The organism is Paenibacillus sp. BC26 (assembly GCF_900116125.1).
Lineage (GTDB): Bacteria > Bacillota > Bacilli > Paenibacillales > Paenibacillaceae > Paenibacillus_Z > Paenibacillus_Z lignilyticus.
In genome coordinates, this window is record NZ_FPAD01000005.1 from 173,014 (window position 1) to 403,699 (window position 230,686).

Below are 230,686 nucleotides of genomic sequence, written 5' to 3' on the forward strand. Positions count from 1 at the left end.
CTGATGTGCCATACACCGGAGTTTCAAGATCGCGTAATGACAGGCATTATAGCGGCTGTCGAGCAGGGCGGTATACCGGAGCGCCAAATCGATGCGTCAGTAAGCCGAATTCTTGCACTCAAGCTGCGCATGGCATCCTACAGACGACACGCGGCTCCGCTAACCATGCACGAAGCCGAAATGACCGCACTTCATATCGCGACCTCTTCCATTGTCACCACGAGAGATCCGGCAGGGCTGCTCCCGCTGTCACATGATCCTACGTATTTGCTGATTATGCCAAGGCAGCGCAAGCTGACTCAGGCTGACAGCACGGAGGGCAAGGAAATTGCGCTTGCAGGTTACTTGGCCGAACAACATTACAACATGGTAACGGCCTACATCTCGCAGCAGCCGACACCAGACGAGATAGCCGGAATTCTGGAGTTACTGCCCACCGTGGATGTCGTCATCCAGTGCACCATTAACGCCCATATGTTCCGGGAACAGTTGAAGTTAGCTGAGCTTTGCGCCGAATCCAAGCCTCATCTGTGTCTCGTGCTTCGAAATCCGTACGATGCAAGCGAGCTTCCGGCAAGCAGCAGCGTGGTCTCGATTTGCTCGACTTCGGAGATCAGCATGCGGGCGTTTATCGAGCTTCACACGTCATCCAATTTATAAATCCACTGGAATAATGAATTGCAAAAGCGCGTTGAATCGCAGACTCTTTTCGTTGATCGAGGGAGTATTTCGTTGCATCGAATCACTTTATCATGAAGATATAAGAGAAACGAGATAGAAGGTGATTCCGGTGCAGGGTAAATCGTCAACAGAGAATCCGAGTATCAGCCGCTTCGCTGCACAACCGAGTGCACGCGCAGAGCGGCCGCGCAAGAGCAAGCTGGTTCTGTTCGGCCGCCAGTGGGATTTGCAGCTTATGGTCATCCCGGGGCTGCTGTTCCTGTTCGTATTCAGCTACATTCCGCTCTACGGCTTGTTAACGGCATTCCAGGATTACGACATGTTCAAAGGGTTCTTCGCCAGTCCGTGGGTTGGCTTCAAGCATTTCCGCATTTTCTTCGAATCCCCTGAGTTCGGCGAGGTGCTCTCCAATACGATCTGGATCAGCGTGCTGAAGCTGCTCGTCTGCTTCCCGGCTCCGATCATACTGGCCCTCATGCTGAATGAAGTGAAGAACATGTACTTCAAGCGAATCGTGCAAACGATCAGCTATCTGCCGCATTTCTTCTCCTGGGTTATCGTAGCGGGCTTTGTCAGCTCGATGCTGGCAGTGGATAACGGAAGCTTGAATATGGCACTCGAGAAGCTGAACCTTATCGATGAGCCGATTAATTTCCTCTCGCTGCCGGAATACTTCTGGACCATCTTGATCAGCGCAAACGTGTGGAAAGAAATCGGGTTTGCTTCCATCGTCTACTTGGCCGCAATCGCCGGCGTAGATCCGACGCTCTACGAAGCAGCCGCTATGGACGGCGCAAGCCGGTTCAAGCAAGTGTTTCTGGTCACGCTGCCGAGCATTCGGCCCATCATCATTATTTTCATGATCCTGGCAGTCGGGAATATCCTTAATGCCGGCTTCGAAGATATATTGCTGCTTGCCATCAGCCCTACATTGGCGGAAGTAGCGAACGTCATCGATACTTACGTCTACCGCGTCGGGTTCAAGAATTCCAGATACTCTTACGCAACGGCGGTCGGCCTGCTCAAGTCCGTCATCAACCTTGGCTTGCTCATCGCAGCCAATGCAATCGCCAGAAGGAAGGGTTCAAGCCTATGGTAATCATCACACAACCGAGAGGAGGCAGCAGACGATGAAACGCAGTACCGGAGATAAAATCTTTCACACACTCGTCTATGCCCTGTTGGTCTTGCTGGCCTTCGTATGCTTCTATCCCTTCTGGAACTCGATTGTCATCTCGTTTAATCTCGGCTCCGACACGGAGCTTGGAGGCATCACCTTTTGGCCGCGGAGCTTTACGCTTCAGAACTATTCCATCGTCTTTCAAGACGGACGCTTGCTGGATGCCTTCTACATTTCCGTCATGCGGACCTTGATCGGTACCTCTGTCGCGATTCTGTGCACAGCGATCTTCTCCTTCGGCATGTCGCGGAAGAACTTGATCGGCCGCAAATCCTACATGCTGTTCTGCGTATTCACGATGTACTTCAGCGGCGGACTGATTCCGACTTACATGCTCATCCGCAATATGCACCTGCTGGATTCCTTCTGGGTGCTCGTGATCCCGGGCATTATAAACGTTTGGAATATGATTGTGTTCATCTCTTTCTTCAAGGATCTGCCGGATGGCTTGGAAGAATCCGCTCGTATCGACGGATGCAGCAACTTCGGCGTGTTATTCAAAATCGTGCTTCCCTTATCCGGCCCCATCATCGCGACACTCTCCTTGTTCACGGCCGTCTCGCTCTGGAACGACTGGTTCTATGCCGGTTTGTATATCACGAAGACAGAGCTGTTGCCCGTTCAGGCGCTGCTCCAGCAAATTCTCAATTCCAACATTATGACGACCGAGCTGCTCAACTTGAATTCCGCCGCGCAGGATCGCATAACCGCGATGCAGTCGATTACAACGAAGTCGTTATCCATGGCTACCATGATTGTAGCCGTGCTGCCGATCATGTTTACCTATCCGTTCGTACAGAAGTATTTTGTAAAAGGCGTGCTTGTCGGTTCGTTGAAAGGCTAATGAATCGGCAGCCGGACCGGCTAGGCAGGCTGGGAAATGAGATTTGTTACAGCGGTTTTACGCGAAATAGCTTAATATAACAAGTACATGGAGGGTTATCGATGAAGAGAAAAAGAATCGCCACATCGCTTGGAGTTATGCTGCTTAGTACATCCATGTTAATGGCAGGATGCGCATCGAAGTCAGAAACGAACAACAACAACGATTCCGCTACGGCCACAACAAACACGAATAATCAGGCGGAAGCAACGACGAATACACCTGAAGCCGCACCTGCTTTTGAGTTTGGCGTAACACCTGTTTCCTTCAGCTTCTATGGCAACTATGACTGGTACACACAGAATCCGTGGGGAGCCGATCCCGGCACGAAGTGGATTCAAGATAATAAGAAAGTAACGGTAACGGCTGTGCAAGCGGGCAGCTCGCCGGAAGTAAAGCTTAATGCCATGATCGCATCCGACGAGCTGCCGGACGTCATCTGGGGTGAACGCGATGCGAATGTCGAGAAACTAAGAGCGGCAGGCAAGCTGGTTGCACTGGATCAATACGTGGATAAATACCCGAACTTGAAGAAATGGGCGGGCGATGCCACGCTGAACATGCTGAAGGCAGAGGACGGCCACCTGTATGTATTCCCGAACTGGTATGCCAACTCCGCACGCGGTAACGGCGGCTACATCGTGAATACGAAGATCTACACGGAGCTGGGTTCGCCGAAGCTTGAAACTTTCGATGATCTGTACGCATACTTGAAACTCGTGAAAGAGAAATATCCGAAGGTCATCCCGTTTGAAACGAGTATCGGCGCGCAAGGGATCTATGAGCTGTACTCCGGTTTTGCGGAAGATCACCCGGTGCAATTCGTCAGCCAAATGGCAGTGCCTAACGGCGACAAGCTGGAGTCCATCTTCACCGATCCAACCTTCAAAGAAACGCTGCAATATGCAAGCAAACTCTTCCGTGAGAAGCTGGTTACACAAGATGCATTGACTCAGAAAATCGAGCAAGTACGCGAGAAAGTAACGACCGGCAAAGTAGCTGTAGCCGCTGCTTATAACGTAACGGACCTGGGCGCAAGAGGTACGGTTGCCCTGAAGGCTGCTGACCCGAGCGCCGGATACACGATGATTTGGCCGCTGCAGAAGGGCGGACTCGACAAGAACAAGATTTTCGCAACGCAGTATGATTCGCTTGGCTGGAACGTCAACATGATTACTACATCGGCTAAAGATCCGGAAGGCATCTTCGCTTACCTGGATTGGCTGACAGGTCCTGAAGGACAACGCGTCGGCTTCTGGGGTCCTCCAGGTCTGTACTGGGATGGCGCTGATGACACCGATGCTCCGAAATTTACGGATAAATACGCGTCGGATAAAGAAGGCTTGAGCAAAATGATGTCCACGATGGATTCCTTCAACTGGGCAGGGAACACAACGTTCATCGATCAAGCGAAGTCGAAGCATGAATTGTCGCTGCCGGCTGATCAGCAAGAGTGGGCAACGATCGCGCAAAATGCAGTAGCTTGGAAAACGGCCTACAACATCACGCAATTTGCAAACATGGATCCGGCTCCGACTTCCGAAGAAGGCGTCATTGCGCAACGGATCAGCGATATCTTCACACGAGTATTCGCGAAAGCGATCTTCGCTAAGGATGATGCAGAAGTGGAAGCGATGTTGAATACGGCGAGTGAAGAGGCGAATTCGGCGGGGTACGACAAGCTGCTTACCTTCAAAACAGCGAAGTGGCAGGACAACCTGAAACGGATTAATGCTCAATAATTAATGATAGGGTTCTATGCCAAGAAAAGGTATACTAAGTATACCTTTTCTTGGCATTATTTGGAGGTGATGACGTGTACAGTGTTCTGGTTGTAGATGATGAAACGATGGATTTGATCGGACTGCAGCAGCATATCGACTGGGACAAGCTTGGCATGAACGTCGTCGCCGCAATCAATAACAGCTTTAGCGCCCTTGAGTATATGAAGAACAACAAGGTTGATATTCTCGTCACGGACATCAATATGCCCATTATGTCAGGGCTCGAAATGGTTAGGCAGATCTTGGAGCAGAGACCGCAGCTTCGCGTCGTCTTTGTAAGCGGGTATTCCGAATTCCATTATGCGAAGCAGGCGATCTCGCTTAGCGCGGCCGGGTATGTGCTGAAGCCGGTTAACGATGATGAATTGTTCGAGGTGCTGGAAGGGGTCAAAGCAGAGCTCGACAGCGAGACCACGCGTTCCGAGTGGCACAAGAGCGAGGCGGTTAGTCAGCTGCTGAGCGGCAATTATGCGCGTACAGAACTAACGCCTTCAGCCGGACTTTCAATAGGAATCATCGAGATGGATGATATGCACTGGAAGCTGCGCGCAGCCGGCCTGGAGAAGCAAACCACCGCATTCGATAAGCAGCTGCAGCAGATTGCAGAGCTGCTGATGGAAATGAATCTGCCCTACTTCTGCAAAACCGATGAGAAACGAATGGTCGTCATCTTGGAAGGAGCGCAGCCTCAGGAGCAGCTAAAGCTTGTCATGCAGGCAGTCAGCTCGAAGCTGACTTGGTCGGTGACCGCAGGCGTCGGCACGTTGGTATACGAGCTCCATCAGCTTCCGGAATCGTATCAGTGCGCGAGGGACGCCATCGCGAACAAAATGTTTTACGGCAAAGGCAAGGTTATTCCATTCACCGACATTAAACCCCAAACCGGCTTAAAGGCGAAGCAGCTCAGCGAAGTGCTGGATGCGCTCTTTACCGCCTTGGTTCAATATCAGCTGGTGCGAGTAGACGAATGCGTCGAGGATTTATGCGCCTTGATCAAGACCTTCGACGATAAGCATGCGGTATACGTGTATTTGCTTCATGTCATTTCCCAGCTTGATTTTCGGCTGCGCACGGTCAATGAGGATTTGTACCAGATACTCGGCCTCAGCTTCGATAAGCTCGATATCGTCTTTCAATTCGAGACGGTGGAGGATATTCAGTGGTGGCTTAGAAGTCGGCTGTTCCAACTCTCCGAGACGCTCTATCAGCGCAAACAGAAGAAGAACCGCAAGCTGATCGAGGAAGTGGAGAAGTACATTATGGACCATGTCGAGGAAGAGCTGACGCTCAAGGATGTGGCGAATTATTTTTCCTTCTCGCCGAATTACTTGGGGTACATGTTCAAAGAGGAAGCGGGTTTGAACTTCAGCGATTATGTTATTGCGAAGCGGATGGAGCGGGCAAGCGTGCTGCTTCAAGTACCCAGCACGAAGGTGTACGAGGTGGCCAACCGCCTGGGTTATAAGAAGCTGAGCAGCTTTAACCGCCAGTTTAAGGATCAATTCGGATTGACGCCTAGCGACTATCGAAAACAAGGATGAGTGACTCCCATGAAGCCGGCCGCGCAGCATTCGAAATACCTTTCCGTCGGGAAGAAGCTGTTTCTTTCTTATTTGATTCTGCTCCTTATCCCTGTTCTCGCTATCGGATACTATGCGTATACGTCCTCCGTTCGTTCGGGGGAGGAACAGACGAGTGCTGCCGTAAGCGGTACGCTGAGCCAGATTCATGACAATATCGCCTATCGGATGGAGGATATTAAGCATATCTCCGACGAGCTGTATCTCGACCAGACGATGCAAAATAATTTGAGTAAGTACGAAGAAGGGTACTATAGCTATGAAAACATGTCGCGCTATTTGCAGCCGAAGCTGACGAATATGCTCAGCTCCATGGTCAGCAACGTGTGGCTCGATATTTATACCGATAATCCAACCGTGCCCGAGGTATTCTTCGCCAGAGGAAGCGAAGTTGATCCGCTGTCTGCGGGGCGCGATTTTGAAATCATGCATATGGATCGTTTAAGAATGCTGGAATGGTACAAACAGCTTGATTTTCCGCAAGAGATTTATGGGCAGACCTTCGTCTGGCAGCAGGTGGATAACGATGCTCGTTTCGGCAACATCTCGCTCATGCGCCGTTTGATCAATTTCGATGAGGGCAGCAAGCCGTTCGGGTTTATGCGGATTGTCACGAAGATTAGCGATCTGCTCCAGGCTGTCGATTATCGCAAAATTACGGATAAGAGCGTGCTGGTCGTGTCCGACTGGGACGGGAACACACTGTTTACCTCTGCGCCGTCCTCACTTGACGCGACTTGGGACAGCAAGGCTGCGGGAGACGAATACTTTGTCATCACAAAGCCGGTTGCGGGACTGAACTGGAAGTTGTCGGCTTATATTCCCCGCAGTTATCTAAAGGAGAATGCGGTCTCCGTCCGGAATGTGTATATTATGATGTGCATTATGGTGGTGGCCGTGCTCATCCTCATCAGCGCGCTATTCTCAAGATATTTTATCCGCAAAATGACGAAAATCATCGCGGCCATCGACTCGTTCCGCGAAGGGGATTTCTCCAAACGCATTCATTTCAAGAGCCGCGACGAATTCGCCCAGATAGGCGATGCGTTTAACAACATGGGTCGGAATATGGAAGAGATGATTCAGAACCTGTATGTGGCGAATCTGCAGAAGAAGGAAGCGGAGCTGGAGTTTCTCCAGGCTCAGATCAATCCGCATTTCTTATATAACACGTTGTCATCGATCAGCCGCTTGGCTAAATTCGGACAAAACGATAAGCTGCAGAAGACGGTGTTTGGACTTGCGAAGTTTTATCGCTTGTCGCTGAACGACGGGCGTATTCTTACCTCTATTACGAATGAGGTCGAGCACTGCAAGGTGTATACCGAGCTGCAGCAGGCCAAATACGAGAATCGATTGCGCGTCTGTTACGAAATTGACAAGGAAGTGTTGTCGTATACGACCGTTAAACTCATCCTGCAGCCTTTTATCGAGAATACGCTGAAGCATGCCTGGTATGGCGATCAGATTAACATTCGCATTACGGCGCAGAAGGAAGAGCAGCATATTGCGTTTCGGATCATTGACGATGGGGTTGGCATCCGGCCGGATCTGCTGGAGCAGATCATGAACCCGCGCGGCGTGCAGGTAGGTTACGGCATCCGCAATGTCGATTCGCGAATAAAGCTGCAATTCGGTGATGCGTATGGCGTTTCGCTCTACAGTCGCCCGGGGATCGGAACATCGGTAACGATTCGCATCCCATTCTATCAGGATCCGGCCATTATGCTGGGCGCTTGAGCATTATCTTAGGAACAGAAGGAGAGCCGTCATGAAGCCGATCAAAGGAGACCTCCAGACGATGAAGGAGATGAATCGCGCCGCGATTCTTCGTTTATTTCATCGAAAAGGAACGTTAACTCGCGTGGAGATCGCGAAACTCGCCCATTTGACACCGACAACCGTATCTTCACAGGTCGATGAATTGATTCGAGAAGGATTCATTGACGAGCTGGGAAAAACGGATACGACCACCGTCGGGCGAAAAGCGGTGCAGCTCGAAATTACGCGGAGCAAAGGATATGTCATCGTGATCGGCCTTGGCGGTCAGACCTTTACATGTGCGCTCGTGAATTTCCATGGTGAGATCATTCATGTGAATGAGGTGCCGAGCGTTCAAGGTAATGACGCTGTGGGGCACTATTTGAGCGAGGCGATCCCGCGCTTGATGAAGCAGGCCGGCATTACCGAGCTGGAGCGGATTAAAGGCATCAGCATCGTGTCGCCCGGCATTATTGATGAGCAGAGCGGGACCATTAAGCTCTCACGCGGTTTGCAGTTAAGCGGTTTTGGAGTGAAGGCCCATCTGGCCGCCGCTTATGATTGCGTGATAGAAGTGGTCAATGACATGAACGCAGCGGTCTTCGCGGAGTATTATTATGGCCTGAATGCTGCGTACCGCAATGTCATCTACGTATCCGTGGAGGAAGGGATCGGCGCCGGCATCATCATTAATGAGCAGATCTATGCCGGATCTAATGGCGCCGCCGGCGAGATCGGCCATACGATTGTAGATGCGGGCGGCGGCATGCTGTGCCAATGCGGCAATCGGGGCTGCATTGAAACGGTGCTGACGGTGCCGTATTTGCTGAAGCGCGCGCAGATAGCGGCGAGGGAGGCAGCGGGTGTCGGTAAAGGCGCCGGTAAAGGTGCAGGTGCAGGTGCTAACGTAGCTGTCGATGTCCCGCAGCATTTCGAGGATGTGCTGGCGCAGTATGAGCAAGGCGCGGAGTGGCTGCAGCCGATCATGCAGCAGGCGGCACAGGTTATGAGCCAGCTCATGGCGACAATATATAATTTCATGAGTCCGGAAATGCTGATCATCGGCGGCTGGCCAAGCCGCTCGGACGCCTTCATGCAGGAAGTGAAGCGGCGCCTCGCTGCCTTCCCGTTCCCAACGGAAACGGGAAGCGACCGCTTTGTATTCAAAAGCGTCGAGCAGCATCAAATTCTCGCCGGCGCGGCGACATGGCTGCTCCAGGATCTGTTCGGCGGCGTCCACTTCTCGCAGCGGTATAGCTAATTAGAATAAAAGCCCCTAATAGCATGCATTGATTTAAACACTTACGTGTTTACTCAAATGTCCGCTATAGGGGCTTTTATTTATTGTTGGAGCTCTCTAAACCCGGACTTCATGGGTTTCGTTCGCTTTAGCGGACTTTGCCGCCGTCTTCATTTCCTTTAAGGTCTTCAGTACCGTGTTGCCGCCGCGGCCGAAATAATCGTGAAGCGCCTCGTACTCCCGATAGAGCTTCTCGTAAGACGCCGTATTTGCCGGAATCGGTACGAATGTTTCTTCGCGGATATGTGCCATGCGATCGGCTGCTTCCACGACGCTATCATAGCCGCCTGCCGCGCTGCCCGCTGCCACGCTTGCGAACATCGCCGCGCCGAGCGCTGCGGTCTGGGTGGACGCTGCGATCTTGATCTCCCTGCCGGTAACATCGGCATAGATTTGCATCAGCAGCCGGTTGCGCTGCGGCAAGCCGCCGCATGCGTATAACTCATCGACGCGAATGCCTTGTTGGACGAACGAGTCGATGATTTTCCGGGTACCGAAAGCGGTAGCCTCCAGCAAGGTCCGATAAATTTCCTCCGGCTTGGTGAGCAGCGTCAAACCGAGAACCACGCCCGACAAGTCCGCATCCACGAGCACCGAACGGTTCCCGTTCCACCAATCCAGGGCGAGCAAGCCTGTCTCGCCCGGCTCATACGCCGCCGCTCTCTGCTCAAGCCAAGCATGAACGCTCATGCCTTCGATCTTCGCGGCCTGTACCACGTATTCCGGTACCGCTTCATCGATGTACCATGCGAAAATATCGCCGACAGCCGACTGCCCGGCCTCGTAGCCGTAATACCCCGGAACAATGCCGTCAGCAACGACTCCGCACATGCCTTCGACGATCATTTCTTGATCGCTTAGCAGCAGGTGGCACGTCGAGGTGCCCATCGCCATGACGAGCTTGCCCGGCGTAACAGCGCCCACAGCAGGTACTGCCGCATGCGCGTCCACGTTGCCTACGGCGACTGCCGTACCCGGAAGCAAGCCCATCATCGCGGCCATATCTCCGGACAGACTTCCCGCTTTCGAGCCGAGCGGGAGGATCTCTCCGCGAAGCTTCGTCTCGGTCAGCCCGCTCAAGCGCGGGTCCAACGCCGTGAAGAAGGCATCGGAAGGATAGCCCGCCTCTTTGTGCCAGATCGCTTTGTATCCTGCCGTGCAGCTATTCCGAACAGGGTTACCCGTCATTTGCAAGACAATCCAATCGGCAGCCTCCATGAACAGGTCTGTCGCTTCGTAGATGTCGCTCGCCTCATTCGCGATTTGCCAAATCTTCGCAATCATCCATTCGGACGACTGTTTGCCTCCATAACGAGCCGGGAAGCTTTCTCCCCGCTGCTCAGCTAGCTCATTGATGCGATCTGCTTCTTCCTGCGCCGCATGATGCTTCCATAGCTTCACCCATGCATGCGGATTGGCTGACCACTCCGGCGTCATGCATAGAGGAATTCCTTCCGCATTCAATGGCATCATCGTACAGGCCGTAAAGTCGATCCCGATCCCGATAACGTCTTCGGCTTTAACGCCGGAGAGGCGAAGTACCTCAGGCACGGATCTTCTGAGCACCTCCAGGTAATCGTCAGGATGCTGGAGCGCCCAGTCCGGCTCCAGCTTTCGTCCGCTTCCCGGAAGCACTTCATCGATGACACCGTGGCCGTAAGAAGTCACGTGCGAGGCGACCTCTTGGCCGTTGCTTATGTCAACGAGAAGTGCTCTGCCCGATTCCGTGCCGTAATCGACTCCGATTGCATACTTGCTCGTCATCTGCTGTCTCTCCCTTTACTTATATAGAGGTCCTAACGTTTGGCAAGCCCGATAATCGGCGCCAACCGGATCCATTCCGCCGAACGAAGTCCATGCCGACGGCCTGAACGTCCGCTCATCCGGAACATTGTGCATGCTGACCGGAATGCGCAGCATGGAAGCCAGCGTGATCAAGTCGCCGCCGATATGGCCGTAGCTAACTGCCGCATGGTTGGAGCCCCAATTGTTCATGACCGTATATACGTCCTTGAATAATCCTTCTCCAGTCGTATTCGGGACGAACCATGTGGTCGGCCATGTGCTGTTGCTCCGCTGATCCAGCTTGTCATGCACTTCGTCCGGAAGCTCGACTGTATAGCCTTCCGCCAGCTGAAGCACGGGTCCGATACCATCGATGATATTGATGCGGGCCATTGTTACCGGCATGCCTTCACGTGTCGTGAAGTCGGTCGAATAGCCGCCACCGCGGAAGAAGTCGACCGCAGGGCACCATTGGGTGGCTTTCAGGCAATTGTCGACATCCTCTTGCGTGATGTCCCAGAACGGTTTCATGGCCGGCTTGCCGTTCACTTCCATTTGGCCGGTCGCGTCAAGTGCCGCGGGACCGGAGTTGATGAGATGGATCACGCCATCCTTGGCCGCTCCGCTTAGCTCGTAGCCCGTTACGCGCTTCACCGCGGCAGGACTCCAAAAGGTTCGAACGTCCGCGAAGATTTGCGCTGCGTTCGTGAGCAGGTGGCCGAACAACATAGTCACGCCGTTCAACGTATCGTTCTCCGTTGCCAGCATGAATGGTTCGCGAATGCCGTTCCAGTCGAACGAAGAGGTAAGAATCGCTTCCATAAAGTCGCCGTTCGGATAGAAGTCCGTCCATGCGCGCTGACCTTGGAAGCCTGCCGCGATCGCATTGCGTCCGAGCGCTTCTTCGCCGAATCCGATAACCGCCAGCTTTGGATTGCCGACCATCATGTCGCGCGCGATAAGCGTCATCTTGACGACCGTTTCCCAATCGCCTTGCTTCTGCTCGGCCGTCCGCTGCAAATGCGGAGGATTCACTTCGTTGCCTTCGATGCAGTTAATGCGGGTCCACTCTAGTGCTATCTCGTATTCTTCCCGATCATAGATGCCCAGTTCCATACGTCTGACGAACTCCGTCATGTCCACGTATTCGTTGCGAATACCGAGGTACTTCTGGAAGAAGGACTCGTCCGCAATACAACCCGCGATGCCCATCGAGACGTTGCCCATCGACAAATACGATTTGCCTTGCATAGTGGCGACCGCAAGACCCGCTCTGGCGAATTGCAGCAGCTTCTCTTGTACATCAGGTGTAATCGTCGTATCTCCAATATCCTGAACGTCGCGGCCGTAAATGCTAAAGGCCGGCAATCCCTTCTGGTTATGCGCGGACAGGGCCGCAGCCAAATATACCGCGCCGGGACGCTCAGTGCCGTTGAAGCCCCAAATCGCTTTGGGACGAGTAGGGTGCGTATCGATGGTTTCCGTTGGGTAGCACCAGGAAGGCGTAACGGAGATTGTCAGCCCGACGCCTGCACGGGAGAACTTTTCTTCCGCTTGCGCGGCTTCCACGACGCCGCCAATGCATGTATCGGCGATAACGCACTCAACCGGTAATCCGTTGCTATGTCTTAAATGGTCGCTTAGGAATTGCGCCGTTGTGCGAGCCATCTCCATCGTCACTTCTTCCAGTGATTCGCGAATGCCTCCACGGCGCCCATCGACAATCGGACGAATACCGATCAGTGGCATGCTTCCTTGCAGCCGATTTGTACCTTTGCTTGTTGTGCTCATAATGGATTCACTCCTGAATGTTAGTAGTCATTTGCAACGGGGACGGCGATGGCGGCAAGCGAACGCTCGAACTCTGCCAGAGACGAGGAAGCCGCCCCGCAGCCCCAATCAAAGATAGTAAACTCGCCGAGCCCATCTACGGGAGTGCCGTCATGATGGTTGAAGTTCTCCATATGGAAGCCGTAGTCGTTCTCGTCGAAGTGCGGATGTACGCGCTCATAAATCGCCTTAACAGTGGGATTAAGAGGACAATACATCATATAGAAGGAAGATTTCATCGCCCACAGTGCGCGTGCTCGATAGCTTACATTTCCGGTTAGGCGATAATAATCGAGATACGTCAAAGCAAATAAGCTCTGTCTGGCATCGTTCCATTCGTCGTCGCTGTTCATGACACCGAATCCGCCGACGGTTGGGACCGGGAAGTAGGAGGGCTGCCAGATTTGCTGATATAGCGACGCTTCGGCCAACACTTGCTCGCCTGCGTCCAGCCATTCTGCCTTGCCGGTCGCCCGGTAGAGATCCTTGAAAGCTTCCGCCGTCCAATACATGCCGAAGTTGCATTGATTGTAGAGGCCGCTTCGCGGATCGAGCATGCCGTACTGCTTGTCTTCCCACTGTTTGGAGCAAGACCAATACGTTTCGAAATCCTCCCAGCGCCCAGTCTCCACGACCTTCTCGGCGACCATGCGAGCCGCGAGCTCGGCAGATGCGACATAACGGGCGTCCGGCTCGATTTCGTTCAGCAGGCACAGCAGCATGACATGCATCGAAGCTTCCGGACTCTCCAACAAATAAGGCGAGATTTGTGAGGTAACCGGCTGAACCCAAGCGGGAAATCCTCCGTTCTTGAGTTGAAGGCTTAACAGGCGATTCGCATAGCTGCGAACGAAGGGTAAGATTCGTTCATCGGCGCGTACGTCCCTGTGCCACTTTAACAGCCAATAGCAGGTCCAGGAAGAATCGAGTAAATGCACATAATCCTCATGTCCCGCTGGACGTCTCGGACCGGACATGTACCAGCGTCCGGATTCCCAGCGGTTATCGTCACCCGCTTGATAATAGCCGGGGAATAATCCATCTACTTGCGGAGCGCTTAAGGCAAAGTTAAGCGCCAGCTCGGACTTATCCACCCAATCCTGTCGCCCTTGGCGTCTGCCCCATTGCGCATAGCCATAGGCGGTACGCAAGCCGCAGAACCATGCTTGGTTCCATAGACTCTTAGGCTCACGCCACTCTTGCTCTTGGCCATGTCCCGGCTTCTGCCTTGCGCAGACGATGAACACGACACCTCCGACCTCTTCACCGTTTAGTGAGAATTGCTGCCAGGTTACGTCCTGCCATCTGTCTAGCGCCCAGCCATACGCGTATTCCGCATATGGCGTTAACGCTGCGACAACCGGGGCTTCCTCTTCAAGAGGCATGCGATCGGCTGCGAATTGCTCCCAAAGGAACCGCTCGATGCCGCGGTAATCTTTTTCCCGTTGGCCTGGCGACTTCGTCAGCTCAACCAAGTAGAATCGGTACGTGATGGATTGGGAGAAATCCTGTACAGACGGGGTTAAACGATGATAGACATGACCCGTTTCTTCGTAGGAGCTCAATCCGTACATTAAACTATGATCGGCCTGTACGTAATCCATGATGTGGGGAATCGTGCGCTCGCGCTCCATGTGCGCCAAGTCGGGAACTAGGGCTGTCATACGCTTTGCGTCTTCGAAGACGATCGCAGGCGAACGGAACATTTTATCCCCGACAACCATATCCTCTTGCGGAGACAAATGAGGCTTCCAGATACATGAAAGGCCATTCTCCACCGGCATGACGAGTTGAACGCCGCTGATCACAAGGCCTGCGTTTACCGGAGTAAGCGTGACTTCTGCCTCGAATACTTGACGTTCCGCCGCAGTCAAACCATGGTTATTTCGAATGCTTAGCCGTACTCGCGCATCCGGCAAATCAACAGAATAACAGGCTGCTTCTTCCGCCGAATCGTTGATGGATGCAGCGGTCATTGCGTTAAGTTTGTAACTATGCCATTCGTTCTGAGCAAACCATTTGATGATCATACCTTCTTGAAGCCAAGCAGCCATGGGAACACTCATCCTTTCACTCCGGACATCGTAATGCCTTGGACATAATATTTTTGCAGTAGGAGGAACACGCCAAGAATCGGCACAGAGCTGATGGTCGTTGCCGCCAGCACTTTCCCCCACGATATATTCCTAAGGGATTGGAACGAGGAGATCGCGACTTGAATGACCTGTTTCTTCTCTTCGTTGATGATGACTAACGGCCATAAGAAGGAATCCCACTGGTTCAGGAACGTCATTAAGCCTAGCGTAATAAGAGCAGGAACCGCGGTAGGCAGAACGATTTTGTAATAAATCCGCGTCCAGGCGGCGCCATCCATTCGGGCTGCGTCAAGAATGTCGCGCGGAATGTCGGCAAAAAACTGAATAAGCATGAATATCCCGAACACCCATACAATCTGGGGCACGATCAACGCTTTGTATGAATTCATCCAATGCATTTCGCTAATCAGCAAATACTGAGGGATCATGATGACTTCGTAAGGAATAACAAGCGAAGACAAGAAGATAACGAGCAAGATTTTCTTGAACGGAAAACGCAGCTTGGCAAACGCGAAAGCCGCCAACGAGTTCACGAGCAAGCCGGCTGCCGTTACGATAACCGCAACGAACAACGTATTCGCCATGTACCTTCCGAAGGGCTTGGAGGCGTCCATAAAGATGTCCCTATAGTTATTAATAGTCCAATGGACCGGGAAGAATAGATGCCATCCGAGCTTGCTGTACCTGAAAATCTCTTCATGGGTTCGGAATGAGCTCATGATCATCCAATAGACGGGGAAAATGACGAGAATGGCGATAATACTCATGATAATGGTTCGAATGACGACGATGCCGGTCCGGCTCTTGTCCATGTGAAGGCCTCCTTAGGTACGAATCGGACTAATACTCGACATCTGTCCGGAATACTCGCAATTGAATAACAGAGATAACGAGCACGATCGCGAATAAAATGAAGGCTGCCGCCGAAGCGTAACCCATGTTCATTTGCTTGAATGCCGTTTCGTAGATGTAGTGCACGACGGTGCTCGTCGATTGTGCCGGGCCGCCGCTGGTTGTGATGTAGACAGGTACGAAGATTTTGAGCGCGTCCATTGTTGTAATCACGACGACGAAGCCCATCGTACGCTTCAGAAGAGGCAGCGTCACCGTTACGAATTGTTGGAACGGTCCTGCACCATCCATGTGCGCTGCCTCGTAGAGCGAATCCGGAATATTATTTAGTCCGGCGAGGAATACGATCATGAAGAAGCCCATTGCCTTCCAGATGCACAGAATGATGATGCCGATCATGGAGATATCGGGATTAGATAGAAAATCCAGCGTCGGCAGTCCAATCCCCTTGAGAATGATATTGAGCATCCCGTAGTCCTTGTTATAAATCAGCTTGAAGATCGTGGATGCGATGGCGAAGGATACGACCACCGGTAAAAAATAGATTGTACGGAAGATCCCAACCCCGCGGAATGATTTCCGAACGAGCAGGGCGAGTCCCAGTGCAATGACCGTCTGGAGCGGAATGACGACGGCCGCGAAGTAGAAAGAATGGCCCAGACTGGCCAAGAAGGTACTGTCACTTAACAGATCTCTATAATTATCCAGACCAGCCGGGGTTGAATGAGCTGAGATTAAATTATAATTCTCGAAGCTAATCAGAAGCGCCCGCGTCATCGGATAGAAGATGAACAATAAGAGCAGCGCCAGTGCGGGTAGGATGAACAAGAATGCGGCTCTCGTCTCCTGCTTGTCATACAGGCCCGATTTGTATCCTTTCACGGTGGTTTCCTCCTGACTTTCATTGTTCCATTTTAAGAATGGGCTTTAAATTCTCCGGAATGAAACGCGCCGCGCCTCTAGTGGACGGCGATATCCGTTTCACCTTGTTGGATAACACAAAGGGAGAGGAGCGTAGTACTCTCTCTCCCTTTGTCGTTACGATCGTAGTTACTTCACTTGCGCGATTCCGCTGTCGATTTTATCAACCGCTTTTTTGAGCGCGTCGTCCACATTCATGCCGCCGAGGCCAACGTCTTCAAACAGAAGGCGAACCGCTTCGCTGACTGCAGGATAGGCCGGAGTTACCGGACGAGGATGCGCGTACTTTGCGGATTGCTGAACAAAGATGTTCATCGGATACTCTTTAAGTTCTTGGAACGCTTCTGCCGTCGACAGGCGTGCCGGCAAGTTCTTCGTATCCTGGTACCATTGCTTGGAGCCCTCTACGCCGGTTACCCAGTTCAAGAATGCCCATGCTTCTGCAGGATGCTTTGTTTTGGCGGTAATCGCCATGTTCCAGCTGCCGTTAGGCGTCACTTGCTTCGCGTCTTTCCAGAGAGGAGCTACGTCGTAATCGACGCCGAGCTTGAAGTTCGGGAAGTTCGCTTCAAGAGCGCCGAATGCCCAAGGGCCATCAATGTTGATTGCCACTTTGCCGTTTGCGAACGCATCTTGCGGAAGCTCTTTAGGAGCAACTTTATCGGTGTTGTACAAGGAACCCCAGAACTCGAGCGCCTTCTTGTTCTCCGGGGAATCCAGGAAGCCCTTCGCGGTCGTCATCTCCGGGTTCAGAATTTCACCGCCGGACTGCCAGAGGAACACCATCTCGGAGAACGGAGCGCCTTCATGGCCGGCAAAGCCCCATGGAGTTGGGTTCCAGCCGTAAACACCGTTTGTTGGATCGTTCAATTTCTTAGCCGCATCGAGCATCTGATCCCAAGTCCAAGCCTCGTCTGGATTCTTCGAAGGAAGCGGAATTCCTTTAGCTTCGAACATCTTCTTGTTATAGAACATGGCCAAGCTGGCATCGTTGTTCGGAGCCGCATAGATCTTGCCGTCGTAAGTCAAGCTCTCCAGTACCGGTTTGGCGATATCGTCTTTGTTGCCGTCTTTGTTCATGTAATCGTCTAATGGGAGCAGCGCGCCTTGGTGAGCGTAGGAAGCGAGCGTCGGGCCATCTAGCGCCATGATGTCCGGCGGGTTGCCGCCTGCGAGCGCCGTACGGATCTTGGTCTCGTACTGGTCGTTCGGAATCAATTCCATTTTGACGGTGATGTTGGGGTATTTCTCTTCGAACGTTTTAATCATTTTGTTCAAGGAATCAGCTTCCGGAGCGAAGTCATGGCGCCAGAACGTCAACTCGACCGGCTCTGCTGCAGCGTTGCTCGCGTTGTCGCTGGCGACGTTTGCCGGCTCGCTGGAACTCGCGTTGTTGGCCTTATCGTTGGAGCCGCAACCCACCAAGCTGACTGTCAGTGCCGAAGTTAATAACAGGCCTGCAATTTTCTTATTCATATGACCCTACCTTTCAATGGTTGGCTGATGTATTTACAAGTTCATGTTACCATCGCGGCAAGACGCCTTGAATCCAATCGTATGGGTTTGTAGCATGCAAAATTATCGGATTTGATCTTCGCTTCGTTGCGTACGATACTCGTTCGGGCTTACTCCGTACATCTTTTTGAACACGCTGCTTAAATAACTGGCGTTAGCGAATCCGACCAGCTCCGCGATGTCCGCTAGTCGCAGATTCGGATCGGCCAACAACTCCGAGGCTTTGCGTATGCGTGCTTGCACGAGATACTCGCTAAAGGTAGAACCGAATTGCTTCTTAAACAGCTCGGAGAGGTAGGTCGTGTTGATGTGGAACCGATCCGCCAGCATGGATAAGCTGATCTCGTTCATGTAGTGCGCGTCTATATATTGGCGCACCGCTTCGGCTACAGCCGTACCGCCGCTTGCTCTCGAACGCTTGATACCTTCTGTTACAATCATGGCAAGCTCCTTTAAATAAGCGACAGCTGATTGATGGGTCGTAAAGCTCCATTGGGTGATCGGAAAAATCCAATCCTGCGTCTGTCCGATAGGCAGTCCGTTCTTCGTGACCGCTTGATCCAAGAGAAGTACGACGCGCAGCATGAAGGAATAAATGTCCTGCAGCGATACCTTCCTCGACTGAAGCATATTCTCGATTGTATGGACGAACCGATCCAGCTCCGCATCCTCCAGCAGAATAAGCAGTCTCTTCTCCACTTCGGGCAGCAGTTTCTCCGCGGGGTAGGCGACGTTATCGGCATAAATCGTCTGGGTGATTGCACCGGCCTGGCTTCTGCTCCAAGCTGTCAGCGCTGACAAGAATGCTTGCCGCACAGAAGAAAGTCCGGCATGAAGCTCGCCTACGGCAATAACGGTTTCCACTTTAAGATGCAGTCTTAACGTTTCATGCACCTGTTCCGCCAATTGCTTTATCCGATCTTCGCTTTCTTCGGCGGTATCGGAGGAAATCAGGTAATGCATGATGTTTGGATAGCTAGGGTGGGGGAAGGCAAATACCGCTTGCTCGAGCCTGCTGTTCTCCACGATCTCCCGACTGAGCATCTGGAAGGCTAAACGGAACAAACCGCTCTGTCCTTCTCCGGTTTCGAAACGGTTTGCTGTAGACCGGATCTCGACGCACAGGAAACGGATGAGAGCCTCTTCGTTCATGAGCGGTGTAAGCTGCAGCATCGCGATATCGCTCCGAAGCGGCAGCAGATGCTCTTCACCTTCGTCGCTAATCAAAGCCAGCATAAGCTGTTCCCGAACGGCGGACAGTGATTGGCTTAGTCTCCATTGCGTATCGCTATGCTCGGTTTGTTTCTTGCGGTCTTCGTCGATTTCGTCACGAACCTTCAAGATAATTTCCTTCATCTCGCTCCGAACAACGGGTTTGAGCATGTAGTCCCTGGCTCCGCACTGTAGTGCCGCCTTTACGAAATGAAAGTCGTCAAAGCCGGACAGCACGATAACCTTCAAGAACGGATACTTCACCGAGCATCGCTTCAGCAGCTCAAGTCCGCTCATGACGGGCATCTTAATATCCGTAATCATAAGGTCGTAGGCGGTATCTTCCAGCTTATCCAGCGCTTCCTGGCCGTCTTTCGCTTCGCCGGCAACGAAGAAGCCCATTCCTGCCCAATCTATCTTCAGTTTTAATCCCGTGCGGATTTCTTGTTCGTCGTCGACGATCAATACGTTATACATAACTCAAACCTCATTTCTTGGAAGGCCGATCGTTATCAGCGTTCCTTGTTCGGGTGAAGATTGTATGTTCATGCTAAGCCCTGGACCGTAATAAAGCTGGCAGCGAGCAAGGACGTTCCGAAGGCCGATTCTTCGTCCCGACGCCCCCAGCACGTCCGAAATCTTACCGTTGGCGATTTGTTCGTACAGCTCTTCAATAAGCTCCGGAGACATCCCGACCCCGTTATCCGCAATTCGAATGACCATCCGGTTTCCTTCTTGGCGGACGGATACCCGGACAATGGCCGTATGCGAATTTTCCAAGCTGAACTTGACGGCATTTTCGACCAATGGCTGAAAAATAAATTTGACGATGGAAAGATGCTCAAGCGTGGGATCCACGTTAAGCTCGATATCCAGGCGGCTGCCGAATCGGATTCGCAAAATGGAAATATAATGCCGAATGTATCTCATTTCTTCTTGGAGCTTGACGAGATCCGTATCCGTCTTGAGGGAGAAGCGGAGCATCTGCCCGAGCGATTCCGTCACGTCCACGACTTCCTCCGACCTGCCTTGCGCGGACAAGCTTCCGATAGCCTCCAGCGTATTGTAAAGAAAATGCGGATTGATTTGCATGAGCAGCGCTTTATATTCCGCATCCTTGCGTCGCATATTCGCTTGGAACTCAGTCTCGATTAGGAATCGCAGCCGCCGGGCCATCGTTTGGAACACTTGGGTTGCATAGCCAACCTCGGTTCTCCCCCGAGGGGCGTTATCCGATGCATAACGTTCAGCCTCGGATAGTTCCCCGCGCTCCGCCAGCTTCATCGCTTTCACGAGATTGGATAGCGGCCGGGCAATGCTGCCTGACAAGCCGAACACAGCCCCGATTGTAAGCAGGAGCAGCACTCCGGCAGCTCCCAGTATCGTCTGCTGCACCCGGTTCATTTTCTCGAAGAGCTCCGACTCCGGAACTTCGCCAATGACCGTCCAGTCCGAACCCTTAAGCTTTCGAAACAGTACGAGGTGCTGCTTGCCTTGGGAGTTCACCGTTATTTTACCGCCGGAATGGTTGTCTTTCAGAATGTTTTGCCATACGTGCTTGTAGCCGGACATTTCCTCGGGTACATGCTGGTCAAGTACAGGCAGACCCTCCATGTCGAGCAAATAGACCCGTCCCGTTTCGCCGAACTTGATTTTTTCGATCGGCTTCTGAATTTCCTTGGACAGCACGTTGACTTTCAGTACCCCGATATTCTGAAAAGTGCTTAAGTGAACTAAATTGAATAGCAAACTATTGGTGCTTTCCTTCTGCAGATAGCTCGGTTGATATTTGTCCAGGTGGGCCGGTGCCCATCGCCGTTCCTCGGATTTAAAAGCGGTGTACCACTCGCTTTTCAGGTACGAGTCGTCGTGGAACGCTTGGTCGTTAATGCCTACGGCCATTCCTTTCTGATCGAACACCGTAATAGAGGAGATGTAAGTATGATTAAGGGAGATCGAAGATAAGAATTTCCGCAGCTCCGCATCGAGAAGAACCTTGCGATCCTCGCGAAGATTCGGATTCATCTGTCCGCTGATCCATTGCTGGGTCACCTCGTTGCTAAGCACCTGATTCGCGACATCTTCCACTTGGTTAGTCAGCGTATTGACGAAGGAGGCGTACTGATCCATTGTCTGAGAGGTGGACTCCTCGATGGAATGGCCGATCTCCGAGTTCGACATTCCGGTCAAGATGACGACCATGGTCACGAAAGGAATAATTAATAGCACGATGAAGGTGACGGTAAGACGTCCCCGCAATGAATACATCAACGTAGATCCCCTCCGAAATGCGCACGACTCCCTCCAGATCGAGTCTGAAGGGAGTAGGCGCGTAGTCTATAAATTCGATTTCATTTATTGGTCCAGCAGTTTGAAAAGATTGTATACAGCTTGCATCGTCTCTGCGCGGACCGCATTGGATTTCGGGGCGAAGGTTCCGTCCCCGTTACCTTGCATCAAGCCTAAGCTTGCGGCCTGCTTCACGAACTCGGAAGACCAATCGGACAGCTTCGCCTGATCTTTGAAATCGCCAGTCGAGCTTGCTCCCGATTGAGTGCTGTCATTATCCTTGTTCTTGTAATGGAATGCACGGACAATCATGACGGCGATCTCTTCACGGGTGATCGTTGCGTCGGGATTGAAATGGCTGCCGTCTCCGAGAACAAGGCCGGCTTCGCTTGCCGCCGCTACGCTTTGCGCGTACCATGCGTCTTGATCGACGTCCGTGAATGCGGATCGAGCGGTTGTTTCAATGCCGAGCAATCGAACGAGCATGGCTGCGAATTCCGCGCGCGTTGTCTTCGCGTTTGGCGAGAATAGTGTCTCCGACGTTCCATTCACGAGATGCTGAGCCGACATCACCTTCAGGGCTTCATATGCCCAATTCGTGTTTGCGACATCGTCGAACGATCTGTCGTACACCATCAGCGCAATGTTGTTCAAGTTACTGCCGCTTACGACAGCTTGGTCGTTATGCCTATCGATCGCGCCAGGCAGGTACTCCCATACGCCGGTCGTTTCGTTTAATCGGTATGCGCCGAGCAGCAACTCATTGTCCGAGCTTCCTTTATAGTGAAGTGTCAGTTGTCCCGGAAGCTGAGTTCCGTCTAGGGCAACCAGATTGCCTTTACTGTCAATCGCCGAGAACTGCAAGCTCGCGATACCGCCTGCCAGCTGCATCCGAACACCGGGAGGCGTTGGTGCTTGCGAAAGGACTTGGGCTTGTTCGCCGGTCAATGTCCGGATTCCTACAACTAGCTGTGCATTTGGACCGACTGTGGCTGCCATTAGTTTCTCAGCTGCTTGCAGCGTTGCCGCGTTAAGCGTAATCGCGCTTGTTCCTCCCGCAACAATAAGCGAGCTGTTTCCTAGTTTGCTTGCAGCACCCTCAGGAAGCAGGACTTGCTCTTTACCCTGCGGCAAATTAACGTGAATGCCGTCCTTCGGAGGAGATTGCCATTGCTCCGCTGGAATAACGGCTACCGTGTCAGGCAAGGGAGGCGTAGGTGGAACAGGAATCGAGATATATGGAATATCCAGCGTTCTTGCGCTAACGGACAAGCCGTCATTCCAGTTGCCTGCCGCATCCGCTGCTTTGACCTTGAAGTCGTATACCGTGCCGCTAGTTAAGCCGGTTACCGTATAACTATGGACGGAATCCAACACCGTTGCGAGCAGGACATTATTCTGATAGACCCGGTATTGCGTAACGCCTACCTCGTCGTCAGCCGGGCTCCAAGCTAATTGCAAGCCGGTTTGAGAAATGTTGGTCGCTTCAAAAGTTGCTCCTTTGCTCCATACCGGTGCGAGAATGTCGGAATTACCCGGTTCTTCATCTTCATTCAGCGTCGTAGCCGTTGCCGATGGGCCGTCAGTACTCCAGTTGCCTGCCGCGTCCGCCGCTTCTACCTTGAAGTGATATGCCGTGCCGCTCGACAACCCATCTAACGTATATTCGTTTATCGAACCGGCTACCGTCGCGATTGACGTTCCGTCTTGATAGATTTGATATTGCGTGACACCGATATTATCGCTTGCAGTACTCCAAGCCAATTGCAGCCCGGTCTTCGTAATGTTAGCTGCACTTAAGGAAGCTTCCGGCGTCCATACCGGTGCCAAGACATCCGGGTCGCCAGGCTCGGTTGCGCTTAGAGTGCTTGCTGTCACCGATGGTCCGTTCGTGCTCCAATTTTCCGCCGCGTCGACGGCTTCGACTTTGAAGCTATATTCAGTTTCAGGTGTTAATCCTTCTACCGAATAACTTTGAACGTTTCCTGCAACGTTTGCTATAGGAAGACCATTCTGATAGACGCGGTACTGTGTAACGCCTGTCGTATCAACTGCACTGTTCCAATTCAACGTCATGCCGGTGCTTGTCGCGTTCGAAGCGGTTAGGCTTGCATCTGACCAAGCCGGAGCGTCGACATCCCAGACATGGACTTGAAGATTATCGTACTCGGCAGTTCCCTGGAAAGCGAACAATCCGAATTTACCGGAAGCATACGTCGAATCGTTTTTGTCAATGGCAAGTACGCCGTCTAGATAGACTTTGATGTTGGAACCCTTGACGACGACCTTGAGGTGATAGGTCTGATTCAACGCTTTGGTAAAGGAGGTGTACCGAATGATCTCCGCATAAGGTCTCTTCGCCAGCTTAAGTCCGTCATATACGCTCAGGATGACATCATAGCCCTGTGTTCCATTGGCGTTCGTTCTGAAGCTAATGCCCGTGGAGTTTCCGTTAATCAACTTCACGTCCGCGCTATAGATGAAATCCTGTCCTTGCTTGTCGAAGATATTCCAAGCGTCGAACCAGCTGTTGGCCGTCAAATAGTCGACTCTCATACGATCGCCTGCATTGCTCCATACTCCGCCATTCGGAGCCCAGCCGGACGTGTCCCCATCATCGAAGTTTTCCGTGAATGTCTCTGTTCCCGCTACCGTAATCGTTACGGAATTCGAGAATTTCGTGACCCCGTTAAGCTTCACGGTCACCGTAAGGTTCGCCGTTCCGAAGCTCTTCGCGGTTACAGTACCGCTCTCATCTACAGTCGCTACCGCTGCATGATCGCTTGCATAGGTAATTGTTGCGTCTGTAAGATCCGCAGCGGTCCCGTTCGTCATTGTTCCGCTTACCGCAATTGTCGTTATTGCGGCGATATTCATCTGCGGAGTGGAGACCGAAGCCGAAACGCTGTCTAATAGAGCAACAGAATCGTCAATGGTGACGACAAGATCTGCGCTAGTGGAACGCACGGTTGTACCGTTAAGCGTAATATCCGCGTAGATTGTTGCGGTGCCAGCTCCAGTTGCCGTTACTTCACCGTTAGCATCCACGGTCGCGACCGATTCGTCGCTGCTTGCGTAGACATAAGTTGCTGCAGACAAGTCAGCTTCTTCTTCATTGTTCAGCTTACCTGTTGTTCGAAGCTGCGTTGACTGGCCGACAAGCAGGGAGGAATCCGCAAGCGTTGCTGTTGCTTGATCCAACTTAATCGTTGTTTCTGCCTTCAGGTTATCGAACGAAGCTTCGCTCTGGAACGAGAACATGCCGAATTTGCCGAATGTATAGCCGTATACGGTTTCGTTATAATCCATTTTCAAAGCGCCGTTCAAGTACACTTTAATGTTGTCATCCTTAGCTACAATCTTGACATGATACGTCTGATTGTCCGCAAAAGGAGTCTGTACGGTCTTGAAGGCGCGATATGGCCGGCCTGCAAGTTTCAAGCCTTCGTTCTTGTCGAGGATGAGATCGTAGCCCGTCGATCCCGTATCGTTCGTTCGGAAGCTGAGACCGGCCGCTTGACCGTTCTTGAACGTAACGTCTCCGCTGTATACGAAGTCCTTGCCTTGGGCATTCATAATATTCCAGGAATCCCAGCCTGTTGGCTGCGGATTACTCACCTTGGCCTGGCCGTCCTGAACACTCCAGACACCGGGACCGCTCTTTGCCCAACCGACAAGATCTCCATCGTCGAAGTTATCCGCAAAGCCCGTGAATTGGCTTGGATCGATAACCGTAATGCTGATGGAATTCGGAGAAGTTACGGTTACACCGTTAACGGTAACTTCCATCGTTATCGTGGCCGTTCCTGCACCGATAGCCTTCAGCATGCTGCGGCTTTCCGGATCGGCATTGGCCGGATCATGGGTTACGGTAGCTACGCCGGGATTCGAGCTGATGTAATGAATTTGCGTACTTGCCGGCATATAGCCGAGGAACCACCATATGCCATCCTTTAGCTTCGCCCACGGCCATACTTGTACCGTTTCGTTCACCATAAGGTTCATGCTTTCTTTATCGTCTTTGTAATAGATTTCCGCATAGCTCAGATCTTCGGCTTTCATGGCCAGCGAGTTGGATTGCTTGGTAACGCCGTTAATCGTTACCGAAGCGGACACGTTGGCCGTGCCAACTTTTATTGCCTTCAGTAGCTCATGATCCTCCGTAAACACCGTCGGATCACTGATGATGTATTGGCGCAGCGCCGGAACATGCGTGACATCCAGCGTTTCGCCGTTGTCGAACGTCGCAATGACCGGTATTTCTTTCTCCTGCGTCAATAGCATCGTATTCGTCTTGTAACTGGAGATCTTGACGCTGACCAATGAAGGAATCGCCACAGAGCTGGCGCTGTCGTTAGCCAACCCATTATCGAAGCTAACTCGGCCTTGCGCATACAAGCCTGCATGTCCTTCTTCGTAAGTGGAATCGACAATATGGAATACTTTCGTGCCGTCCAGATAACCCATGAGAATCGGACCAGCCGCAATGACCTTTAAAGTATAGGTTCTGTTCATGTTCACGTTCATCGGCTGGGAGTAAAGCACTTTACCTTGGCGTGTAGCCAGTTTCAGTTCGCCTTCGGCGCCTGCTTTGGAATCCAGTACGAAGTCGTAGCCATTCTCGCCGGATTCGTTCGTCCTGAAGCTCAGCCCCGCTGCGCCTTCCTCATTCAGCTTGATGTCCGTGCTGTAGATTAGATCTTCTTGCGTGGCATCGTTAAGCAAGAGATCGCCATCCGCGCTTTGGGCTTCCAGCTTGCCGTTGTCTGCCGTCCATGAATCGCCGTTTAGCGAGCTCCAGTCGGACAGATTAGCGGAATCGAAGTTATTCTCGAAGCTCAGATGCGGGATGTCCACTTGAACCGCGTAAGTGGAGCTGGTCATACCCATGCTGCCTTTCACCCACACCCACTTGGAATCCCCGGAAATTTCCTCACTGTAGTCGCTCGGATCAATCGCGCTTCCATTCACGGTAACCGCCGTGAAAGCAGCGTCCTTGGCGAACGGACCGAAGCGGAACTGAGATCCTTCTATCGCATTCGCTGCAGAGACTCGAAGAGTAGCCTGTTCCGGTTGAACGGAATAATCGTAGGAAACGTCGGTCTGGCCAATGTTCCCGGCGCCGTCGCGATAATGCGCCAGCCAGTTGTTGACTTTTACGCCGTCCCAGCTGCTTGGAATACGCGGCACGATGTTCAAATTAGAGGTGCCTTCCAGTGCGTCGTCCAAGCCCGCCATAACGCGGACGTTCTTCAAGGCGACGATATACTCAACCAAGTTCATGTCTTCATTGGCGCCGCCGTTGCCGATCTCGTTCTGCTCAGCAATTCCGTGATCCGACTTGTTTACTTCACGAACGAGCAGCCAAGGAGAAGTCTCCTGAACGCCTTCGTTGTCGTGAGCGAAGTTCAAATCCGTGCTGTTCCATATCACGTGCTGCAAATTCTTCTTCGCCATATCCATCCGATCGCTCATCAGCATCGATAGGAGAGGCCAGCCTCCGCGTTCAGACAGCACCCCGTAATCGGTACCGAAGCCGCGGTTATGACCGTATAGCTTCCAATCCGCCCAGAAATTTTCTGAGTGGTAATCTAAAGTATTGTTTGTAATTTGACGCCAATCTTCGACCGCGCTGTTGCGCGTATCCGTTGGCGACTTGTAGCCATAGTACAATTCCTCTTGGCTGCCAACGCCGAACCAGCCCGCATTGATCCATGGAGCATCACTGCCATCCGTTTTGGTACCATCTAGCGAATAGCGCCAGGTGTCTTTCTTTATCGTATGGCCAAGCCATGTAAGATCCGTATGCGCAACCAGATTATCGCTCATTCCCTGAGCAAGCAGATCAGCGGAAGCTAACCAGTCCGCCGCTTCGCTGGCATGACCTGTTTTGCTAGCCACCTCAGCACCGGCTAACAAAGTGAAGTAAGCAATGGAGTTGTTGTAGATACCGTAGCCTTTGTTGGTCGTTTCGAGGCCGGTACCTTTGATTAAATGATAGCTATTATTGCTGATTTGATCCTTGTAATAATCCAGTCCATCCTTCATGACCGGCCAAGCCTTGTCCACGTAATCCCCGACATAGTTATCGCCTTTGATTAAATAAGCAATGGTCGAGAATACGAGTCCGGCAGCGCCGTTATCCCCGGTGTAATGATTCGAGGCACTGCGGAATAACGAGGCCTGCTTCGCTTCATCGACATATCCCCATCTGGCCATCTCCAGCATCGCCGGAGCCGAGTCGGCTACCCAGTACAAGAGAGGGAAGATTCCGTTAGGCAGCGAGGAATCGATGAAGCCGGTGCTTTTCTCCGTCATCATGTCCATATGGAAGTACATCGTGTTGTTGACGAGGCGAGTCCAATCCTCTGCCATCTCGTTACCCTTGAATACGACTTTCAGCGAGTCATCGGAGGTTGCGCCTTCCGACACTTCCACGAGGCTCACGAAATCAATAGCGGACCCGGTTGCCGTAGCGATTCTTAAGGAATTCGCTCCATCCGCGATATACGCGGTAACATCCAGATCCGTAATTCTTTCTTTACTCGCTTCTCTCGTGGCTTCGATCGAACCGTTCGCGCCGAAGTCGAAGGTATGGTTGCCTGTCCCGCCGATGAGTCCAGCCAGTAAGTAATATTTCTTTCCGGGAGCAGGGGCCGGTTGATTCCAGTTCAGAACGACCGTTCCCGATGGACTTAGCGAAGTAATAGCCGTCCCGGAAGCCGGCAGGGAGAGACTGGTCGAACTCCCTTTGAATTCGCTGCTTGTTCCCTCGTAGTACCCTGCTTGCCACAACACTTTGGAGGTGTCCCATACGATGTGGCTAATGCGATCCCGCCATACGGAGGAGGGGCCGAGCTCCAGCCAGTGAAGATTGACTCCTTCTCCGTCCGTTGGATCGGCGTCTTCGAATTTCAATTCCACGTAACCATCGGCCCAGAGGGACGGATCCGATAGCGTGAATTCCCAAGGCGTCTGCACGCCGAGTCCACTGTTGCCGGTGTCAAGCAGCGTCTGGCCCTCGGCCGTCAGCTTAATTTCGCCGATCCCTTCCATCACCAGATAGAGAGGAGCCGACTGCGCCGGATCTACGGGAATCTTATAGGAAAAATAAGCGCTTCCATTTGCAACCCGCTTTGTCGCCTTCTTATGCCAGCCGTAACGGGCGAAGTCGGCTACTCCGTTGCCTTGGCTTTCGATCTTAGCTTCCGAGCCGCTATTTTGATCTAAGTATAGTTCTTTTACGACGGAGCCGACCATTCGACTGCCCGACGTATCGGAATTACCCGCATCCGCTCCCGCATAGATCCGGATTTGTCCCGGTTGCGGCGAATCCGAGAAAGATCCGGGCGTTACTTCGGTTGCAGGTACGCTGGCATGGGCAATACCCGCGCCTGTACCCGGAAATGCCGATCCGGATACGATTAATACCGCAAAACAGCCAAGCAATGTTTTCTTTATTCTACTGTTCATGCACCTTCACCCCACTGAAGTCTATTTAATGATGGCTTTACCTTATCACGAACATGAAAGCGCTTTGAATTTCATATGATCGGAATCTGGAGTACAAATTTATCGGTTTCCTCATTGGAGAGAGAAGAAGACGAACCCGTACAAAGTTTCGACCATTATTTCATATCCTTCAAAATGTCGGCAATCGAGCAAATACTGGAAAATGAATCTCCTATTCGACTGAATACCGATGGGCATGTTTAATTACACAAAAAAAGGTCAACCCGTTAATTGGTTGGCCTTTTTTGTGATTGGTTTATAATGGCGGTAGCCAGGTTTGGTTTACCCTAGCGAGTTACATAAGAGCCAACAGGTGCCGTCAAATAGGCGGCCAGCTTGTCCGCGCTTTGCGTGAGCTCTTCATCGGTCAAACGAGGTGCGTGGAACACCATAAACGGCGGAACATACTTCATCTCGGTCAGCAGAACCGTAGCTTGCAGGGGAAGCAGAAGCTGCTCCATCGTGTAGAGGCTTTCGCCATCCGGACGATAGGAATCTTCAGCCCGGCCGACGGAAATAGCCAGCACATATTCTTTGCCCTTGAGTTGATTGCCTGTCCCATAGCCGAAGCCGTAGGTGTATACTTCATCCTGCCATTTCTTAAGCAGCGACGGGGTGCTGTACCAATGGAACGGAAATTGGAACACGATACGGTCATGCTGCAGCAGAAGCTGTTGTTCTTTCTCGACATCGATCATTTCATTCGGATACGTTTGGTATAAGTCATGGACAGTAATTCCGGGCTCTTGCTCGAGACGTTCTTTCCACGCCCGGTTAACGCGGGATTCTTGCATTTTAGGATGTGCGACAATCACAAGTGTTCTCATGGTGACGTAACTCCTCTGTAAGAAAATGATATAGGGATTATAGCATACTTCCTATCTACAATAACAAAGAGCCGCAGCAGCGGCTCCTGGATGCCTACCCTATGACAAGCCGGCGTTTATACCAATCCGATATAAATCTCCGTTCTATACTGGAAGCTAACGATGCCATCCTGTTGATGCTTGTTAAATAACGCTTCCAGCTCCTCCATGTAAGGCTTATAGCTAGGCGAACCCGGAAGCGGGACATAAGAGGAGGAGAGAGTCCGGCCGATAAGCCCTTCCAGATCAAACAATTGCTTGTTCGCAAATTCCGCTTTCTTATAGCTTCCATCCCGGAAGAAGGAGGCAAAGTCCTCGTGATGAAGAAGCCTATGGTTCACCTCTTTGTAATCCGGTGCGTAATGTAAGAGAAGTTGATCGTAATCCGCACCAAAAGGATCGTCGACCAGACGCGTGTTCCAGATCAGCGCTACGCTGCCGTCAGCGCGCAGGATGCGCCGAAATTCAAGCCTGGTCGATTCCGGCTCGAACCAATGGAATGCCTGCGCGGATACAATGCAATCCACCGAGCCGTCCCCCAGTTTGGTTGCTTCCGCCGAACCCTCGACGGACCGATAGCGATCATGGCCGCCAAGCTGATCCTCTGCCGCAAGCCGCATTTCGGTATTGGGCTCCACGGCCACCACGGTACTGCCCCGCTCAAGCAGCAACCGGGAGAAAATCCCCGTACCTGAGCCGATATCAGCGACGATACAAGCGGACGGCGCCAGAGCCGCCTCCTCATAGATGAAGTCCAAAGCAGCAGCCGGATAACTGGGTCGATACTTCACGTATTGCTCCACGCGATCTGAGAACCGTTTCGTATTATCCTTCATAGACGAATCCCTCTCTCCTCTTACATGCATTTGCTAATGTTCAAATGATCCTCCACCGTTCGATTAAACCGTTCCAGCAGTTCACCGAACTGGGTGGATTCTTCCTCTGTCCAATCTTTCAGCACATCGGTAAAGAAGGTCTGGCGCAGCTGCCTCACTTTAAGCAGCATCTCACTGCCGGCAGACGTGACTTGGAGCAGGCTGACCCGGGCATCCTTCGGATCCACGGTTCGCTCCACATACCCCTTCGCTTCAAGCGAAGCGGTCTGCCGGCTGGCTGTCGAAATATCCAATTGAAAGGTGTCGGCAAGCGCCTTAATACCAAGCGGTCCATGGTCGAACAGCCGTCTTAGCAATAAATAAGTAGAGCGATCGAGCCCGGTATTGGTAAAATAAGCGATACGGGCAGCTTCGGCCCGGCGCACAAAAATAGCCATTTGGTGCTCGATGCGATGCAGATTGTCTGGATCTATGTTCATGTTGGAATCACCGTTTCTGTGGTTTGTGAATCGTGTTTATCTCAGCATATCGCTTCAATTTGCACCGTGCAAGTGGAAGAGATAGACCGATTGACAGCTATTAAATACCTTGTATAATTACGAATAGACATAGTTGCATGATACAACTATACACCAGTACGTAATAAATTTCACATGCAATTACGTGAAAGGAACGCTGTAATCATGGAAAATGAAACTCAGTCGGAGTTTGTTGCGTTAAACCATATAGGACATTCGCCATCGGCCGTCGGCACACTGGTTCGACTTAAGGTATTTCAAGTTGCAGGCCGGCACAAGCAGCTGAAACAAGTGAATCATGCCATATCGGCGATGGATCGGGTATGGCAAGACGGAGCTGTTCAGAGCGGCGCTGTTCTGCGAGGTACTCGGGGGAAACATGTCGTTTCGCTTGCGCTTGTCGATGCACAGGCGGAGGAAGCTTCGGGTCCGAATCGGTATACGGTAGAGTACAGCGATCATATCGCAGCGCAGCCATCCTCTAAGTCAAAGCAAGGTCAAGGAACCGCACGTTTGTATTTCTTAAATATCGTACAGCTTGCGCCGGGCAAACGAGAAGTCATGATCAGGAATTTCGAACGCACGATGCCGTATGTACGCAAGCAGCCTGGATATATCTCGACGAATTTATTGGTCAGCCGCGATAATCGGCTGGCTATTCATGTCGGCCAATTCGAGAGCAGGCGTCATTTTCAAGCGATTTTTCGCAAGCAAGAGGTGCTTCGCGCCTTTGGCCGAGGGCTTGCGCCGGGCATGATGGCGACGATTTGCGGCGTGCTTCCCAAGCCGCCCAGTTTGCATTTGTTTGAACTCGCCCATGTGGTCGGATCAACGGAACACAATTTGCTCAACTAACAGTGATATAACTACAAGGAACGTCCGGTGCAAGAGCAAGGGCTTGCTGCCGGGGAAGGAGTTGTTGAAGGTGTCTCCATTGATGAGACTGCTTAATCGCAGATTTTTTTACTTTACAATCATACTCTTGGTGAAGGGTATTCTGGCCTGGTCGGTCGTGTTTGACGAAGGGCCTTCCTGGATGACGCTCGTAACGGAAATTCCGTTCTTCTGGGTGGTATTCTGTCTAATCGAATGGTTAGCGGGCAAACGGAAGATGCTGTACTATATGATCGTCAATTTATTGCTAACGCTGCTCTACTTTACTGTACTCATGTACTACAAATATTATGGCATTATTGTTACGTATCACGCGCTTGCCCAGGCTGGTAAAGTCGCGCAGGTTGGAGAAAGTACGTACTCGCTGCTTGATCCGTACTACTTATTTATTTTCCTCGATATCGCCGTGTTGGCCTTTATCTTATGGAGACCGAAGCATAAACATATTCAGCAGCGCGTCAGCATGAGACCTGTGAGGAAAACAGGCATAACCATCATGTTCATCGTGTCTTCGCTGCTCTGTTTGCTGAATATTTGGCCGAACCGCGCCAGCATGAATGAGAACAAGCAGGCTGAAGAGATGGGGCTGCTCAATTACGAGATCTACACCATCTTCGCCGATAGCCGCAAAGACGACGAAACCGTGCCGATGGCGGACATTACGCAGAGCGCGATCGATGAGCTGAAAGGCACGGTGCAGCCGCAGCCACAGCCGCAATATTTTGGCGCGAATAAAGGAAAGAACCTGATCATCGTGCAGATGGAGTCCTTCCAGGATTTCTTGATTGGCCTCAAGGTTAACGGTCAAGAAGTAACGCCGAACATCAACAAGCTGGCGCAGGAGAACATGCACTTTAATCATTTCTACACGATGGTCGGTCAAGGAACCACTTCGGATGCCGAGTATGTGGTAAATACGTCGCTTTACGTGCCTCAGCATGAAGCAGCAACCGATCACAACGTGGATAAGGCGCTGCCAAGCTTGCCGAAGCTTCTGCATGCGAATGGCTACACGACTGCGACGTTCCATACGAACGATGTCTCGTTCTGGAATCGGACGGAGCTGTACAAGGCGATCGGCTGGGATCGTTATTATGACAAATCCTTCTACGGCGACGAGGATCATATTGCCTTCGGTTCGTCGGATGAAGTGCTTTATAAGAAGACGATTGATGAGCTGGTGAAGCTGGATCAAGGCGAACAGCCTTTCTACGCTCAGATCATTTCGATGAGCGCCCACCATCCGTTCAACCTGCCGGAAGAGAAGTACAAAATGGATTTGCCGGAAGAGTTCGACGACACCATCGTCGGTAACTATATTCATGCCCAGAACTATGCCGATTACGCGCTCGGACAATTCATCGACGATTTGAAACAGCGCGGGATATGGGATGACAGTGTCATTTTGTTCTACGGAGACCATCAAGGCTTGTCCTTGTACTCGCTTGACCGCGACGAGAAGAGTTTGGTGGCCGGCATGATTGGCCATGAATACGGGTATACCGATATGTTCCGTATTCCGCTCATTCTTCACGCACCCGGCGTGACGACGCCTTCCGTTCGCGAACAAACCGGCGGTCAGATCGATATTCTGCCGACGGCTGCGAATTTGCTGGGGGTATCGTTAAGCAATCAGATTTATTTTGGCCAAGATTTGTTGAATCAGAGCTCCAACATGCTGCCGATGCGCCATTTCTTGCCGTCGGGCTCCGTAATTACGGACGATGATATGTTCCTGCCGGGCATTGATTATACGGATGGTACGAACTATTCGCTTCGCGATAACAGCGAGACCGAGCATGGTGAAGGCGCTACGGAGGATCAATACAATCGAACGTTGAAACTGCTGAGTTTGTCTGACAGCTATGTCAGCCAACTTCCGAACAAAGATGAATAATGCACTTATCTACAATAAAGCCGCAAGCATGATGCTTGCGGCTTTTTATCCTTTAATAAGGATCTGCTTCGTGCCCCGTTTGCTTCGCCTGATCGACGGCCTTCTCCGGCCGCGATTGTCCGCTTGCGATGTTTCGGCCATCTGATTGCTGCAGCCCTTCCGCAACGCGCTGCCCGTAGCCGGCATCCGCCTCCGTGAAATATCCGACCATGCGCGAGCGGATATCCTCCTTGCACACCGACAGCGCGCCGACCAGATTATCGATCAGCTCATCCTGCTCCCAGCTCTCGAAGGCGCGGAACGTATCGCCGGCTTGTTTGAAATCGTTGGTCCGCTCGAGCTTCTGCCGGGTCAGCTTCGCATCGTAATGCGGTTCATGGTCTTTGCCGCTGCGCGCCGCCTCCTGCAATCCGCCCATGGAGGATGGCTCGTAGTTCACATGCGGATTTTGCCCGGCCGAGCGGTCGGGACGATACTGCATTTGGCCGCCGCTCTGATTGGTTGCCACATGCGTCTGAGGTGCATTGACAGGCAGCTGTAAGTAGTTGGTTCCCACACGGTGACGCTGCGTATCGGAGTAGGAGAATGTGCGGCCCTGCAGCAGTTTGTCGTCGGAGAAATCCAAGCCGTCCACAAGTACGCCTGTCCCGAAGGCCGCTTGCTCCACTTCGGTGAAATAGTCGTCGGGATTGCGGTTCAGCGTCATTTTGCCAACGGGTAGAAAAGGGAACTGCTCCGGCGGCCACAGCTTGGTCGGATCAAGCGGGTCAAAATCCAGCTCCGGATGCTCGTCATCCGTCATCAGCTGCACGCACAGCTCCCATTCGGGATAATCCCCGGCTTCGATAGCTTGATACAAATCGAGCGTGGCATGGTTGAAATTCATCCCTTGAATCTCGTTCGCTTCTCGCTGCAGCAGGTTCTTAATCCCTTGCCCCAGCGGCTCCCAGTGATATTTCACGAGCATCGCTTCGCCGTCTTGATTGACCCATTTGTATGTATTAACACCCGAGCCCTGCATTTGCCTATAGTTGGCGGGAATGCCCCAGGGGGAGAATAGGAACGTGATCATATGGGTCGCTTCCGGCGACAACGATACAAAGTCGAAGAAGCGCTGCATATCCTGCACATTCGTGAGCGGATCCGGCTTAAACGCATGCACCATATCCGGGAACTTCAGCGGATCGCGGATGAAGAAAATTTTCAGGTTGTTGCCGACCATGTCCCAATTGCCGTCTTCGGTATAGAACTTAACCGCGAAGCCGCGTGGGTCGCGAAGCGTCTCCGGTGAATGGTTCCCATGAATGACAGTGGAGAATCGAACGAATACCGGCGTCTGTTTGCCGGCCTCCTGCAGCAGCTTGGCGCGCGTATACTTCGAGACCGGCTCATTGCCGGCTTTGCCGTAGGCTTCGAAGATGCCATGGGCGCCGGCGCCGCGAGCATGAACGACACGCTCAGGAATGCGCTCCCGGTCAAAGTGGGTGATTTTCTCGATAAAATGATAGTTCTCCAAAGTGCTCGGTCCACGGCTGCCAACCGTTCGTATATTTTGATTGTCCGTCACGGGATGGCCCTGCCGGGTCGTGAGCGTTTGATCTGTATCCTTCTCCAATGCCAGGCTCCTTTCGCAGGTAAATGTGAACTTCAATGGTATTGTTGCCCAGCATGTAGTTCCTGATTCAGATTGAAGTGCAGGCAGACTCGCTAATTTTGGAAGCGGGATAGGAGGGGATGAGCGTTGACAGTGAGGGTAGAGTCGTCTAGAATACATACCCATAGGGGTATATATCGGAAGTCATAAGGGAGGATTACGATACAATGGGATTTCAAGCGGCCAAAGAAATGACACCGCAAGAGGTGGAGGAGCGCCTCGGATCAGGTGAGGGTTTATATATGCTGGATGTCCGTGAGCCTGCGGAGTGGGCAGCCGGCCATCTGGCAGGCGCCGTCCACATTCCGCTCGGGCAGCTGATCGAGCGAGTGAATGAACTGGATGCCAAGCGTGAGATCATCGTGATGTGCAGAGGCGGCGGCAGAAGCGGATTAGCTTGCGAGCTGCTTGGCGAGAGAGGGTTCTCCGTTGTGAATATGACAGGCGGTTTATTGAACTGGACAGGCGAGCTGACAGGAGAATAGCAGGGGGTAGAGGAATTGGAGATCGCGATTAACGTCTTATTCGTTGTCGTTGTGGTGTGGTTCGGGTATTCGAAATTCGGCAAAGTAAAAGGACTTCGCACGCTGCAAGCCGCGGATTTCCGCCGGGAGCTTGAAGCGGGGGCGCCTGATATGCTGCTGATTGACGTGCGGGAAACGGGAGAGTTCAAGAGCGGCTACATTCCGGGAGCGCGGAACATTCCGTTATCCCAGCTCGGGTCGCGGCTTGAAGAACTGCCGAAGGATAAGAAGCTTCTTCTGTACTGCCGAAGCGGCATGCGCAGCAAGACGGCGGCAAGGCAGTTAGCCCGCGGCGGCTACTCGCAATTAGCTCATCTGCAGGGCGGACTTGGCGCGTGGAGCGGGAAGCTTGTTCAATAAGTTATTGTGTAAGGCTTGTTTGCAGCGACGGATTGATGCTGAGAACGGGCCCTTTTACATACGGAATAAGGGTTAACGACACACTAGTGAGCAGGAGTCCGTGCGATGATGACAAAATCTAACGTTGACGTTAACGTTATAGGAGGAGTAAGATGAAATCAAATGAACCGCTTAAATCGACGAAAGGGAGGAGGAATACGATGGGAGAACGATATAAGATCGATGATGTGGCCAAAGAGAGCGGTCTGACGAAACGTACGATCCGCTATTACGAGGAGATCGGCGTGCTGCCGCCGCCGGAGCGGACGGAGGGCGGGACGCGTTTGTATGCGCGCATGCACATCGAACGGTTGAAGCAGATCATCAATGCAAGAGATGTACTCGGCTTCTCCCTGCAGGAAATTATCGATTTTGTCGCCATACGCGAAGAGCTTATCCAGCACGGCGATGCTTACAGGAAAGCCGAGGAAGCGGAGCAGAAGCGGGAGCAGCTTCTGGAAGCGGGGCGGATGGTCGATAGGCAATTGCAAATGATCGATTATAAGCTCGAGAAAATGAAGGAATTCCGCAAGGAAATAGAACAACTAAAGAAGCGCGTAAACGTCGCGCTGGATCAAATGACTACGCAGAAAGAAGGAGTATAAGTGTCAACACCAAATACAGCACGTAAAGCCGCGCCGCAAGCCCCTTTGCAGCCTAGTGCACCGAAGAGCAACTCCATGTTCAACCAGCCGATTGCCGTGTGGGCAATCGCTTTTGCAAGTATCATCGCTTTTATGGGATTGGGTCTGGTTGATCCGATACTACCCATGATGAAGGATCAGCTGCATGCCTCCGACAGTCAGCTGACCCTGCTGTTTACGAGCTATAACGCGGTTATGGCCGTTGCCATGCTGATTACCGGCGTTATCTCTTCCCGGCTTGGCATTAAGCGAATGCTGCTTGCCGGTATCGTACTAATCGCAGTGTTCTCTGCGCTAGCGGGTAGTGCGGACAATGTAATGGAAATCGTATGGCTTCGCGCCGGATGGGGACTGGGTAATGCTTTCTTCGTCGCAACCGCGTTGTCCGCCATCGTTTCGTTATCCCGCGTTGGCGTTGGTAAATCGATCATCTTGTTCGAAGTAGCAGTCGGACTGGGGATATCGGTAGGTCCGTTGCTCGGAGGAGAGCTCGGCGCGATTTCGTGGCGGAGCCCGTTCTATGGCGTTGCCGGTTTGATGGTTCTGGCGTTCTGCCTTATCCTGTTCATGATGCCGAAGGCGAAGACGTCTGCCGTTGTGACACCGATTAAGAAAAAAGCTTCCTTGCTGGATCCATTCCGCGCACTCAAACATCGCGCGCTGCTGATTTTTGGAATCTCAGCTGCACTTTATAACTTCGGATTCTTCACGTTGCTTGTCTATGCGGCGCTTGTGCTCGGCCACCTGCATCACGTTGATGTACACGGGCTTGGTTACGTCTTCCTCGGATGGGGACTGCTGCTCGCATTTACGTCCGTCGTTACGGCTCCGAAATTGCAAAAGCGTTACGGTACAGTGAAATCGATGTGCGTGCAGCTTCTTCTCTTCGCCATAACGTTGTTCGTAATGGGTTACTGGACTACGGACAAAACAGTCGTAATCGCGATGGTAATCTTGGCCGGCGCCTTCTTGGGCAATAATAATACGCTCATCACTACAGCGGTTATGAACGCTGCTCCGGTTGAACGTCCGACAGCTTCAGCCGCATACAGCTTCCTGCGTTTCATCGGCGGTGCGCTTGCACCTTACTACGCGGTTAAATTCGCGGAGTGGTTTGACTTCCACGCGCCATTCTACATCGGCGGCGGGTTTGTCGTGCTGGCGGTTATCGTCATCTGGCTGAACCGCAAACACTTGAAGCATGTGGATGAGGCAGAAGCCCATTAATAGCAGAGCATATATCCTTTTTTTTGGCTCTAAATATAACGTTAACGTTAGTGTTATATTATTGTGTGCAATGAGTAATGGAGTAAACCCCGTTATCGACTCCGAGGAGTCGGTGCCGGGGGGTTTTTCGTTTATGAGGTATTAACGGCTATGCCGCTAACAGTATTTTTCTAAGGGAGGCTAAGAGAGGTATCAGTTACCGTACAGTGAGTGAAATCACAGGAAATCGTCTCAAGAGAGGAATCAGTTACCGCACAGTGAGTGAAACCGCGGGAAATCGTCTCGAGAGAGGTACCAGTTACCGCACATGGAGCGAAATCACGACATTGCGCGTTACAGCCCATTACGGGGCTATAGCTGCCATCGCCGCCCCTCTTTATTCACCACCTCCCGCCCAGCCGCAAGCTGCCATAAAGAGGGTTTTCTGGGTATCATGTCGAATGATGTCACCACAGATTTATTGTGGAGGTCGACATGAAGAGAACAGCATCGTCAGGCACGCTGGCTTATACGTTATTTACGTTAGAATCCAACCCTTCACAGCGCAGATTTGCTTTCATCATTGGTGCGATAATAGCGCTTGCCTCGCTTGCTTCCCTACCGTTTGCGCATATAACGTTACCCAATAATAACGCGTTCTTATCCGCATTATGCTCATCCGTGATCTGCTTCGAACTCATTACGGTATTTGTCCTGTACAGCCAGTTTAAAGTCAGCCGTTTCCCGTCCATTCTCATCTTGGCGGGAGGCTACTTCTACTCGGCTTGCATGACGATTCTTTATTTGTTTTCTTTTCCGGGTATCCTGCCGCCTAATGGTTTCGGCCCCGGCCCTATCGGTCCCGGTCCGCAGCCGGGAATGGAGCATGGCCCCGAGCCTATGTTCTTGATCGGCGGCAATCAGTCAGCCGAATATATTTATGCCCTCTGGCATCTGGGTTTTCCCATCGCGATTCTGCTTCATATGGCTGCCGAGGTCAAGTACAAGCAGGTGCGCCTTAGCAATCAAACCGCGCGGTTGATGACTATAATAACGGGGACAGCTGTACTTGCAGCGGTAGCCGTGATCGGGTATGTGTCGCTTGCCTTGCACGACAAGCTTCCCATTCTCATGGATCATGGCCGCATCACGCCGCTCGCCATGTATGGCTTCGGCCTGCCTACGCTGTTGATTAGCTTGCTTGCGCTGGCTCTCTACTACTTCATGACCAAAGGCAGCACCGTTACCTCTTCCTGGCTGTGCGTCGCGCTGCTTGCAACCGTGCTGGATGTCGGCATCAACATGAGCGGCGGAAATCGATTCAGTATAGGCTGGTACGTCTCCAAGCTGGATACCTTCATCTGCGCGAACATCGTATTGGCGGGGATGATCTACGAGTTTACGAAAATGTATTACAAAATGACAGAGCTCTACACCCAAGTAACGGACAGCGAGAGCCGCTACAAAACCCTCTTCGCGAAGAGCCGCGAGGGGGAGCAGAAAATCGCCGAGCAGAACAAAATCATCGAACGGATGCTGGAATCCAGCCACGAATCGATTGCGATGTGCGACAGCGACGGGCGTGTCGTCTTCGTCAATCGCAGATTCAAAACGATGTTCGGACGGGAGCTCTCCGTCGGACAGTCGCTGGCGATTTATTGCAAAGAGATGCGGGCTGATTACGGCAGCCTTGGCGATCAGATCAAGCAATATTTTGAGCAGCGGCTGCAGCCGTTCCGGGAGCGGGTGGCTTTCCATAAGGAAGGCGGCGAAATGCGGCATTACGAATGTTATGTCAGCCCGATCATCAGCAAGGATGGCGGACTGCTGCATGGCCATCTCTTCACGTTCGGCGACCGCACGGACGAAGAACGCAAAGCGCATTACGACGATCTGACCGGCCTGCCGAATCGCAGATACATCAATGAGCGGCTGCGGATCGCGATGCGAAGAGCGGCGGAGGCAGAGACTTCTTTTGCCGTCTTCTTCATGGATCTGGATGGCTTCAAGCGCGTCAACGATACGCTCGGTCATGAGATGGGCGACCGACTGCTGCAGGAGGTAGCGATCCTTTTGAAGGATGGGATGGGCGGCTACGGCACCTGCGCCCGCTGGGCAGGCGATGAGTTTGTCGTGCTGGTGGACGAAGCGGTGGGCGACATCCGGCCGGAAGAGCTGGCCCTTGATCTCATTCGCGCAATTCGTCAGCTGGATATTGTAGACGGCAAACGAATTCAAATTTCAGCGAGTATCGGAATCGCGATCTATCCGGATGACACCATGGACGGGACTAAACTGCTCCAATACGCGGATCAAGCGATGTACGAGGCCAAAACAAAAGGCAGAGGCACGTTCTGTTTCTACACCGCATCCGCCGCAAGCAGCAACAAGCAGCATCCCGAAGCCGGCTCAGCTAAACGGACGATATAGCAGCAGCAATCGAAAACTCCCTCAGGGAGTTTTTATTTTATACCGGACCTATCCGCCAGCCTATCCGCGATCTCGGAATCGTCTAAATTTTACCCCTTTATGCTAAAGCAATCGGCACTGGGATTAGCTATGATGAGGAGAGGAGCGTGGAAGATTCTAGGGGAGCAGAGGTGGGCCGTAACATGGACACAAATGAGCGGCAAGTCTACGAATGCAAGCAAATCAGCGAGACGAACGGCATCGATAGCGAATGGATGCTATTACGCGATACGGTAAGCGGGGACGCGCCGACAGAATGGACGAAGGTCCGCTGCGGGTGGACGGCAGACGCGCTGTTGATTCAGTTCCTCTGCGAGGATGGGCATATCGTTTCCGGCTACAGCGAGCGCGATGAGCCGCTGTATAACCAGGACGTGGTAGAAGTATTTATCGATGAGGATGGCAGAGGCACCCATTACATAGAGCTGGAGGTCAGTCCCCGCAACGTCGTATTCGATGCGCGGATTACCAATGACGGCAGCGGTTCGGTTGGGATCGATAAGGACTGGGACATCGAAGGACTGCATACGGCAGTGAGCGAGGTTCAATCTGGGCAATGGAGGTACGACATCCGAATCCCCGCGAATACGTTCAAGCAGCCGCTTGAAGCCGGAATTCGCTGGCGGGTGAATTTCTATCGGATCGACGAACGACGGGACGGCATCCGGGAGTATCAAGCCTGGCAGCCGACCGGATTGGTTAATTTTCATAAGCCGCAGCGATTTGGCACGCTTGTACTCATTTAATCCAAGGAGGAAGTTAAGATGAACCTAACCCATAATCAGTTGGAAACACGATGCGTCAGCTCTCTTGTCAAAGTTTTCGCCCAAGACGGCGAGCTCCAAGAGCCGGTCTATCCGAAAGGCAGCGCTCTTCGGGGTGAAGTGTATGCCTTTCAGATCGCTTACCGCAGTGCGCAGATGCGCAAGAACATCAACCTATCCGTCACATCCCAGCTGCAAAACAGTACAATTACCGTCCGCTCGGTCGGACTTGTTCCGTCTGAAATGCCCATGTATGCCGATCATGATGAGCGGATCTTTCAAGCGACGCCGGGACTATTCCCGGATCCGCTCTATCCGATAGCACAGGGGATTACGGCACTCCCGAATGTATGGAGCTCCGTGTGGGTGACTGTACATGTAGATCGCGCCGAACAAGGCGGCACATTCGACATCGCGATCGCGTTTGAAACGGCAGAAGGGGAAACGCTCGCTCAAGAGAGCTTCTCGCTCACCGTTATTCCGCGCGAGCTGCCCGAGCAGAAGCTGATCCACACCGAGTGGTTCCATACCGATTGTATCGCGACGCAGTACAACGTACCGGTGTTCAGCGAAGAGCACTGGCGCTTGCTGGAAGCTTTCATCGGAACAGCCGTGAGGCATGGCATCAATTTGCTGCTGACGCCGCTGTTCACGCCGCCGCTCGATACGGCTGTCGGCGGAGAGCGCCCTACCGTACAGCTGGTGGATGTCGAGAAAACGGGCAATCAGTACAAGTTCGGTTTCGAGAAGCTGGACCGTTGGGCGGATATGTGTCTGGAAGCTGGCGTTCGTTACTTCGAGTTCTCCCATCTGTACACGCAGTGGGGCGCGAAGCATGCACCTAAGATCATGGCCCATGAGAACGGCGAGTACAAGCGGATCTTCGGCTGGGAAACGGAAGCCTCCGGCGAGGAATATCGCAGCTTCCTGGGCCAGCTTATTCCGGAGCTGCTGAAGTGGGTAGAGGGTCGCGGCCTGCAGAAGCAGGTGTACTTCCACATTTCCGACGAGCCGAGCATGAGCGCGCTTGAGGATTATCGCCAAGCGAGCGATTGGCTCAGACCGATGCTGCAAGGGTATCCCGTTATCGATGCTTTGTCCGATTATGAGTTCTATGAATCGGGACTGGTTCCGCGGCCAATACCGGCAACCAATCATATCGAGCCGTTCCTTGAAGCCGGCGTCCCGGATTTGTGGACGTATTATTGCTGCGGCCAATATAAAGACGTATCGAACCGATTCTTCACGTTCCCTTCGGCGCGGAACCGGATCATCGGCGTGCAAATGCACAAGTTCGGCATAACCGGTTTCCTGCATTGGGGCTTTAATTTCTGGTACAGCCAGTATTCCATCAAGCCGATTAATCCTTACATCACGACAGATGCCGGCCATGCGTTCCCATCGGGGGATGCCTTCCTTGTTTACCCGGGAGAAGAGGGTCCGATCGAATCGATCCGCATGGAAGTGTTCTATGAGGCGCTGCAAGATATGAGAGCTTTTGCCCTGCTGGAAGAGTTGGGCGGCAAGGATGAGCTGCAAGCACTTATTGGTAACATTACCTTCAGCAGCTACCCTGCAGAGAGCGAATGGCTGCTCAATCTACGGGAAACGGTGAACAAGCGAATTGCCGAAATCATAGGCTAGGATAGCCGTCTCCGTGATCCGCCCTTGTTTTCGCCCCGGAATTTTGGGACAATACTAGTCAGAGAGTTCATGGGACGAAATTCAAGGTGTTGAAAAGAGGATAACGGATATGCATAAACCATCCATATATGGCTTCACTTTCGACCAGCTGACGGGCTGGCTTGGGGAGCATGGACATAAACCGTCGCGCGCGCGGCAAGTCTGGGATTGGCTGTACCGGAAGCGGGTTACGGCATTTGAGGCGATGACGGACGTCAACGGGGCTTGCCTGGCTTTATTGGCAGAGCACTTCGAGATTCAGACGCTCGGCGAACATACGAAACAAGAATCGGCGGACGGCACGATTAAATTCCTGCTCAAGCTGCAGGACGGGAATCTGATCGAAACGGTGCTCATGCGGCATAAATTCGGGCTGTCCGTCTGCGTTACCACGCAGGTCGGCTGCAATATTGGCTGCAGCTTCTGTGCGAGCGGCTTGCTTGCCAAGAGCCGCGATCTGACATCGGGCGAAATCGTCGGTCAAATCATGAAGGTACAATTGCATCTGGATGCCGCGCAGCAAGGCGATCTGGTCAGCCACATCGTCGTGATGGGCATCGGAGAGCCGTTCGATAACTTCGAGAATATGGTCGACTTCATCGAAACCGTCAAGGACCATAAGGGTCTTGCCATCGGGGCGAGACATATTACCGTATCCACAAGCGGTCTGGCCGACAAAATCGTAGCGTTCACCGATCGCAACCTTGGCGTTAACCTGGCTGTTTCCCTGCATGCGCCGAACAATGAGCTGCGTACGCGCATTATGAAGATCAATCGCGCGATTCCGATTGAGCCGCTGATGAAGGCGATCGATTACTACCTGAGCAAGAATAAGCGCCGTGTAACGCTGGAATATATTTTGCTCAAGGATGTTAATGATCAGAAGGAGCATGCCTTGCAGCTGGCAGAGCTTGTCGGCGACCGCCGTCAGCTTGTGAACGTGAACCTGATTCCGTATAATCCGGTTGACGAGCATAGCCAATATCAGCGCAGCGAGCAAGAATCGATCCGCATCTTCTACGATACATTGAAGAAGCAGTCCGTTAGCGTCAGCGTCCGTCTGGAACACGGAACGGATATCGACGCCGCTTGCGGCCAACTGCGCAGCAAGCAAATCAAAGCTACCGTATAAACAACCAGATGAAGCAAAGCAGGCGTATCCCGTGTTACACTCGGCGATGCGCCTTTTTTTATCGATCATCGCAAGAAATATCAGGTGCACCGAGCAGCGATGACCTAACATTGACGGTAAGGAGGTGATCCGAATGGAGGAGGAAGAACGGTATGCCGGAATATGGCGGGCTGCCGGCTATGTGGAACAGCATCTGCAGGAAGAGCTTCGATTGGAGGAGCTTGCGAAGCTGGCGGGGTATTCGCCTTTTCATTTTCACAGGCTGTTCTATGCTTGCACGGGCGAGACGTTGTCCCATTATATTCGGGAGCGACGTTTAGCCTATGCAGCCAGAAGGCTGCGGGGGTCGGCGCAATCCGGCACGGAGATCGGCTTCGATATTGGCTATGGCAGTCATGAATCCTTCATCCGCTCGTTCATGAAACGGTTCGGGGAGCCTCCGCAATCCCTGCGAAGGAGAGCGTGTACGATGAGAGAGCCGGTGTTGGTTAACCGCGAGACGATTCATGTCGCGGGCGTGTTATGCATGACGGATACGACGAAGGATCGCAACATTGCACAGGCCTGGAAGTCGCTTAGCCGCATCTGGGCAAGTATTCCCGGCAAGGTAAATGAACGGATTAGCTTCGGGCTCGAGATTTATAATCCGCAAGCAAGCGGAGACCGGGCGAGACAGTTCGATTATTTGGCAGGCACCGAGGTGGCAGACCCGGCGTCCGCGATGCCAAGCGATGCTCAGGTATATACAATCCCGGGCGGAAGATATGCGGTCTTCACGCATGTGGGTTCAACCGAGCTGCTCGGGGAGACATTCCGCTATATCTATGGCGAATGGCTCCCGGCTTCAGGTGAGCTGCTGCGCAGCTTGGGCGATAGCGGCTTCGATTTCGAATACTATGACGCTCGTTTCCAAGAAGGCCGCGCAGATTCAGAGCTCGGTATCTATGTGCCTTTATGTCCAATCGACACGCCTTCATCCGAATAGGATAGCGTAGGATTACTACGCGATGAAGGATGGATGTGAGTGATGGCCGAAGCCAAAGGTCAAGCCAAGGTGGTCAAACGCGAGAACCAGGTGTATTCCAACCGAGTGGTCCGCTCCGAATTTGGCAACCATTGGCGAACCTCTCTAACCGGGAGCGGGTACGTCATGTATACGGCAACCCGCAATGACGCGAAGGTAACGGTGCTGCTGGGTACCGGCGCTTCCAAATTGCTTGTTTTCCCTAGAGGAGGCAAGGTATTGGTAGGCGGCGGAGGCGTGAGTCATTACAGCAAACCGCATGTGGCGATCGATCTTTAAAATGAAAAAAACTTAACAATATTTGCAAAGGTTTCCCTCTTATAGGGAACCTTTTTTTTGTCAACAATTATTGGGGTGGGCATCGAGGCGACATTCGGTCCCAAATCGGGTAGAATAGAGGAATTCCATGGAACGGGAGCTGTAACGATGTCTAACGAAGAAATGATTTTAACCAAAGAGGGCTTTGCTAAATTGCAGGAGGAGCTTGATGACCTCAAATACGTGAAACGCAAAGAGCTGGCCGAACGGATTAAGCTTGCCATTAGTTATGGGGATTTGAAAGAGAACAGCGAGTATCATTCTGCGAAGAATGATCAATCTTTCTTGGAAACACGCGTCATCATTCTAGAGAAAATGCTCAATACAGCACGTATCGTCGAGTCCGATCCGAGCAACGCGGGTTCGGTGCAAATCGGTTCGAGCGTCATCTTAAACGATGTGGAGTTCGACGAACGGATTGAATATCAAATTGTAGCTCCGGCGGAAGCGGATGTACAAGCGAACAAAATCTCCTACGAAAGTCCGCTTGGCAAAGAACTGCTGGGCAAAACAGTGGGCAGCCGCATTAATGTAAATGCGCCGATGGGTGTTATCGCGTATGAGTTGCTTGAGGTCAGAGCGCTCTAATAGGGTCTGTTGCGTAAAGCCGCGGGCGATGCAGCAATGTCTTAAGTTACTTAACTTCATGACATTGCTGCGATGCTGAGCGGCTTTTTTCGTGTCTTCACGAGGATCCCCGGCATCTCTCCCGAACGGAAACCCGCGCAAACCCGGAAGGCCATCGCCTTCCATGGCAAGCGTACAGGCCGCCTTGCTCGTCTGTGAATACAATGTGATGTATTCCAAAACAAGGAAGGAGATAATACCTTGAAACGTAATTATCCACACATGGGCCAAGTTGCTGGTGCAAACATGGGCCCAAACATGGGACCTAATATGGGGCCGAATATGGGACCTAACATGGTGGCAGGTGCAAATGACCAATTCTGTCCAGACTGCCCTACACAAACTATCTATGATCCTCCGGTTACACAATACGAGAATGTCTACCATCCGCAGCTTGTAAACGTCGTTCACGCCGTAGAAGTGGTAAAACAGCATCATTGCTGCCCAGTATATCAACACTGCTACACGTATTCCGAGAAAGATGTCATGGTTTCGAGCGTAAAACGCGGCAAACGCACAAAAACATCCTCCAAAAAACGCACTAGAAAATAGTCCCATTCTTCAAACGATGACCCGCGCAGGGACACTTTAAAACGAAGTGTTCCTGCTGCGGGTCATTTGTTTACGAAGCCGTTAGAGGATGTCTTGATCTTGAATGAGATAATGCCCCATTCGAAGCGCTGCTTCCGTATTCCCTGTTCTCGCGTAGTAATGAAACAATTGCTGCTCTGACCGCCTGATGAGGTACATGTAGCCGAATTTGCGGTAGACCGGCAGCGCCTCGTCGTTCATATACTGGTAGTACTCCGCCTCTTTGCCATTGATCAAGAGGAGCAGCATCGTAAAGAGCAGCATGAAGACTTGGTCCTTCAATGCCTTAGCGCCTGTCAGGCCGGTCTGGGCCAGCCGATCTAACTCTTCCGCCTGCAGCAGATTGCCCATGAAACAGCTCCGAAGATAACCTTCTAATGACAGCAAATAAGGCAGCGTTCGGGGATTCTTAAGCTCCATGGATTGCTTATAGAAGTTGCTCGCCTTCTGATAATCCTTCCGCCGCAAATACTCATAGGCCAAATTATGGATGACTTTGGCTTTTCGGTCAGGCGCGCCACACATATCGCAGCTCTGAATCAAATTCTCGAACCGCGCGATCACTTCTTTAAAATCATGCTGCGGATCATCCTGCACTTGAATGAGCATCAGCATCTCCGCGTCGATGACGCGAAGGAAACAGTTGATCTCCTTGAAGAAATTCCGTGCCTTCTCCGCGTAAAAGTAGGCCATGACCTCAGACTTCATCGTATGATAAGCCATAGCCAAATGGTGAAAATACTCCGGATTATTATATTCCTTATTGTTAATCGTTTTGAGTGACGCGATGGCTTCTACATGATTTTGTTTGGATAAATGATAAATGCCTTCTACATGCTTCAGAAGGTTGCTTTCGAAGTCGGGCAGCCGCTCCGCCGTTTTGCGGACGCGATTGATGATGCGCAGCGCCATCTCCGCCTCATTCCTCAGCAGCAGATACTTGGCTTGAAGCAGCAAATAAAACGTTTCATACTCGGAGATCTGCAGAAGCGCTTCCTGCTCGAGTTCCGCCTTAATCGATTCCATGTCCGCGGATAGTTGCTTCACGATGGCATCGTGCCAATCGTACAGCCTTTTCTTAATGCTGCTGAACTTCGCCAGCTCGCGATCCATGCTAATGCCAAGCCGCAAGCACAGCAAGTCCAGCACTTCTTGCGAGTAATCGGTAATGCCCCGTTCGATTTTGCTGATATGGGTGTCCGAGCAGATGCCAAGTCCCAATTGATCTTGCGTCAATTCTGCTCTTTCGCGGTAAAATTTAATGATTTTCCCTTCATGCACTGGGATGAACCCCCTGGTTGTCACAATTTCACGGTAAGACTATTGTAGCAAAACAACGGCAGCAAGGTAAAATTAGGCTATACTAATAGCATCCCAATGATTCGGCGAAGGAGCAAATATGCAAGTGAACCTTTTTCATACGTACCCATTAAGCGAAGAAATCGCTCGTGCACTAGATCATCTTGGTTATACGGAGCCGACACCGGTTCAGAGCAAAGTCATCCCGGAGGTGCTCGCGCAGCGCGACCTCACCGTGCGATCCCAGACCGGAAGCGGCAAGACGGCAGCCTTCGGCATTCCCATCTGCGAGCTCGTGGAATGGGAGGAGAACAGGCCGCAGGCGCTCGTGCTGACGCCAACGCGGGAGCTGGCGGGTCAGGTCAAAGAGGACCTGATCAATATCGGCAGATTCAAACGCATCAAAGCGGTTGCCATCTACGGCAAGCAGCCTTTCGCCCAGCAGAAGCTGGAGCTGCAGCAGAAGGTCCATATCGTCGCGGGTACGCCTGGACGCGTGCTGGATCATATTAAACGCGGGACGCTGGATGTGGATCGGCTGCGTTATCTGGTCATCGATGAAGCGGATGAGATGCTGAACCGCGGATTTATCGAGCAAGTGGAATCCATTATCAAGGAGCTGCCGAAGGACCGCGTAACCCTGTTGTTCTCGGCAACGCTGCCGCCGGACGTGGAGCAGCTGTGCCATCGCCATATGAAGAACCCTATGGATATCGAGATCGAAACCGCAGGCATTACGACGGATCGGATTGCTCATACGCTCTATATCGTGAAGGATGAGCGAAAGCCGGAGCTGCTGAAGGCAGTCACCACGATTCAAAATCCGGACAGCTGCATGATTTTCTGCCGTACGCAGGAGGCAGTTGACCAAGTAAGTCGTATGCTGCGGCAAAGCGGCTACCCTTGCGACAAGATTCACGGCGGTATGGAGCAAAATGATCGTTTCAGCGTCATGCATGCCTTCCGGAGGCGGGAGTTCCGCTATCTGGTGGCCACCGATCTGGCGGCCCGCGGGATCGACATCGAGAATATTACGCATGTCATCAACTACGACCTGCCGATGGATAAAGAAAACTTCGTGCACCGTACAGGCCGAACCGGACGCGCGGGACAGAGCGGTATCGCGATCACGTTCGCTACGCCAAGCGAGGGCAGATATCTCGACGATATTCAAGGCTACATCGGCTTTGAGCTGCCGCGGGCAGAGCCGCCAAGCGCAGCACAGGTTGCCGAAGCGCGGGAAGCCTTCGATGTGAAGCTGAGCGCCATGGATGCGCCGCGCCTCGATAAACGCGAGCTGCTGAGCCAGGATATCACGAAGCTGTATTTTGGCGGCGGGAAGAAGAAGAAGCTGCGGACGGTGGATTTCGTCGGGACGATCGCGAAGTTGGAGGGTATGACGTCAGCGGATATCGGCATTATTACGATTGAGGATAGCGCAACCTTCGTGGAAATTTTAAATGGTAAAGGCTCCCTTGTCCTGCGGGCGATGAAGAACACGACCGTGAAAGGGAAGCTGCTCAAAGTACATATTGCGAACAAGTGAGGCTCGCCGAAAATGAGAGCTTCGCTATTCCGGATATGTGGCGTGACCGTTGAAGGCATGGTTAGAGTAGGCGTGTGGATAGCTTAATCCGCATGGATCGCCTGGCCGGTCACGTCCGCCGCTTGCGGCTATTGTTGCCGCGCCTGCTTCATCTTCAACAGTGTCTTATGAATCCAGATAGCGGCCTGCGCCCCTTCGCCCATCGCGATGGATACCTGTTCGGAATGGATGGCAACGTCACCTGCTGCCCAGATGCCGGAGACACTGGTCATTTTGCTACGCGGATCGGTCCAGATGTGGCTGTTCTCGTGCAGCTTGGCGCCAAGCTGACGGGCGAGAGAAGATCGCACCTCGTTGCCGCCATAAGCGAGAAAGGCGCGATCCGCCTCGATGCGGGTGCCATCCTGCAAGGTAATGCCCTGCAGATTGCCATCGCAATCGGCGTGGACGCGTAGATGCTCTGCTCTTTGATAAACGATCGAAGCGGCTGCCAGCTTCTCTTGCAGAGGGGCGCTTACGGACTGAGATTCCGGTGCTTGGTCGAGATATAGCAGCTTGTCCGTCCAGGTCCGCAGCGTGAGCGCCATGTTGGCGCCGACATCGCCTGCACCGAGCACGAGGGTGCTGCGATTCCGTATCTCGTAGCCGTCACAATCCGGGCAGACGAATACGGTGAGCCCCAGACATGGCCGCAGCTCCGGATAATCCGGCAGCCGGTCCATGACGCCCGTCGCGATAAGCAGCGTCCGCGATTGGTAGGGCTCGCTCCCGGGCTTGCTGCCGCGCAGCTCAAACAAGTCGGAGGCGATGCCGCGCGCTTCGAGGATGGTGTCGGTTATGACCTCGATGCCGTAATCGGCTGCCTGTGCAAGACCTGCCTGTCGTAGCGTATCGCCGGATACACCGCCAGGATATCCCAGGAGATTTCGATAGCTGCGGCAGATTTTGGAGCGCCCATCACCGGAATCGATGACGAGCACGTCGTGCATCGCATACCGCCCGAGCTGAATAGCCGCCTGCAGTCCGGCGATTCCGCCGCCGATAATGATGCAGTCATAAACCATCATGGGCACCTCCTAAAGTTCGTCAGAAATAATGGAACGACTTGTGCCTATCTTTCGTACTACCGTTATTGATACAATATAAGTGAGAAAAGCAGCGTGGAGAGAGGACTAAACAACCTAATGATAGAAGCTGAGCAAGGCCATTGGCGTAAGGAAATCGCAGCATTTGAACGACCGAAGCTCAAGAACAGTATTTGGCAAATCATTAACACGATCGGACCTGTAGTGCTGCTATGGCTCGCTGCTTATCTCTGCTTATCCGTCTCACCATGGTTGGCAGTCGGTGTTTCGATAATTGCAGGCGGATTTTTAGTTCGGACTTTTATTATTTTCCATGATTGCTGTCACAAGTCATTTTTCAAAAATCGCAAAGCCAATGATATCGTCGGCACCATTACCGGTATCATGACTTATGTACCTTATATGCAATGGAAGCACAGCCACACGGTCCATCATGCGACATGCGGCAACCTCGATCGTCGGGGCACAGGCGATATTTGGACGCTGACGGTAGACGAATATTTGAGCGCTTCACCGCTGCGCCGACTCGTGTATCGGTTGTACCGCAACCCCTTTATCATGTTTACGATTGGCCCGATTTACATCTTCTTGATCGACTATCGCTTCAACCGGAAACGCGCGAACGCGAAAGAACGGATGAACACGTACATTACGAATGCCGGAATTGCAGCTGTAGCTGTCCTGCTTTGCTGGGCGGTTGGCTGGCAGGCATTTCTGCTGATACAGGGAACCATCTTCTTTATGTCAAGTATTGCGGGGATTTGGCTGTTTTATGTGCAGCATCAATTCGAGGAGTCGTATTATGAGGCGGATGCCGAATGGGACTTCGTGAAGGCTGCGATGCATGGCAGCTCTTATTATAAATTGCCGCGGATTCTGCACTGGATCACAGGCAACATCGGCTTCCATCATATTCACCATTTGAGCCCGCGGATTCCAAACTACAACTTGGAAGCGGTTCATGAGACGAACCCGCGCATGCAGGAAGTTCGAACGATTACGATTCTTTCAAGCCTGAGCTCGCTTAATTTCCGTTTATGGCATGAGCCCAGCAAGCGGTTAATCGGGTTCCGGGATATGAAGCGGCTGATGCGCGTTGCGAAGACGACGGCTGCCGCCGCCGAATTATAAGAGATGAATCGCTCTCCAAGCTTAGCTTGGGGGGCGATTGTTTTTTGCTCGAACTCTCAGCATCAAACCCACCTGAAAAAGAAGTCGAGCGTCTCAGATGCGAGCTCTCGGCTTGAAATTTTAGTAAGTGACCGTTGACATTGATTAATTGCAATTTTAGTTTTCTTACGGTCATTAGTGTCCATAATCGAGGGAAAAGACAGTGAAAACCGTGAAGTATTCATTCTAATGGTCATTGGTGACCATAAAAACAGTGAATGTACGTTATTTTCGTTCTAATGGTCAAGATTGACCACTTGATAGGACCGATAACGCTGTAGTCCACGTCCCATCCGTCTAGCGGATCGATTCAGGTAACAAGGAACTCACTGCACCAAAATCATCGGAAAAAGAAGCGGTCATAATTTTTGAACGATCAGCTCGCATTTGAGGTGGACAGGGTAAACGGAACGAATGGATAATTAAGAATGAAGCCAAAAGCAAAGACGATACTTAGCGTGAACTTGATACCATATTGGAGGCTGCAGTTGTTATGATTAAGCTTAAAGACGGAGCGCTGACCCTGTTCGAGAGCGCGCTTTATAAAACCATGTCGGCAGTCATTGAGACCGAGGATGCCATTATAATCGTCGATCCGTGCTGGCTGCCCCATGAGGTCGAAGAAATTCGGCAATATGCTGAAGAGGTTGCGTCTGGCAGGCCGAAGTATGTGTTGTTCACGCACTCGGATTACGACCACATTATTGGTTACGGGGCTTTCTTGGATGCGGAAGTGATTGCGTCTGCAGCGTTGGCGGATAAGAACGAGACTGAGAAGGAAGCGATTCTCGAGCAAATTGGCGGCTTCGAGGACAGCTACTATCTGGAGCGCGACTATGAGATCGCTTATCCCGTTGTACAGCACCGTGCGGAATATGATGGGCAGGCGTTGCAATTAGGGAACGGCACGAAGCTGACGTTCTATCTGTCGCCGGGGCACAACGATGACGGCATGTACACCGTGGTGGAGCCGCTTGGCCTGCTGTTTGCCGGTGATTATTGGTCGGATATCGAGTTCCCGTATATTTATTTCAGCAGCACGTTGTATGAAGCGAGTATTAGCAAGCTGGATACGATCTTGACTGCCCATTCGATTACGCGGCTGATTCCGGGTCACGGCAATTCGACCGTGGAGCGCGACGAGATGAAACGCCGCCAAAAGGCGGATTTCGCCTATATTGCGGCGATGCGGAAAGCCGTTGCAGCTGGGGATCAGGCAGCTATTGACGCGCTGATTGAAGGATGTCCGTTCCCGCGCAATTTGCGCAAGTTCCACTTGGGGAATCAGCAGTTGTTTGAGCGGGAGCTGAAAATTAAGGGAGTGGAGTAGTGGGTTTTGGACCGCTCAGGGAAGTGAGATGTTGCATTCTCTGCAACATGTTTAAGCGCGGCTCGCCATTGTGTAGAAATGCTCATGCCAATAAGAGCTGCCTCAAAAGTCGTACACTTTTGGGGCAGCTCTTCTGTTTGTGAGGAAGCTGGTTTACAGGCGAAGCTTGGCCAGGTCGAATGCAGGCACGAGACCTTCCTGCGCAGCTCGTCCGAGCAGCGCTTCGACGGCGGCATAGCCGCTCTCGCCGAGATTAGCCGAGTAGTCGTTGACATACAGCGCGATGTGCTGCTTGGCAACGTCCGGCGACATCTCCTGCGCATGCTGCATCACATAAGCGGCAGACTCTTCGGGATGTGCCCATGCGTATTCGACAGAAGCGCGGATCCATGACGTAAGCGATGCCGCATCAAGGGAACGGCGAGCAATAATGGCGCCGAGCGGAATGGGCAGACCGGTATCGGATTCCCACCAGCTGCCGAGGTCAGCCATCATGTTGAGACCGTAGTTCTGGTACGTGAAGCGGGCTTCATGGATAACGAGTCCCGCGTCGATGGAGCCGTCTCTGACAGCAGGCATGATTTCATGGAATGGCATGACGACGATTTCCATGTTGCCGTCCGGGACAAGCTGCGCGGCCCAGAGACGGAAGAGCAGGTAAGCGGTAGAGCGATCGCTTGGCACGGCAATTCGTTTGCCTGACAGCGCCGCCGGATCGCCTGCTTCGCCTTTCGTCAGCACAAGCGGACCGCATCCGCGGCCCAGTGCGCCGCCGCAAGGCAGCAGGGCGTAATCGTCCAGCACCCATGGGAGTGCGGCGTAGGAGATTTTGAGAATTTCGGGGCCGGCGCCTTTCGCGGCCCAGTTGTTCGTAATATCGATATCCGCGTAGGTCACGTCAAACTCCGGTGCGCCCGGAATCAACCCGTGCACCAAAGCGTGGAATACAAAGGTATCGTTCGGACATGGAGAGAATGCGATATTCATTGTCATTGGAGCACCTCCTTCAGAATTGCGCTGCCGTGCTCAAGCGCTTGAAGCGCGTCGCCGATGCGCCACGCTTCGCGGTCGCGCGGGCCGACCGCGTTCGAGATCGCGCGCAGCTCCAGCACGGGCACGCCGAAGTGCTGGGCTGCGCTTGCCACGCCGAAGCCTTCCATCGCTTCGGCTGCGGCTTCCGGCACCCGCCGCACATGCTCCGCTGCTGTGGCGGCCGTGCCCGTTGCCGTGGTCACGGTGAGAACCGGCCCCGTGACCACCGGCAGACCGGCCGCGCTAAGCGCCGCGGCCAAAGCGCTCGCGCTGCGCGCGCAGACCCCGGAGCGGGATGAGCCGAAACCGAGCTCATCCACGCTGGCGAAGCCGCCCGGGGTCTCTACGCCGAGGTCGGCGGCGATGATCTCGCTCGCGACCACGAGCGAGCCGAGCGCGGCCCGCCCGGCGAAGCCGCCGGCGATGCCTGCGCTGACGACCAGGCGGTACCCGCCCGCGGTCGCGGCTGCGGCTGCAGCTACGCTTGTTGCCGTGGTCGCTGCTGCGCTGAAGCTCGCCGCGGCAGCCGCTCCGGCGGAGCTCCCGCCTTCAGCGCCACGCGTGCTCTCATCAGCAGCGTCCGCGCTCGCCGCTTGGCCGCTCGCCTCGGCGGAACTCGCCGCCGGGCTCGTCCCCCCGGCGCAGCCCGCCGCAAGCGTCGCCGCGGTAACCGCTGCTGCCGCTGCCGGGCCAACTCCGGCGGCGATCACATGAAAATGCGCCGCTTCTTCACCGAGCCCGCGCAGCACGGCGGCACGCTCGGCTTCTACGGCCGTCACAATCAAGATGCGACGCGTATCTTTCTTTTCCCCATTGCTCATCATGAACATCTCCCTTACTCACGCTGAAACGGTATGGACCGATCGTTACTGTAGAGAGTATTGTACCATTTTTTAAGTGGATATCCTAAGTCGGCGGGGGGAGGATGCGGCGGGTGAACTTGAGACGAGCGCGCGTTAAGGGTAAGCTAGAAGTTGAATCCATGGCGAGGTGACAGACAACAAGATGAAAGCTTTAGTTTTCCATACATTCGGGGGGCCGGAGGTGCTTGCCCTTCAAGAGATCCCGGAGCCGGTGCTTCAAGCAGGCACGGTAAAAGTCCGCACACGGGCGATCGGACTCAATTATGCGGACATTTATCGGCGGCGCGGCAACTACCATCTGGTCGGTGAACCGCCGTACATACTCGGTTATGAAGGAGCGGGCGTGGTCGAAGAGGTTGCGCCGGACGTGGAGGGCATTCAAGCCGGGGACCGCGTCGGTTTCGCGGATGTGCCGCATGCGAATGCGGAGCTTGTCCTTGTGCCGGCTGACCGGGTCATCAAGCTTCCGGAAGGCATCCGCTATGAGGACGCTGCAGCTGTACTGCTGCAGGGGCTCACGGCGCAATATCTTGTAAACGACAGCTACGCCGTGAAGCAGGGCGATGAGGTGCTTGTTCACGCGGCGGCGGGCGGAGTTGGCCAGCTGCTCCTTCAATTATGCAAGGCTAGAGGAGCTAAGGTCGTCGGCCTGACATCCAGCCCTGAGAAACGGGATGCGGCGCTCGCGGCAGGGGCCGACGAGGTGTTCCTGTACAATACGGACTGGGTGAGCGGCGTGTTGAATTGGTCTGCAGGTGCGGGGATGGATGTGGCTTACGACTCCGTAGGGTCGACGTTGATGGACAGCTTCAACGCGGTTCGAATCAAAGGGACGGTAGTTTTCTTTGGAATGGCCGGAGGCGATCCGGCGCCGATCGATCCGAGGATGCTGATGGATACGAGCAAGACCCTCACCGGCGGCGACCTGTGGAACCACATTACATCAGCCGAGGAACGCAGCAAGCGTGGCAACGCGCTGTTTTCGGATATGCTGGAGGGCAGGCTTCGCCTGTCAGAGCCGAGGACTTTTTCGTTGGCTGATGGCGCCGAGGCGCATCGTTACTTGGAGAGCCGCGCGAGTACGGGCAAAATTTTGCTGATCCCCTAACTGTGATGATACAATGGTTTTACCACAATTAACCGACTAGGAGTTGACCCTACATGAGTGAAGAAATCAACATGCAAGAGCTGGTCCAGTTTATCGCCGGCAAAACAAAAGCAACACCGGGCAGCATCGAGCAAGTACTGAAGCATGAGCAAACGTTCATCAACAACGCGCAAGAGGACAAGAATGGCGAAGTGAATATCGACAGCGACGAGCTGGTGGATTATATTTTGAGTCGGCCGGGGCTGAAACTGGACGAGCTGACGGTGGAAACGATTTTGGACGTTGAGATGGAATACTTGATGGATAAAGGCATTGCCGGCTACATCGACTAAACGACTTTTATACGGAAATGTGACTGAGGCCCATGACTCTTGTTGAAGAGTTGTGGGTCTCCTTGTTATGCGCAAAAAAATCTCGATGTTGCGGTTAGAGTGCCGTTTCCACTTCTCAATCGACTGCACATACATAGTACTAGATTGATAGAAAGATAGTGGAACAGTCCATGAAGGAGGATCGTATGCCTCATACCGCGCTGGCTCGTTTATTTAAAGACATGTATGTCGTTCTCGAAGAGGCTAACCAGAGAAAAATCCCTTTTGAACAAGTCGTATACGAATGGAAAAGAAAGGCCGCCCACCCGCTGGCGCTGCCTCATGCCGAGCCGATTGCCTCGCCTTTTCATCCCCCGGTGCAAGCTTCTCGCTATGTCTCTGCATCCCGAATTGCCATTATTGGAGGCGGTCTCGCGGGTCTGACTTGTGCGTATCGGCTGGAGCAGGCGGGATTCGCACCCGTTGTGTTTGAGGCTGATCATAAAAAGATTCCCGGCCGCGTAGACACGCGGCGCGGTGCTTTCGACGATAGGCAGTCGATCGAGCGCGGCGGGATGCTGATCGATACCGGCCATGTTGCTTTGCGCAGGCTGATTGAGGAGCTTGGGCTTACGCTGAATGATTTGCTGGCTGCTGAGGTGCGGGGTACGGAGCCTTGTTATTACTTTGACGGCGCGCCATACACGCTGGCGGACGCGACGCGAGACTTCCAGGGGGTAGTGCCGAAGCTGAACGCGGACTTGAAGGCGGCGGGATTCCCGACCATGTATAACCAATATACGCCGCGGGGGCTTGAGCTCGACCGGATGTCGGTGGTGGATTGGATTGAAGAAAGTGTGCCGGGCGGCAAGCTTTCGAAGTTTGGGAAGCTGATCGATATTGCCTGCAACATCGAGTACGGGGCGGAGTCCTCGCAGCAAAGCGCTTTGAATTTCCTGTATCTGCACGATTACATTCCGGATGGGGAGAAGTTTAGTGTGTTCGGCGTGTCGGATGAGCGGTACCATGTGCGCGGGGGGAACGATCAAATTGCGCATCGGCTGATGGACAGGCTTGCGCCGGGCACCTTGCAGCGCGGCTGCCGGTTAATCGCGATTGCGGAGACGGCGGATGGCAGCTATCGGCTGACTCTGCAAGATCGGAGCGGCACGCATGAGGTGGCTGCGGAGCATGTGGTGCTCACGATCCCGTTCTCGATTTTGCGCAGTTCCGTGGATTACAGCAAGGCGGGCTTTCGGCCGCTCAAAACATCCGCAATCGAAGAGCTAGGCATGGGGGCAAACAGCAAGCTTCATGTGCAGTTTACCGACCGCCACTGGACCTCGACCGGCTGCAACGGCGACACCATCACGGACGGCGGTTATCAAAATACATTCGATGTCACCCGCGGCCAATCCGGTAAATCCGGCATTCTGGTCGCATATTCGGGAGGCAACGTGGCAGAGGGGATGAACCTCGGCTCGCTGCCGGAGCGAGCGCAGCAATTCCTGCATCAGCTGGAGCCGGTGGTACCCGGTATTACCCCGCGCTGGAACGGCAAAGTAACGCGCGATTATTGGCCGGGCAATCCATTCTCGCTCGGATCGTACGCCTATCGTAAGGTGGGGCAATATACCAAGTTTACGGGCATCGAAGGGGAGCGCGAGGGGAGCAAAGGCGCCTGCCATTTTGCCGGCGAGCATACCTCCGTCGTCTTCCAAGGTTACATGAACGGCGCCGTCGAAACCGGCGAGCGCGCCGCGGCAGAAATCATGGAGGCGCTGTGGGCGGAGGAGAGTGAAGAGTAGCTCCCAGAGCAACACATTCGCCGAAAGTCGGTGGATTAGAGTGAAGAGTAGCTCCCAGAGCAACACATCCACCGAAAGTCGGTGGATTGGAGTGAAGAGTAGCTCCCAGAGCAACACATCCACCGAAAGTCGGTGGATTGGAGTAAAGAGTAGCTCTCAGAGCAACACAAGAAGCTCACCCAGAGATCTACATGCGAGCCAGTCAGCGAGCTTCAGCGCAAGAAGCTCATCCAGAGGTCTACATGCGAGCCAATCAGCGAATTTCAGCGCAAGAAGCGCACCCAGAGGTCCACATGGGAGCAAACTTAGCGAATACGTCGCAAGAAGCACTCCCAGAGATCTACATGGTGCGGAAAGCAGCAAATTTCGAGCAAGAAGCTCACCCGCAGATCCACATGTCACTGTAGCGGCAAACAGTCAAAAAAGGCGGAGCAGGAATTTCACCTGCACCGCCTTTTTCTACCCTGTCCGCCCGAGGTTTACTTGTTCGTGGCGTGCTGTTTATTGCCCAGCTGTTTTGCCGGTGCGCCCTTGCCCTGGCGCTGTTTATTGCCTTCGGCTTTGGCCTGTGTATCATGCACTTTGTTCACGAAATCGCTCGTTTGATCCATGTGGTTACCTCCTTCGGAATTCGCCTCTTTTAGGATGACCAGACAGCTCCGTAAACATGCAAGAAACGCCCATTTTGCGCAGTTTTTGCGCCTTTTCGTCACAATCTATGAATATCGGAAAATAAAGTTTGCACCTGCTATTTTCCGACATTTTACACTCTTGTAACCTTCTATGAAAGCGCTACAATAATAGTAACAACAACCCAGGAGGTGATTACTATGAGCCATGAGGAAGAGGTCATTTCAGAAGAAATTTCAAGCGAGCTGGAGGCGGCTGAAGAAGTAGCTGCAGCTAGCGAAGAAGCTGCAGAAGAAGCAGCCGAAGCATCCGAGGAAGCCGAAGAAGCAGCTGAAGAAGCTGAGGAAGCGGCAGAAGAATCCGAGGAAGAAGCATCTGAAGAAGAAGCATCGTCCGAAGAGGAAGCAGCTGTAGAAGCTGAAGAATCCGAAGAAGCTGCGGAAGAAGCTGCTGCCGAAGAACAAGCAGCAGATGGAGAAACGGAATAATGATATCCATCATTTCTAATAAACAATAAGGGCTTTCCCGAGTGTCTGTTAATGGACGCGGGGGAGCTCTTATTTTTGTATAATAGGAGGCAGAGGCTACAACCGGAAAAGAGGTTACGCAAGCTGATGGCTCAGGATCCATTCCTGTGGGACTTGCCCACACTGCTCCTTCTGTTCGCTCTTGGATTAGTCGCTTCGACCTTCGGCGCCGTCGTCGGTCTCGGAGGCGGCGTTATTATTATACCGGCGCTGCTGCTGCTTGGCCCCTCCATGCTGGGCATGGACATCGATACAACGCTGGCGGTCGGCGTTTCGCTGGGCGTGCTCGTCTTTACTTCGTTGACGTCGACGATCACGTTCTACAGAGAGGGCAAAACCGATCTTCGCTGCGCGCTCTTCTTCTCCATCTCAAGCGGCCCCATGTCGGTGGTCGGTGCCGGTTTGACCTCGCTGTTTGAGCCGGATGTATTCCGCCGGGCGTTCGGCTATTTCATGTTGTTCATGGTCGTATTGCTGCTGCTTCGGAGCCGCATCAAGCCATTCAGCGGAACATGGCGGTACACCAAGCTGTACGTGGACGGAAACGGAGCACAGCTCGAATATGGCTACAGCATGCTGCCGGCACTGATCATCGGGGGAATCGTTGGACTCATCTCCGGCTTGCTCGGCATCGGGGGCGGTGTACTGCTCATCCCTGCGATGGTGCTGCTCTTCCGGTTTCCCCCGCATATCGCGACTGCGACGTCGATGTCCGTCATCTTGGTGTCGGCACTCTTCGGCAGCGGCATGCATCTGTATCGCGGGGAGTGGGACTGGCAGCTTGTGCTGCCGCTTGCGCCCGGGGCGTTGATTGGCGGCTACGCAGGCGCGATTATCTCGCGCAAAATCGGCAGCAAGCTGCTCATTCGCATTATGTGTGCGGCGCTTGCGCTGTTTGCCATACGTATGATTTTGACATAGCGAATATCAGACGTAGCGACTGCACCACCACAGATCAACGATAATAACATCATCCTATTGTACCGGGAGGCATCGCTGCATGTCGCAACCTATACCGATCGGCCTGCTGCAGCTGGCCCCATACGTGCGGTATGTTCATTACAATGAAGGCGACGAGCGCTACCGCGTGCCGCGCAGAGTGATTTACGACTACGAGTTTATTTATGTAACGAGAGGCAGTGCATGCTATACGCTTGGCGATGTGGAATATGTGCTGCGTGCAGGCGATCTGCATATCATTCCGCCACTCACGCTTAATTCGTGCAGGGTGCCGGAAGGCGGTTCTTTTGCTTATTACGCCTGCCATTTTGACCCGATCTATCTGGGGCAGGAGCAGGATTTCTCCGATGACGTGTATGTAAAAGTAGACTACGCGAATCTACCGGAGGTGCCTGTGCAGGAGGGACTGCTGGAGCGGCAAACGCTGCAGTTTACCGATTTCGAGCTGCCGGCCGTTCACCATTCGGGTGCACAATCGCATCGATTCGGTGATCGGTTCGCCGAGCTGCTGGACTTGTTCACCCGCAAACCCTTCGGCTACCAGGTGCGGATGCGTGCCTGTTTGCTCGATGTGATCGGGCTGCTGCTTGCAGACACGCACACCTCCGAGGGTATCAAACAGGACAGTCCCCACAAGGCGTTGATCGCGGAAATGATTGAGCTGATGCGCCAAGGCTATCGCTCGGAACTCGACATAGAAGGCATCGTGCGCAGCTATGGCATGACGGCTAAGTATGCCCGCACGCTGTTTAAGCAAGCGACCGGCCTTTCATGGACGCGTTACTTGGCGCGGTTTCGGATGGAGCGGGCCAAAGAGCTGCTGCGCCAAGGCGAACTGTCCGTCGGCGAAATTGCCGTATTGTGCGGCTATGAGGACCTGCATTATTTTAGCCGCCTCTTCAAGAAACTTGAAGGGATGCCGCCGCGTGCATACGGCGATTCCCTGCGCGGCACTTCCTAGACGCGACTAGCTATTTTTAGCAACACCTCTGCCAGTAACCTCATTCGCTATTTGTGCAAAAACTAACGCTTGCGCTCCAAATACAGGATCATCGCAGCTGGGGTAGGATGGACCTAGCAGATGATCCTTTTATTCGTTTGGAGGCCGATTGGGACGATGAGCAAACTTGTTGAAGTAGCCGTCTATTATTTTCCGAACTATCACGTGGATAAACGCAATGAAGCCTGGCATGGCAAAGGGTGGACGGAGTGGGAGCTGACGAAGTGCGCTGAGCCGCGTTTTGCAGGTCATGATCAGCCGAAAGTGCCGCTGTGGGGCTATGAGGATGAAGCGGACCCTGCCGTCATGGCGCGCAAAATCGACGCCGCTGCCGACCACGGCGTGGATACGTTTATTTTCGACTGGTACTGGTATGAGGATGGCCCTTATCTGGATCGAGCGCTCGAGGAAGGTTTCCTTGGCGCGGACAACAATAGCCGCTTGAAATTTGCGTTGATGTGGGCGAACCATGATTGGATGGATATTCATCCGGCTCAGCGGAGCACGCCGTATAATATTTTGGCGCAAGGTACGGTCAGTCGGGAAGCGTTCACGCAGGCGACCGATCACATGATTCGGACGTATTTCACTCGGCCGAACTACTGGCGCGTGGATGGGAAGCTGTATTTCTCGGTGTACGAGCTGATGAGCTTGGTCAAAGGGCTTGGCAGCATCGAGGCGACGAGAGAAGCGCTCGATGATTTCCGTACTCGGGTTCGCGCGGCAGGACTCGGAGAGCTGCATGTGAATGCGGTCGTATGGGGCGTACAGATTCTCCCGGGCGAGCAGAAGATTACGAACGGCAATGAGCTGCTGGCAGCGCTGGGCGTCGACAGTATCTCTTCGTATGTGTGGATTCATCATCAGGAGCTGCCGACATTTCCGGAGACGCCGTATGCTCAGATTAGCGTGAAGTCGGCTGAAGATTGGTCCAAATTCTCGTCCATGTACGGTCTGCCTTATCTGCCGAATGTGACGATGGGCTGGGACTCATCACCGCGAACAGTGCAGTCGGACGCATATGATAATCTCGGCTATCCGTATATGGGCATGCTGTCCGGCAACACGCCGGCACAATTTGAATTGGCGCTTGTGAGGATGAAGCAGTTTCTGGCGAGCGGGGAGAACAACTTCCCGGCGTTTACGGTTAATGCTTGGAACGAGTGGACGGAAGGCAGCTACTTAGAGCCGGATACGAAGAATGGAATGGCGTATTTGGAAGCGATCAAGCGGGTGTTTGGCTAAACGAATATGTTACTCGAAAAAATCCCCTTCACCGGGGGAAGCAGCGCAAGTTAGCGCTGCCTCCCGGATGAAGGGGATTTTTGTGCTGTTGCAGATGCTGCTGTCACTGCCGATTGGCAGACTTGAAGCCAACCAGTACAAAGAAGATCAGCAACGCCAGAATATCGAGAGCGGCAATGATGATGCCCATCGGGATAGCCGTATTGCTGCCGGCGATGCCGACAAACGGTGCAACGATGGAGCCGAACATGAACGACATGAGTCCTTGCAGCGCGGAAGCACTGCCCGCGGCATGGCCTTGACTGCGCATCGCGAGCGAGAAGCCCATCGTGGTCACGATTCCGACGCTTGCGACGACGAAGAACAGCGGCAGCAATACGAGCAGCAGCGGCGCGTGGATCAGCAGCATAAGCAGCAGGGTGACGCCGCCGAGCGCAGCCAGACAAAGTCCGGTCACGAGCAGCTTCACCTCGTTCACGCGACCTGCCAACCGTCCCGCGACTTGGCTTGCGACGATAATGCCGAGCCCGTTAATCGCGAAGCAGAGACTGAAGATCTGCGGGGATACACCGTAGACATCCTGCAGTACGAACGGCGAGCCGGAGATGTAAGCGAACATCGCGGCCATGACGAAGCCTTGTGCCAGTGCATAGCCCATAAACGAACGGTTCGTCAGCAATCCGCGGAACGTCGAGAGGGTATTGAGTATGCCGCCTTTGGCACGTCGGTCGATCGGGAGTGTTTCGGGCAGACCCAGAAGTACGGCGATGAACATCATAAGACCGATTGCGCCAAGCACGACAAACACGCCATGCCAGGTCGTAAAGTGAAGCAGCTGTCCGCCGAATATGGGGGCGGCGATCGGCGCGATGCCGTTGACGAGCATGAGCAGCGAGAAGAACTTCGTCAGCTCCGGCCCCGTGTACAAGTCGCGCACAATGGCGCGGGCGATAACGATTCCGGCCGCGCCGGCTAAACCCTGTACGAACCGCAATACGATGAACGTGCCGATCGATGGTGCGATTGCACATAACAGAGATGATACTGTGTAAAGCAGCAAGCCAATCAGAAGCGGCTGCCGACGGCCGCGGACATCGCTGATTGGGCCGGCGAACAGCTGTCCGAGCGCGAGTCCGATCAAGCACGCGGTTAGGCTGAGCTGAGCGAGCGAGGTGCTCGTGTTTAAATCGTCTGCCAGCTTCGGCAGCGCGGGCAAATACATATCGAGCGACAGCGGTCCGAATGCGCTCAGCGAGCCGAGGACGGCCGCTGTCCAGAGCCGTCTGGAGCGCGGCATGACGGCGGTTGCGCCTGTCAGTTGATCCATATGGGGACTTCCTTTCTGCTAGCCATGTAAGTAGCACTACTTATTATAGTACAGCTCTTCGGACTGTCAACGAACGAAGGCTCCGATTAGTACCGTGAATGGTGCAATCCCAGGGGCAAGAGGAGGAATGAACCAAGGAAGAAGTTAGCATACTATCCCAAAAGAACAATGGGGGGAATTACAACGATGCCAACAAGATCAAACCGCTTCTATATGACGCTTGCGACTGCGGCGCTGCTGACCTTTACTATGCCCGCATGCGGCAAGCAGGAATCAGACAATCATGCCGATGCGCCGGGCACCAATTTGCTGGAAACCATCAAGTCGAACGGCGAGATTACGATTGGCACGGAGGGCACCTATGCCCCATTTACCTTTCACGATAAGGACGGAAAGCTTACCGGCTTCGACGTGCAGATCGCGGAAGAAGTGGCCAAACGGCTCGGCGTAAAAGCGAAATTCATCGAAACGAAGTGGGACGGCATGCTTGCGGGCCTTGATGCGAAGCGCTTCGATATGGTGGCGAACGAAGTCACGATTCGGGACGATCGGAAGGAGAAGTATGATTTTTCCGATCCCTATATTGTTTCTAAGGCCGTGCTAATCGTGCAGGAGGGCAACACCGACATTAAGAAGCTGGCGGATCTCAAGGGCAAGAAGTCGGGGCAGTCGCTGACGAGCGACCTGGGTGACATTGCAAAAGCAAACGGTGCGGAGATCGTGCAGATCGACGGCTTTAACCAAGCGATTGATCTGCTCACCTCGGGCCGAATCGATGCCACCATCAACGATAAGCTGAGCTTTCTGGATCTGAAAAAGCAGCGTCCGGATGTTCCGATCAAAGTGGTCGACGAGACGAATAACGCATCCCAAAGCGGCTTGCTGCTCCATAAGGGCAATCCGGAGCTGGTCACGGCCATTAATAAGGCGCTTGCCGACATGAAAGCGGACGGTACCTATTTGACGATTTCCAAAACCTACTTTGGCGAGGACGTATCGCAATAAAGAGGGCGGTTGATCATCATGAGCGATCGCGCAGAGCGGCTGCTGCACATCTTTCTCGAAAATTTCATGCCCCTGCTGAAGGCAGGATTGGCTTTCACAGTCCCGCTAACGCTGATTTCGTTTGTACTCGGGCTGCTGCTGGCCGTCGTGACGGCTCTTGTAAGGCTGTCGGATTTACGCGCGCTGGCGCAGCTGGCGCGCTTCTATGTGTGGATTATCCGCGGGACGCCGCTTCTGGTGCAGCTCTTTATTATTTTCTACGGGCTGCCGAGTGTCGGCATTACGATTGATGCTTTTCCGGCGGCGATAATAGGGTTCTCGCTCAGCGTCGGTGCATACGGCTCGGAAATTATCCGTGCCGCAATCATCTCCATTCCGCGCGGGCAGTGGGAAGCGGCCTATTCGCTTGGGCAGACGCGTCTAACGGCGCTGCGCAGGATTATATTGCCGCAGGCTGCGCGCGTGTCTGTGCCGCCGCTGTCGAACTCGTTTATCAGCTTGGTGAAGGACACCTCGCTGGCAGCGACGTTAACATTCACGGAGCTGTTTCAGAAAGGGCAGCAAATTACGGCAGTCGTCTATGAGCCGCTGCTCATCTATTGCGAAGTGGCGCTGATCTATTTGCTGCTATGCACGGTATTGTCCACGCTTCAGCGCCGATTGGAACGATATTACGAACGATATGATGCCGGGTAGAGGAGCGTGACGAAGGCGCGATGATTCAGGTTCAAAATTTAACGAAATCGTTCGGCTCCTCGGCCGTGCTGAAAGGCATCGATATGCGACTCGAGCAGGGCAGCGTGCTCGTCGTTATTGGCCCGTCCGGCTCAGGCAAATCAACGCTGCTGCGCTGCCTGAATGTGCTGGAGGTGCCGACTTCGGGCTCGGTTGCCATCGGCAATGCCAGCATCGACTTTCAGCCTGGCGTGAAGCCTAAGCTAGCCGACGTGCTGTCGCTGCGGCGGCAAACGGGAATGGTATTTCAGGCGTATCATCTGTTTCCTCATTTGACTGCGCTGCAGAACGTTATGGAGGGGCAGATTACGGCATTGCGCCGAACGAAGGCGCAAGCAAGAGCGAGGGCGCGGGAGCTGCTCGAAAAGGTAGGTCTTGCCGATAAAGCGGATGCTTACCCGCATCAACTATCCGGCGGTCAACAGCAGCGTATCGGTATTGCGCGTGCCATATCCATCGATCCCAAGCTGCTGCTTTTCGACGAACCGACCTCGGCGCTCGATCCCGAATTGGTGCAGGAGGTATTGAAAGTCATCCGCGAGCTTGCCAAAGAAGGACGTACGATGATGATCGTGACGCACGAGATGAAGTTTGCTCGTGAAGTGGCGGACCGCATTATTATGATCGACGAGGGCGTAATCGTCGAAGAAGGCCCACCGGAGCAAATATTTGGAAGCCCTCGGCAAGAGCGAACCAAGCGGTTTTTATCGATTTTGCTGGAGAAATAACAGTCAAACTGGCAAATATGGAAATATATTTACATTTGAAAGCCCCGTCCTATCTGAGGATGGGTTTTTTTTATGCCGAAATTCCCCCCATTGTGGCTTGGTGGGATTGCAAGTAGATTTACATAATAGAGTCGTTCTAGTTCTATTATTTTTTCTACTTGAAGGAGAGTCGGTATGCACAAGAACAGCAGAAACAAGCTAGTTTCCAAAGTTATCGTCGGCAGTATGCTATTATCGCTTGCCCTTCCCTATAATGTGTTTGCAGCGAATTCGCTCAAGGACGTCAGTCCTTCCAACTACAATCTCTCACCGGCGCAGAAGAGCGCATTGAAACAGCTGGATTTCAAGCGTCCCGTCATTTCACCTGAACTAAACTTGAATAGCTCAGCTTCCGTCTCCGTCATCGTGGAATTTAAGCAAGCGCCTGCACAGGTTGAAGTGCTCAAACAATCGTCCAAAGGCGTGAACATTTCCCCTAACGAAGCTTTAGAGGAAGCCGAAGACGACCATGCGACGTTCAAAAGCTATGTTCAACAGCTGGTAGAGAAGAAAACGGCCGAGCAAGGCCCGACTACCTTTGAAGCTGAAGAAGTAGCGATTACTAGAGAATATCATCATGCTTTTAACGGCGTTGCCATGACTTTACCGGGCAAGGATATCGAAAGCCTTCTTCGTTCAGGCGTCGTTAAAACGATTTATAAGGACAATGTCGTACAGCTGGATCCGAAAGAGATGGAATTGCTAACCGGTGCAGAAGCCGCGCCGCAATCCGATGCTCCGTCCACGGATAACTCGATTCCGCTGGATGGCATTAATGACTTGCATGCGCAGGGCATTAAAGGCCAAGGGATTAAAGTAGGCGTACTTGACACGGGCATCGATTATAACCATCCGGATTTGACGCATGCCTACAAAGGCTACCGCGCGCAAGAAGGCGTGGATCCGAAGACGATTGATCCGTCTTCCGTCAAAGGCTGGGACGCCATCGATAACGATGCTGACCCGATGGAAACCACGTACAAGGATTGGCAAGCATCCGGCGAAACGGAGGATCAGGGAGGCGGAACCTACTATACGTCTCACGGCACGCACGTATCGGGAACGATCGTTGGACGCGCCGAAAACAGCGCAACCGACGCTCCGACACTTGGCGTAGCGCCTGAGGCGGACTTGTACGTGTACCGCGTCTTGGGCCCGTACGGCTCCGGCACGGAGAGTCAGATCATGGCGGGGATTGATAAAGCCGTTCAGGATGGCATGGATGTCATCAATCTTTCTCTTGGAGTTATGGTTAATGACCCGCTCATGGCTGAGGCCGTCTCGATCAATAACGCTACGCTGCTTGGCGTAGTATGCGCGGTAGCGGCAGGGAATGCGGGACCGGATGAGAAAACGGTAACCTCACCAGGCACGTCGCCGCTCGGCATCACAGTTGGTGCAAGCGATTTTGCGATTTCGCTGAAGACCATGACGGGCAGCGTGTCGGATGCTTCGGGTTCGATTTCGCTGGATGAGATGCATGTTATTGCATACAACTATTCCTCTATGGAAGGGTTGTTGAACACCGAACAACCTTTCGAGATCGTTAATGTAGGATTAGCGGATACGGCTGACTTCGAAGGCAAGGACCTTACGGGCAAAGTTGCTTTCATTCAGCGTGGAACGCTTCCTCTTCAAACCAAAGTGGAGAATGCAGCGAAGGCTGGCGCTATTGCTGCGATCATGTCGAATAACGTAGAAGGCGATATTCCTTTTGTTGGTGATGGCTCTGGCTTAATCCCAACCTTCGGGACCACCCAAGCAAATGGTGAGGCCTTGAAAGGAATGGCAGCTCCGAAAGTATCGTTCAGCTCCATGGGAAGCACTGTTACAGAAGGCGGCCATCTAGCCGGTTTTAGCGGAGTGGGCCCGGTTAACGGCAGCTATGATATCAAACCGGATGTTGTTGGACCAGGCGTGAATGTCTATTCCACTTACCCGGAGTATATTCACAGCAAGGAAGAAGGCATTGACTACTCGCATGCTTACGCACGAATCTCCGGTACGTCGATGGCAACGCCGCATGTAGCGGGTATTATTGCTCTGATTTTGCAGCAGCATCCGGAGTATACACCTTTCGATGTCAGAGCAGCGCTAATGAATACGGCGGACGACCTGAACGGTGACTACTCCGTCTATCAAGTCGGCGCAGGCGAAGTTGATGTGAAGGAAGCCGTGAATGCGGATGTATCCATCACGGTACTGAACAAAGTCCAGACGCTCGATCAGAAAGGAATGCCGGTTACGATCGACAACCCTACTGGCTCGATTTCCTATGGTAACCATGCGAAGTTCCAAGATATTGGCGAAAGCAGAAATATGACCATCACGAATCATAGCTCAACCGATAAAATATTTACGTTTGCTGCTGAGTTTTTCGTAGGCGGAAGCGTTAGTGCGGCTGACAACAACGTTTCGGTTGATGTGGGTGGCGTCGATTCCGTTAAAGTTCCGGCCGGCGCATCGGTCACGCTGCCGGTAACCGTTGTCGTTCCGCAGACGGCGGCGAACGGCAGATATGAAGGTTATGTCCACATTGCCAACGCGGAGAATGTCGATGAGAAGTATCAGCTTCCATTTGCGATTCGCGTCGTTGAACCGGGCATTGACTACATGTATCTGTTCAATCCGGCTTTCATGTCGGAGTACCCGTCAGTGGGTCATCCGTTCCAAGACAGCCTGAAATATATGATGTTCAAGCTGAATAGTGCTATGGTCTCCGTGGAAACCGTTGTGACGGACAAGGACGGAAATCCAATCGGAAGTTTTGCTCCAGAACCTCGTGATGCAACAGATGCTCCGATCGATGAAGAGCTTTGGATTCAAGTGGGCGAATGGTTTTTCGCTTATATCGGGGATCCTGCCAACAATCAGATTTCTACGCAGCCTGAGCTTCTGAAGGAAGGCGAATACACGCTGCACATGGTTGCGAAGGATGCAGAGGGCCGTACCTTTACGAAAGAGTCCATGTTTATTATCGATAATAAGCGCCCTGAGCTGACGTTCCTTGACTATGCACCGGGCGTATATGAAGTCGATGACTCCATGTTTACGACAGAAGAATTGCAAGGTACCAGCCACAATGCGATTTGGATTCATGCCAACCTGTTCGACGAGGGAACTGCAAAGCTGTCACCGCTTGGCATCACGCAATCCGCTAACCGTCTGTTCTACTTTCAGAACCAGGACATAGAAGCGAATGGCGAGTTCAAGGTCGAAGCGAATGGCAATGTGAAGTTCGGCGTCACGCGCGACGATTTAATCGATCCGGAAACGAAAAAGGACAAGCCGATGACGCTTACGTTATTCCCGATCGATATGGCGACGAACGGTTACTTGCTTGCCGATTTCCATCACTATGGATTTATTAAAGCCGGTTCGCCTTATGTCGTTCCAGAGTATGACAAGGACAAATTGTATCAAGGTGACGAAGTCACGATGACGCTCAACCTGAACAATGTCGAAGATCTCGTTGCAGGCAAATACGATGTGAGCTATTACAAAGAACTTGAATTTGTAGATGTGAAAGTAAACGATGCGTTCCAAGCAAAGGCGGATGCAGCAGGAGTAACTGTCAAACTGGATGAGCCGACCATTCACGAAGACCCAATTTGGTCATCCAAAAATGTAGTGAACGTTGGTGCCTCCGTAGTTGGCAATAACTTTGTCGGATTTAACGGAGACATGCCATTCGTTGATGTGACGTTCAAATTAGCGAATGATGAGATGTATCAAGGTTACGATACAATGAATATCGAACAAAATATCGAGAAATTTTACTACACGAAAGCAGGCGAGGAAGCAGCTACTGAAATTCCTGTTTTCAATAAAATCGACGGCTTCAACGTATTAGCTAAACATTCACAGGCAGAAGGATCATTATATCCTGAAGCCTTCATGACCTTCTATGGTGATGATGGCAACTTGAATTATCCGAAGGATTACAGCATAATCGGGGCCAAGGTATCCGCGAACGTTGACGGCACTGAGTATGAGGGAATGATCGAACCGAGCGGTAGAATAACGTTTGATAAACTCCCGCTCAGCGAGAATGAGACTGAATTTACCACTGTAATTCCGGGGCATCTGACAAGCCATGTATCGATAAAACTCGGAAAAACGATGTTTGATGAACCGGTTGGGGAAAATCCACTCTTTAGAAATGCACTCAACCTGGCCGGTGATGTGAACGGCGACCATATGATCGATATTCTGGATGCGCAGCTGGTAGCCGCAGAAGCTTACAAGCGGTCCGACACGAACTTCCCTGCGGAAGACTTGAACCAGGATGGACTCGTTGACGCGAAGGATATGGCGTTTATCGAAAAGAACTTCCTGGAAGTGGATTCGGAAGCAACGGGTACACCTCAAGAGACGATCGATGACAAAGGCTTGCAGGACTTCGTCGATGAGCTGGCAGCTACTGAAGCGATTAGTGACCTCTCGAATAAATCGATTAACGAGCATGAAGCTGAATTCGAATGGACTGCTGTAGAAGGCGCGGCAGCGATCTCCATCGATCAGTCCAGCGATGATGGTGTTACGTGGAAGGCGGCCGAGACGGTTGAACCGCTCGCATTGGACGCTGAAGCAGCTAAGGTACAGGGCTTGAAAGCCGGTACTGCGTATAAGTTCAGAATCGTTGTAACCGGTGGCCCTAATGCGGGCGTATCCAATATTGTGGACGTATCAACCAAAGCAGCGCCGATCAGCGATTTCACGAATAAAGCTGTAACTCAGACGGAAGCCGAGTTTGAGTGGAGCGCTGCAGTTGAAGCATGGGAGATTGCGATTGAACAATCGAACGATAATGGCACAACCTGGACGAAATCCAAGACGTCAGAGGGGCTTGCGGCTGACGCTGCGACCGCGAAGGTTACGGAGTTGTCGGCGGGTACCGCGTATCAATTCAGAATTGTAGTAACAGGCGGACCGAACGCAGGCGAATCCAATATCGTATCGGTAACGACAGCATCTACGGGTGGTTCTGGTGGTGGCGGATTTATACCGCCGGATAACACGGTGACCGAAGGCGACAACGGTGTTGTACTAACACCGGGTGCCGGCGAGATTCAATCAGGCACAACAACGGACGGCAAAGCCAATGTAACCGTTACGCCGAAAGCCGACGAACTAACGAAAGCGTTCGAATCGCTTAAAGGCAATGATGCATCGAAACAAACGATCGTGATCCATCTCGACCAAGCGGCAGACAACATCGATTTCAAATTGCCGGCAGATGTGCTTGCTGAAGCAATCAAATCGAATTCAAATGCCGTAATCGCTGTCGAGACCGAGAACGGAAGCTTCAATTTACCTCTTCACTCGGTTGACTTTAAAGGGCTTGCGCAATCGCTTGGTTCGGAGCTGAGCGGAATGACTGTCACGATTTCGATGACTGCCCCTACAACGGAGCAAGAGCAGCAAATCGCAGACAGCGCGAAAGCGAACAACATGAATGTTATCGGTGTCGTTAACTTTACCGTTACTGCAAGCGCAGGCGGTAAATCCGAAGAGATCACAAGCTTCGGCAGCACCTATGTAACAAGAACAATCGTGGTTGAAGGTCAAGGTGAAGGCAAGCCATTTATGGCGGTCCTCGTTGATCCTGCTACAGGCGAGCTGTCCTTCATCCCGGCTACTGTAAAGAATGACAAAGGTACAGTAGAAGCCGTTATTAAGGCTCCTCATGCAAGCCTCTACGGTATCGTTCAAGTTACGCCAAAAACATTCGCCGATGTGACCGCGCATTGGGCGAAGAAAGAAATCGAGCTGCTCGCTTCGGCGCTGCTTGTTAAAGGCACTTCCACAAGCACATTCTCGCCAAGCAGCACCGTAACACGGGCAGAGTTTGCCGCGATGCTGGCAAGAGCGCTTGGTCTTGAGATGGTGGATACAGCTACTGCATTTGCTGATGTGCTGGCAGACAAATGGTACGCCAGCGCGGTTCACGCCGTAGTAGAAGCAGGCATCGTTTCCGGTCGCAGCAAGGACAGCTTTGCCCCGAACGCAACGATAACGCGTGAAGAAATGGCGGTCATGCTGGCAGGCGCCTTTAAATTCGCGGGTAAATCATCCGCTGCGACATCGCTCTCCTTCACGGATAAAGGCAGCATTGCAGGTTGGGCTAAGGACGCTGTAGCTCAAGCTGCAGGCGCAGGCATTCTGCAAGGCAATAATGAAGGCGCATTTGCACCTAAAGCCCATGCAACCCGTGCAGAAGCGGCGGTTGTATTGAAACGTTGGCTGCAGTACGCAGGTTTTATGAACTAAACAAAAAAAGACGGAGCAGGCTGACCCTGCTCCGTCTTTTTTTTGTTGTATGCGCATATACGGCGCGCGTCTCTATGACGCTGTTCCATTGACGATCCGATTCACGGATGCGACCGTAATGCCGTAGTACACCGCGTAAATCATCATATAAGCGGCCATGGCGAAAGCAATGCTCCAGCTGCCGGCAATCAGGTTTACATTGTCGAGCACCTTCAGGAACATGGCGCTGTGGGCGATGCCGACAAGAAGCGGCAGCGCGAAGATGAACCGCGTTTGCTTCGCGATTGCCCGGCGGATTTCTTGCCTGCTGACGCCGATCTTGCGCAGTACTGCATAGCGCTCACGGTCGGCATGTGCTTCGGCCAGCTGCTTGAAGTAGATGATGCTGCCGGTCGCGGCAAGGAACACGAGCCCGAGGAAGCCGAGAATGAACAAATTCAGACCGCCATTCTCCAGTCCTTCGCGGTAGGGGGTGTAGAACGGCGACATTTCATCATCTTCTTCGGCCATCGCAAGCAGCGCCTTGGCCATCGTCCCTGTCTTGCGCTCATTCTCGATGTTGTACACCATATACGTAAGCGGAGGCGAAGCCTTCGACATCGCGGCGAACGTCTCGTCGCTTACGACCAGCGCAAGGTCGGGATAACCCCAGCGCAGCACGTGCTCTTCCAAGAGCTGCGTCACGCGGACCTCTGTCCGCGGAGCGGCAGCCGCCGCATCCTTGCCGCGCCAATCAATCGTGCGGCCGACGAAATCGGCAGACGAGAGATCGGACGTATAACGCGGCCGAATGATTGCGGCCTCATCGCGCTGCAGCTCACTCAGCTGGCTGCGTTCTCCGAGTGCATTGACGGCGTCCGTGTATGCGCTCGCCGATATCAATTTCATCGGCATTTCGGCAGCGGGAAAGGCGGACGGAATATAGACAAGCTTCGATACGTCACCTACCACGCGCAGGACGGGAATTTGCGCCTTCGCCGTAACCGGGTGCGATTTATCCGCTTCGATAAGAGCGGCAGCCTTCGCGTCAAGCTCGCTGCGGCTCACCCAGCTGTAGCTAAACGGCGCAGCCTCCTCGGCTGCCCGTCCGTTATCGGTATACATAATATATCCCGTACTGACGGCGCTTAGCGCCATCGCACTCAGCAGCGCGATCATGGATAGCGTGCGGGTATTGCCCTTCATGCGGTACGCGAGCTGAGAAACGGCGACGAGGTTCATCCCTGAATAGTAGCGGGCTTTGTTCCGCTGCGCCAGCTGCAGCAGCTTCATAATGCCGGAGCGAAACAGCAGATACGTGCCCGCAATCAGCCCGATCAAGAACAGCAGGCCGTTCCGGCCCATCTGTTCACTGGTCGTCATCGGTTGAAACACGATCCAATAGCTGCCTGCAAGCAGCGCTGCGGCCGCAAGGGCTGCGACCAGCGATGTGCGCGGAGCATGCTCGCCTTCTTTGTCCGCTTGGAAGAGCTGCGCGAGCTGGAACCGGTACACCAGGCGGTAAGCCCGTACCGACACCAGCAAGATGAGCGCCATGAACACGATGACCGTGTTGACGATGGCAGTGCCGGAGAACCGGAAGCTGACCTCTACCGCGGAATCCAACAGCTTCAGGAAGATCATCGCGAACATTTTGGAAAGCAGCGTGCCGAGCAGCACCCCTGCCGCAAGCGCCGCTGCGCCCATCAGAAGATTCTCATAGAACAGAAGCAGGCCGATGGTTCTTTTGCGAATGCCAAGCAGCGCGTAGAGACCGACTTCCTTTTTCCGCCGCCTTGTGAAGAAGCCGTTTGAATACCAGATAAACACGGCGACGAATAGAATGAGCACGATGGAAGCGCCGAAGAAAACGTTACGGATGCTGTCCGCAAGCTCCATGGTGGCCTCGATTTCAGGGCTATACATTAACGAAACGAAGGTGAAGTAGATCATCACGCTCAGCACGAGAGAGATGAAATAGAGCAAATAGCTGCGCGCATTCCCAATCAGGTTCTTCTTGACCAAACTAAACAAGGTCACCGGAGCCACCTCCAAGCACGGCCAGCACATCGAGCACCTTCTTGAAGAATTGGCTGCGCGTCATCGACCCCCGCACCAATTCGGTAAACAACGTCCCATCCTTAATAAAAATAACTCGTTTGCAGTAGCTCGCGGCAAACGCATCATGCGTGACCATGAGAATGGTGGCGCGGTCTTGCTCGTTCAATCCCCTCAAGCTGTCCAGCAGGTCGGCGGCTGCCTTGGAATCGAGCGAGCCAGTCGGTTCATCCGCCAGCAGCAAGCTTGGCCGCGTAATCATCGCGCGGGCGGCGGCTGTACGCTGCTTTTGTCCGCCGGAGATGTGATACGGATATTTATCGAGGATCGCTCCGATCCCGAAGGTGGCGGCAACCTCCTCGGCACGGCGCTCCACCTCTGCGGCATTCGCCTTAGACAGCGCAAGCGGCAATATAATATTCTCCTTCACCGTTAGCGTATCGAGCAGATTGAAATCCTGAAAAATAAAGCCGAGCTTGCTGCGCCTAAACGCCGACAGCTGCTCCTCGTTCATGCGCAGCATGCTCTGGCCGTCAATGACGATATCGCCGGCCGTCGGCTGATCGATCGTCGCCAGCAGGTTCAGCAGCGTCGTCTTGCCTGACCCGGACGGGCCCATGATACCGACGAACTCACCTTCCCGTACAGTAAGGTCAATGTCCTGCAGGGCGGTATATAGATTGCCTTTAGCGCCGTATACTTTGCGCACGGCGGTTGCTTCCAATATGGTCTTCATCGTCAGTTGTCCTCTCCATTGGGTGCTCACCGCACCGGTTATAGCTCCATTGTACAGGAATCAACCCTAGCTTAAGCTTACATCTTCCGTCGGTAACCTTACAGATTTGTCAGGTTGGTTGCTTCCTATTGGGGCCAAAGGTAACATGAAAGAAGAAACCATGGCGGGGAGCGAAAGCTACGTTGAAAATCATGATTGTCGAGGATGACGCGACTATACGGGAGATGATTTGCGAGTCGCTGAATAAGTGGGGGTTCGAGACAGCGGCTATCGTCGATTTCCAAGACGTCATGGGCCGCTTTGCCCGTGAGGAACCGCATCTCGTGCTGCTCGATATTAATTTGCCGGTTTTCGACGGCTTCTATTGGTGCAGCGAGATCCGCGCCGTGTCGAAGGTGCCCATTCTCTTCATTTCCTCGCGCAATACCCCTATGGATATGATTATGTCCATGAATATGGGCGGGGATGATTTTATTCAGAAGCCGTTTCACTCCGATGTGCTCATTGCTAAGATTAATGCGCTGCTGCGCCGAACCTATACCTACATGGACGCGCAAACGAGCGCTATCGAGCATGACGGCATTCTCTTGAACTTGAAGGATGGAGCTCTGTATCAAGGCGAGCGGAAGGCAGAACTGACGAAGACGGAATTCGTCATCATGAGCCTGCTCATGCGGCAGAAAGGGTCCATTGTCAGCAGGACGAAGCTGATGCGAAGTCTGTGGGAGGACGAAAGCTTCGTGGACGACAACACGCTGACCGTCAATATCGTGAGACTGCGCAAGAAGTTGGCTGAACTCGGCCGTGAAGACTTCATATCGACGCGGAAAGGGCAGGGATATATGATCGAATGACCTTTCTCTCTTATTTGAAGGACAAGCGTTATTACATAAGCTGGTTTGCGGCCGTGCTGCTCTTCGTGACCGTCATGCTAATTGTCAGCGGCAACGGCTGGAGTGACGTGGCTTACATTGATGGAAGCTGCATTGCGTTCGCTATGATCTATATGGTGTCCGGCTATTACTATCGTCGTTCCTTCTATAAGGAACTGGCGGAGCTGCTCCATAGCGACGAGTTGGAACGATTCGAGGCGCTGCCGGAGCCGCAGAATGAGGCCCAATCGCTGTATTTCGCGCTTCTTCGCAGCCAGCAGGAGACCTACGTCAAGCGTCTTCAGCAGGTGCAGCTGGAGATGAAGGATCATCAGGATTTCGTGATGTCCTGGATTCACGAGGTGAAGCTGCCGATTACCGCAAGCAAGCTGCTGCTGTCGGGCAGCGACGATAAGCCGGTTGATGAGTTAGTCGACAAGCTGGAGGATGAGATCAGCAAGATTGACGGCTACGTCGAACAGGCGCTGTATTATTCGCGGATTGACTCGTTCTCCAAGGATTATTTTATTAATGAAATCGGCATTTCCGCAGTCGTAAAAGGAAGCGTGAAGAAATACGCGAAGCTCTTCATCACGAAGCGCATCCGGTTTCTGCTCGCGCCAAGCGACGAAATGTTCGTGGCCAGCGACAGCAAGTGGCTGGCATTCATGATCGATCAGATTATGGCCAACGCGCTGCAGTACACGGCAGAAGGCGGGGAAGTCACGGCCTTCTGCGAGGAAGACGGCAGCGAGAGACGGCTTGTCATCCGCGATACCGGGATTGGCATCCGGCCCGGGGAAGTTCATCGCGTGTTCGATAAAGGGTTCACCGGCTTCAACGGGCGCAGTCATACGAAATCGACAGGCATGGGGCTTTATTTGGTCAAGCAGCTGGCTGCCAAGCTTGGGCATGGGGTGTCGGTCGCTTCGGAGGAAGGCGCGTATACCGCGGTGACGATTCATTTTCCGAAGTTTCGCAGGTTAGAACCCTAGATATGCAGAGCGGCTAATTAGGAGTAGTTTTTCAACTGCGTACCTTCAGAGTATAGAACAAGAGCAACACATTGGCCGAAAAGTGGAGGGATCGAGTAAAGAGTAGCTCTCAGAGCAACACAAGAAGCTCACCCAGAGATCCACATGGCAGCAAAAGCAGTTGAAATTTAATGCAGGCCCTCAAGTCATTCGCTGATGACTTATGGGCCTGCCTTTTTTTATTGATAGGCACTAATCCGCTAGGCGATGGGCAACTATCTACTCCCGGCATATGCCATTCAGAGATATCTATCAAGCGTTGATAGGAGATGGTTTTCATAGATTCGGGGGTATTGTCCAGTACGAGCCATCTGCCTTGTACATATATATACAGTACATAGCTGCAGTTAGGGGCATGCAGAGGAGGAATCTATGAAAACAGCAGGGCGAAGAATGAGTTCCTATTCGGCTTGAAAGGAGAATGAAAGACTAGAGAAACGATTCTTTGAAGAGAGGTAAAAAACATGCACGACGCAATGGCAATCATTACAGTTTGTACGTTCTTCCTAACCATCGGCTTTATGTTCTGGCGTCCGAACGTGAATGAAGCGATTCCGGCTACGGTCGGTGCTTTTATCGTTATGCTTACCGGTACGGTGTCGCTTGGAGATTTAGGGAGTATTACGGAAACGATCAGCGGCGCTGCGATTACAATCATGGCCACCATCGTCATGGCGATTGTGCTCGAGAGCTTCGGTTTCTTCAATTGGGCCGCTGAAATCTTAACCCGCAAGGCACGGGGCTCGGGAATCCGTCTATTCTGGCTCACCAACTTGTTCTGTTTTCTCATGACGCTCTTCGTCAATAATGACGGCAGTATTCTGATTACAACACCAATTCTGCTTATGCTGCTTAAGAGCATGGGGCTCAAAAACCATCAGAAGATCCCTTATCTCCTCTCAGGCGCTCTGATTGCAACGGCCTCCAGTGCTCCCATCGGCGTAAGCAACATCGTCAATTTGATCGCACTCAAAATCGTTCATATGGACCTCTATATGCATACGGCGATGATGTTCGTGCCGGCATTTATTGGACTTGTGTTTATGGCGCTTCTCTTGTTTGCGATCTTCTACCGTACGCTTCCGAAGAAGCTGCCTGAGATCGAGCCGTGGAAATTAACGCCGGGCGGCCATCCGCTCAAAGGGGAATCAACTAAGGGGAACTTTAAACGTAACAGCAAGTTTATGCGCAATGTGCTTATCTTCGTCTTCTGCGTGCGGATCAGTCTGTTCGTTGCTTCGTATTTCCATTTTTCCGTCGCGTTAATGGCTGTCGCCGGATCTGCTTTCCTGCTCACATGGCGCTGGATTTATCTCAAAGTACCGCCTGTCGATATGTTGAAGAAAACGCCGTGGTATATCTTGATCTTTGCTTTTGGGATGTACGTTATCATCTATGGACTGCGCAATATCGGATTGACGGAGTGGTTAATTGATTATTTACAGCCGTTGGTCTCCGGCAGCTTATTGCATGCAAGCGTGTTGATGGGTGTGCTGCTGAGCATCATGTCCAACTTGTTTAACAACCATCCGGCATTAATGGTCGGGACGCTCACTTTAACGAATATGGGTCTGGACCCGCTTACGCTCAAAGTTTCTTATCTGGCAAGTGTTATTGGCAGTGATATCGGTTCGCTTTTGCTGCCGATTGGTACACTGGCGACCATCATGTGGATGCATATCATCAGGAAAGGCGGTGTGAAACTCAAGTGGACCGAGTATATGAAGGTAACGGTCCTCGTTATTCCGGTAACGGTGCTGTTCACGCTTGTCCTGTTAACGTACTGGGTGAGTTGGATTTTTTGACCAGACAAGCCAAACCAAATATGAAGGTAAAGGAGGGACTAGCTTGAATCAATTGATTCCTTATCTTGCGGAGAAAGTGAATGTGGAGGTGACGGGGAAAAAGAAGTTAGCGGGTAAATTAATCGATGTGGGTCCGGATATTCTGGTTCTCTACCATGAAGAGCGGTATATGTATATTCCTACCATCCACGTGCACAAATTGAATTCGGATGCTTCGAACGACAATGCGGCTGACCGGCAAGGAGATCCGGGTGTGATGTTGCAGCCCGACTCCATTTCACTAATGACCGTGCTTCAAGAAGCGAAAGGAATGTTCGTCGAAATCTGCATCAGCGGCAGCAAGCCGATGCATGGTTTCTTGCAAGGCATTATGAACGATTATCTTGTCGTTTGCTCGCCAATCTATAATGCGCTTTACGTTTCGTTGCATCATTTGAAATGGCTTATTCCTTATCCGCCTTCTCATCTCCCGTACGCCCGAAGTGCAGATACACCTTCGATGAAGCCGCTGCCGCCTGCTCTATCAAGAAGCTTCGAAGAACGGTGCAGGGAAGAAGAAGGCAATATGGTCGTTATTGATCTTGGCGGACCATCCGCAAAATTAGGCGTCATCAAGAAGGTGGGCAGCGGCTTTATCGACTTCATGGATGCGGGCGGAAACAGCACAATGTTGAATATGCGGCACATCAAATCCATCTATGCGCCGAAGTAATCCTCCCACTAGATTACAAGGTGCTGTCGCGGTGCTCAGCCTCGTTTCATGGCATTATGTACAAAAAAAGAAGACCTCCGGGAGAAGGCCGCATAGAGGTCATGCACATCTTAGTTTATGTGGAATTGCATTGGCGCGCTTGGGTAGTTGGTATGGATTCCGCTAAGGCTTGAACAATAATTGTTCAAGCCTTTCCTGCGTACAGGCATTTTCTGGGGCTGTCTCTTATATATTTTAGTATTTAGACGAGAGGTGCTGAAGGGATGCTGCATATTGTCGCCTGCATTAAGCAAGTGCCGGATACGAAAATCATCAAGATGAACCCCAAAACCAACACGATGGATCGTGCCAGCGCGCCGGCGATTCTGAATCCCTATGACGCGCATGCGGTTGAAGAAGCGGTTCGGCTGAAGCAGCGTTACGGGGGAACGGTTTCGGTGCTCACCATGGGCCCGCCGCCGGCTGTCAAAGCGATTCGCAAGTGCATCGAGATTGGCGCAGATGAGGGGTATATGATTTCCGACCGCGCCTTCGCCGGAGCGGACACGCTGGCTACGAGCTACGCCTTAACGAAAGCGCTTAACAAAATCGCCAAGGAAAAGCCGATCGACCTTATTATCTGCGGGAAAATGACGATTGACGGAGATACCGGCCAAGTGGGACCGGGCATCGCGCGGCGGCTCGACATCCCGCCGCTGACATCGGTGAAGAAGATCGTCGAGATCGACAAGGAGAAGGGCATTGCGATTCTCCATCGGAAGCTGGAGGACGGCTACGAGGTCATTTCCTCGACGCTGCCTTGTCTGTTCTCCGTCGAGAAGGACATTAACGAGGTCCCTTATTCAACGATGCCGAACATGCTGCGAGCAGCCAGATATAACCCCTACATTTGGTCCGTGAATGAGTTGGAGGATGTGGATAAGGCACAGCTCGGTCTTAAAGGCTCGCCGACGATCGTATCGTCGGTGTGGGCACCGCAGAAACCGCAGGGCGGACAAATGCTGGACGGCGCGGCAAGAGAGCAGGTCAACCAGCTGCTTACCGTATTGCTGGAGAAGAAGGAACTGTTCCAAGCGAAGGGGGAATCGTCATGAGCTTCGAGGATTACCGCGGCATCTGGGTGTTCATGGAGATCAAGGACGGAGCAATCGTACCCGTGGCGCGGGAGCTGCTTGGCGCGGGCAGACAGCTGGCGGATAAACGCAAAACCGAGCTGGCCGGCGTGATTATTGGCGATGGGGTGAGCGCGCTTGCACAGGAAGCCATCTATTACGGCGCGGATCAAGTTTATGTCTACGACGCGCCGATTTTCAAGCATTACCGTACCGAAACGTATATGCGGGCGCTCCTCGCCTGTACGGAGAAATACAAGCCCGAGATTATCCTCTACGGCGCAACGTCGACGGGGAAGGACTTGGCAAGCGCTGTTGCCACGGACCTCCCGACAGGCCTTACCGCCGATACTACGCAGCTGGACGTGGAAGAGGACACAGGTCTTCTTCTCGCAAGCCGTCCCGCCTTCGGCGGCAACATCATGGCGACGATACTATGCAAGAAATACCGGCCGCAAATGGCCACGGTAAGACCGAAGGTCGTGCGGGCGCTTCCGCGCGACACGGCCCGAGAGGGTACGGTTATTGAAGAGTCCATCGAGCTGCACGAGGATGATGTACGGACCAAAGTGCTCGAAATCGTGCGCAATACCGTGCAGACGGTTCGGATCGACGAGGCGGACATTATCGTCGCCGGCGGCAAGGGGCTTGGGAGTCCGGCCGGGTTCCGGCTCATCCACGAATTTGCCGATGTCATCGGTGCTGCAGTGGGGGCAAGCCGGGATGTGGTCGAAGCCGGCTGGGTAGGGCATCATCATCAGGTCGGGCAAACCGGTGTGACCGTGACGCCTAAGATTTATTTTGCCATCGGAATCTCCGGGGCGATTCAACATATTGTGGGCATGCAGAATTCCGGACTCATTATCGCGATTAACAAAGATCCCGGCGCGCTGATCTTCCAATCCTGCCATTATGGCATCGTAGGCGATGCCTTCGAAATTGTGCCGCTGCTGATCGAGCAGTTCAAGCTTGCGCTTGGGAAGGAGAGTAACTATGCCTGAGAAGTTTGATTGTATCGTCGTGGGCGCAGGGCCTGCCGGAATTGCCTGCGCTTACGAGCTGGCGAAGGCGGGCGTGAAAGTGCTGCTGCTCGAGAGGGGGGAGTATCCCGGCTCGAAGAATGTGATGGGCGGCGTGCTCTATCGGCAGATGATGGAGGATGTCATCCCGGAATTCTATAAGGAAGCGCCGGTTGAACGGCCCATCGTGGAGCAGCGCTTCATGATGATGGATAAAGAATCGGCTACGACATTCGGTTATAAAGGGCTTGAGTGGGCACGCGAGCCCTATAACAATTTCACCGTGCTGCGGGCCAAGTTCGACCAGTGGTTCGCGAGCAAAGCGGTGGAGCAAGGGGCGCTGCTCATCAATGAGACGGTTGTCCTCTCCTGTATTGTTGAGAACGGCAAAGTCGTCGGCGTTCAAACCGATCGCCCGGACGGTCAGCTCTATGCCGACGTAGTCGTTCTTGCCGATGGCGTGAACTCGCTGCTCGCCAAGTCGCTCGGCTTCCACAAGGAGTTTAAACCGGATGAAGTGGCGCTGGCGACGATGGAGATTTTGAAGCTGGATAAGAAGGTCATCGAGGACCGCTTTAACTTGGAAGAAGGGCAAGGCTGCACGATCGAGCTGTTTGGCGATGCCACGAAAGGCATTCTCGGCACCGGGTTCCTTTATACGAATAAGGACACGCTCAGTCTGGGTGTGGGCACGTTACTTTCGGGCATGATCAAGCATAAGCTAAAGCCTCACCACTTACTCGATTATGTCAAAAATCATCCGATGATCCGTCCGTTCGTGCAAGGCGCGGAGCCGCAGGAATATCTCGCGCATCTGATTCCGGAGGGAGGCTACTACTCCATGCCGAAGGTGGTCGGCAACGGCGTGCTCGTCGTTGGCGACGCGGCGCAGCTTGTCAACGCCATTCACCGCGAGGGCTCCAATATGGCGATGACGTCCGGGCGTCTGGCCGCGGAGACGGTCGTGCTGGCGAAGCAAGCCGGGGATTTCTCGGAGGCGTTTCTCGATCGGTACAAGTCAGCGCTGATGGGCAGCTTTGTCGGGAAGGATTTGAAGAAGTACAAAGACTCCACGCATCATTTTGACAAATTCCCGCAATACTTCGATGAATACATTCCGATGATCAACCGCGCGGCGAGCCAGATGTTCACCGTAGACGGCACTTCGAAACGGGAGAAGCAGAAGAAGATTTGGCGGGACATCGGGTCGGCGAAAGAGAAGGTGAAAATCGCGCGGGATTTGTACCGCGCCTGGAAGGTGATTAAGTAAATGAGCGATCTGGCGAAAGGGCAGTCCATCGAAGAGAAACAGTATCTCCTCAGGTTTAACGCCGATACGAAGTCGCATCTGACTGTGCTGGATGCCGAGGTGTGCATGTCGAGCTGTCCGGACAAAATATGCACTATTTTCTGCCCGGCAGAGGTGTACAAATGGGAGGAGATCCGCATGCATGTCGGCTACGAAGGCTGTCATGAGTGCGGGAGCTGCCGCATCGGCTGTCCGCATCAGAACATCAAGTGGGAATATCCGAAAGGTGGTCACGGAATCGTTTTCAGACTGGGGTGATAACGATGTTCGAGGTCGGAGATTGCGTTGTGTTCTTGCTGGACGGCACGAGAGGTACCGTAATGGAAGCCGGGGAGGGCTTATACCACGTAGCTTGGGAGGATCAGTTCGTAAGCTGGGAGCGGGAAGAGCTGCTGGAGAAGATTCAGCTCCGGAGTTGAAAACGCATACGTTAGATGTCGGCCGCTCTCCTGCCTTGCAGGGGAGCGTTTTTATTTTGTGAGGGCGTGAAAGATGCAGGAACTTTGGCGGTTTTTGTCGAATAATCTCTCATCAGCTTGAAAGGGGGCATGTGCATGCTCCGAACGAAGGGATTTTCGATACGCACGATGGTGTGTGCGCTTGTCGTTGCAACCGTCGTGATTACGCTGGGAATCAGCTTGTTGATCAGCTATCGCAACGAGAAGAATTCGTTGATGACGATGAATTTCCAGCTTAACCACATGTATACGACAAAGATCAGCGATACGGTCAATGAGCTGTTCGCTTCGATGAAGCAGAACTTGAAGTACAACGCCGAACATATCGCGAAGGGCGGTCTGAGCCGTCCTGACCTGGACGAGCAGGTGAAGCTAATTCAACAAACAAATCCCATGTACAAAGCGGTCGTCGTGGTCGATAAGACCGGCAAAGTGATCAGCATTGCATCGGAAACCGATACGGGGCTTAAAGGCAAAACCATTGAAACGGTCGGCGCCAAGCAGGCGCTGCAGGAACGAAAGCCGCTTATTTCGGAGCCCTATATCAGTGCGGCGAATCAGTTGATTATTATGGTCAGCCATCCGCTGTGGGGCGCCGACGGCGAATATTTGGGGTACATCGGCGGTACGATCCGTCTGCACGAGACCAATTTGCTGAATACCATTCTAGGGGATGTTGCACAGTCCGGTAACGGTACTTACGCCTATGTGGTCAGTGCCTCCGGCGCGTTGCTGTATCATCCGGATAAGAGCCGCATTGGGGAGCGCGATATTGTTAATCCGATTTTTGCAGAGATGCTTTCCGGGCATAGTGGCGTGAAACGGATCGTGAATTCGCGCGGAGTCGATATGCTGGCCAGCTACACTTATATGAAGGAGACCGGGTGGGGCGTAGTCACGCAAACGCCGACTGACGTCATCTTAACGGCGTCCAAGCGTCCGATTCTGAGGGTGGCGCTGTATATGGCTCCGATTCTGGTGCTCTTGCTGCTCGTTATCTATTGGTTGATCGGTAAAATGTCAGAGCCGCTGACAAAGCTCTCTAATTTCGCCTCGGTGCTGTTAACCAGCAAGTCCGTGCGCGATGAGGTCCCTCGCATTCATTCCTGGAATAGTGAGGCCAATGCGATGCACCGGGCATTCGTGCTGGCTGTCGGCCAAATCCGAAGGAGATTCGACCATTTATCGCTGGAGGCACAGACCGATCCGCTCACCGGACTGTACAATCGGCGGACGATGGATCTCTATATCCGCACATGGATTGCGGAGGAGCTTCCTTTTGTCATTATGGTGCTGGATTTGGATCACTTTAAGCAGGTCAATGATACATATGGGCACGAGATGGGCGACGAAGTGCTGCGGTTTCTGGCTGCCAACATGCAAGCGCAGTTCGAGGCAAACCATATTTGCTGCAGATATGGCGGGGAAGAATTCGTCGTGCTGCTGCCGGAAACGGGGCTTGAGACGGCGCTGATCTACGCGCAAAATCTGCGCACGATCATGGAAGAAACGGACAGCCCCGTTGGAAGGCCGGTCACGCTATCGATGGGCATCGCGCGGTACCCGGACACGGCGCAGGATGCGGCCGTCTTATTCCGCGACGCGGACGAGGCGCTCTACCGTGCCAAGCATCTGGGCCGCAACCGCGTGGAGACGGCGAACACCGCCGCTTCGGCGCATATGCTCTAGCCGCTGCGCGTCGTAAAGGGGCGCCGTCCGTGGGAAGAGCGGCTCGTAGGGCGACTCAATAGCGCGAAGTTGGCGAAAAGAGCGGAAGAGTGGCTCGTGGAGCAACACATCAGTGCGGAAGTTAGTGGAATGAGCGAATGAGTAGCTCGTGGAGCAACACAATAGCGCGAAGTTGGCGAAATGAGCGGAAGAGTGGCTCGTAGAACGACACACCAGTGCGAAGTTGACGGAATGAGCGAAAGAGTGGTCCGTGGAGCAACACGATAGAACGAAGTTGGCGAAAAGAGCGGAAGAGTGGCTCGTGGAGCAACACACCAGTGCGAAGTTGACGGAATGAGCGAAAGAGTGGTCCGTGGAGCAACACAATAGCGCAAAGTTAGCGAAAAGAGCGGAAGAGTGGCTCGTGGAACAACACAATAGCGCGAAGCTGGCGAAATGAGCGGAAGAGTGGCTCGTGGAACAACACAATAGCGCGAAGCTGGCGAAATGAGCGGAAGAGTGGCTCGTAGAACGACACACCAGTGCGAAGTTGACGGAATGAGCGAAAGAGTGGTCCGTGGAGCAACACGATAGAACGAAGTTGGCGAAAAGAGCGGAAGAGTGGCTCGTAGGGCGACACAATAGCGCGAAGTTGGCGAAAAGAGCGGAAGAGTTGCTCGTGGAGCAACACAATAGCGCGAAGCTGGCGAAATGAGCGGAAGAGTGGCTCGTGGAGCAACACATCAGTGCAATCGAGCCCATACAAAACAAAAAGGAGCAGCTCTCAGCCGAGAGCTGCTCCTTTTTCCAGTGCATCGAGAAGCAAAAGTATGATCTAACGTTGGTTGGTTCGCCCCCGGATGCCATGAGAGCAAACGCTTTATGTTCTCTACTTCTGCGATGAGCGCATGCTTTACGCATTCCAACTCTAACGGTTGTGACAGTGGTTATTTGGGCTAAATTCATCCTTTTTATATGCTAACGGTTGCCAGCGAGCTTATTTATACGATTTCCACTGGAAATCGACCTATTTGCTGCAAATAACGTCTGTCACAACCGTTAGAATTTCCAAAAGGCTTATTTTCACAAAATAGCCACGCTGACAACCGTTAAAGTTTTGTTCATGAACGCATAGACACCAAAGTGGCAGTCGAGACTACTTCGGCGGCCTCCAAAAGAGCAGCTCTCAGCCGAGAGCTGCTCTTTCTACATCCACGCTCTACATCCACGCTCTACATCCACGCTCTACATCCACGCTCTACATCCACGCTCTACATCCACGCTCTACATCCACGCTCTACATCCACGCTCTACATCCACGCTCTACATCCACGCTCTACATCCACGCTCTACATCCACACACTACATCCACACTCTACATCCCAAACTCCACATTCCAGCGTCTACTTCATCTCAACTTCTCCTATTTCTTCTCCGCTGTCATCATACTATCCGGCGAGTGGCTGTTCAGGATGCGAAGAATCGTATCTGCCTGCTGAGGCGGATAGTACAGGAAGCCTTGAATGTCATGGCAGTGGTTCTGCTGCAGGAAGAACAGCTGGTCCGGCGTTTCAACGCCTTCTGCGATGATGGTTAAGCCGAGATGGCTTGCCATCAGCATAATGGCCAGAATGATCGCCTCATCCTTAGGTTCCTTGGAGATGCCGTTTACGAAAGAGCGATCGATCTTGATCTTGTCGATTGGCAATCGCTTCAGGTAGCTAAGGGAGGAATAATGGGTGCCGAAATCATCGATGGAAATCGTGATATTGAGATTGCGCAGCTCCTGCAAGGCGGCCGCGTTCTCGTCCTGCATGGCCAGATTCTCCGTAATCTCCAGCTCCAGATAGGCGGGATCGAGTCCGGTTTCGGCCAGTATCGACTTAATTAGCTCGGTAAGTTTGTTACGCTGGTTGAATTGGCGGGCGGACAAATTGACGGCGACCCGGATGGGCTCGGCGCCGGCGTCCTGCCACACCTTGCTTTGCGCGCATACCGTACGCAGCACCCATTCCCCGATCGGTTCAATCAAGCCGCATTCTTCGGCGATCGGGATGAAGATAGAAGGCGGAATTTGTCCGCGCTTCGGATGATTCCAACGGATAAGGGCTTCAAGCCCGATAATCTTCTTCGTCTTAATTTCCAGCTGCGGCTGATAGTAAATCTCGAATTCTTTGTTCTCCAGCGCGCGCCGCAGGCTGTTCTTGATATAAATTTTCTCCTGCACATCGGCATTCAGCGTATCGTCATAAATCCGGTAGTTGTTCTTGCCCTCTTCCTTCGCGCGGTACATCGCGGCATCCGCATACTTCATGAGCAGCTCCGCATCGTCGCTGTGTTCAGGGAAGACCGTGACCCCAATGCTTGCGGTCACGTAATACTCCATCCCTTGCAGGACAAAAGGCTGCTGGAACAAGTTCACAACCTGCTGCGCCATATGGTGCAAATGCGCCAGATCCTTCAAATACGGCAAAATAATCGTGAATTCGTCGCCGCCGATGCGCGAGAACGATTCGCCTTTGGTCAGCAGCATCGTCATCCGCTCGCCGACTTCTTTCAGCAGCAAGTCGCCATAGGAATGGCCGAGCGTATCGTTAATGAGCTTGAACTGATCCAGATCGATGAAGAGCAGCGCGAAGCGACGGTTCTTGCTGCCGGCCGTGAGGATGATTTCTTCGAGCCGTTCTTGGAAGAAAGTACGGTTGTTGAGTCCGGTTACCGTATCGCGGTAAGCCATCTGGCGGAGCGTCCGCTCGGTGCCTTCCAGCAGCCGATATTGGGTACGCAGCTCATCCTCGGTAGCAATCAGCTCCTCGTAGGTAGCTTCCAGCTGTTGATTGGTGCGCGTCAGGTTATTCGTCCGCTCGTTCACCATCACTTGAAGTTTATGTTTCTGAGTCATCTGAATATATATCAAGTAGATAAGCAGGATCAGCGCCAATAGGAAAATCAGCTGAATAATCTGGACCTTCGTATCAATCGCGTTCAACTTCGCTTTATTCGGCAGTGCGGCAATCTCCCAGCTTCCTTCGGCCAGATAGACGTTCTCCAGCAGCGGAGACCGTTCATAGAGGCTCGGATCCCCGTAGATCACGTTTTTGCCCGCTTTTACAGCCAGATCAATGCCCTTGTTCACCTTCGTCAGACCGGCCTCTTCCAGAATCGGCGGCACATCGAGTACGATGGAGACGAAACCCCAGAACTCACGCTGAACGAAGATGGATTGCCTGGACAATAACCCAAGACCGCCTTGCGTAAGCTCGAACGGACCGAAGATCGTTTTGACATTCAGATGCTGCGTTCGCAGGGCATTCTCGCGAATATCGGAATTGGCATGATTAAAGAGATCGAGCCCGATGACATTCTCATTCCCTTTAAGCGGATAAACAAATTTAGCGATACCGCCGGGATAGACGGACAAGTTGCGAATGCCTTGGATAGGGCCGATGAAACTTTTGGCGAAACTGTTAAAATGGTTAGAATCAAGCCCATGCTGCGAGTCCATCAGCGAGGTATCCACGAATGCTTTAAGCCCGTCCGAGAGCAAGAGCCTGCGCTCCAGAGATAGTGTCAGTGAGGAGGCATTCGCAGCCAGCTCTACGGATGCGTCATGGTAGACTTCTTTATGCAGCCAGCGGCTGTAGGCGCTTGTGATCCACCAGAAGCAGCTGCCAAGAAGCAGCGCGCTGGCGAGCAGGATGAACCAAGTCTTCCGGGGAGTCGTGTATCTCAATTGCGAGTCGTCATTTAAGTTATACAAGATGCAGAACTCCTCTCGAGCATAAAGGGAAATAATAACCAGTCGTTATCAATTCGTCACGAATCGACAAATTCCTCCATTCTTCGGTATAATATGCTGTCTTCTTATCAAATCTCTGCCACAGGGTCACACTAGCAGAAACACAAGGCAGATCCTTACGTTAATTCATGATGACTACATAGAGAAGGGATGAACAAGCGTATGAATAGATGGCATCCATTGCCGAAGGTAGATCTTCATGTTCATCTGGACGGAAGTCTCTTGCCAGCCACTGTCCTTGATATCGCTGCGGCGGAAGGCATTGAGCTGCCTGCAGGCGATGCGGCAGGACTGATTCCTTACATGCAGGTCGACGATGAGTGCCGCAGCTTGCCGGAGTATTTAAGCAAGTTCGATTTTACGACCCGGTTCATGCAAACCGGTGCTGCGCTGGAACGAGTCGCATATGAGACGCTGGCGCAAGCAGCCTCCCACAATTGCCGCTATATCGAGGTCAGATTTGCGCCGCAGCTGCACAGACTCCGCGGACTTCGGCCGGAGGAAACGATCCATCACGTCATTGAGGGGTTGAAGCGGGCGGAGCGGCAGTTCGATATCAAAGGCAGGGCGATCGCGATCTGCATGCGCCACCATGGCCGTGAGGAAAATCTGGAGGTTATTGAAGCAGCGGCTCAATATGCCGGACGCGGTCTGGTCGCCGTTGATTTGGCGGGGGATGAGGCGTCATACCCGCCGGAGCTGTTCCGCGAAGTGTTCGCGCTTGCCCATAAACGTTCATTGCCGGTTACGATCCATGCGGGCGAAGCGGCAGGGGCGGAGAATGTATATGAAGCCGTCAAGAATCTGGGCGCGTCGCGTATTGGTCACGGTGTCCGCTTGAGAGAGAACCCGGCCATACTCCAGATGATGCTCGAGCAGCGCATTCCGCTTGAAATGTGCCCGGTCAGCAACATCCAGACGAAGGCCGTAGCGGACTGGGATGTCTATCCGATCCGCGATTATTTCGAACGCGGATTAATCGTCACGCTGAATACGGATAATCCAAGCGTCTCGGGTACGGATATTACGCGCGAATACCGCATCGTTTCGGAGAAGTTTGATTTTACGGATGCGGAGCTGGCCTCCATCATTCGTAATGGCGTGAATGCAGCCTTCTTGGAGGACTCCGAGAAGAAGGCGCTGAAGCAGCGCATCGACCAAGAGCTGCAGGAGCTCGGAATAAAATAATGCGATCACTCGTTCGGTTGCTGGCAGGATTTTCTTCTTTCTTCATCGAAGATTAAGGAGAAGGATTCAGCCAATATGCCAAGGAGGAATTCGCTACAATGGGACAACGGGTTGTTTTGTTAATCGGGACGAATAAAGGGGTATTTCAATATACCTCGGATCTGGAACGGAAAGAATGGAAGCTGAGCGGTCCTTTTCTTCCGGGCTGGGAAGTGTACAGCGTGCTTGGAGACAGCCGTCACGGCAACCGGATTTATGCAGGCACTTCGCATGCGGCTTACGGTGCTTCGATCCGCGTATCGGATGATTTCGGCGAAAGCTGGACGCAAGTTGAGAATGGCCCGTCTTACACCCAAGAGAGCGGATTCGCTCTTAATCGAATATGGCAGCTCGTTCCCGGGGCAGAGCCGGATACGCTGTATGCCGGGGCCGAGGAAGCGGGTTTGTTCGTCAGCTACGACCGCGGCGTGAATTGGCGCGAGCTGAAAGGGTTGACCGATCATCCGACAAGACCGAACTGGTTCCCGGGAGCGGGGGGCATGTGCTTGCACACGATTATTATCGATCCGTCGAATAAACATTGGATGTGGGTTGCCATGTCGGCGGTCGGCGTCTTCCGTTCGGAGGATGGCGGCGAGACATGGAAGGCTTGCAACAATGGACTTGCGCGAGTCCCAACGGGACAGCCTTCAGATGAAGTCGGCTACTGCATCCATAAGATGGTCATCGATCCGAAAGATTCGAACACGCTGTACATGCAGGAGCACGGCGGCGTGTTCAAATCGACGGATGGCGGCGACAATTGGTTCGCCATAGAAGAAGGCTTAACCTTGAAAGGCGACGATGCACCGTTCGGTTTCCCGATCAGCGTTTCGCCGACAGGGGATCTGTTCCTTGTTCCGCTGGAGAGCAGCGAGCAGCGTTCCATGAAGGGCGGCAAGCTGCTTGTCTACGGCATGGCTCCGGGCGAGAGCCGCTGGGAGCCGGTCGGCGATGTCATGCCTGATGAGGAGCGCCACGTCAGCGTGCTTCGTGACGCCATGGCTGTCGATCCGCTCGATCCGTACGGCCTTTATTTCGGCACGACATCCGGCGAAATCTTCTGCTCGCTTGATCGCGGCGTAACGTGGGACAGGCTGCCCGGGCAGTTCTCCCGAATTCTGACGGTCAAACCTTGGATCATAGAGGAGTAATGCGCGTGCGTATTCAAGTATCCGTGCCGCTTCTGCTGAGCGACTGCACGAAGGGCAAATCGGCATTCGAGCTGGAGGCGGAGACGCTTCAGGAAGCGCTGCAGCTGCTGGTGGAGGAGTATCCGCTGCTGAAAGTGCATCTGTATACGGAGCAGGGCGAGGTGCGCAAGCATGTGCTGCTTTACTATAATGCCGATAATATTGCCTGGCTGGAGCGGCTTGATATTCCGCTTGCGGCAGGCGATAAGCTGCGCGTGCTGCAGGCTGTTTCCGGCGGGTAATTTGCAGGCGTTTTGATAAGTTATAGATCTTGATAGAGAGCCGTCCAGTTCTGCTGCAATCCAGCATAACGGACGGCTTGATTTGCAGGGAAAGGGGTTGAGGGGTATTGAGTCTTGAAGAACATTCTACGAACCGGGAGCGCTATTCCCGGCAAATGCTGTTCCCTCCAATTGGGGTCAGCGGGCAGCAGAAGATTGAGGCCGCAACCGTTGCCGTCGTGGGCATGGGCGCGCTCGGCACCGTCATCGCGAATCATATGGCAAGAGCCGGAGTCGGCCATCTGCGTATTATCGATCGCGACTATGTGGAGCGGAGCAATCTGCAGCGGCAGATGCTGTATGACGAGGACGACGTGCAGCAGGTCAGGCCGAAAGCGGTCGCCGCCAAGCGGAAGCTGGGACTCATAAACGCTGACGTAGCGGTCGAGGCAATCGTCTCGCATGTGACGGCCGAGAATGCGGAGGAGCTGCTTGCCGGTGCCGATCTCGTGCTGGACGGAACGGATAATTTTCAAACCAGGCTGCTGCTCAACGATGTGTGCTTCAAGCGCGGAATCCCGTTCATCTATGGCGGCGCGGTCAGCTCGCATGGCATGACGGCGGTGTTTATCCCCGGCCAAACCTCTTGTTTGCGCTGCCTGCTCGGTGCAGGAGACAGCGGTGGGGACACTTGTGATACCGTCGGCGTCATTTCGCCGATCGTCGATATCATCGCTTCCCTTCAAGCGGTGGAGGCGCTCAAGTTTATCGTCGGCGCGACAAGCGCGCAGCGGCAGGGGTTGCTGTCGCTGGAAATTTGGCAGCATCAGATGATGGATCTGAAGCTGCCGCCGGCAAGAACCGATTGCCCAACTTGCGGTTCGCGGCAATTTCCATCCTTGCAGGCGAGGGCCGGCGGCGGGGCGGTAACGCTGTGCGGCAGGGAGACCGTTCAAATTAGCGGCTCGCGGCCGCTTGATCTGGAACAGATGGCTGCGAAGCTTGAGCGTTCTTGCGAGCTGCAGCGAAATCCGTATTTGCTCAAAGCTTTGCTGCCGGAAGGAGAGCGGCTTGTCCTGTTTCCGGACGGGCGTGTGCTCGTGCAGGGAACGGAAGATCTCGATCGTGCCCAGTCGCTTTACGACCGTTATATCGGTTCGTAAATTTTTTGTAAATTTACGTATGGGAGAAGCAAGCGCAGGTCATAATAGCAGAGGGCAAGCGAAATAGCTTGCACTTTGCGGATGGCCCGGGTGAAGGCAACCTAAAGAAACAGTTAAGAAATGGAATCACGTTGCTTTTAACATATAGATATGCTAATATGATCTTAGTCGGAAAAGAACCTGAATTCACATATTGAAAAGGGTTGTCATAACGCGAGATGGTACCTTTTTCAATGTGTGATTTTTTTATTTGCTAAACGAATAAAAAGTACATGTTAATTTAATTTTGGAGGTTTTCCTAATGCAAACAGGAACAGTTAAATGGTTTAACGCAGAGAAAGGTTTCGGCTTCATCGAAGTTGAAGGCGGCAACGATGTATTCGTACACTTCTCCGCAATCGTAGGCGAAGGCTTCAAGTCCCTTGACGAAGGCCAACGCGTTGAGTTCAACGTTGTTCAAGGCAACCGTGGACCACAAGCAGAAAACGTTGTAAAACTGTAGTTTTATAGCGAACAACAACAAACTGCCCTTAACGAAAGTTGAGGGCAGTTTTTTTATAATTCCGGGGAGGGATGCGCCTTGTATAATCGTAAGAAAATCGTGGAGGATATCCCTGAAGAGAACACAGCCATTTGGAGCTGTGAGACAGAAGGCTGTAAAAGCTGGATGCGCGACAACTTCGCCTTCGATGTTGCACCTTCCTGCCATGTGCATCATACGCCTATGGTCAAGAGCATGAAAATGCTGCCGGCATTGAACAACAACAACTCGTTAAAAAGCTCAAAAAACTAGTCGTCCCTTGTAGGACGGCTTTTTTTTTTGCGCGAATAGAGGGATAGATGGTACAATTGAGGAACAAATGTTCGAGTTGGGAAGCTTGAAGGAGATGCCATGGGAGATCATATACAGCTATCTGTCCGTGCTTTGGTGGAGTATGCCTATCGGAGCGGCGATATCGAATCCGGGTTTCATGTGATGAGCTCGATGACAGAAGGCACGAAGGCTCATCAACGCATCCAGAAGCAATATGGCGAACAAGATCAGAAAGAAGTATATGTAAGCGCGGAGATCGTCATGGATGATCTTCTCTTTGTCATAGATGGACGCTGCGATGGGCTGCTCGTCGACGGAGAAGGCGGCAGCCTTATTGTGGATGAAATTAAATCGACTGCCGGGCGGCTGCCGGAGGAGATTGACCATACGTACCCCGTTCACTGGGCGCAGGCCAAGTGTTACGCATATAGCATCGCCAAGGATCGCGGGCTTCAGGAGTTGACGGTGCAGCTGACCTATGTGCAAGTGGAGAGCGAGGAAGAGCGGCGATTCAGGCAACGGGTGACCTATGATGAACTCACGCAGTTCGTTCACGAGATGGTAAGAAGTTATTATCCGTGTGCGGCGCAGCAGCTGCGACATAAGGAGCTTCGAAATCGCAGTATCCACGGACTGGCTTTTCCTTTTGCAGCCTATCGGGAAGGACAGCGGAAGCTGGCGGGCGCTGTTTATCAGACAATCTCCGAGGGTCATAAATTGTTTGCGAAAGCCCCGACGGGCATCGGCAAAACGATCTCTACGATCTTTCCTTCCGTTAAAGCGATCGGGGCAGGCCTGCTGCAGCGTTTCGTTTACTTAACGGCGAAGACCATTACGCGTACGGCTGCGGAAGAGGCGTTCGCCCTGCTGCAGACGAATGGGCTGCATATGCAGGTGGTCACCATGACGGCGAAGGAGAAGATTTGTTTTCAAGAGGAAGTCCGGTGCTCGAAGGAGCATTGCCCCTATGCGGACGGTTATTACGATCGGATTAATGAGGCGCTGCTGGATTTGCGATCGAACGAAACGCTTATTACGCGTGAAGTGGTTGAAGAATATGCACGTAAACACACGGTCTGCCCATTTGAATTCGCGCTGGATGCGGCGTATGGGGCGGATGCGATGATTTGCGACTATAACTATGTCTTTGATCCGCGCGTCAGCTTGAAGCGTATGTTCGAGGAGCAGAAACGGCAAACGGCGCTGCTGATTGACGAGGCGCATAATCTGGTGGATCGGGCGCGGGAAATGTATTCGAGCGATCTTAATAAAGCGGACTTTCTGGAGATGCAGCGGGCATTCAAGGGCGTGAACAGCGAAGTTCATGGAGCGGCCAAAGCGGTCAATCAATACTACATCGCGCAGCGCAAAGCGCTCGGGGAACAACGGCAGGAGGTGACGGAGTCGCTGCCGGAGCCGCTTGTGAGTTTGGTGGAGCAGTTTGCTGCTGCCGCAGAGAAGGAACTGCTTGCGCCGGCCGGGGGCAGCGCGAACCCGGAGCTGCTGGACTTGTATTTTCGAAGTCAAAGCTTCGTTCGCATCGCGGAGCTGTTCGATGAGCGGTTCGTGACCTATACGGAGAGCTTGCGTGGGGATATGCGCACCAAGCTGTTCTGTCTGGATCCCTCCCATCTGCTCGGGGTGATGAGCAAGGGATACCATGCGATGGTATTCTTCTCGGCTACGCTGACGCCGCTCAATTACTTCATGGATATGCTGGGCGCCGGAGAGAGCGAAGGGAGCTACAGCATAGTGATTCCGTCCCCTTTCTCGGCGGACCAGCTGGAAGTGACGATTGCGCCATTATCTACGCGGTATCAGGATCGGGAACGGACGAAATTTCCGATTGCCGCGCTCATCGCGAAGGTGACGCAGGAGAAGCGGGGCAACTATTTGGTTTTCTTCCCTTCCTATGCCTACATGAATGATGCATATGAGCAGTATCAATTGCTTGCCGGTTCAAGTTCAAGCTCGGTGAGGACCATGGTGCAGGGGCCGGGCATGACGGAGGAAGAGCGGGAAGGTTTTCTGGCTGCTTTTCAGGGAGGGTCCGGGGATACGTTGGTTGGTTTTGCTGTTATGGGCGGCATCTTCTCGGAAGGAATCGATCTTGTCGGGGATCGTCTTACGGGCGTAATTGTCGTCGGGGTTGGCCTGCCGCAAGTCGGGCTTGAGCGTGACATTATGAAGGCTTATTTCGACCGGACCGACCGCAATGGATTTGATTATGCGTTCTTATATCCCGGTATGAATAAGGTGCTGCAGGCGGGCGGGCGTCTCATCCGCTCGGAGCATGATCGCGGAAGCTTGCTGTTGATTGACGACCGCTACCTGCAGCCTCACTATAACCGGCTTCTGCCGCCGGAGTGGCTTAACTATCGCGTGCTTCGTGCCAATGAGGATCAGATGGACCCGAACACCTTCGTGCCGCGGGGTTGATTGCCTTGATCATCGGGCTCAATGGTGATGCCGATGCTGTCGTAATCGAGCTTCTCCGATTTGATAGGCATCGCGAGCAGGCCGATTCCGCGATCCGCTTGGCCGACACGGAATGTACCGGCGCTCGTACGGACGCCGTCCTTGATGAGCCAGACTTGGTAGGCTTCCGCGCCTGTAGTTGCCGAAGCGCCGAACAGATAGACGACGAACTGCCGGCTCTGGCCGTTATCTACAATACAGGCAACGCCGGAGGATTTGCCGGCGAGCGGACCTTGTGCTTTCAGCGGAACAAGCTCGCTGATTTGAGCGGCGGATACGTGAAGCGCCTGCTCTACCGGTAGCGGAGCCAGTTGTTGCTCATGTCGAAGCTGGATGTTCCATACGGACAGCAGTACGATTCCGGCAATTGAAGCGGCGAGCAGCCCGGGGAGCATTTTGCTCAAGCGAGCTCGAGCTCGGGACTTTCGTGGCCGCCATTCCGCAGTGCGGTGAACTGCCGGGTCGCGAAGCGTGTGCTCCGGACGGACGGCAAGCGCGGCATCCATCACCTGCTGCTTCAGATCTCGAGGCGGCTCAATCCATTCAATATCAACGGGGAGTGCATCCCAGGCTGTACGCAATTCCAGCAGCTCCTTCTGACAGGCGTCGCAGTGAGGGAGATGAAGCTCGAAAGCGAGCGATTCATCTTCGTTGCATGCGCCGGAGACGTATTCCAGACACAGCTCGCACGGGGATGCAGGCAAAGTATCGTTCTTCTCCATCACAATCCCTCCTCTTCTGCCGGCAAATGTCTGCGTAATATTTTGAGCGTTTGATGCAAGCGGTTCTTCACGGTACCGAGCGGTTGATTATAGGCGGCAGCGAGCTCGCTTAAGCTGTATCCCTGCCAGTAGAAATGCTCCAGCAGCATGATTTGCTGCGAGGACAGGTGGCGGTAGGCGCTGCGAATTTGTGCTTTGAGCGATTGGCGCTCGGCGCTCTCCTCAGGAGAGGTGACGGCAGCATCGGGAATACGCTCAAGCTCCTCCGGTACATAGGGAAGAAGCGGAGCGTTGATGCGCCGCTGCTTGCGCAGCCAGTCGGTTGTCATATTTCGCGTTACGGTAAGCAGCCAGCTGGTGTAGCGGCCTTTGTCCGGATTGTAGTCCGACTCGGTCGTCCACAACCGCATGAAGACCGACTGCGTGATATCTCGGGCGGACTGTTCATCCTTCAGCGACTTCAATGCGAACGAATAGACAAGTGCCGCGTAACGATCGTATAGAACGGACAGCGCCTTGTGCTGCTTGGCTTTGATGAGCAGCATCAATTCATGGTCAGCAAGATTGTGCATACCGGTAAGCCTCCAGAACAGACGTCGATAATCAAGACAAGTGTAGCAGAATCACAACAGAGAGGGTAACCGCATAAGCCGCGGCTACCCTGGTAAACGTTACGCAATTGGAAGGTTATTTGGCGGATACGATAATCGTTGCCTGCATAGCCGGATGAGGCGCGCAGTAGTAAGAAAATTCGCCTTCGGTATCGAAGGTAACGGACTTTTCTTCATCGAGGCCGAAGAGGCCTGTATCGAAGCTGCCATCGTCTGCCGTAGCGGTGTGCTTGACCTTATCCCGATTGATAAATTTCACGGTATCGCCCGGGCGGATGGTCAGACTGCTGACGGTGAAAGCGAACTCCTTAATCTCGACCGTATAGGTTTTACTCTTTACTTCGGCCTTCGAATCGCCCGCAGCCGGTTCATCCGGCTTCGTCTCGGTTGCCGGCTTTGTTGCCGGTTTAGTCGCAGGCTTCGCAGCGGGTTTCGTTGCCGGTTTGGCAGCAGGCGTTGTGGTCTTCGAATCATCTTGATGGGCATCATGGTTGGAATCGCCCTTCGTGCCGCCTTTATCATCGGTTGCCGGCTTGGGGTCTGCCTTGTCGTCATCCGGCTTTGTCGCAGCCTTAGAATCGTCTGTCTTAGGCTCCGTTCCCGCCGCAGCATTCCCATCATCGTTTGTTGAAGTGCTGTCTCCCTTATCGTCTGCCTGCGTATCGTCAGTCGCAGCGGCAGGGTCAGTGGTAGGTTCGGTGGCAGGCTGTTCGGCTGAGCTATCGTCTGCTGAGGCGTTAACAGAGCTGTCCTCGCCGGAGCCGGACGAGTCTGCCGTGTCATTCATCGCCATTTCGCTGTGATTGCCGTGATTCTCTGCAGCGGCGGAATTATTATTGCTGCTGCAAGCGGACACCAACAGGCAAAGCAGCAAGCCTAAGGCGGCCAACGGATATCCTTTGTTCCACGTCGCTCCTACTCGGTTACTCCTCGTTTTCCTCTGCATGCGAAGTCACTCATTTCACAATAATTTGGCCTGTCATGAACTTCTTGTGGGGCTCGCAGAAATAATCGTACGTACCCGCCTTGCTCATCGTAATCGTGAACGATTCTCCTTTTGCCAATAACGGGGTGCTGAAGCTGCCGTCAACCGCTACGGCATTGTGTTTCATATCGTCATAGTTGGTGAAAATGATTTTGGAGCCGACTTCAACGGTCAGTGGGCCGGTGCCGAAGGAATACTCTTTAATATCCACGTGATAGGTTTTGACTTCCGCGCTGGCCGTTGTGCCTTTGAAGGCAACGGGATCAATCACATACCAAACGTTGTTCAAGCCCTGTCCGTTGACATTGCCATGTGCCGAGTCTTTGACGAAATAATAGAGCGGGTAGCCTTTATACGTAGATTGTTTACTGCCATCGGTGCGCGTAATGACGCCGAAATCAGAGCTTGCAACGCCGGTAGGTGCATGTGTACCGGTAGCGAGATAAGCCGGCCAATTCGCCAGACATGTACCTTCGCAAACGCTGCTGCCGGCTGTGTCTTTGTCAAAATAGTACAAGGTGCGTCCATTTGGGTCTGTTAAGTAGTTGCCGAGGGTTGCGGAAGTGCCCAGCATAGCGGCGTAATCGGATTTGGCTGCGAACCATACGCCGCCGACTGCCTCGCCATTCACATCGCCGGGAGCGGTATCTTTGGCAAAATAGTAAAGCGGCCAGCCTTTATACGTCGTTTGCATCGTACCGTCAGCACGCATGTACATCCCGAAATCGGCCGCGTTCAGGGATGCGGGAACTTGCAGCTGATCCGCATGAAAGATCGGCCATGCTTGCAGGCAGCTGCCTTGGCAGGACTCCAAGTCAGCGGCGTCCTTCGTGAAGTAATAAAGGGTGCGTCCCTTGCTGTCCGTTAAGTAGGAGCCGAGTTTAGCTGCAGCGGCAAGTCCGATATGCTCGCCTGTCGGGAGTACGGCTGAAGCGGCAATTACGTTCGCCTGCTGCAGTTGGGCGAACAATGTCGCGCCTTTCGCGTTCGGTGCGTTCAGTGCCTCAACAAGTGCCGTGGCGATATCGGCGTTGGTCAGCTCGGCTGCGCCGGCGATGTTCTTCAGCCCTTTGCTCTTGGCGAAAGCGAAAGTAGCGCTGTATTGGAAAGCAGTGCCGGATTTGTAGCCCAGCGCTTCAAGCAGTACTTTATAGAACTGCTGTGCGGTGATGGAAACGAGGGGGTTGAAGTTGCCGTTGCCCGTACCGTTCCAGCCGAGCTCGGCGTGAGCGTTCAAATAAGCCAGAATAGCTTGGTTGCTTTTACTTACGAGAGAAGCATCTTTAAAGTTGCCTGTTTCTGTAAATGCTTGCGCTTCAGACAGTTTTCCTTGAAGACGTAATGAAATAATAGCGGCTTGGAGCCTTGTGGACGTCTTGCCGAGATAGGCGGCTGAAACGCCGGTGCCGTCGCCTAACAGCAGGCCAAGCTTAGCGGCTGTGTCCGCATCTGTTGTAACCCCTGGGGAGCTCTCTGCTGCCGAGGCGTTTAGAACAGGGAGAAGCATGGCCAGACATACGGTTAAACTCAGCAAAAAAAGCCCAAACCTTCTTGCTTTATTCATCGATCTTCCTCCTCATAATAGTCGTTCTATTAGGAGGTAACGATGAGATAAGCCCGGCGGTTTGAGCGAATTTATATAAATTCGATTTATTTAGCCTCGGTGAGCGATTTCTCGTACACATTGATCCAGAAGCCGTCGATGACGGAAGCGCCGCGATGCGCATAGCCGTTATTAAGGAACAGCTTTTTGGCTCCTAGCTGGTTGGTTAAGGCGTCCAAATAAATGTGGCGGAAGCCGAGCTCCTTGGCTCGCTGCTCTAATTTCGTCAGCATCATCTGGCCATAGCCGCGCTGCTGAAAGCTCGGGTGGACGCGAAGCCGTTTGATTTCGGCTGTCTCTTCGTCGAGCTTCTTCAGTCCGCCCATCGCTACAACGACGCCGTTCTGGCCTGTTCCGACAAGAAAGTCGCCGCCGCTCTCCAGATACTGCTCGTCGATATGGAAAATATCATGGTAATGCTGATGAGTCGGTTCTACGCCTGCTGCGGAAATAACAAGAAGATGAAGCCGCCAGATGTCGTCGTGGTCTGCGGTAGAATAACGCCTAATGTTGAACATAGCATTCTCTCCTTTTCCTAACCGGACTGTGAGCAAGCAAATGCTTTATATGTTATATAATCTAACATAAAACAAAGGGTTAGTGACAGTTTTTTGATGGGATTGCCGAGATTAAGATTAAAATATGCTGCGTGTGATATATCCATGTTAGATTTCAAGAATAAAATGGTTTGTTGTTGAATACAGGGTGCTTTTGCACAATAATGAAGGTACTGGGATCGCGATGGACGACACTAGCAGTGTTAAAGGTTTGACCATGCCGGTGTAAAGAGGTGAGTGGAGACATGAAAGTAGTCGTTGTTTCGGATACGCACATGACGCGGATGGCCAAGAAGCTGCCTGATCGGCTGATTCAAGAGCTTCGGGGTGCGGATGCGATAGTGCATGCGGGAGATTGGATGACGTTGTCGGTATGGGATATGCTGCGTGCATTTGCTCGGACGGAAGGCGTGGCAGGCAACAATGACGGGGATGATATTATCGCCAAATTCGGCCACCGCAAAGTACTCGATATTGGCGGGCTTCGCGTCGGCTTGGTGCATGGTCACCTGGGGCCGGGCAAGCGCGAGGATACGGAAACGAATGCGTATCGGTCTTTTGATCAGGGCAGCGTGGACGTGATCGTGTTCGGGCATTCTCATGTCCCGCTTATTCGGGAGCGCAGCGGCGTGCTGCTGTTTAATCCGGGCTCGCCGACAGATAAACGCAGGCAGAAGCAATATTCATTTGGTATTTTCACAATAGAAGGCGGCTCGTTATTGACAGCTGATCATGTCTATTACGACGATAAGAGCTAAGAGCAGGGGAGATTGGAAAGCTATGGGCGCGAAGATGCGTAATGTTGGCATATTTGCTCATGTCGATGCAGGCAAAACGACCACGACCGAGCAGATGCTCTATCAGAGCGGGCATATTCGCGCGCTGGGCAGCGTGGATACGGGAACAACGCAGACGGATTGGCTGGATGTCGAGCGGGAGCGGGGCATTTCGGTGCGTGCCGCCGTGACGCGGTTTGCTTGGAAGGATACTCCGATTAATCTCGTGGACACGCCTGGCCACGTCGATTTTTTGTCTGAAGTGGAGCGCTCGCTTCGTGTCATGGATGGTGCGGTTCTGATCGTATCCGCTGTCGAAGGCGTGCAGGCGCAGACGGAAGTGATCTGGCAGGCGCTGCGCGATCTATCGATACCAACGATGATCTATGTGAACAAAATGGATCGTGTGGGAGCAGACGCTTTGGCGGTATTGGATCAGCTGCAGCGATTGTTATCGCGCCAGGCGGTGCCTGTCGCGGCGCCGATTGGGGCGGAAGCGGATTTTGCGGGTTCTTTGTCCATGTTGGACGAGCGGGCGTTGGATGAGTTGGTGCAGGGTGAGCGAGTGCTGGTGGAGCAGGTGCTGGATGAGCGAGTTTCGGTAGAACAGGTGCTGGATGAGCATCCGTGGGCGGAACCGTATCGGCGCATGTTGGTGGAGACGGTTGCCGAGCAGGATGAGTCGCTGCTGGAGGCCTACCTCGAAGGGCAGTCGGTTGATGACGCGCTGCTTAGGCGAGTGCTGGTTGAAGGCGTGCATCGCAGCACGCTGTTTCCGGTTCTGTTCGGTGCATCGAATCGCGGGCTTGGCGTGAAGGAGCTGATGGATGCGGTTTTGGCGTATTTGCCGGCTCCGAGCGGGTCGGAGGCGGCTCCGGTATCGGGCGTGATTTTCAAGATGGAGCGGGACCCCGTGATGGGCAAAATCGCATACGTGCGCCTCTTTGAAGGGGTCATTCGCAACCGCGATACGGTGCTCAATTACAGCCGGGACATGCAGGATAAAGTGACGCAGATTCGGCGCGTGACCGGGCAGAAGACGGAAGATATCGGAGTACTGAAGGCCGGAGATATTGCGGCTGTCTATGGGTGGAGCCGCGCTCGAATCGGCGATGTCATCGGCGCGCCTGAAGGTGTGTTGGGCGAGAAACGGCTTGCGGTGCCGCTGCTCACCGTCCAGGTGCAATGGAAGAACGAAGCCGAGTATCCGGCTGTCGTTGCGGCATTTCAGGAGCTGGCGGATGAGGATCCGCTGCTTGATTTGCAATGGCTGCAGGATGAGCGGGAGCTGCATTTGAAAGTAATGGGGCCGATTCAGATGGAGGTGCTCGCCTCGATCTTGCTGAGCCGATTTAAGCTCGAGGTCAGCTTCGGCGCACCATCGGTCATTTATAAAGAAACGCCTGCGTCGGTTGGCGAAGGGTATGTCGCGTATTTGATGCCGAAGCCTTGCTGGGCGATCCTGCGTTTTACGATTGAACCGGGTGAACGGGGAAGCGGGATCGTATATCAATCACTCGTTCGGGGCGAGCGGTTGCTGGAGAGTTATCAGAATGAGGTTGCGAGGCGAGTGCCGGAGGCGCTGCAGCAGGGACTGCGCGGCTGGGAAGTGACGGACCTGCGCGTCACCCTAATTGAAGGCGAGCATCATGTGTGGCACACGCATCCGCTCGACTTCGTCATTGCGACGCCTATGGGCATCATGAACGGCCTTGCGAACACGGGTACGAAATTGCTGGAGCCGCTGCTTCATTTTCGGCTCTCCGTGCCGGAGGAGTACGGCGGCAAGCTCATGAACGAGCTTGTCCTGATGCGAGGCGAGTTCGACGCGCCTATCGTGCGCCAAGAGCGAATGGAGCTGGAGGGCACGCTTCCCGTTGCCACAACGCTCGACTTCCCGGCACGCCTCGGCTCCATGACGAAAGGCCGGGGCACGCTCACGACCTTCTTCGCCGGCTACCGCGAATGCCCGCCTGACGTTGACGTTTCGCGCCAACGGCGCGGCGTCAACCCGCTCGATCAGGCGAAGTATATTCTCGCCGTGCGGAACGCGCTGAGCGGGTAGTTCTTACCGCCGAAAGCAGGAGGAGATGGAGCTGAGAGTCGAGAAAAGAGACTCTCAGTGGTCAAACTAGCTGATATTTCTCCTCGCCGCGTGGTGAAAGTCGGAAAAGCCGACTCTCATCGTCGAAAACACAGGGAATTGGAGCTGAGAGTCGGGAAAAGCGACTCTCAGCAGTCAAACTAGCTGATATTTCTCCTCGCCGGGTGGTGAGAGTCGGAAAAGCCGACTCTCATCGCCGAAAACACGAAGAAATGGAGCTAAGAGTCGGGAAAAGCGACTCTCAGCAGTCAAACTAGCTGATAATCCTCCTCGCCGGGTGGTGAGAGTCGAGAAAGCCGACTCTCATCGTCGAAAACATAGGGAAATGGAGCTGAGAGTCGAGAAAAGCGACTCTCAGCTCTGAAGTGAGATTGATTGTTGCAAGTGTAAGCGAAAATGCCGCTAACGGAGCAGAGAATAGCTAGTTTGCTGCATCGATAGCGGATATACCGCTTATCGAGCCGATTTTGGGTCGAAATAAGCACCACATGCGGATTTCCCGGACTTTAAGCGGAAATGCAGCTTACGCCGCAGAAACGAGCTAGCTTGCAGCATCGATAGCGGAGCACCGTGCCCTGCCGCTCCAACCGCCCCCAAAACACAAAAAGCTGAGAAGGCCGCCAACAACCGCCTTCTCAGCTTTTTTTCATATCGTCACGCGGTCGCCGCGCGTAGTCGGCGACGAAATCACGAGGAACTCCACCGGTTCGGTGGCGGAGCCGAGCATTTGATGAGGGGTCAGCGGCGGCACCTCGACTCCCTCTTGGGGCGCAAGGATGATCGGCACGCCGTCGACCTCAAGCGTCGCGGTGCCGGACAGCATGAAGAAAAATTGTCGCGACTGCTCGTGGTAGTGCCGCACCTCGATGGCTCCGGCGGGCATCCGTTCGAGGATGATGCTGAGCTGGCCATTTTTCACCAGATGCCAGCCGTCGCACGCGTCGCCCCAAACATAATGCTCTGCATTCTGTTTGCTCACTTTCACGCCTATCCCGCCTTAATAGCCGCGCTGGTACTGCCGCGGCAGAAACGCTGCAGCCTCGCTGGAGCCCTTATCGGCTACGGCTTGGATCGCATGCAGCGCCCAATACGGGTCGCGCAGCATGCCCCGTGCAACGGCCACGAGATCCGCATTGCCATGCGCGATCGTCGTGTTCGCCAGCTTCGGCTCATCGAGCAGGCCGACGGCGATGACCGGCACCTTCAGTGCGTCCTTCACTGCCCGAGCGAGCGGCACTTGATAGCCGGCATAGATCGCCGGGCGGTTAGCGCCGGTAACCGGAGCTTCGCCGCCGCTGGAGACATGGAAGATATCGGCGCCGACCTCTTGATAACGCCGGAAGATCTCAATGCCCTGCTCAACCGTATAGCCGCCTTCCGAGAACTCGGCCGCGGAAACCCGAACGATTAAGGGCATATCGGCAGGCATCACGCTTTTTACCGCCTGAATCACTTCCGCGCCGAACAGCGCGCGGTCTTGACCGTATTCATCCTCGCGGCGGTTCGTCACCGGCGATTGGAATTGGTGTATCAAGTAGCCGTGAGCGGCATGGAGCTCAATCGTATCGACACCGGCTTCTACCGCGCGGCGAGCGGATTCACGGAATTTGACCACGATGGCTTTCACTTCATCGGTCGTTAGTGCACGTGGTGTACGGTAGGCATCACTGAAAGCGATAGCGGAAGGAGCCACTGGGTCCACCGCTTCTTCAGCCTTACGGCCGGCGTGGGCAATTTGAATGCCGATCTTCGCGCCTTGTCGATGAACTTCCGAAATAATACGGCGATAAGCCGGGATCTGCTCATCCGACCATAAGCCGAGGCAGCGCTCGGTGATCCGGCCATCCGGCTCGACATCGGTCATTTCCATAATGATAAGGCCTGTACCACCAACCGCGCGAGTCACATAGTGGATATAATGCCACTCGTTCGGCGTACCGTCCTTCGCGTCAACGGAATATTGGCACATCGGCGCCATAACGATACGGTTTTTGAGAGAGAGGCTCTTCAGCGCAAAAGGTTCTGCTAATCGGTTCAACATTCTCCACTCCTTTATATTTAAATCACTGATGAAAAAGTCAACGTGAGGCTCAGCCTCAGTATACCCCTGTCACTTACATTTTGAAAGTGAAATTCCTCCCACAAGCTGGGAAACGGGAATTAGTCGCGCAAATCCGTTATACTAGAGAGAACTAACCATCGGGCAGGCAGGGAGAAGTTATGCAAAGTCAACAAACCATCATGAGCAATAGAGGACTGCTTCAGGAAGCTGAGACCTATATCCGACAATTCGGCAGCGAGCTTGATATAGATGAAAAGGTGACTGTGGCGCGTATAGCGGAAATCACCGCAGAGATCACGGCCACCGGGACGTATACGCATACGTTGGAGGAGCTTTCCTATGGGGCTAAGCTCGCTTGGCGCAACAGCAACCGGTGCATTGGGCGGCTATTCTGGGATTCGTTAACCGTTCAGGATGCGCGAGAAGCGACATCTTCGGCGGATATCGCCAAAGCGGTTTTTCGCCATATTGAATATGCCACGGGCGGAGGCAAAATATTACCTTCTATTACCGTCTTCGCCCCCTGCACGGACGCCGACTCGCCTCTTATCCGCATTTGGAACGATCAGTTGATCCGTTATGCGGGCTATCAGAAGGAAGACGGATCCGTCCTCGGCGATCCGATTTCGCTCCAATTCACGCAAACGTGCATGGAGATGGGCTGGCGCGGGGCAGGAACTGCGTTCGACGTGCTGCCGCTCGTGATCCAAATCGGCTCGCAGCCGCCGGAGTGGTTCGACATGCCAACTGATATTGTTCTCGAGGTACCGCTTGTACACCCGGACTATCCCGCTTTCGAAGAGCTGCAGCTCAAATGGTACGCCGTTCCCTTCGTCTCGAACATGCGTCTTGAAATCGGCGGTCTCCATTATACGGCGGCTCCGTTCAATGGCTGGTATATGGGCACCGAAATCGGCGCGCGTAATCTCGCAGATCCGTTCCGATATAACATGCTGCCGGCTGTCGGAGCTTTGATGGGCTTGGATATAAGCAGGGAGATCACGCTATGGCGCGATCGGGCGCTCGTTGAGCTGAACATAGCAGTGCTGCATTCCTATAAAGCGCAAGGAGTGACGATCGTCGATCACCATACCGCGAGCAAGCAGTTCTCCTTGTTTGCGGAGAAGGAACGGCGCAACGGACGAACGCCGACCGGTCGATGGTCTTGGTTAATTCCGCCGCTGTCTCCGGCGACGACGGCCATTTTTCACAATCGCTATGAGGATGTCGAGCTGAAACCGAACTATTTTGCTCAGAAAGCGCCTTATGACTCGTAATCGATAGGTTGGCAGACAGGCGATACGGACAAAATAGGGATAAACAGTGGAGAAAACTGGTCGGCAAGCGACATTTTTACTGGGAATGGGAAGAATCGGTACATGAGCATGTCCGTAATGTGGTACGATAGAAATGCCGGTTTTCGAACGGGAAGGTTTTTATAACTAAAAGAGGTGGATGTATTGGCAGGTTTTGAACAATTAGGTATTGCCAAGGAACGGTCGCAGTCGCTGCGCAATGAAGGAATTCATGAAGCGACACCGATTCAAGAGGGCGCAATACCCGTTATTATGCAGGGCAGCGACGTAATCTGTCAGGCACAGACAGGTACGGGCAAAACGCTCGCGTTCCTGCTTCCGATGCTGGAGAAAATCAGACCGGAACGCGAAGATTTGCAGGGTCTCATCCTTACGCCGACGCGTGAGCTTGCGCTGCAAATTACGACGGAACTGAAGAAACGCCTTGCAACGAAGGACGAGTTCAGCGTGTTGGCTGTTTATGGCGGACAAGATGTGGAATCGCAGCTGCGGAAGCTTCAGCGTGCGGTTCACATTGTTGTAGCTACACCGGGCAGACTGCTTGATCATATTCGCAGAGGCACCGTGAAGCTGAATGCGGTCAAAATGCTCGTGCTCGACGAGGCCGATCAAATGCTGCACATGGGTTTCCTGACAGAAGTTGAGGAAATTTTGAGCCAAATGCCTTACCGCAAGCAAACGATGCTGTTCTCGGCTACCATGCCGGGCGGCGTACGCTCGCTGGCGCAGCGGTTCATGATCGAACCGAAGGACATCACGGTGCGCGCACCGCAAGTGACGGTGAAGGCAATCCGCCAGCTGACGGTTGAAGTCGGCGCGAAAGACAAGATGGAGCAGCTTAAGCGGCTTCTGGGCGAGTATAACCCGTATTTGGGCGTTATTTTCTGCCGTACGAAGAAGCGGGCAAGCGCGCTTAATGAGTTCTTGCAAGAGAATGGTTTTAACAGCGACGAGCTGCATGGCGATCTCACGCAATCCAAACGCGAGCAGGTTATGAAACGGTTCCGAGATGCGAAAATTCATTTGCTGGTTGCAACGGACGTTGCGGCACGCGGTCTCGATGTCGAAGGGATAACGCACGTATTCAACTTCGATATTCCGGAAAATGCGGAGAGCTACATTCACCGAATCGGCCGTACAGGCCGTGCAGGCGAAGATGGCCTTGCGATTACGCTGGTATCTCCGCATGATCGCCTGGAGCTTGCTGCCATCGAGAAAGGCATCAATCAGGCGATTCCGCGCGAGAAGAACCGCGGCGGCGCGCCGGTTCGCACATCGGTGATGGACGATACGCCGGACCGCCAAGGCGGCGAACGCAAATCGCGCGGCACCAGCCGCAGAGGCGGAACGTCCGGCCAGTCGGCTTCCGGCAAGTGGGAGCCAAAAGGCGGTCGTTCCGGCCAGCAAGGCCGCAAGAGCCGATCCGGCTTCGGCGGCAACATCGACAGCCGCAAAGCGAACTCAGGCGGCGGCGCATACGGTGGAGCGGCGAAGCGCGGCGAATCGCGCGGAGCAGGCGTGCGCGGCGGCGCTGAAGAGGCGCCGCAATGGGGCGCGGCAAGAGCGGAAGCACCGCGCGGACGCGGCGGAGCAGGCTCGCGCGATGGCGCAGCGCCGGCAGGCCGCGGGCGCTACAGCACGCCGGCCCGCGAAGAAGGCGGCCGCGGCGAATTCGGCGGCGGCAATGCTGAGCGCACCGGCGGTCGCGGCGGCGACGCGCCACGTGGACGCGGCGGCGACTCGTCGCGCGGACGCGGAGCGTCGGCTGGGCGCAGCGAGTTCGGCGGCGGTGGCCGCGGAGCATCGGCATCGCGCGATAGCCGCGGCGGCTCTGCGCCGCGCGGCGAATCACGCGGAGCATCGGCACCGCGCAGCGAGTGGGGCGGCGCAGCAGCTTCGCGCGGGGATTCCCCGCAGCGCGGCGGAACCGGCCGTGGCGGCGAATTCGGCAGCCGCGGTGCAGGCGCACCGCAATTCCCGAACGGGGGCGGCGATAAGAATCGCGCTCGGTCTTCCTCGACCGGCAGACCGTCCTCGGGCGGCAGACCATCCACAGGCGGCTTCAAAGGCGGTCGCAGCAGCGGCGGCGGGAAGCAAGGCGCGGGCGGTCGTCCGCAGCGCAAAGGCTCGCGTTAAGATCAACTCATCATCAACGGATGAAGCAAGGCATAAGACGATATTTTGTCGCTGCCTTGCTTCTTTTTCTATAAGGAGTGAGGGAAAATGGTGCAGTTGGTGAAGCCGTCAATGGCTTTGCAAGAGGCCTACATGGCGTTCTACCGGGAATGGATCGTGTGCGGGGAGGATATTGTCCCATGGGTGGTGGGCCTGGATCCGAGCGATTTTACGGCATACATCAAGCAATTGAACGAAGCCCACAAAGAGGAGAACACGCCTGAGGGCTGGGTGCCTCATTCTACCTATTGGCTGCTGGACGATGCCGGGCAAGTCGTCGGAGCGGCTAATATTCGTCATCGACTCAATCAGAAGCTGCTTGAGAGCGGCGGGCATATCGGCTATGGCATTATTCCGTCCGAGCGGCGCAAAGGCTATGCAGCGCAGCTTCTGGCCTTGTCGCTCCAAGAGACGGATGGGCTCGGCATACGCGAAGTCCTCGTCATTTGTGATCATGACAATATCGGCTCCGAACGCACGATTCTGCGAAATGGCGGGCAATTCGAATCGAGCTTCACGGAAGCACACGGTAATGTCGTCAAGCGTTTCTGGATTCATCGTGTATAACGCAAAAAAAAAGGGATGCCACATTCAAAGTGGCATCCCTTTAATAATTAGCGAATCGTAATGAGGTTGTACATCACTTGCGCAGCTTCTGCGCGGGTCGTAATGCCTTTCGGATCGAACTTGCTTTCTCCGCGACCGTTGATCAGCTTCAGCGCTGCTGCCGCGTCGACATAGTTGGCAGCCCAAGCGGATACTGCGGACGCATCGGTGAATGAAGCTTCAGCACCTTTCGCTGGCTCGCTTCCCTTCATGACTGCGTATGCGCGCATCAGCATGGTCGCCATTTCTTCGCGCGTAATTTGCGCGCTTGGAGCGAATGCCGTGCTGCTCTTGCCGCTAACGATGCCGGCTTTAACCGCGACGGATACCGCTTGTGCATACCAGGCATCAGCTGCCACGTCCTTGAAGGTCGTGTCCCCAGCCGCAGTTAATTTTAACGCCTTCACGAGCATTGCCGTGAATTCAGCGCGTGTCACATTGCGGTTTGGCGTGAACATCGTCAGGCTTGTACCGTTAATGATTTGTTTCGCTGCCAACGATTGAATCACCTTGGCTGCCCAATGGCTGCTCGAAACATCAGTAAACGTCTTTGTAACTTCCAGAACCGCGTATTTGCTGAAGTGAGAAATTTCCGCTACCAGCTCGCCGTTCTCGAGCGTTCCGCCGATGTATTCAAGCTTACCATCACCGGAAACGTAGAAAATGCCCGTATTATCCAGATTTGCAGATGCATCGACCTTCAAACGAATCGTGATCGGTTCATTGAATGTCGAAAGCGTAGCAATCTTCTTGCCGGTTGCATCCGTTACGGACAGTTCGAGTTCATAAACGCCGCCGACTGCCTTCACATCTGCATAAGATGCTGTGCTGCTTGCTTTCTCAAGCGCTTCTTTCTCAGTGTCAGACAGGGCACTCAGTTTCAGTGAGATCTGACCGTTTTTCAGTTCTTCTGCAGTTAGCTTGTCAGTGAGTGCCTCAAGCAGTGCAGAAGGGATTTCCAGCGTTACATTGCCGGTATTCACTTCAAGCTTGTTATCAGCTAGAAGGTCGGCCGCGTTCGCAGGCAGTTTCACTTCACTTGTGTTAGCAGGCACTTCGACAGATACAACGCCTTCAGTAGGCTTAGTCAGCTTGCCTGAATCGATAACGACTGTGTGTTCATTGCCGGCATTGTCCGTTCCGCCGCCGATGAAACCACCACTACCGCCACTAGATGACGGAGCTGCTAGAACGACAAGATGGAATGCGGTTGTGTGAACTAATACTTCGTATTTCGTCGTTGTTGCCGAGAGTGTAACCTCCACGTCCTGGTTGGATGGGTGAACGGTACCATTGCTCTCAACGACCGACTCATTGCTGGATGTCCAAGTAATTTCGGAGCCATCTGGAGCAACGGTCGGTAAATGAAGGTTAGCCGTGACAGCGTTTTGGCTGTCATTGCCGCCTTTAATCATATTCCATACGAGTGCCACTTCTTGATCCAGGCTTCTGACATAGAAACCAAAATCGACATAGATGTAGTAGTTGCCTAAAGTGAGGTAAGCGGCTACAGGAACATAAGCATTGAGGTCCGCGGGTCTGGTTACAGTACCATCCGGCGCGACGATCTCTTCATGCTCGGACAACCATTCAATTTGAATGCCGTCTTCGCCGTACGTAGTCGGGAAGTTTAGCTTGCTTGTTACAAACAGCTCTGAAGCATTCTCGCCAAGTAGATCGGAAACCTTCAGCGATTTCGCTGCACGGAGCAGAAGCGTTTTCTCTTTGTTCTTGGTATCGCATAGAACAGTGAGATGAAACGTCGTCTTGGATGTGCTGTCGCCTTTGGTTACAGTGGCAACCAGGTCAACGTTAGCATCGCCTTCGTCAAACAGCGGTATAAATACGCGCCCTTGATTCGTAATAAACCTCGGTTTATTCGAAGCCCATGTAATCGTAGATCCGTTCGAGCCATGCGTTGGCAGGCTTAGTATCGAAGATACATCAGCTTCGGTTTCATTGTCCCCGCGAATGACGTCCCATGTAACACTTGCAGCATCATCTGCTGTTGCAAGCTCATCTGTAGCTGCTGCCGCCAAAACAGTCAGATTAAAGACTCTCTCTGCTGTTGCCGTACCCATTGTTGCCGTAGCCGTAAGCTTTACGGCCTGCTCAGCTGCAGGTCTCGTTACTTGTCCGGTTTCATTGATGACGTTCGGGTCATCGCTGCTCCAAGTAATCTTGGCGTGGTTACCCGGATCGGAGGTAGGCAATGAAAGATTCGTGCTCACATGCGCCTCATCGACGTTAGCGCCGTTCAGCATATCCCAAGTGAGATTGTTTACCGCTTGTGCCGCTTGGAATTGGTCTGCGCTTTCCTCGCCGCCCATCTTGTAAACAACTAGGTTCAAGATGGAAGTATAATAACCGGAAAACACTTTGCCATCCATTGCCAGTCCACTTTCAATGCCTAAGAAGTTTCCTCCGTGCTGAAGATCGTCGATCGTAATGCTGAAACGATGCTCGCCAGCAGGCTGCACGAAACTATCAGGGAACTTTAAATCCTGATCAAACTTTGTTTCTACCCAGTTGTCATCAAACAGACTCTTGTAACTAGGTAAGCCTTTGATGGTTTTTCTGTAATCCTGCAAGGATGCAGCAAAATCATAACCCAATGCATTATCCGCAAACACGGTGCCTGTAATTGTAATGGAGTCGCCTGTTGTATAGAACGACGCGGTACCGGTTGCGTCCGTAATGACATTGTCGAGCTCAACTCGCGGTTGCTCCGAGTTCTTGTGTACCGGGATCTTGATCGTTGTCTTATTGCCCATATAGTCGATCATCGTGAATGGAAGCTCGCTATCCCCTTGAGGAATGCTGCCTGGGTCTGTATAACCGCTCTGCTGGTAGTAGAACGTATAGCTGCCGGCAGGTTCACCATAACCGCTTGGTTCCGCGTTATAGTAGAGTCTACTATTGTATGGAACGGAGCTAAGCGGCGGGTAGTAAGCACCTGTCGCCGGTAGCGCCTGTTCATTGCCAAGGAGTACGATTGGCACTAAATTGCGATCGAACTGATCAGATGATCCGTTATTAGCATAAGCCGGTAAAACATATCCGGATACAAGAGGATCCATATTATCTAGATGGAAACTTCCATCTTCCCATAGTCCACCGGGATTAATGACAAACTCCGGTGTATTGTCTTTCGCGTACTGGACAGCTTGAATCGGGATCGTTGCTGTTCCACCTGCGCCGTCATTGGTCACCTGTACGACATTGCCTGCAAGATCAACTGTGACGTTAATCGTGATGCTGCTCGTGTTGCCCAAGAAATCGGTGGCCTTGACAACCAGTACATGCTCACCGGCGTTCAAAACGACCGGATATCGGAAGTCTTCCTCGACTGTTGAAGCACGTAGTATGCTTCCCATGGATTCCGATGAGCTGCCGTCTACTGCAACCTCAAGCTTGTAGCCTCTGGAGTTTGCGACTGTGTCTTGCGCAACGGTATCCAGCATAAGCGAGATCGTATCCGGCTTGTCCGTATCCACGTATGCGCTCGTTTGAGTCAAATCCGCACTCATCACCGTATTCAGTTTAACTGTCGGTGCTTGAGTATCCACGAAAGTATGAATGCCTGTATAAGCGCTGCCGGTGAGGTCGGAAATGCCGTTAACCGTTTCAGCAGCTTCCCACACACTACCATCCTCTAGGCAAGCAAAGAAGGTGATATAGTGGCCATCCGGCAAATTGGAAGGAATAGTTACATGTCCGGTGATGGAAAATTTCGAAATGTCTGCTCCAACCTTTGTCTCCCAAGTTGCGGAGTCGTCGATCGTAGCTCCGACCTTCGTAAGCGTGCCGCTATCTTCAAGCTTGTAAAGGACCTGCTTAACGGATGCCAGGCTTGTGCCAAATGCATCGAAGCTCAGCGTGAACTGATCGCCTGGTTGCACATTCGCATTCCAGTAACCGCTTGGAAGCGAGTCATTGATGGTGGTCGTATATTCGTCGACAAAAAGGCCTTTGCTGCTCGAATTATCGATTACGATATTCACGGCATCGCCCTCGTTGCCAACACTGTCGATTGGAGCTAGGGTAACGACATTGAGACCGTTGATCAACCCCGGTACTTCCAACTGGTAAGAGCCATCCGGGTTATGAACCACCATTGATTTGTAATCATCCCATGGCTCGGAACCGTTGAGCGCTAAGAATATGTTCGCATTTGTGCTGCCGTAAACCTCGTCATCTACCGTCCAGCGGAGGGTATAGTTGCCATTATCTGCAACTTCAGGATGGGTAGATTCATCATACTCCGGATTTTTGATCACATTGATCGTCGGAGCTTGCGTGTCTTTATACATTGGCATATAAATTGTCGGCTGCGGCTTGGCATTTGGAATATCTGCCGTTGCCGTAACGGCGAAGTAGTACTGTCCGTCCGGCGACTCAACTCCTGAATTTCGCCCGTCCCAAATTGTTCCATCGACGAGCGTGTACGGGTTTCCGCCTGAGTATGGATCCATCTTTATTTGCCACTCTTCATTCGCCAGGTGCGTGACTAAATTGTGGTCCTCATCGACAACGTCTACATTTATAGTCCGCGCATCCCGCAGCATAGTAAGAGCTGGGAATGGAACCATGTATTGGCGAGGATTGAATGCATAATATTTATCGCCTAGTGCGATTTCTTCCGCTGTATCCGGTAGGTCATAAAAGAATTGGTACGGACCGGATTGGAATCCCATTTGCGTTCCGAGACCGGATTCCGCCCATACATGATGGGTGTCTTCCCAGACCGGCGCATCAATGATGCTTGGTTCGTCCCAATCGCCGAAGAAACCGCTATACGGTACATTGAGCGTAGGCAGCGTGCTGTCAGTCGGTGTCAAATAAACATAGCCTTCCACGAAGATATTGTTCATTGTGGAAGCATCCAGATTCAGTGTCACAACGACTTGCTTCGTGGAATTCGCCGGAACTGTAATTTGATTATGATCAAACGTAAGCTCTGCCTCTTCCATATAGCGGCTGCGGATGTTATCCGAATGGGTTAGCATCGAATTATGCAGGTAATCCGTCATAACCGTGCCGTTCACCGTATACGCGGTTTCTTTGTCAGTCATATTCTTCGCAGTCAGCGTAAAGGTAGCGGTTCTGCCGATTTCCTTCAGGCTGACGCTTCCTTTGCCGTCTGCTCCGGATACGACAACAGGCGTTTGAACAGCCAGATCAGGGCGGATCATGCCTGCGCCTTGTCTTCTAGGCTGGTACTCCGTGTTGTAATCAGGGCGTGAAGCCGAATTCTCTTCGTTGACATAATCCCGTTTGGTCGGAACCGATGTGTTCATAATCAGGTTTTTGACCAATTGAGCAAAAGCCCGATCTCCGGTAGGAACGCCGCGCTCTTTGAGCGCTTGCATCACATCTGCCACGGCTCCTGAGACATAAGGTGCTGCCATGGAAGTACCGTCTTCTTTTTCGTAGGCGTTGTTTACGTTCGGGTCAGAAGTTCTAACAGAAGACAAGATTGCATGGCCAGGCGCCATAACGTCAGGCTTCAAGAGCAGGTCGCTTGTCGTTCCCCACGATGTGAAGTCGGTTGGCTGACCCGGGTTGGATTCATCGAAAGCGGACCCGATCTCTTCGGAAGCGATCGAGATCTGAATGGATGGCAGTGGAGCAGGCTCCTCGCTGCCGCCTGGAACTTCGATGCCGATATCCAGCGGTCCGATATCGATGCCGCCACCGCCGCCACCGACTTCGATGTTTGCCAGAATGGCTTCTTTCAATTTCATCCCGTCTTCATAACTGATGAAAGAGAAAGGAATGATGCCAAAGCCTTGCGGTGGAGGTGCAAGCTTGTCCGGAGAGGAGTTATAGACGATAATGCCTGCTGCTCCGGCTTCTTCGGCGTGCTTTACCTTCTCGATGAAGGAGATTGCGCCTCGTTTAACGAGCATGACTTTGCCGGTTACATCGACACCTTCATAATCGGATGGCGTGCCAAATCCGATTTCGTAGCCTTGCCAGTCATAATCTGCCGGAAAAGCAGCCAATTCATAGGTCTGGCCTGCGGTAATATGCCAGTCGTCGATGCCTTCGCCGAATACGGAGCCGGCTACATCAGCGCTTTGGAATTCATAGGTGTGCTTCTCCACGATATTATTCGCGGCTGCAACCGTGAAGGAATCCGGATAGACGCCCGGATTACCGACTTTATTCAAATCCGGATTCTCGCCGAGCTTCAAATGGGCGCCAAGCTCGCCACGATCGGCGTAGGCATTGGATGCGTTGCCGGCAGAGACGACAACGACATGTCCCGCATCCGTTGCGTTGCGGATAGCAATGCCCATCGGATCTTTAGGGTCGCGCGTGTCAAAGGAGGAAGCGGAGCCTAAGCTCATATTAATAACATCTGCTCCGACGGATGAAGCATGATCAATCCCTTTAATAATGTCTTCTGTCAATGCGCCTGGCTGAATGTCGGAGAATACTTTCTCGGCCACGAGCTGAGCTTCGGGTGCCACGCCCCTGAGGACAGCGCTTGAACCGGCAGCGGTACCTGCTACATGGACGCCGTGGCTGCTCGGTGACAGCATCGTATCCTCCATGTGCGGAATAACATCGTCCGTTTGGTCTGCCCAGTTATAGCCTGCGACAACCTTGTCCGAGTACTTGCCCGTACCTTTAGGGAATCTTGCTTTGCTCATGTTTTGAGGAGCTGGGAATGCTTCATGGGTGTAATCAATCCCGGTGTCCAGAATTGCGATGAGCATGCCTTCGCCCTTGTAACCGGAATCCTTGCCAACGGCTGCTCCGCTCCAAACGTTCTCGATGCCCGTCAGCTCATGCTCCTGATTAGTGACTTCCGCCGGATAGTATTTCTGCTGCAGCGTAACGGCAGCGACATTCGGCATCTTCTTGATTGCTTCGATGCTGCTGTACTTGATGTTGTCGACGCTAAAGCCTTTGAACACATTCTGGTACTCATGCTTGAAGGATAGTCCATTGCCGCTCTTCGCTTTACTGCCGGCTAACGTGCTCATGATTTTGCTTTGCGTAGTATCGATTTCGTTCTGAATGGCCGTCTTACCGGCAGTCAGCGATTGTTGACTCACGCCAACTTTTCCTTGTGCTGCAAGTTGGGATACGGTCTGGCCTTTCAGTTGGACAATTACCGATACGAGTTCATCGGGGTTATGCGCAGCAGCTTCAGCCGGAACTTTCTGAAGCGATTCAAGCTCTTTCTTCCGGTCTTCTTCCATAGCAGCGGACAGATTCTGTTTTGCTTTTTCCTTCAACCCTTGCAGCTGTTCAGGTGTAAGTTTGGGCTGGGCTGGAGCTTTCCCATCGGGGTTTTTGACTATGATCCCTTTTGGAAGCTCCGGCGCGCTTGCCGGTTTGTTCGGATTCGTTGAAAATGTCGGTTGATCCGCGGCTGCATATGCCAATGGCATATTGGTCATGACGAGACAAGCCAAAGAGACGGATACGACCGATTTCGTCATCCTTTTTGATCTTTTCATCGAGGTGCTCCTTTAATTGTAGTGTTTAGCCAGTTGAGCTTTTACGCCTAATACGACGATCTACCTGAATTGTAGCGGAACGCCTAATGTCCATGTATGGGGGGATTTCGGCAATTAAAAGAAGGGGTTGTTTATGAATTAAAGCAAGGAGTCAACGCTTAGTGGAACCTAATAGAGCCGTAACCAGGCGGTGTGCGGAGAATTTTGAAAAGAAAGGGTGCTATCGATTTCCTAATACAATTAGGGGGAATTTTAGAGACGAAGCAGAGATAGTTAATAGATTGCGTTTATTTGGAAAAATATTGGTATTATGATTCGTTTATGACGAGTCTGAAGCCGGATTTACGAATGAAGGCTTGTTTTGTTACACTTTATGGTAACAATGTAAGTGGTAACTATTGATAAACGGAGGAGGAGATGATTCGATGACAAAGCTTCGTCCGTACCTCTATTGCGAGGATGCGAAAGATCAGGCGAATTTCTATATGGAGGCACTTGGCGGCGAAATTATAAGCCAGCAAACGTACGGTGAGATGATGCCGGGCGCTGCTGAGGACGACAAAGACAGGGTTATCCATCTGGTGCTGCAGGCGGCGGGTCTTCTCTTCTATATGGCGGATGCGGGACCGATCCAGCGCGGCAATGGGATAGACCTCACGCTGGAGTTCGAGACGGAGGAAGAAGCGGAGGTTGCCTTCAACAATCTGTCGGGGAACGGCGGCACAGTCATCATGCCGTTTGAGCGGATGTTCTGGGGGAGTATGTTCGGCCGAATCGAGGACAAGTATGGCGTCCGTTGGCAAATTGCCACACAGCCGGGCCATTAAAGACGGAGAGCCGCTTAAGACATGACGCGTTGGCGCAGTCTTGAACGGCTCTCTTTTGCATAACTAGTTATCAAGCTTCATTAAGCCATCCTCGAATGTATAAGCCAGATTGAGCTTGTGGATGTGCGAGCCGTCCTTGGCGCTTGATTCGTAGATCGTCAGCACGCCTGTCGGACTGGTGGGAGCTCTCGAGAGCGTAACGGTAAACTCGAAATCGCCCCATTCCGGCGCTCCCTGATCAGCCATGACATTCCCTTCGGCAAGCATGTTATGTCCATCCTCGAACGAATAACCGAACGCCGCTTCGAAGACGCGAGCCTGCCCTTTTACGACAAATGACTTACCGACAACGGTTCCTTCGGCCGGCTCATAGACTTTGAATGCTTCATTGCCTGCTGCGACCTTAGGTGAATTCGATTCCGAGTTGTTGGAGGTTGCATTCCTGTTGGTTGCTTGCTTGGCAGGCGGTTCGCCGCCGGCCGCCGAGCTCGACACATAGACGTCGTGTTTTCCGCATCCCGAGGCCATCAATAGTGCCGCGAGAGTCAGGAGCAGGATTGATTTAAGGTTCATACGGAATCATCTACTTTCTGTGAGCAGAAATGGATATTTTCATGCTTCATCCTTGTTGCGCTTCTCAATTTATTATACGCTTGAGGAAACAGCTTGAATCAGTCGTTACAAGCAGCACGGATAATATTCGTATAAGCGAGGAGAGTGAACCTTCATGTTCGAATGGCGGCGATTGCTTCGATTCAACCGATACATAGGCAATGGGCAAGAAGAAATCGACTACCAGTGGCCCACTGCAAAGCTCCCTTTCATCAGCATTCGAACCAGCGTTGGCAAAGGCAAACCTAAAGTCGCGATCGGCATCATCGCGCTCGGTGACGTGGCGATTGGGCTGGTGGCAGGCGGGGCCGTTTCGGTCGGCATTATTTCAGTGGGAGCCGTGACCGTAGGCTGGCTGCTGGCGCTTGGCGCAGTGGCCATGTCGGGCGGATTGTCTGCCGGGGCGGTTGCCATTGGGGAATTGGCAATTGGGGCAGTGGCGATCGGTCAGTCTGCTGTCGGGGCAGTAGCCATCGGTCAAAATGCGCTCGGAGCCGTGGCCATCGGCGAGCATGTGCTTGGCGCGGTTGCGATTGGCGAGCGAGTCTACGGAATCGTCGCCATCGGTGAGCATGGATTTGGCCTTGTGCCGATCGTGGGCGATTTTATCAGATGGGTAGCCGGGCTGTTCCGCTAGGTTTCAACGGATTTCGGCTTTGTGCTACAATAATAGACAGCATGAGTGTATATGAGGAAGGTGTAGGATGAATACAGTCAATATATTGGGCGTTTCGTTCTCGAAGCGGACGCTTTCGGATACGGTGGCGCTCGTACAAGCGCAGATCGCGGCGAAGGGTCGGCCGTTATTTCATCTCATTACGGCCAATCCGGAGATTGTCATGGCGGCACGGTCGGAGAAGCAGCTGCAGACGATCGTGGACGAAGCGGATATCATTACGCCGGACGGAATCGGTGTGGTGCTTGCCGCGAAATGGCAGGGCGAACATATCCCGGAGCGTGTAACGGGCTATGATTTGCTGATCCGGCTGTTCGAGGAAGCGAAGCAGCATCGCTTCTCGCTTTATGTCGTTGGAGCGGACGAGCAGACCAACGCGAAAGCGGCTGAAATCATCGCGGACAAGTACCCGGGCGTCACGATTGTCGGCAGACATAACGGCTTCTTCAAGGACGGGCAGGAAGAAGCGCTTGTTGCCGATATCGGACAGAAGCGTCCGGATGTGCTGATCGTAGCACTCGGCGCACCTAATGCGGAGCGCTGGATCTACAAGCATAAGAGCCGCCTGCATGCGAAGGTCGCCTTCGGCGTTGGAGGCAGCTTGGATGTCATCGCGGGCAAGGTGAAACGCGCTCCGGTGATCTGGCAGAAGCTGAATGTCGAATGGCTGTACCGACTGCTCAAGCAGCCGTCACGCTGGCGCCGCCAGCTCGTACTGCCGAAGTTTGCGGTGACGATACTGACGAACCGCCGTCGTTAGAACCAATAGAGAGCCGTCTCAAAAGTGTGCATTGCGACTTTCGAGGCGGCTTTCTCTATGTAGAGGCGGCTATCTCGTTCACGTAACTTCGGAATGCGCTCATGCCGCTATGGTGGTTTCGCGCTAACGAATTGTACAGGTCTTATTTGCTCGAAAATATGCCCTTTTCGAATCTAACGAATCGTAGAAGCCTTATTTAGGGGAAATGGGACGGCAAAGAGTATGTTTTGGCTAAATAAGACCTGTAGGATTCGTTAGAATTTTAAATCGAGCAAATTAGCAGAAATAAGACCTGTAGGATTCGTTAGAATTTCCGATGTGCGTGAGCGGTGGAATCCGCAGCGTTTGTCGCATGATTTGGAGGTTGGGCGGCGGACAGCAGGTGGTTGAAGGATGATCGGTGGACGTCGCGCGGTCAGGAGTTGGAGGTTGGTTAGCGATCAGCAGGCAGTAAGTAGTTGGAGGTTGATCGGTGGACAGGGTGCAGCGGACAGTGGTCAGAGGTTGGAGGTTGGGCAGCGGTCAGCAAGTAATTGGTGGTTGGTCGGCGGCGGACAAAAGGAGGTCAGAGGTTAGAAATGGATCGTCGGTCAGCGGGCAGCAGGTGGTGGGTGCCGTTAAGCGGATACGCTCCGCGGCTGGTCGGGCAGTGCAGCAATGTGTCCGTGTTTGGGAATCGTCGCCTCATGCGGCGGTTCCCAACCGTATACAAAAAAAGCGGCTGACTCGGGAAACCCCCGGTTCAGCCGCTCTCTCACAACACCTAAGCCGTAGTCGGCGGAACGAATGTCCGCTGCGCGAACTCGTTATCAAGCATGAAGAAGGCATTGCTGTCGGTGTCGATACGCTTCAGCTTGTTGATGATGCTGTCGAACATCGACTCTTCTTCTACTTGCTCATCGATGAACCATTTCAGGAACTGGATCGTCGCATGCTCGCGATCATTCATCGCAAGGTCGGACAAGTGGTAGATCCGCTTGGTGACTTCCTGCTCATGCTGGTAGGCATGCTGGAAGGCATCGAGGATGGAGCTATATTCATTGTTAGGTGTGCTCATGCCGACTAGGGTGACGCGTTTTCCGCGATCGTTCAGATACTTGTACATCTTCATCGCGTGGAAGCGTTCTTCTTCGGCTTGAACAATAAAGAAATTCGCAAATCCGTCGAGGCTTTCTCCGGAACAGTAAGCGGCAATTGCCAAATATACGTGAGCAGAGTAAAACTCGAAATTCATTTGATCGTTCAAAGCTTGGCTGAGTTGGTCGTTCATCATCGGCCGCACCTCCCTTTCCACAATATATTATAAAATAAAAAGAGACAAAGCGCCAAACTCCGCTAAGGAGTTAGGACTACTTCATCTCCTATATTACCATACTATGCCATATCAGCCTATCCGGTGTTTGAGCTTGGCGTACAACACTTCTGCTGTCGGGGCTACAACGACTTCCGTTTTGCCGATCATTACGATACATTGCTTGGAACACAGCTTGCAATTGCCGAGACAATCCTTCTTCTTCTGCTTCAAGTCGGGGAATTCTTGCTTTAAGGTTTTAAAAACAGACTTGGAGCCGTGCTTGAAGTTCCGGCAGCAGTACTTGATCTTTTTCATCCGCCTTGTTCCCGACCTCTCTGGATGGTGTTGTCGTGCCCTACAACAATGATAGTAATTCTCATTCTCACTGTCAATCGTTTCTTGCAAGGTCTTGTCCAAAATCTTTACTTCACTCGACCGCTGGCATATGATGGGAGCAATAAAACCAACTGGATGAAGGAGTACATAACGAATCATGAGTACAAACGGACAACAACGCTCGGCGATCCGCGCGGGGCTAACGGTAGATATTGTGTTGAAGAAGGATCAAGCAACAGGCAAAACAACGCGAGGCATCGTCAAAGATATTTTGACGAATTCGCCCAACCATCCGCATGGGATTAAAGTGCGGCTGCAAACCGGTGATGTCGGCCGCGTAAAATCAATCGTAGAGGGGCCGTAACGTCTATGATATTCAGCGATTTAACGAATTGGGAGCGAGAGCGGGAGACGTTCCCTGAGCCGGTGCGCCGCGCGATCGAAAGGCTGCAGCAGACCGATCTGGATGAGCTTCCTGCCGGACGGCATGAGTTTGGCGAGCCCGGTATGTTTCTGCTCATGAATGAGCCCGTTACGAGAGATTGGCGCGAAGTCAAACCGGAGACGCACAGGCTGCATACGGATATTCAGCTGCTGCTGAGCGGCCGTGAGCGGATGCGGGTAGCCAAGGTTTCGGAGGAGCAGGTCATCACAGACGACCGCTATGAGACGCAGGATATTGCTTTCTATGATGAAGTCCATAACGAGAATACGATTGATATGGTGCCCGGCGATTTTGTTGTCTTGTTTCCGACCGATATTCACAGGCCCAACTGCTCGATAGACCAAGATATTCCGATCCGCAAGGCGGTCGTCAAGGTACATCGCGATCTATTTGCAACACGGCAGCAAAATGAGTAGGATTAGAGAAAACAAGCGCTTTCTAAGAAGAAGTGTACGGTATTGCCCGAAATAGGTCATGCGGCTTCTTCTTGAAACAGCCGGAAATAAAGGAGCTGCGTCCACATGAGCTTTCTCCCCCAAACATTCTCTCTCCCTCACGTGGCGTCCATTGTGCTCACGCTGCTATCGGGCGTAGCGGTCATGTTCCTGCGATTGCGCGCCAGCAATCGACCGACGACGATGCGCAAGATCATTATTCCGCCGATCGGCATGTCGACCGGCTTTCTGATGTTTGTCGCACCGGTTACGCATGTGCCATGGTTATGGGCCATTGCCGCTTTTGCCGTCGGCGCGGTATTGTTCGCTTATCCGCTCATCCGCACCTCGAAACTGGAGAGGGTTGGGGAAACGATCGTATTGAAACGGTCCAAAATGTTTATATTCATTCTGCTCGGCCTTCTTATCGTGCGCCTGCTCGTTCATAACGTAGTGGAGCAGGCTGTCAGTATCCCGCAGACGGGGGCGCTGTTCTTCGTGCTCGCTTTCGGGATGATCGTAGTCTGGAGAATCGCCATGCTTCAATCGTATCTTAAATTAATGCGACGGAGGTAAGCTGACTGATGACGATGCCTGAATCGTTAAGACGAATGTTTGATCTGTGTGCGGCAGGAGAAACCTCGATGGTGGAAGAGCTGCTACAGCAAGATGCGGATTTGGCAAAATCGAGCTGGGGGTACTTCTCGCCCCTGCATGTTGCGGTCCGGGAAGGCCACCTGGATACCGTAACTCTGCTGCTTCGCTATGGCGCTGATGCTGCGGACAAGCCTGTTCTGGGCTGGCAGGATTCCCTGCCGCAGCTGGCGCAGGACCGCGGATACGAAGCTATTGCCGAGCTGCTTCGCGAGCATCTTCAGCGTACCCATCAGGTGCAGCCGATCGGCGATGTAACGGCAGGGCTTATTCGCGCCTATAACCGCGATGAGCTGTTGGCATGGTTCGAGCAGCACCCGGAAACGATCCACGCAGGCGATGAGCGAGGCAACACGCCGCTGCACTGGGCTGTTATGACAAGACAACCGGAGCTGATCGACCTGCTTCTGGCGCGAGGCGCGGATATTCAGGCGCAAAGAGCTGACGGGAGTCAGGCTGTTCATTTGGCGATGGAAGGCGATTATTTCTATAGAGGCAACCGTGACCTGCCATCGAATACGATACGCGACCAACGTTTCTTGCTGGGGTATCTCATTGGAAAAGGAGTCCCTTACGACATCTTCATCGCGTCTGCCGTAGGCGATGCAATACGAGTGAAGGAACAGCTGGCACAGAATCCGCAGCTGGCTAATGCAAGAGACACTTCGGGCAGATCGGCTCTCTACTATGCGGCCAAGCAGGGTCATATCGAGGTTCTGGGCAGCCTGCTGGCCGGCGGAGCCGATCCGAACCTGCCTGAGCGGGATGCCTCAGGCGGAGCGGCACTCTATGCGGCGGTCAGAGGGGATCATGCCGAATGCGTGAAGCTGCTGCTGGCGCATGGAGCGAATCCGAATGCGGAGATCGAAGCATCCGGCAACGCCGTATATGCCGCGATGCAGAAGGGCGCGCAGGAGCTGCTCGAGCTGCTCTATGAACACGGCGGGACCGTGACGATGTCCGGCGCCTGTGCACTGGGCCGCATCGATCTGGTCGGCGAGATGCTAGCGCTCAATCCGGCGTCAGCCAACGAGGGCGACTATGGACCGCTCTCCCAGGCGGTGAGCTGCGGCTATACCAACATCGTGAAGCTGTTGCTGCGGCATCATGTCGAGCTGAACGGGCCCTGGTATGCCAGCAATCACATGGTGTACGCCTGCAATAACGAGATGGTCGAGCTAATGCTTCGCCATGATGCCGATCCGAACGTACGGAATTGGCTCGGTATCAGCTATCTGCACCTGACTGCGAAGAAAGGCGACACCGAACTGGCCGATTTGCTGCTTCGCTATGGCGCTGATCTGGATGCTGTCGACGAGGAATATAATACGACTCCGCTGGGTTGGGCGGCCAAATACGGGCAGACGGAGATGGCGGCGTATCTGCTTCGCAAAGGAGCGGCAATAGAACCGGCGGATGTGCCGGAATGGGCGTCGCCGCTTGCCTGGGCGAGACGTCGCGGACATCAGGCGATCGCGGATTTGCTTCTGTCCCACCGGAGAGGCGCGGTGTAGCAGTTGACAGTACCTGCGGCAGCTGGTATTCTAACGACATAAATTGCATGCAATTTAATTGTGTTATTCACTATAGATTGGCTTGCTAGCCTAAGCCACAGAGAGGAAGACTGCAATGGAAAAAGGTGCTCAGCTGGAGCTCGACAATCAGCTCTGCTTCGCCCTCTACGCCTGCGCCCGCGAAGTAACGAAGCTGTATCGCCCGTATTTGGATGAACTGGGCATTACGTACACCCAGTATGTAACCTTACTTGCGTTATGGGAGAAGGACGGCGTACCCGTGAAGGAGCTGGGAACCCGGCTGTACCTGGATTCCGGCACGCTCACGCCGCTCTTGAAGAAGCTTGAAGGGATGACACTCATTCGCCGGGAGCGCGATCCCGAGGATGAGCGCAGTGTTATCGTCCGATTGACCGACCGAGGACGCGAGCTGAAGACGAAGGCGGTAACGATTCCGGAGCGCGTGTTTTGCCAGACGAACATGCCGGGCGAGGAAATTAACCAGCTTCGGGAACAGCTTCGCAAGCTGACCACAGCCGTTCATGAGCAGTCCTGCGGCCAGTTATAAGCTTTATAGGATAGAAGAAGACCCTTTCAGCGCTGCGGCAAGCAGAAGGCTGAGAGGGTCTTCTTTTTTTATGGCTATAGGTCGCGGCCACGGCGATTATTTCCCGGGAAACGGGCAAGCGGCGATCACGCTTCCCACCAAGAAATGTTGGCGAAGGAGGTAAGGGTGCCCGCTACGGTGAGCGAGCTGGTGACCGTAATGGAAATGCTCTGATTCTCCGGTACGATTAGCCCGCCAACATAGTCGAAAGAAAACATGCCGGGGTTGAGCGGCAAAGACAGAAAGGCTGTCCCCCCGGAAGCCGCACTCGTGGAAGAGCGGGCTGTCATGACGCTGGTGGCGGCATTGCCGAACTGCGTATTGAAGGGAGTCAGGGTGGAAGGGGAACTTATCGTGGCTGCCCTCGTCATCGTCACGGAGCCGCTGAAGGAAGAAAGTAAACTGAGGCCAACGCCGACGCCGCCTGTTATGCGAGAGACATAAAGCGTTCGGCCGCTGGCATTGGGATTGGAGATTTGAACGGTTGCGGTAACCGAACCACCCAATATACTAAGCGTTGCAGAGTTATTAAATGTTGCTATAAATTCACGCGCTGACACTGCCGCACCATAGTCGGGAGGCGTGTGGATCCCCGGTGAAACGTACGTATTGGTCAATTGACCGAAGAACTTGCTGTTCGATTGGTCGAACACGAAATGATTAGGCATCGCAGCCTACACCTCCCACCAGGTCAAATTTATCGCACCCGTCAAAGAGCCTGTACCCAGCGTGACGGAGATGGTTTGGTTTGCCTGAACGATAAGTGAGCCTGTGAAATCGATGACGAACAGACCGGAAGTGACCTGCATGACCATACAGGTGGTCGGGGAGCCGCCGAGTGAACCCGTGTTTTGCTTCGTGGTCGCAACGCTTGTCGTGGAGCTGCCGAAAAAGGCGTTAAAAGGGGTAGGCGTCGTGCCGCCGGTAATCGTTCCCCCTGATGCAATCGTTAAGGTTGCCGCGGCCGTTGTGCCGCCTGTGATCCGCGAAATGTACAGCTTCTTCCCGCTGCCGTTCGGATTCGTTGCCTGGAGCAACAGGGAACTGCCCGAGCCTACGCTTGTACTGCCGGTATTCAGAATAAAGAGAAATCCGCTCTTGGCGGCATCGGCCTCCGGTCCTTCACTCACACCGGGCGAGGTGTAGGGGTTATTTTGCTGCATATAGATGGGGTTATGTTCGGTATTAAACACATTGTAATTGTTCATGCAGCACCTCTTGTCGGCGGAATAGTAGAGTTACGCACATACCTATACTTCCAGCATATGGGATAATATGTTATTGGCCCTAGTTTAGTATGGAGTTTAAGAGAAAAGGCCAATGCCCACGGCTTAAAGGACAGTCGCCGTTTCATTCGTTGCCGGAAGTACATAGAGTACAGAAGCGTTATTGCTAAGGGGAAGATGTCATGAGCAGCAAGCACTCGCGGCGCCGTACCAAGGGAAGCAAGCCTCTACTTCTTCCATGCTCCAAGCGGGACGGTGTATATAACCAAAGCGATCGACAATCGACAGGCAGCAAGAAATGCAGGCCCTCTAAGATGGGGGTGTTTTCGGAGCGCACGTTCATGAATGTCGAGACGACGGACGACTTTGTGCCATTGCCTTCACAGGACACATCCAATAAAGCGGTCTATTCGTATGCCATTGTCAATGATGGCTGCGAGCCTGCATCGGTTCAGCTTGAGATTGGTCCTAATGGGAGGGATTATGTAGTCGAAACGGAAGGAGTTGTGCAGATAAAAGGGATGGGCGTCATCGTACCATCCAGATTTCTTCGGTATGCGCGGCTTGCGGTCAAGTCGGAGCAGCCGGGTAAACCGACTAAGCTTTGCATCTATTTTCAATCACAGAAGGCAAGGTGAAGGCGAAGACTGCAGAAAGCGCTGCAGGCTATTTTGGGAAAAGAAAGAGTGAACAGCGATGCCGAACTTTTCAAGCTTTAACCCGAATCCGGACAACCTCCGGACGTTGATATTTGGTCATGATGATACCGAAACGGCGAGAGCGGTAGCAACCGATTCGGCTGGTCATATACTGAATATTATTTTGGACGGTACCATCAGCAGCATCTCCGGGGTCACCATCTCGGGCGGAACGGTTTCGGTAGGTACCATTGATAACCTGTTAAACGGTACGATCACGAGCGTGATGGGAGCGACCATTACAGCCGGAACATTGACAAACCTGTTGAACGGTACGATTACCAGCGTGCTCGGTGCAACGATTACGGCCGGAACACTGACGAACCTGTTGAACGGTACCATTACGAGCGTGATGGGAGCGACGATCACAGCCGGAACGATTAACAACCTGTTAGACGGTACCATCACCAGCGTGATGGGCGCAACGATTACAGCGGGAACGCTGACAACATTGACGAACCTGTTAAACGGTACGATCACCAGTGTGCTTGGTGCAACGATTACGGCTGGAACACTGACGAACCTGTTGAACGGTACCATTACGAGCGTGATGGGAGCGACGATCACCGCCGGAACGATCAATAACCTGTTAGACGGCACAATCACCAGCGTGATGGGAGCAACGATCACTGCCGGAACCTTGACGAATTTGTTAAACGGTACCCTCACCAGCGTGATGGGAGCAACGATCACCGCCGGAACCTTGACGAATTTGTTAAACGGTACCATTACAAGCGTCATGGGAGCTACGATTACAGCGGGTACATTGAGCAGCGTAACTTCGATTTCGCAGAAGAGCTTCATGGAGCAGTCCAACGCGCTGCTTACAACGTCAACCGCCTATACGGCATTGAATGCTGTGACAACCAGCGTGCTTGGCACGTATTCGTTCTTTGTATACAACCGTGGACCTAATAAAGCCGATGCTCGCGTGGAAATCAGCGCTGACGGTTCCAACTGGTACGCGGATGTCGATACGTCGACAGGGATTTCCGTAGGCAGCGTAGATGTTCTTGTGCCGCAGCGGTTCCTCAAATATACGCGGTTGGCTTATAAATCAGCATCTGCCGGTAATCCAACGACGATCGATGTATTCTTTAACGGCCAAGGCACTTAATGCAACGAACGGGAGTGTGATCGCATGCTGCTCGGCATTCATGTCCTCGCTTGCAACGAAGAGGACGTTCTTGGACGCTGTCTTCAAAGCGTGCAGGGGCTTGCAGACGAAATCATCGTTACGGACACCGGCTCGGTGGATCGTACGGCCGCTATTGCGGAAGCGTATGGGGCACGGGTTATTCAACAGACGTGGGAGGATGATTTTGCTGCGGCTCGGAATGCCGGGCTGGATGCGGCTCGTACGATATGGGTGCTTGTCCTGGACGCCGACGAGTATCTTGGGGCGATTGTGCAGCGGACAGACCTCCGGGAGCTGCTGCGCAGCGCGCATACGGACGCCTTCCGTGTGACGATTGAGAACCGGTACGGCGGCGAGACCGGCGAGACGGTCAGCCATGAAGCCGTGCGGTTGTTCCGAGTGGATCGCGGCATTCGCTATCAAGGCGTTATTCATGAGCAGCTTGTCCATCCCGGCTCCGGTCCCATTGCCGTCGATGGACAACTGTGCAAGCTGACTTTGGAGCACGACGGGTACATGCCCGAAGTTATTGCTCGCAAAGGGAAGGCCGAGCGGAATTTACGCCTTATCGAGAAGGCACTGCTGATGCAGCCGGACGACCCGTTTCATCTCTATAACAAAGGCGTTACGCTTTGCCAATTGCATAAGCCAAAGGAGGCCTGTACGGCGTTCTCTTTGGCTTATTTGTTTGTGCGCGCGGAAGCGCCGTATCGCCCCGTGCTGATCCGGGACTGGGCGAAGGCGCTGCTTGCGCTGGATGACGCCGGCGGAGCCGCCGCGCTGCTGCATCGCGAGGTAGACCGCTACGCGGACTACCCCGACATGCACCTGCTCTACGGCGACAGCCTTATGCGCCAGCGGCGCGTCATGGAAGCGCGCAGCGCCTATGAGGCGGCGCTGGAAGCGGGGGCGGCGGGGTCTGCCGCCGCCCGGTATGTGGTGGAAGCGGGCGCGGGGACGTATCGCGCCCGCTGCGGTTTGGCCGCGGCCGAGGCGGTGCTCGGCCGGGGGGATCGCGCGCAGCGCTTGTACGCGGCGGCGGCTGCGGAAGCGCCGCGGTATGGCCCTGCCCTGGCCGGCTGGGCGGAGCAGCAGCAGGCCGCGGGCGAGCGCGATGAAGCCATCCGCGCAGCGCTGGCTTCGAGCGTTGGGCTTGCAGCGCCGGGGGATTTGGCGCTGCAGGCCCGGGTGCTTGGCGGCATAGGCGCGTATGCCGCCGCACTGCCGCTATGGCGCGCGGCGCAGCCGCTTGCGCCGGCGGACACGCGCGCATACGCGGCGTGCCTGGTCGGCGCCGGGCACGCGGGCGAGGCGCGGGCGGTGCTGCTGGGAGCGCTGGGGGTCGTGGATGGCGCGGGCGAGGAAGGCGAGCCGCAGTATGGGGGCAACTCGGTGACGAGCGGCGAGCCACAGGCCGATCAGGGCCGCGTGTCTCTTGTTGCCGAGGCTGTGGAGCAACAGCAATCGTTGCTGTCATCGAGGGAGCTGTACTACTGGCCGGAGCTTTGCATCGATACGGCACTTTGTTGCTGGAGCGAAGGCGAGGCACTCGATGAAGAATTGCGCAGCTTGCTGCACGGCAGCGCGGATTCCGGTATGCAGCAGTTGGAAGCGGCACTGCTTGCTATGGATGGGTTCCTGGCGGGAACAGTCAGCGGATTGGCAATACGAGCTGACTTTGCGAGTCTGTTGCTGGAACGCGCGCTTCGGCTTGGCATGCTGTCATTGTCGGGCAAGCTCAAAGAATCCGGGACTGAGCTGCGCGAAGGGTATGCGGAGCAGTTATACCTGAATGGCTATACGCATGCGGCAGCAGGTCTGCTGTTATCTGCAATGGAGAGCAGGCAGCTGCGTGCGACGGAGTTATTTTGCCTGGGTGAGATTCTCTATGGGAAGCAGCTTTACGGCGAGGCATTGTCCTTATTCGAGCAGGCGCTGCAGCATGGTGCGCCGCCGGAGCGGGCGCGGTTTGGCGCAGCCGCTTGTTCGTTGTCGCTGGCAAGGGAAGCGCTGCTGCCGTGGGCGGCGGCTGCATCCGCGCAATCGCGGCAGTTTGGCGGCGGTTGGCCGCATACGGATTTGGAGCAGATCGGCACGGCATTGACCCGGGTGCAGGCAGCTGGCTGGCGGACGCGGTTTAGCGCCGCGCAAAGGAGGCGGGCCCATGTCCAAATCGGATAAATCAAAGCCTCTGATTTCGCTGTGCATGATCGTCAAAGACGAAGAGCGCGATTTGCCGCGCTGCCTGCAAAGCGTGCAAGGCATCGCGGATCAAATCATCGTCGTAGATACGGGTTCGACGGATGCTACGATTGCCATCGCGCGGAAGTATGGCGCTCAAGTTGTGCGAAGCGAGTGGACGGGGGATTTTGCAGCTGCGCGCAATAAGGGGTTAGCCCGCGCCAAAGGCGAGTGGGTGCTGTTCCTTGATGCGGATGAGGAGCTGGACGAGGCTACGGGGAAGCAGCTTCGACTGCTGGCTCGGGAGTCGGAAATTACGGCTTATTTTCTGAACATCTGGAATTACATGAGCGATGGCCGGAGTGAGGGAGCGACCATTAACCCCGTGCTTCGCATGTTTCGCAACGACGCTCGCTACCGCTTCGAGGGGCGCATCCATGAGCAAATTGCCGGTCCGATTACGCAGCATACGCCGCTGGCGAGGTTTCATCTCAGCGATGTGATTATTCATCATTATGGGTACAAACGCGAGGCCGTCGCGGCCAAAAACAAGCTGCAGCGCAACCGAACCCTGCTGGAACAAGCGATTAAAGAGGATCCGGATAACCGCTTTAATTGGTATAACCTTGGCGTGGAATACTTTCGCGGCGGTGAAGTGGAGGAAGCGGTCGGCGCTTTTCGCCGGGCGAGAGATGGTATTGAATACGCGTCAGTCAGTTATGCGCATTTGCTCGTGAAGCATGAGGTTCACGGCTTGCAGGCTCTGCGCAGATGGCAGGAAGCGTTGGCGATGCTGGAGGAGAGTCTGGTTTGGTATCCGGACTACCCGGATTTGTGGCATGCCAAAGGAGTCAGTCTTGCCGTGCTGGGCAAATCGCGCAGGGCAGCGGAAGCGTTCGCGGCGGCTATTCAAATTGGGCGTGCCCCGGCGATCTATCATACGGAGGATGGGATGGGTTCCTATCAATCCGCTTATTGGCTTGGCTCCATGCATGAAGCGGAGCTTGACTATGAGACGGCGGCCCATTGGTATGCGGAAGCGGTTCGGTATCGAGGAAGCCTGCTGTTGCCGCTTCAGCGGTTGTGCCATATGATGCGCATTGCGAGCAGACCGGAGCAGCTGGCTGCTTTTGCAAGAGACCGGTTTATTGTGGATTCGCCGCAAGCTGCGGTGAAGCTGGCCGGTGTCATGCTGAATAACGGCTGTTACCGTGCATTGCAGCTATGGCTGGATCAACGGCTTGCGGTGGCGACAGACGAAGAGCGTGCCGCGCTAAAGCCATGGAAGGCATTAGCGGAAGTGTGCGTGCGGATGGAGGAAGGGCTTGGCCCGGAAGGAACGGCGGCTCCGACGGTGTTGGAGCTTGCGGCGGCGGAGCTCATGGCTGCTGCGTCATGGCTGGATGAGGCTGGAGGAGACCGGCCGTATCCGTCGGATGGAGCTGTTCGCTGGCTGCCGCTGTTGCTGCGGAGCAGCGAGGCCATGCGGGAGAATTCGTCCACACAAGCCGAAGGCGCAATAGCGAAGGTGAGGTCAGTGATCGGACAGCACTTAGATGCGAAGCCGCCTGCGGCCTTCGATGACTCGGGTTCCGAGAAGGCGATTCGGGCTTCCGTGCAGGCGCTGTGCGGGCTGGCGGATTATCATTTAAGCCGGCTGCAACGGATGGATGCTTCATCGCTAAAACAAGCGGCAGAGAGCATTCGATTGCTGCTGCCGGCAGGAAGTGATGATTAGCGATGATTGTGCAGCGGGATGGGTTTGATGAGAGGAGCAGGATGGTGCTGCCCGTTTCCTTATGTATGATTGTGCGGAACGAGAGCCGGTTTCTGGCGGACTGCCTGCGCTCCGCGGCGCCGTATGTCGCGGAAATGATCGTTGTGGATACCGGCTCCACGGACGATACGATCGCAATCGGGGAAGCTTGCGGCGCTCGAATGCTGCGGGCGGCGTGGACGGATGATTTTGCCGCTGCTCGAAATATTTCGCTTGCCGCGGCCGGGCAGCCGTGGATTCTGGTGCTCGATGCCGATGAGCGGCTAGCGGCAGCCTCCGTGGAGACGTGGGCAGCGCTGCTTGATGACTCGTCCAAGCAGGGTTACTATGTCAAGCTTCATAGCTGGGTCGAAAGCAGCTCGGGGGCGGGGACGGGCTCCATGAGTGTTGTGACGGATGCGGTATGCAGGCTTTTTCGCAATGATGAACGAGTACGTTTCCGCGGTATTATCCATGAAGAAGCGGCATCGAGCATGATCGAGCTTGGCGGCGAGGAGAGCATTGGGCATGCAGCCGGTATTGAGATCTGGCATGAGGGCTATCGGGATGAGATTATTGCGGAGCGTGGAAAATATGAGCGTAATGGGCGGCTGCTTTCTCTGGCTTTAGCGGGTGAACCGAACGATCCGCTTCTGCGTTATGCTGCGGGAACGGAGTTGTTTACAGCGGGCAGATACAGCGATGCGCTGACATGGCTCGAGCCCCTTCTGGAGGCGGCCATCGTGCAGGATCAAGGCTACGGCTCCGATCTGCTGCTCAAAATCGTTTACGGCTGCAGGGCTGCGGGACGGTTGCATGATGCCGCGCGTTACGCCAAGGTTGGCGCATTGCGTTATCCGGATTTTGCGGATATGCATACTGCGAGAGGTGAGGTGCTGCTTGACCTCGACGACGCGGAAGCGGCACTGGGGTGTGCGGTTGCTGCGGCGTCCATCGGCGAGGTACCGCCTTATTATTCGACTGCCGAGGGGGCGGGCACCTATCGCTCACGCTATTTGGGAGGCGCGGCGCTGGAGCGGCTTTATCGGTTCGACGAGGCGGCGCAGGCGTATGTTTCGGCGCTCGCACATAAGCCGGATTACCGGCCGGCTTGGCAGCGGCTGCTGCTGCTGGGACTGCTGCATGCCCCGATTCGGGGATATTGGCGGCAGGCGGGAGAATGGTTTGGCGTTGCTACCGCATCAGAAGGCGGCGAGGCGTCAGTAGCAGGTGATCGGCATCTACTAAGTGAGATGGAAGCGATATTTAGTGATCTTGGTTTGCGCGAAGAGGAGATGGCGTCTATTTGGCCACTCTTGAGAAGTATGCACTCGGGTTCGGGTTGGGAAAGAGGCACTGCTGCTTCTGCTGTGGCTGCTGCTGTGAGGCCGCTGCTCAGGAGTGTTTGGCTTGTCCAGCAAGGAGAAGCGCTAGGTGCGCTTGAGGCATGGGGCGGATCGGCCATTGCGATGGCGCGGTCGCCGGTGGCTGAGGCGCAGCGTTGCTTGGCGGCTGGTTGGACCGCGGCAGTGGGCGGCGGTGGGCAGGCAGCGGCGGATGATTTTGCTGCCGCTGCCGACGCGGTGGGCGCGCGCCCGTGGCAGCAGCGCGCCGCTGCGGCCGGTCTCGCCGCAGTGTTTGCCGCGCAGGCAAGGAGATATTGCGGCGCGGATCTGCTGCCCGAGCTTCGCAGCGAGGAGCTGCTGGAGCTGCTGCTCGGGACTACTGTGCTTGCGAACTAAGTCGCTGGCTAGTTCGCTCGCCGGCCGTTTGCTAGTCACGCAACAGACGCTGGCTAGTTCGCTCGCCGGCCGTTAGCTAGTCGCACAACAGTCGCTGGCTAATTTGCTCGCTGGCTGTTTGCTAGTCGCACAGCAGACGCTGGCTAGTTCGCTCGCCGGCCGTTTGCAAGTCACTCAACAGACGCTGGCTAGTTCGCTCGCCAGCCGTTAGCTAGTCGCACAACAGTCGCTCGTTAGTCGCATATTAGTCTCCTAACCAACTCCTCTTTAGCCGCCACTCGCCGCCCCCTCCGCAATTTCGTGATGAACATCTCCCTTCTTCGTGACTCTAACGAATCGTAGAGTTCTTATTTTGGGCAAATAGGCGCCTCCAAAATTCTAACGAATCACAGAGGTCTTATTTAGCCGAATTAGGCAGATATGCGCGGGTTTTGGAGCAAATAAGGCCTGTAGGATTCGTTAGAATTTCAAATCGAGCTTTTGGAGCAAATAAGGCTCCTACGATTCGTTAGAATTTTGGGGGCGAAACTTCGGCGGTTGCTTGGGGGCGCGCTTGATAGTCACTCGATAACAGTAGCTCGACGCTCGATATCTCGATAGCCCGAGTCTCAATGACTCGCAAGATATCTCGATAGCTCAATAGCTCGACACTCGACGCTTGATGCTCCATCGCTCGATAGCTCCATTGCATCCGCTCGCTAGCTCCTCGCCCATCTCATGAAACACCGGTTGGCGGGGAGGGAACGGCAATAAGGATCGGAGTGGGAGAATCACCGTGAAATCAGCAAATAAGGCCCTGCGGGGGATGATTTGTACCCCTGGAATCGGACGATTCGTACGGTTTTTGACGGAAGTGTACCTATCTCCGCCGTGAGCCGTTCTTATATAATCGATCGTGTGGAAAGCGCTGTCATACATATTTGAGCCGATCGTTATCCGCTGCTGGAAGCCTGGCGGCGATTTTTTTATCGAGGGATAAAAGCGCTTTCAGATCGGCTGTACGGTTGTCGTCGTTCATGCAGAGTGTCACATGGGAGGAAAGGGGGAATGGGCAGCGTCCGCTCGCCGTACATAACCGCGGATGAATGCCGTCGGTGCAGCAAGAGGCTATTTTCTAATGACAAAGGGGACTGAATGGAATGAAAAGCAAATCGCAGCGCCGAAGAAAAATCTGGCTGAGCCTTCTCTTAGCCATAATCGCCGTCGCGCAGATCGGCTATGTGCCTCCGCACGCCAACGTGGCGGAAGCGGCCGACAACGGGTTAGCGCTGAAGCCGTACATGGGCTGGAGCAGCTACAGCATGCAGGTATATGACGGTCCGTCGGGAAATTGGATTTCCGAGGCGAAAATCAAGCAAATGTCCGATGCGATGCACGAGAAGCTGCAGGCGCACGGTTATAACTATATTAATATTGATGCCGGCTGGAACGGCAGCATGGACGAATACGGACGTCCGGTTCCGAGCACGACGCTCTATCCGGGCGGATTCGAGAATCTCGTCAAGTACGTCCATGCCAACGGACAGAAACTCGGGATTTACATGATTCCGGGCATCTCTCCGGCGGCCATTAATTCGCCGACGCCGATTCCGGTATACGGCACGACGGATTGCTTCGTAAACGATATCGCGGTAACGCCGCACACGACGGCGGATTACTGGAACATTGGCTACAAGATCGATTTCAGCAATCCGTGCGCGCAGAAATACGTCGATTCCGTCGCGGACCAGCTGGTTGCGTGGGGCGTGGACTTCGTTAAGTTCGACAGCGTTACGCCGGGCTCCGGTCATAACGATACGTCGATCGACTCGCGGGACGATGTCAAAGCGTGGTCCGAGGCGCTTAGCAAACGTCATATTTGGTTCGAGCTTTCATGGGCGCTCGATCATAACTACGTGGATTTCTGGAAGAAATACGCAAACGGCTGGCGCGTAGACTGGGATGTGGAATCCTACGACCGCGAAGTCGGCATGACGCAGTGGGCCAACATTGCCCGCTTGTTCCCGGATGCCGCGCTGTGGTGGCGGGATGCAGGTCCTGGCGGCTGGAACGACTTCGACTCCCTTAATATCGGCAACGGGATGACATCGGGGCTGACGAAGGATGAGCGGCAGACGGCGATGACGCTGTGGGCTTCATCGTCGGCACAGCTCTATACCGGCGACGATCTCAGCAATTTGGATGATTATGGGCTAGAACTGCTGACGAACGACGAGGTAATCGCCGTCAATCAGGCGGGACGTCCGGCGCATCCGGTGTCCATGTCTACCAATCAGCAGGTATGGTATGCCAATAACGGCGACGGCACGTACACGGTCGCCTTGTACAATCTTGGCAATAAGGCAGCTGCGGTAAAAGTGAACTGGAAGGACATCGGCCTCACCGGCGCTGCATCCGTCCGTGACCTGTGGGCGCATAAGGAATTGGGCAAATTCGAGACGGGCTTCGGTCCGGTAACGCTCGAACCGCATGCTTCACGATTGCTTAAAGTAACGGCACAAGCCGGAACGTCGCTCGTTAACGATGACGACACGGGCATGCGTTATACGGGCACATGGACCCGCAATGGCGGCAAAGAGCTGGCGGGCGATGCGCAAGATCTGTCCATCGCGGTGACGGATTCGTCCGCCTCTTCGAATTCGATCGTTACGCAAAGTACGGATAACGGCGACAACGCACAGCCATCCGGTGCAGACCTTGGCCTCGCGGCTGTATCGCATACGGTCATAATCAACGACAATGATCCAGCGATTTCCTACTCCCACAAGTGGGGCTACAGCAGCGGCAGAAACGGGCTGTCCGATTACATGAACGACGTCCATTACGGCGAGCCCGATAACGGGACGGAGCCGGAAATCACGTATACCTTCAACGGTACCGGCATCGAGCTGTGGTCCGAGAAGGGCGGCAGCAACGGCAAGCTGGACGTATATGTCGATAACGATGCGGCCGTGACAGTGGATACCCAAGGCACGCCGCAGGCAGGACAATACGCCGTCTTCAGCAAGACCGACTTGGCACCCGGGGCACACACGATTCGCGTCGTGCGCAACAACAGCGGCCAATATTATTTTATCCTCGATGCGCTGAAGGTCACGACGGACTCGCTCCTTGACCAGCCGTCCGCCTCCAGCTTCAGCAAGGACGTTCCTGCCGATATTACGGTCCGTCTGCCTTATGGAGCAAGCTCGCTGACGGGCATCAAGAACGGAGAGGCGCCGCTTGCGGCCAATACCGATTATTCGATTAACGGCAGCGACGTGACGATCAAGCAAAGCTATCTCATGCAGCAGCCTTCCGGCCAATCGGCCGTGCTGAATTTCGGCTTTGCAGGCGGCGATTCGCAGTCGATATCGATCGCGGTTACAGGTACATCGCTTAGCCCATTATCGGCGACCTTCGATTTGAAAACATCGGTCCAAGCCGACGTCGCGACGACGCTGACGCTTGGCGGCGGCAACAGTCTGACCGCGATCAAGAACGGAGCGGCAGCGCTGACGGAAGGGACCGATTACACGATCGCAAGCGGTCTTGTGACCATTAACAAGTCGTATTTGAAGCAGCAGTCGGTCGGCGTGACGAACCTGACCTTCGAATTCAGCGCGAGCAGTCCGCAGACGCTGGCCATCAACGTCATCAATTCATCTTCGCCTGGACGCTATGCGATGATCAACGATGACAACCCGGATATTAAATTTACGGGCTCTTGGAACCGCAGCACCGGTCGCCCTTTTGACGACTACAACAAAGACGTGCACTATCTCGAAACGAACGGCGGCTTCTTCACTTATACGTTCAACGGCACGGGCATTTCGTACATTACCGAAGTGGATAAAGGCCAAGGCGATGTGGATATTTACATCGACGGCGCGTTCGACAAAACGGTCAGCACGTATGAAGCCAATGCGAGCAACAAGCCGCAGCAGGTTGTTTATTCCGTCTCGAATTTGACGCCGGGCATCCATACGCTGAAAGCGGTCAAGAAATCCGGCCAATTCATGCTGCTCGATGCATTGAAGGTGCGTTTAACCGATCTGCTCGATGTTTCCGCGGCCGATTTCGACAAGAACGCCTCCGCGCAAGCCGACGTGAGCGTGAACGTTCTTGGCAGCATCGGCAGCCTCAAAGAAATCTCAAACGGCGCGTACACGCTCATTAACGGCACGGATTATAGCATTACGGGAAATAAAGTCACGATTAAGAAGTCCTACTTGGCTGCTCAGCCGGTCGGTACGACGAAGCTGACGTTCGTATTCAACGGAGACAATGCCAATGATGTTCATGTGACGGCTGACAACGAAGATTACTTCCAATATCAGTTCAAGGGCACAGGGGTGGAGCTGTTGTCCCCAACAGGGCCGGAGCAAGGCAACATGGCGATCTTTATTGACGGCGAACTGGTGCGGGCGGTAAGCGCGAATACGGCAACCCGCAACGCGATGATCAGCTTGTTCAGCATCTCGTCACTACCAGACGGTACACACACGCTTAAAGTCGTCAAGAAATCCGGCGCGCTCATGCTAGTCGATGCACTCAAATTCAACGTATCCGCGAATTCCGGTCCTTCTGGTCCGGTTCCTATCGGGAACGGCGGCGGATACACAGATCCGGGCGCAATCAACGTCGTGCATACGACACTGCCTGACGGTACAGTCAAGGATGAAGTGAAATTATCCGGCGACAACGCGAAAGCGTTAATCGACAAGTCCAAAGCCGCAGGCGACAAATCGGTCATTATCTCGGTTCCAGTATCGAAGGACGAGGTTTCCCTGACGAGCATCGCATTGCCACGAGAAACGCTCGGTCAGCTCGCGGAGAGCGGACTCGACGTGAAGCTGGAGACGAATGGCGTCACGGTTCAAATTCCGAACGCGTCGCTGAAGGACTTCAAAGACGATGCTTACTTTAACCTCGTTCCCGTGAAAGCGGCGGATAAGGGGAAGGAGCTTGAGAAACGCGCAAATAGCGCGAAGATCGTGATCGCGGCAGCCGGCGGCGGTCAAGTGACGCTGCTTGGACATCCGGTTGAAATCGAGACGAATTTGCAAAATCGCGAGGTAACGCTTGTCCTTCCAATCGAGGATGCAACGATCAGCGATGCACAGCTGGAGCGTCTTGGCGTGTATATTGAACACAGCGATGGCACTACGGAGTTCAAGCCGGGTAAGCTGACGACGGTTAACGGCGCCCGCAGCATTCAATTTACGACGAATAAATTCAGTACGTTCGCGCTCATGAAGATCGCAGGCGATTCTCCCGTCTTCGCACACGCACCTTACGTTAAAGGTTACGACGGCGGTTTGTTCAAGCCGAACGGCAGCATCACCCGCGCAGAGATGGCGACAATTCTGTCCCGCGTCGCGACGCAATCCGACGCAGAGAGCAGCCTTGCGTACACGGACGTTAAGTCTGGATATTGGGCAGCCGACGCGATTGCGAAAGTGGCGCGTATGGGGTTGATGCATGGTTATGCGGATGGCAGCTTTAAGCCGGAGCAGCCGGTAACCCGTGCCGAGATGGCTGCGATCACGGCGAGCTTCGCTCCGAAGGACCAGGCTGCGGGAGCTGGTTATTCCGATACGGTCGGCCACTGGGCTGAAGCGGCCATCAAGACCGCTCAAAGCGCAGGCTATCTAAAAGGCTATGCTGACGGTACGTTCCATCCGGGCACTACGCTCACGCGCGCCGAAGCGGTAACGGTCATGAACCGCGTACTTGGCAGAGGCCCGCTTCACGGAATCGCGCATTCCCCATGGAAGGACGTTCCGGATAATCATTGGGCAGCCGGCGATATCGAGGAAGCCTCGATCAGCCATCAATATCAGCCAAGAACAGGCGGCGGCGAGCAGGCTGCGGAATAATTGACTGCTTGGCATAAGCATGAAAGGAAGGAAGCAGCCCGGATCTTCGATCCGGGCTGCTTCTTTATTGTCTATATCGAGGGACTTGAAACGCCGTATTGTTCCTCCAAATCTCAGCGAGCTTTGCCTGCTCCACATCGTGCTTCGGCGCTTGGAGGGTCACCGTGATGACACTTAGGTGGCCGGAAATCTCGATGGAGTCGTAATTGTGTTACGGCTTGCCATTTCGGACGCACAGCCGCTCAACTCTAACGAACCATGGAGGCCTTATTTTGAAGAAATAGGCATCTTTAAAATTCTAACGAATCACAGAGGTCTTATTTAGCCGAAATGGGTGGAATTGCACGGGTTTTTGCACAAATAAGGCCTGTGGGAATCGTTAAAATTTCAAATCAATGGTTTTGAAGTGAATAAGACCTGTAGGATTCGTTAGAATTTCTGAGGTGCATACGCGCTGCCGGAGTAGTAATCAGTAACCTGAGTCCCGCCGCTTAAACTGTTCCTCGAGCAACGCACCCCACCGCTGCTGCCATCTGTCGATATCGAATGCGAATGCCGTGCGCCTTGCATCCGCGCCATACCGCTGTCTCCGTTCTTCGTCCATAAGAAGCTCACGCACGGCGTTATACAAAGCTTGCTCCGTTGGCGAGACAAGGCGTCCGTTAAAGTCATCGGTAATCAGGTCGTTGAGGCCGCCGACATTGGTGGCGACGATGGCAACGCCGCAGCTCATCGCCTCCAGGCAGGAGAGGGAGGTTCCTTCCGAATAGACCGTTGGAATAACGGCGACATCCGCAGCCCGATAAGCATCCCGCACGGATGTGAACGCGTAAGTATGATGCACAATGCGATCGCGATAAGGGTGACTTCTCAGCCAAGTGTAGAAAGCCAGCGCGACCGGCGTACCTTCCACAAGCTCGCCTGCAAACTCCACTGTAAGTTTCGGCATCTCCGCGAGCAGCCGATCGGCAATGAGCATCATCGGCACGATGCCGCGCTCGTAGCTCAGCCGCCTCGGATAGAGTAGTCGAAGCCCGCGGGAAACAGGCTCCGGCTGAAGAAATAGGTGTATGGCAGCTTTAATGGGTTCATTAGTGCTCGGCGCAGCGTCTTCACTCCGATCTTCACTCTTAACTTCACTGGCCGCCGCCGTGCCACTTCCATTTGGATCAGCAACTTCTAATGCAATCTCCCCATCTCCACCTTCATCTCCATCTCTATCTCCATCTCCATCTCGATGATCCTCCGATGCCGGATCTCTATCCGCCTCAGTCACAATCCCCAGCCGCACTGCCTTTTCCGCCTCATCTTCACGCTCCTTCTCCAGATCCGCCGGTACATCGTCCTCCCAGCCGTCCTCCCAGCCGTCCTCAGGATCGCCCCCCGGCGTGAACCACGCCGTATCCACCGCGTTCGGCAGCAGAACGAGGCGCTCCGCATCATCATACGAGCAGCAGGAGCGGCAGTACGTTTGAAAATGCGAGTCGACGGTCACGATCCGCTCCAGGCCGCTAACCGCCCGTTGAATCATAACGGCGACATCCGCTTTGACCACTTCGCTCATATCATGCCAATCCCAGCTGACGCCGTGGCAAATTCCGATACTGCCCGGTACATACCGAATCGGATGCCACAGACAGCTGCCATAGATAATAAGTCCCTCAGCCTCAGCGGCCATCCGCTCGAACGCGCCGGCAATATCATGGAGCTCATAGGCAAAACCCCGCACGGTCACACCGTTATAGGTGGTTTCGAAGCTGCGAAAATACGACAGCTGATACACAACGGCACGCCAGCCTCTTGCCTGAATGACGCCGCATAAGTCGAAAATATACCGTTCCAAGCCCCCTCCGAACGGCTTCGAGTAAGCCTCGCCCTCTGAATACCCATTCAAGTAGCTGTGCGTCAGGATCGTAACCGTCCTCATGTTTTCCCACCTGCTTCCTCATCCTCTTGCCAGCGCACAAGATGCGGTTGGGGATCGAGGATGGAGGCATAGTGCTCCAAGCTGCCCCACTCGCCGCGGGGATCATTTTGCATATAGCGGTCATATTTGGCCTTTCGCTGCGCATCGTCGCCGGCCCAGCCATAATGTTTGACTCGAAGCTCGGATTGAAAACCGGTCAACGCGGAGCAAGTGATCGGCAGCCGCGGCACGTGATGGTTCCAAGCCGGATAGAAATAGGAGTAGAGCGGCAAGTAGCGGACAAGCATCATCGTATGCCGCTTATGCAGCTGCCATAACGGGTCGTCCCGATAGTAGGCGAGCGAGCCCCAGAAATCATACATGCGAAAAGCAACCCAGTCGTACCGATCCTGGTCAATAAGCCCTCGAATCTGCGACTTGGCCTTCTGCTCAAAAAATTCATCCGCATCGATAGACAGCAGCCAGTCCGGCTCAGTCCGCAAGGCCGCCTCCCACAGCAGCTGGCGAAGCCGCGCCTCTTCCCCGAACAGCGGCTGTTCCAGCCGTACCAACAATTTCACCTTCGGGAAGGAGCTGCAAATGTCCGGCGTCCCGTCGTCGCTCGCATCATCGACGATGACGATCTCATCGACAAACTCGGACAAGTCCGCCAGCGCGGCCTCCAGATAACGACCGGCCTCGTTACGTACCTGCATCATAGCCGTCAGCTTATTGCCGCTTGCCTTACGAAGCGGCCGAGGCGCATCGCTCACGCATATTCCCCCTCTGCCAGCTGATGGGCTTTGTAGTCGACCGCGGCCAGTTCGGCTATTGCTTTCAGTGGTTCCATGCCGGTCATGGCGGCCTGCAGCATGGCATGCACGGCAGCATGCCGCTCACCTTGCAGCGCCAGAACTTTTCCCTCCAGTTGCAGCCGTTTCAATCGGCCTTGCACACTGCGCGGCGATGTTTCCAGCAGAGGTAAAGCCGCATCGGGCCGTCCGCTCAGCAGATAAACATCAACCAAGAGCTCCGTTGCGCGGCTCCTAGCATCGGAATCCAGATCGCTGCTGCCAACAAGCGACTCCAGCAGTTCGGCAGCATGGCGGAAATCGTCATTCAGCCGGTAGAGCAGCGCCGAGGCAAGCCTATCCCTGCCTGCCGCCTGCAATCCAACCAGCTCCGAGAACGCGTCACGTTCATGATCCGTGACCGAACTGATCCCATACGTATCAATCGCCTCCGAAAGCCGCCCTTGCAGCAGCCTTACGGCAGATAAGAAGCGAAAATAAGTCGGAATCGCGCCGGAATCGCCCGAGAAGATCGCCCGCTCGAACGCCGCCTTACCCAGCTGCTCGGCCTTATCGGCGTCACCAAGCAAATAGGAATAAACCGTTTGAAAAAAAGACTGCATCGCCGAAGGCAGCAGCACCTTCAACTGCTCCTCGCGGAAGTCACATCGGCGCAGCAGCTGCAGCCGCGCCAGCGAAGCAACCCCCTTCCCGCTGACGGCGTCGCTGACGGCTGCCGCGGCAATCGCATCTGCCGCCGTGTCGATGCCATCCTGCATGAAGACGCGGCCGCGCCGAAACCACTGCTCGAAGTAGAACGGCTCCGAGCCGGCCACAACAAGCGTTGCCGACGCGCACAAGGCGTCGCGGCAGTGCAAATAAGCTTCATCCCCTTGCTCAAGCTCAGCGGGAAGAAGCAGAACCAAGGCTTCCGGCTGTCTGCCGGCAACCTCATAAATCCAGCAGGGATGCGTAACGATCGCAGCCGTACATGCCCAAGGGATATCGGCAAGCGCCTCCGGCGCAATAGCGCGATAACGTTCAGGAGCACCGGCCATTGCGGCCTCCGATGCTACAACATAAACATCCCGCCCGCGGCCGGCCGACTCTATCATTGCACGGTAAGGGAACGTTTCCCACGTGCAATGCGGGAACAACACAATGGTATCTGCCATTTCAGCTCATCCCACCGTTTGAAGGCACTGCCGCAGAGGCAGCGCACAGACTTTTTGACTCATCCATCCATTGTATGGATAGGGGGCGATGAACATTCCGGTTATGCCCAGTCCGTATAGGCCTGCAGTCCAATTGATTACTTATAGCGCTTTCAAAGATTATCGATTATATTCAAATTCTAATCGTTCCTTTGTTCATGAATCACATCGACTGATCTCGCGATCAGCGTCTAAGACGGCGACAGCCGTCCTTATTGGAGGGTTACCTGTGAAGCGATTAAAGCCCATTTCACTTCAGAAGAAGCTGCTTTTCATTATGATTTTTCTCTATTTTCCGCTGCCGATCCTCGGCTGGATCTGGTATGAACGGACTTATCAGGTCATTGAGAACAATGCGGTAGATTCCAGCATCCAAATGGTGAACCAGGTCAATTTGCATTTGGAGACGTATTTCACGGAAGTGCAGCGGACGATGCTGCCGATGCTGGCAAGCGATCTGACCGGGGCGTTTCTCAACAATCAGGATGATGACCCCATTAAACGCTATGAGCTTTCTTATCGAATCGAGAAAGAGCTGTTTGCCAAGATCGTCATGAATCGGCAGGATATTCAAGGCATCTCGCTTATCTCCGACCGGGTTAAAGCGACCTCAAGTTCCAGCTTTATGCTTGCAGAACAGCGTTATTCGCTCTATCTCAAACGGCTGGATTCTCCGGGCCGATTTCAAATTATGGGCTTTGAAGGGACGCCGAGTACCCGAGTCGTGGCGATGGCGATGAGGTTTAATCCGCCGCAAAGCACGATGAAGCAGGGGATGCTCATCGTGGACCTCAAGCGTGACGAGATGGTGCATATCATTCAGCAGGTGCAGCTTGGGCGGACAGGCTTTGTATGGGTGGCCGATTCCGCCAATCAAGTCATCTATCATCCGCAGGATGAGCAGTTGTCGCAGGTCGTCCCGGCTAACTATTTGAAGGAGATGGGCACGAAACAAAGCGGCACCTTCACGATGAATACGGATCAAGGCAAGAAGTTAGTTGTGTTTATCCGCTCGGATCGCACCGATTTGACCTTAATTTCAGAGGTGCTGCTGTCGGAGCTGAATCAATCTATAGTCACCGTAAGCCGGATTTCTATTGTTGTACTCGTATTGCTATTCTTATTGTCGATGTTGGCCGCCAGTGGGGTGGTATACTCCATTACCAAGTCTCTGGTGAAGCTGCTGCAGCTGATGAAGAGCGCGGAAATGGGCGATTTCACCGTTAAGGCTCCGAATGAAGGCGGACATGAGATTGGGAGCTTGTACCGAGGCTTTAACAAAATGGTGGAGGAAATCAAACGGCTCATTGAAATTGTTCATGTGAAGGAGCTTCGGGAGAAAGAGCTTGAAGTGAGGCAGAAGGAGTCGCTGCTGCATGCGATGCAGGCGCAAATTAATCCTCATTTTCTATATAACACCTTGGAGTTTATAAACTCGAACGCCATCGTGGAAGGGAACGAGAAGATTAGCAATATGATTGTCTCCTTAGGAGACATGTTCCGCTACAATGTGCAAAATCCGAACGGTGGCGTACATCTTGCAGATGAGCTCCAGCATATTGAAGCTTATCTGGCGATTCAATCCGAGCGGTATCCAACGTTTACGTATCGCATTGATGTCGATCGTACGGTGGCGGCTTCGATTCCGGCTGTACGTTCGACGCTGCAGCCAATTGTGGAGAACTGCTTCAAGCACGGTTATGAGCGGCATAAACTTCGTCCCGGCGCGATACGAATCGCAGGCCATATTAGCGATGACAGCCGATTCGTGGTGGAGATCACGGATACCGGACATGGAATGCTGCCTGAAATGATGGAGCGCTACAATGCAGCCTTTTCGCAAAATGAAATCGACTCATCGAACCGCTTCAGTTCCCAAGACGGCTCGCTTTCGATCGGACTGCATAATGTGCATGCGCGCCTGCGGATGCTCTTCGGAGAACCGTATGGCCTGTATATTGCCGCTTCGGACGAGAATGGAACGACGATTCAATTAATGCTGCCGCTTCAGGCGAAATCAAAATCGAAGGAGGAGAAGACCGATGAGCTACCGCATCTTGCTGGTTGATGATGAACCGATGATCAAGCTGAGCATGCGCAAAATATTAACCGATACGCATCCTGATTTCGTCATAGTCGGAGATGCGATGGATGGTCAAGAAGCGCTGGAAATGGCGGAGCGAGAACAGCCGCATGTCATTATTACCGATATCAGCATGCCTGTCATGGGCGGGCTGGAGCTGATTCGCGCCATTCACGAGAAGGGCTGGAAGCCGGAAATTGTGATCCTATCCGGGTACGGCGAGTTTGATTATGCGCGGGAAGCGCTGCGATATGGCGTGGCCGATTATATTTTGAAGCCGATTCGCGTCTCTGCCGTTAAGGAACTCATGATAGGACTCTATGAGAAGCATCGGGAGAGAATCGAGTGCTGCCGCACGAAGAGCGATCTGATGTTCCAATGCCTGCAAGTATCCGGAGGGTTATTTGAGCTGATTTGGAAAGTGGACGAGCGCGGCGTGAAAGCGGCGGCCGAAGAGGTTGTGCGCATGATTCTGAGCTACGAGCTGCCGGATGAGCAGAAGAAAGAAAGCTTGCTCGACACCGCTGCCGCCATTCGGCATCAAGCAGAAGAGCGGGGAACGCCGCTTGCCTTCGATCTTGTATGGAGAGAGCAGCTCTCGGAAATGATTCAGGACTTTCACGGCATGCTTCTTCATGAGCTTGGTCAAGTAAGAGGCAGCCGCAATTGGGGGAAACACTCCGTCATTCACGAGGCAATTGCGGTTATTCAGGCTCGCTATGCCGATCCGCAGTTTAAACTGGAAGAGCTGCTCTCAGTGCTCAATATTTCCGTCACGCATTTCTATAATATGTTCAAGCAGGAGACAGGCAAATCGTTCATCTCCTACTTAATCGAATACCGGATTGAGCAAGCGAAGGGGCTGCTGAGTCAGCAGAAACAGCTCAAAACCTATGAGGTCGGCGAGCGGGTGGGCTATCCGGATTACCCGCATTTCACCAAGCTGTTCAAAAAGGTCGTTGGCGTCACGCCAAGTGAATACCGGAAGATCATGTAAACGCTATCATCACAGTGATGAATAACACATACTCGTGAAGATATGTACATCCTCAATTCCATTCATGTCCCCTAGTATAAGTCATGTAAGCATTGCAGCTCGAGCGAATCACTATTCTGTTAGGGGGATGAAAAGATGAAATTTAGAAAGAGTACGGCTGTGGTATTAGGCTCGGTGCTTCTAACCGGAGGGCTGCTGGCCGGCTGCTCGGACAACGCTAAGGATGCCAACACGAATAACGATTCTAGCGGAGCAGCAACCAACACGCAGCAAAATACAGAGACAGATGCGGCAGCTGCGCCGAAGGTCAATGCGTTTGGCTGGACGGTTCCGGAGAAGACGATTACGATCTATTACTATTCTGCAGACAAAGACAACCCCGACAAAGCAGCTAAGAAATTAGTTGCGATTCATGATTACATCCTCGAGAACTTCAACGTAGACGTGAAGAAAACATCCTATGATGTGGATGGCAAGGAGAAGCTGAACCTGATGCTTGCTTCCAGCGATTATCCCGGCGTGATGTCTTCCATCGACAGCGAATCCCTGGACAAATGGCGCTCGCAAGGCAAGCTGATTGACTTAGCCCCTCTGGTAGACAAGTACGGTCCGAACATTAAGAAAGAGCTCGGCGACAAATACAGCTCTTACTTGGACAAGGACGGCAAGCTCTGGGGACTGCCGAGAGGCTGGGGTTACCTGCCGATTCCGGACTTTAGCGCTCACATTCGCTGGGATTGGTATCAAGCGATGGGCTCGCCGAAGATCGAGACGCCGGATGATTACTACAATGTGCTGAAGCAAATGGTGGCCGATCATCCGAAGAATGAGCAGGGCGAGAAAACGTACGCGATTTCCTGGAACGATCAGGTGGGCATCAACAACGTGATGGGCATCTGGGGTTTGAAGGATGGCTACAAAGAAGACGCGAGCCATAACCTGACGCACTGGCTGAATACTTCGGAAGGTTTGGAAGCAGTGAAATACTACAATCGCTTCTTCCGCGAAGGGCTGATGGATCCGGACAGCTTCTTGAACAAATTCGATGACTGGAAGCTGAAGTTCTCGAACGAGCGCATTCTCGGCCATATCGGAACTTGGTGGCAGTCGTGGAATGCCGGCCATGAGGTATGGAAGACAACCAAGCAGGGCTGGACGGATGAGCAGCGCTACGTGCAAATCAGCTTGAAAGCGCCTGAGGCCGAAGCTGCGTACCTGTCGCCAAAAGATACAACGGGCTGGAACTATACCGTGATTACGGATAAAGAAGAGCATGCGGAAGACATCATTAAATTCTTGGATTTTGAAATGACGCCAATCGGTACACGTCTATTGGGCTGGGGGATTCCGAATTTACCGGAGTCGGTCTGGAACTATGAAGAAGGCGGCAAATGGTCCTTTAACGAGGAGCGCAAGAAGGAGCTGTTTGCGGGTACGCTTGATTTTGAGAAGGAAGATGAGCTTACGGGCTGGAATCAAATTTGGCTGGCTCATCCGCAAGGCCTCATGAGCGATGACAATAAGAGCACCGCTTGGTACGATCAGAACTTCAACATGGAAGACAAGTGGAAAGCGTTGATGAACACGAACCTGAAGGATACGATTTATGACAATACCGCAAGACGTGTCGTCTTCTCGGTGGATAATCCACTTACCATCGTCAATCAGCAGATTGAAGATTTGATCAAAACCGGCTTCGCAAAGGCCGTCATGAGCAAATCCGAGCAGGAAGCGGTTAACGCCTTCAACGATATGAAGGACAAAGCGGAGAAGCTTGGTTTGAAAGATATCGAAGCTTTCCGTACCAAAGAGTATCAGAACAATTTGGCTAAAATGCAATAACGAAGCGGAAAGCGGGGAACCGTTCCTGTTCGGAACGGTTCCCTTTTTCATAGGAAATGGAGGCACAAGTATGACACAGCTGTGGAAAAGAGTGCGGCGCGAACGGCAAATATGGCTGCTCTGCATTCCGATGATCGCATGGGTGCTTACGTTCTCGTATTACCCCATGTATGGACTGCTCATCTCCTTTCAAAATTATGTTCCCGGACATTCCATGTTCTCCAATTGGATCGGGTTGGATAATTTCGTTCGCTTCTTCAATGAGCCGGACTTCCTTCAAATCATGCGCAACACGCTCGTAATTAGCTTCTTAAACTTAATCGTTGGTTTTCCTGCCCCGATTATTCTCGCTCTGCTGCTGAACGAATTGAGAGGCCGTATGTTCAAAAAGACCATTCAATCCCTGTCGTATATTCCTTACTTTATCTCGTGGGTGGTGGTGGCCAACATCCTCATTACGCTGCTGGGAAGCGACGGGATTCTGAACGATATATTGCTCAGGCTTGGCTTCATCGATGCCCCGATCGGATTCCTGACAGAAGGGAAGTATTTCTGGACCATCCTTGTGAGCAGCAACGTGTGGAAGGACATGGGCTTCTCCGCCATTATTTATTTGTCCGCCATCGCCGGGATTGATAAGGAGCAGTATGAGGCAGGCCGGGTAGACGGACTGGGGCGCTTCGGTCTTATTCGCCATATTACAATTCCGGGCATCCGCTCTACAGCCGTACTTCTGCTCATCCTCGCGATCGGCGGCATTCTGAATGCCGGCTTCGAGCAGCAGCTCTTGATCGGCAATCCGCTCACGCAGGATCATTACGAGGTTATTGATACGTATGTGTATCGCTTCGGCGTGCAGCTCGGGAATTACTCCTACGGAACGGCCGTCGGATTGATGAAGAGCGGAATCGGTCTTATTCTCGTCATCGTGGCGAACCGTCTGTCCAAGCGCTACATGCAATCATCTATTTTCTAGGAAGGAGGACTGCCCGCGATGGAAACCTCTTATATCAAGCCCTCTTTTGCAAGCCGAGTGGCGGATGTGCTCATCGTCGCCGCTTTGCTGCTGCTGGCTTTTATCGTTATCTATCCGTTTATCAATCTGCTGGCGTTGTCCTTTAATGACGGCAAAGATGCGGCGCGCGGCGGCATTTATTTCTTCCCGCGCAAGCTTTCGTTCTCTGCATACGGGATGCTCTTCGAGAACGAGAAGCTGCTGAAGGGGCTTGGCTGGTCCGTTCTTCGCGTCGTAATCGGCACGGGCACCTGCTTGTTCGTAACGGGGCTCTTATCTTACATCATCAGCATTCGGACGTTCTCCGGCCGTAAATTTATGCGCATTATCTTCTTCATGACCATGTACTTTAGCGGCGGCATCATTCCGACGTATATTCTGATGAATCAGCTGCATCTGACGAATACGTTCCAGGTGTACTGGATTCCGGGACTTATTAATGCGTACTTCATGCTGCTCATGGCTTCCTATATCTCCGACTTGCCGGAAGCGCTGTTCGAATCGGCACGGATCGACGGAGCAGGGGAGCTCCGCATCTATTGGCGCATTGTCATTCCTGTAGCGATGCCGGTGTTCGCCGCCGTTTCCATCTATGCCGCCGTAGGACACTGGAACTCTTGGTTTGATGTTATTCTGTACAACTTTAACGGGAAGTTCGATACGCTCCAGGTGTACCTGCGGCGTCTGCTTCTGGAAGTGGAGGCTACGCAGCAAATTCGCGATCAACAGCTGCTGCTCCATAAGTTCCAGGGCTTATCACCGCAGACGCTGCGTGCGGCGACAACCGTCCTCGTGACGGTGCCGATTCTGTGCGTGTATCCGTTCTTGCAAAAATATTTTATCGGCGGGATTACGTTAGGTTCCGTTAAATAATAACGATTCGGCTGCTTTGAGATAAGGGGAGGTTATGGAGTGAGTCCGATATCCGTATTAAGTTCGTTTAAATTGACTTCTTCATCCGAAGCGCTGGAGGCTGCCGCGCGCTGGGCCAAAGAGCAGGCGCTCGCCTATGCATCGGTAAGCGACCCGGTTGGACCGTGGTACGAAGCGGCATTGCCGGGGCGTCAGGCTTTCTGCATGCGCGATGTGGCGCATATGAGCGCGGGTGCCGCCGTGCTGGGGTTAGGGGCGCATACGAAGAATATGCTGCAGAAGTTTGCCGAGAACATTAGCGAGTCGAAGGATTGGTGCACCTTCTGGGAAATAACGAAGGACGGGCTTCCGTGCCCGGATGATTATACAAGCGATGATGATTTCTGGTACAACCTGCCCGCCAACTTTGATGTCGTTGACTGCTGTTATCGGCAGTATTTGTGGAGCGGGGACCTGGATTACTTGAACGATGAACGTTTTCTTGCTTTCTATGAACGGAGCTTAAATGACTATGTACGGCGCTGGGATCGCGATGGTGACGGCATTCCGGACCACGTGAAGGGGGAAGGCCGGCGCGGCATAGCATCCTATGTGGAAGATTCGCTTACGCCTCGAGTGGGAGGCGATCTGGTAGCGGCGCAGTATGGCGCTTATGCCGCCTATAGCGCCATTGCTTCGCTGCGTGGCGAGTATGATAAAGCGGCGCATTATATGGCTTTGGCGGAGCGGCTGCAGCGCAGGTTTGACGCCGAATGGTGGAGTGAAGCGGAGCAGCGGTTCAGTGCGGCGATCTTGCAGGATGGCCGCTATCATACGGACTACTATTTGTCGGCGCACTATATGCCTGTTTATTTTGGACTGATCTCGTCCGGCGAAAAGCGGCGGTTGGCGGTGCAAGACATTATCCGCAATGGCGTCTCCAATGTGGAAGAGATGTCGCATTTAGCTGATATCTATTATGCCGCGGGAGAGAAAGAAGCGGCTTATCAGTCTATTCTCACGTTGTGTGACGAAGGGACCGAACGCAGGGAGTACCCGGAGGTGTCGTATTCCGTTATCGGGAATATGGTAACCGGATTGCTGGGCGTCCGCCCATATGCCGACCAACAGCTGATTGAAATTGCGCCGCAGCTGCCGGATGAGGTGGATTGGGTGCGAGCGGAAGGGATTGCGATGCTGAACAATAAGCTTCTTGTTGAAGTTCGCGATGGCCGCATTACGGTAACTAATCAACAGGGGCCGGTGATCCATGTGCGCATTGGCGATAAGCGGGTTTCTCTGGCGGAGCGGGAGGCATTCAGCGTTTAATCGTAGTAGCCGGGTTGTTGCAAAGAGGCTTTCTCCAGACAGCAAGACTGTCTGCTGGGGAAAGCCTTTTTTGCATTGCCATTAGAAGGGGGCGCATGGCGGGGGCGGGTGGGCGTCGTGTAGCAAATGCTGCGCATTATGCAACATTCGTATGTAGTTGGTAGTTTCTTCTTCGAACTACTGTTCGGTGGGATGGCTGGCGCAGGGGCGTAAGGAGGGCATCACGTTGCAAATGCTGCGTAAATGGCAACATTTCTAAGAAAATCGGGAGCTAATGGGCCAGATGAGATGGAAATGTTGTAAAATGCGCAACATTTCCTTTACGCGAGCTCAATTTCCCCGAGAATGTTGCACAGATTGCAGCAATTCGGGTCGGCAATGGGTGCTGGAAGTGGATAGGAGGCAAGGAGTGGACAGGAAGCGAGGAGTGGAATAGTTCTGCATGGGGGCGAGGGGGGAGCATGTTGCAAATGCTGCGTAATATGCAACATTTCACCTCTCGGAATGGGTGGAGGAGGCGAAATGCTGCGTAAATTGCAACATTTCTAAGAAAATCGGGAGCTAACGGGCCAGATGAGATGGAAATGTTGTAAAATGCGCAACATTTCATTTACGCGAGCTCAATTTCCCCGAGAATGTTGCACAGATTGCAGCAATTCGGGTCGGCAATGGGTGCTGGAAGTGGATAGGAGGCAAGGGGGGGGATAGGTGGCAAGGAGTGGACGAGCTCTGCAGGCGAGGCGGGGCGGCCATCGTGTCGGCAAGGGGGTTAGTGAGGGGAAGTTAAGCATTCCGCAGGCGGGGGCGGGTGGGCGTCACGCAGGAGCGTTCATGTGCTGGAGGTTGACCGGAATATAAAAATGGCAGCTGGGTAACCCCAGCTGTCATCCTATTGCAATGAAATTAAGCTTGTTTCGAAGCTTCGATTTCGATCGTGAATTTCACTTCGTCGCCGATTAGAACGCCGCCTGTTTCAAGCGCTGCGTTGTAAGTCAGGCCGTAATCGCTGCGTTTGAAAGCACCTTTGCCGCTGAAGCCGACTTTCTCGTTGCCCCATGGGTCTTTGCCGCTGCCTTCGTAAGTAACGGCGAACGATTCTGTACGAGTCAAGCCGTGCAAAGTCAGATCGCCGGTAACGTTATATTCGCCGTCATCTGTTTTGCTAATGGATGTCGATTTGAAGGATAGGGTCGGGTATTGCTCGATATCGAAGAAATCACCTGTGCGTAGGTGGTTATCGCGATCGGCATTACGAGTGTCGATGCTGCTAAGCGCAATGTTAAATTCAATGTTTGCTGTAGTCAAATCCGTAGGATCCGCTTCGATTACGGCATTAAATTCATGAAACGTACCTTTAACTTTAGCAATCATCATATGTCTGATTGTGAAATCAACGCTACTGTGGCTTGCATCAACGATCCATTTGGACAAAGACATGAATTGACCTCCTAAATTTACTTACAATTAATAATAAGCTTAATATTATATAGTAAGTTTATTCGAGGAAGAAGGTCTTTGTCAATACGAATGTCAGAAAAATCCTACCGCATTACTGCGGCTCCGGATAAGGGAACAAATCGGCGATTCGAGTCGTTTGGCCGCTTTCAGTCGTGAATACAACATGCTCCCGTCGCAATCCGCGCGGACTGTCGAGACCGCATGCCGCAGACAGCGAGAACAACCCTTCCCTCAGCTGCAAAATATAATTCATGACGCGCCACTGCTTCTCCTCAGGCGCAAGAGCGGCTTGATACTTCGCATCGGTTGTCGTAATGCCTGTCGGGCATTTGCCCGTGTGGCATTGCAGCGCCATGATGCAGCCGTTAGCCATCATGAAGCCGCGCGCCGAATTGACGCAGTCAGCTCCGAGCGCGAGGGCGATCGCGACTTTGTCCGGCGTGATCAGCTTGCCGGAGGCGAAGATGCGAATGCGCTCGCGAACGCCGAATTTGCGGGCGGTGTCGTCAAGGATGATAAGCGCCGCATACAGCGGCAGTCCCATGCCGTCGGCCATCGCCTTGAACGTGGCGCCGGACCCGCCTTCGGAGCCGTCGACTGTTATGAAGTCGGGATAGATGTCCAGCTCCAGCATTGCCGAGAATAATGGCTCCAGTCGCTTCGGATCCCCGACAACGATTTTGATACCGACAGGTTTGCCTCCGGCCTCCTGCAAGGAGCCGATGAATCGCAGCGCTTCTTCCGGGCTCGTCAGCAGCTCGAACCGATTGGGCGAATTGACGGTCTGGCCGACAGGGACGAGCCTTGCCGCCGCTACCGCCTCTGTCACTTTGGAGCCTTCAAGATGTCCGCCGCGGATCTTGGCGCCTTGATGGAATTTGAGTTCGAACGCTTTGATGTTCGGATTCTCCGCTTTGCGTTTGAACTCGTCTATGGAGAATTTGCCCGAATTATCTCGGAAGCCAAACATCCCCGGGCCTATCTGGGAAACGACATCTGCCCCTGTTGCCAGGTGAACGTGGGCAACGCCGCCTTCGCCCGTGTTGATCCAGGATCCGCCGGCCATCGCTGCGCCGCTGCCGGTCGATTGGATATAGTTCTCGCCCACAGCGCCGAAGGAAGTGGCAGATGCGCCAAACATGCCCTTAAGCCGCCATGGCTGAGGGCGATCTTGCCCGACGATGATGACATCGTCATCCGCGAGGAGCCAGCGCTTCACGTTTTCGTCGACTGTTTTCTCTTTGCGCGTGAACAGTCCTTCATCGGTAATGACGTATTTTCTTCCGGGTACAAGCTGGAGGTTGTCGACCTTAAGCTCGCTCGTCAGCTTGGGAAACATCGCATTGGATAAGTAGAAGCCGGGCTTCTCGTAGTCGCGCCGGCCGCCGAAGGAGATGAGATCCGTGCGGTATTTGGCCGCGTACACGATGCCGACGAAATCGGCCCGCGAGAACGGTCTTCCTTCCGTATCATTGTCGAACCAATATTGACGGAACTCCGGACCGAGCTTTTCCAGCAAATAACGGACCCAGCCGAGAAACGGATGCGAGCGAATGATGGAATGCTTGGGCCGTTTGGAGAGGATGTACATATAGCTGAAGAAAGCAAGCAACAGCAGGGCAACAAGCAAGAAAACGGCTGTAATCAGAATCGTGGATACCATCTCGAACTCCCCCAGTTGTCATCGTTAACAGGTGATAATTTCCCATTTCAGTATACCGTTCGCTGCCATTTTTTAGTCGTGGACAACCTTGGAGAACGGGGAGAACGAGAAAACCTCCACCCCACCTTGGGAAGGTGGGAATGGAGGTTAGATAGTAGACGGCTTGAAGCTAGCTGACATCCTGACGCTTGCGGTTGCTGAACTGACTTTCGTACAGATCGGCGTAGAAGCCGCCTGCGGCAAGCAAGTCTTCGTGCGTGCCTTGCTCGATCACGGTGCCGTGGTTCATGACGAGAATGAGATCGGCATCGCGGATGGTCGAGAGGCGATGGGCGATGACGAAGCTGGTTCGTCCTTGCATCAGCTGATTCATCGCATGCTGAATATGAATTTCGGTCCGCGTATCGACGCTGCTTGTCGCCTCATCGAGGATGAGGATGGCAGGGTCGGCGAGAATGGCGCGGGCAATGGTGAGCAACTGCTTCTGACCTTGCGAAATATTAGAGGCCTCTTCGTTCAGAATCGTGTCGTAGCCGTCAGGCAGCGTACGAATGAAGTGATCGGCGTAGGCCGCGCGGGCTGCTGCAACCACTTCTTCTTCCGAGGCGCCGATGCGGCCGTAAGCGATATTGTCGCGGATCGTCCCGTTGAACAGCCACGTATCCTGAAGCACCATGCCGAACAAGCTCCGCAGATCGCCGCGGCGAAGCTGCGTCAGGTTTACGCCGTCGATGGTAATGCTGCCGCCATTGAGCTCATAGAAGCGCATCAGCAGGTTGATCAGCGTTGTTTTGCCGGCGCCGGTTGGACCGACGATGGCGATCGTTTGACCTGCGCGGACATGAATATCCATGTCTTCGATGAGCGCCGTGTCCTCTTTATAACGGAACTGCACATGGTTGAAGCTCACGTCGCCCTTCGGCTTCATCGCTTTGCCGACAACCGCTGCCGCTTGGCTGCTTACGATGGCAACCGGAGCTGCTGCTTCCAGCACTTCTTCCTCCTCATCGAGCAGCTCGAAAATCCGCTCCGCGGACGCAATCGTCGACTGAATGATGTTGGCGATTTGGGCCGTTTGCGTAATCGGCATCGCGAATTGGCGCGAGTAGGAGATGAAGGCTTGCACGTCCCCGATTGTAATCGACTTATGCAGCACAAGAATGCCGCCCGCGACGCTGACCAGTACGTAGCCGATGTTGCCGATGAAACCCATGATGGGCATAATCATCCCGGAGACGAACTGCGCGCGCCAGCCGGATTGGTACAGCTCTTCATTGACCGCATTAAACTTGGCAACGGATTTGCGCTCATGTCCGAACGCTTTCACGATATTGTGGCCGGTGTACATTTCCTCAACGTGGCCGTTCAATTCACCAAGCGCTTTCTGTTGGCCTTTAAAATAAAGCTGCGATCGCTTCGCAATCATCTTAATCGCGAGGAAGCTGAGCGGCAGCGTCACAATCGTGATGAGCGTCATGAGCGGACTGATCGTCAGCATCATGACGACAACGCCGATCAGCGTCACGAAAGCGGTGATGAACTGCGTCAAGCTTTGCTGCAGCGTGCCGCTGATGTTATCCACGTCGTTGACAGCGCGGCTCAGTATTTCCCCGTGCGTGCGGGAATCGAAGAACTTTAAGGGCAGTCGTGCCAGTTTCTCGTTCACGTCCTTGCGAAGATCGTATACGGTCTTCTGCGCCACGCTTGCCATGACATACTGTTGAATGAATCCGAATAATGCACTAATGACATATAAGACCGCAAGTACAACAAGGATTTGCCAAATATAATGAAAGTCGATTTCTGCACCGGGTACGTGATTAATCTTGCCCATCAATCCTTCGAACAGCTTCGTTGTTGCTTTCCCCATGATCTTCGGTCCGAGAATCGAGAAGACGGTACTGAGCACCGCCGTCAGAAGGACGATGAGCAATGCCGTCCGGTGAGGCTTCAGATAACCGGTCAATCTGCGCAAGGTGCCTTTGAAATCCTTCGCTTTCTGAACCTGCATGCCCATCATGCCGCCGGGGCCGCCGCGACCCGGGCCGAAGCCGAAATTACTTGGACCCGGGCCGGTTGGAGCGCCCGGTCGAGGACCGCCAGGACCGCCGCCTGCAGGGCCTTTCTGTAGTTCACTCATGCGATTTCCTCCTCTGACAGCTGTGACGTGACGATTTCGCGATAGACGGTGGACGCGTGCAGCAGTTCGCGGTGGGTGCCGATCGCCGAGATTTGGCCGTCATCCAGCACGATAATCCGGTCGGCATCCATGACGGTGCTGACCCGCTGCGCGACGATCAAGACCGTCGCATCCGTCGTTTCGCTGCGAAGCGCCTCGCGCAGCTTGGCATCGGTCTTAAAGTCGAGCGCGGAGAAGCTGTCGTCGAACAAATAAACCGAAGGCCTGCGAACGAGCGCGCGGGCAATGGACAGCCGCTGCTTCTGGCCGCCGGATACGTTGGTACCGCCTTGCGCGATTGGCGAGCCGAAACCTTCTTTCATTTCGGAGATGAAGTCGCTGGCTTGCGCTACAACGGCTGCGTGGCGAATGTCCTCGTCCGTCGCATCTTCTTTGCCGAAACGAATGTTCTCGGCGATGGTACCCGTGAAGAGCACCGCCTTCTGCGGCACGAGGCCGATCATGGAACGCAGCGTTTCTTGCGACATGTCGCGCACATCGATGCCGCCAATCGTAATGCTGCCGCTTGAAGCGTCATAGAAGCGCGGAATGAGATTGATCAGCGTAGATTTGCCGGAGCCTGTGCCGCCGATAATGGCGGTCACTTCGCCGCGGCCTGCGCGGAATGAAATATTGGAGAGCGCCGGCATTTCGGCACCCGGATAATGAAAGGATACATCGTTGAACGCAAGCTCGCCGTTTGCAACTGCTTTTGCCGAAGAAGCTGCATTAGGGTCCGTAATATCCGGCACCATGTTCAGCACCTCGTTGATCCGAGTCGCCGAAGCGGAAGCGCGCGGAATCATCACGAACATCATCGAGGCAAAGATCAGCGCGAACATAATTTGCCACGCGTATTGAATGAAGGCCATCAAGTCTCCGACCTCCATATGGCCGCTGTCGATACGAAGGCCGCCGTACCAGACGATGGCAAGGCTGGCGAAATTCAAAACCAGCATCATCGCCGGCATAAGCGAGGCCATGATCCGGTTCACTTTGATCGACGTATCGGTCAGATCGCCGTTGGCATCATTGAAGCGGCCTTGCTCGTGGTTGATCCGGTTAAAGGAACGGATAACGCGGATCCCGGTAAGATTTTCGCGGAGCACGAGGTTAAGCTTGTCGATCTTCTTCTGCATCGCTTTAAACAGGGGAACACCCCGGCTTACGATCAATAAGATAATGAGTGCGAGAATCGGGACAATCGCAATAATAATGAGCGAGAGGTTGACGTCTTTGTAGAGCGCCATGATGATCCCGCCGAAGCACATCATCGGGGCCATAACCATGACCCGCATCATCATCATGAGGACTTGCTGAACTTGGGTAATGTCATTGGTCGTCCGCGTAATGAGGGAAGCGGTGCCGATTTGGTCAAATTCGTGCAACGAATACTTCTCTACATGCCCGAAGACACGACTGCGCAAGTCTCGGCCGAAGCCGCCCGCCGCCTTAGCGGACAAGTAGCTGGCACCGATCGAGCAGATTCCGCCGCCCAGCGCGATGAGCAGCATCAAGCCGCCGATCCGCCAAATGTACGGGTTATCGCCTTGCACGACGCCTTTGTCGACAATGTCGGCGAGCAGCGTAGGGAGATACAAATCGGATAACGATTGAAGGAATACGAATAACAGAACGAATAAAACAGGGATACGGTAAGGCCGCAGCATACGAAGCAGTTTCATCATAGTTGGCTATTCACCCTCTTTGGAATGGATTGGTTTGCCGGGATTGTCCTTGCACCATACGGAATATTCCTCTGGTCGCTCGCCATGATAGAACGCGAAAACATCATCGAGCAATTCTACCAGCAGCGCTGCACGATCCTCGCCCAGATGTTCGATCAGCCCATTCATCCGGGCATGCATGGCAGCCCGTGCAAGACCGGTCAGCCTAGCGCCTTCCTCCGTCAGCTTAATCCGTACCACCCTGCGGTCGCTAGGGTCCGCGCTGCGTTCAAGCAGACCTCTTGCCGTGAGCACGTTGACTGTCTGCGTGATCGTCGGCGAGGCGACATTCATCAGGCTGCTGAGCTCCGATGCCTTCAGTCCGGCGGGATTGGAGCGCATGGCTCCTCCGATGGTAAACAGCGTCATCGTCTCGCTTGGCGTACAGTTCTCGATCGGATTGCGGTTCTTAAACGGAATATGCTTGAGCTGTCGGAATGCGCGGATAAGCTGGTGGGCAGTGCCGCGGTCGTGCTCGTTATCACCTTGCATAGGAAGTGCTCCTTTTTTGCATCATGCATTTATTTTAGTTAGCTAACCTAAGTATATTTATTTCGCCAATGGAATGTCAAGATTGCTATTTATAAACACTCTGAAAATTGTGTATGATAGTAGGATAAGATTTTAGGTAGGAAAGGTTGGTCGCAATGGAGAACAAGACATCATCCTCTAACTTTATTAAAAATATCGTGGCTGAAGATTTGAAAGCCGGTAAAGTCAGCGAGGTTATTACCCGCTTCCCGCCGGAGCCGAACGGTTACCTGCATATCGGCCATGCCAAATCGATCTGTTTGAATTTCGAGCTTGCCGACGAATACGGCGGGAAAACCAACCTGCGTTTTGACGATACGAATCCGGTGAAAGAAGATACGGAATATGTGGAATCGATCCAAGAGGACGTGACTTGGCTTGGTTTTGAGTGGGATGACCTGCGTTTTGCTTCGGATTATTTCGAGGAGCTCTATCAACGTGCGGTACTTCTCATCAAGAAAGGCAAAGCGTTCGTCTGCGACCTGACGGCCGAGCAAATGCGCGAAATGCGCGGCTCGTTGACGGAGCCCGGCAAAAACAGCCCGTACCGTGACCGCAGCGTGGAAGAGAACTTGGATCTGTTCGCTCGTATGCGTGCAGGCGAATTCAAGGACGGCGAACGGATTCTGCGTGCCAAAATCGACATGAGCTCGCCGAATATCAACCTGCGCGACCCTGCGCTGTACCGCATTGCGCATGCCCATCACCACCGGACAGGCGATGCTTGGTGCATCTATCCGATGTATGACTACGCGCATCCGATCAGCGATGCGATTGAAGGCGTAACGCATTCGATCTGTACGCTGGAATTCGAAGATCACCGTCCGCTGTACGACTGGACGATTATCGAGTGCGAGATGGAATCGCAGCCGCGTCAATACGAGTTTGCCCGCTTGAACGTGACGAACACGATCATGAGCAAACGTTACCTCAAAATGCTCGTCGACCAAGGCGTCGTCGAGAGCTGGGACGATCCGCGCATGCCGACGATCAGCGGCCTCCGCCGCCGCGGCTTCACGCCTGAATCGCTGCGTGCGTTCTGCCGCGAAATCGGCGTAGCGCGTGCCTATAGCGTAGTGGACGAGCGGATGCTGGAATTCTTCATCCGCGAGGATTTGAAGCTGAAGGCGCCGCGTACGATGGCCGTGCTTGCACCGCTGAAAGTAGTCATCACCAACTACCCGGAAGGGCAAGTGGAGATGCTTGAAGCCGAAAATAACGCGGAGAACGAAGAGATGGGCAGCCGCCAAATTCCGTTCTCGCGCGAAATCTATATCGAGCAGGACGACTTCATGGAGAACCCGCCGAACAAATACTTCCGGTTGTTCCCGGGCAACGAAGTCCGCTTGAAGCATGCTTACTTCATTACATGCCAAGAGGTAGTGAAGGACGAAGCCGGCAACGTCGTGGAACTGCGCTGCACGTACGATCCGGAGACGAAGAGCGGATCGGGCTTCACCGGCCGCAAAGTGAAAGGCACCATCCACTGGGTGGAAGCTTCCCAAGCGGTACCGGCGGAATTCCGCCTGTTCGAGCCGCTGCTGCTCGACAATCCGGATGATGAGGGCAAGGATTTCCTCGAGCGCATTAATCCGAACTCCCTCGACGTGCTGCAAGGTTTTGTCGAACCGAACATGAAGGAAGCGCGCGGACAGGACAAGTTCCAATTCTTCCGCCACGGCTACTTCAACGTAGATCCGAAGCATACCAGCGAATCGAAGGTTGTCTTCAACCGCATCGTGTCGCTGAAGAGCTCGTTTGATCCGAAGGCTTAACTATAATGGGGCTGGCTCGCAAGTCATTGTTGATGACTTGTGTAGCCAGCCCCTTATTTGTGCTTGTTTACGAAGTTGGCCGCCGCTGATAGTCGCTATCCGCTAATGAAGGGCAAAACCAGCAGCTCAAAAGAAGGGATTCGCTCTCATTGGCGCAACCCGAGTAACACTAACCTTGAACTGTACGGTTTCGTAACCGAGAGCGGCCGCTCTCACCGTGCTCTTCCAGTAGCTTCTCCCACCTAAAAAATCTTGGCGAAAACGTAGTCGATTTGGCGCTCATAAGTGGAAATGCCGCTAAAGAAGTAGCTCTATCGCCGAAACCAAACTAACTTGCCTTTTCTGGGAGCTGTAGGCAGATATTCTGCCACCAGCACGGACAGTGTGTTTTTCGGAGGTGAGAGTTCAGTTTCCGCACTCTCAGTTTCTGAAGCAGCAGGAAGGAGTTAGTTTGATCGCTGAGAGACGGATTTCCCGACTCTTAGCATCATTTTCTCGTGGTTTCGGCTGTGAGAGTCGGATTTTCCTACTCTCATCGCCTGGCGAGGCTGCCCATGGGTCGCCCCAATCAGCCTCGCAAAAACAAAAGTGACAAGATCGTCCCAAAATGTTGCATAACCAGCAACATTCTGAATGTTGGAGAGCGGGTAGTCGTTATAATGTTGCTTGATATACAACATTCACTTATTAAACTGGCTGAACGGGTTGTGTTTCCTCTGAAAAGTTGCATTTAGAGCAGCATTTGTCCAAACTGAGCTGTTAATCTGCTTGAATGTTGCTTTTTGAGCAACATTTTATGCCAGCCGCCCAGCTGGCCGCGCCAAAAAAAAGCGCCCCAAACCAGCGGGGCGCCTAATTCCTATCCTTTCCTCGTCAGCTCGTTTGCGCGGATTTCCTCCATGAACTGCGGCCACCACTCGGCCTGCTCGGACCAGTCGGCCGTTTTGACGTTCGCTTGGCCCCATGCCTTCATGGCTTGGTCGCCGCTTTCGGTCATGGCTGCTAAGCTGCCGTAGTCCGGAACGAGCCACTTGCGTCCGATTTGGGCGTGGAGCACCTCGTCGGCCCAATCGTAATCTTGGATGAGGAGCGAAATCGGATTGTTGGTGTCCTTCGCGATTTCCCACTCTTTTTGCTTGCCCGTATGTTTAGGCATGAGGCTTTGTTCGATCCGCCACAGGATGAGGTGAGCCTCCTGCGGGGTAAACTCGGTATTGAGAATCACCGAAGATCCCATATGAATCGGGTACTTATAGAACGGTACGCCGCCGAAGTAGAGGCCGATTTCCCCAAGCATCGCATGGCGGGTTTCATCCCAAAGCTGGCGGCTCAGATCGGTGTAATATTCCCACGGCTTGCCTTCCGTTTTGTACAGAATCGGTCCCATCCACTCCGGTACGTCCATCTCGCGAAGCCGCTTATAGATGAGGGAGTACGCACGCTCTTCGGGCGAGCAGTTCTCATCCCAGAAGTAAGAATCGATCTTGGCGGAGGTGTTGTAAGGGTCGATGAAACGCTCGTCTCTGCGAGGCATCGGGTCCATCTCGTAGCGTTGGCCGTCGGAACGCGGGGCAGCTTCGCAAACGACAGCATCGAGATCCCCGGATACGCCGCCGGCAGCAAGCAAGAATGCGCGCAGATGAGCTTCCCAATCAGCTGCGATTCCCGCCTGCTCAGGCGAATCGATTAACGCGGTCAGAGCCGCTTCTCCCCAGACGATCATTTCCTCTTCATCCTGCAGCATGCCGCGAAGCAGGCGATAAGTCGGATGCTCCGTCATTTTATTCATATTCGCAATATATTGGGACAGCGCTTTCGCGATTTCCGGTCGAATGACCCGGTAGATCCCGGTGAGCAGCTCCACCGTATTCTCCGCGCGAATCGCTTCATCCAGCCAGATGCGCAGCTGCTCATCCGGATCTTGATCAAGATGAAGAGGAGGCTCGCGCATTTCAGAGACCCGTTTGCGAATGGCGGCACTGTGCTCGGCATCGAGCCACAGATGATAGCCAAACGCGCATTTCACTTCCCATTCAGGTACAGCTGCCAGATGCGCGGACAAGATTTGATTGAGGTTCTTGGCAATAAAGTTGAATCGCTTCAGCAGATTCACGCTTTGGTCGACGGTAAATCCGGGCTTGCAAGCCTCTTCATAAGAACATATTCCGGCAAGAGGCGGTATGCCTTTATTGTCAATAACGACTCTGTTCAATGCGCGACACTCCCTTATGAAAGTTGTACTTACGTACGATTATATAAGTTCTAAGGGAGAATTTCTTGGTCTAAACAATCTCGTTTTTTGTCAAAATCAACTATTCAACTCTTCCGCACTCGGACTGTTCTTCGCTCTGAAGGCTATTGGAGGAATACCCTCGGCCACCTTGAAGGCGCGACTGAACGCATGAATACTGCCGAAGCCCAAGTGATCGGCAATATGCTGAATGGAGAGATTGGTATAACGCAGCATTTGTTTGGCTTGATCGATTCGAATCTGTCGATGGTACTGGATCGGCGTCGTCAAATAGTGCTTTTTGAACGTGCGCAGCATATAGTACTTGCTGATGTTAAAGCGCTCAGAAAGCTCCTCCAGCGTAATCTCGCAGTCCCATTTGGAGTGAAGATGACGGCGAATGGCTTGCATGTCCGTACCCGGCTGATTCATTCCGAGTTCATGCTGCCTGATCAAGTAGGTGAGCAAAGAGAGCAGCAATCCTTTACAAGAGGTTTCATAGAGCGGCAAACGCATCTGAAACTCCTCGATTAATTCCAGCAGCATGGACTCGAACCGCTTCGGCTGACGGAGCCGAATATGGCTTGGCAGCGCGAGCGCTCCCTCTGACATCCGGTCCGGCCGAAACCATGCCAGCTGTTCCTTTGTCATGTGGCTCGGCATCTGGAAGGACACCGACAGCTCCGGGCTGTCCGGCATCTCGATCAGGTCAAAGTGCACATGAGGCTGGCTTATGGCCCCGCCGCCAAGCACCTGAATGGAATGCGACTGCCGCGGTTTAAACAAGAAGATGTCGCCGGGAACTCCTTCGTACGCAACACCTTCCACTGTTACAAGCAAACGTCCCTCCTGCAAGTATAGAAGCTCGTAATCCCAAATTTGCCGCGCGGATATCGACCAATCGGCGGGGACGATGCTTGCCATAGCTGTGCGAACATAAGGACTAAGCGTCGTGAGGAGATCTTGTTCTTCCATCTGCGTTGCCTCCCTGGCTGCAATCTACTAGAAGAGCAATTGCTGTTAAAAAGTCACATGGTCCTGATAAATATTTATCCGAATCGGTTCGTTATAATCTAGCTATCACGGAGCTAGTGAGAGGAGACGAATATGTTAAACCATATCAGTAAAATTCAACCCGGCATCAAAACAAAACGGATTTCGAGCTACGATCGCAGCGGAGGAAATGCCGACTTTATTTCGATTCCCGCCGGCGAGACTGCAGATCTTGCCGTCATTGCCGGCGCTGGCATCATTAAGCATATTTGGATCACGGTAAGCGCACCGGACAAGTTCATTCGCCGCAATGCCGTCATTCGCATGTACTGGGATGGCGAAACGGAACCGAGCGTAGAATCTCCGATGGGCGATTTCTTCGGACAAGGGTTCGGCGAAGAGTACAATTTCGCCTCGCTTCCGCTTGCAGCGGCACCCGCAAATGGCAAAGCGTTTAACTGTTATTTTCCGATGCCGTTTGGCGACGGGGCAAGAATTACGATCGAGAACCAATCGAACGAGCCCATCCAGAGCTTCTATTATTATATTGATTTCGAGCAGCACCCGGAGATTCCTGCCTCTGAGGGCCGGTTCCACGCATGGTGGAACCGTGAGATTACGGGCGTGCAACCTCAAGAAGGAGAGACGGAGTGGGGGATTATCGGGCCACAGGGGAAGAACGCAACAACCGAGCATAACTATGTGTTCGCCAATATCGTCGGCAGCGGACAGTTTGTCGGCATCAACTACTACGTGGATAACCCGGGTCCGATGTGGTACGGCGAAGGCGATGACATGTGGCTGATCGATGGCGAGGATTGGCCTGGCTCCTTGCATGGAACGGGGACGGAGGACTTCTTCAACAGCTCCTGGTGCCCGAACGAAGTGTATGCGCATCCGTACTTCGGCTATGCTAAAGTGCCGAACAAGCTGGGTTGGATGGGCCGCACGCACTGCTATCGCTTCTTCTTGGAAGACCCGATCCGATTCGAGAAATCGCTGCATGCGAGCATCGAGCACGGACATGACAATGCCTTGACGCTCGATCTATCGACCGTAGCGTATTGGTATCAAAGCGAGCCGCATCAACCATTCCCGGCGCTGCCTGCGAAGGAAGAACGGGCCAACATGCCGGAAGTCGGCGTCGTTGATGTACATCGGTGGCGGCATGCATGGCGCAATGCGAATGACAGCAAGCCTACATTGTGGGGAAATGAAAAATAATCAATCGTGCGGAAGAAGCCTGGTTCGATGACCTCGAATTAGGCTTTTTTGTGTTCGCATGAGGCGTATGGGAAGAAAGCTTCCACAGATTTGTACGAATTTCGCAAAATCCATTTTACAGCAACTCTCCTTATAATGAGACCAACAAACAGCTTTGACTGGAAGAAAGGGAGATTCTCATGAGAAGGAAATGGATGAAACGAACAGCTCTTATGACAATTAGCGCGACGGTTCTCCTAAGCGGAATGACGCTTGGCAGCGGTCATTTGATGGCACAGACGAATACGACGCAATCGCTGGAGGAAGTACTTGCCGGGATGACGCCTTTGCAGCGCCAAGCTTTGCACCAGCTGGAAGTTACGGATGAGAGCGGTCTTCAGCTCTCGCCGTCCGTCAACTTAAATAGCCCGGCTGCTGCTTCGGTTATTGTAGAGTTCAAGGCGGAGCCTGCCCAAAGCGCTGTTCTCAAGCAGGCGCTTAATGGAAAGTCCCTATCCATGAATGAAGCCAGTAAAAATGCCGATACGGCCCAAGCTGCATTCCAGAAAGATTTGAAAACGATCTATAAGGAAGAGCTGCGCTCGGATGCTGATTTTTACAAGATTACGAGAGTCTATAAGAATTCCATTAATGGTGTTGCCATACAGCTGCCGGCGAATCAAATCCAGCAATTGCTGCAATCCAGCGCCGTTAAGGCTGTTTGGAGTAATGAAGAAGTCCATATTGAGCCTCCGGTGAAGCAAGAAGCAGTTGCGGGAGATCAAGCGGTAGCGACGCAATATACATTCCCGGGCATTGATAAATTGCATGCCGAAGGCTTCACGGGGAAGGGGATTAAGGTAGGGGTTATCGATACAGGGGTTGATTACAACCATCCTGATCTAACCGATGCTTACAAAGGTTATCGTGCGCAAGCAGGTGTAGATCCGAAGCGTATCAATCCCAGCACTGTAAAAGGTTGGGACTTTGTAGACAATGATGCCGATCCGATGGAAACGACGTATGACGATTGGCAGAAATCCGGTAACGGCGAGTATAGCGGCGGTTCGCCTTACTATACCGAGCATGGTACACACGTATCCGGCATCATAGCGGGTCGAGGTAAAAATACAGGAGAGCTCAAGGTGACCGGTGTAGCGCCTGATGCAGATCTTTATGTCTACCGCGTATTAGGTCCGTATGGCTCAGGTTCGACGGCTGACATTCTGGGCGGTATCGATAAGGCGATTAACGATGGAATGGATGTTATTAATCTATCCCTTGGCGCAAATACGAACAATCCGCTTGAGCTTGAGAGTATCGCGCTGAATAATGCCGTGCTCGCAGGCGTAACTGCAGCGGTATCTGCCGGAAACTCCGGAAGTGGCATGTATACACTCGGTTCGCCGGGTGCAGGCGCATTAGCCATTACAGTGGGTGCAAGCGATGTTTCGGAGAAGATTGCGACGGGCACAGGCACGCTGCACGTTAGTGCGGCTGATGCAACAGCAGCTGCAACAACGGATTTACGACTGCTTGGCAAAGGCTACGGAGACAAGCTGGAAGAGCTGCGCGGCTTGAGTCTGCCGATCGTTGCGATTCCTAAATTAGGCGAAGCTGCGGACTACAAAGATTTAGATGTGGCCGGCAAAGTTGCATATGTAAATAGAGGCGAGATCGCTCTCGATATCAAAATCAAAGAAGCGGCAAAGCACGGCGCGAAAGCGGTATTGCTTGCCAATAACACCAATGCAGGCGGAGAAACCTTTATTTCGTCCTACTTAGGCGAGTCTTATGGTCTTATTCCGACCTTCTCATTAACGAAAGCTTCGGCAGATGTAATGTCGCCTAAGATTGGATTGCTCTCCACGTTCTCGATTGATACGCTCAGTGAAACGGTAACTCCGGGCAGCACATTGGCGGGCTTTAGCTCACGAGGTCCAGCACGGATTACCTACGATATTAAGCCGGAAGTGACGGCTCCTGGCGTATCTACATTCTCTTCTGTGCCGCCTTATATGCACGGAGCTGATCAAATTGGCAATTATACGTATGCTTACGAGCATTTATCCGGAACATCGATGGCATCGCCAAACGTAGCAGGTGTAGCGGCATTGTTATTGCAAGCCAACCCTGATCTGACTCCGGCGCAAGTGAAAGAAACATTGATGAATACTGCGGATCCGCTGAATGACAACTACAGCGTGTTTGAAGTGGGTGCCGGTGTCGTCGATCCTTATGAGGCGATTCATGCGCAGGCACGCGTCGAAGTGCTGGATCGCACAGATGCAACAGGCTCTAAGCAATACGTAACGAATCAAACAGGCGCGATGGCGTTTGGAACGCATGCACCGGGTGGAGCGGCTGTATCGGATCAACGCTCCCTCTATATCTATAACAATAGCAATACAGCGAAAACCTTTAACGTAGCGGTTGCATTCCAGAAGGATCGCAGAGGTTCACTTGATGCCGCTGCTAACAATGTGACTATTACAACCGATTCCGCAGTAACAGTAGCTGCATCTTCCAAGAAGCGCACAGACGTGTCCATTGCAATTCCGGCATCGGCTGCACTTGGCGTCTATGAAGGTTATGTCACTTATACGAATGCAGACGATGCGAATGAGATGTACCAAGTGCCATTTGCCGTTCGTACCATCGTAGAGGGCATCGATTCCTTCTCGCTAAGCCCGAAAGCTTTTACAAGACCATCTGATTCCGCGTACCCCGGCCAGCTGCTTTATACCAATGGCTATCTGAAATTGAAATCTCATATGCGCATAATTGACGTCATTCTGACGGATATGGATAACAAAGAAGTTGGTTACATCGGTTCATTCGATGGCTTGAAGATGAATGACAATACGAATATGGCGATCACCTCGATCTTCTCGGGTTACTATTATCCATTCACAGGCCGACTCGATCACCCGATTGCGTATAACCCCGTTCTTACGAAACCGGGCATGTATCGTCTGAAGCTCATCGGTACCAATGATGAGGGACGAACATTTACGACAAGTGCAGCGGTATATTTTGAAAATACGGCTCCGACATTTAATGTACAAGTGAACAATTTGACCAATGTGCCAAACGTTCATGGTTCGGATTCGGACCAAGACGTGTACGAATACGATCCGGCTGTAGATTCGAGAATCTTGATTTCCGGTTCCATTTCGGATAAAGGAACGGAAGAGATGATGGCACATCCGGATGATTTCCCGGGCGTGACCAAGAGAAACAACTTTGTCTATTATAGAGATCCAACATGCACATCGGCGTTGCTCGGTGCTTGTACGGCAAAAGTAATCGTTCCGGATGTGAACGGCAACTTCTCGACCTATATCAATATCAATCCGACCAAGCCGATGACGCTTGAATTCTATGGATGGGATGCTGCGTCCAACAAAACGTTTAATGTCGGAAAAAACTTGTATATTTTGAAAAAGGGCGAGACATATGCTTACATGCAGCCTGAAAAACGTGCCAAAAACATGGGCGAAGCCTTGCATAGTACGTTATCGTTGAACAACGCAAGCGATGTAAAAGGCGCAGCATTTAAGTTCTACTATAATTCCAGAATCAGCAATCTTCTGCAACCGGAGGATATTGTTCTAAATCCTGCTTACAGTGATTATTTTGACGTTACAATGGAGCAGCATCCAAACCAGGAAGGCTCGTATAATTATGAGGCGACCATTACGTTGACGCGCAAAGAGGGCGTAGAAGGAACGTTGTCCGGCAATCTTTCCTTGGCGGATGTCGCGTTTAATCTGTCCTACGACACGACTGTACAGCCTTTGATGGACCAAGGCTATTTGTACTCCGTAACCTATACAGATAGCGCAGATACGACCAAACCTGTATTATTCACGGGGAACTCTGCTAGCTTTAAGATTCGCACCTACTCCGTGCTGCGTGGATCGATGGCTGCGGAGGCGCTGTACAATAATTATGGAACATTGGCTGCTAATCCGAAGAACTTGGATTACTCCCAGATTGGCGCTCAAGTCAAGGTGACAAGCTCGAATGGTACGGAGTATCCGGTTGGCAGCTATTACGCGGCAAGCTTTGAAGTTCCGAATCTGCCATTTACAGATGACACCTATACGTTTGCATTGGATATCCCGGGTCACTTTACAATTCATAGCAATTTCACCATTGGCTTCCGCGATGATGCCGGAAATATCACGACCCAAAATCTTGTTCTTCCTTACAATCCTGCAACCGCCGGCGATGTGAACAAGGATGATGTCATCGATATTATGGACGCGCTCTATATCGAACAAGTATGGGGAACGAACGATCGTGCAGCAGATATCAATTATGATGGTACGGTAGATGTATACGATCTCATTTATGTGCTTCGTAACTATTTAGTATCCAATCCTACGGTTGAATTCACGCCGAATCCAAGGCAGAAGTACCAAGGCGTCGAGATCGACAACATTATTGATAAAATCGATGCAAGACTGTCGGCTGAAGCGACATTTGCAGAGATTCCCGATGCGGATGCAATTACAAGTGCTACTAAGGAAGAGGTTAAAGCGGCTGTAGCTGAAGCTAAAACGGCAGTAACGGACGCCATTAATGCAGGTTGGACGGCGGAAGAGGTTGTAGGCTTTACAGGCTATTACAAGATTGCCGCTGCAGAGCAGAAAATCGCCGCTATCGAAAGCGAAGAAGTAGCGGTAACGCCAGTAACACCAGTAACACCAATAACACCGACAGATCCTGTAACAGATGCTGAGGAAAAGGCGAAAGCAGAAGCAGAGGCGAAAGCTAAAGCGGAAGCAGAAGCAAAAGCGAAGGCAGAAGCGGAAGCGAAAGCGAAGGCAGAAGCAGAAGCGGCAGCCAAAGCGAGAGCAGCGGCAGAGGCGAAAGCGAAGGCAAAAGACGCGGCTATTATTAAACAAGCTGAAGCGGCTCAAGCTAGGGTTGATAAGCAGTTGAAGAATGTAAAAGATGCACAGAAGCTGCTGGTGCAGGCTGGTAAGGCTGCTGCAGCGATCAAAGCCGATAAGAACGGTAACGTGGATATCGCAAAGGTTGCCATAGTCATGGGACAATACGAAGCGATCATTACGGAGTTTAATCGTGCCGGCAAAGCAAATCTGGCTTCACCTGCGATTTTGGAATTTGTGAAAGTGATGAACAACAAGGTGAGCAAGGATGTTATTGCGAACTTTGTGAAAGAATCCGCTACTTCTTCCAAGCAGCTGTTGAACCTGATCAATGCTTTGAAGAAGAGCAAAATCGATACAACCGAGATCGAAAAGATTTACAAAAACATGCTGAAGGCAGAAGCGAACAAGAAAGCTTCCTCCAAACAGTAAAAGTAGGATAAGCAAGGACCGAAGCGGAGTGAAAACTCTGTCTTCGGTCTTTTTCATCGAGCAAGTACGGATATTCGCTGGTATACTTAGGTCAACTATTGCCTAATCGGAAGGACGGGTGGAAGATGCCGATCGAGATATCGGAGGTTCCTGGCATCATTCTTGCAGGCGGACGAAGCTCGAGGATGGGGTCCGATAAAGCGCTGTTGCCCGTTGGGGCTAGGGGCGAAGTGATCTTAAGAGCAGTCGCCGAGCAAATGTTAGCACTTGGCATGCCGTATGTAATGGTTTCCGTTGGCGACAGTGAGCGGGAGGAAGCATACAGGTCGAGGCTGGCCGGGCTGCTTGGTCAGGTTCGATTCGTGCACGACACTTACCCGGATTGCGGACCGCTGGCTGGATTGCATGCTGCTTTGAGCGCTATGTATGAGCCGGGTTATGCTTTCGTTATGGCATGCGATATGCCCATGCTGTCGGGCACGCTGCTTGCGAGGATGCTGCCGCTGGCAAGCGGGGAGGCGGCACCGCCGCGTACGGAAGCTGGCATGCCGCAAGTTATTCGCACGCCGAATCAACCGTTCCATGCACTTTATCATACGAGCGTCGCGCGTGAATTGCAGCAACGGCTGGAACGGCATGAGCTACGCCTCATGGCGCTGCTTGATGCACTGCATACAGTTGAGATACAGCCGCTCCCGAATGAAGAAGAAGCGTTCGTGAATCTGAATACACCTGAATTGTACGCCGACTATGTGCGCTCGAAAGGTATCTTCTAGCTGCAAAGGCCGCTTCTGTCGCAGCTGCTTGCCAATGTATTGCCCCGGGAGCAACACATCCGCTGAAAACGCCAATTACCTGATGATGTGTTGCTCGTGGAGCTACACATGAGCTGTAATCAGCGCATATTTGCGAAAGTGTTGCTCTGGGAGCTACTCTTCGTTCAACTAACCAGCAATCCCGGCTCAATAGAGCCTCATTCTCGCTGGAGAGAGGTAACAAGTACCGCCCATGTAGAGAGAACGCAGCGTTCCGATATAAGAGAGGTAACGGTTACCGCTCATGCCGTGTAAAGGCCACATTCCCGCCAAAGAGAGAGGTAACAGCTACCGCTCATGGAGCGAGAACGCAGCGTATCAGCAAAAGAGAGGTAACAGGTACCGCTCATAGAGCGAGAACGCAGTATATCAGCAAAAGAGTGGTAGCAGTTACCGCTCATGGAGCGAGAAATCAGCGTATCAGCAAAAGAGAGGTAACAGTTACCGCTCGATGCAGCAAGAAGGCTGCGTTCCAGTATAAGAGAGGTAACAGGTACCGCTCATGGAGCGAGATAGCTGCATTGCCGCCAAAGAGCGGTAACATCTACCGCATTAGGTAGCAGTCAAAGCCGCGTCGAAGGCATCGTATCCACATAAAAAAGCACCCCGGAAGGGGTGCTTTTTTCACGACTACCCGTTGATATGCATTTCCACCTCTATATACTCATTCGAGCTGTAGGCTCCGACCACGGACTCGACCAAGTGGCGCAAGGCCTCGACGGACGGTGCCTCCCAGAAGGTAATGCTTCTGGAGTGGTCTGCGGTTCGGGATTGCACGCGAAGCTTAAAACCCGCTGGCAATCCGACGGAATCGGCTTGGCCGGCTGCGGCGAAGAATTTCGCCGGATCGGAAATCGTATGTAGGACGGCAATGGTCAATGGACATTCCCCCTATTAGGTTGGTTATCGAATCGATATATCATATTCGAGCCCGCGGGGAATATTCAGAACCGGCAAGGATGCGCCAAACTAGCGCATCCTTGCCTGCCGATTATGGCGCCTCCCGCTCAAGCCGGACGGCGCATAGCTTGAATTCCGGCATGCGGCTGATGGGGTGCAGCGCATCGTTGGTCAGCTTATTGATGGCGAGGTCGCCGCCCCAATGGAAAGGGACGAATACCGTTGTAGGGTGAATATCCTGCACCACCTTCACGTCGATGACCATCGTACCGCGCCGCGTGGTGAGGCGCAGGCGATCGCCGGGGCGCAGCAGAAGTTTCTCTGCGGCCGAAGGATGAATTTCCGCGACGGGGACCGGCGCTTTTTTCATTAGGGCAGCCGTACGACGCGTTTGGGTGCCGCTCAGATAATGGTTGCCGAGCCTGCCTGTCGTCAAAATATAGGGATACTCAGTGCTCGTCGTTTCCGCCGGTTTCTTCGGCGTAATGCCGTGCAGCTTGGCGCGTCCGTTCGGATGATAATAGACGCCGTTCTCGAACATGCGAGGCGTTCCGGGATGCTCCGGCGACGGACAAGGCCAGAACAGACCCTTCTTCTCTTTAATCCGCGAGTAGGACATGCCGCCGTAGTCGGCTTTTCCGCCTGCGCTGGCTCGGCTCAGCTCATCGAATACCGCTTCCGGGGATTCATATTGAAAATAAGCACCGCGTCCAAGTCGCTCCGCCAGTGCGACAATAAGCTTGTAGTCTTCCATCACTTCACCGGGCGTCTTCAGCGCGCGCGGACGATGAAACACGCGGCCTTCAAGGTTGGTTAGCGTACCTTCGGCCTCCAGAAATGTCGATCCCGGAAGCAGCCAGTGTGCATAAGCGGCGGTCTCCGTCTCGAAGAGATCGATGACGACGAGCAGCTCCAGCTTCTTCAATGCCTCTTCCACGCGCGAGTTATTCGGGCTCGATACAAGCGGATTGGAGCCGAGCACGATCATCGCTTTGATTTCGCCGTCCAGAATGCGGTCGAACAGCTCATAGGCAGAAACCCCTTTGCCCGGGATCTCCTCCGGCTCGATTCCCCAAACCGCCGCGACATGCCGCCGTGCTTCGGGATCGTCTATCATGCGGTAGCCGGGCAGCTGGTCGGCCTTCTGACCATGCTCTCGGCCGCCTTGACCGTTGGCTTGACCGGTTACGGGTCCGAATCCGCAGCCGGGCCGACCCATTTTGCCCGTTAGCAGACAGAGATTAATATAGTTCAGCGTGTGCTCCACGCCGTTAATTTGCTGTTCCAATCCGCGTGCAGTGAGGACGACGCCTGTCTCTGCACGGGCAAATCCGCGCGCGATGGTGCGGATGACTTCTTTGGGAATGCCGGTGTACCCGGACACGGTATCGGGCGAGAAATCGCGAACAGACTCCCGCACCTCTTCAATTCCGGTTGTGTGAGCGTCTACGTAGGCTTGATCATAAAGATTCTCGTTCAAGATGACATGGAGCAGCCCGTTGACGAATACGGAGTCGAACCCCGGCTGTAAATTCACATGAATATCAGCCAGCTTGGAGGTCATGGTAGGGCGCGGATCGATCGTAACGATAATGGCCCCGCGTTTCTTGGCTGCCATTAGATAGGGAACCATCGTCGGCTGACATTCCGCAATATTGGTTCCGGCCAAAATAATATAATTCGCCATCATTAAATCATCCAGCGGCACATTCATTCCGCGATCGATGCCGAAGGCGCGCATTTGCGCCGCAGCAGCGGAAGACATGCAGTAGCGTCCGTTGTAGTCCACATACTTGGAGCGTAAAGCGACACGCGTGAATTTGCCGAGCAAATAACAGACCTCATTGGTGAGCGAGCCTCCGCCGAAGACGGATACGGCATCGCGGCCGTGCTGCTCTTGAATGGATAAGATCGAGGAGGCGATGCCATCAAGCGCATCTTCCCAGCTCGATTGCTGCCATGTCGAGCCCGGCAGGGCAGAGCCAACCCGGCGCTGCGGTACGAGGAGACGCTCCTCATGGACGGTATGCCCCAAGGCATTCAGCCCTTTCTGGCATAGACGGCCCGTCGCCACCGGGAAATCCGGACTTGGCTTAATGTCGAAACCTGCCGCATTGTCTTCCGGAAGCAGCTCGATGCCGCACTGCATACTGCAAAAGCAGCAATGGGAGCTAATTCGAGTCGCTGTTGGATCAGCTGCTATAGGTAGTGCGCTCATGAGGATTCCTCCATTTCCGCTTGCGTAAGGGTAAGGCGTGCAGACGGAACGGCTTTGTTCCGTCTGCCCCGGATGATGCACGCTGCCTTCGGCCGGCATTGGGTTCGGTCAACTGAAAGTGCGGATATCACGCGGGCTGAGCAGTCCGCCTAACGAAATCTTTTAAGAAGTGGCCGTGTTCTGCATGCCCGCCGAATCGATGCGAGCTTTGCCGCCGCTGCCGATCCAGGATTTCTTCCAAGCGCCTTGCACGAGGAAGATCAAGACGATACAGATCAATGCCACGCCGCTAAGAATGAGGAAGCCCGGTGTATAGGAGCCGGTTGAGAGCTTTAAGTTTCCGAGCACCTTCGGGAGAAAATAACCGCCAAGTCCTCCCGCCGCGCCGACGATGCCGGTGACGATGCCGATCTCGTTCTGGAAGCGCTGCGGCACGAGCTGGAATACGGAACCGTTGCCCATGCCGAGGGCCATCATCCCGATGAAGAGCAGAACAATCATCGCCGGAAGCGGCGGCAAGGTGGAGATGCAAGCCATCATAATGGCAACGACCGCATACAAGGCAATCAGCATGCGAAGTCCGCCGAGCCGGTCGGCAAGCCAGCCGCCAACCGGACGGAAGAAGCTGCCCGCGATGACGCAGATTGTGGCAAAGTCCGCTGCGCGTACGGGGCTAAGGCCATACTGGGTGTTGAAGAAAATCGTCAAATAGTTGGACATCCCGACGAAACCGCCGAACGTGACGGCATACAGCATACAGAACATCCACGTGTCCCGCTGCTTGAGCACCGAGCCGTAATCGGACAGCTTGCGCGGGGAAGGCTGGTTCGGACTGTCTTTGGCAAGCAGGGTGAACACAATGAATACGATCGCGATCGGAATGAGCGCCATGCCAAAAACAACATGCCAGCTGCCATAATGCTGAGCGATCCGATTGGCGAAAAGCGTGGTGAATACCGTTCCGCTGTTGCCCGCTCCGGCGATTCCCATCGCGAGACCTTGATATTTCGGGGGATACCAACGGCTCGCAAGCGGCAGTGCGGCGGCGAAGGAAGCGCCGGCAACGCCGAGCAGCAGCGCGACGATATACAGCTCGCCTAGGGAGTCGACGAACTTCCAGCCCCAGACGAGCGGGACCATCGTAAGGGCAATACCGATCTGGCCAGTGCGCTTCGGCCCGATGACATCGGTGAAATAACCGAGCACAAGGCGAAGGATGGAGCCGCCTAGTATTGGCAATGCGACCAGGTTCGCTTTCTGAGCGGCATCCATCTGATAGTCGCTCATAATAATGACAGCCAGCGGCCCCAGCAGGACCCATACCATGAAGCTCATGTCAAAATACAAAAATGCGCTCAGCAAGGACGGGCTGTGTCCGCTTTTCAAAAATCCATCGCGATTCATCATTGCAAGTAGCTCCTCTCCATTGTTCATTCCGGTCGATCTCTCTCTTTTTGCAAACGGTCCTGCCGCTTCATCTTCAGCTTGGCTTGTCAAACGAGAAATGAGGGTTGCTCGCTTGAAGCGACTGCTTTGTAAGCGTTTCTAACACAATAAAAGGCCGCATCGCAGTTGAATAACTGCAATACGGCCTCTTTGCCATCGGCCCCACGTCGGTGTGGAAGCCAAATTATCGTTCGATTCACGTCATTGTGATCTTAGTTGCAATTATAGGGGGCTTGCGAGGTCCATGTCAATATAGCTGACACACATATTTTTTATCGCCTGGGGAGTGACTACCCGGGGGCTTAACCGTGGATGAGTTGATAGACTTTCACGATGGAGGCGGCGATATCGCCGATTCGCTTCCGTTCATTCATGGCCTGTTTCCGCAGGAAATCATAAGCTTCCGCCTCGGAAATCCCTTTGATTTCGCATAGTACAGCCTTCGCTTGATCGATCCATTTACGCTCGTCGATCCGCTGCAGCAGCTGCTCCCGTTCCTCGGCCCATCGCTTGCGCTGCTGGAATACGCGCTGGCCCCACTTCAAAGCAACGCCCATTTCCAAGGTATTCATGGAGCTGAAGAGGACGCCGTCCAGGGTATAACCAAACTCAAGTTCATTCGGAACCGCGTTCTCGGAGCAAAGCCATAGGGTTGGCAGCCGTCTCATACCTGCAATTGTGGATTGCCAATCCTGCATCCGCTCTACGGTGACATGCATGACCGCGGCATCCGCCACGCTTATAAGGCTCTTTACCTCTTCGGCATTAGCTGCACGGTGCAAGGTGCGGCAGTTTTGCTGCAAGCTATGCATCGATACGGGAGGTCTTCCTTCCTCAAGAAAAAGGATGGATCTCATCATCGGTCACCTCGTTTAGGCACAGCGAATGTCCAGCTTTGGAGCCCTGCCTGCAAATTTGTAATAAAATATAACATACCCTCCCTCAGAATGTCGACGTTCATTTCAACTATTTTCCCTAAATTTTAGGCGAGTGACCAAAAGTGGCATGTTACGTCCTATTTTATGTTAGATATATTGACATGCGCCGCGATGCGACCTATACTAAAGCCAAGATCTTTACGACGGCACAATGGCGTGCCCTCTTAAATCCGGCAATGGAGCCTGTTCTTTCGTCAATTGCGACGAGGGGATGGGCTTTTTATGTTTTCGGAAGCGGCCGGGGCTGCAGCGCAATAAGGGTCGTACCTCGTGCGACGCACTAACTTTTAGGAGAGATAGCCATGAGAAAGAAATTAGTCATGATTGGTAATGGGATGGCCGGTGTTTCATTCGTTGAGCAGCTGCTGAAGCTGAACCCGCATCGCTACGACATCTCGATTATTGGGGCGGAGCCGCACCCCAACTATAACCGCATTATGCTGTCGTCGGTTCTCGCGGGGGATGCCAGCATGAAGGATATTATTTTGAACGATTGGGATTGGTATCGCGATAACGGCATTGCGCTGCATACCGGTCAACAAGCTACATCCGTGGATACGGAAGCGCGTACGGTAACGACTGATCAAGGACTGACACTGGCTTATGATGAGCTTGTTTTTGCTACAGGATCACTGCCTTTCATGCTTCCGATACCCGGAGCGGATAAGGAAGGCGTCATTGCATTCCGAGACATCAAAGATTGCGAAACGATGATCGATACGGCGAAAACATACCGGAAAGCCGTAGTCATCGGCGGCGGTTTGCTCGGTATCGAAGCGGCGCGCGGGCTGGTCAATCTCGGCATGGAAGTGAGCGTTGTTCATATCTTCGCTTACTTGATGGAGCGGCAGCTTGATGCAACGGCGTCACGACTCCTGCAAGCGGAATTGGAACGGCAGGGGATGAAGTTTCTGCTGGAGAAGCAGTCCGATTTCATTACGGGCGAGGATCGTGTGACAGGCCTGACTTTCAAGGATGGGACGCATGTAGAGGCGGACCTTATCGTCATGGCAGCCGGTATTAGGCCGAACGTACAGCTGGCCAAGAGTGCCGGCGTAGAAGTGAATCGCGGTATCGTCGTTGACGATCATCTCCAGGGGAGTATTGCTAACATTCATGCGGTAGGTGAGTGCGCCGAGCATCGCGGGATTGTCTATGGTCTGGTGGCGCCGCTCTATGAACAAGGCGCTGTTCTTGCCAAGAAATTGGCTGGGGTCGAGAGTGACGGCTATCAAGGATCGGTGCTGTCAACCAAGCTGAAGGTGTCGGGGGTGAACGTATTCTCGGCCGGACGATTTGCGGATGAACCGGGTACGAAGGCGCTTCGCGTACAGGATGATTTGGACGGTATTTATAAGAAGGTCGTGTTTGAGAACGGGAAGGTCGTCGGTGCTGTTTTGTTCGGCGATACGAGCGACAGCTCAAGGCTTTTCTCCGTCATTCGCAGCGGCAAGGACTTTACGGGAAATGAGAAAGAGGTGCTGTTCGGACCGTCCGGCGGTAACGGAGGCGGCAAGTCGGCGAGCACGGCGGATCTGGTAACCGCGATGAGCGGGGACGAAATCGTCTGCGGCTGCAACGGCGTTACGAAAGACACGCTGGTGGAGGCGATCACGGAGAAAGGCTGCGTCAGTGTCGGCGAACTGAAAGCCTGCACCAAAGCATCCGGCGGCTGCGGCGGATGTAAGCCGCTCGTGGAAGCGATTCTGACAGCCACGCTTGGGGCAGATCAGGTGGCGGCGGTGAAAGAAGGCATCTGCGGCTGTACGGCGCTCTCGCGCGACGAAGTCGTGAATGCCATTCAGCAAATGCACCTGACGACGACGAAGGAAGTCATGCATGTGCTGGAGTGGAACAATCCGGAGGGCTGCTCCAAATGCCGGCCGGCGCTCAATTATTATCTTGGCATGGCATTTCCGGATGAACACGAGGATGAGCTGGAATCCCGTTTCGTGAACGAACGTAACCATGCGAACATTCAGAAGGACGGTACGTTCTCCGTTGTTCCGCGCATTTACGGAGGGGTGACGACGCCGGAGGATTTGAAGAAAATCGCGACGGTCGCGGAGAAATACCAAGTGCCGCTTGTGAAAATAACCGGAGGTCAGCGGATTGACCTGCTCGGCGTGAAGAAAGAAGATCTGCCGGGCATGTGGAAGGATCTCGATATGCCTTCCGGTTATGCCTACGGTAAAGCGCTGCGCACCGTGAAGACCTGCGTAGGCAATACGTTCTGCCGATTCGGCACACAGGATGCGATCAAGATGGGCATCGATCTGGAGAAGAAATTCGAGCGGCTGAATACGCCGCATAAAGTGAAACTGGCTGTCTCGGGCTGCCCGCGTAACTGCGCCGAGGCGACCATTAAAGATCTCGGCGTTGTTGCGATTGACGGGGGATGGGAGATTTACGTGGCCGGCAATGGCGGTACCCGCGTACGCGCGGCAGATTTGCTGACGAAGGTGAAGACGGAAGAGGAAGTTCTGGCGTGGACGGGCGCTTACTTGCAATATTACCGGGAAACGGCCAATTACATGGAGCGGACGAGTGAGTGGTCGCTTCGAATCGGCCTGGATACGATAAAGGCTGCTCTGGAAAAGCCGGAGGATCGTGATGCCTTGAATGCGCGCATTGATAAGACACTGGATCTCATGAAGGATCCGTGGCAGCAAATTATCGAGAGCGACGATCTGCGCAGTGCATTCGATGCCCTGACAGCGCCAATGAGTCCGGAAGCTGCGGCGGCAGATGCGACGGTAAAGCCATAACCAGAGACAGAGCTGCGGCTTTCATGCGGCAGCAGAGGGAGCGGATGAGAAGATGAATGAACTGATCATTGGGCACATTTCAGAATTTCCTGAACGGACCGGGCGCGTTGTGCGGCTCGGAGAGATCGAACTTGCGCTGTTTAAGCTGACGGATGGAACGGTCAAAGCGATCGAGAACTTATGCCCGCATAAGAACGGCAAGCTCTCCGAAGGGATTGTATGCGATCATCATGTTTATTGTCCGCTGCATGATTGGAAGATCGATTTGCACGATGGGATCGTGCAAGCGCCGGATGAGGGCTGCGTGACCACATACAGCACGATTGTTGATGGCGCGGGCAATGTGATTTTGCTGGTGCAGGACGGAGTGAATGAGCGAAAGGTATCGTAAGCTTGCTGCCTGATGCGTGTGAATATCGATAGGACTGGGAGGCGGCAGCTATGGCGCGTTTAGAGGGAAAAAGGATCGCTGTGACGGGGCCGCGCAAAGCGGATGAGCTGAGCAAAATGATCGCTAAATTCGGCGGAACGTCGGTGCTTCGTCCTGCGCAGGGGACGGTGTTTCTCGACGATTCTCAGATTGAAGAGCAGCTGAGCGCACTCATCGCGCGACCGGCCGATTGGCTTGTGCTGACCACGGGCGTTGGAACGGAGGCGCTCGTGCAAATTGCCGAGCGGCTCGGTTTGGCGGAGCAGTTCGTGCATGCGCTGAGCGAGATGCGCGTGGCCGCCCGCGGATACAAGACGGTGAATGCGCTGCGCAAGCTGGGGATTACGCCGGAGGTGCGCGATGATGACGGCACGACTGCGGGGTTGCTTCGTTTGATGGGCGACCATGATCTATATGGCCGGACCGTTGCGCTCCAGCTGTACGGCGATCCGGCCCCGCGTCTGATCGGCGAGCTTGCCCGTCGCGGCGCGCTCTGCGAGGAGCTGCTGCCTTATCGGCATATCCCGCCGCAAGGAGATATCGTCGAGATGCTGATCGACGAAATCGTGAGCGGGGAGGTAGACGCCGTCACGCTCACGAGCACCGTTCAGGTGCGTTATGTGATGGGCTGCGCGGCTAAGCTTGGCAAGCTGGATGCGGTTCGTGCTGCTTTTGCAGAGCGCGTGCTGGCAGTTGCCGTCGGTAAGGTGACGGCGGAAGCGCTGCAAGAGGAAGGCGTGGAGCGGGTGTTGTTCCCGGAAGAGGAGCGCATGGGCAGCATGGTAGTGGCGATGAGCAAGTATTTCGGCGGCGGGCAGCTAACGGATAGCGAAGCGGCGGTTGGCGCGGTGTCGGGCGATTGCGCGAGCGGTGCCGGAGCTGGTGCGGACGCGGGTATGGGTGTGAGCGGCGCAGGGGCTAATGCAGATACAAGCGCAGGTCCGGGTCCGGGCGTGGGCGCGAATGCAAGCGGCGTAGTTGCTGATGCAGAAGAAAGTTCGAGTGCAGGGCTCGGAGTAAGCGTAGTAGGAGACCCGAACATAGGTGTGAGCGCGAGTGCATAGTCTTAGGGCGGACGTTTAGGCAACATAGTGGCAGCAAGACATAGCTAAGCAGGGGAGAGTGGGCGCATGGGCGGCGATTATGGGAAGGTGTACTTAACGGGAGCGGGTCCGGGCGACCCGAAGCTGATCACGGTCCGTGGGCTGGAAAGTATCCGTCTGGCTGATGTCATTGTTTATGACAGACTCGTGTCAGGGGAGCTGATTAAAGAGGCTCGAAAGGATGCGGAGCTCATCTATGTCGGCAAAGCATCAGGCAGGCATACCCTTAAGCAAGAGGATATTAACGCTCTTCTTGCCGAGCGCGCCATGCGCGGTCTGACCGTTACCCGGCTGAAGGGAGGCGATCCCTTCGTGTTCGGGCGCGGCGGCGAAGAAGCCGCTCACTTAGCTGAGCGCGGAATCGAATTCGAAATCGTGCCCGGCATCTCTTCTTGCATCGCCGCCCCTGCGTACGCCGGCATTCCGGTTACCCATCGGAAGCTGGCTGCTTCCTTCGCGGTCATTACCGGCCACGAATGTACCGACAAGGACAGTGCCTGCGTCGATTGGGCTTGGGCGGCCGGAGCGGAAACGCTCGTCGTGCTGATGGGGCTGGCGCAGCTTCCGTACATCGTGGAGCAGCTGCTCGGCAATGATAAACCGCCGAGCACGCCGATCGCACTCGTGCAAAGCGGGTCCTGCTCCGAGCAGCGAACGGTTGTCGGCACGCTTCGGACCATAACCTCGCAGCCCGAGGTTGCGGAGCTGGTTAGCCCGGTGGCCATCGTTATCGGCCCGGTCGTTACCATGCGGGACAAGCTGAAGTGGCGAGCGGTGGAGGCCGTGCTGAATTGACCCTTTAACCGATCGATGAGTCGTTATCCGCGAGCGAGCCGGCGCGTGGAGACGGCTTTTTATTTTCACTCCTGTACCATCCAGATCCTGTATGATTGGCCATATACTGCAACCAATCTCAATATAGCCTCGTCTATAGGTGCAACAATGAGAGTCGGAGTGAGGATATATGAAGCAAGGTTTTGGCCGGAGGTTATATGCAATGCGAGCAGTGCTTCTTCTATTAAGCTGTCTGTTGCTTCTGTCAGGCTGTTCGTTTCAACTGCCGGGTACCAAGGTAGGTGTGGCAGATGGAAGAGAATGCCGCAATAAAACGTCTGTTATCGACTATATTCCGGCGCTCCGATGGAATGGCATCACCTATATGTCTATGGGGAACGGCGAAGATGCAAGCTTCGTGCAGCAAGGGGAGAAAATCGGGCAAATCGGCTATAAGCTATCGGATCATGCCTGCGAGAATTACATGATGCAGGACGGTGATGCGACGCTGCTGGAGATCGGAACGGAGATATTCGAAGTCAAAGGCTACAAACAGAGCTATCGACTTCTGGCAGGCGGCGAGCTCTATCAAGTCTCGGAGAATAAAGCCGCGGTTACAATCGGCGACCTCTATGATATTGCGGGCCGAATCAAGAATGTCCAATTCGTAAGCGGAAACGACGGTTCGCCGCTGAAAGACTTCACGCCGGAAGCGGTCGCCGCGTTTGCCGAGGAATACGTGAAGCTGAAGGTTGTAGACCGCATGGCGCTTGCCAAACAGACGAAGAATTTAGCCGGCGGGAATTATAGTTTGCGCGTTATTTTGAAAGACGGTTCGTCGTTTGGAATGGGTTACTGGATCAAGTTCGGCGTGCTGAGTCCGGGCGCATATGCGACAGAAGAACTCAAGCGGCTGGTAGAAGAGCAGCGGAAGCTGATATATACGAGTTAATGCAGAACGGACGGCGGGTGGCTCGATCATCGGTCGTCTTTTTATTGCTTACTTCGCTAAGGAAGAGGAGGCAGGTTTGGTATAATAGGGTCATACAAAAGGAGGCTGCTGCCAGTGAAAGCGAGTATGGTTTCGGATACCTACTGCGAGGATCTCGAGAAGATGCTTCGCAGTCATGCGAGTGAGGAAGTTGCCGGGCCGATGACGGCTTATATGCGTGATTTGTTTCCGTTTCTGGGCATTCGGACGCCGGAGCGGGCTGCGGTGACGAAGCAGTTTATGAAGGAACACGGTGTTCCGTCAGGTGCGGAGCTTGAACGGGTTGCTCGTGAGCTGTGGGCATTGCCGGAGCGGGAATTTCATTACACGGCGATGATATTGCTCGAGAAGCGGAAGAAGGACTTGACGATCGACCAGATCGGATTTATCGAACATCTCATTACAACGCATTCATGGTGGGATACGGTCGATTTGATCGCGAGCCATCTTGTTGGGGCCATGTTCACTCGTTATCCGGAGCTTGCGCCAACCTATACGGAGAAATGGATCGCATCGGACAACCTATGGCTGCGTCGTACCGCAATCTTATTTCAGCTCGGCTATAAAGGCCGAACCGATGCGGAGCTGCTCTTCTCGCTTATTCGCCGAACGGCGCATGAGGACGAATTCTTCATTCGCAAAGCGATCGGCTGGGCGCTGCGCGAATATGCGAAAACCGATGCGGCTGCGGTGCAGCAGTTCGTGGCGGATACGGCATTATCGCCTTTAAGTGTCCGTGAAGCGCTCAAGCATGTCGGTGCGAAAGCGTAGTCCGATGCCAGGCAAACTGGCGATTGACGGGACGCGCATTTCCGTGCTATTCTTAATTCCAACAAAGTAGGTAGGAATTATAGGAATAAGGTGGTGCCGATCATGAATCATCCGATATCAATCCGCAGCGGCGACATAGAATTGTCCGGCGTGCTGCAGTATCCCGTAGTGGATCGCGAAGAGAAAAGAGCTGCCAAATACCCGTTGATCATCATTTGCCACGGTTTTATTGGCAATCGCATGGGTACGGACCGGTTGTTTGTAGAGGCGGCGGAACGGCTGACTCGCAGCGGTTATCTTGTGCTGCGCTTCGATTACGGCGGATGCGGCGAGAGCACCGGCGATTACGGCAGCGGCGGTTTGGATGAGCTGATCGGACAGACGAGAACGGTCATTGATTACGCGCTCAGCCTCGATATGGTTGACGCGGAGCGGCTTATCCTTGTGGGACACAGCCTGGGCGGTGCGGTCGCAGTGCTGACGGCAGCTCGCGACTCGCGCGTGAAGTCCTTGGTCCTGTGGGCGCCGGTTGCCCACCCGTTCATGGATATTCGCAATATTATCGGAACCAAGGCGATCCAAGAGATCGACACCGTCGGAACGACGGATCATATGCATTATCAGTTTACGAAGAAGTTCACCGATTCGCTGGCGCAATTCCAGCCGCTGACTGAGCTGCGCGGCTACAACGGAGATGTGCTGATCGTGCATGGCACGGCGGACACGGTCATCCCTGTCGACTACTGCTTCTTGTATCAGAAAATGTTCTGGCTGCGCAAAGAGGGCAATTGCGATAAAGAGGTTATTTTGCAGGGTGACCATACGTTCTCCTCGAAGGCTTCGCGCGATGAACTGTTCGATGTATCGCTGCGCTGGATCGATGCCATCGGCCGCAGACGCAATGATTGGAGCTTGTGGACGATCTAATCGAATCGTGATGGTAGTTAGGCCGCTTTTCCCTTTCTTCGGGGAAGCGGTTTTTTTGGCTGGCCTAAACACATATTTGCCGGATTAATTGCTTATCTGCAACTTTTGGCGGTTCTTCTTACGTTGTAATGGTTACAATTGCAATAAGTACGCGAAGAGGAACGGGTGACCATGCAGATGAGAAAACTTGCTATAGGAATAATGGCTTTGACGATTACGATATTAGGCGGTTGTACGCATAAGGGAGAGACAAGTGAACAGCCGCCTGTCGTATCGCCGCCTGCCTCGGACCAGCCGGCTGCGAATGAGCCGGTGCCGCCAACGGAAACACCGGATACCACGGATGAAGAACCGGCAACGCCGGCCGTGCCGGAGACGCCTGAACAGGCGCCGGCAGATGAAATCACGCAGCAGGTCGAGAAGATGACGCTCGATGAGAAGCTTGGCGCGATGATTATCGCCGGCGTGGACGGCACGACGGGCAGTCAAGCAGCAAAACGAATGATTGCGAGTCAGCACGTGGGCGGCGTTATTTTCTACGCGAATAATATTACGACTCCCAAAGGGGTCGTCGCCTATGTGAATCAGCTGAAGGCGTGGAACAATGGGAATGCTTCGCCGCTCATCATCTCCGTCGATCAGGAGGGGGGCAGGGTGAGCCGCCTTCCCGGACTTGTAAAGCTGCCAACCGCCAAGGCGATCGGAGACACCGGCAACAGTGCGTATGCAGCTAAGATCGGAAGCATACTCGGGGAAGCGAGCAAGAAGATGGGCTTCAACGTGGACTTCGCTCCGGTGCTGGACATTAACAGCAACCCTAAGAATCCGGTTATCGGGGATCGCTCCTACGGCTCGACGCCTAAGCTTGTGACGAAGATGGGAATCGCCGCCATGGAGGCTATTGAGAAGGAAGGTGTCATTCCGGTCGTGAAGCATTTTCCGGGGCATGGCGATACGTCGGTGGACTCGCATCTGGAGCTGCCTGTCGTGGGCAAAAGCGAAGCTGCGCTCAAGGCCTTCGAGTGGGTCCCCTTCCAAGAGGCGATTAACGAAGGGGTAGACGCGGTCATGATCGCACATATTCTCTACCCTAAAGTGGACGCCAAGGTGCCGGCCTCCCTATCCAAACGTGTAATCACGGATGAGCTGCGCGGCGAGCTGGGTTACGAAGGTGTCGTTATGACGGACGACTTGACGATGGGGGCAATCGCGAAGAATTATGGCATGGGAGAAGCGGCGGTCATGACGGTCAAGGCGGGCAGCGATATATTGCTGGTGGCCCATGAGTACAAGAATGTGGATGCTATTCTGGCAGCGCTGAAGAAGAGCGTGAATAGCGGTGACATTACCGTGGAGCGGATCGATGAAAGCGTGAAGCGGATTCTGATCCTGAAGAAGAAATACGAGCTGACGGACGAGAAAACGCCGGCGACGCCGAATCTGGATGCGCTCAATGCGGCGATTCAAAAAGCGGCAGCGGTTTATTAAACATAAGCCTAATAAAAAGGCATCTTCCGGCTCGTTAGCGGAGGATGCCTTTTGTTATGTTATCTTGCTGCTTGAAATTGAAGATTCCCGCACGATCAGCCGATGCGGAATAATGATATGGTTCTGCGACAACGGCTCATCGTGCACGATGCGCAGCAAGGACTGCGAAGCGGTGTAGCCGAGCTGATAAGTGCCGATATCGATGGAGCTGATCGGCGTCGAAGCGAGCTCGGACAGCGGAATATTGTTAAAGCTGACGATACAGATGTCCTGCGGAACGCTGTAGCCAAGCTCGGTCAGTCCGCGCAGCACGCCAAAGGCGAGCAAATCATCGAAGATAACCAGAGCTGTGGGCCGATCCGGCAAACTCATGAAGAAGGACATCGCCCGGTATCCGCTTTGCTGCAGGAGATCGCCTTCCAGCACCCATTCCTGCTGAAAAGGCAGGTTCGCTTCCTTGAGTGCTTTCTTGTAGCCGAAGAGCCGATCCTGAGAAACAACGAGATTCGGCGGTCCGCTGATGAAGCCGATCCGTTTATGCCCTTGGGCGATAAAGTGGCTCGTCGCATCGTAGGCTGCTTGAATATTGTTATTGTCGATCGACAGCACATCCGGAAACTCGTCGCTTCGCCCGATAAGAACGAAGGGGAAGTTCTGCTGCTTCAGAAATCCGATGATCGGATCCGAGGTGCGCGAGGACAATAGCAAAATACCATCCACGCGGCGTCCCATAACGAGGCGCGAGATGGCTTCGAGCTCATTCGAATCGGAAGTAACCGTTGTCATAAGCATGTCATAGCCGGCTCTGGTCGCCTGCGTAACGATACCCCGTATCAGCTCGCCGAAGAAGAAGTTCAGAAACAGCTCCTCGGCAGGGCGCGGCAAGACGATGCCGATCGTTTGGGTTGTTTTCGACACCAGACTCTTCGCCATCATGTTCGGATGATAGCCGAGCTGATCCATGATCTCTTTCACTTTACGGGACGTCTCCCGACTGATTCGCGGATGGTTCGAGACGACTCGCGAGACGGTGGAAGGCGAGACGCCGGCGATTTTTGCAATATCTTTAATCGTGACTGACATAAAATCCCCCAATTGCGCAAACGTGTGCACTTATCTTGTTTATGTGAGCCGATGCTTTTACATGTATGTTACCTAGAGTATATCATTGAAAAGTTTTTCATGCACAAATTTAATTTTCTGAGATATGGGGAGAAAAACAGAGGAAATGGAAGAACGGTACGTAATTATTTGTGCAAATGAACTGTGCAAACGTTTTCCCAACCAGCGGGCCTTAGTGTATAGTAAGGGCATCGGTAAAACGCTTTCTTTCACAAAAAGAAGGGGAATAAAGCCTCGAATTACCATTTTCATGGCCATCTGTACAAACGTTTGCACAAAAGCAGAGGATCGTGTACAATGCAAGAGCCGCATTTTTATGCAACATGCACGGCTCGGGTTATTGCATCATCCAAGGCAACCGCGCTATTCGTAATAGGATGTCGATAATTGGTTACGCTAGGTTTATGCTCCGGCGATTACGCTTTAATAACGAGAGGGGTTAAATAGAATGAAAAAGACAGTATCCTTGCTTCTGGTTCTAACACTTGCTGCAACACTGACAGCATGCGGCTCAAAGAACAACAACACCACTGAGAACACAGGCGAGACCAACACAGGTACAGTAAACAACGGCACAGGCAACAACACAGCCGAAGACGCTGAGCTTGTACCGGAAGATGGCGCGACTTTGCTCGTATGGGAAGCTAAAGAAGAGCGTCCTTTCGTTGAGAAAATGATGAAAGAATTCAAAGAAAAATACGGCGTTGAAGTGAAAATGGAAGAGCTTGGCGCTGGCGATCAAGTGGCGAAATTGACAACTGACGGTCCTGCCGGAATCGGTGCAGACGTTGTATTGTTCCCTCACGATAACCTGGGTAAAGCAGTAGCTGCCGGTCTTGTTCTTCCGAATGATGTTTACGAAGAAGAAGCGAAATCGGAGAACAGCGATGTTGCGGTTCAAGCGGTTACGTATGATGGCGTTCTATACGGTTTCCCGCGTGCAGTTGAAACGTATGCCATGTTCTACAACAAAGATCTGATTGCAACGCCTCCAACAACGTTCGACGAAGTGAAAGAATTCGCGAAAACGTTCAACGACGGCAAGAAGAATAAATATGCATTCATGTGGGATATCGGAAACTTCTACTTCAGCTATCCGTTCCTGGCTACAACAGGCGGCTTCGTATATGGCAACAACGGCCAAGACAAAGCGGAAATCGGCCTTAACAATGCCGGAGCAGTAGAAGGCGCAACTTACTTCGCGTCGCTGAAGAAAGATGTATTGCCGCTTAAATCCGGCGATGTGACGTACGACATCAAGAAAGGTCTGTTCACGGGCGGTACGCTTGCCATGAACATCGACGGCCCTTGGGCAATCGGCGATATCAAGAAATCCGGCATCAACTTCGGTGCAGCGCCAATCCCTAGCATCAACGGTAAACAATCCGTATCGTTCTCCGGCGTTAAAGCTTGGTATGTAAACTCGTACACGAAATACCCGAACGCAGCGAAATTGTTCGCACGTTTTGCTTCCACGAAAGAAGCGCAACTGGATGACTTCACTTTGACCGGCGCGATTCCTGCAAACAAGGAAGCTACCGAAGATCCGAAGATCCAAGGCGATGAAATCGTAAAAGCATTCGTAGAGCAGTTCAAAAACTCGCAGCCAATGCCTTCGATCCCTGAAATGGGCAACGTTTGGACCCCGATCGGCGCAGCGCTTTCCGACATCTGGAACGCTGGCAAAGATCCAAAGGCAACACTTGATAATGCTGTGAAGCAAATCGAGGATGCTAACGCAGCTGTAGCGAAGTAATTCGCGGCAACCGCAGCATCAGATGCAGCCGGTTCGGCTGCGCATAAACAACCATACAATGCCGTCACCCGCCCTTTCTCAAGAGGGGCGGGTGACGTAACTTTATTCGGACAAGGGAAAGGAGCTGGAGGTGGATGCAGCGGCATCAAAAAACAGCAACTATTTTATCTGTTCTCGCCATGGGTCTTGGTCAACTGTACAATCGTCAGTTCGTGAAAGGCATTCTTCTGCTTTGCGTTGAAATTATGGGCGGCTACTACTTTATTCAGAAGCTTCCGCATGCCATTTGGGGTCTTGTTACGCTCGGCGATACGCCGACGAAGCTCGTGAAAATCGGCAAACGCTATAAAAACGTGGTCGGCGACCACTCCGTCAACTTATTGATCGGCGGGCTTGTTATTCTGATTTTATTCAGCTTATTTGTTGTCATCTATGTGATGAACGTCAGGGATGCGAACCGAACCGGCAAGCTGCGGGATCAAGGCGTAACACCGGCATCGTTTAAACAATCCGTCAGCTATGTAACCGACAAACGGTTCCCTCAGTTGCTGCTGACGCTGCCTGCCATCTCGGTGCTGTTCTTAACGATCATGCCGATATTGATGGCGATCCTGCTGGCATTCACCAATTACTCCGCACCGGAGCATATTCCGCCTGCGAAGCTTGTCGATTGGGTTGGGTTCCAGACGTTTATCGATTTGCTCCAATTAAAGACGTGGAGCCATACGTTCTACGGCGTTTTCATTTGGACGGTTATTTGGGCGGTTATCGCCACCGTTACGACGTATTTCGGCGGTTTGTTCGTCGCGCTGCTGATCAATCAGCAGGGCATTCGTTTCAAAGGGATGTGGCGTTCGATCTTTATCATTCCTTACGCGATTCCACAGTTGATCTCGCTGCTCGTGATGCGTAACTTATTTAACGGTCAATTCGGGCCGATCAATCAGTATCTCGGCTATTTCGGGATTGGCAAGCTTCCTTGGCTGACCGATCCGTTCTGGGCGAAGGTTACCGTTATTCTCGTCAACATGTGGGTCGGGATTCCGGTCTCCATGGTCCTTATTCTCGGCGTACTTACTGCGATCCCAAGAGATATGTACGAGGCTGCCGAGGTGGATGGCGCTACAGCGTTCCAGAAGCTTCGCGTGATCACGCTGCCTTTCGTGTTCTTTGCCACAACGCCGATTCTCATCACGCAATTTGCAGGTAACATCAATAACTTCAACGTCATCTTCCTGCTGACGAACGGTGATCCGGTTAAGGGTGACTATCAGTACGCAGGCAGCACCGACTTGCTCGTTACATGGCTGTACAAGCTGACGCTTAATAACAACAAATACAATTTTGCATCCGCGATCGGTATTATCATCTTCGTGATTGTCGCTTCGCTCTCGATTTTGAGCTACCGTCGTTCACGGTCGTTTAAAGAGGAGGATATGATCCAATGAGTATGAAATCGAGGAACGTCTTCCGCTTAACGTTGACCTATATCATTCTGACACTGATCGCGATTTGTGCGATTTATCCGGCTATATGGGTGCTGTTCTCCGCTCTGCGTCCCGGCAGCGCACTGTTTAGCGAACAGTTCTTCCCGAGTCATCCGACTCTTATCCATTTCAAGGAGCTGTTCACTTCGCCTAGCTTCAGCTTCGGCCGCTGGTATTGGAACACGCTGAAGATCGCTACACTGTCGATGCTTCTGTCGACCTTGCTGACTACGCTGAGCATGTACGCGTTGTCGCGTTTCCGCTTCAAGGGTCGTAAAACCTTGCTCACTACGATGCTCGTCCTGGGGATGTTCCCGGGTTTCATGAGCATGGTCGCGATCTATATCCTGCTGCTTCAGCTGGATTTGCTTGATACGCATGCAGCGCTCGTTCTCGTATATTCTTCGGGATCCGTGCTTGGCGGCTTCATTGTAAAAGGGTTCTACGATACGATTCCGCGGAGCTTGGATGAAGCAGCGCGGATTGACGGTGCAAGTCACTTAACGATCTTCTGGCGCATAATGCTGCCATTGTCGCGTCCAATGCTTACGTATATCGGACTAACGACGTTTACAGGTGCATGGGTAGACTTTATCTTCGCAAGACTTGTTCTGCGTTCCAAAGAAAACTGGACGCTTGCAGTCGGCATGTGGGATATGGTGGCTAATTTCCAGAACAGTAACTTCACGATGTTCGCGGCAGGCGCAGTTATGATTGCGATTCCGATTATGATTCTGTTCGCGTTTCTGCAGAAGTTCCTCGTGGAAGGACTCACTGCGGGGGCATCCAAGGGGTGATGATCATCCGTACATGTATAAGCAACAAATTCGCGGCGGCCACATTGGCCGCCGCTCTTCTAATCGGATTGCTGGCAGGTTGCTCCTCTTCTAAGAACGAACAAGAGCGAGAGAAGAAGGTTGGAAAAGGAACGGTTGCGGCACAGGTCGATGAGCAGCCGGGAACGGTTTATTATGAAATCTTTGTACGTTCCTTCTCGGACTCCAACGGAGACGGCATTGGCGATCTGAATGGCGTGACGGAGAAGCTGAGCTACCTGAAGGAGCTGGGAATTGGCGGGATCTGGCTGATGCCGATTAATCCTTCGCCCAGCTATCATGGGTATGATGTCACGGATTATTATGGCGTGAACAAAGATTACGGCACGCCGGAGGATCTGAAGAAGCTGACGAATGCGGCGCATAAGCTGGGGATTAAGGTCATTATGGACTTGGTCGTCAATCATACGAGCAATGAGCATCCTTGGTTCAAATCCGCGATCGCTGATCCGAAGAGCCCTTATCGAAATTGGTATCATATTGAGGAAGCGGATGCACAGGTGCCGGCAGACGGTGCTGTGGGCGGCAATCCGTGGCATCCATTCGGAAGTTTGAAGTACCTGGGCGATTTCTGGGAAGGGATGCCTGATCTGAATTTTGACGAACCCGCTGTACGCAGCGAAATGATCAAGGTCGGCAACTACTGGCTGAAGCAAGGCTTGGATGGGTTCCGGATGGATGCGGCGAAGCATATTTACGGTGACTTCGCGTCCACTGTCAACACGGATGCTGTGAAAGCGAGCAATCAGAAATGGTGGCAGGAGTTCCGTAAAGGTATGATGGGGACAAAAAAGGATGCTTATATCGTAGGCGAAGTCTGGGATTCCTCGGTTATCATCGCGCCGTATCTGGATCAAGCGCTCGATTCGGCCTTTAACTTTGATTTGGCGAAGAAGCTGCTGTCCGGCGCGGATCGGGAGCAGAATCCCGATATTGCGTTTAGTCTTGGCCGCATCTACGAGATGTACAACAAGTCATCGAATGGTGTGTTTGTGGATGCGCCGTTTCTGACGAATCACGACCAGAATCGGACGATGAGCGAGCTTGGCGGCAACGTCGATCATGCCAAGATGGCGGCAGCCCTGCTGCTTACGCTTCCGGGTAATCCGTTCATCTACTACGGCGAGGAACTGGGCATGAAGGGGATGAAGCCAGACGAAGCGATTCGCGAGCCGATGCCTTGGTATGCTTCAGGGACTGCGGGCGGCAAAGGGCAGACGACCTGGGAAGCCTCCCGTTACAACACGACACCGAATACGGTATCGGTTGAAGCGGAGCAGGCTGATCCGAACTCGCTGCTCTCGCATTACAAGAAGCTGCTCGCTTGGCGCAATGAACTGCCTGCCTTGCGCGATGGCACGATTGTAGAGAAAAACACCGATAGCCCGGCCGTTGCTGCTTATTACCGAGTGACGAACGATCAGAAGGTTCTCGTTGTGCACAATATGTCGAAGGCGGAGCAGATTATCGATCTGACTTCGGGCGGAAACGCAGCGAAGGATGAGTTCAAAGAAATCGCGCGCTCCAGCAAGGACGGTGCGAAATTAGGCGAAGGCAAGCTGAAGCTGCCGCCGTATAGCACGGTTGTTTTACAATAGTTAGGGGCTGTTCTGCCTGGGATCATCGGAGGATGATTCGGGGTGGGGCAGCTCTTTTTTGTGTGTGCATCGGTGCAGCATTGTGAGTAAGTTGTGGATAATGTGGATAATATGTGCGTAAGTTTGGGGATAATCGAGGATGGCAGATTGGCTGGCCGCGTTGAGTTTAGCCAATTGGCTCGATTTGAAAAGCTAACGAACCTCGGGGGAGGGGAAGGCTCTAAGGAATTGTTGAGTGAAGCTCTAACAAATCCTTCTAGTCTTATTTGCCTCAAAATCGGCCAAAAAAAATTCTAACGAATCGTAGAGATGCTATTTGGCGGTTTGCGGGCGGAAACGGGGGGATTTTACCTAAATAAGACCTGTACGATTCGTTAGAATTCTAGAAGCGAGAAATTCGGTCAAATAAGGCTTCTACGATTCGTTAGAATTCAAGAAGCGAGGAAATCCCGCCCGATTACGCCTATTCGGTTCGATCGACAGTCTCCCACGGCTCATTAGCTTAGCATAGCGGTTAGTTGCGTAAGTATAAGCAACTCCGGCTCATTAGCGCATAGCCCGCAGCGGCGGCAGCGAAAGCCCCTTTGGCTGTCCCTGAAGCAGCATTTTCATCGCACGCTCCCCCTCCAATACCGCATCACAAGAACTGCAGGGTGGGAGTGGTCGAAATGCGAATATTAAATTATTCAATTTATAACTTGTAAAATTAAATGTTTATGTTTAATATAATTCAATATACGATACAAGTTTTTAAAATCACTTTCAAAACAGAAGGAGGGATTGCTCTGAAGTATCCACCACCGCAGCAATGTCCCGTATGCGAGAATAAGCTGACGATCCAAGAGCTCAAATGCGATCATTGCCACACGACGATTAAAGGCAGCTTCGAATCGACCCGATTGGCCTCCCTGAACGACGAACAGCTGAGATTCGTGGAGGTTTTCTTGAAAGTTCGGGGGAACATCCGGGAGATGGAGAAGGAGCTTAGCATCTCGTATCCGACGGTACGGAACCGGCTTGACCACATCGTGGAAGCGCTCGGTTACCAGACCACGCCGGCTGAGACGCCTGCCCCTGCAGAAGATTCACAGCGCAAGCAAATTTTAACGAAGCTTGATGAAGGTACGATTACCGTGGAAGAAGCGTTGAAGCTCATCCAGGCCAACAAAAAATAAAGGAGCGATTGCGATATGCGTGAAGAACGGACGATGATTACGAGAATGATCGAGGAGCGGAAAATTACCGCGGAGGAAGGCTTGGCGCTGCTCGAAGCACTCGAGCGAGGCGAGAGTAAGCCGGTTGAAGTCGAGGAAATTGCAGTCGCTCCCGCTCCGCAGCTTAACGAAGATGGAAGCGGACAGATAACGCAACGGGGACAAGGCGAGGCTAACTGGGAAAGCAAGCACCGCACGTTTCCGACGGAGTATGTGGAATTTGCGACGGATAACGCGTCCATCCGGTACCGGACATGGGACGAGCCATTTACTCAGGTGAACGTCACGGCCAGGATGGATAGACCTGACAGAAATTTCGATTTGTCCCAATGGCTGCAGGGGGCGGTTACTCAGAGCTCCGATGACGAACGTTATCGATTCAGCTTGAAGACGGACGATCTGAACGGCCGTCAAGTAGATCTCGCCGTATCCATTCAAGTTCCGCAAGGACAAGCCTACGAGTTGTTCCACATGTCTGCGACGAACGGCAGCCTTGATGTCCAGCAGATTAATTCAGAGACGGCTGCATTCACATCGAACAACGGAAATATCGTGATTGAAGGCATGCAGGTTGAGCAGGTGAATGTAACAACGGTTAACGGCTTGATTCACATAGGCGGGCTCCTGGCGGAATCAGCGGTTCTTACGACTACGAACGGCAATATTATAGCGAAAGGCCAACTGGAGGAGCTGGAATGCCGCACAACGAACGGTTCCGTCCATACAGACGGCGTTATAGCCGAGAAGATAGAGGTACACACGCAGAACGGCAACATCAAAGCGAACTGTCAGTTCGAGGAATTGGCATGCAAATCGCAAAATGGGAAGATTGAGATTCTGGTAGCGAACTCGTCTTCCGAGAGCAGCATTACCGCTAAAACACATAATGGTCACATTGCGATTCAATTCCCGGCTCATTCGACCGGTGTTTATGGGGAATTAAATGTCAACCATGGTCGCGCCGCTTGCCGATTAAATGGCCAACAGTTGGTCGACAAAAAACAGGGCGATGATGCCGACTCCTGCCAAACATTCCGTCAAGGAGACGAGGAATTAACCTATGTGGAGGCTTCTTCCCATAACGGATCGATCCATGTGAGCGACGAATTTTAGCTTGCATGTATTGCTCCTGAGGAAGATATCCCTTATGCTGGAAATTCCTTATACTTCCATTTTGAAAGAAGGATGATGGTGGAAACACAAGCACTCAGTCCGAAGAAAACACTCATTCGTAACCTGAAGTGGATCCTGACCACCTTGTGGCAGCATGACAAAGCAGCGGTCCTCTTCATGGCTGTGGCGGCGATCGCCGAGGCGGTTGTACCGATGATTGTAGTCTTGATTCCCAAATTAGTGTTGGATGCCATCGCACGAAGCAGTAATTTGAAGGGGCTATACACCGTCATTATCGGACTTGGCTTGCTGCTCTTTGCGGCTCAAGCGATTGCCACATGGTCCACGCATCAAGTATGGCCCCGCTTCTCCGTATTCCGCATGCAGCTCATTCGCCTGTCGGGGAAGAAGTTCATGGAGATGAATCAAGAGGATATTGAAAATGCAAAGGTGCTCGATTTCAGTCAGAAAGCAGACAATGCGGTACAAAATGACGGAAACGGGGTCGAAGGGCTGCTTCACAGCGTAACGGAGATTTTGAACCGGGCGCTCGTCGTCGTCGGCTGCTCGGCCATCCTGCTTAACTTGAATGTCGTCGTTATTCTAGTCCTCGGCATCATCATTTCGATTAATTTCTATGTCAATTTGCGCAACCGTTATGTGGAGAAAAGCATCCTCGATTCTCTCTCCACGATTTTTCGGCAGACGGACTACATCATGGCAGCGACGAAAAATTTTAAATTCGGCAAAGACATCCGTTTGTTCGGTTTAAGCAAGTGGCTGTCGGATAAGTTTTGGAGCGTTGTAAGCGTTGACATCGCGAAGAGCTGGCTGCTCCGCAAACGCTACATCATTATCGATGCGGTGTACAATATCGGCATTGTCGTGCAAGAAGCCGTGCTTTACGCTTGGCTGATCTATAAAGTGCTATATGCGGATTTGTCGATTGCAGACTTTACGATGTACGCGGCCGCCGTTCGGGCATTCTCTTCGAACTTCGGTCAATTGCTGGAACGGTTCGCAGAATATTTGCAGCAAAATATGCGCGTGGACGACTATCTGGCGTTTATCGGGCTGCCGATCCGGGACAATTCCTTGGAACGAATCGCGCTCGTGCCTGATTCGAATGCCTCCTATACCATTGAATTTGAGAACGTGTCTTTCAAGTATTCCGGGCGGGACGATTATGCGCTTCGAAACGTTTCAATTGTACTCAAGCCCAAAGAGCGACTGGCGATTATCGGATTGAACGGCGCCGGCAAAACCACCTTCATCAAACTGCTGACGCGGATTTATGAGCCGACGGAAGGGCGGATTTTGCTGAACGGGACGGATATTCGCCATTTTGATAAGAAGACGTACTACCAAATGTTCTCCGTCGTGTTCCAGGAGATTATGATGTTTGCTTTCTCGGTGAAGGAAAATGTCGCCGTGCGAGAGCTCGATGTGCTGGATGCCGGTAAAGTCGAGCGCGCCGTTCAAGGGGCCGGGCTGGGCGACAAAATCGCCAATCTGCCGAAAGGCTACGATACCTACGTACAGAAGGTGCTGGATGAAGAGGGCATCGAGTTCTCCGGCGGCCAGAACCAGAAGATCGCCCTCGCCAGGGCGCTCTATAAGGATGCGCCGATTGTCGTGCTTGATGAACCGACGTCCGCGCTTGATGCATTGGCGGAGTATGAGGTCTATCAAAGCTTCGATCGGATGATCGGCGAGAAGACCGCCATTTATATTTCGCATCGACTCTCCAGTACGCGGTTTTGCACGAATATCGCGGTGTTCAACGATGGCCGGATTGAAGAATACGGCACGCATCAAGCGCTCATTGCGCAGGGCGGCACCTACAAGAAGATGTTCGATATGCAAGCCGTATACTACAGCAATGAGGTGAAGGTCGTTGGCTAAAGCGAATCGGAATCACGTTGGCACGCTGCGAACACTGGGCTATTTCTACCGCTTCACATGGCGCCACAACAAACGTTATCCGCTCTATTTGGTACTGAGTATTTTGCTCAAAGCGGTTGTTCCTTTCCCGAACATTCTGTTCCCCAAATATATAATCGACGAACTTCTTGGCGGCAAAAGCATTGAGAAGCTCGTGCTGTACACGGCGCTGTTGATCGGAAGCAACCTTGTGATCTCCTCGCTGCTGTCGGTGTGCAACCATCTGCTGCAGTTCATCAATATGCGGACGAACAAGCTGCTCGATTTTGTCATCATTAATAAAGCGATGGCGATGGACTACGAGCATATCGAGAATGCATCGGTGCTGAACATGTCGGAGAAAGCGACCTCCTCGATGAAGTGGGGCACTTGGGGCATGTACGGCGTCACCTCCAAGACCGTCGAAATTCTCGCGGGCATCATTACGCTTGCGGGTCTAGGCTATGTTTTCTCCACGGTGGAATGGTGGATCGTTGCGCTGGTTCTGCTTTTTGTCGCTTCGAATATGTATTTTGGGGCTAAGCTGTCGGAGGCCAATCATCGTTTCTGGGGCAAAATGTCGGGCTACAATCGGATGTTCGACTACTTCCGTGGGATCCTGAAGGACTTCAAATTCGGCAAAGACATTCGGCTGTACGATGCTTCGGGGTTAATTCTGAGTCGGCAGCAGGAAAGCATTCAATTCAATCGCAAAATCTCCGGCGAGTGGTCCAGCCTGAACGTGAAATACAACATGCTGTTCAACTTCATGAACGTGCTGCAGCAAATGATGCTGTATGGGTATTTTGCGGCGAAGGTGTTCGCGAATGCGATTACGATCGGCAGCTTTACGATGTATATTGCGGCTGCATCGGCGCTGAAGGACAGCATCGAGAACGTCTTCGGTGAAACGCTGCGGCTGCGGGAACAGGCGAAGTATCTGGCTGAGTTCGTTCGGTTCGCGGAGCTTGAGGATGTGAAGCCCCGGGGGCAGGCGGCGCTGCCGGCGGAGCGGGATTTTGTCATCGAGTTTCGGAAGGTGTCGTTCAAGTATCCGGGGAGCTCGGAGATGATCTTAAAGGACTTCTCGATTACGATTCCGTTCGGGCAGAAGCTGTCTGTTGTGGGAATGAACGGTGCGGGCAAAACGACTTTTATTAAGCTGCTGACGCGGCTGTATGATCCGACTGAAGGACAGATCTTGTTGAACGGGGTGGATATTCGGACGATCGAGCTGGCTGAATACGAGAAGCTGTTCTCGGTCGTGTTCCAGGACTTTGCGATCTTCGCTTTCAGTATGAAGGAGAACATCCAGATGACGATGGGCGATCAGGCCGATAAACTGCATGAGGTTATCGACAAAGCCGGTTTGACGAGCGTGGTGGAGACGCTGGATAAAGGTGTCGATACGGCGGTTTATACATATTTTGACGAGGATGGCGTGGAGTTCTCCGGTGGGGAAACGCAGAAGATCGCGCTCGCGCGCTCGCTGTATAAAGATGCGCCGGTCGTGGTGCTGGATGAGCCGACGGCAGCGCTTGATCCGATTGCCGAGTATGAAATCTATAATCGGTTTAACGAGATTATTTCCGGCAAGACGGCCGTGTACATTTCGCATCGGTTATCCAGCTGCAGATTCTGCGATGTCATTGCGGTCTTCCATCAAGGCCGACTTATCCAATATGGCAGTCATGATGAATTGATGCTGGAGCGGGAAGGCAAGTATGCGGAGATGTTTAATGCGCAGGCGCAGTATTATGTGGATGAAGGATCGGCGCAGGCGGGATGATGGCCTGGGTTCGCCGGGATTGGAACAAATAGGCGGTGCAGCTGGTGGCTGGATGGCTGCATATTTCCTCTCCGCGGAATAAACACTAACCTGAGGTTTACTGTCAGAAGCGGGAAGGACGGCATGGCATGATTGATGAGAAAATCGTTGGCATTCTGGATGATCGCATTGAAACGATCAAAAGCAAAAACGGTACGTTGATCTTAGTTGGGCCTATTCAGCTGCCGGTTAATTTAGAGGGAGAAACGCATACCTTCCAGTGGTATTGCTGGCTTCCGTGCCGGGATCTGGTCCATACCGAGGGCGGATGCAAGGAAAAGGAGCGGACCGAGTTTCTGATCGAGCAGCTGTCCGCGTCCAATCTCGCGGAGAAGCAGCAATCGAGCGCGCTCGTGTTCGGCGACTTCGCAGGCGGTGAGGATGCTTTGATCCGTATGCATAGCATCTGCCATACGGGGGATATTTTCGGGAGTAAGCGTTGCGATTGCGGGTATCAGCTGCACCAATCGATGAAGATGATCACCGCGCACGGTACCGGCGCTCTGTTCTACTTGGCCAACCATGAAGGGCGAGGAATCGGGCTGTTCAGCAAGGCCATGGCTTATCTGCTGCAGGAGAAGGGCTACGACACGGTGGAGGCGAATCTGGAGCTTGGGTTCCAAGATGATACGCGCAGCTACGAGGAAACGCTGCTTGTCCTCGGCCATCTGCGCAGCAAACCGGTCACGCTCATCACGAACAATCCGAGGAAACTCGCGGCCCTCAAGGCATCCGGCATGAACGTGGAAGACCGCGTCCCCCTCTGGGGCGACATTTCCGAGTTCAACCGCAAGTACCTCGAGACCAAAGTGAACCGCTCCGGACACTTCGCGGAGGAACTGCCCATCCCTTGAGTGGGTGGGGAAAGGCTGACTCTTCATCATCGTAGGTGATGAAGGGTTGGTCTTTTTTTAGTTGTAGCGCTTGTTCGGATGCTGCATGTGGCTCACGGCCAGAGTGGAATTAGGTGTAGCTCACCGAGGGATCTACATTGGCGGGTATTCGGGGAGAAGGGAGCAAGCAGCTCACCTAGAGATCTATATTAATCAAAATTCGGCGGGAAGTGAGCATGTAGCTCACCCGGGGATCTACATTGGCAAGACCCAGACAGAAGAGTGGCAATCAGAGCAACACATTGGTTGGAAACTAACTAATTGAGAACAAGAGTCGCCCTCAGAGCAACACATTGGCTAGAAACTGACGAATTGAGCACCAGAGTAGCACTCAGAGCAACACATTGGCTGGAAACTGACCAATCGAGTAGCAGAGTAGCCTCCAGAGCAACACATTGGCTAGAAACTGACGAATCGAGCGCAAGAGTGGCCCTCAGAGCAACACATTGGTTGGAAACTAACTAGTCGAGAACAAGAGTGGCCCTCAGAGCAACACATTGGCTAGAAACTGACGAATCGAGTACCAGAGTGGCAACCAGAACAACACATTGGTTAGAAACTGACCAATCGAGTAGCAGAGTAGCCTCCAGAGCAACACATTGGTTAGAAACTGACGAATCGAGCACCAGAGTGGCAACCAGAGCAACACATTGGTTAGAAACTGACGAATTGAGCAGCAGAGTGGCAACCAGAGCAACACATTGGCTAGAAACTGACGAATTGAGCAGCAGAGTGGCTCTCAGAGCAACACATTGGCTGGAAACTGACCAATCGAGTAGCAGAGTAGCCTCCAGAGCAACACATTGGCTAGAAACTGACGAATCGAGCGCAAGAGTGGCCCTCAGAGCAACACATTGGCTAGAAACTGACGAATTGAGCACCAGAGTAGCACTCAGAGCAACACATGCCGCTCGAAAATGAGGGATAGCTCCGAAACCAACCCCGCTAGGCGGTGGAAGGAAGCTGAGAGTAGGAAAATCCGCCTCTCAGCCCCAAACTCGCCGCCAAAAAGAGCCGAGAGTCGGAAAACGCGACTCTCAGCTCCGAAACCAACCCCGCTCGGCGGTGAAAGGAAGCTGAGAGTAGGGAAATCCGACTCTCAGCCCCAAACTCGCCTCGAGATGCGAGCTGGCGCGGCCAGAAACTACCCCATAAGCTTATAAACAACGAAGTCAAAGCCGCCGAGCGCGATGGAGAGCTGCTCGCCTTTCGCCGCTGCTGTGGTGCCGGCGAACATATCCTGCCAGTTCCCGCTCGCAGCCGGCACAGTGAGGCTGCAAGCCTTCGCTCCCGCGTTCATGGCAATGATGAATTGCTCGTCGCCGCTGCGGCGAGCGTACACAACCGCTGCATCGTCAGCCTCTGCATGGAGGAACGTAATGTCCATCGAGCGCAGAGCGGCATGCTGCTTACGAAGCGCGATCAGCGTCTGATAGAACTTCAGCAGATCGGCGTTCTGCTGCTCCTCCTCCCACACCATGCACTGACGGCAGTCGGGGTCGCCTGCGCCGGACATGCCCACTTCATCACCGTAATAGATGCACGGCGTACCCGGGTAGGTCATTTGGAACAATGCGGCCAGCTTCATGCGGCCTTCTTCCCCTTCGCACAGCGTGAGCAGGCGCGGCGTGTCGTGGCTATCCAGCAGGTTGAACGCAACTTCGGTCGCTTGCTGCGGATAGTTCGCCAGCTGCGTACCGATCGCGTTCGCGAAGCTGCGGCCGTCGAGCTTGCCAAATGCGGCATAATCGAGCACGGCGTTGGTGAACGGATAGTTCATAACCGCGTCGAATTGATCGCCCTCGAGCCACATCATGGAATCATGCCAAATCTCGCCGAGAATGTAGGCATCGGGATTCACGTCCTTGACCGTCTTGCGGAAGTCGCGCCAGAAATGATGATCGACCTCATTCGCGACATCAAGCCGCCAGCCGTCGATGCCGATTTCCTCCACCCAGTAGCGGGCTACGCGAAGCAAGTACTCTTTGACATCCGGGTTCTCGGTGTTCAGCTTCGGCATGATCGGTTCAAAAGCGAACGTGTCGTAAGTAGGGATACCGTCCTCGATACGCAGCGGCCATTCACGCACATGGAACCAGCCTGCATACTTCGACTCGGCGCCTTTCTCCTGCACATCCAGGAACGGAGGGAAGGTAGCGCCGGCATGATTGAACACCGCATCGAGCAGCACGCGCATGCCGCGTTTGTGGCAGATGTCCACGAGCTCCTTCATGAGCTCGTTCGTGCCGAAATGAGGATCCACCTTCAAATAATCCTGCGTATCATATTTGTGGTTCGTCGTCGCTTCGAAGACAGGGGTAAAATAAATCGCGTTTACGCCCAGCGTCTCCAAGTAGTCAAGATGATCAATTACTCCCTGAATATCGCCGCCGAAGAAGTTCTTCGGAGTCGGTTTGCCGCCCCATGGCTCTACCTTGTCGGGATCGAGAGACGGGTCGCCGTTCGCAAAACGTTCCGGGAAGATTTGATAGAAAACGGCTTCCTTCACCCAAGCCGGCGGCTGGAACACGTCGATCGGGTTGATGAACGGGTAGTCGTAGAACGTGAGGGAGTCGGAAGGAAGCGCGTCAACGAAACCACTTTCGGTCAGCCACAGCGTCTTCGTGCCTTTCTCCAATTGGAACGCATAACGCAGGCGGCGAAACGGCGGTTCCACGGCAACTTCCCAGTAGTCGAACCTAGCATCCGTTGTAAAAATACGCATCGGCACGATTTGCATCGTTTTGTCCCAGGCATATTTGTCGCCTACCACGGCTTGAACAGCGTCCATGTCGCCTTTCTGCGTGCGGATACGCAAATGCAGCGTGGAACGGTCATAAGCATAAGACCAGTTTTGTTTCGGACGATGATAAATGGCTTCGAGCATCATAATAAGGCTCACTCTCCTCAAATAGATCTAAACCAATGCAAAAAAGGTACAACCTCGTCATTCATAGCGAGGTTGTACCTTTGCGGTAGCATGGCCTTTTAATTACGTCTATTGTACCACAACTTCCACCAATTATTCACGCCTAAATCACTGCTGCAGCAACTTCAGCTCCTCCTCATGAGGCGCGAGAAGGATGCAAGTAAGCTTCGAGTAAAATGCGAACACTAAGCATACAGGTTTCACCCAAAGTTTGGCTCAAGCCTGTCCACCGCTTGACACCCGCTGCCAAAGGAGCTATTATCACTTGAGGCTAACTAACGTTCGTTAGGCAATAATACGAACCATGCAAGGGGAGAACTAAAGATGACGGCGAATCGGTTGAAGCAAGCTGCATTGACGTTATTTGCGGATTCAGGCTATGAAGGCGTGTCGTTATCGGAAATCGCCAAGTCAGTCGGGATTAAAACACCGTCGATCTATGCTCATTTTGACTCCAAGGAACAGCTGTTTATCGAGCTGCTGGAGGACGCGATTCGGGAGGAGCGGGAAAAGTTTCTGCTGCTGCTTCAGGGCATGGAGGATCATCCGCCAATCGAGCGGCTGTATGCCGTGTTCTTGTTTTACACCGATCTCGATCAGATTACGAAGGGGCAATCCTTCCTTAAGCGAACCATGCTTGTCCCGCCACGGCATTTGGAGTCGCGGCTTAGTCAATATTTTACGACCTACGAAGAGGAAGTAACGGTTTACGTATCGGCGCTGCTTCGAGGCAGCTCGAACGGGGGAACGCTCGGCGAGGAACAGGCTGAACGGCTGCTTGCTTTGTTTTATGCGCTAATTGACGGGTTACTGGTGGAACATAAATTGTATGATTCGGCGTTGTATCGGAAGCGGCAGGAACAGCTGTGGAGCTGGCTGCGGGAAGCGTTGAAGCCGGGAACGGCATAGAGAGGGGATGAGTCGCGATGGCGTGGTTGTATTTGCTGTTGGCCGGACTGCTTGAGGTAGGCTGGGCTTATGGCATGCAGGCGTCTGACGGGTTTACGGAATGGCTGCCTAGTTTGATTACTATTGTGCTGTTAATTATAAGTTTTATGTTGTTTGCCAGAGCGATGCGAAGCATTGAAATCGGAACGGCTTACGCGATATTTACCGGTATTGGTACCGTGGGTACCGTCATTGTCGGCATCGTTCGCGGAGAGCCGGCGGATCTGCTCAAATTGCTGTTTATTGCGATGCTTATCGGGGGCATTGTGGGGCTCAAAGTGATATCAAGCAAGGAAGAGACAACGAAGAAACCTCAGGCGGAGCTTGCTGCTCAAGAGGGAACGGAGTAAGGGGAGGTGGCTTAAGTGGCCTGGTTGTTCTTGCTCATATCTGGGCTGGGTGAGGTAGGCGGCGTGACGGGCATGAAGCTGTCGAATGGATTCAAGAACTGGAAGGGAACGGTGCTCGCGTTAGCCTCCGGGATGGTCAGCTTTTACTTCCTGTCGCGATCGCTGCAGGATGTTCCGATCAGTACCGCATACGGGGTTTGGACGGGAATCGGCTCGGTCGGCAGTGTTTTGCTTGGCATGCTGGTGTTCGGTGAATCGAAGGATAAACGGAAATTGCTATTTATCGCTATGATCATAATAAGTGTTGCTGGTTTACGGGTTACAGGCGGCGGTCATTAATGACTGCCGTTTTTTTATGTTGTGGGGCAACAGATAACAGATACCGTACATACGCCAAAATCATAAGAAAAGCCCGCAAGCGAGGTAATGGTTACCTCTCTTGCGGGCCGGCGGCTGCGGTGCAATTCTCTCCAGGCTGAGCTGTCACATCTTGCTTAGCCATTTTCTCCTCGGCGCGCGGATTACACGCCCGTATTCACGCCGCTCATCAGACCGAGCAGCTCCTCAGCGGGATAAGCGCCGGACAGCGCATAGCGGTTGTTAAAGACGAAGAAAGGAACACCGGTAACCCCGATTTGCTGCGCGCGCTTCAGATCGGCGTCTACGGCCTCGCCGCCTTCGCCGTTCTCAAGACGAGCTTGCAGCTCCGGAGTGAATACGCCGAGCCGTTCCGCAATCAGCATAATGACGCTCATCTGCGCAACATCCAGCCCTTCTTCGAAATAAGCGCGGAACAGCTCTTCCACTGCTTCTGCCTTACGTTCTTCTGGCACAATCGCCACGAAACGATGCGCAAGCCGCGTGTTCGGCATCCGGGTGACCCGATCGAAATGGAACGTCACGCCGACAGCAGCACCGGCTTGCGTAACCTGCTGAGTCGCGCGTTTCATCGATTCGGGGCCGCCCATTTTCTTGGCCATCACATCATCGAACGGTTTGCCTTCTTCAGGCAGGTCGGGATCAAGCTGAAACGCGTGATAGGTGACGGTGACCGGTTCATCGTTCTTCTCCGACCAGAGCGCCAGCGCACGGTATAGATTTTGCTTGCCGATGCGGCACCAAGGGCAGACCACATCCGAGTACAGGTCAATATGCATATGGAAACGACAACCTTTCGAATAGTTTGTCAGGTCTTCTCATCATTTGTTGCGTTACATAACCATGCTAATGTAGTTTTGCATATCAAGCAAGAGCAGATACGGCGCACGCGGCATTTTCGAAAATTTGCTTTGTTATTTAAGAGGGCGGTAAACTAATTCGTATAGAAAGCTTCGGTCAGTAAGGAGGGGACTTTTTTGATTGAAATTGGTCTGTGCGGCTGGGGGGATCATTCGGAGCTGTACCGGGAAGCGGGCAAGGACAAGAATAAGCTGCCTGCCTATGCGCAGTGGTTCCGGGTCGTCGAAGTGGACAGCACGTTCTATGCCATCCAGTCCCCGCAGGTGATGGAGAAATGGGCGGTTGAAACGCCGGATAACTTCCGCTTCGTCATTAAAGCGTATCAAGGGATGACAGGTCATGCACGCGGGGGAAAAGGGCATCACCCCTACGAAAGCGAAGCGTCGATGTTCCAAGCGTTCCGGGAAGCAATCGAGCCGATCCGTGCCGCCGGCAAGCTGCTTGCCGTGCTGTTTCAATACCCGCCTTGGTTTAATTGTACGCGCCCAAACGTGGAAACGCTGCGGACGGCCAAAGCCCGGATGGCCGATATCCCTTGCGCCCTCGAATTTCGGAACCAGAGCTGGTTCACGAACGAGATGAGCGAGAAAACAATCGCCTTTACGCGCCGCGAAGGCTGGATTCATACGGTATGCGACGAGCCGCAAGCCGGTGAAGGCTCAATTCCTATCGTGGAAGCGGCCACGGACGAACAATTCACCATCGTTCGGCTCCATGGACGCAACACGGATGGCTGGGTTTCGGCCGGACAACCTAACTGGCGGGATGTCCGTTATTTGTATCGTTATAACGAAACGGAACTGTCGGAGTGGGTGGAGCGGCTGAGGCGTTTGGAGCAGTTAACCGGCACCGTATGCGTACTGTTTAATAACAATTCCGGCGGGGATGCGGCGGATAACGCCTTACAGCTCATGGCGATGCTGCATCAGCTGCCGCCCCGCGGCTCATTCAAACTGCCGCCGCCGAAGGAAACCGCGCAGCAGCTGGAGCTGTTTGAGTAAGCGCCTGAATAGACAACTGCTCCGATTCGCAAAATAGAAGTACAACCGCCGTTGACAGGTTCAACTGTAACTGATATGATTACAGTACAAAGCGGGGTGCCGTTAAGCATGAACAGCGAATTCACCATTGCCGTACACAGTTTGGTTTACTTGGCTTTTCTGCCTGAGCGCATGGCTCCAAGCGAAGCCATTGCCGATAATGTCTCGACCAATCCTGCCAGAATCCGCAAGGTGATGAGCTGTTTGAAGCGAGGCGGTTATGTCGATACCAGGGAAGGCGCCGGCGGCGGATATCGGCTTACACTGGATCCGGCGATCGTCAACCTAGCCGACATTTACCGGTTAATGGCGCAAGGCTCCGTTATTCCGAGCTGGTGCTCGGGCAATCCAGAGATGGATTGCGTAGTCGGGTCGAACATGCGGGAAGTCATGGATGGGATCTTTTGCAGAGCGGAGAAGCAGCTGGAGAATTATTTCGGCGGCATTACGATCTCCGATGTGCTGGGTCAAATCAAGGAATGTGAAGAGTGTTGAACAAGGTGTGACGGGGTTTCCCTTCCCATAAGCTTGTGAACTTATAGTAGAGAGGATGATTGAATATGGCAGTAGCATTGACGAAAGACACATTCAACAAAAGCATCGAGAGCGGCGTAACGCTCGTTGATTTCTGGGCACCATGGTGCGGACCTTGCAAAATGCAGCTTCCAATCGTAGAAGAGCTTTCCGGCGAGCTTGCCGGTACAGCTACAATCGCTAAAATCAACGTGGACGAGGAGCCTGAATTGGCATCCCAATTCGGCGTTATGTCGATTCCGACACTGATTCTTTTCAAAGACGGTCAACCGGTTGACAAAATGGTTGGTCTGCAATCCAAAGACGCCCTGAAAAACAAAATTCAAGGCCAAATCTAAGCATTTCTTTACGAGCCCTCGCGCCTTCATGGTGTGAGGGTTTCGTTGTGTAAATACATATCCGATACCGAGATGATTGGATTCATTTCTGCGTCTATATAGGTAGTGAATAAACCGTCAAGGGGGCAGGGTCTTCCATGCAGAACTGGCTCGCGCAGCTTCGCAAAGGCTATGGCAAGAAGTTAGCTAAGCTTCATTCCGTCAACGGTTGGATTGTCGTCATTCTGACGCTGACAGGATTGGTGTTGTTCCAAGGACTTTGGCGCGGCATTCTTGGTGAAGGCCGGGTTATCATTCGTTATGTGCATATCGTGGTCGGGATTGCATCGCTGCTGCCGGTTGTGTTCTATTTGGCGCTGGCCGCGAAACACTGGAAACAGCTGAAGGGGAAGGCATGGCAGAAAGCCAATGTCATCATCGTACTGGGGCTGTTGGTCGGGTGGCTGCTGTCGGGTGTGCTTCTGTGGCAATTCAAGGCGGTTGGCCCGGCATGGGCGAGCATTGCGCTCACCATTCATGACCTGCTGACGTGGATCGGACTTCCTTATATCATCTACCACTCCATCACAAGGCTGAAATGGCTCAAGGAGCCGCATCGCCGCACGATTAAGACTGGACAGCAAGGAGAAGGCGTTCATCCGGCGGCCAGACCGGAGGCGGTCATGTCGAGGCGTTCGTTTATTCGGGTTACGATAGGAGCGGGGATTGCCATTGCGATCGGACCTTCTTTTCTAAAATGGCTCGGCAACCAGGCGTCGCCCGGCGCGAATCTCGAGGAGATCATAGAATCGGATGCGAACTCGCTCATTCCCGCACCGCAGCCCCTTCCGGCTTCTTCGCCGCCGATTGGCGGAGGAAGTCGCGGCTCGTTCCGGATTTATACGGTGACGCCGATTCCGGAGTTCGACAACAGCACCTTCAGTTTCGTTGTCGATGGTCTGGTGGAGAAACGGCTGCAGTGGAACTGGGAGCAGTTTGTGGCGCTGAAGCGGGAAGTGCAAGTGAGCGATTTTCACTGCGTGACCGGCTGGTCCGTTCTCGGCAACACGTGGGAAGGCATCAAGCTCAAGGATTTCTTGAAGATGGCCGGCGTGAAGCCCTCTGCGAAAACAGTAAAGTTATACTCCGGCGACGGCGTGTATACGGACTCGCTAACCCTCGAACAGGCCGATATGGATGATGTCATGGTAGCGGTTCTGCACGATGGCAAACCGATCCCAAGCGACCTCGGCGGTCCGGTGCGGCTGATCGTGCCGAAGATGTATGCGTATAAGTCGGTCAAATGGCTGAACCGGATTGAGCTGATTGACGGGAATCACACCGGGTACTGGGAAGAACGCGGCTATGATATTGATGCGTGGGTGTAGGGAATCGCTACCACGGCGCTTTTCACCTTAAAATTGGGTTTGACATTCACGTTACGTAAAGGTGTAGAGTGAGGTTGTCGGGAGGTGATGAAGGTGGAATATACGGTTCAGAAGCTGGGCAGGCTCGCGGGAATCAGTACGAGGACGCTGCGGTTCTATGATGAAGTAGGCATTCTTAAGCCGGCAAGAATGAATTCTTCGGGTTACCGTATCTATGGTCAGGCGGAGGTCGACAGGCTGCAGCAGATTTTATTTTATCGGGAGCTTGGCGTTAGTCTGGATCGCATCAAAGAGCTTCTGACTGATCCGTCCTTCAATGGCACCGCAGCTTTAATTCAGCACCGGGAACAGCTTCTCGACAGAAGACGGCAGCTCGATGCGCTGATCGCAAACGTAGATCAAACCATCGCTGCGGCTGAAGGGAGAATCTCGATGAGTGACAAACAGAAATTCGAAGGCTTTAAGCAGCGCATGATTGACGAGAATGAACAGAAATACGGCAAGGAAGCACGCGAGAAATACGGCGATGACGCAGTCAACAAGTCGAATGCGAAGGTCAAGGGCATGTCGCAGGAAGACCACGAGCGGGTAACTCGTCTGGCCGAGGAAATTAAGGAGACGCTGGCGGAGGCTTTCAAGCAAGGTGATCCGGCGGGCCAGCTCGCGCAGAAGACTGCCGATATGCACCGTCAATGGCTGGGCTTCTATTGGCCTCAGTACACCAAGGAAGCTCATGCTAACCTGTCGCAAATGTATGTGGACGATGAACGGTTCAAGGCGTATTACGACGTGGATCACCCGGGAGCAGCTGAGTTTCTGCGCGATGCGATTCATATCTATACAGGCGTAAGTAAGCCGTAGGCAACGTTGTGATGGCTGAAGGCGAACAAGAAAAAGGGTGCCCACGGATTGCGGGACACCCTTTTAGTCGTGCCGATGCTCCGCAGAGGGAGGGTCCGCGAGATCGGCTTACTTATCGGTTTTCTTCTTCACATGGTTGAAGTTGGTGATGGACTTGGCATCTTCAATCGTATCGTTGACGAAGGCCATGTCCTGATTCTTGGCGTGCATCTTGGTTGTGCCTTTGTAGTTGCCTTTATGGGTTTGGTTTTCCATGTCGGTTCACCTCCGAAGGATGGTCGCACATGAGGTAGTATGTTCGGAAGTCGAGGGTGGCATGCGGATGAAGGCGAACGTTTGGAAGCCGAACAATTTCTCCAATATTAGCGGATTAACGTGGAAAATCAAACATTTACAAGCTGGGAATCCGCGGAGTCTCCTTTTTTATTTGCCCCCCTTCATGTATAATGTCATGAGATTGTTTAATACGGAACAGGGGTGTCTTCATACATGGCTTTGAAAGCTGGAATCGTCGGACTGCCGAACGTAGGTAAATCGACTTTATTTAATGCAATAACGCAAGCGGGCGCGGAGTCCGCGAACTATCCGTTCTGTACGATCGACCCGAACGTAGGCGTCGTTGAAGTACCGGATGAGCGTCTTGATAAATTGACGGAGCTTGTTGTGCCGAACAAGACCGTTCCGACTGCTTTTGAATTCATCGATATTGCGGGTATTGTAAAAGGCGCGAGCAAAGGCGAAGGCCTCGGCAACAAGTTTCTTGCGCACATCCGCGAAGTGGATGCGATCGTACACGTCGTTCGCTGCTTCCAAGATGACAACATCACGCACGTATCCGGTAAAGTGGATCCGATCGGCGATATCAACACGATCAACCTGGAGTTGATTTTGGCGGATATCGATTCCGTGGATCGCAAGATCGAGCGTTCCCGCAAAAACCTTAAAGGCGGCGACAAGAAGGTCGTGCAAGAGGTGGAAACCCTTGAGCGCGTGAAAGAAGCGTTGTACAACGATCTGCCGGCGCGCAGTCTTGACCTCTCCGAGGATGAGAAAGCGATCATTCGCGATCTTCACCTGCTGACGATGAAACCGGTCTTGTACGCGGCTAACGTAAGCGAAGGCGAAGCGGCAAACTCCGATGGCAACAGCTACGTGGAGTTGGTACGCGAATTCGCGAAAGCGGAAGGCGCAGAAGTTGTGCCGATCAGCGCGAAGGTAGAGTCCGAAATCGCCGAGCTTGAAGGCGAAGACAAAGAAATGTTCCTGGAGGAGCTTGGCCTCACGGAATCCGGCCTTAACCGCCTGATCCGCGCAGCTTACAAGCTGCTTGGTCTGTACACCTACTTCACGGCAGGCGTACAAGAAGTGCGTGCATGGACGATCCGTAAAGGCATGAAGGCGCCGCAAGCGGCAGGCGTTATTCATACGGATTTCGAGCGCGGCTTTATCCGTGCCGAGGTTGTGTCCTACGAAGATCTGATGGCGGCAGGCTCCATGAATGCTGCGAAGGAAAAAGGACAGCTTCGCCTTGAGGGTAAAGAATACGTGGTGCAAGACGGCGACGTTATGCATTTCCGTTTCAACGTATAGCGACTGAATGATTGGTTTTAGGGCCCGAAATTCTCGGGTCCTTTTGCTATGCTTGCGGAAGCCCGTGCTAAAGTCGGCAAATTAACCAGAATTGTCACGTTTATGGTTTGCAGTGCGTTATGTTATACTAAAAGAACAATCAATTGGATTTATTCTAAAGTAGAGGTGAATGACAGTGTTGGACCGTTTACAGGCACTCGCTGACCGGTATGAGAAATTGAGCGAGCTGTTGTGCGATCCGGATGTGGCTAGCGATCCGAAGAAGCTGCGCGACTACTCCAAGGAGCAGTCAGACTTGCAAGCTCCTTATGAGGCATATACGGAATATAAGCAAGTATCCGAGCAGCTTGATGAAGCGAAAATCATGCAGAACGAGAAGCTTGATGAAGAAATGCGCGAAATGGTGAAGATGGAAATCGACGAACTGAGCGCGCGCAAGGCTGAGCTGGAAGAACATATTCATGTTCTCTTGCTGCCGAAAGACCCGAATGACGATAAGAACGTGATCGTGGAGATCCGCGGCGCTGCCGGCGGCGACGAAGCGGCATTGTTCGCATCGGATTTGTACCGCATGTATATGAAGTTTGCGGATACCCAAGGCTGGCGCGTAGAGCTGCTGGAATTCAGCGAAAGCGATCTTGGCGGCTTCAAAGAGGTTATCTTCATGGTAACCGGCAAAGGCGCCTACAGTAAGCTGAAATTCGAAAGCGGCGCGCACCGCGTACAGCGGATTCCGGTAACGGAGTCCGGCGGCCGGATTCATACGTCGACTTCAACCGTAGCGGTTATGCCGGAGGTTGAAGAGGTCGAGATCGAAATCCTCGATAAAGATATTCGGGTCGATACGTTCTGCTCCAGCGGTGCAGGCGGTCAGTCCGTTAATACAACGAAATCAGCGGTTCGCGTGCTTCACGTTCCGACGGGCATCATGGCTCAGTGTCAGGATGGCAAGTCGCAGAACGAGAACAAAGCGAAGGCGCTTCAAGTTCTTCGTGCGCGGATTTCGGATATCAAGCGCCAAGAAGAAGAAGCCAAGTATGCCGGCGAACGCAAAAGCAAAGTCGGTACAGGCGACCGCAGCGAGCGGATTCGGACGTACAACTATCCGCAAAGCCGCGTAACGGATCACCGTATCGGCCTTACGCTGCACAAGCTCGACTCCGTGCTGAACGGCGACATGGAAGAGATCATCAATGCGCTGACATTGACGGCTCAGACGGAATTGATGGAGCGCGAGAATCTGGTTTAAGCGCAGGAGTTTGAATAGATGGAAGAAACGGGAGCGGCCTAGGCTGCTCCCGTTTGTGTAGCTTGGCGAGGTGGAAGGTGGGTCGCCGGTATGGGGCGGCACGAAGCGAGCGGATATCGAGTTGAGATTAGATTGAGACGAGCGTAAATCAAGATGAGCGTGGATTGGGACGGGCGTAGATCGAGACGAGACCTCTAGAAAAATTATTTTTAGGGAAATCGCGCGTGTAGCGTTCATTGTTGAATTTGAGTATAAGGGAGTGTTTGTTGTGGAGGACAATGGCCAAGCCGGAAGCGGGGCGCTGCTTACGATTGGGGAAGTCTGCGTGCGTGCGACTAAGATGCTGGAGGCTCGTGGCATCAGCGAACCTCGCAATAACGCGGAATTGCTGCTGCTGCATGTGCTCGGAATGGAGCGGGCTGCGCTGATCCGCGATTGGCGAGACCCTTTTCCTCAGCAGCACGTCGCTGCATGGGAAGCGCTGCTTGCCCGCAAAGCAGCCGGCGAGCCTGTCCAGTATTTGATCGGCGAGCAGTGGTTCTACGGCTTGCCGTATCAGGTCACCCCTGCGGTGCTCATCCCGCGCCCGGAGACGGAGCTGCTCGTTGAAGCCGTGCTGGAAGCAGCGGATAAGCTGTGGCCGGGGACAGCGGGAGTTGAGGTTGGCGTGGATGCGTGTATGCCGACGGTGGTTGACGTCGGCACAGGCAGCGGCGCCATTGGCGTGACGCTGGCAACGCTGCGTCCGCAGTGGCGCGTGTGCGCGTCCGATCTGTCGCCGGACGCGCTGGCTGTCGCCCGCACGAATGCGGCGCGGCACGGCGCAGCGGCGCGTATGACGTTCGTGCAGGGCGACCTGCTCGGGCCGTTCGTGCAGCCACGGCCCGAGGAGCACGTAGATGCACCCGGCAGCGTAGCCGGCCTGCGCATCGACGTGCTGGTCTCGAACCCGCCGTATATTCCGGCGGGGGACATTGCCGGCTTGCAGCCGGAAGTGCGCGACCATGAGCCGCGCCTCGCCCTGGATGGCGGCGATGATGGCCTGACGCCGTACAGGCGCATGGCAGAGCAGCTGCTGCAGCTGTCTTCGCTGCCGCGCATCGTCGGCTTCGAGCTAGGCATGGGCCAAGCCGAAGCCGTCGCCGACCTGCTCCGCGGCATCGGCGCCTGGCGCGAAGTGCGCAGTATCCCCGATTACGCGGGAATAGACCGCCACGTGCTGGCGGTGGAATAGTTTTCGCGCGGATCACGCTCGCATCGGGGGCTGAGAGTTCCGAAATCGAACTCTCAGCAGTGAACTAGCGTGAAGATGAATCTGAAAGTTCCGAAATCGAACTCTCGGCATCGCAATCAGCGGAATGCAGCTTGTATGGGGAGCTGAGAGTGCAAAAATCGAACTCTCCGCACTGAAATAATGTGAAAATGAGCCTGAGAGTTCCGATATCGAACTCTCAGGCTTTTCGTTGACCGGATTGAAACTTAGGATGGAGCCGAGAGGCCGCGAACTCCACGAAACGCTGCTCATTAGCGGATATACCGCTAATAGCGATCAACTAGCTGAATTCGCCCCTCATAAGCGGCCAATCCGCCAACAGTTACTCGAACCCGTCGAATGTGGCACTGAATTGCCGTATATCCCCTCAATAAGCGGATATACCGTTAATAAGGATTAAACTAGCTAATTACTCTCCATTAAGCGGCTATTCCGCTAACAGTTGCTCGAACCCGTCGAAAGTGACACTTAATCGCCGACTATCCTCGACATTAGCGGATATACCGCTAATAACGATCAAACTAGCTAATTACTCCCCCTCTTAAGCGGCTATTCCGCTAACCGTTACTCGAACCCGTCGAAAGTGGCACCGAATTGCCAACTATCCTCGCAATAAGCGGCTATTCCGCTCGCGAAGTCCGGCCAGCACACCACCTAGACTGGCCTGAAAGTCGCTCCGCAAATTCTAACGGTTGCCAGAGCGCCTCATCTATCTTTTTTCGGCGTTTTCGAATTCTAACGGTTGCCAGAGAGGCTATTTCGCGATTTAGCATGGTTTCCACCTGTATACGGACAAATAAGGCCTCTGACAACCGTTAGAGAAAATTCAAAGCCAAAAAAGACCAAATAAGCGCTGTGGCAACCGTTAGAGCACAACACCACCTTCGCCGTCGCAGGGGAGGCTGTGCAATAGTGCCGTAGGTTGCTTTTTTACACTCTACGAAACTCTTTTTTAAGTGATTGATAGGTTTAGAGAGCCGCCGCGAGGGACATAATGGGGATATGATCGTTCCGGAACGCAAGCCGATGCACCGACGGGTGCCACAAAGGAGCTTGTCGTTATGATTCGCACTTATTCCCGTTTTCCTTATCGTCCGATTTATGGGTATGTCCTTCTTATCGCTGCAGTGTTGCTTATGAGCTGGGAAAGTCAACGTGCCGATGCGGCAATTGCCGGCGGCGGCATTCCGTCCGAGTCGATTCGTCTGCGCATTCTGGCGAATTCGGATAATGCGTCTGATCAAGCAGTAAAACGCGAAGTTCGTGATGCCATCGTAGCCGAAATGAACAACTGGGTAGCGGGACCGCAAACTATCGAGGAAGCTCGCGCTACAATCCTCAATCATATGAGCGACATCGAAGGCATTATTGCTGCCAAACTCAGCTCGCGTGGTTTTCACTATGGATTCAAAGCGGAACTCGGCCATGTGCCGTTTCCAACTAAAATATATGGCACTCAAGTGTACCCTGCCGGCAATTACGAAGCGCTTCGCATCACTCTTGGCGCAGGTGCAGGACAAAACTGGTGGTGTGTACTGTTCCCGCCGCTCTGCTTCGTGGATGCGGTAAGCGGGGAAGCATCGACTCCGGCGGTGGCCGCAACGGCAACTGTGGGTGCAAAAGCAGACAGCGATGCCAAAGTAACTTCGGCCGCGGCAGATGCTCCTGCCAAAGATCAAGCTGCCGATCAAAACGTAAAAGAAGGCGAAACGAAGCAGCCGGAAGTGAAGTTTTTTCTGTGGGAAATCTTCAAGTCGATCATGAGCTTTTTCCGCAGCCTATTCAGCTAACTATAAAATAAGCTCAGTCGCGCACCCTGCGATTGGGCTTTTATTGTATAGGGATGGCCGTTTGGATGGCGCGAGGCGGCATATGGTATAATGGGGCAAAACAAAGCAGAAGCTGGGGATACGACATTGACCATCCATCTACGAAAAACATTACTGTGGGAAGCGGACAGCCACGACCCGCGCGACGGTGAACTTGACGAGGCGGCAGCCTTACTGCGAGAGGGCGGGACCGTTGCTTTTCCAACCGAAACGGTTTACGGGCTAGGTGCCGATGCGCGGAGCACGGCGGCGGTGGAACGGATTTTTGAGGCAAAAGGGCGCCCCTCCGACAATCCGCTGATCGTTCATATTTCGGATCGCAAGCAGTTGGAGGAGCTGACACTTCCGCTGGTAGGAGAGTCAGCCATACTTGCCGATAGGCTGATGGATCAATTCTGGCCGGGGCCGCTGACCATCGTGCTGCCGGTGAAGCCTGGGGCGGTGTCGTCGCGGGTAACTGCGGGACTTGCTACCGTTGCGGTGCGAATGCCTGCTCATCCTGTAGCCTTGCAGCTTATTGCCGCGTCTGGTTGTCCGCTGGCGGCACCTAGCGCGAATCGCTCCGGCCGTCCAAGTCCGACACTGGCCTCGCATGTGCGAGAGGACCTTAGCGGCCTAATTGACGGCATCGTCGATGGTGGCGCCGCAGGGGTAGGTCTTGAATCGACCGTCGTCGAGGTGGACGGCGATCTTGTGCGGATCTTGCGCCCCGGCGGCGTGACGGCCGAAGCGCTTCGCGAAGTCGCGGCGCGGGTCGACTACGACGCCGTTGCCGCTCCGGGCGCCGGCATTGCCGCTGCCGCCGCTGCTGCTGCGCCTTCGGCGGCGGGAGCTCCCGCAGCGGAAGCGCAGGCGCCGCGCTCGCCAGGCATGAAATATGCGCATTACGCCCCGCAGGGGCTGATGCACTTGGTCAAGGGCGACGCTGACGCCGTCTCCGCCTATATTGAGGCGGAAGTCGGCGCAGCGAAAGCGCGCGGCGAGCGCACGGGCGTGCTCGCCTTTGCCGAGCATGCCGCTCGGTACGACGCCGACTGCGTGCTCGTCGTCGGCAGCCTGGCGCAGCTCGAAACGGCTGCGCACGGCCTCTACAATGCGCTGCGCGAGTTTGACAATCGCGGCGTACAGCGCATCTGGGCCGAAACCTGCTCGGAGCAGGGTATCGGCCATGCGCTCATGAACCGCTTATCCAAAGCGGCCGGCCACGCGGTGGTCCACGTCTAGTGACGGTGAGTTCCGCGTGCCGCGCCAAGCCATGCGCGATCGCACTTACTTGCGGCCAACTCGTGCGCCAAGCGTCACCGTCCCGTACCCGTACCACCAGCGCGCCAAGCGCCACTTCCCTAGCGCACTAAACCCGCGCCACCCACAACCTTCCCCAGGTCATCTTTCCAACCTTGTCCGCATATGCTTGTGGAGAGGTTGCGGACAAGGAGAGGATGAAATGGTGGAGGCGGGCATGCATGCCGGACAATTGCTGACGCTGCTGATTATTGCTGTGGCACTGGGGATGGATGCTTTTTCGCTGGGTGTCGGCATTGGGCTCAAGGGCATTCGGCTGATGGATATAGCAAAACTTAGCGCGATCATTGCGCTTTTTCACATGGTCATGCCGCTCATGGGCATTTTCACGGGCAAATACGTCAGTACGCTGCTGGGCGGCGTGGCGACGACGGCGGCCGGTGCGCTGCTGCTCCTGCTTGGCGGCCATATGATCTACAGCTCGCTGCGCGGCGATGCGGTGGAGTCGATCGACTACCGAAGCTCATGGGGGATGCTGCTGTTCGCGCTTGGCGTGAGCATCGATTCCTTCTCTGTCGGCATCTCACTTGGCATGTTCGATACGGACATGCTGCTGACCGTACTGCTGTTCGGCGTTGCCGGAGGCTTGATGTCCGTTTTTGGGCTGCTGCTCGGTCGTAAGGTAGGCACAAGTCTCGGCGGGTACGGGGAAGCGTGCGGCGGCGTCATTTTATTTACATTCGGTTTGCTGTTCCTGTTCTAACAGAACGGCATCTTATAAGGAGTGAAATCAATCGTGAAACGGATTCTATTCGTGTGCACGGGCAATACATGCCGTTCGCCAATGGCTGAAGCGCTGCTTCGGGCGAGGTCCCAGCAAAGGGGCATGCAGCTTGATATTCGTTCCGCAGGCGTGTCCACGATCGATGGACTGCCTGTTTCCAATCATGCGCGGACGGCGCTGTCCAGACGTGATATTGTGCACAGTGGTACCTCGAAGGCGCTCGAAGGCGGCTCGATTGCGTGGGCAGATCTTATTTTGACGATGACCGCCAGTCATAAAAGGCAGCTGCTGCAGCATTTTCCGGCTGCGGTGGACAAGACGCATACGCTGCTTGAGTTCGTGAACACGGATCCCAAAGTGTTGGCGAACATCGCCGAGCTGGAAGGGCTGTACTCGAACTGGCAGATTAAGCAGGCGCTGGGACAGCCGCTGACTCCGCAGGAGCGGTCCAGGCTCCTTGAGCTGGAGCAGCAGATCCCGAGCTTCGATGTGGAAGATCCTTTCGGCGGCTCGCTGGCGATGTATGAGCAGAGCGCCAGCCAAATCGAAGCCGCGCTCAACCGTCTTCTCGATCGACTGAAAGGATAAGTGTATTTGTCTGAAGGCTTTTCGTGGCTCTTTAATAAGGTGAAACTGCGCTCGCTGTCAAACGATGGCAAGCGCCGTTTCTTCCGGCAACGATTGATTTTGAAGCCAAAATCCGTTATGATAAAAGCAACTAAAGACGGTTTCCGATGTAACTGGCGACGAAAGTGGGTTAAACCACGGTGGAGCATCGGATCATACGGCCGGTCGCCTGGGCAAAGAGCAGCGTGCGCAAGCATGCTTGCTCTTTTTTCGTCTTTTTCGGCGAAATCAGGTATACTAATGCCATTGTGAATCGACAATTTCCGCCATGTGCGGTTCTATTGGGAGGAATATGGATTATGAAAATCGCCATCGGCGCAGACCACGCGGGCTACCGCTTGAAAGACGAGCTGGTTCCGTTTATCCAATCGCTTGGCCACGAGATTGAGGACGTAGGCTGCGATTGCGCCCAGTCCGTAGACTACCCGGATTATGCGCTTCCTGTTGCGGAGCTTGTTGCGCAAGGCAAGGCTGAACGCGGCATACTCATTTGCGGTACGGGAATCGGCATGTCCATCGCGGCTAACAAAGTCAAAGGCATTCGCTGCGCACTGGTGCACGATATGTTCTCGGCCAAAGCAACCCGCGAGCACAACGACACCAACGTACTGGCAATGGGGGAACGCGTCATTGGCCCGGGCGTAGCGCAAGAGATTATCCGGATTTGGCTCGAGACGCCGTTCTCGGGCGGCGAGCGTCATGTCGGCCGCGTGAACAAAGTGATGAAGCTTGAAGCACAATATGCCGATGCGGCAAAATCCGAGTAAGGGGCGTACCCAGCGATGAGCGACCACGGCCACGGAATAAGCAGCATGGATTCGGCACAGCTGACCAAGGATGTAGAAACCGTTGTCCGCGAGCTTGCAGCCGTGTCCGGCATTCGCCAAGGACAGCTGCTTGTCATCGGCGTGTCGACCAGCGAAGTACTCGGCCAGCGGATCGGGACATCAGGCACGCTGGAAACGGCAGCCGCGATCTATGCGGGAGTCGAGAAGGTACGTCAAGAATTGCAGTTTTATCCGGTTTATCAGTGCTGCGAGCATTTGAATCGGGCACTTGTTATGGAAAGAGAAGCCGCCGAGCGGTATGGTTTGGAGCTCGTTTCGGCTATCCCCGTGCGCAAAGCCGGCGGCTCCATGGCAGCCTACGCGTTCCAGAAACTGCAGGATGCCGTGCTGACCGAGACGGTTCAGGCCCATGCGGGCATCGATATCGGCGACACCTTCATCGGCATGCACTTGAAGCGTGTAGCGGTACCGGTGCGACCAACGATCCGGGCAATCGGATCCGCGCATTTGACAATGGCTTACACCCGTCCGAAGCTGATTGGCGGGGAACGTGCGGTTTACACGCGGGAAGCGGCAGGCCCGGCAACGGATGCCGGCACATGCGACTAATATATTTATTTTACTGAGGAGGACTTATCAACATGGAAAACCTACGTAAACAAGATCCTGAAATTTTGAAAGCACTTGGCCTTGAGCTGCAGCGTCAACGCGACAACATCGAGCTTATCGCATCCGAGAACATCGTTTCCGAAGCGGTATTGGAAGCAATGGGTACTGTACTGACGAACAAATACGCAGAAGGCTACCCGGGCAAACGTTACTACGGCGGCTGTGAGCATGTGGATATCGCCGAAGATATCGCACGCAACCGTGCCAAAGAATTGTTCGGTGCTGAGCACGCGAACGTGCAGCCTCACTCCGGCGCACAAGCTAATATGGCAGTTTACCTGGCTGCGCTAAACCCAGGCGACACGGTTCTTGGTATGAACCTCGCGCATGGCGGTCACTTGACGCACGGCAGCCCGGTTAACGCATCCGGTCTTCTGTACAACTTCGTGGCATACGGCGTTAACGAGAACACTTTTACAATTGACTATGCAGAAGTACGCAAACTGGCGTTCAAACACCGTCCGCGCATGATCGTTGCAGGCGCATCGGCTTACCCGCGCATCATCGATTTTGAAGAGCTTGGCCGTATCGCTAACGATGTAGGCGCATTGCTCTTCGTTGACATGGCGCATATCGCAGGTCTTGTAGCAGCAGGCTTGCACCCGAGCCCGGTTCCGCACGCACACTTTGTAACAACAACTACGCACAAAACGCTTCGCGGACCTCGCGGCGGTATGATCCTTTGCCGCAAAGCATGGGCGCAAGCAATCGATAAAGCAGTATTCCCAGGTTCCCAAGGCGGACCTCTGATGCACATTATCGCGGCTAAAGCAGTAGCTTTCGGCGAAGCGCTTCAGCCTTCGTTCAAAGAATACGGCAAGAACGTTGTCGACAACGCGAAGGCGCTTGCTGACGGTTTGATCGAGAGAGGCATCAACATCGTTTCCGGCGGTACGGACAACCACTTGATGCTGATCGACCTTCGCAACCTGAACATCACAGGTAAAGACGCGGAGCACGTGCTCGATTCCGTACAAATCACAGTCAACAAAAACGCGATTCCGTTCGATCCGACCAGCCCGTTCATCACTAGCGGTATCCGTATCGGTACACCTGCAGCGACTTCCCGCGGCATGGGCGTAGACGCAATGGCTACCATCGCAGAAGTAATCGCTATGACGCTCAAGAATCCAAAAGACGAGTCCGTTCTGGAAAAAGCACGCGGTATGGTCAGCGACCTCGTGTCGCAATACCCGCTTTACCCTGGCATGACTTACTAATATCGGTTTGACCAAAAGGCGGAGCAGGGTTGATCCCTGTGCCGCCTTTTTTGCGTTCCGCAGCATGCATGCTGTTGGCCGGAATCGTTAGTCTGAAGGTGGCGCAGGGTAGAAACCTATGCCGCCATTTTGCGTTCTGCAGCATGCTCCGAGCCGGAATCGGTAGTCTGAAGGCAGTGCAGGGTAGAACCCAATGCCACCTTTTGCGTTCCGCAGCATGCGAGCCGGAATCGGTAGTCTGCCGGTGGCGTTGTCCCTCATACAACCGGACCTTCAACTCTAACGAATCGTAGAGGTCTTATTTCGCCCAAATCACCCTATTTGGAAATCTAACGAATCCCACAGGTCTTATTTGGACTCCAAGCACCGTATTCCGCTCCAATTCGCACAAATAAGACCACTACGATTCGTTAGAAAAATTTATGGCCCAATTCCGCTCAAATAAGACCGCTACGATTCGTTAGCGACTCACCACAGCAAAAAAACTGCCCCGCCGCTGACAACAGCATCTTTAGATGTCCTATTTCTAGCTGTCCCGCCCGCATAATTACCTGTTTTCCACAGTCTCGCCGTCCGTAGTTCTCCGCTTGCTTTCCGTTGCCGCCGTCCGCCATCCCACCGCTGTATTGTCCCGCGCACGCAGTCCGCAGTCGACCCGCTATCCACTGCTTACTGCCAGTTACCGCCATTCCACCATCAACTGTCCACAGTGTGGCCAACGCGCCGTCCACCATCAACTGTCCACAGTTGTGGCCAACGCGCCGTCCACCGCCAACTGTCCACAGTGTGGCCAACGCGCCGTCCACCGTCAACTGTCCACAGTGTGGCCAACACGCCGTTCACCGCCAACTGTCCACAGTGTGGTCAACGCGCCGTCCACCATCAACTGTCCACAGTTGTGGCCAACGCGCCGTCCACCGCCAACTGTCCGCAGTCTGGCCAACTCGTCGTCCTCGCCAACTGTCCACAGTGTGGCCAACTGGCCGTCCACCGCCAACTGTCCACAGTGTGGCCAACTCGTCGTCCACCGCCAACTGTCCACAGTGTGGCCAACTGGCCGTCCACCGCCAACTGTCCACAGTGTGGCCAACTCGTCGTCCACCGCCAACTGTCCACAGTGTGACCAACTCGTCGTCCACCACCAACTGTCCACAGTGTGGCCAACGCGCCATCCCAACACCGTGCCATCCAGTGATCTCTGCCCGCAGCCATTCCGCTATTCCACCACCGCCCACGGGAATCACTCACTCCAGCCCCTTAACACTTGTCGATAAATTTATGTTGCAATCGCTTTCTTGCAGGTTATATAGTGAGAGTGCGAGTCAATCCGAAACGTTTCGGGGCGGCCCGTAATCGGATGAAAACGAAGGAGTCGAACCGATCATGAAACTTGGAATCATTGCAGATTATCGTGTTGAAAGCTTCGATTATGCGGCCAATCTCGGCTTGGCCTTTTTAGAGTTTTGCGTCAATGTGGGCACGCCTGCTTCTACTTTCACGAGCCTTGTGCCGGAGCTGAAAGCCGCGAGTGAGCGGACAGGCGTTGCGGTTGCTTCCATCGGACGCTGGGGTCCGGATCGGATCAATAAGGATGGCAGCATCAACGAAGAGGAGCTGAAGGCATCCCAAGCGCTTATCGACGCGTGCCAGGAGCTTGGTTGTCCGGTGTTCGTAGGCGGCTGCAATTACATCGAAGAGCTGTCCTATTACGATAACATCACGGCGGCGATTAACTACTTCTCCGTCCTGATTGAATATGGCAAAACACGCGGGATTTCCATTGCGACGTACAACTGCCACTGGAACAATTACATCGTGGACGATGCAGCGTGGAAGCTCATTCACGGCCATTTGCCGGAGCTTGGCATCAAGTACGATCCATCGCATGCCCGTTATGCAGGACAAGATTACTTGAAAGAAATCGTGGATTGGGGCTCGCGCATCAAGCATATCCACATCAAAGGCTCGGTCATCATTGACGGCAAACGCTTCGACGATCCGCCGGCCGGCATGGATCAAACGGATTGGGGCACGTTCATGGCGATCCTGTACGGGGTTGGCTACCAAGGCGGACTGAGCATCGAACCGCATTCCCACACCTGGACGGGCGAGCTCGGCGACAAAGGCGTACAGTTCACGATCGACTACTTTAACCGCCTGCTGCTTCGGGGGTAAGGAATGTAGAGGATGGCAAAGGGGATAGCCAAGCCCTGATGCCATCTTTTTTATTCCGTTGACACCTCACTGGCTCATTTATGGTTGTCCCAATAGGCAACTCGGACCCCAAATGCTGCTCAAAATGCAACATTTCCACCTTCCTGACCGTAAAACACCAAGAATGTTGCGCGAAAGGCAACTTTCTCTTAGAAAATGAACTTTTTACAACCTATACGGTGCTAAATGTTGCATATTACGCAACATATCTAACTTCCCGATCGCAAGTAGTTGCTTTTGTTGCACTTCGTGCAACATTTACTTATTACGAAGGTGACTCGGAAGTGTCGGAGGTGACTCGGAAGTGTCGGAGGTGACTCGGAGGTGTCGAAGGTGACTCGGGGCTGTCGAAGGCGGCTCGGAAATATCGAAGGTGCCACGGAGGTATCGAAGGTGTAAGGCACTTCAAGGACATCCACACGAGCATCATCACCCCGAATCTTTTCCTAAATTTAGCGAAAAATAATCAGCACATCAGCCTCGGCATGATATGATGGCCCTATATCCCAACAAAGGCGGTGAGCCTCCACGTATGAGCATTTTTGGATTTGTTTTCATCCTTATATTAGTGTTTATTGTCATCAAGCTCTTCCAATCCCGAGGGACCCAGCAGCAACGATCAAGCGGGTTCAATACCCGCAACGGCGGCCGCCGATCTTCAACTGCACCGCCGATGCGCAAGCCTCCGGAATATCTCGGCGTACCCGAGGGACATCCGGCGCGGTCGGCTGCCGAGCGGCTCGAAGCCGCGCTGTCGCCGGACTTTGAAGCGCGCGTGAAGGACCGCGTGCTGAAGCGCACCCCGAGCATGCGCGAGGGGGAATGGCAGTGGCAGTGGTTTGAGCTGAAGCGTTATTTTCTCATGTGCGGGGTGCTTCGGAATGTTCCGATGTACAGCGTGCGCGTGGATGAAGTGTGGCATGAAATGCTGATGTTCACCCGGGAGTATGAGCAGTTCTGCAAGCAGTTCTGCGGTGGGACGATCCATCATGCTCCACACGGTTCGGATGCGAAGCCTGCACCGGGAGAACGCGCCTGGTTCGATTGGATCTACGGCGAGCTGTTTCTGCCTGTGCCGGTAAGCGGTCAGCTATGGGGTGCTTTTTATCGGACTCCGCTGCCTAGGGAGCTCATGTATGAGCTGGAAACAGGAGATCCTTCCGAGCTGCGCAGCAAACGTTTCAATGAGAAGGCGGCAGCCCAGTTTGGCGATTTGGATGCAACCATCGATTACTTAATTGAGCGTGGAAGCAAGCTCGCATCGTCCAAAGACGAACCCGTCCACAACCGTGTAGCAGACTCTTCCGACATGATGTCGACAGGCGTGCTCTCGGGGATGTTTTTCTACTCTTCATTCGGGCCGAGCGACAACTTTCATAATCAGATGGATGAGCATCAAACCCAGGAACAGCGTGACGCGAACGGAGACGGGGCGGGATCGGATCCGATATGCAGCGGCGCCGATCAGGATTCCTCTGACTTTAATGACGGCGGCGACTTTGGCGATTCCGGTAACGGAGGCGGCAGTTCCTGCTCGGGCGGAGGCGATTCCGGAGGCGGCGGCGAATCCGGAGGCGGTTCATCCTGCGGAAGCAGCTGTGGCGGCAGTAGTTGAGACTGAGATCAGGTTCACGTAATTCATACCTCTTTCGGGTATACTTTGCATGTGTTTCTTGCGTTCCATGGCCCACATAGCACATTAATGCGCCGAATGTTATAATAGTCAGTTGAAGAAGCATTTCAGGAGGATGAATAGAACTATGGGCAATCTCACAATTTGCGACCATCCGCTTATCCAGCATAAGCTGACCTTTATTCGCGACAAAGATACGAAGACCAAGGATTTCCGTGAACTGGTCGATGAAGTCGCCACCATGATGGCGTATGAAATTACAAGAGATTTACCGCTTGAGACGACTACCGTCACGACGCCTGTCATCGAAGCGACGAGCAAAATCGTGTCCGGACGCATGGTGGGGCTCATTCCGATTTTACGCGCGGGACTCGGGATGGTGGAGGGCATGCTCAAGCTGATTCCTTCGGCTAAAGTCGGTCACATTGGGCTGTTCCGCAATCCGGAAACGCTCGAGCCGGTTGAGTATTACGTCAATTTGCCGGCTGATGCAACAGAGCGTCAGTTGATTGTGATTGATCCGATGCTCGCTACAGGCGGTTCGGCGAACGCGGCCATTCAAGCGCTGAAGACGCGCGGCTGCACGCAGATCAAGCTCATGTGCCTCATCGCGGCGCCGGAAGGTGTGGCGGCCGTACAGAAGGCGCATCCGGATGTCGATATTTTCTTGGCTTCGCTCGACAGCCATCTTAACGATCACGGCTACATCGTACCAGGTCTGGGCGACGCCGGCGACCGTATGTTTGGCACCAAATAATCAGGCGTCAGCATCTGGGGGCTTTATTTGCTACGCTACAATTAGGAGTGACATGCTTTGGCTAAAATTAAAGTGATGACGATATTTGGCACCCGACCGGAAGCGGTGAAGATGGCGCCATTGGTACTGGAGCTGGAGAAGCATCCGGAGGAGATTGAGTCCGTTGTCTGCGTAACGGCGCAGCATCGCCAAATGCTCGATCAAGTGCTCGATTTCTTCAAAATCACGCCGGAATACGATCTGAACGTCATGAAAGATCGCCAGACGCTGACGGAGACGACCGTCAAAGTGCTAGAGGGCCTGGAGCCGATTCTGCGTGAAGCGAAACCGGACATCGTACTCGTGCATGGCGATACACAGACTTGTTTCTTGGCCAGCTATGCTTCCTTCGTGCAGCAGATTCAAGTTGGACATGTTGAAGCAGGGCTGCGCACATGGAACAAGATGTCTCCGTATCCGGAGGAGATGAACCGTCAACTGGCCGGCGTTCTATCGGATGTGCATTTCGCACCGACGGACAGAGCGGCAGACAATCTGCGCAAAGAGAACAAATCGGAGTCTACGATCTACATAACCGGCAACACGGCGACAGACGTATTCCAATACACGGTGGACAAATCCTTCACGCATCCCGTTATCGAATGGGCGGCGGGCAAGCGCATGATTCTGATGACGGCTCATCGCCGCGAAGCGCTGGGCGAGCCTCATCGCAATATTTTCCGCGCGGTGAAACGGATTGCCGATGAATTCGAAGATGTCGTTGTCGTGTATGCGGTGCATTTGAATCCTGCCGTTCGCGAGCCGGCGAATGAAATCCTTGGCAATCATCCGCGTATTAAGCTGATCGAGCCGCTCGACGTGTTTGAATTCCATAACTTTTACCCGCACACGTACATGATTATGACGGATTCCGGCGGTTTGCAGGAAGAGGCGCCGTCCTTCGGCGTTCCGACCCTGGTGCTTCGCGATACGACCGAGCGTCCTGAAGGTATCGATGCAGGGACGTTGGAGCTTGTCGGCACCGACGAAGAGGTAGTTTATAATCGCGCTCATGCGCTGCTTTCCGACAAGAACCTCTATGACAAAATGAGCCAAGCAGCCAATCCTTACGGCGATGGGCAAGCATCTGTTCGCATTGTTCAGGCGATCCTGCATCATTTTGGAAAAACGGACAAGCGTCCGGAGTCGTTCACACAACGTTCATAGTTTACAACGGTAGGATAGCATTCCGAGGAAGGCCACAGCATACAGTGCTACTGTACGGTTTGGGAACCCGAAAACCCCAGGTAAATCAAGGGTTTTCGGGTACCCGTTCACTAAATGTTTGAATTTATATCAATTGACAAAAGCGAGCCCGCTTGGCTAAAATAAATAAGAGTTTTGGAGTGATTCTAGATGACGAATCCGTCCCATAACGACAATAATCGCAACACGGATAACAGCAGCTTCGGAGATAATCCTTGGCGCGCCATGGGTCTGATCGGATCCGTCGGCGGCACAATCGGTGCCTGTCTTGGACTGGGCTACTGGATTGGACTCAAGGTCGATCAAGCGCAAGACACCGGGTACTACTCTATTGTTGGCATGGCTGTTGGTTTTGTTGTCGCGGTCTTCATCACCATCATTCTGATCAAGGCGTTTACAGGGGGCAAAGCGAAATAATGGATGATTTGTCCGGCCACCTTCGAACGGTTAAGCGTATTACGTTCTTTTTTTTGTCTCTATGTTTTATTGGATGGGCCCTTCTTCCGGAATATAAGCCGTTCTTCGGCGGTCTTGTTCTCGGAACTGCGGCAAGTCTTGCAAACGCCTTCCATCTCTCTTGGAAAGTACAGCGAGTCGGCGCTTTATCGGCCGCGGGGATCCAGAAACGCCATAACCTTGGTTTTCTGACTCGCGCATGTATTGCCCTGTTAGCGGTTGTGATCGCAACCAAGTACTTTTCGTTTAGCCTCTATGGAACAGTAGCTGGATTATTTGTTGCTCAATTGGCAACACTCATATTGGGATTTAAAGCCAAGAGAGATCCGGCCGTACGGCAATCCACCGATGAAAGGGGTGAAAACAACTAATGGATCATATTTTTCCTGAAGTAAATCTGGGTGGCATTCGATTCGATTTGGCTGCCATTATCATGATAGTTATCACCAGCATTATCGTATTTATTATTGCTAAGCTGGCGGTTCGCGGCGCATCGGTGACCAATCCGACCAAGATGCAGAACTTCTTGGAGTGGGTTATCGAATTCGTTCAGAACATTATCGGTACAACGATGGACTTGAAGAAAGGCCGTCCGTACCTGACGCTGGGTATTGCTATGATCATGTACCTGTTTGTTGCCAATTTGCTGGGTCTTCCGTTCGGTATCATTACCGAGGCGCATCATGGCGCAACATTTGCAGGCATGGAGCTTAACTTGCATGGTGAAGAGGAAGCACACATCGCGTGGTGGAAATCACCGACTGCCGATGTCGCGGTTTCCGGCGCGCTAATGGCCATCGTAATCGTGCTAACGCACGTTGAGGGTCTGCGTCGTAACCGTAAGCATTACCTCAAGCATTACTTCGAGCCTTACGCAGCATTCTTCCCGCTTAACGTAATTAAGGAAGTCGCTAAGCCGCTATCGCTTTCGCTTCGTCTTTACGGTAACATTTTCGCTGGCGAGGTTATGATCGGTGTCATCATGGGCATGGGATGGTTTGGTATCCCGGCACTGATTGTATGGCAAGGTTTCAGCGTTTTCGTAGGCGCGATTCAATCCTTCGTATTCGTCATGCTGACCATGGTTTACATGTCGCAAGCGATCGTTCACGAAGAGCATCATTAAGTCAGTAACAAACCTGCTCATGGCAGGAAACAATAAAACTATATGTAAACATTTTAAGGAGGATTTCTCTAATGGGAGCTTTAGCATTAGTTGCAGCAGCAATTGTATTCGGTCTTGGAGCACTGGGTGCAGGTATTGGTAACGGTTTGATCGTAGGTCGTACAGTTGAAGGTATTTCCCGTCAACCGGAACTTCGCGGTACTCTTCAAACTACAATGTTCATCGGGGTAGCGCTTGTAGAGGCACTTCCAGTTATTTCCCTAGTACTAGCGTTCATCTTCTTGGGTAAAGCTTAAGATTACTTTGCAGAAACGGCGGGGAGTGCCTATGCCTCCGCGCCTTCCTTTTGCTGACCGTCAGGAGATGGTCGGCCAATTTACGGAAAGGAGTGACGTACGTTGGATATCGTATGGTCCAATTTTTTCATCCAACTGATTGCTTTCGGAATACTTTTCTGGCTGCTTAGCCGTTATGCTTTCGGCCCGCTCTTCTCCATCATGGAGCAGCGCAAGCAGTTCGTGAAAGAACAGCTTGAGAATGCGGAGAACAGCCGCAAGCAAGCCGAAGCGCAATATGAGGAACAGAAACAATCCCTTCAACAAGCGCGCAAGGATGCGTATGACATTATCGAGCAAGCGAAACAAACGAGCTCGAAGCAAGCCGATGAGATCGTACACGCAGCGAAATCCGAGGCTACTCGCCTGAAGGACGAAGCTGTCAAAGATATCGAAAGCGAGAAAAACAAAGCGATTTCTGCACTACGCAGTCAAGTTAGCGGCATGTCCGTTATGATCGCTTCGAAGATCATCGAGAAACAAATCGATGACAAATCGCAAGAGCAGCTTGTTGACCAATACTTGAATGAGGTTGGAAGCAAATGAGCCGCGAGAGCGTCGTAGCTAAACGCTACGCTAAAGCGCTGTTTGAACTGGCACAAAGCAATAATATGGTCGCTGATGTTGAACAACAACTGAAGATCGTCGTTGACGCCCTGACCGGAGACGCGCAAATCCGCAAGTTTCTTGGCCTGCCAAACGTTGAAGTGACGAAGAAGATCGATATTATTAAAGGTGCTTTGTCTGACAAAGTGTCGGTTATGGTTCTGAATACAGTAGAGCTGCTCATTATTCGCAATCGCCAAACTGCGATTACGGATGTGTACGAAGCTTATACGAGAGTGGCGGGAGATGCGCTTGGTCAGGCACACGCAACTATATATACGGCTAAATCGTTGTCCTCCGAAGAACTGGCTAA

Annotated in this window: 179 protein-coding genes and 1 riboswitch (2 of these 180 running past the window's edge); of the genes, 126 read left to right on the top strand and 53 right to left on the bottom strand. The window is 53.4% G+C overall.

What is annotated here, in order from left to right:
- The 7 genes from nagZ (BM412_RS26900) to BM412_RS26930 all read left to right on the top strand — a co-directional run.
- Positions 1-660: the 3' end of a beta-N-acetylhexosaminidase gene (gene nagZ / locus BM412_RS26900; protein ID WP_256256610.1), read on the top strand. Its footprint begins 909 nt before the window's first position; only the last 660 of its 1,569 coding nucleotides appear in the window; the start codon falls outside the window, past its left edge; it ends in the stop codon at positions 658-660.
- A gap of 256 nt (positions 661-916) precedes the next feature.
- On the top strand, positions 917-1,780 hold the full coding sequence (locus BM412_RS26905; RefSeq protein WP_091225074.1) for an ABC transporter permease: 864 nt from the start codon (positions 917-919) through the stop codon (positions 1,778-1,780).
- Between the two features lie 31 nt (positions 1,781-1,811).
- Positions 1,812-2,705 carry a carbohydrate ABC transporter permease gene (locus BM412_RS26910; RefSeq protein WP_091224789.1) on the top strand — a complete coding sequence of 298 codons (894 nt, stop codon included), beginning with the start codon at positions 1,812-1,814 and terminating at the stop codon, positions 2,703-2,705.
- A 101-nt stretch (positions 2,706-2,806) separates the two neighbouring features.
- Positions 2,807-4,486 (top strand): type 2 periplasmic-binding domain-containing protein, encoded by a 1,680-nt coding sequence (locus tag BM412_RS26915; protein WP_091224790.1) that lies wholly within the window; start codon positions 2,807-2,809, stop codon positions 4,484-4,486.
- A gap of 50 nt (positions 4,487-4,536) precedes the next feature.
- Positions 4,537-6,069, top strand: a complete 1,533-nt coding sequence (locus tag BM412_RS26920; RefSeq protein ID WP_143111711.1) for a response regulator — start codon at positions 4,537-4,539, stop codon at positions 6,067-6,069.
- A gap of 9 nt (positions 6,070-6,078) precedes the next feature.
- The gene (locus BM412_RS26925) at positions 6,079-7,848 is read left to right on the top strand and encodes a sensor histidine kinase (RefSeq protein ID WP_091224792.1); all 1,770 of its coding nucleotides are present in this window, start codon (positions 6,079-6,081) and stop codon (positions 7,846-7,848) included.
- Positions 7,849-7,879: 31 nt separating this feature from the next.
- Positions 7,880-9,130 carry an ROK family transcriptional regulator gene (locus tag BM412_RS26930; RefSeq protein ID WP_091224793.1) on the top strand — a complete coding sequence of 417 codons (1,251 nt, stop codon included), beginning with the start codon at positions 7,880-7,882 and terminating at the stop codon, positions 9,128-9,130.
- Between the two features lie 96 nt (positions 9,131-9,226).
- On the opposite strand, the gene BM412_RS26935 is transcribed toward BM412_RS26930, so the two are convergent.
- The 12 genes from BM412_RS26935 to BM412_RS26990 form a co-directional block, all read right to left on the bottom strand.
- Positions 9,227-10,933 carry a ribulokinase gene (locus BM412_RS26935; RefSeq protein WP_091224794.1) on the bottom strand — a complete coding sequence of 569 codons (1,707 nt, stop codon included), beginning with the start codon at positions 10,931-10,933 and terminating at the stop codon, positions 9,227-9,229.
- A 15-nt stretch (positions 10,934-10,948) separates the two neighbouring features.
- The gene (locus tag BM412_RS26940) at positions 10,949-12,745 is read right to left on the bottom strand and encodes an L-fucose isomerase (RefSeq protein ID WP_091224795.1); all 1,797 of its coding nucleotides are present in this window, start codon (positions 12,743-12,745) and stop codon (positions 10,949-10,951) included.
- A gap of 20 nt (positions 12,746-12,765) precedes the next feature.
- A complete protein-coding gene (locus tag BM412_RS26945) occupies positions 12,766-14,838 on the bottom strand; it encodes a hypothetical protein (protein ID WP_091224796.1) in 2,073 nt (690 codons plus the stop codon).
- An 8-nt stretch (positions 14,839-14,846) separates the two neighbouring features.
- Entirely contained in the window at positions 14,847-15,692 is an 846-nt protein-coding gene (locus BM412_RS26950; RefSeq protein WP_091224797.1) for a carbohydrate ABC transporter permease, read from the bottom strand.
- A gap of 28 nt (positions 15,693-15,720) precedes the next feature.
- Positions 15,721-16,614 (bottom strand): carbohydrate ABC transporter permease, encoded by an 894-nt coding sequence (locus BM412_RS26955; protein ID WP_256256611.1) that lies wholly within the window; start codon positions 16,612-16,614, stop codon positions 15,721-15,723.
- Between the two features lie 168 nt (positions 16,615-16,782).
- Positions 16,783-18,129: an ABC transporter substrate-binding protein gene (locus BM412_RS26960; protein WP_091224798.1), complete on the bottom strand. Its 1,347-nt coding sequence runs from the start codon at positions 18,127-18,129 to the stop codon at positions 16,783-16,785.
- Between the two features lie 102 nt (positions 18,130-18,231).
- Positions 18,232-19,857, bottom strand: a complete 1,626-nt coding sequence (locus tag BM412_RS26965; protein WP_091224799.1) for a response regulator transcription factor — start codon at positions 19,855-19,857, stop codon at positions 18,232-18,234.
- Positions 19,858-19,860: 3 nt separating this feature from the next.
- Positions 19,861-21,648 carry a cache domain-containing sensor histidine kinase gene (locus BM412_RS26970; RefSeq protein ID WP_091224800.1) on the bottom strand — a complete coding sequence of 596 codons (1,788 nt, stop codon included), beginning with the start codon at positions 21,646-21,648 and terminating at the stop codon, positions 19,861-19,863.
- Between the two features lie 87 nt (positions 21,649-21,735).
- Positions 21,736-29,142 carry a fibronectin type III domain-containing protein gene (locus BM412_RS26975; RefSeq protein WP_091224801.1) on the bottom strand — a complete coding sequence of 2,469 codons (7,407 nt, stop codon included), beginning with the start codon at positions 29,140-29,142 and terminating at the stop codon, positions 21,736-21,738.
- A 326-nt stretch (positions 29,143-29,468) separates the two neighbouring features.
- Entirely contained in the window at positions 29,469-30,008 is a 540-nt protein-coding gene (locus BM412_RS26980) for an NAD(P)H-dependent oxidoreductase (RefSeq protein ID WP_091224802.1), read from the bottom strand.
- A 116-nt stretch (positions 30,009-30,124) separates the two neighbouring features.
- On the bottom strand, positions 30,125-30,883 hold the full coding sequence (locus tag BM412_RS26985; RefSeq protein ID WP_091224803.1) for a class I SAM-dependent methyltransferase: 759 nt from the start codon (positions 30,881-30,883) through the stop codon (positions 30,125-30,127).
- A 20-nt stretch (positions 30,884-30,903) separates the two neighbouring features.
- Positions 30,904-31,362: a MarR family winged helix-turn-helix transcriptional regulator gene (locus BM412_RS26990; protein WP_091224804.1), complete on the bottom strand. Its 459-nt coding sequence runs from the start codon at positions 31,360-31,362 to the stop codon at positions 30,904-30,906.
- Between the two features lie 204 nt (positions 31,363-31,566).
- Between BM412_RS26990 and BM412_RS26995 the strand changes: the two genes are divergently transcribed.
- Both BM412_RS26995 and BM412_RS27000 read left to right on the top strand, forming a co-directional pair.
- Positions 31,567-32,256, top strand: coding sequence for an antibiotic biosynthesis monooxygenase family protein (locus tag BM412_RS26995; RefSeq protein ID WP_091224805.1), 690 nt, complete (start codon positions 31,567-31,569; stop codon positions 32,254-32,256).
- Between the two features lie 82 nt (positions 32,257-32,338).
- Positions 32,339-34,192 (top strand): LTA synthase family protein, encoded by a 1,854-nt coding sequence (locus tag BM412_RS27000; RefSeq protein WP_091224806.1) that lies wholly within the window; start codon positions 32,339-32,341, stop codon positions 34,190-34,192.
- 52 nt (positions 34,193-34,244) lie between these two features.
- Here the strand turns inward: BM412_RS27000 and BM412_RS27005 are convergent, their stop codons facing one another.
- The gene (locus tag BM412_RS27005) at positions 34,245-35,813 is read right to left on the bottom strand and encodes a catalase (protein WP_371264867.1); all 1,569 of its coding nucleotides are present in this window, start codon (positions 35,811-35,813) and stop codon (positions 34,245-34,247) included.
- A 200-nt stretch (positions 35,814-36,013) separates the two neighbouring features.
- Here BM412_RS27005 and BM412_RS27010 point away from each other — a divergent pair, with 200 nt between their 5' ends.
- From BM412_RS27010 to greA, 11 genes are all read left to right on the top strand, one after another.
- On the top strand, positions 36,014-36,331 hold the full coding sequence (locus BM412_RS27010; protein WP_091224808.1) for a rhodanese-like domain-containing protein: 318 nt from the start codon (positions 36,014-36,016) through the stop codon (positions 36,329-36,331).
- A gap of 15 nt (positions 36,332-36,346) precedes the next feature.
- Entirely contained in the window at positions 36,347-36,730 is a 384-nt protein-coding gene (locus BM412_RS27015) for a rhodanese-like domain-containing protein (protein WP_091224809.1), read from the top strand.
- Between the two features lie 152 nt (positions 36,731-36,882).
- Positions 36,883-37,374 (top strand): MerR family transcriptional regulator, encoded by a 492-nt coding sequence (locus tag BM412_RS27020; RefSeq protein ID WP_256256613.1) that lies wholly within the window; start codon positions 36,883-36,885, stop codon positions 37,372-37,374.
- 75 nt (positions 37,375-37,449) lie between these two features.
- Complete coding sequence (locus BM412_RS27025) at positions 37,450-38,640, top strand: MFS transporter (RefSeq protein WP_091225077.1); 1,191 nt, start codon at positions 37,450-37,452, stop codon at positions 38,638-38,640.
- Between the two features lie 474 nt (positions 38,641-39,114).
- Positions 39,115-41,049, top strand: a complete 1,935-nt coding sequence (locus tag BM412_RS27030; protein WP_091224810.1) for a diguanylate cyclase domain-containing protein — start codon at positions 39,115-39,117, stop codon at positions 41,047-41,049.
- Positions 41,050-41,231: 182 nt separating this feature from the next.
- A complete protein-coding gene (locus BM412_RS27035) occupies positions 41,232-41,834 on the top strand; it encodes a carbohydrate-binding family 9-like protein (protein ID WP_091224811.1) in 603 nt (200 codons plus the stop codon).
- Positions 41,835-41,852: 18 nt separating this feature from the next.
- Positions 41,853-43,496, top strand: a complete 1,644-nt coding sequence (locus tag BM412_RS27040; RefSeq protein ID WP_091224812.1) for a DUF4091 domain-containing protein — start codon at positions 41,853-41,855, stop codon at positions 43,494-43,496.
- A 109-nt stretch (positions 43,497-43,605) separates the two neighbouring features.
- Positions 43,606-44,667, top strand: coding sequence for a dual-specificity RNA methyltransferase RlmN (rlmN, locus tag BM412_RS27045; RefSeq protein WP_091224813.1), 1,062 nt, complete (start codon positions 43,606-43,608; stop codon positions 44,665-44,667).
- Positions 44,668-44,800: 133 nt separating this feature from the next.
- Positions 44,801-45,652 (top strand): AraC family transcriptional regulator, encoded by an 852-nt coding sequence (locus tag BM412_RS27050; protein ID WP_091224814.1) that lies wholly within the window; start codon positions 44,801-44,803, stop codon positions 45,650-45,652.
- Positions 45,653-45,694: 42 nt separating this feature from the next.
- Positions 45,695-45,970 (top strand): hypothetical protein, encoded by a 276-nt coding sequence (locus BM412_RS27055; protein ID WP_091224815.1) that lies wholly within the window; start codon positions 45,695-45,697, stop codon positions 45,968-45,970.
- Positions 45,971-46,117: 147 nt separating this feature from the next.
- Entirely contained in the window at positions 46,118-46,597 is a 480-nt protein-coding gene (greA, locus tag BM412_RS27060) for a transcription elongation factor GreA (RefSeq protein ID WP_091224816.1), read from the top strand.
- Positions 46,598-47,269: 672 nt separating this feature from the next.
- On the opposite strand, the gene BM412_RS27065 is transcribed toward greA, so the two are convergent.
- Positions 47,270-48,508, bottom strand: a complete 1,239-nt coding sequence (locus BM412_RS27065; RefSeq protein WP_177246112.1) for a helix-turn-helix domain-containing protein — start codon at positions 48,506-48,508, stop codon at positions 47,270-47,272.
- A 124-nt stretch (positions 48,509-48,632) separates the two neighbouring features.
- On the opposite strand from BM412_RS27065, the gene BM412_RS27070 reads away from it, so the two are divergent.
- Positions 48,633-50,072 carry a DEAD/DEAH box helicase gene (locus tag BM412_RS27070; protein WP_305728728.1) on the top strand — a complete coding sequence of 480 codons (1,440 nt, stop codon included), beginning with the start codon at positions 48,633-48,635 and terminating at the stop codon, positions 50,070-50,072.
- A gap of 128 nt (positions 50,073-50,200) precedes the next feature.
- Here BM412_RS27070 and BM412_RS27075 read toward each other — a convergent pair whose 3' ends face one another.
- Positions 50,201-51,139 (bottom strand): NAD(P)/FAD-dependent oxidoreductase, encoded by a 939-nt coding sequence (locus BM412_RS27075; RefSeq protein WP_371264862.1) that lies wholly within the window; start codon positions 51,137-51,139, stop codon positions 50,201-50,203.
- 117 nt (positions 51,140-51,256) lie between these two features.
- On the opposite strand from BM412_RS27075, the gene BM412_RS27080 reads away from it, so the two are divergent.
- Both BM412_RS27080 and BM412_RS27085 read left to right on the top strand, forming a co-directional pair.
- Positions 51,257-52,288, top strand: coding sequence for a Delta(5) desaturase DesA (locus BM412_RS27080; protein WP_091224820.1), 1,032 nt, complete (start codon positions 51,257-51,259; stop codon positions 52,286-52,288).
- Between the two features lie 532 nt (positions 52,289-52,820).
- The gene (locus tag BM412_RS27085) at positions 52,821-53,657 is read left to right on the top strand and encodes an MBL fold metallo-hydrolase (RefSeq protein ID WP_091224821.1); all 837 of its coding nucleotides are present in this window, start codon (positions 52,821-52,823) and stop codon (positions 53,655-53,657) included.
- 153 nt (positions 53,658-53,810) lie between these two features.
- Here the strand turns inward: BM412_RS27085 and BM412_RS27090 are convergent, their stop codons facing one another.
- Complete coding sequence (locus tag BM412_RS27090) at positions 53,811-54,644, bottom strand: 1,4-dihydroxy-6-naphtoate synthase (protein ID WP_091225078.1); 834 nt, start codon at positions 54,642-54,644, stop codon at positions 53,811-53,813.
- A gap of 2 nt (positions 54,645-54,646) precedes the next feature.
- On the bottom strand, positions 54,647-55,510 hold the full coding sequence (locus BM412_RS27095) for a futalosine hydrolase (RefSeq protein WP_091224822.1): 864 nt from the start codon (positions 55,508-55,510) through the stop codon (positions 54,647-54,649).
- A gap of 184 nt (positions 55,511-55,694) precedes the next feature.
- Between BM412_RS27095 and BM412_RS27100 the strand changes: the two genes are divergently transcribed.
- From BM412_RS27100 to BM412_RS27110, 3 genes are all read left to right on the top strand, one after another.
- Positions 55,695-56,660, top strand: coding sequence for a quinone oxidoreductase family protein (locus tag BM412_RS27100; protein WP_091224823.1), 966 nt, complete (start codon positions 55,695-55,697; stop codon positions 56,658-56,660).
- Between the two features lie 53 nt (positions 56,661-56,713).
- A complete protein-coding gene (locus tag BM412_RS27105; protein ID WP_091224824.1) occupies positions 56,714-56,992 on the top strand; it encodes a hypothetical protein in 279 nt (92 codons plus the stop codon).
- Positions 56,993-57,162: 170 nt separating this feature from the next.
- Complete coding sequence (locus tag BM412_RS27110) at positions 57,163-58,779, top strand: flavin monoamine oxidase family protein (RefSeq protein ID WP_256256615.1); 1,617 nt, start codon at positions 57,163-57,165, stop codon at positions 58,777-58,779.
- A gap of 479 nt (positions 58,780-59,258) precedes the next feature.
- Here BM412_RS27110 and BM412_RS27120 read toward each other — a convergent pair whose 3' ends face one another.
- Positions 59,259-59,390: a DUF4023 domain-containing protein gene (locus BM412_RS27120; RefSeq protein WP_090980254.1), complete on the bottom strand. Its 132-nt coding sequence runs from the start codon at positions 59,388-59,390 to the stop codon at positions 59,259-59,261.
- A gap of 219 nt (positions 59,391-59,609) precedes the next feature.
- Between BM412_RS27120 and BM412_RS27125 the strand changes: the two genes are divergently transcribed.
- The 4 genes from BM412_RS27125 (at position 59,610) to BM412_RS27140 (ending at position 63,141) form a co-directional block, all read left to right on the top strand.
- Entirely contained in the window at positions 59,610-59,897 is a 288-nt protein-coding gene (locus tag BM412_RS27125; protein WP_177246113.1) for a hypothetical protein, read from the top strand.
- A 126-nt stretch (positions 59,898-60,023) separates the two neighbouring features.
- Positions 60,024-60,857: a sulfite exporter TauE/SafE family protein gene (locus BM412_RS27130; RefSeq protein WP_091224827.1), complete on the top strand. Its 834-nt coding sequence runs from the start codon at positions 60,024-60,026 to the stop codon at positions 60,855-60,857.
- A gap of 79 nt (positions 60,858-60,936) precedes the next feature.
- Positions 60,937-61,857, top strand: coding sequence for an AraC family transcriptional regulator (locus BM412_RS27135; RefSeq protein WP_091224828.1), 921 nt, complete (start codon positions 60,937-60,939; stop codon positions 61,855-61,857).
- 156 nt (positions 61,858-62,013) lie between these two features.
- Positions 62,014-63,141: a glycosyltransferase WbsX family protein gene (locus tag BM412_RS27140; RefSeq protein ID WP_177246114.1), complete on the top strand. Its 1,128-nt coding sequence runs from the start codon at positions 62,014-62,016 to the stop codon at positions 63,139-63,141.
- A 103-nt stretch (positions 63,142-63,244) separates the two neighbouring features.
- Here the strand turns inward: BM412_RS27140 and BM412_RS27145 are convergent, their stop codons facing one another.
- On the bottom strand, positions 63,245-64,468 hold the full coding sequence (locus BM412_RS27145) for a multidrug effflux MFS transporter (RefSeq protein WP_091224830.1): 1,224 nt from the start codon (positions 64,466-64,468) through the stop codon (positions 63,245-63,247).
- 186 nt (positions 64,469-64,654) lie between these two features.
- Here BM412_RS27145 and BM412_RS27150 point away from each other — a divergent pair, with 186 nt between their 5' ends.
- The 4 genes from BM412_RS27150 (at position 64,655) to BM412_RS27165 (ending at position 73,248) form a co-directional block, all read left to right on the top strand.
- On the top strand, positions 64,655-65,473 hold the full coding sequence (locus BM412_RS27150; RefSeq protein WP_256256616.1) for an amino acid ABC transporter substrate-binding protein: 819 nt from the start codon (positions 64,655-64,657) through the stop codon (positions 65,471-65,473).
- A gap of 18 nt (positions 65,474-65,491) precedes the next feature.
- Positions 65,492-66,169: an amino acid ABC transporter permease gene (locus BM412_RS27155; protein WP_091224832.1), complete on the top strand. Its 678-nt coding sequence runs from the start codon at positions 65,492-65,494 to the stop codon at positions 66,167-66,169.
- Between the two features lie 20 nt (positions 66,170-66,189).
- Entirely contained in the window at positions 66,190-66,936 is a 747-nt protein-coding gene (locus BM412_RS27160) for an amino acid ABC transporter ATP-binding protein (RefSeq protein WP_091224833.1), read from the top strand.
- Positions 66,937-67,110: 174 nt separating this feature from the next.
- The gene (locus tag BM412_RS27165) at positions 67,111-73,248 is read left to right on the top strand and encodes a S8 family serine peptidase (protein WP_091224834.1); all 6,138 of its coding nucleotides are present in this window, start codon (positions 67,111-67,113) and stop codon (positions 73,246-73,248) included.
- A 72-nt stretch (positions 73,249-73,320) separates the two neighbouring features.
- Here the strand turns inward: BM412_RS27165 and BM412_RS27170 are convergent, their stop codons facing one another.
- Complete coding sequence (locus BM412_RS27170; RefSeq protein ID WP_177246115.1) at positions 73,321-75,267, bottom strand: FtsX-like permease family protein; 1,947 nt, start codon at positions 75,265-75,267, stop codon at positions 73,321-73,323.
- Positions 75,254-76,021, bottom strand: coding sequence for an ABC transporter ATP-binding protein (locus BM412_RS27175; protein WP_091224836.1), 768 nt, complete (start codon positions 76,019-76,021; stop codon positions 75,254-75,256). Before BM412_RS27175 ends, BM412_RS27170 begins: the two co-directional genes overlap by 14 nt.
- Before the next feature lie 182 nt (positions 76,022-76,203).
- Between BM412_RS27175 and BM412_RS27180 the strand changes: the two genes are divergently transcribed.
- The 10 genes from BM412_RS27180 (at position 76,204) to BM412_RS27220 (ending at position 86,031) form a co-directional block, all read left to right on the top strand.
- The gene (locus BM412_RS27180; RefSeq protein ID WP_091224837.1) at positions 76,204-76,875 is read left to right on the top strand and encodes a response regulator transcription factor; all 672 of its coding nucleotides are present in this window, start codon (positions 76,204-76,206) and stop codon (positions 76,873-76,875) included.
- The gene (locus tag BM412_RS27185) at positions 76,872-77,888 is read left to right on the top strand and encodes a sensor histidine kinase (protein WP_091224838.1); all 1,017 of its coding nucleotides are present in this window, start codon (positions 76,872-76,874) and stop codon (positions 77,886-77,888) included. Before BM412_RS27180 ends, BM412_RS27185 begins: the two co-directional genes overlap by 4 nt.
- Before the next feature lie 503 nt (positions 77,889-78,391).
- A complete protein-coding gene (locus BM412_RS27190) occupies positions 78,392-79,732 on the top strand; it encodes an arsenic transporter (RefSeq protein ID WP_091224839.1) in 1,341 nt (446 codons plus the stop codon).
- A 43-nt stretch (positions 79,733-79,775) separates the two neighbouring features.
- Positions 79,776-80,444: a hypothetical protein gene (locus BM412_RS27195; protein ID WP_091224840.1), complete on the top strand. Its 669-nt coding sequence runs from the start codon at positions 79,776-79,778 to the stop codon at positions 80,442-80,444.
- A 263-nt stretch (positions 80,445-80,707) separates the two neighbouring features.
- Positions 80,708-81,538: an electron transfer flavoprotein subunit beta/FixA family protein gene (locus BM412_RS27200; protein ID WP_091224841.1), complete on the top strand. Its 831-nt coding sequence runs from the start codon at positions 80,708-80,710 to the stop codon at positions 81,536-81,538.
- Positions 81,535-82,557, top strand: coding sequence for an electron transfer flavoprotein subunit alpha/FixB family protein (locus tag BM412_RS27205; RefSeq protein ID WP_091224842.1), 1,023 nt, complete (start codon positions 81,535-81,537; stop codon positions 82,555-82,557). Before BM412_RS27200 ends, BM412_RS27205 begins: the two co-directional genes overlap by 4 nt.
- Positions 82,550-83,845, top strand: a complete 1,296-nt coding sequence (locus BM412_RS27210) for an FAD-dependent oxidoreductase (protein ID WP_091224843.1) — start codon at positions 82,550-82,552, stop codon at positions 83,843-83,845. Before BM412_RS27205 ends, BM412_RS27210 begins: the two co-directional genes overlap by 8 nt.
- Positions 83,846-84,142 (top strand): ferredoxin family protein, encoded by a 297-nt coding sequence (locus BM412_RS27215; protein ID WP_090980218.1) that lies wholly within the window; start codon positions 83,846-83,848, stop codon positions 84,140-84,142.
- A 5-nt stretch (positions 84,143-84,147) separates the two neighbouring features.
- Entirely contained in the window at positions 84,148-84,303 is a 156-nt protein-coding gene (locus BM412_RS32260) for a hypothetical protein (protein WP_177246116.1), read from the top strand.
- 135 nt (positions 84,304-84,438) lie between these two features.
- Positions 84,439-86,031: a sensor domain-containing diguanylate cyclase gene (locus tag BM412_RS27220; RefSeq protein WP_177246117.1), complete on the top strand. Its 1,593-nt coding sequence runs from the start codon at positions 84,439-84,441 to the stop codon at positions 86,029-86,031.
- A gap of 1,402 nt (positions 86,032-87,433) precedes the next feature.
- Here BM412_RS27220 and BM412_RS27225 read toward each other — a convergent pair.
- Positions 87,434-89,770, bottom strand: coding sequence for a bifunctional diguanylate cyclase/phosphodiesterase (locus tag BM412_RS27225; RefSeq protein ID WP_091224845.1), 2,337 nt, complete (start codon positions 89,768-89,770; stop codon positions 87,434-87,436).
- Between the two features lie 201 nt (positions 89,771-89,971).
- On the opposite strand from BM412_RS27225, the gene add reads away from it, so the two are divergent.
- The 7 genes from add to BM412_RS27260 all read left to right on the top strand — a co-directional run bounded on the left by add (position 89,972) and on the right by BM412_RS27260 (position 96,866).
- On the top strand, positions 89,972-90,997 hold the full coding sequence (add, locus tag BM412_RS27230) for an adenosine deaminase (protein ID WP_256256617.1): 1,026 nt from the start codon (positions 89,972-89,974) through the stop codon (positions 90,995-90,997).
- A 98-nt stretch (positions 90,998-91,095) separates the two neighbouring features.
- On the top strand, positions 91,096-92,190 hold the full coding sequence (locus BM412_RS27235; RefSeq protein WP_091224847.1) for a WD40/YVTN/BNR-like repeat-containing protein: 1,095 nt from the start codon (positions 91,096-91,098) through the stop codon (positions 92,188-92,190).
- Positions 92,191-92,195: 5 nt separating this feature from the next.
- A complete protein-coding gene (locus tag BM412_RS27240) occupies positions 92,196-92,471 on the top strand; it encodes a MoaD/ThiS family protein (protein ID WP_177246118.1) in 276 nt (91 codons plus the stop codon).
- Between the two features lie 107 nt (positions 92,472-92,578).
- Positions 92,579-93,613, top strand: coding sequence for a ThiF family adenylyltransferase (locus BM412_RS27245; protein ID WP_371264863.1), 1,035 nt, complete (start codon positions 92,579-92,581; stop codon positions 93,611-93,613).
- A gap of 301 nt (positions 93,614-93,914) precedes the next feature.
- Positions 93,915-94,115 carry a cold-shock protein gene (locus BM412_RS27250; RefSeq protein ID WP_025337122.1) on the top strand — a complete coding sequence of 67 codons (201 nt, stop codon included), beginning with the start codon at positions 93,915-93,917 and terminating at the stop codon, positions 94,113-94,115.
- Between the two features lie 78 nt (positions 94,116-94,193).
- The gene (locus BM412_RS27255) at positions 94,194-94,406 is read left to right on the top strand and encodes a cold-shock protein (RefSeq protein ID WP_090980204.1); all 213 of its coding nucleotides are present in this window, start codon (positions 94,194-94,196) and stop codon (positions 94,404-94,406) included.
- Between the two features lie 99 nt (positions 94,407-94,505).
- Positions 94,506-96,866: an ATP-dependent DNA helicase gene (locus BM412_RS27260; protein ID WP_091224849.1), complete on the top strand. Its 2,361-nt coding sequence runs from the start codon at positions 94,506-94,508 to the stop codon at positions 96,864-96,866.
- Here the strand turns inward: BM412_RS27260 and BM412_RS27265 are convergent.
- The 5 genes from BM412_RS27265 to BM412_RS27285 form a co-directional block, all read right to left on the bottom strand.
- The gene (locus BM412_RS27265) at positions 96,830-97,627 is read right to left on the bottom strand and encodes an anti-sigma factor (RefSeq protein WP_091224850.1); all 798 of its coding nucleotides are present in this window, start codon (positions 97,625-97,627) and stop codon (positions 96,830-96,832) included. The genes BM412_RS27260 and BM412_RS27265 overlap by 37 nt on opposite strands.
- The gene (locus BM412_RS27270; protein ID WP_091224851.1) at positions 97,627-98,199 is read right to left on the bottom strand and encodes a sigma-70 family RNA polymerase sigma factor; all 573 of its coding nucleotides are present in this window, start codon (positions 98,197-98,199) and stop codon (positions 97,627-97,629) included. The genes BM412_RS27265 and BM412_RS27270 overlap by 1 nt, the downstream gene beginning before the upstream one ends.
- Before the next feature lie 115 nt (positions 98,200-98,314).
- A complete protein-coding gene (locus tag BM412_RS27275; protein WP_091224852.1) occupies positions 98,315-99,184 on the bottom strand; it encodes a cupredoxin domain-containing protein in 870 nt (289 codons plus the stop codon).
- Positions 99,185-99,194: 10 nt separating this feature from the next.
- Positions 99,195-100,787 (bottom strand): plastocyanin/azurin family copper-binding protein, encoded by a 1,593-nt coding sequence (locus BM412_RS27280; RefSeq protein ID WP_091224853.1) that lies wholly within the window; start codon positions 100,785-100,787, stop codon positions 99,195-99,197.
- Positions 100,788-100,873: 86 nt separating this feature from the next.
- A complete protein-coding gene (locus BM412_RS27285) occupies positions 100,874-101,344 on the bottom strand; it encodes a GNAT family N-acetyltransferase (protein ID WP_091224854.1) in 471 nt (156 codons plus the stop codon).
- A 284-nt stretch (positions 101,345-101,628) separates the two neighbouring features.
- On the opposite strand from BM412_RS27285, the gene BM412_RS27290 reads away from it, so the two are divergent.
- Both BM412_RS27290 and BM412_RS27295 read left to right on the top strand, forming a co-directional pair.
- On the top strand, positions 101,629-102,141 hold the full coding sequence (locus BM412_RS27290) for a metallophosphoesterase family protein (RefSeq protein ID WP_091224855.1): 513 nt from the start codon (positions 101,629-101,631) through the stop codon (positions 102,139-102,141).
- Between the two features lie 22 nt (positions 102,142-102,163).
- Complete coding sequence (locus BM412_RS27295) at positions 102,164-104,224, top strand: GTP-binding protein (RefSeq protein WP_091224856.1); 2,061 nt, start codon at positions 102,164-102,166, stop codon at positions 104,222-104,224.
- A gap of 685 nt (positions 104,225-104,909) precedes the next feature.
- Here BM412_RS27295 and BM412_RS27300 read toward each other — a convergent pair.
- Both BM412_RS27300 and BM412_RS27305 read right to left on the bottom strand, forming a co-directional pair.
- On the bottom strand, positions 104,910-105,248 hold the full coding sequence (locus BM412_RS27300; RefSeq protein ID WP_091224857.1) for a cupin domain-containing protein: 339 nt from the start codon (positions 105,246-105,248) through the stop codon (positions 104,910-104,912).
- Between the two features lie 12 nt (positions 105,249-105,260).
- Complete coding sequence (locus tag BM412_RS27305) at positions 105,261-106,304, bottom strand: NADH:flavin oxidoreductase/NADH oxidase (RefSeq protein ID WP_177246119.1); 1,044 nt, start codon at positions 106,302-106,304, stop codon at positions 105,261-105,263.
- 200 nt (positions 106,305-106,504) lie between these two features.
- On the opposite strand from BM412_RS27305, the gene BM412_RS27310 reads away from it, so the two are divergent.
- The 3 genes from BM412_RS27310 to BM412_RS27320 all read left to right on the top strand — a co-directional run bounded on the left by BM412_RS27310 (position 106,505) and on the right by BM412_RS27320 (position 110,383).
- Positions 106,505-107,602 carry a nitric oxide synthase oxygenase gene (locus BM412_RS27310; RefSeq protein ID WP_177246120.1) on the top strand — a complete coding sequence of 366 codons (1,098 nt, stop codon included), beginning with the start codon at positions 106,505-106,507 and terminating at the stop codon, positions 107,600-107,602.
- Positions 107,603-107,785: 183 nt separating this feature from the next.
- The gene (locus BM412_RS27315; protein ID WP_371264864.1) at positions 107,786-109,777 is read left to right on the top strand and encodes a DEAD/DEAH box helicase; all 1,992 of its coding nucleotides are present in this window, start codon (positions 107,786-107,788) and stop codon (positions 109,775-109,777) included.
- An 87-nt stretch (positions 109,778-109,864) separates the two neighbouring features.
- Complete coding sequence (locus tag BM412_RS27320; protein ID WP_091224860.1) at positions 109,865-110,383, top strand: GNAT family N-acetyltransferase; 519 nt, start codon at positions 109,865-109,867, stop codon at positions 110,381-110,383.
- Between the two features lie 47 nt (positions 110,384-110,430).
- On the opposite strand, the gene BM412_RS27325 is transcribed toward BM412_RS27320, so the two are convergent.
- Positions 110,431-117,900: an immunoglobulin-like domain-containing protein gene (locus tag BM412_RS27325; protein WP_091224861.1), complete on the bottom strand. Its 7,470-nt coding sequence runs from the start codon at positions 117,898-117,900 to the stop codon at positions 110,431-110,433.
- A gap of 425 nt (positions 117,901-118,325) precedes the next feature.
- On the opposite strand from BM412_RS27325, the gene BM412_RS27330 reads away from it, so the two are divergent.
- Positions 118,326-118,727, top strand: a complete 402-nt coding sequence (locus BM412_RS27330; RefSeq protein ID WP_091224862.1) for a VOC family protein — start codon at positions 118,326-118,328, stop codon at positions 118,725-118,727.
- A 63-nt stretch (positions 118,728-118,790) separates the two neighbouring features.
- Here BM412_RS27330 and BM412_RS27335 read toward each other — a convergent pair whose 3' ends face one another.
- A complete protein-coding gene (locus BM412_RS27335; RefSeq protein ID WP_091224863.1) occupies positions 118,791-119,300 on the bottom strand; it encodes a Gmad2 immunoglobulin-like domain-containing protein in 510 nt (169 codons plus the stop codon).
- A 154-nt stretch (positions 119,301-119,454) separates the two neighbouring features.
- Between BM412_RS27335 and BM412_RS27340 the strand changes: the two genes are divergently transcribed.
- From BM412_RS27340 to BM412_RS32265, 3 genes are all read left to right on the top strand, one after another.
- Positions 119,455-119,976 (top strand): hypothetical protein, encoded by a 522-nt coding sequence (locus BM412_RS27340; RefSeq protein WP_091224864.1) that lies wholly within the window; start codon positions 119,455-119,457, stop codon positions 119,974-119,976.
- Positions 119,977-120,043: 67 nt separating this feature from the next.
- Positions 120,044-120,775 (top strand): WecB/TagA/CpsF family glycosyltransferase, encoded by a 732-nt coding sequence (locus tag BM412_RS27345; protein WP_091224865.1) that lies wholly within the window; start codon positions 120,044-120,046, stop codon positions 120,773-120,775.
- A gap of 578 nt (positions 120,776-121,353) precedes the next feature.
- Positions 121,354-121,500: a hypothetical protein gene (locus BM412_RS32265; protein WP_177246121.1), complete on the top strand. Its 147-nt coding sequence runs from the start codon at positions 121,354-121,356 to the stop codon at positions 121,498-121,500.
- Positions 121,501-121,538: 38 nt separating this feature from the next.
- Here BM412_RS32265 and BM412_RS27355 read toward each other — a convergent pair whose 3' ends face one another.
- Both BM412_RS27355 and BM412_RS27360 read right to left on the bottom strand, forming a co-directional pair.
- Positions 121,539-122,045, bottom strand: a complete 507-nt coding sequence (locus BM412_RS27355; RefSeq protein WP_091225081.1) for a ferritin — start codon at positions 122,043-122,045, stop codon at positions 121,539-121,541.
- Positions 122,046-122,159: 114 nt separating this feature from the next.
- The gene (locus tag BM412_RS27360; RefSeq protein ID WP_090986610.1) at positions 122,160-122,384 is read right to left on the bottom strand and encodes a DUF1450 domain-containing protein; all 225 of its coding nucleotides are present in this window, start codon (positions 122,382-122,384) and stop codon (positions 122,160-122,162) included.
- Between the two features lie 178 nt (positions 122,385-122,562).
- Between BM412_RS27360 and BM412_RS27365 the strand changes: the two genes are divergently transcribed.
- The 5 genes from BM412_RS27365 to BM412_RS27385 all read left to right on the top strand — a co-directional run bounded on the left by BM412_RS27365 (position 122,563) and on the right by BM412_RS27385 (position 126,020).
- A complete protein-coding gene (locus BM412_RS27365; RefSeq protein ID WP_091224867.1) occupies positions 122,563-122,769 on the top strand; it encodes a YwbE family protein in 207 nt (68 codons plus the stop codon).
- Between the two features lie 5 nt (positions 122,770-122,774).
- Complete coding sequence (locus tag BM412_RS27370) at positions 122,775-123,266, top strand: NanQ anomerase/TabA/YiaL family protein (protein WP_091224868.1); 492 nt, start codon at positions 122,775-122,777, stop codon at positions 123,264-123,266.
- 105 nt (positions 123,267-123,371) lie between these two features.
- A complete protein-coding gene (locus BM412_RS27375; protein ID WP_091224869.1) occupies positions 123,372-123,860 on the top strand; it encodes a CcdC family protein in 489 nt (162 codons plus the stop codon).
- Positions 123,861-123,868: 8 nt separating this feature from the next.
- A complete protein-coding gene (locus tag BM412_RS27380; RefSeq protein ID WP_091224870.1) occupies positions 123,869-125,452 on the top strand; it encodes an ankyrin repeat domain-containing protein in 1,584 nt (527 codons plus the stop codon).
- A 115-nt stretch (positions 125,453-125,567) separates the two neighbouring features.
- Complete coding sequence (locus BM412_RS27385) at positions 125,568-126,020, top strand: MarR family winged helix-turn-helix transcriptional regulator (protein WP_091224871.1); 453 nt, start codon at positions 125,568-125,570, stop codon at positions 126,018-126,020.
- Between the two features lie 125 nt (positions 126,021-126,145).
- Here the strand turns inward: BM412_RS27385 and BM412_RS27390 are convergent, their stop codons facing one another.
- Together BM412_RS27390 and BM412_RS27395 are read right to left on the bottom strand one after the other, a co-directional pair.
- Positions 126,146-126,727 (bottom strand): hypothetical protein, encoded by a 582-nt coding sequence (locus BM412_RS27390; protein ID WP_091224872.1) that lies wholly within the window; start codon positions 126,725-126,727, stop codon positions 126,146-126,148.
- A 6-nt stretch (positions 126,728-126,733) separates the two neighbouring features.
- Positions 126,734-127,267 (bottom strand): hypothetical protein, encoded by a 534-nt coding sequence (locus tag BM412_RS27395; RefSeq protein ID WP_091224873.1) that lies wholly within the window; start codon positions 127,265-127,267, stop codon positions 126,734-126,736.
- Between the two features lie 200 nt (positions 127,268-127,467).
- Between BM412_RS27395 and BM412_RS27400 the strand changes: the two genes are divergently transcribed.
- The 6 genes from BM412_RS27400 (at position 127,468) to BM412_RS27430 (ending at position 140,661) form a co-directional block, all read left to right on the top strand.
- Complete coding sequence (locus tag BM412_RS27400) at positions 127,468-127,923, top strand: DUF6385 domain-containing protein (RefSeq protein ID WP_143111713.1); 456 nt, start codon at positions 127,468-127,470, stop codon at positions 127,921-127,923.
- A 58-nt stretch (positions 127,924-127,981) separates the two neighbouring features.
- A complete protein-coding gene (locus tag BM412_RS27405; RefSeq protein ID WP_091224875.1) occupies positions 127,982-129,100 on the top strand; it encodes a DUF6385 domain-containing protein in 1,119 nt (372 codons plus the stop codon).
- A 24-nt stretch (positions 129,101-129,124) separates the two neighbouring features.
- Complete coding sequence (locus BM412_RS27410) at positions 129,125-131,302, top strand: glycosyltransferase family 2 protein (protein ID WP_091224876.1); 2,178 nt, start codon at positions 129,125-129,127, stop codon at positions 131,300-131,302.
- Positions 131,286-133,040 (top strand): glycosyltransferase, encoded by a 1,755-nt coding sequence (locus BM412_RS27415; RefSeq protein WP_091224877.1) that lies wholly within the window; start codon positions 131,286-131,288, stop codon positions 133,038-133,040. The genes BM412_RS27410 and BM412_RS27415 overlap by 17 nt, the downstream gene beginning before the upstream one ends.
- Before the next feature lie 2 nt (positions 133,041-133,042).
- The gene (locus BM412_RS27420; RefSeq protein ID WP_091224878.1) at positions 133,043-134,800 is read left to right on the top strand and encodes a glycosyltransferase family 2 protein; all 1,758 of its coding nucleotides are present in this window, start codon (positions 133,043-133,045) and stop codon (positions 134,798-134,800) included.
- Between the two features lie 1,139 nt (positions 134,801-135,939).
- The gene (locus BM412_RS27430; protein WP_091224880.1) at positions 135,940-140,661 is read left to right on the top strand and encodes a X2-like carbohydrate binding domain-containing protein; all 4,722 of its coding nucleotides are present in this window, start codon (positions 135,940-135,942) and stop codon (positions 140,659-140,661) included.
- Positions 140,662-141,130: 469 nt separating this feature from the next.
- Here BM412_RS27430 and BM412_RS27435 read toward each other — a convergent pair whose 3' ends face one another.
- The 3 genes from BM412_RS27435 to BM412_RS27445 are packed head-to-tail and all read right to left on the bottom strand — an operon-like array spanning position 141,131 to position 144,533.
- Positions 141,131-142,588, bottom strand: a complete 1,458-nt coding sequence (locus tag BM412_RS27435) for a glycosyltransferase family 4 protein (RefSeq protein WP_091224881.1) — start codon at positions 142,586-142,588, stop codon at positions 141,131-141,133.
- On the bottom strand, positions 142,585-143,340 hold the full coding sequence (locus BM412_RS27440) for a glycosyltransferase (protein WP_256256618.1): 756 nt from the start codon (positions 143,338-143,340) through the stop codon (positions 142,585-142,587). Before BM412_RS27440 ends, BM412_RS27435 begins: the two co-directional genes overlap by 4 nt.
- Entirely contained in the window at positions 143,337-144,533 is a 1,197-nt protein-coding gene (locus BM412_RS27445) for a hypothetical protein (protein ID WP_091224882.1), read from the bottom strand. The genes BM412_RS27440 and BM412_RS27445 overlap by 4 nt, the downstream gene beginning before the upstream one ends.
- Before the next feature lie 268 nt (positions 144,534-144,801).
- On the opposite strand from BM412_RS27445, the gene BM412_RS27450 reads away from it, so the two are divergent.
- The 6 genes from BM412_RS27450 (at position 144,802) to BM412_RS27475 (ending at position 152,690) form a co-directional block, all read left to right on the top strand.
- The gene (locus BM412_RS27450) at positions 144,802-146,640 is read left to right on the top strand and encodes a sensor histidine kinase (RefSeq protein ID WP_177246123.1); all 1,839 of its coding nucleotides are present in this window, start codon (positions 144,802-144,804) and stop codon (positions 146,638-146,640) included.
- Positions 146,615-147,652 carry a response regulator transcription factor gene (locus tag BM412_RS27455; protein WP_091224884.1) on the top strand — a complete coding sequence of 346 codons (1,038 nt, stop codon included), beginning with the start codon at positions 146,615-146,617 and terminating at the stop codon, positions 147,650-147,652. Before BM412_RS27450 ends, BM412_RS27455 begins: the two co-directional genes overlap by 26 nt.
- Before the next feature lie 135 nt (positions 147,653-147,787).
- Positions 147,788-149,494, top strand: a complete 1,707-nt coding sequence (locus tag BM412_RS27460) for a sugar ABC transporter substrate-binding protein (protein ID WP_091224885.1) — start codon at positions 147,788-147,790, stop codon at positions 149,492-149,494.
- A gap of 70 nt (positions 149,495-149,564) precedes the next feature.
- The gene (locus BM412_RS27465; protein WP_091224886.1) at positions 149,565-150,470 is read left to right on the top strand and encodes an ABC transporter permease; all 906 of its coding nucleotides are present in this window, start codon (positions 149,565-149,567) and stop codon (positions 150,468-150,470) included.
- A gap of 18 nt (positions 150,471-150,488) precedes the next feature.
- Positions 150,489-151,382 carry a carbohydrate ABC transporter permease gene (locus tag BM412_RS27470; protein WP_091224887.1) on the top strand — a complete coding sequence of 298 codons (894 nt, stop codon included), beginning with the start codon at positions 150,489-150,491 and terminating at the stop codon, positions 151,380-151,382.
- A gap of 39 nt (positions 151,383-151,421) precedes the next feature.
- Positions 151,422-152,690 carry an MGH1-like glycoside hydrolase domain-containing protein gene (locus BM412_RS27475; RefSeq protein WP_091224888.1) on the top strand — a complete coding sequence of 423 codons (1,269 nt, stop codon included), beginning with the start codon at positions 151,422-151,424 and terminating at the stop codon, positions 152,688-152,690.
- A 903-nt stretch (positions 152,691-153,593) separates the two neighbouring features.
- Here BM412_RS27475 and BM412_RS27480 read toward each other — a convergent pair.
- From BM412_RS27480 to BM412_RS27500, 5 genes are all read right to left on the bottom strand, one after another.
- Positions 153,594-154,127 carry a YceI family protein gene (locus BM412_RS27480; protein WP_091224889.1) on the bottom strand — a complete coding sequence of 178 codons (534 nt, stop codon included), beginning with the start codon at positions 154,125-154,127 and terminating at the stop codon, positions 153,594-153,596.
- A gap of 112 nt (positions 154,128-154,239) precedes the next feature.
- A complete protein-coding gene (locus tag BM412_RS27485; RefSeq protein ID WP_091224890.1) occupies positions 154,240-155,811 on the bottom strand; it encodes an FMN-binding glutamate synthase family protein in 1,572 nt (523 codons plus the stop codon).
- Positions 155,812-155,980: 169 nt separating this feature from the next.
- Positions 155,981-157,951 carry an ABC transporter ATP-binding protein gene (locus tag BM412_RS27490; RefSeq protein WP_091224891.1) on the bottom strand — a complete coding sequence of 657 codons (1,971 nt, stop codon included), beginning with the start codon at positions 157,949-157,951 and terminating at the stop codon, positions 155,981-155,983.
- Positions 157,948-159,678, bottom strand: coding sequence for an ABC transporter ATP-binding protein (locus tag BM412_RS27495; RefSeq protein WP_091224892.1), 1,731 nt, complete (start codon positions 159,676-159,678; stop codon positions 157,948-157,950). The genes BM412_RS27490 and BM412_RS27495 overlap by 4 nt, the downstream gene beginning before the upstream one ends.
- 6 nt (positions 159,679-159,684) lie before the next feature.
- The gene (locus BM412_RS27500) at positions 159,685-160,209 is read right to left on the bottom strand and encodes a MarR family winged helix-turn-helix transcriptional regulator (protein ID WP_091224893.1); all 525 of its coding nucleotides are present in this window, start codon (positions 160,207-160,209) and stop codon (positions 159,685-159,687) included.
- Positions 160,210-160,364: 155 nt separating this feature from the next.
- Here BM412_RS27500 and BM412_RS27505 point away from each other — a divergent pair, with 155 nt between their 5' ends.
- Entirely contained in the window at positions 160,365-162,023 is a 1,659-nt protein-coding gene (locus BM412_RS27505; protein WP_091224894.1) for a glutamine--tRNA ligase/YqeY domain fusion protein, read from the top strand.
- Positions 162,024-162,882: 859 nt separating this feature from the next.
- Here the strand turns inward: BM412_RS27505 and BM412_RS27510 are convergent.
- Entirely contained in the window at positions 162,883-164,235 is a 1,353-nt protein-coding gene (locus tag BM412_RS27510) for a hypothetical protein (RefSeq protein WP_091224895.1), read from the bottom strand.
- 96 nt (positions 164,236-164,331) lie between these two features.
- Positions 164,332-165,228, bottom strand: a complete 897-nt coding sequence (locus BM412_RS27515) for an AraC family transcriptional regulator (RefSeq protein WP_091224896.1) — start codon at positions 165,226-165,228, stop codon at positions 164,332-164,334.
- 132 nt (positions 165,229-165,360) lie between these two features.
- On the opposite strand from BM412_RS27515, the gene BM412_RS27520 reads away from it, so the two are divergent.
- From BM412_RS27520 to BM412_RS27530, 3 genes are all read left to right on the top strand, one after another.
- Positions 165,361-166,470, top strand: a complete 1,110-nt coding sequence (locus BM412_RS27520; protein WP_091224897.1) for a glycoside hydrolase family 172 protein — start codon at positions 165,361-165,363, stop codon at positions 166,468-166,470.
- 212 nt (positions 166,471-166,682) lie between these two features.
- Entirely contained in the window at positions 166,683-171,785 is a 5,103-nt protein-coding gene (locus BM412_RS27525) for a S8 family serine peptidase (RefSeq protein ID WP_177246124.1), read from the top strand.
- 125 nt (positions 171,786-171,910) lie between these two features.
- Entirely contained in the window at positions 171,911-172,561 is a 651-nt protein-coding gene (locus BM412_RS27530; protein ID WP_091224899.1) for a molybdenum cofactor guanylyltransferase, read from the top strand.
- A gap of 669 nt (positions 172,562-173,230) precedes the next feature.
- Here BM412_RS27530 and BM412_RS27535 read toward each other — a convergent pair.
- The 4 genes from BM412_RS27535 to BM412_RS27550 form a co-directional block, all read right to left on the bottom strand.
- Complete coding sequence (locus tag BM412_RS27535) at positions 173,231-173,479, bottom strand: hypothetical protein (RefSeq protein ID WP_091224900.1); 249 nt, start codon at positions 173,477-173,479, stop codon at positions 173,231-173,233.
- A gap of 112 nt (positions 173,480-173,591) precedes the next feature.
- Entirely contained in the window at positions 173,592-175,718 is a 2,127-nt protein-coding gene (locus BM412_RS27540) for a molybdopterin oxidoreductase family protein (protein WP_091224901.1), read from the bottom strand.
- Positions 175,719-175,880: 162 nt separating this feature from the next.
- Positions 175,881-177,122 (bottom strand): nitrate/nitrite transporter, encoded by a 1,242-nt coding sequence (locus tag BM412_RS27545; RefSeq protein ID WP_091225083.1) that lies wholly within the window; start codon positions 177,120-177,122, stop codon positions 175,881-175,883.
- Positions 177,123-177,466: 344 nt separating this feature from the next.
- Entirely contained in the window at positions 177,467-178,024 is a 558-nt protein-coding gene (locus BM412_RS27550) for an ANTAR domain-containing response regulator (RefSeq protein ID WP_091224902.1), read from the bottom strand.
- A gap of 380 nt (positions 178,025-178,404) precedes the next feature.
- Here BM412_RS27550 and nirB point away from each other — a divergent pair, with 380 nt between their 5' ends.
- From nirB to nagZ (BM412_RS27590), 8 genes are all read left to right on the top strand, one after another.
- Positions 178,405-180,870 (top strand): nitrite reductase large subunit NirB, encoded by a 2,466-nt coding sequence (gene nirB, locus BM412_RS27555; protein WP_091224903.1) that lies wholly within the window; start codon positions 178,405-178,407, stop codon positions 180,868-180,870.
- Between the two features lie 52 nt (positions 180,871-180,922).
- Positions 180,923-181,261 carry a nitrite reductase small subunit NirD gene (gene nirD / locus BM412_RS27560; protein WP_091224904.1) on the top strand — a complete coding sequence of 113 codons (339 nt, stop codon included), beginning with the start codon at positions 180,923-180,925 and terminating at the stop codon, positions 181,259-181,261.
- Between the two features lie 50 nt (positions 181,262-181,311).
- Complete coding sequence (locus BM412_RS27565) at positions 181,312-182,364, top strand: uroporphyrinogen-III synthase (protein WP_091224905.1); 1,053 nt, start codon at positions 181,312-181,314, stop codon at positions 182,362-182,364.
- Between the two features lie 66 nt (positions 182,365-182,430).
- Positions 182,431-183,198 carry a uroporphyrinogen-III C-methyltransferase gene (gene cobA, locus BM412_RS27570; RefSeq protein WP_091224906.1) on the top strand — a complete coding sequence of 256 codons (768 nt, stop codon included), beginning with the start codon at positions 182,431-182,433 and terminating at the stop codon, positions 183,196-183,198.
- Between the two features lie 202 nt (positions 183,199-183,400).
- Complete coding sequence (locus tag BM412_RS27575; RefSeq protein WP_091224907.1) at positions 183,401-184,129, top strand: hypothetical protein; 729 nt, start codon at positions 183,401-183,403, stop codon at positions 184,127-184,129.
- Between the two features lie 126 nt (positions 184,130-184,255).
- The gene (locus tag BM412_RS27580; protein WP_091225084.1) at positions 184,256-184,939 is read left to right on the top strand and encodes a DNA alkylation repair protein; all 684 of its coding nucleotides are present in this window, start codon (positions 184,256-184,258) and stop codon (positions 184,937-184,939) included.
- A gap of 102 nt (positions 184,940-185,041) precedes the next feature.
- On the top strand, positions 185,042-185,866 hold the full coding sequence (locus tag BM412_RS27585; RefSeq protein WP_091224908.1) for an alpha/beta hydrolase family protein: 825 nt from the start codon (positions 185,042-185,044) through the stop codon (positions 185,864-185,866).
- A 171-nt stretch (positions 185,867-186,037) separates the two neighbouring features.
- A complete protein-coding gene (gene nagZ, locus BM412_RS27590) occupies positions 186,038-187,354 on the top strand; it encodes a beta-N-acetylhexosaminidase (protein ID WP_091224909.1) in 1,317 nt (438 codons plus the stop codon).
- A gap of 54 nt (positions 187,355-187,408) precedes the next feature.
- Here the strand turns inward: nagZ (BM412_RS27590) and BM412_RS27595 are convergent, their stop codons facing one another.
- Positions 187,409-188,437, bottom strand: a complete 1,029-nt coding sequence (locus tag BM412_RS27595) for a LacI family DNA-binding transcriptional regulator (RefSeq protein WP_091224910.1) — start codon at positions 188,435-188,437, stop codon at positions 187,409-187,411.
- A gap of 487 nt (positions 188,438-188,924) precedes the next feature.
- Between BM412_RS27595 and BM412_RS27600 the strand changes: the two genes are divergently transcribed.
- The 9 genes from BM412_RS27600 to BM412_RS27640 all read left to right on the top strand — a co-directional run bounded on the left by BM412_RS27600 (position 188,925) and on the right by BM412_RS27640 (position 201,085).
- The gene (locus BM412_RS27600) at positions 188,925-190,232 is read left to right on the top strand and encodes a sugar ABC transporter substrate-binding protein (protein ID WP_091224911.1); all 1,308 of its coding nucleotides are present in this window, start codon (positions 188,925-188,927) and stop codon (positions 190,230-190,232) included.
- Positions 190,233-190,366: 134 nt separating this feature from the next.
- Positions 190,367-191,680 (top strand): carbohydrate ABC transporter permease, encoded by a 1,314-nt coding sequence (locus tag BM412_RS27605; RefSeq protein ID WP_091224912.1) that lies wholly within the window; start codon positions 190,367-190,369, stop codon positions 191,678-191,680.
- On the top strand, positions 191,677-192,516 hold the full coding sequence (locus BM412_RS27610; protein ID WP_091224913.1) for a sugar ABC transporter permease: 840 nt from the start codon (positions 191,677-191,679) through the stop codon (positions 192,514-192,516). The genes BM412_RS27605 and BM412_RS27610 overlap by 4 nt, the downstream gene beginning before the upstream one ends.
- Positions 192,516-194,153 carry an alpha-amylase family glycosyl hydrolase gene (locus BM412_RS27615; RefSeq protein ID WP_091224914.1) on the top strand — a complete coding sequence of 546 codons (1,638 nt, stop codon included), beginning with the start codon at positions 192,516-192,518 and terminating at the stop codon, positions 194,151-194,153. Before BM412_RS27610 ends, BM412_RS27615 begins: the two co-directional genes overlap by 1 nt.
- Before the next feature lie 716 nt (positions 194,154-194,869).
- Positions 194,870-195,328 carry a DUF2089 domain-containing protein gene (locus tag BM412_RS27620; protein WP_091224915.1) on the top strand — a complete coding sequence of 153 codons (459 nt, stop codon included), beginning with the start codon at positions 194,870-194,872 and terminating at the stop codon, positions 195,326-195,328.
- Positions 195,329-195,343: 15 nt separating this feature from the next.
- Complete coding sequence (locus BM412_RS27625) at positions 195,344-196,480, top strand: DUF4097 family beta strand repeat-containing protein (RefSeq protein WP_091224916.1); 1,137 nt, start codon at positions 195,344-195,346, stop codon at positions 196,478-196,480.
- 75 nt (positions 196,481-196,555) lie between these two features.
- Complete coding sequence (locus tag BM412_RS27630) at positions 196,556-198,385, top strand: ABC transporter ATP-binding protein (RefSeq protein WP_177246125.1); 1,830 nt, start codon at positions 196,556-196,558, stop codon at positions 198,383-198,385.
- Complete coding sequence (locus BM412_RS27635) at positions 198,378-200,192, top strand: ABC transporter ATP-binding protein (protein WP_091224918.1); 1,815 nt, start codon at positions 198,378-198,380, stop codon at positions 200,190-200,192. The genes BM412_RS27630 and BM412_RS27635 overlap by 8 nt, the downstream gene beginning before the upstream one ends.
- Positions 200,193-200,320: 128 nt before the next feature.
- Complete coding sequence (locus BM412_RS27640; RefSeq protein WP_091224919.1) at positions 200,321-201,085, top strand: GTP cyclohydrolase II; 765 nt, start codon at positions 200,321-200,323, stop codon at positions 201,083-201,085.
- Between the two features lie 1,183 nt (positions 201,086-202,268).
- Here BM412_RS27640 and BM412_RS27650 read toward each other — a convergent pair.
- Positions 202,269-204,014 carry an alpha-glycosidase gene (locus BM412_RS27650; RefSeq protein ID WP_091224921.1) on the bottom strand — a complete coding sequence of 582 codons (1,746 nt, stop codon included), beginning with the start codon at positions 204,012-204,014 and terminating at the stop codon, positions 202,269-202,271.
- Between the two features lie 363 nt (positions 204,015-204,377).
- On the opposite strand from BM412_RS27650, the gene BM412_RS27655 reads away from it, so the two are divergent.
- From BM412_RS27655 to BM412_RS27665, 3 genes are read left to right on the top strand one after another with little or no spacing between them, the layout of a single operon-like run.
- On the top strand, positions 204,378-204,962 hold the full coding sequence (locus BM412_RS27655) for a TetR/AcrR family transcriptional regulator (protein WP_091224922.1): 585 nt from the start codon (positions 204,378-204,380) through the stop codon (positions 204,960-204,962).
- A 17-nt stretch (positions 204,963-204,979) separates the two neighbouring features.
- Positions 204,980-205,351: a DMT family transporter gene (locus BM412_RS27660; RefSeq protein ID WP_091224923.1), complete on the top strand. Its 372-nt coding sequence runs from the start codon at positions 204,980-204,982 to the stop codon at positions 205,349-205,351.
- A 15-nt stretch (positions 205,352-205,366) separates the two neighbouring features.
- On the top strand, positions 205,367-205,690 hold the full coding sequence (locus BM412_RS27665; RefSeq protein ID WP_090982155.1) for a DMT family transporter: 324 nt from the start codon (positions 205,367-205,369) through the stop codon (positions 205,688-205,690).
- A 182-nt stretch (positions 205,691-205,872) separates the two neighbouring features.
- Here BM412_RS27665 and BM412_RS27670 read toward each other — a convergent pair whose 3' ends face one another.
- Entirely contained in the window at positions 205,873-206,508 is a 636-nt protein-coding gene (locus BM412_RS27670; RefSeq protein ID WP_091224924.1) for a DsbA family oxidoreductase, read from the bottom strand.
- Between the two features lie 198 nt (positions 206,509-206,706).
- Here BM412_RS27670 and BM412_RS27675 point away from each other — a divergent pair, with 198 nt between their 5' ends.
- The 5 genes from BM412_RS27675 to BM412_RS27695 all read left to right on the top strand — a co-directional run bounded on the left by BM412_RS27675 (position 206,707) and on the right by BM412_RS27695 (position 210,730).
- The gene (locus BM412_RS27675) at positions 206,707-207,591 is read left to right on the top strand and encodes a DUF72 domain-containing protein (RefSeq protein ID WP_091224925.1); all 885 of its coding nucleotides are present in this window, start codon (positions 206,707-206,709) and stop codon (positions 207,589-207,591) included.
- A 108-nt stretch (positions 207,592-207,699) separates the two neighbouring features.
- Positions 207,700-208,125 (top strand): RrF2 family transcriptional regulator, encoded by a 426-nt coding sequence (locus tag BM412_RS27680; protein ID WP_091225085.1) that lies wholly within the window; start codon positions 207,700-207,702, stop codon positions 208,123-208,125.
- Between the two features lie 65 nt (positions 208,126-208,190).
- Positions 208,191-208,502, top strand: a complete 312-nt coding sequence (trxA, locus tag BM412_RS27685) for a thioredoxin (RefSeq protein WP_090982163.1) — start codon at positions 208,191-208,193, stop codon at positions 208,500-208,502.
- A gap of 137 nt (positions 208,503-208,639) precedes the next feature.
- Positions 208,640-209,869, top strand: a complete 1,230-nt coding sequence (locus BM412_RS27690; protein ID WP_091224926.1) for a molybdopterin-dependent oxidoreductase — start codon at positions 208,640-208,642, stop codon at positions 209,867-209,869.
- Between the two features lie 93 nt (positions 209,870-209,962).
- Entirely contained in the window at positions 209,963-210,730 is a 768-nt protein-coding gene (locus BM412_RS27695; protein WP_091224927.1) for a MerR family transcriptional regulator, read from the top strand.
- 108 nt (positions 210,731-210,838) lie between these two features.
- Here the strand turns inward: BM412_RS27695 and BM412_RS32270 are convergent, their stop codons facing one another.
- Complete coding sequence (locus tag BM412_RS32270) at positions 210,839-210,985, bottom strand: hypothetical protein (protein ID WP_177186699.1); 147 nt, start codon at positions 210,983-210,985, stop codon at positions 210,839-210,841.
- Positions 210,986-211,219: 234 nt separating this feature from the next.
- Between BM412_RS32270 and ychF the strand changes: the two genes are divergently transcribed.
- The 20 genes from ychF to BM412_RS27800 form a co-directional block, all read left to right on the top strand.
- Positions 211,220-212,320 (top strand): redox-regulated ATPase YchF, encoded by a 1,101-nt coding sequence (gene ychF, locus BM412_RS27700; protein WP_091224928.1) that lies wholly within the window; start codon positions 211,220-211,222, stop codon positions 212,318-212,320.
- A 175-nt stretch (positions 212,321-212,495) separates the two neighbouring features.
- Positions 212,496-213,569, top strand: coding sequence for a peptide chain release factor 1 (gene prfA / locus BM412_RS27705; protein ID WP_091224929.1), 1,074 nt, complete (start codon positions 212,496-212,498; stop codon positions 213,567-213,569).
- Positions 213,570-213,837: 268 nt separating this feature from the next.
- The gene (gene prmC, locus BM412_RS27710) at positions 213,838-214,803 is read left to right on the top strand and encodes a peptide chain release factor N(5)-glutamine methyltransferase (protein WP_256256619.1); all 966 of its coding nucleotides are present in this window, start codon (positions 213,838-213,840) and stop codon (positions 214,801-214,803) included.
- 1,100 nt (positions 214,804-215,903) lie between these two features.
- Positions 215,904-216,632 (top strand): stage II sporulation protein R, encoded by a 729-nt coding sequence (spoIIR, locus tag BM412_RS27715; RefSeq protein ID WP_091224930.1) that lies wholly within the window; start codon positions 215,904-215,906, stop codon positions 216,630-216,632.
- A gap of 90 nt (positions 216,633-216,722) precedes the next feature.
- Positions 216,723-217,895, top strand: a complete 1,173-nt coding sequence (locus BM412_RS27720; RefSeq protein ID WP_091224931.1) for an L-threonylcarbamoyladenylate synthase — start codon at positions 216,723-216,725, stop codon at positions 217,893-217,895.
- A gap of 220 nt (positions 217,896-218,115) precedes the next feature.
- Positions 218,116-218,676: a manganese efflux pump MntP gene (locus BM412_RS27725; RefSeq protein WP_091224932.1), complete on the top strand. Its 561-nt coding sequence runs from the start codon at positions 218,116-218,118 to the stop codon at positions 218,674-218,676.
- Between the two features lie 33 nt (positions 218,677-218,709).
- Positions 218,710-219,285, top strand: a complete 576-nt coding sequence (locus BM412_RS27730) for a low molecular weight protein arginine phosphatase (RefSeq protein ID WP_091224933.1) — start codon at positions 218,710-218,712, stop codon at positions 219,283-219,285.
- Between the two features lie 138 nt (positions 219,286-219,423).
- Positions 219,424-219,506: riboswitch (ZMP/ZTP riboswitch) on the top strand.
- 117 nt (positions 219,507-219,623) lie between these two features.
- A complete protein-coding gene (gene rpiB, locus BM412_RS27735; protein ID WP_091224934.1) occupies positions 219,624-220,091 on the top strand; it encodes a ribose 5-phosphate isomerase B in 468 nt (155 codons plus the stop codon).
- 15 nt (positions 220,092-220,106) lie between these two features.
- A complete protein-coding gene (locus tag BM412_RS27740) occupies positions 220,107-220,721 on the top strand; it encodes a TIGR01440 family protein (protein WP_256256620.1) in 615 nt (204 codons plus the stop codon).
- A 32-nt stretch (positions 220,722-220,753) separates the two neighbouring features.
- A complete protein-coding gene (glyA, locus tag BM412_RS27745) occupies positions 220,754-222,001 on the top strand; it encodes a serine hydroxymethyltransferase (protein WP_091224935.1) in 1,248 nt (415 codons plus the stop codon).
- A gap of 1,383 nt (positions 222,002-223,384) precedes the next feature.
- Positions 223,385-224,176: a sugar phosphate isomerase/epimerase family protein gene (locus BM412_RS27755; RefSeq protein WP_091224937.1), complete on the top strand. Its 792-nt coding sequence runs from the start codon at positions 223,385-223,387 to the stop codon at positions 224,174-224,176.
- Positions 224,177-224,747: 571 nt separating this feature from the next.
- A complete protein-coding gene (locus BM412_RS27760) occupies positions 224,748-225,830 on the top strand; it encodes a glycine-rich domain-containing protein (protein WP_091224938.1) in 1,083 nt (360 codons plus the stop codon).
- A gap of 145 nt (positions 225,831-225,975) precedes the next feature.
- Positions 225,976-226,605: a uracil phosphoribosyltransferase gene (upp, locus tag BM412_RS27765; RefSeq protein ID WP_091224939.1), complete on the top strand. Its 630-nt coding sequence runs from the start codon at positions 225,976-225,978 to the stop codon at positions 226,603-226,605.
- A gap of 57 nt (positions 226,606-226,662) precedes the next feature.
- Positions 226,663-227,811: a non-hydrolyzing UDP-N-acetylglucosamine 2-epimerase gene (gene wecB / locus BM412_RS27770; protein WP_091224940.1), complete on the top strand. Its 1,149-nt coding sequence runs from the start codon at positions 226,663-226,665 to the stop codon at positions 227,809-227,811.
- Positions 227,812-228,000: 189 nt separating this feature from the next.
- Positions 228,001-228,267 carry an AtpZ/AtpI family protein gene (locus BM412_RS27775; RefSeq protein WP_091224941.1) on the top strand — a complete coding sequence of 89 codons (267 nt, stop codon included), beginning with the start codon at positions 228,001-228,003 and terminating at the stop codon, positions 228,265-228,267.
- Positions 228,267-228,677 (top strand): ATP synthase subunit I, encoded by a 411-nt coding sequence (locus BM412_RS27780; RefSeq protein ID WP_091224942.1) that lies wholly within the window; start codon positions 228,267-228,269, stop codon positions 228,675-228,677. Before BM412_RS27775 ends, BM412_RS27780 begins: the two co-directional genes overlap by 1 nt.
- Positions 228,677-229,432: a F0F1 ATP synthase subunit A gene (gene atpB / locus BM412_RS27785; RefSeq protein WP_091224943.1), complete on the top strand. Its 756-nt coding sequence runs from the start codon at positions 228,677-228,679 to the stop codon at positions 229,430-229,432. The genes BM412_RS27780 and atpB overlap by 1 nt, the downstream gene beginning before the upstream one ends.
- A gap of 71 nt (positions 229,433-229,503) precedes the next feature.
- The gene (gene atpE / locus BM412_RS27790) at positions 229,504-229,728 is read left to right on the top strand and encodes a F0F1 ATP synthase subunit C (RefSeq protein ID WP_090982204.1); all 225 of its coding nucleotides are present in this window, start codon (positions 229,504-229,506) and stop codon (positions 229,726-229,728) included.
- Positions 229,729-229,830: 102 nt separating this feature from the next.
- Positions 229,831-230,313 carry a F0F1 ATP synthase subunit B gene (atpF, locus tag BM412_RS27795; protein ID WP_090982206.1) on the top strand — a complete coding sequence of 161 codons (483 nt, stop codon included), beginning with the start codon at positions 229,831-229,833 and terminating at the stop codon, positions 230,311-230,313.
- Positions 230,310-230,686 carry the 5' portion of a F0F1 ATP synthase subunit delta gene (locus tag BM412_RS27800; RefSeq protein ID WP_091224944.1) on the top strand. The gene runs 172 nt beyond the window's last position, so 377 of the gene's 549 nt are visible here — the first part of the coding sequence; it begins with the start codon at positions 230,310-230,312; the stop codon falls past the right edge of the window. Before atpF ends, BM412_RS27800 begins: the two co-directional genes overlap by 4 nt.

What these genes read in the sequence shown, in the direction of transcription:
- BM412_RS27140 (WP_177246114.1), top strand. Translation starts at nt 62,014, where the DNA reads ATGAGCAAACTTGTTGAAGTAGCCGTCTATTATTTTCCGAACTATCAC.
- BM412_RS27690 (WP_091224926.1), top strand. Translation starts at nt 208,640, where the DNA reads ATGCAGAACTGGCTCGCGCAGCTTCGCAAAGGCTATGGCAAGAAGTTA.
- BM412_RS27400 (WP_143111713.1), top strand. Translation starts at nt 127,468, where the DNA reads ATGAGCAGCAAGCACTCGCGGCGCCGTACCAAGGGAAGCAAGCCTCTA.
- upp (WP_091224939.1), top strand. Translation starts at nt 225,976, where the DNA reads ATGGGCAATCTCACAATTTGCGACCATCCGCTTATCCAGCATAAGCTG.
- BM412_RS27600 (WP_091224911.1), top strand. Translation starts at nt 188,925, where the DNA reads ATGAAAAAGACAGTATCCTTGCTTCTGGTTCTAACACTTGCTGCAACA.
- BM412_RS27340 (WP_091224864.1), top strand. Translation starts at nt 119,455, where the DNA reads ATGTTCGAATGGCGGCGATTGCTTCGATTCAACCGATACATAGGCAAT.
- BM412_RS27035 (WP_091224811.1), top strand. Translation starts at nt 41,232, where the DNA reads ATGGACACAAATGAGCGGCAAGTCTACGAATGCAAGCAAATCAGCGAG.
- BM412_RS26935 (WP_091224794.1), bottom strand. Translation starts at nt 10,933, where the DNA reads ATGACGAGCAAGTATGCAATCGGAGTCGATTACGGCACGGAATCGGGC.
- BM412_RS27460 (WP_091224885.1), top strand. Translation starts at nt 147,788, where the DNA reads ATGAAATTTAGAAAGAGTACGGCTGTGGTATTAGGCTCGGTGCTTCTA.
- BM412_RS27540 (WP_091224901.1), bottom strand. Translation starts at nt 175,718, where the DNA reads ATGAGCGCACTACCTATAGCAGCTGATCCAACAGCGACTCGAATTAGC.
- BM412_RS27320 (WP_091224860.1), top strand. Translation starts at nt 109,865, where the DNA reads ATGGTGCAGTTGGTGAAGCCGTCAATGGCTTTGCAAGAGGCCTACATG.
- BM412_RS27390 (WP_091224872.1), bottom strand. Translation starts at nt 126,727, where the DNA reads ATGCCTAATCATTTCGTGTTCGACCAATCGAACAGCAAGTTCTTCGGT.
- BM412_RS27420 (WP_091224878.1), top strand. Translation starts at nt 133,043, where the DNA reads ATGATTGTGCAGCGGGATGGGTTTGATGAGAGGAGCAGGATGGTGCTG.
- BM412_RS27020 (WP_256256613.1), top strand. Translation starts at nt 36,883, where the DNA reads ATGAAATCAAATGAACCGCTTAAATCGACGAAAGGGAGGAGGAATACG.
- BM412_RS26960 (WP_091224798.1), bottom strand. Translation starts at nt 18,129, where the DNA reads ATGAATAAGAAAATTGCAGGCCTGTTATTAACTTCGGCACTGACAGTC.
- BM412_RS27365 (WP_091224867.1), top strand. Translation starts at nt 122,563, where the DNA reads ATGAGTACAAACGGACAACAACGCTCGGCGATCCGCGCGGGGCTAACG.
- BM412_RS27650 (WP_091224921.1), bottom strand. Translation starts at nt 204,014, where the DNA reads ATGATGCTCGAAGCCATTTATCATCGTCCGAAACAAAACTGGTCTTAT.
- BM412_RS27780 (WP_091224942.1), top strand. Translation starts at nt 228,267, where the DNA reads ATGGATGATTTGTCCGGCCACCTTCGAACGGTTAAGCGTATTACGTTC.
- BM412_RS27615 (WP_091224914.1), top strand. Translation starts at nt 192,516, where the DNA reads ATGATCATCCGTACATGTATAAGCAACAAATTCGCGGCGGCCACATTG.
- BM412_RS27660 (WP_091224923.1), top strand. Translation starts at nt 204,980, where the DNA reads ATGGCGTGGTTGTATTTGCTGTTGGCCGGACTGCTTGAGGTAGGCTGG.
- BM412_RS27210 (WP_091224843.1), top strand. Translation starts at nt 82,550, where the DNA reads ATGCCTGAGAAGTTTGATTGTATCGTCGTGGGCGCAGGGCCTGCCGGA.
- BM412_RS27525 (WP_177246124.1), top strand. Translation starts at nt 166,683, where the DNA reads ATGACAATTAGCGCGACGGTTCTCCTAAGCGGAATGACGCTTGGCAGC.
- BM412_RS27360 (WP_090986610.1), bottom strand. Translation starts at nt 122,384, where the DNA reads ATGAAAAAGATCAAGTACTGCTGCCGGAACTTCAAGCACGGCTCCAAG.
- BM412_RS27295 (WP_091224856.1), top strand. Translation starts at nt 102,164, where the DNA reads ATGGGCGCGAAGATGCGTAATGTTGGCATATTTGCTCATGTCGATGCA.
- BM412_RS27395 (WP_091224873.1), bottom strand. Translation starts at nt 127,267, where the DNA reads ATGAACAATTACAATGTGTTTAATACCGAACATAACCCCATCTATATG.
- trxA (WP_090982163.1), top strand. Translation starts at nt 208,191, where the DNA reads ATGGCAGTAGCATTGACGAAAGACACATTCAACAAAAGCATCGAGAGC.
- BM412_RS27465 (WP_091224886.1), top strand. Translation starts at nt 149,565, where the DNA reads ATGACACAGCTGTGGAAAAGAGTGCGGCGCGAACGGCAAATATGGCTG.
- BM412_RS26980 (WP_091224802.1), bottom strand. Translation starts at nt 30,008, where the DNA reads ATGAGAACACTTGTGATTGTCGCACATCCTAAAATGCAAGAATCCCGC.
- BM412_RS27130 (WP_091224827.1), top strand. Translation starts at nt 60,024, where the DNA reads ATGGCTCAGGATCCATTCCTGTGGGACTTGCCCACACTGCTCCTTCTG.
- BM412_RS27200 (WP_091224841.1), top strand. Translation starts at nt 80,708, where the DNA reads ATGCTGCATATTGTCGCCTGCATTAAGCAAGTGCCGGATACGAAAATC.
- BM412_RS27435 (WP_091224881.1), bottom strand. Translation starts at nt 142,588, where the DNA reads ATGAGGACGGTTACGATCCTGACGCACAGCTACTTGAATGGGTATTCA.
- BM412_RS27145 (WP_091224830.1), bottom strand. Translation starts at nt 64,468, where the DNA reads ATGGATCAACTGACAGGCGCAACCGCCGTCATGCCGCGCTCCAGACGG.
- BM412_RS27375 (WP_091224869.1), top strand. Translation starts at nt 123,372, where the DNA reads ATGAGCTTTCTCCCCCAAACATTCTCTCTCCCTCACGTGGCGTCCATT.
- BM412_RS27100 (WP_091224823.1), top strand. Translation starts at nt 55,695, where the DNA reads ATGAAAGCTTTAGTTTTCCATACATTCGGGGGGCCGGAGGTGCTTGCC.
- BM412_RS27250 (WP_025337122.1), top strand. Translation starts at nt 93,915, where the DNA reads ATGCAAACAGGAACAGTTAAATGGTTTAACGCAGAGAAAGGTTTCGGC.
- rlmN (WP_091224813.1), top strand. Translation starts at nt 43,606, where the DNA reads ATGCATAAACCATCCATATATGGCTTCACTTTCGACCAGCTGACGGGC.
- BM412_RS27345 (WP_091224865.1), top strand. Translation starts at nt 120,044, where the DNA reads ATGAATACAGTCAATATATTGGGCGTTTCGTTCTCGAAGCGGACGCTT.
- BM412_RS27235 (WP_091224847.1), top strand. Translation starts at nt 91,096, where the DNA reads ATGGGACAACGGGTTGTTTTGTTAATCGGGACGAATAAAGGGGTATTT.
- BM412_RS27080 (WP_091224820.1), top strand. Translation starts at nt 51,257, where the DNA reads ATGATAGAAGCTGAGCAAGGCCATTGGCGTAAGGAAATCGCAGCATTT.
- atpB (WP_091224943.1), top strand. Translation starts at nt 228,677, where the DNA reads ATGGATCATATTTTTCCTGAAGTAAATCTGGGTGGCATTCGATTCGAT.
- BM412_RS27110 (WP_256256615.1), top strand. Translation starts at nt 57,163, where the DNA reads ATGAAGGAGGATCGTATGCCTCATACCGCGCTGGCTCGTTTATTTAAA.
- BM412_RS27625 (WP_091224916.1), top strand. Translation starts at nt 195,344, where the DNA reads ATGCGTGAAGAACGGACGATGATTACGAGAATGATCGAGGAGCGGAAA.
- BM412_RS27385 (WP_091224871.1), top strand. Translation starts at nt 125,568, where the DNA reads ATGGAAAAAGGTGCTCAGCTGGAGCTCGACAATCAGCTCTGCTTCGCC.
- BM412_RS27720 (WP_091224931.1), top strand. Translation starts at nt 216,723, where the DNA reads ATGGGGCAAAACAAAGCAGAAGCTGGGGATACGACATTGACCATCCAT.
- BM412_RS27585 (WP_091224908.1), top strand. Translation starts at nt 185,042, where the DNA reads ATGAATCATCCGATATCAATCCGCAGCGGCGACATAGAATTGTCCGGC.
- BM412_RS27270 (WP_091224851.1), bottom strand. Translation starts at nt 98,199, where the DNA reads ATGCACAATCTTGCTGACCATGAATTGATGCTGCTCATCAAAGCCAAG.
- BM412_RS27605 (WP_091224912.1), top strand. Translation starts at nt 190,367, where the DNA reads ATGCAGCGGCATCAAAAAACAGCAACTATTTTATCTGTTCTCGCCATG.
- atpE (WP_090982204.1), top strand. Translation starts at nt 229,504, where the DNA reads ATGGGAGCTTTAGCATTAGTTGCAGCAGCAATTGTATTCGGTCTTGGA.
- BM412_RS27430 (WP_091224880.1), top strand. Translation starts at nt 135,940, where the DNA reads ATGAAAAGCAAATCGCAGCGCCGAAGAAAAATCTGGCTGAGCCTTCTC.
- BM412_RS27370 (WP_091224868.1), top strand. Translation starts at nt 122,775, where the DNA reads ATGATATTCAGCGATTTAACGAATTGGGAGCGAGAGCGGGAGACGTTC.
- BM412_RS27480 (WP_091224889.1), bottom strand. Translation starts at nt 154,127, where the DNA reads ATGTCTTTGTCCAAATGGATCGTTGATGCAAGCCACAGTAGCGTTGAT.
- BM412_RS27285 (WP_091224854.1), bottom strand. Translation starts at nt 101,344, where the DNA reads ATGTTCAACATTAGGCGTTATTCTACCGCAGACCACGACGACATCTGG.
- BM412_RS27040 (WP_091224812.1), top strand. Translation starts at nt 41,853, where the DNA reads ATGAACCTAACCCATAATCAGTTGGAAACACGATGCGTCAGCTCTCTT.
- nagZ (WP_091224909.1), top strand. Translation starts at nt 186,038, where the DNA reads ATGCAGATGAGAAAACTTGCTATAGGAATAATGGCTTTGACGATTACG.
- BM412_RS27025 (WP_091225077.1), top strand. Translation starts at nt 37,450, where the DNA reads ATGTTCAACCAGCCGATTGCCGTGTGGGCAATCGCTTTTGCAAGTATC.
- BM412_RS26965 (WP_091224799.1), bottom strand. Translation starts at nt 19,857, where the DNA reads ATGTATAACGTATTGATCGTCGACGACGAACAAGAAATCCGCACGGGA.
- BM412_RS27175 (WP_091224836.1), bottom strand. Translation starts at nt 76,021, where the DNA reads ATGAAGACCATATTGGAAGCAACCGCCGTGCGCAAAGTATACGGCGCT.
- BM412_RS27550 (WP_091224902.1), bottom strand. Translation starts at nt 178,024, where the DNA reads ATGATGAGATCCATCCTTTTTCTTGAGGAAGGAAGACCTCCCGTATCG.
- BM412_RS27655 (WP_091224922.1), top strand. Translation starts at nt 204,378, where the DNA reads ATGACGGCGAATCGGTTGAAGCAAGCTGCATTGACGTTATTTGCGGAT.
- BM412_RS27545 (WP_091225083.1), bottom strand. Translation starts at nt 177,122, where the DNA reads ATGAATCGCGATGGATTTTTGAAAAGCGGACACAGCCCGTCCTTGCTG.
- greA (WP_091224816.1), top strand. Translation starts at nt 46,118, where the DNA reads ATGTCTAACGAAGAAATGATTTTAACCAAAGAGGGCTTTGCTAAATTG.
- BM412_RS26975 (WP_091224801.1), bottom strand. Translation starts at nt 29,142, where the DNA reads ATGAACAGTAGAATAAAGAAAACATTGCTTGGCTGTTTTGCGGTATTA.
- BM412_RS27055 (WP_091224815.1), top strand. Translation starts at nt 45,695, where the DNA reads ATGGCCGAAGCCAAAGGTCAAGCCAAGGTGGTCAAACGCGAGAACCAG.
- BM412_RS27120 (WP_090980254.1), bottom strand. Translation starts at nt 59,390, where the DNA reads ATGGATCAAACGAGCGATTTCGTGAACAAAGTGCATGATACACAGGCC.
- BM412_RS27260 (WP_091224849.1), top strand. Translation starts at nt 94,506, where the DNA reads ATGGGAGATCATATACAGCTATCTGTCCGTGCTTTGGTGGAGTATGCC.
- BM412_RS27775 (WP_091224941.1), top strand. Translation starts at nt 228,001, where the DNA reads ATGACGAATCCGTCCCATAACGACAATAATCGCAACACGGATAACAGC.
- BM412_RS27050 (WP_091224814.1), top strand. Translation starts at nt 44,801, where the DNA reads ATGGAGGAGGAAGAACGGTATGCCGGAATATGGCGGGCTGCCGGCTAT.
- BM412_RS26915 (WP_091224790.1), top strand. Translation starts at nt 2,807, where the DNA reads ATGAAGAGAAAAAGAATCGCCACATCGCTTGGAGTTATGCTGCTTAGT.
- BM412_RS27415 (WP_091224877.1), top strand. Translation starts at nt 131,286, where the DNA reads ATGTCCAAATCGGATAAATCAAAGCCTCTGATTTCGCTGTGCATGATC.
- add (WP_256256617.1), top strand. Translation starts at nt 89,972, where the DNA reads ATGAATAGATGGCATCCATTGCCGAAGGTAGATCTTCATGTTCATCTG.
- BM412_RS27670 (WP_091224924.1), bottom strand. Translation starts at nt 206,508, where the DNA reads ATGCATATTGACCTGTACTCGGATGTGGTCTGCCCTTGGTGCCGCATC.
- BM412_RS27155 (WP_091224832.1), top strand. Translation starts at nt 65,492, where the DNA reads ATGAGCGATCGCGCAGAGCGGCTGCTGCACATCTTTCTCGAAAATTTC.
- BM412_RS27265 (WP_091224850.1), bottom strand. Translation starts at nt 97,627, where the DNA reads ATGGAGAAGAACGATACTTTGCCTGCATCCCCGTGCGAGCTGTGTCTG.
- BM412_RS27410 (WP_091224876.1), top strand. Translation starts at nt 129,125, where the DNA reads ATGCTGCTCGGCATTCATGTCCTCGCTTGCAACGAAGAGGACGTTCTT.
- BM412_RS26930 (WP_091224793.1), top strand. Translation starts at nt 7,880, where the DNA reads ATGAAGCCGATCAAAGGAGACCTCCAGACGATGAAGGAGATGAATCGC.
- BM412_RS26970 (WP_091224800.1), bottom strand. Translation starts at nt 21,648, where the DNA reads ATGTATTCATTGCGGGGACGTCTTACCGTCACCTTCATCGTGCTATTA.
- BM412_RS27740 (WP_256256620.1), top strand. Translation starts at nt 220,107, where the DNA reads ATGAGCGACCACGGCCACGGAATAAGCAGCATGGATTCGGCACAGCTG.
- BM412_RS27075 (WP_371264862.1), bottom strand. Translation starts at nt 51,139, where the DNA reads ATGATGGTTTATGACTGCATCATTATCGGCGGCGGAATCGCCGGACTG.
- BM412_RS32260 (WP_177246116.1), top strand. Translation starts at nt 84,148, where the DNA reads ATGTTCGAGGTCGGAGATTGCGTTGTGTTCTTGCTGGACGGCACGAGA.
- BM412_RS26925 (WP_091224792.1), top strand. Translation starts at nt 6,079, where the DNA reads ATGAAGCCGGCCGCGCAGCATTCGAAATACCTTTCCGTCGGGAAGAAG.
- BM412_RS27445 (WP_091224882.1), bottom strand. Translation starts at nt 144,533, where the DNA reads ATGGCAGATACCATTGTGTTGTTCCCGCATTGCACGTGGGAAACGTTC.
- BM412_RS27610 (WP_091224913.1), top strand. Translation starts at nt 191,677, where the DNA reads ATGAGTATGAAATCGAGGAACGTCTTCCGCTTAACGTTGACCTATATC.
- BM412_RS26990 (WP_091224804.1), bottom strand. Translation starts at nt 31,362, where the DNA reads ATGAACATAGATCCAGACAATCTGCATCGCATCGAGCACCAAATGGCT.
- BM412_RS27515 (WP_091224896.1), bottom strand. Translation starts at nt 165,228, where the DNA reads ATGGAAGAACAAGATCTCCTCACGACGCTTAGTCCTTATGTTCGCACA.
- BM412_RS27030 (WP_091224810.1), top strand. Translation starts at nt 39,115, where the DNA reads ATGAAGAGAACAGCATCGTCAGGCACGCTGGCTTATACGTTATTTACG.
- BM412_RS27000 (WP_091224806.1), top strand. Translation starts at nt 32,339, where the DNA reads ATGAGACTGCTTAATCGCAGATTTTTTTACTTTACAATCATACTCTTG.
- BM412_RS27280 (WP_091224853.1), bottom strand. Translation starts at nt 100,787, where the DNA reads ATGAATAAAGCAAGAAGGTTTGGGCTTTTTTTGCTGAGTTTAACCGTA.
- BM412_RS27380 (WP_091224870.1), top strand. Translation starts at nt 123,869, where the DNA reads ATGACGATGCCTGAATCGTTAAGACGAATGTTTGATCTGTGTGCGGCA.
- BM412_RS27565 (WP_091224905.1), top strand. Translation starts at nt 181,312, where the DNA reads ATGGCGCGTTTAGAGGGAAAAAGGATCGCTGTGACGGGGCCGCGCAAA.
- BM412_RS32265 (WP_177246121.1), top strand. Translation starts at nt 121,354, where the DNA reads ATGGATCGTCGGTCAGCGGGCAGCAGGTGGTGGGTGCCGTTAAGCGGA.
- BM412_RS27405 (WP_091224875.1), top strand. Translation starts at nt 127,982, where the DNA reads ATGCCGAACTTTTCAAGCTTTAACCCGAATCCGGACAACCTCCGGACG.
- BM412_RS26940 (WP_091224795.1), bottom strand. Translation starts at nt 12,745, where the DNA reads ATGAGCACAACAAGCAAAGGTACAAATCGGCTGCAAGGAAGCATGCCA.
- BM412_RS27520 (WP_091224897.1), top strand. Translation starts at nt 165,361, where the DNA reads ATGTTAAACCATATCAGTAAAATTCAACCCGGCATCAAAACAAAACGG.
- BM412_RS27290 (WP_091224855.1), top strand. Translation starts at nt 101,629, where the DNA reads ATGAAAGTAGTCGTTGTTTCGGATACGCACATGACGCGGATGGCCAAG.
- BM412_RS27490 (WP_091224891.1), bottom strand. Translation starts at nt 157,951, where the DNA reads ATGAGTGAACTACAGAAAGGCCCTGCAGGCGGCGGTCCTGGCGGTCCT.
- BM412_RS26950 (WP_091224797.1), bottom strand. Translation starts at nt 15,692, where the DNA reads ATGGACAAGAGCCGGACCGGCATCGTCGTCATTCGAACCATTATCATG.
- rpiB (WP_091224934.1), top strand. Translation starts at nt 219,624, where the DNA reads ATGAAAATCGCCATCGGCGCAGACCACGCGGGCTACCGCTTGAAAGAC.
- BM412_RS27220 (WP_177246117.1), top strand. Translation starts at nt 84,439, where the DNA reads ATGCTCCGAACGAAGGGATTTTCGATACGCACGATGGTGTGTGCGCTT.
- BM412_RS27160 (WP_091224833.1), top strand. Translation starts at nt 66,190, where the DNA reads ATGATTCAGGTTCAAAATTTAACGAAATCGTTCGGCTCCTCGGCCGTG.
- BM412_RS27010 (WP_091224808.1), top strand. Translation starts at nt 36,014, where the DNA reads ATGGGATTTCAAGCGGCCAAAGAAATGACACCGCAAGAGGTGGAGGAG.
- BM412_RS27310 (WP_177246120.1), top strand. Translation starts at nt 106,505, where the DNA reads ATGAGCAATAGAGGACTGCTTCAGGAAGCTGAGACCTATATCCGACAA.
- nirD (WP_091224904.1), top strand. Translation starts at nt 180,923, where the DNA reads ATGAATGAACTGATCATTGGGCACATTTCAGAATTTCCTGAACGGACC.
- BM412_RS27640 (WP_091224919.1), top strand. Translation starts at nt 200,321, where the DNA reads ATGATTGATGAGAAAATCGTTGGCATTCTGGATGATCGCATTGAAACG.
- BM412_RS27095 (WP_091224822.1), bottom strand. Translation starts at nt 55,510, where the DNA reads ATGAGCAATGGGGAAAAGAAAGATACGCGTCGCATCTTGATTGTGACG.
- spoIIR (WP_091224930.1), top strand. Translation starts at nt 215,904, where the DNA reads ATGATTCGCACTTATTCCCGTTTTCCTTATCGTCCGATTTATGGGTAT.
- BM412_RS27500 (WP_091224893.1), bottom strand. Translation starts at nt 160,209, where the DNA reads ATGCAAGGTGATAACGAGCACGACCGCGGCACTGCCCACCAGCTTATC.
- BM412_RS27135 (WP_091224828.1), top strand. Translation starts at nt 60,937, where the DNA reads ATGTCGCAACCTATACCGATCGGCCTGCTGCAGCTGGCCCCATACGTG.
- BM412_RS27725 (WP_091224932.1), top strand. Translation starts at nt 218,116, where the DNA reads ATGGTGGAGGCGGGCATGCATGCCGGACAATTGCTGACGCTGCTGATT.
- nirB (WP_091224903.1), top strand. Translation starts at nt 178,405, where the DNA reads ATGAGAAAGAAATTAGTCATGATTGGTAATGGGATGGCCGGTGTTTCA.
- BM412_RS27530 (WP_091224899.1), top strand. Translation starts at nt 171,911, where the DNA reads ATGCCGATCGAGATATCGGAGGTTCCTGGCATCATTCTTGCAGGCGGA.
- BM412_RS27305 (WP_177246119.1), bottom strand. Translation starts at nt 106,304, where the DNA reads ATGTTGAACCGATTAGCAGAACCTTTTGCGCTGAAGAGCCTCTCTCTC.
- BM412_RS27470 (WP_091224887.1), top strand. Translation starts at nt 150,489, where the DNA reads ATGGAAACCTCTTATATCAAGCCCTCTTTTGCAAGCCGAGTGGCGGAT.
- BM412_RS27105 (WP_091224824.1), top strand. Translation starts at nt 56,714, where the DNA reads ATGAGTGAAGAAATCAACATGCAAGAGCTGGTCCAGTTTATCGCCGGC.
- BM412_RS26995 (WP_091224805.1), top strand. Translation starts at nt 31,567, where the DNA reads ATGGAAAATGAAACTCAGTCGGAGTTTGTTGCGTTAAACCATATAGGA.
- BM412_RS27595 (WP_091224910.1), bottom strand. Translation starts at nt 188,437, where the DNA reads ATGTCAGTCACGATTAAAGATATTGCAAAAATCGCCGGCGTCTCGCCT.
- BM412_RS26905 (WP_091225074.1), top strand. Translation starts at nt 917, where the DNA reads ATGGTCATCCCGGGGCTGCTGTTCCTGTTCGTATTCAGCTACATTCCG.
- BM412_RS27630 (WP_177246125.1), top strand. Translation starts at nt 196,556, where the DNA reads ATGGTGGAAACACAAGCACTCAGTCCGAAGAAAACACTCATTCGTAAC.
- BM412_RS27575 (WP_091224907.1), top strand. Translation starts at nt 183,401, where the DNA reads ATGCGAGCAGTGCTTCTTCTATTAAGCTGTCTGTTGCTTCTGTCAGGC.
- BM412_RS26985 (WP_091224803.1), bottom strand. Translation starts at nt 30,883, where the DNA reads ATGAAGGATAATACGAAACGGTTCTCAGATCGCGTGGAGCAATACGTG.
- BM412_RS27190 (WP_091224839.1), top strand. Translation starts at nt 78,392, where the DNA reads ATGCACGACGCAATGGCAATCATTACAGTTTGTACGTTCTTCCTAACC.
- BM412_RS27355 (WP_091225081.1), bottom strand. Translation starts at nt 122,045, where the DNA reads ATGAACGACCAACTCAGCCAAGCTTTGAACGATCAAATGAATTTCGAG.
- cobA (WP_091224906.1), top strand. Translation starts at nt 182,431, where the DNA reads ATGGGCGGCGATTATGGGAAGGTGTACTTAACGGGAGCGGGTCCGGGC.
- BM412_RS27505 (WP_091224894.1), top strand. Translation starts at nt 160,365, where the DNA reads ATGGAGAACAAGACATCATCCTCTAACTTTATTAAAAATATCGTGGCT.
- BM412_RS27485 (WP_091224890.1), bottom strand. Translation starts at nt 155,811, where the DNA reads ATGGTATCCACGATTCTGATTACAGCCGTTTTCTTGCTTGTTGCCCTG.
- BM412_RS27090 (WP_091225078.1), bottom strand. Translation starts at nt 54,644, where the DNA reads ATGAATATCGCATTCTCTCCATGTCCGAACGATACCTTTGTATTCCAC.
- BM412_RS27755 (WP_091224937.1), top strand. Translation starts at nt 223,385, where the DNA reads ATGAAACTTGGAATCATTGCAGATTATCGTGTTGAAAGCTTCGATTAT.
- BM412_RS32270 (WP_177186699.1), bottom strand. Translation starts at nt 210,985, where the DNA reads ATGGAAAACCAAACCCATAAAGGCAACTACAAAGGCACAACCAAGATG.
- BM412_RS26945 (WP_091224796.1), bottom strand. Translation starts at nt 14,838, where the DNA reads ATGGCTGCTTGGCTTCAAGAAGGTATGATCATCAAATGGTTTGCTCAG.
- ychF (WP_091224928.1), top strand. Translation starts at nt 211,220, where the DNA reads ATGGCTTTGAAAGCTGGAATCGTCGGACTGCCGAACGTAGGTAAATCG.
- BM412_RS27760 (WP_091224938.1), top strand. Translation starts at nt 224,748, where the DNA reads ATGAGCATTTTTGGATTTGTTTTCATCCTTATATTAGTGTTTATTGTC.
- BM412_RS26910 (WP_091224789.1), top strand. Translation starts at nt 1,812, where the DNA reads ATGAAACGCAGTACCGGAGATAAAATCTTTCACACACTCGTCTATGCC.
- BM412_RS27330 (WP_091224862.1), top strand. Translation starts at nt 118,326, where the DNA reads ATGACAAAGCTTCGTCCGTACCTCTATTGCGAGGATGCGAAAGATCAG.
- BM412_RS27620 (WP_091224915.1), top strand. Translation starts at nt 194,870, where the DNA reads ATGTTTAATATAATTCAATATACGATACAAGTTTTTAAAATCACTTTC.
- BM412_RS27680 (WP_091225085.1), top strand. Translation starts at nt 207,700, where the DNA reads ATGAACAGCGAATTCACCATTGCCGTACACAGTTTGGTTTACTTGGCT.
- BM412_RS27335 (WP_091224863.1), bottom strand. Translation starts at nt 119,300, where the DNA reads ATGAACCTTAAATCAATCCTGCTCCTGACTCTCGCGGCACTATTGATG.
- BM412_RS27275 (WP_091224852.1), bottom strand. Translation starts at nt 99,184, where the DNA reads ATGCAGAGGAAAACGAGGAGTAACCGAGTAGGAGCGACGTGGAACAAA.
- BM412_RS27455 (WP_091224884.1), top strand. Translation starts at nt 146,615, where the DNA reads ATGAGCTACCGCATCTTGCTGGTTGATGATGAACCGATGATCAAGCTG.
- glyA (WP_091224935.1), top strand. Translation starts at nt 220,754, where the DNA reads ATGGAAAACCTACGTAAACAAGATCCTGAAATTTTGAAAGCACTTGGC.
- BM412_RS27150 (WP_256256616.1), top strand. Translation starts at nt 64,655, where the DNA reads ATGCCAACAAGATCAAACCGCTTCTATATGACGCTTGCGACTGCGGCG.
- BM412_RS27185 (WP_091224838.1), top strand. Translation starts at nt 76,872, where the DNA reads ATGACCTTTCTCTCTTATTTGAAGGACAAGCGTTATTACATAAGCTGG.
- BM412_RS27205 (WP_091224842.1), top strand. Translation starts at nt 81,535, where the DNA reads ATGAGCTTCGAGGATTACCGCGGCATCTGGGTGTTCATGGAGATCAAG.
- BM412_RS27325 (WP_091224861.1), bottom strand. Translation starts at nt 117,900, where the DNA reads ATGAAAAGATCAAAAAGGATGACGAAATCGGTCGTATCCGTCTCTTTG.
- BM412_RS27495 (WP_091224892.1), bottom strand. Translation starts at nt 159,678, where the DNA reads ATGATGAAACTGCTTCGTATGCTGCGGCCTTACCGTATCCCTGTTTTA.
- BM412_RS27165 (WP_091224834.1), top strand. Translation starts at nt 67,111, where the DNA reads ATGCACAAGAACAGCAGAAACAAGCTAGTTTCCAAAGTTATCGTCGGC.
- BM412_RS27215 (WP_090980218.1), top strand. Translation starts at nt 83,846, where the DNA reads ATGAGCGATCTGGCGAAAGGGCAGTCCATCGAAGAGAAACAGTATCTC.
- BM412_RS27580 (WP_091225084.1), top strand. Translation starts at nt 184,256, where the DNA reads ATGGTTTCGGATACCTACTGCGAGGATCTCGAGAAGATGCTTCGCAGT.
- BM412_RS27085 (WP_091224821.1), top strand. Translation starts at nt 52,821, where the DNA reads ATGATTAAGCTTAAAGACGGAGCGCTGACCCTGTTCGAGAGCGCGCTT.
- BM412_RS27125 (WP_177246113.1), top strand. Translation starts at nt 59,610, where the DNA reads ATGAGCCATGAGGAAGAGGTCATTTCAGAAGAAATTTCAAGCGAGCTG.